This is a genomic window from Caballeronia sordidicola (genome assembly GCF_001544455.2).
In the GTDB taxonomy this organism is placed as follows: domain Bacteria; phylum Pseudomonadota; class Gammaproteobacteria; order Burkholderiales; family Burkholderiaceae; genus Caballeronia; species Caballeronia sordidicola.
Window position 1 is genome coordinate 56039 of record NZ_FCOC02000009.1, and the last position, 179837, is coordinate 235875.

Annotated in this window: 161 protein-coding genes and 3 pseudogenes (1 of these 164 cut by a window edge); 81 read left to right on the forward strand and 83 right to left on the reverse strand. The window is 60.5% G+C overall.

Translation table 11 applies throughout. The features are described from left to right. On the forward strand, positions 1-104 hold the end of the coding sequence (locus AWB64_RS15985) for an efflux transporter outer membrane subunit (RefSeq protein ID WP_060856546.1). The gene continues 1363 nt to the left of window position 1, outside the view; the window shows 104 of its 1467 coding nt (coding positions 1364-1467); its start codon lies beyond the left edge, outside the window; its stop codon occupies positions 102-104. A gap of 9 nt (positions 105-113) precedes the next feature. Here the strand turns inward: AWB64_RS15985 and AWB64_RS15990 are convergent, their stop codons facing one another. Together AWB64_RS15990 and AWB64_RS15995 are read right to left on the reverse strand one after the other, a co-directional pair. After that, complete coding sequence (locus AWB64_RS15990; RefSeq protein ID WP_060856418.1) at positions 114-332, reverse strand: hypothetical protein; 219 nt, start codon at positions 330-332, stop codon at positions 114-116. Between the two features lie 44 nt (positions 333-376). Further along, positions 377-1342 (reverse strand): DMT family transporter, encoded by a 966-nt coding sequence (locus AWB64_RS15995; protein WP_060856547.1) that lies wholly within the window; start codon positions 1340-1342, stop codon positions 377-379. A gap of 459 nt (positions 1343-1801) precedes the next feature. Between AWB64_RS15995 and AWB64_RS16000 the strand changes: the two genes are divergently transcribed. Further along, on the forward strand, positions 1802-3346 hold the full coding sequence (locus tag AWB64_RS16000) for a methyl-accepting chemotaxis protein (protein WP_060856548.1): 1545 nt from the start codon (positions 1802-1804) through the stop codon (positions 3344-3346). An 8-nt stretch (positions 3347-3354) separates the two neighbouring features. On the opposite strand, the gene AWB64_RS16005 is transcribed toward AWB64_RS16000, so the two are convergent. Continuing rightward, the gene (locus tag AWB64_RS16005; RefSeq protein ID WP_244164082.1) at positions 3355-3936 is read right to left on the reverse strand and encodes a cyclic nucleotide-binding domain-containing protein; all 582 of its coding nucleotides are present in this window, start codon (positions 3934-3936) and stop codon (positions 3355-3357) included. Then, entirely contained in the window at positions 3920-4663 is a 744-nt protein-coding gene (locus AWB64_RS16010) for an SDR family oxidoreductase (RefSeq protein ID WP_060856419.1), read from the reverse strand. The genes AWB64_RS16005 and AWB64_RS16010 overlap by 17 nt, the downstream gene beginning before the upstream one ends. 124 nt (positions 4664-4787) lie before the next feature. On the opposite strand from AWB64_RS16010, the gene AWB64_RS16015 reads away from it, so the two are divergent. From AWB64_RS16015 to AWB64_RS16040, 6 genes are all read left to right on the forward strand, one after another. Further along, on the forward strand, positions 4788-5678 hold the full coding sequence (locus tag AWB64_RS16015) for a LysR family transcriptional regulator (RefSeq protein ID WP_060856420.1): 891 nt from the start codon (positions 4788-4790) through the stop codon (positions 5676-5678). A gap of 110 nt (positions 5679-5788) precedes the next feature. Then, on the forward strand, positions 5789-7183 hold the full coding sequence (locus AWB64_RS16020; RefSeq protein ID WP_060856421.1) for a selenium-binding family protein: 1395 nt from the start codon (positions 5789-5791) through the stop codon (positions 7181-7183). A gap of 70 nt (positions 7184-7253) precedes the next feature. Continuing rightward, positions 7254-7808: a hypothetical protein gene (locus AWB64_RS16025; RefSeq protein ID WP_060856550.1), complete on the forward strand. Its 555-nt coding sequence runs from the start codon at positions 7254-7256 to the stop codon at positions 7806-7808. 66 nt (positions 7809-7874) lie between these two features. Further along, the gene (speG, locus tag AWB64_RS16030) at positions 7875-8441 is read left to right on the forward strand and encodes a spermidine N1-acetyltransferase (RefSeq protein WP_082850507.1); all 567 of its coding nucleotides are present in this window, start codon (positions 7875-7877) and stop codon (positions 8439-8441) included. A 262-nt stretch (positions 8442-8703) separates the two neighbouring features. After that, entirely contained in the window at positions 8704-11880 is a 3177-nt protein-coding gene (locus tag AWB64_RS16035) for an EAL domain-containing protein (protein WP_060856552.1), read from the forward strand. A 78-nt stretch (positions 11881-11958) separates the two neighbouring features. Further along, entirely contained in the window at positions 11959-13548 is a 1590-nt protein-coding gene (locus AWB64_RS16040; RefSeq protein ID WP_060856422.1) for a lipase family protein, read from the forward strand. A 45-nt stretch (positions 13549-13593) separates the two neighbouring features. On the opposite strand, the gene AWB64_RS16045 is transcribed toward AWB64_RS16040, so the two are convergent. Next, complete coding sequence (locus AWB64_RS16045; protein ID WP_060856423.1) at positions 13594-14970, reverse strand: undecaprenyl-phosphate glucose phosphotransferase; 1377 nt, start codon at positions 14968-14970, stop codon at positions 13594-13596. 31 nt (positions 14971-15001) lie between these two features. Then, positions 15002-16516, reverse strand: coding sequence for a mannose-1-phosphate guanylyltransferase/mannose-6-phosphate isomerase (locus AWB64_RS16050; RefSeq protein WP_082850513.1), 1515 nt, complete (start codon positions 16514-16516; stop codon positions 15002-15004). Positions 16517-17701: 1185 nt separating this feature from the next. Between AWB64_RS16050 and AWB64_RS16055 the strand changes: the two genes are divergently transcribed. Next, positions 17702-18910 (forward strand): O-antigen ligase family protein, encoded by a 1209-nt coding sequence (locus AWB64_RS16055; RefSeq protein WP_060856424.1) that lies wholly within the window; start codon positions 17702-17704, stop codon positions 18908-18910. A gap of 104 nt (positions 18911-19014) precedes the next feature. After that, entirely contained in the window at positions 19015-19605 is a 591-nt protein-coding gene (locus AWB64_RS16060; RefSeq protein ID WP_060856425.1) for a phosphatase PAP2 family protein, read from the forward strand. Positions 19606-19639: 34 nt separating this feature from the next. Here AWB64_RS16060 and AWB64_RS16065 read toward each other — a convergent pair whose 3' ends face one another. From AWB64_RS16065 to AWB64_RS16100, 8 genes are all read right to left on the reverse strand, one after another. Further along, the gene (locus tag AWB64_RS16065; RefSeq protein ID WP_060856426.1) at positions 19640-20827 is read right to left on the reverse strand and encodes a glycosyltransferase family 4 protein; all 1188 of its coding nucleotides are present in this window, start codon (positions 20825-20827) and stop codon (positions 19640-19642) included. Positions 20828-20974: 147 nt separating this feature from the next. Further along, the gene (locus AWB64_RS16070) at positions 20975-22285 is read right to left on the reverse strand and encodes a lipopolysaccharide biosynthesis protein (protein WP_060856427.1); all 1311 of its coding nucleotides are present in this window, start codon (positions 22283-22285) and stop codon (positions 20975-20977) included. Positions 22286-22306: 21 nt separating this feature from the next. Continuing rightward, positions 22307-23317, reverse strand: a complete 1011-nt coding sequence (locus AWB64_RS16075) for a glycosyltransferase family 2 protein (RefSeq protein ID WP_060856428.1) — start codon at positions 23315-23317, stop codon at positions 22307-22309. Between the two features lie 38 nt (positions 23318-23355). After that, entirely contained in the window at positions 23356-24789 is a 1434-nt protein-coding gene (locus tag AWB64_RS16080; protein WP_060856429.1) for a hypothetical protein, read from the reverse strand. 30 nt (positions 24790-24819) lie between these two features. Continuing rightward, positions 24820-25944 carry a glycosyltransferase family 4 protein gene (locus AWB64_RS16085; RefSeq protein ID WP_060856430.1) on the reverse strand — a complete coding sequence of 375 codons (1125 nt, stop codon included), beginning with the start codon at positions 25942-25944 and terminating at the stop codon, positions 24820-24822. 62 nt (positions 25945-26006) lie between these two features. Next, complete coding sequence (locus AWB64_RS16090; protein ID WP_244164083.1) at positions 26007-28325, reverse strand: polysaccharide biosynthesis tyrosine autokinase; 2319 nt, start codon at positions 28323-28325, stop codon at positions 26007-26009. 152 nt (positions 28326-28477) lie between these two features. After that, positions 28478-28657: a hypothetical protein gene (locus tag AWB64_RS16095; RefSeq protein WP_060856431.1), complete on the reverse strand. Its 180-nt coding sequence runs from the start codon at positions 28655-28657 to the stop codon at positions 28478-28480. 130 nt (positions 28658-28787) lie between these two features. Continuing rightward, positions 28788-29522 carry a Crp/Fnr family transcriptional regulator gene (locus AWB64_RS16100; protein ID WP_060856555.1) on the reverse strand — a complete coding sequence of 245 codons (735 nt, stop codon included), beginning with the start codon at positions 29520-29522 and terminating at the stop codon, positions 28788-28790. Positions 29523-30442: 920 nt separating this feature from the next. On the opposite strand from AWB64_RS16100, the gene AWB64_RS16105 reads away from it, so the two are divergent. Both AWB64_RS16105 and AWB64_RS16110 read left to right on the forward strand, forming a co-directional pair. Further along, entirely contained in the window at positions 30443-31519 is a 1077-nt protein-coding gene (locus AWB64_RS16105) for a helix-turn-helix domain-containing protein (RefSeq protein WP_244164084.1), read from the forward strand. A 139-nt stretch (positions 31520-31658) separates the two neighbouring features. Next, on the forward strand, positions 31659-32534 hold the full coding sequence (locus AWB64_RS16110) for an ATP-grasp fold amidoligase family protein (protein ID WP_244164085.1): 876 nt from the start codon (positions 31659-31661) through the stop codon (positions 32532-32534). A gap of 29 nt (positions 32535-32563) precedes the next feature. Here AWB64_RS16110 and AWB64_RS31580 read toward each other — a convergent pair whose 3' ends face one another. After that, entirely contained in the window at positions 32564-32716 is a 153-nt protein-coding gene (locus AWB64_RS31580) for a hypothetical protein (RefSeq protein WP_157766637.1), read from the reverse strand. Between the two features lie 339 nt (positions 32717-33055). Then, on the reverse strand, positions 33056-34642 hold the full coding sequence (locus AWB64_RS16115; protein ID WP_060856433.1) for a hypothetical protein: 1587 nt from the start codon (positions 34640-34642) through the stop codon (positions 33056-33058). Positions 34643-35844: 1202 nt separating this feature from the next. On the opposite strand from AWB64_RS16115, the pseudogene AWB64_RS16120 reads away from it, so the two are divergent. Continuing rightward, positions 35845-36096, forward strand: a pseudogene (locus tag AWB64_RS16120) (type VI secretion system baseplate subunit TssG); the annotation flags it as partial. 15 nt (positions 36097-36111) lie between these two features. Then, positions 36112-37222, forward strand: a pseudogene (locus AWB64_RS16125) (type VI secretion system protein TssA). A 62-nt stretch (positions 37223-37284) separates the two neighbouring features. Here the strand turns inward: AWB64_RS16125 and AWB64_RS16130 are convergent. The 11 genes from AWB64_RS16130 to AWB64_RS16180 all read right to left on the reverse strand — a co-directional run bounded on the left by AWB64_RS16130 (position 37285) and on the right by AWB64_RS16180 (position 47603). Next, on the reverse strand, positions 37285-37974 hold the full coding sequence (locus AWB64_RS16130; protein WP_060856435.1) for a YceH family protein: 690 nt from the start codon (positions 37972-37974) through the stop codon (positions 37285-37287). Between the two features lie 125 nt (positions 37975-38099). Then, complete coding sequence (locus AWB64_RS16135) at positions 38100-39152, reverse strand: phytoene/squalene synthase family protein (RefSeq protein WP_060856436.1); 1053 nt, start codon at positions 39150-39152, stop codon at positions 38100-38102. A 112-nt stretch (positions 39153-39264) separates the two neighbouring features. Beyond that, positions 39265-39621, reverse strand: coding sequence for a RidA family protein (locus AWB64_RS16140; protein WP_060856437.1), 357 nt, complete (start codon positions 39619-39621; stop codon positions 39265-39267). A 42-nt stretch (positions 39622-39663) separates the two neighbouring features. Next, positions 39664-40815, reverse strand: a complete 1152-nt coding sequence (locus AWB64_RS16145) for an NAD(P)/FAD-dependent oxidoreductase (protein ID WP_060856438.1) — start codon at positions 40813-40815, stop codon at positions 39664-39666. Continuing rightward, the gene (locus tag AWB64_RS16150) at positions 40808-42202 is read right to left on the reverse strand and encodes an FAD-dependent oxidoreductase (protein WP_060856439.1); all 1395 of its coding nucleotides are present in this window, start codon (positions 42200-42202) and stop codon (positions 40808-40810) included. The genes AWB64_RS16145 and AWB64_RS16150 overlap by 8 nt, the downstream gene beginning before the upstream one ends. Continuing rightward, complete coding sequence (locus tag AWB64_RS16155) at positions 42192-42563, reverse strand: (2Fe-2S)-binding protein (RefSeq protein ID WP_060856440.1); 372 nt, start codon at positions 42561-42563, stop codon at positions 42192-42194. The genes AWB64_RS16150 and AWB64_RS16155 overlap by 11 nt, the downstream gene beginning before the upstream one ends. A 45-nt stretch (positions 42564-42608) precedes the next feature. Beyond that, positions 42609-43751 carry an NAD(P)/FAD-dependent oxidoreductase gene (locus tag AWB64_RS16160; RefSeq protein WP_060856441.1) on the reverse strand — a complete coding sequence of 381 codons (1143 nt, stop codon included), beginning with the start codon at positions 43749-43751 and terminating at the stop codon, positions 42609-42611. After that, positions 43748-44545 (reverse strand): ABC transporter permease, encoded by a 798-nt coding sequence (locus tag AWB64_RS16165; protein WP_060856442.1) that lies wholly within the window; start codon positions 44543-44545, stop codon positions 43748-43750. The genes AWB64_RS16160 and AWB64_RS16165 overlap by 4 nt, the downstream gene beginning before the upstream one ends. Positions 44546-44558: 13 nt before the next feature. Next, positions 44559-45431 carry an ABC transporter permease gene (locus tag AWB64_RS16170; RefSeq protein WP_060856443.1) on the reverse strand — a complete coding sequence of 291 codons (873 nt, stop codon included), beginning with the start codon at positions 45429-45431 and terminating at the stop codon, positions 44559-44561. Then, positions 45418-46497, reverse strand: coding sequence for an ABC transporter ATP-binding protein (locus AWB64_RS16175; RefSeq protein ID WP_060856444.1), 1080 nt, complete (start codon positions 46495-46497; stop codon positions 45418-45420). Before AWB64_RS16175 ends, AWB64_RS16170 begins: the two co-directional genes overlap by 14 nt. Positions 46498-46526: 29 nt before the next feature. Then, the gene (locus AWB64_RS16180) at positions 46527-47603 is read right to left on the reverse strand and encodes an ABC transporter substrate-binding protein (RefSeq protein WP_060856445.1); all 1077 of its coding nucleotides are present in this window, start codon (positions 47601-47603) and stop codon (positions 46527-46529) included. Positions 47604-47740: 137 nt separating this feature from the next. On the opposite strand from AWB64_RS16180, the gene AWB64_RS16185 reads away from it, so the two are divergent. Continuing rightward, positions 47741-48664, forward strand: a complete 924-nt coding sequence (locus AWB64_RS16185) for a LysR substrate-binding domain-containing protein (protein ID WP_060856446.1) — start codon at positions 47741-47743, stop codon at positions 48662-48664. 115 nt (positions 48665-48779) lie between these two features. Further along, positions 48780-50459 carry a S10 family peptidase gene (locus AWB64_RS16190; protein WP_075643293.1) on the forward strand — a complete coding sequence of 560 codons (1680 nt, stop codon included), beginning with the start codon at positions 48780-48782 and terminating at the stop codon, positions 50457-50459. Positions 50460-50476: 17 nt separating this feature from the next. Here AWB64_RS16190 and AWB64_RS16195 read toward each other — a convergent pair whose 3' ends face one another. After that, positions 50477-51745 carry a cytochrome-c peroxidase gene (locus tag AWB64_RS16195; RefSeq protein WP_244164087.1) on the reverse strand — a complete coding sequence of 423 codons (1269 nt, stop codon included), beginning with the start codon at positions 51743-51745 and terminating at the stop codon, positions 50477-50479. A gap of 214 nt (positions 51746-51959) precedes the next feature. Between AWB64_RS16195 and AWB64_RS16200 the strand changes: the two genes are divergently transcribed. After that, the gene (locus AWB64_RS16200) at positions 51960-53516 is read left to right on the forward strand and encodes an acid phosphatase (protein ID WP_060856448.1); all 1557 of its coding nucleotides are present in this window, start codon (positions 51960-51962) and stop codon (positions 53514-53516) included. A gap of 178 nt (positions 53517-53694) precedes the next feature. On the opposite strand, the gene rpoD is transcribed toward AWB64_RS16200, so the two are convergent. After that, the gene (gene rpoD / locus AWB64_RS16205) at positions 53695-55683 is read right to left on the reverse strand and encodes an RNA polymerase sigma factor RpoD (RefSeq protein ID WP_060856449.1); all 1989 of its coding nucleotides are present in this window, start codon (positions 55681-55683) and stop codon (positions 53695-53697) included. A gap of 188 nt (positions 55684-55871) precedes the next feature. Continuing rightward, on the reverse strand, positions 55872-56144 hold the full coding sequence (locus AWB64_RS31585) for a hypothetical protein (protein ID WP_157766638.1): 273 nt from the start codon (positions 56142-56144) through the stop codon (positions 55872-55874). A 169-nt stretch (positions 56145-56313) separates the two neighbouring features. Between AWB64_RS31585 and AWB64_RS16210 the strand changes: the two genes are divergently transcribed. The 5 genes from AWB64_RS16210 (at position 56314) to dapA (ending at position 62815) form a co-directional block, all read left to right on the forward strand. Continuing rightward, positions 56314-57741, forward strand: a complete 1428-nt coding sequence (locus tag AWB64_RS16210; RefSeq protein ID WP_060856450.1) for an FAD-binding oxidoreductase — start codon at positions 56314-56316, stop codon at positions 57739-57741. A gap of 88 nt (positions 57742-57829) precedes the next feature. Continuing rightward, entirely contained in the window at positions 57830-58936 is a 1107-nt protein-coding gene (locus tag AWB64_RS16215) for an ABC transporter substrate-binding protein (RefSeq protein WP_060856451.1), read from the forward strand. A 43-nt stretch (positions 58937-58979) separates the two neighbouring features. Continuing rightward, entirely contained in the window at positions 58980-60077 is a 1098-nt protein-coding gene (locus AWB64_RS16220) for an ABC transporter ATP-binding protein (RefSeq protein WP_060856452.1), read from the forward strand. 96 nt (positions 60078-60173) lie between these two features. Then, the gene (locus AWB64_RS16225; protein ID WP_060856556.1) at positions 60174-61883 is read left to right on the forward strand and encodes an ABC transporter permease subunit; all 1710 of its coding nucleotides are present in this window, start codon (positions 60174-60176) and stop codon (positions 61881-61883) included. 26 nt (positions 61884-61909) lie between these two features. Beyond that, the gene (gene dapA / locus AWB64_RS16230) at positions 61910-62815 is read left to right on the forward strand and encodes a 4-hydroxy-tetrahydrodipicolinate synthase (RefSeq protein WP_060856453.1); all 906 of its coding nucleotides are present in this window, start codon (positions 61910-61912) and stop codon (positions 62813-62815) included. 8 nt (positions 62816-62823) lie between these two features. Here the strand turns inward: dapA and AWB64_RS16235 are convergent, their stop codons facing one another. Beyond that, entirely contained in the window at positions 62824-63651 is an 828-nt protein-coding gene (locus AWB64_RS16235; RefSeq protein ID WP_060856454.1) for an IclR family transcriptional regulator, read from the reverse strand. Positions 63652-63721: 70 nt separating this feature from the next. Here AWB64_RS16235 and AWB64_RS16240 point away from each other — a divergent pair, with 70 nt between their 5' ends. Both AWB64_RS16240 and AWB64_RS16245 read left to right on the forward strand, forming a co-directional pair. Beyond that, a complete protein-coding gene (locus tag AWB64_RS16240; RefSeq protein ID WP_060856455.1) occupies positions 63722-64906 on the forward strand; it encodes an alpha-hydroxy acid oxidase in 1185 nt (394 codons plus the stop codon). Between the two features lie 102 nt (positions 64907-65008). Continuing rightward, entirely contained in the window at positions 65009-65350 is a 342-nt protein-coding gene (locus AWB64_RS16245) for a zinc ribbon domain-containing protein YjdM (protein ID WP_060856456.1), read from the forward strand. Here the strand turns inward: AWB64_RS16245 and AWB64_RS16250 are convergent. Next, positions 65347-65997 carry a YukJ family protein gene (locus tag AWB64_RS16250; RefSeq protein ID WP_060856457.1) on the reverse strand — a complete coding sequence of 217 codons (651 nt, stop codon included), beginning with the start codon at positions 65995-65997 and terminating at the stop codon, positions 65347-65349. The genes AWB64_RS16245 and AWB64_RS16250 overlap by 4 nt on opposite strands. Positions 65998-66292: 295 nt before the next feature. Between AWB64_RS16250 and AWB64_RS16255 the strand changes: the two genes are divergently transcribed. Next, positions 66293-66580, forward strand: coding sequence for a transcriptional regulator (locus tag AWB64_RS16255; RefSeq protein ID WP_060856458.1), 288 nt, complete (start codon positions 66293-66295; stop codon positions 66578-66580). Positions 66581-66595: 15 nt separating this feature from the next. Here the strand turns inward: AWB64_RS16255 and AWB64_RS16260 are convergent, their stop codons facing one another. Continuing rightward, a complete protein-coding gene (locus AWB64_RS16260; RefSeq protein ID WP_060856557.1) occupies positions 66596-67738 on the reverse strand; it encodes a GGDEF domain-containing protein in 1143 nt (380 codons plus the stop codon). Positions 67739-68217: 479 nt separating this feature from the next. On the opposite strand from AWB64_RS16260, the gene AWB64_RS16265 reads away from it, so the two are divergent. Continuing rightward, the gene (locus AWB64_RS16265) at positions 68218-68907 is read left to right on the forward strand and encodes a nucleoside 2-deoxyribosyltransferase (RefSeq protein ID WP_341845223.1); all 690 of its coding nucleotides are present in this window, start codon (positions 68218-68220) and stop codon (positions 68905-68907) included. Positions 68908-68913: 6 nt separating this feature from the next. Here AWB64_RS16265 and AWB64_RS16270 read toward each other — a convergent pair. The 6 genes and pseudogenes from AWB64_RS16270 to AWB64_RS16295 form a co-directional block, all read right to left on the reverse strand. Continuing rightward, a pseudogene (locus AWB64_RS16270) lies at positions 68914-69812 on the reverse strand (DMT family transporter). A gap of 146 nt (positions 69813-69958) precedes the next feature. Next, positions 69959-71197, reverse strand: a complete 1239-nt coding sequence (locus AWB64_RS16275) for a CaiB/BaiF CoA transferase family protein (protein ID WP_244164088.1) — start codon at positions 71195-71197, stop codon at positions 69959-69961. 1 nt (position 71198) lies between these two features. Then, positions 71199-71981: an enoyl-CoA hydratase/isomerase family protein gene (locus AWB64_RS16280; RefSeq protein WP_060856459.1), complete on the reverse strand. Its 783-nt coding sequence runs from the start codon at positions 71979-71981 to the stop codon at positions 71199-71201. Between the two features lie 11 nt (positions 71982-71992). Continuing rightward, a complete protein-coding gene (locus AWB64_RS16285; protein WP_060856460.1) occupies positions 71993-73285 on the reverse strand; it encodes an MFS transporter in 1293 nt (430 codons plus the stop codon). A gap of 198 nt (positions 73286-73483) precedes the next feature. Beyond that, positions 73484-76507 carry an FAD-binding and (Fe-S)-binding domain-containing protein gene (locus tag AWB64_RS16290; RefSeq protein ID WP_060856461.1) on the reverse strand — a complete coding sequence of 1008 codons (3024 nt, stop codon included), beginning with the start codon at positions 76505-76507 and terminating at the stop codon, positions 73484-73486. A gap of 15 nt (positions 76508-76522) precedes the next feature. Next, positions 76523-77743, reverse strand: a complete 1221-nt coding sequence (locus AWB64_RS16295; RefSeq protein ID WP_060856462.1) for a pyridoxal-phosphate-dependent aminotransferase family protein — start codon at positions 77741-77743, stop codon at positions 76523-76525. 157 nt (positions 77744-77900) lie between these two features. On the opposite strand from AWB64_RS16295, the gene AWB64_RS16300 reads away from it, so the two are divergent. From AWB64_RS16300 to AWB64_RS16310, 3 genes are all read left to right on the forward strand, one after another. After that, positions 77901-78629 (forward strand): GntR family transcriptional regulator, encoded by a 729-nt coding sequence (locus AWB64_RS16300; protein WP_060856463.1) that lies wholly within the window; start codon positions 77901-77903, stop codon positions 78627-78629. A gap of 240 nt (positions 78630-78869) precedes the next feature. Continuing rightward, positions 78870-79979 carry a porin gene (locus tag AWB64_RS16305; protein WP_060856464.1) on the forward strand — a complete coding sequence of 370 codons (1110 nt, stop codon included), beginning with the start codon at positions 78870-78872 and terminating at the stop codon, positions 79977-79979. 2 nt (positions 79980-79981) lie between these two features. Next, positions 79982-81025 (forward strand): nucleoside hydrolase, encoded by a 1044-nt coding sequence (locus AWB64_RS16310; protein ID WP_060856465.1) that lies wholly within the window; start codon positions 79982-79984, stop codon positions 81023-81025. A 12-nt stretch (positions 81026-81037) separates the two neighbouring features. On the opposite strand, the gene AWB64_RS16315 is transcribed toward AWB64_RS16310, so the two are convergent. After that, positions 81038-81946: a LysR family transcriptional regulator gene (locus AWB64_RS16315; RefSeq protein WP_060856466.1), complete on the reverse strand. Its 909-nt coding sequence runs from the start codon at positions 81944-81946 to the stop codon at positions 81038-81040. A gap of 92 nt (positions 81947-82038) precedes the next feature. Between AWB64_RS16315 and AWB64_RS16320 the strand changes: the two genes are divergently transcribed. The 3 genes from AWB64_RS16320 to AWB64_RS16330 all read left to right on the forward strand — a co-directional run bounded on the left by AWB64_RS16320 (position 82039) and on the right by AWB64_RS16330 (position 85881). After that, positions 82039-83388 (forward strand): NCS2 family permease, encoded by a 1350-nt coding sequence (locus AWB64_RS16320; RefSeq protein WP_060856467.1) that lies wholly within the window; start codon positions 82039-82041, stop codon positions 83386-83388. Positions 83389-83417: 29 nt separating this feature from the next. Next, positions 83418-84521 (forward strand): adenosine deaminase family protein, encoded by a 1104-nt coding sequence (locus AWB64_RS16325; protein WP_060856468.1) that lies wholly within the window; start codon positions 83418-83420, stop codon positions 84519-84521. Positions 84522-84609: 88 nt separating this feature from the next. Further along, positions 84610-85881, forward strand: a complete 1272-nt coding sequence (locus AWB64_RS16330; RefSeq protein WP_060856469.1) for an MFS transporter — start codon at positions 84610-84612, stop codon at positions 85879-85881. Between the two features lie 12 nt (positions 85882-85893). Here the strand turns inward: AWB64_RS16330 and AWB64_RS16335 are convergent, their stop codons facing one another. Next, complete coding sequence (locus AWB64_RS16335; RefSeq protein ID WP_060856470.1) at positions 85894-86943, reverse strand: AraC family transcriptional regulator; 1050 nt, start codon at positions 86941-86943, stop codon at positions 85894-85896. A gap of 354 nt (positions 86944-87297) precedes the next feature. On the opposite strand from AWB64_RS16335, the gene AWB64_RS16340 reads away from it, so the two are divergent. Then, complete coding sequence (locus AWB64_RS16340; RefSeq protein WP_060856471.1) at positions 87298-87582, forward strand: hypothetical protein; 285 nt, start codon at positions 87298-87300, stop codon at positions 87580-87582. 94 nt (positions 87583-87676) lie between these two features. On the opposite strand, the gene AWB64_RS16345 is transcribed toward AWB64_RS16340, so the two are convergent. Beyond that, positions 87677-88075: an FKBP-type peptidyl-prolyl cis-trans isomerase gene (locus tag AWB64_RS16345; protein ID WP_060856472.1), complete on the reverse strand. Its 399-nt coding sequence runs from the start codon at positions 88073-88075 to the stop codon at positions 87677-87679. 169 nt (positions 88076-88244) lie between these two features. Between AWB64_RS16345 and AWB64_RS16350 the strand changes: the two genes are divergently transcribed. Continuing rightward, a complete protein-coding gene (locus tag AWB64_RS16350; protein ID WP_060856473.1) occupies positions 88245-89399 on the forward strand; it encodes an epoxide hydrolase family protein in 1155 nt (384 codons plus the stop codon). Positions 89400-89414: 15 nt separating this feature from the next. Here AWB64_RS16350 and AWB64_RS16355 read toward each other — a convergent pair whose 3' ends face one another. The 15 genes from AWB64_RS16355 to AWB64_RS16425 all read right to left on the reverse strand — a co-directional run bounded on the left by AWB64_RS16355 (position 89415) and on the right by AWB64_RS16425 (position 104709). Beyond that, complete coding sequence (locus AWB64_RS16355) at positions 89415-89894, reverse strand: ferritin-like domain-containing protein (protein ID WP_060856474.1); 480 nt, start codon at positions 89892-89894, stop codon at positions 89415-89417. 119 nt (positions 89895-90013) lie between these two features. Beyond that, positions 90014-90193 (reverse strand): hypothetical protein, encoded by a 180-nt coding sequence (locus AWB64_RS16360; protein WP_060856475.1) that lies wholly within the window; start codon positions 90191-90193, stop codon positions 90014-90016. A 413-nt stretch (positions 90194-90606) separates the two neighbouring features. Further along, entirely contained in the window at positions 90607-91362 is a 756-nt protein-coding gene (locus AWB64_RS16370) for an AAA family ATPase (protein WP_060856477.1), read from the reverse strand. Positions 91363-91428: 66 nt separating this feature from the next. After that, the gene (locus AWB64_RS16375) at positions 91429-91782 is read right to left on the reverse strand and encodes a DUF1428 domain-containing protein (RefSeq protein ID WP_060856478.1); all 354 of its coding nucleotides are present in this window, start codon (positions 91780-91782) and stop codon (positions 91429-91431) included. 105 nt (positions 91783-91887) lie between these two features. Continuing rightward, positions 91888-92895: a 2-dehydropantoate 2-reductase gene (locus tag AWB64_RS16380; RefSeq protein WP_060856479.1), complete on the reverse strand. Its 1008-nt coding sequence runs from the start codon at positions 92893-92895 to the stop codon at positions 91888-91890. Positions 92896-93241: 346 nt separating this feature from the next. Beyond that, positions 93242-94654, reverse strand: a complete 1413-nt coding sequence (pyk, locus tag AWB64_RS16385) for a pyruvate kinase (protein ID WP_060856480.1) — start codon at positions 94652-94654, stop codon at positions 93242-93244. 18 nt (positions 94655-94672) lie between these two features. Continuing rightward, the gene (gene pntB, locus AWB64_RS16390) at positions 94673-96067 is read right to left on the reverse strand and encodes a Re/Si-specific NAD(P)(+) transhydrogenase subunit beta (protein WP_060856481.1); all 1395 of its coding nucleotides are present in this window, start codon (positions 96065-96067) and stop codon (positions 94673-94675) included. Positions 96068-96078: 11 nt separating this feature from the next. Then, a complete protein-coding gene (locus tag AWB64_RS16395; protein WP_060856482.1) occupies positions 96079-97626 on the reverse strand; it encodes a Re/Si-specific NAD(P)(+) transhydrogenase subunit alpha in 1548 nt (515 codons plus the stop codon). Position 97627: 1 nt separating this feature from the next. Beyond that, positions 97628-98407: a fumarylacetoacetate hydrolase family protein gene (locus AWB64_RS16400; protein ID WP_060856483.1), complete on the reverse strand. Its 780-nt coding sequence runs from the start codon at positions 98405-98407 to the stop codon at positions 97628-97630. 84 nt (positions 98408-98491) lie between these two features. Next, complete coding sequence (gene frc, locus AWB64_RS16405; RefSeq protein ID WP_060856484.1) at positions 98492-99739, reverse strand: formyl-CoA transferase; 1248 nt, start codon at positions 99737-99739, stop codon at positions 98492-98494. Between the two features lie 314 nt (positions 99740-100053). Beyond that, positions 100054-100293, reverse strand: coding sequence for a hypothetical protein (locus AWB64_RS16410; RefSeq protein WP_060856485.1), 240 nt, complete (start codon positions 100291-100293; stop codon positions 100054-100056). Between the two features lie 260 nt (positions 100294-100553). Further along, positions 100554-101804 carry a formyl-CoA transferase gene (gene frc / locus AWB64_RS16415; protein WP_060856486.1) on the reverse strand — a complete coding sequence of 417 codons (1251 nt, stop codon included), beginning with the start codon at positions 101802-101804 and terminating at the stop codon, positions 100554-100556. A 23-nt stretch (positions 101805-101827) separates the two neighbouring features. Then, positions 101828-103585, reverse strand: a complete 1758-nt coding sequence (gene oxc / locus AWB64_RS16420) for an oxalyl-CoA decarboxylase (RefSeq protein WP_060856487.1) — start codon at positions 103583-103585, stop codon at positions 101828-101830. A 63-nt stretch (positions 103586-103648) separates the two neighbouring features. After that, positions 103649-103900 carry a hypothetical protein gene (locus AWB64_RS31590; RefSeq protein WP_157766639.1) on the reverse strand — a complete coding sequence of 84 codons (252 nt, stop codon included), beginning with the start codon at positions 103898-103900 and terminating at the stop codon, positions 103649-103651. A 92-nt stretch (positions 103901-103992) separates the two neighbouring features. Beyond that, complete coding sequence (locus tag AWB64_RS16425) at positions 103993-104709, reverse strand: GntR family transcriptional regulator (RefSeq protein ID WP_060856488.1); 717 nt, start codon at positions 104707-104709, stop codon at positions 103993-103995. Positions 104710-105016: 307 nt separating this feature from the next. Here AWB64_RS16425 and AWB64_RS16430 point away from each other — a divergent pair, with 307 nt between their 5' ends. The 9 genes from AWB64_RS16430 to AWB64_RS16470 all read left to right on the forward strand — a co-directional run bounded on the left by AWB64_RS16430 (position 105017) and on the right by AWB64_RS16470 (position 112901). Further along, positions 105017-105526 carry a DUF1993 domain-containing protein gene (locus AWB64_RS16430; protein ID WP_060856489.1) on the forward strand — a complete coding sequence of 170 codons (510 nt, stop codon included), beginning with the start codon at positions 105017-105019 and terminating at the stop codon, positions 105524-105526. A 282-nt stretch (positions 105527-105808) separates the two neighbouring features. Beyond that, entirely contained in the window at positions 105809-106204 is a 396-nt protein-coding gene (locus tag AWB64_RS16435) for a VOC family protein (protein ID WP_060856490.1), read from the forward strand. Positions 106205-106243: 39 nt separating this feature from the next. Continuing rightward, positions 106244-106888, forward strand: a complete 645-nt coding sequence (locus AWB64_RS16440; protein ID WP_157766640.1) for a twin-arginine translocation signal domain-containing protein — start codon at positions 106244-106246, stop codon at positions 106886-106888. 38 nt (positions 106889-106926) lie between these two features. Continuing rightward, the gene (locus AWB64_RS16445) at positions 106927-108495 is read left to right on the forward strand and encodes a GMC family oxidoreductase (RefSeq protein WP_060856561.1); all 1569 of its coding nucleotides are present in this window, start codon (positions 106927-106929) and stop codon (positions 108493-108495) included. A 56-nt stretch (positions 108496-108551) separates the two neighbouring features. Next, on the forward strand, positions 108552-108875 hold the full coding sequence (locus AWB64_RS16450) for a ribbon-helix-helix domain-containing protein (RefSeq protein WP_060856491.1): 324 nt from the start codon (positions 108552-108554) through the stop codon (positions 108873-108875). 3 nt (positions 108876-108878) lie between these two features. Next, the gene (locus AWB64_RS16455) at positions 108879-109232 is read left to right on the forward strand and encodes a c-type cytochrome (protein ID WP_060856492.1); all 354 of its coding nucleotides are present in this window, start codon (positions 108879-108881) and stop codon (positions 109230-109232) included. 154 nt (positions 109233-109386) lie between these two features. Next, positions 109387-110820 carry an MFS transporter gene (locus AWB64_RS16460; protein WP_082850508.1) on the forward strand — a complete coding sequence of 478 codons (1434 nt, stop codon included), beginning with the start codon at positions 109387-109389 and terminating at the stop codon, positions 110818-110820. A gap of 54 nt (positions 110821-110874) precedes the next feature. Beyond that, positions 110875-112074 carry a CaiB/BaiF CoA transferase family protein gene (locus AWB64_RS16465; protein ID WP_060856493.1) on the forward strand — a complete coding sequence of 400 codons (1200 nt, stop codon included), beginning with the start codon at positions 110875-110877 and terminating at the stop codon, positions 112072-112074. Between the two features lie 2 nt (positions 112075-112076). Then, entirely contained in the window at positions 112077-112901 is an 825-nt protein-coding gene (locus AWB64_RS16470) for a citryl-CoA lyase (protein ID WP_060856494.1), read from the forward strand. Here the strand turns inward: AWB64_RS16470 and AWB64_RS16475 are convergent. After that, positions 112889-113656, reverse strand: a complete 768-nt coding sequence (locus AWB64_RS16475) for an IclR family transcriptional regulator (RefSeq protein ID WP_060856495.1) — start codon at positions 113654-113656, stop codon at positions 112889-112891. The two genes, AWB64_RS16470 and AWB64_RS16475, sit on opposite strands and share 13 nt — an antisense overlap. A 218-nt stretch (positions 113657-113874) precedes the next feature. Here AWB64_RS16475 and AWB64_RS16480 point away from each other — a divergent pair, with 218 nt between their 5' ends. Continuing rightward, the gene (locus tag AWB64_RS16480; protein ID WP_060856496.1) at positions 113875-114777 is read left to right on the forward strand and encodes an alpha/beta fold hydrolase; all 903 of its coding nucleotides are present in this window, start codon (positions 113875-113877) and stop codon (positions 114775-114777) included. Here the strand turns inward: AWB64_RS16480 and AWB64_RS16485 are convergent. From AWB64_RS16485 to AWB64_RS16495, 3 genes are all read right to left on the reverse strand, one after another. After that, positions 114774-115241, reverse strand: coding sequence for an RES family NAD+ phosphorylase (locus AWB64_RS16485; protein WP_099050550.1), 468 nt, complete (start codon positions 115239-115241; stop codon positions 114774-114776). The genes AWB64_RS16480 and AWB64_RS16485 overlap by 4 nt on opposite strands. Continuing rightward, a complete protein-coding gene (locus tag AWB64_RS16490) occupies positions 115238-115693 on the reverse strand; it encodes an Xre family toxin-antitoxin system antitoxin (protein ID WP_060856563.1) in 456 nt (151 codons plus the stop codon). The genes AWB64_RS16485 and AWB64_RS16490 overlap by 4 nt, the downstream gene beginning before the upstream one ends. Before the next feature lie 77 nt (positions 115694-115770). Then, complete coding sequence (locus AWB64_RS16495) at positions 115771-116193, reverse strand: winged helix-turn-helix transcriptional regulator (RefSeq protein ID WP_060856498.1); 423 nt, start codon at positions 116191-116193, stop codon at positions 115771-115773. 105 nt (positions 116194-116298) lie between these two features. Between AWB64_RS16495 and AWB64_RS16500 the strand changes: the two genes are divergently transcribed. From AWB64_RS16500 to AWB64_RS16525, 6 genes are all read left to right on the forward strand, one after another. Further along, positions 116299-117153 (forward strand): SDR family oxidoreductase, encoded by an 855-nt coding sequence (locus AWB64_RS16500; RefSeq protein ID WP_060856499.1) that lies wholly within the window; start codon positions 116299-116301, stop codon positions 117151-117153. Between the two features lie 166 nt (positions 117154-117319). Continuing rightward, positions 117320-119167, forward strand: a complete 1848-nt coding sequence (locus tag AWB64_RS16505; protein ID WP_060856500.1) for a site-specific integrase — start codon at positions 117320-117322, stop codon at positions 119165-119167. A gap of 277 nt (positions 119168-119444) precedes the next feature. Further along, complete coding sequence (locus tag AWB64_RS16510) at positions 119445-120641, forward strand: ParA family protein (RefSeq protein WP_060856501.1); 1197 nt, start codon at positions 119445-119447, stop codon at positions 120639-120641. 2 nt (positions 120642-120643) lie between these two features. Beyond that, positions 120644-121606 (forward strand): ParB/RepB/Spo0J family partition protein, encoded by a 963-nt coding sequence (locus tag AWB64_RS16515; protein WP_082850509.1) that lies wholly within the window; start codon positions 120644-120646, stop codon positions 121604-121606. Positions 121607-121947: 341 nt separating this feature from the next. Next, the gene (locus AWB64_RS16520; protein ID WP_063493225.1) at positions 121948-123228 is read left to right on the forward strand and encodes a hypothetical protein; all 1281 of its coding nucleotides are present in this window, start codon (positions 121948-121950) and stop codon (positions 123226-123228) included. Positions 123229-123914: 686 nt separating this feature from the next. After that, the gene (locus AWB64_RS16525; RefSeq protein WP_060856565.1) at positions 123915-124310 is read left to right on the forward strand and encodes a carboxymuconolactone decarboxylase family protein; all 396 of its coding nucleotides are present in this window, start codon (positions 123915-123917) and stop codon (positions 124308-124310) included. A 272-nt stretch (positions 124311-124582) separates the two neighbouring features. Here the strand turns inward: AWB64_RS16525 and AWB64_RS16530 are convergent, their stop codons facing one another. Further along, positions 124583-124903: a DUF4148 domain-containing protein gene (locus AWB64_RS16530; RefSeq protein WP_341845226.1), complete on the reverse strand. Its 321-nt coding sequence runs from the start codon at positions 124901-124903 to the stop codon at positions 124583-124585. A 333-nt stretch (positions 124904-125236) separates the two neighbouring features. Here AWB64_RS16530 and AWB64_RS16535 point away from each other — a divergent pair, with 333 nt between their 5' ends. Genes AWB64_RS16535 through AWB64_RS16570 form a run of 8 tightly spaced genes read left to right on the forward strand, consistent with a single transcriptional unit; the run spans position 125237 to position 132398 of the window. Next, on the forward strand, positions 125237-125995 hold the full coding sequence (locus tag AWB64_RS16535) for a GntR family transcriptional regulator (RefSeq protein WP_244164090.1): 759 nt from the start codon (positions 125237-125239) through the stop codon (positions 125993-125995). Beyond that, positions 125992-126744 carry an ABC transporter ATP-binding protein gene (locus tag AWB64_RS16540; protein ID WP_060856502.1) on the forward strand — a complete coding sequence of 251 codons (753 nt, stop codon included), beginning with the start codon at positions 125992-125994 and terminating at the stop codon, positions 126742-126744. The genes AWB64_RS16535 and AWB64_RS16540 overlap by 4 nt, the downstream gene beginning before the upstream one ends. Positions 126745-126747: 3 nt before the next feature. Further along, positions 126748-127521 (forward strand): ABC transporter permease, encoded by a 774-nt coding sequence (locus AWB64_RS16545; protein ID WP_060856503.1) that lies wholly within the window; start codon positions 126748-126750, stop codon positions 127519-127521. Positions 127522-127549: 28 nt separating this feature from the next. After that, entirely contained in the window at positions 127550-128551 is a 1002-nt protein-coding gene (locus tag AWB64_RS16550; protein ID WP_060856504.1) for an ABC transporter substrate-binding protein, read from the forward strand. Between the two features lie 39 nt (positions 128552-128590). Then, positions 128591-129595 (forward strand): quinone oxidoreductase family protein, encoded by a 1005-nt coding sequence (locus tag AWB64_RS16555; RefSeq protein WP_208603286.1) that lies wholly within the window; start codon positions 128591-128593, stop codon positions 129593-129595. Positions 129596-129634: 39 nt separating this feature from the next. Next, the gene (locus tag AWB64_RS16560) at positions 129635-130081 is read left to right on the forward strand and encodes a PaaI family thioesterase (RefSeq protein ID WP_060856505.1); all 447 of its coding nucleotides are present in this window, start codon (positions 129635-129637) and stop codon (positions 130079-130081) included. Further along, complete coding sequence (locus AWB64_RS16565) at positions 130081-130845, forward strand: VOC family protein (protein WP_060856506.1); 765 nt, start codon at positions 130081-130083, stop codon at positions 130843-130845. Before AWB64_RS16560 ends, AWB64_RS16565 begins: the two co-directional genes overlap by 1 nt. Then, complete coding sequence (locus AWB64_RS16570) at positions 130842-132398, forward strand: class I adenylate-forming enzyme family protein (protein ID WP_060856507.1); 1557 nt, start codon at positions 130842-130844, stop codon at positions 132396-132398. Before AWB64_RS16565 ends, AWB64_RS16570 begins: the two co-directional genes overlap by 4 nt. A 35-nt stretch (positions 132399-132433) precedes the next feature. On the opposite strand, the gene ycaO is transcribed toward AWB64_RS16570, so the two are convergent. Together ycaO and AWB64_RS16580 are read right to left on the reverse strand one after the other, a co-directional pair. Then, positions 132434-134173, reverse strand: a complete 1740-nt coding sequence (ycaO, locus tag AWB64_RS16575; RefSeq protein ID WP_060856508.1) for a 30S ribosomal protein S12 methylthiotransferase accessory factor YcaO — start codon at positions 134171-134173, stop codon at positions 132434-132436. 27 nt (positions 134174-134200) lie between these two features. Further along, positions 134201-134836, reverse strand: coding sequence for a 2OG-Fe(II) oxygenase (locus AWB64_RS16580; RefSeq protein ID WP_244164091.1), 636 nt, complete (start codon positions 134834-134836; stop codon positions 134201-134203). A gap of 259 nt (positions 134837-135095) precedes the next feature. On the opposite strand from AWB64_RS16580, the gene AWB64_RS16585 reads away from it, so the two are divergent. Beyond that, positions 135096-136151, forward strand: a complete 1056-nt coding sequence (locus AWB64_RS16585; RefSeq protein ID WP_060856509.1) for an LLM class flavin-dependent oxidoreductase — start codon at positions 135096-135098, stop codon at positions 136149-136151. Between the two features lie 54 nt (positions 136152-136205). On the opposite strand, the gene AWB64_RS16590 is transcribed toward AWB64_RS16585, so the two are convergent. Continuing rightward, positions 136206-136985 carry a substrate-binding domain-containing protein gene (locus tag AWB64_RS16590; RefSeq protein ID WP_060856510.1) on the reverse strand — a complete coding sequence of 260 codons (780 nt, stop codon included), beginning with the start codon at positions 136983-136985 and terminating at the stop codon, positions 136206-136208. 578 nt (positions 136986-137563) lie between these two features. Here AWB64_RS16590 and AWB64_RS16595 point away from each other — a divergent pair. From AWB64_RS16595 to AWB64_RS16615, 5 genes are all read left to right on the forward strand, one after another. Then, positions 137564-137950 (forward strand): peptidase, encoded by a 387-nt coding sequence (locus AWB64_RS16595; RefSeq protein ID WP_157766641.1) that lies wholly within the window; start codon positions 137564-137566, stop codon positions 137948-137950. Between the two features lie 120 nt (positions 137951-138070). Continuing rightward, complete coding sequence (locus tag AWB64_RS16600; RefSeq protein ID WP_060856512.1) at positions 138071-138760, forward strand: response regulator transcription factor; 690 nt, start codon at positions 138071-138073, stop codon at positions 138758-138760. A 6-nt stretch (positions 138761-138766) separates the two neighbouring features. Continuing rightward, positions 138767-140131, forward strand: a complete 1365-nt coding sequence (locus AWB64_RS16605) for a FecR domain-containing protein (RefSeq protein ID WP_060856513.1) — start codon at positions 138767-138769, stop codon at positions 140129-140131. Between the two features lie 9 nt (positions 140132-140140). Continuing rightward, positions 140141-142510: a CHASE2 domain-containing protein gene (locus tag AWB64_RS16610; protein WP_060856514.1), complete on the forward strand. Its 2370-nt coding sequence runs from the start codon at positions 140141-140143 to the stop codon at positions 142508-142510. 17 nt (positions 142511-142527) lie between these two features. Continuing rightward, positions 142528-143076 (forward strand): DUF4136 domain-containing protein, encoded by a 549-nt coding sequence (locus tag AWB64_RS16615; protein WP_157766642.1) that lies wholly within the window; start codon positions 142528-142530, stop codon positions 143074-143076. A 35-nt stretch (positions 143077-143111) separates the two neighbouring features. Here AWB64_RS16615 and AWB64_RS16620 read toward each other — a convergent pair whose 3' ends face one another. Beyond that, positions 143112-143900, reverse strand: a complete 789-nt coding sequence (locus tag AWB64_RS16620; protein ID WP_060856516.1) for a hypothetical protein — start codon at positions 143898-143900, stop codon at positions 143112-143114. A gap of 229 nt (positions 143901-144129) precedes the next feature. Here AWB64_RS16620 and AWB64_RS16625 point away from each other — a divergent pair, with 229 nt between their 5' ends. Continuing rightward, positions 144130-145278 (forward strand): CaiB/BaiF CoA transferase family protein, encoded by a 1149-nt coding sequence (locus tag AWB64_RS16625; protein ID WP_060856517.1) that lies wholly within the window; start codon positions 144130-144132, stop codon positions 145276-145278. Positions 145279-145291: 13 nt separating this feature from the next. Here the strand turns inward: AWB64_RS16625 and AWB64_RS16630 are convergent, their stop codons facing one another. Next, entirely contained in the window at positions 145292-146395 is a 1104-nt protein-coding gene (locus tag AWB64_RS16630) for a glycosyltransferase family protein (RefSeq protein ID WP_060856518.1), read from the reverse strand. A 304-nt stretch (positions 146396-146699) separates the two neighbouring features. Beyond that, positions 146700-148253 carry a sensor histidine kinase gene (locus tag AWB64_RS16635; protein ID WP_060856570.1) on the reverse strand — a complete coding sequence of 518 codons (1554 nt, stop codon included), beginning with the start codon at positions 148251-148253 and terminating at the stop codon, positions 146700-146702. 264 nt (positions 148254-148517) lie between these two features. Between AWB64_RS16635 and deoC the strand changes: the two genes are divergently transcribed. The 8 genes from deoC to AWB64_RS16675 all read left to right on the forward strand — a co-directional run bounded on the left by deoC (position 148518) and on the right by AWB64_RS16675 (position 158281). Then, positions 148518-149522 (forward strand): deoxyribose-phosphate aldolase, encoded by a 1005-nt coding sequence (gene deoC / locus AWB64_RS16640; RefSeq protein ID WP_060856519.1) that lies wholly within the window; start codon positions 148518-148520, stop codon positions 149520-149522. A gap of 44 nt (positions 149523-149566) precedes the next feature. After that, positions 149567-151969: an aldehyde dehydrogenase family protein gene (locus tag AWB64_RS16645; RefSeq protein WP_060856520.1), complete on the forward strand. Its 2403-nt coding sequence runs from the start codon at positions 149567-149569 to the stop codon at positions 151967-151969. Between the two features lie 109 nt (positions 151970-152078). Further along, positions 152079-152552: an RbsD/FucU family protein gene (locus AWB64_RS16650; RefSeq protein WP_060856521.1), complete on the forward strand. Its 474-nt coding sequence runs from the start codon at positions 152079-152081 to the stop codon at positions 152550-152552. After that, positions 152549-153484: a ribokinase gene (gene rbsK, locus AWB64_RS16655; protein WP_060856522.1), complete on the forward strand. Its 936-nt coding sequence runs from the start codon at positions 152549-152551 to the stop codon at positions 153482-153484. Before AWB64_RS16650 ends, rbsK begins: the two co-directional genes overlap by 4 nt. A 16-nt stretch (positions 153485-153500) precedes the next feature. After that, a complete protein-coding gene (locus AWB64_RS16660; protein ID WP_060856523.1) occupies positions 153501-154547 on the forward strand; it encodes an ABC transporter permease in 1047 nt (348 codons plus the stop codon). 52 nt (positions 154548-154599) lie between these two features. After that, positions 154600-155604 (forward strand): autoinducer 2 ABC transporter substrate-binding protein, encoded by a 1005-nt coding sequence (locus AWB64_RS16665; protein ID WP_060856524.1) that lies wholly within the window; start codon positions 154600-154602, stop codon positions 155602-155604. 89 nt (positions 155605-155693) lie between these two features. After that, on the forward strand, positions 155694-157223 hold the full coding sequence (locus tag AWB64_RS16670; protein WP_060856571.1) for a sugar ABC transporter ATP-binding protein: 1530 nt from the start codon (positions 155694-155696) through the stop codon (positions 157221-157223). Beyond that, entirely contained in the window at positions 157220-158281 is a 1062-nt protein-coding gene (locus AWB64_RS16675; protein WP_060856525.1) for an ABC transporter permease, read from the forward strand. The genes AWB64_RS16670 and AWB64_RS16675 overlap by 4 nt, the downstream gene beginning before the upstream one ends. A gap of 37 nt (positions 158282-158318) precedes the next feature. Here AWB64_RS16675 and AWB64_RS16680 read toward each other — a convergent pair whose 3' ends face one another. Further along, positions 158319-159221, reverse strand: a complete 903-nt coding sequence (locus AWB64_RS16680) for a LysR family transcriptional regulator (protein WP_060856526.1) — start codon at positions 159219-159221, stop codon at positions 158319-158321. A gap of 260 nt (positions 159222-159481) precedes the next feature. Here AWB64_RS16680 and AWB64_RS16685 point away from each other — a divergent pair, with 260 nt between their 5' ends. Beyond that, positions 159482-160261 (forward strand): SDR family NAD(P)-dependent oxidoreductase, encoded by a 780-nt coding sequence (locus AWB64_RS16685; RefSeq protein WP_060856527.1) that lies wholly within the window; start codon positions 159482-159484, stop codon positions 160259-160261. A gap of 87 nt (positions 160262-160348) precedes the next feature. On the opposite strand, the gene AWB64_RS16690 is transcribed toward AWB64_RS16685, so the two are convergent. From AWB64_RS16690 to AWB64_RS16705, 4 genes are all read right to left on the reverse strand, one after another. Continuing rightward, complete coding sequence (locus AWB64_RS16690) at positions 160349-161344, reverse strand: aldo/keto reductase (RefSeq protein ID WP_060856572.1); 996 nt, start codon at positions 161342-161344, stop codon at positions 160349-160351. Between the two features lie 39 nt (positions 161345-161383). Then, positions 161384-162007 carry an FMN-dependent NADH-azoreductase gene (locus tag AWB64_RS16695; protein ID WP_060856528.1) on the reverse strand — a complete coding sequence of 208 codons (624 nt, stop codon included), beginning with the start codon at positions 162005-162007 and terminating at the stop codon, positions 161384-161386. A 135-nt stretch (positions 162008-162142) separates the two neighbouring features. Then, positions 162143-162454 (reverse strand): hypothetical protein, encoded by a 312-nt coding sequence (locus AWB64_RS16700; protein ID WP_060856529.1) that lies wholly within the window; start codon positions 162452-162454, stop codon positions 162143-162145. 46 nt (positions 162455-162500) lie between these two features. Then, the gene (locus tag AWB64_RS16705; RefSeq protein ID WP_060856530.1) at positions 162501-163625 is read right to left on the reverse strand and encodes an AbrB family protein; all 1125 of its coding nucleotides are present in this window, start codon (positions 163623-163625) and stop codon (positions 162501-162503) included. Between the two features lie 207 nt (positions 163626-163832). On the opposite strand from AWB64_RS16705, the gene AWB64_RS16710 reads away from it, so the two are divergent. The 4 genes from AWB64_RS16710 (at position 163833) to AWB64_RS16725 (ending at position 168149) form a co-directional block, all read left to right on the forward strand. Further along, the gene (locus AWB64_RS16710; protein WP_060856531.1) at positions 163833-164456 is read left to right on the forward strand and encodes a TetR/AcrR family transcriptional regulator; all 624 of its coding nucleotides are present in this window, start codon (positions 163833-163835) and stop codon (positions 164454-164456) included. Between the two features lie 29 nt (positions 164457-164485). Then, the gene (locus AWB64_RS16715; RefSeq protein ID WP_060856532.1) at positions 164486-164971 is read left to right on the forward strand and encodes a CPBP family glutamic-type intramembrane protease; all 486 of its coding nucleotides are present in this window, start codon (positions 164486-164488) and stop codon (positions 164969-164971) included. A 434-nt stretch (positions 164972-165405) separates the two neighbouring features. After that, the gene (locus AWB64_RS16720; RefSeq protein ID WP_082850510.1) at positions 165406-167631 is read left to right on the forward strand and encodes a TonB-dependent receptor; all 2226 of its coding nucleotides are present in this window, start codon (positions 165406-165408) and stop codon (positions 167629-167631) included. Between the two features lie 119 nt (positions 167632-167750). Further along, entirely contained in the window at positions 167751-168149 is a 399-nt protein-coding gene (locus AWB64_RS16725) for a DUF6632 domain-containing protein (protein WP_060856533.1), read from the forward strand. Between the two features lie 25 nt (positions 168150-168174). Here the strand turns inward: AWB64_RS16725 and AWB64_RS16730 are convergent, their stop codons facing one another. Then, a complete protein-coding gene (locus AWB64_RS16730) occupies positions 168175-168897 on the reverse strand; it encodes an SDR family NAD(P)-dependent oxidoreductase (protein ID WP_060856534.1) in 723 nt (240 codons plus the stop codon). Positions 168898-169021: 124 nt separating this feature from the next. Between AWB64_RS16730 and AWB64_RS16735 the strand changes: the two genes are divergently transcribed. Continuing rightward, on the forward strand, positions 169022-169396 hold the full coding sequence (locus AWB64_RS16735; protein WP_060856535.1) for a winged helix-turn-helix transcriptional regulator: 375 nt from the start codon (positions 169022-169024) through the stop codon (positions 169394-169396). 50 nt (positions 169397-169446) lie between these two features. On the opposite strand, the gene AWB64_RS16740 is transcribed toward AWB64_RS16735, so the two are convergent. The 9 genes from AWB64_RS16740 to AWB64_RS16780 all read right to left on the reverse strand — a co-directional run bounded on the left by AWB64_RS16740 (position 169447) and on the right by AWB64_RS16780 (position 177144). Continuing rightward, positions 169447-170166, reverse strand: coding sequence for a DeoR family transcriptional regulator (locus AWB64_RS16740; RefSeq protein ID WP_060856536.1), 720 nt, complete (start codon positions 170164-170166; stop codon positions 169447-169449). Between the two features lie 135 nt (positions 170167-170301). Beyond that, positions 170302-171234 (reverse strand): malonate decarboxylase subunit epsilon, encoded by a 933-nt coding sequence (gene mdcH, locus AWB64_RS16745; RefSeq protein ID WP_060856537.1) that lies wholly within the window; start codon positions 171232-171234, stop codon positions 170302-170304. Then, positions 171231-171869 carry a malonate decarboxylase holo-ACP synthase gene (locus tag AWB64_RS16750; protein ID WP_060856538.1) on the reverse strand — a complete coding sequence of 213 codons (639 nt, stop codon included), beginning with the start codon at positions 171867-171869 and terminating at the stop codon, positions 171231-171233. Before AWB64_RS16750 ends, mdcH begins: the two co-directional genes overlap by 4 nt. Beyond that, the gene (gene mdcE / locus AWB64_RS16755; RefSeq protein WP_060856539.1) at positions 171854-172663 is read right to left on the reverse strand and encodes a biotin-independent malonate decarboxylase subunit gamma; all 810 of its coding nucleotides are present in this window, start codon (positions 172661-172663) and stop codon (positions 171854-171856) included. The genes AWB64_RS16750 and mdcE overlap by 16 nt, the downstream gene beginning before the upstream one ends. Next, the gene (locus AWB64_RS16760; protein ID WP_060856540.1) at positions 172663-173508 is read right to left on the reverse strand and encodes a biotin-independent malonate decarboxylase subunit beta; all 846 of its coding nucleotides are present in this window, start codon (positions 173506-173508) and stop codon (positions 172663-172665) included. Before AWB64_RS16760 ends, mdcE begins: the two co-directional genes overlap by 1 nt. Next, positions 173505-173807: a malonate decarboxylase subunit delta gene (locus AWB64_RS16765; protein ID WP_060856541.1), complete on the reverse strand. Its 303-nt coding sequence runs from the start codon at positions 173805-173807 to the stop codon at positions 173505-173507. Before AWB64_RS16765 ends, AWB64_RS16760 begins: the two co-directional genes overlap by 4 nt. Before the next feature lie 17 nt (positions 173808-173824). Next, positions 173825-174682 carry a triphosphoribosyl-dephospho-CoA synthase gene (locus tag AWB64_RS16770; RefSeq protein ID WP_060856574.1) on the reverse strand — a complete coding sequence of 286 codons (858 nt, stop codon included), beginning with the start codon at positions 174680-174682 and terminating at the stop codon, positions 173825-173827. A 5-nt stretch (positions 174683-174687) separates the two neighbouring features. Further along, a complete protein-coding gene (gene mdcA, locus AWB64_RS16775) occupies positions 174688-176364 on the reverse strand; it encodes a malonate decarboxylase subunit alpha (protein WP_060856542.1) in 1677 nt (558 codons plus the stop codon). Positions 176365-176400: 36 nt separating this feature from the next. After that, positions 176401-177144 (reverse strand): GntR family transcriptional regulator, encoded by a 744-nt coding sequence (locus tag AWB64_RS16780; protein WP_060856543.1) that lies wholly within the window; start codon positions 177142-177144, stop codon positions 176401-176403. Between the two features lie 165 nt (positions 177145-177309). On the opposite strand from AWB64_RS16780, the gene AWB64_RS16785 reads away from it, so the two are divergent. Together AWB64_RS16785 and AWB64_RS32725 are read left to right on the forward strand one after the other, a co-directional pair. Next, positions 177310-178617, forward strand: coding sequence for an MFS transporter (locus AWB64_RS16785; RefSeq protein WP_060856544.1), 1308 nt, complete (start codon positions 177310-177312; stop codon positions 178615-178617). Between the two features lie 513 nt (positions 178618-179130). Continuing rightward, the gene (locus AWB64_RS32725; RefSeq protein WP_075643294.1) at positions 179131-179619 is read left to right on the forward strand and encodes an Arm DNA-binding domain-containing protein; all 489 of its coding nucleotides are present in this window, start codon (positions 179131-179133) and stop codon (positions 179617-179619) included. Positions 179620-179837 lie beyond the last annotated feature (218 nt).

The window sequence follows — 179837 nt, forward strand, 5'->3', positions numbered from 1 at the left end:
AGTTCAGCGCCCAGCAGAACGTGGTCGCGGGGCAAGCGGAATTGCTGAAGGATTTCGTCTCGCTGCAAAAAAGTCTTGGACTCGGCTGGCGCTTGAACGGCTGACGGACCGCCTCAGGTTCTATACACGCCGCCATTGGCCGATGTCTTTCGTTGCGCGCGCTCCGTCAACATGTCATTGCGAGTGGACGCGCCCGGCAACTGACGGCGCATGAAGATATCTGTACGATCCTCATCCGTTGATACGGGCGCGGTAAGCGCCCGTATCACCACGACGCAGACGAATGCCAGGATCACGATCACTGCGGGAATCTCATACCAGATCGGGTTCATATAATCACCTCCTCCGAGTAGTGTGAAAAGTACTGCTGCGATGCTCAGGTTTTATCGCGAAGCGTGATGACTTCCGCGGGTTTCGCACTCGCGACGCCTCGGGCGCGAATGAAGGGCAAGGTCTTTACAACACCTGTGGCGAGCGCCGTGCCCGCCAGGATGATCAGGCACGCGCCCACCATTCCCGCCGATACCCGCTCGCCAAGAAACATGGCGCCCCAGAGAATGCCGAAGACCGGGATCACGAACGTCACGGTGATCGTGCGCGCCGGGCCGACCACAGAAATCAGGTGGAAGAACACCATATAGGCGACGCCCGTGCACGCAACGCCGAGCGCGATCACCGATCCCCACGCGAGCGTGGAAACCGGCGCGGCAGGCCACCAGAAAATTGCGAAGGGCAACAGTACGATGCTCGCGCCTGTCATGGTTCCGGCTGCCACCGTCAGTGAATCGACGCCGGTAAGACGCCGCTTCGTATAGCTCGCCGCCATGCCATAGAGCAGTGTCGCGCCCAATGCGGCGGCAGCGGCAAGGGCAGTTGTCGAAGCCGATACGCCCGCGTTTGCCGGCGTTGCGATCTGATTCCAGACCAGCGCGAGCACGCCCGCAAAACCTATTGCAAGGCCCGCGACGCGCAGCGTGCTCAAGCGATCCTTCAGCCACAGGAACGCAACAATCGCGCCCCAAAGCGGCGTGGTCGCGTTGATCACCGACGTCACGCCCGCCGACAGCGTAAGCTCCGCGAACGCGAACAGGCAGAACGGCGCGGCGGAGTTCAGGATGCCCACCACCAGCAGCGAACCCGCATGCTTGCGCACGGTGTTCAAGGCTTCGCGCGCGGGCCGGCGTGTGAAGAGCAGCGCGAGCAGGAACAACGCGCCAATGCCTACGCGCAACGCCATCAGCGGCGCGACGCCAAGGTCTGTCACGCCCACGCGGATAAAGAGAAACGATCCGCCCCAAAGGGCCGCGAGAATGAGCAGTTGAACGATGTTGGTCGGGTTCATGGCGAGGGCCGTCGCGTAAGTTGAGCCGGAAGGCGGAGCCATCATAACGATGCCCGGAAGCACGATGTTTCACGCTGAAGCGAAATGTCACCGGCCGGCGTCAGGCGGCGAGTCTGCGAATCAAGCTGACATCGTAGGCGCGCGCGTGATGGGCTTCAAACGAGCAATTCTCACCGGTATGTGAGAAAAATTGCTATCGCTTCTTGCGGTCTCATTCGTGTTGCTGCCATGTCGTTCGCGAGAGCATCTCCGGTTATCGGCACGAGCGTGCAAATCTGAAGGCGCACATATCCCGATGTCCCCAATGCGCGCGATCCGCAAGAATCGCGCTACGGGCCGTAGTGCGGCTCAAGCAGAAGCGATCAAACCAGCGCCTCCTGTTTATTCAAGAAAACTAAACGATATCCGAGGAAACCAAGCGCGCGGCGCTTCTCGCCGATGCCCCGCGCGTTCATCGCCATGTTCAATAACTTCACGATTCGTCGCGGTCTTACGATCACCATCGCCGGATACACGCTTGCGCTGGTCGCCGTACTGCTCGCCGCCGCGCTTTGCCTGCGCCAGAGCAACCAGTCGCTCGAACAGATGGTCGCCACCGATACCGCCGCGATCACGCACCTCAAGACGAGTTCGCAGCGGCTCCTGCAGGTGCGGCTTGCGCTTGGCAGCTACGAGACGCTGTTCATGCTTGGCAAGGCCGGCGACGACTTGCTGCCGAACGCGCGCAAGACGCTCAAGATCAGCGACGCCGAGTTCGACGCCTATCTCGCGAAGCCGCGCGATACGCAGGAAGAGCCGCTCGCGCAAGCCGCCAGGACCGCGCGCGCGGCGTTGATTGCGAAGGCGCTGAATCTGGAATTCGATGCCCTCGCGCAAAACGACTTCACCACGTTCCGCACGCTGCAGGTCCAGACGGCGGATGGTTTATATGCAACCTACGACCGCGCGATGTCCGCGCTCGAAGCGTTTCAGATCGCGCGTCAGCAAGCGCGCTTTGCACAGGCGCAAGAGCAGTTTCACGCCATGGCGACCGGCGCCGTAGTGGTCGCGGCGCTTGCGCTGGTACTCGGGTTTATCGCGCGGCGTGCGCTGAGCGCGGCCGTGATGAAGCCGATTGAATCCGCGATTCACCACTTCGAGCAAATCGCGGCGGGGGATTTGACGGCGACTATCGATGCATCGCGCAACAACGAAATGGGCCGTCTGTTCGCGGCACTCAAACGCATGCAGCAAGGGCTTGTCGGGACCGTCACGCAGGTGCGCGGCGGCACCGGCGCGATCTCTCACGGCGCGCGGGAAATCGCGGCGGGCAACATCGACTTGTCGCAGCGCACTGAAGAACAGGCCGCTTCGTTGCAGCAGACGGCGTCGAGCATGGAGCAATTGACGGCAACCGTGAGGCAGAACGCCGACAATGCGCGGCAAGCGAGCGAGCTGGCGGTAGATGCATCGACCACGGCGGTGCGCGGCGGCACGGTGGTCGGCAAGTTCGTTCACACCATGGACGATATCGCGACGAGTTCGACGCGGATTGCGGACATCATCGGCGTGATTGAAGGGATCGCGTTCCAGACGAATATCCTGGCGCTGAATGCGGCGGTGGAAGCGGCGCGCGCGGGCGAGGAAGGACGTGGTTTCGCCGTGGTGGCCGGCGAAGTCCGCAGTCTCGCGCAACGCAGCGCGGCGGCGGCAAAGGAGATCAAGGAACTGATCAATGCATCGGCGGACAAGGTTCAGACGGGCAACGCGCTCGCGGGTCAGGCCGGGCAGACAATGGGCGAAGTCGTCGCGGCGGTGAAGCGCGTGTCGGACATCATTGGCGAGATCAGCGCGGCTTCGTCGGAGCAGACGGGCGGGATCGAGCTGATCAATCGCGCCGTCGCGCAAATGGATGAAGTCACGCAGCAGAACGCCGCGCTGGTGGAAGAAGCGGCGGCAGCGGCGGCTTCGCTCGAGCAACAGGCCGGGAAGCTGGATGTGGCGGTGGCGGTGTTTCGGGTTTGAATCTTTGCTTATGGACCTATCACCCTCCCCGCAAACATCGCCCCGTAATACTCGCGCCCCTGGCTCAGATGCGCGCTGAACGCGAACCCGCGCGCCAGCATCTCGTTCATGTCGGCGCGAGTAATCTTCATCACGTAACTGTGCTCGGTGGTCATCAGCCGGCAACTTCCCTGCGTTTCCGACGCACTGAACCATTTTCCCGCGTCCGCATGTCCCGCCGGATAAGCGCGGCCGTCGCGTTCGACTTGCCATCGGCCGTCGAGCAGGATCCAGTACGCGTCGTCTTTCGGCGTTGACGCGCACTCCGCCACGACCGTCCCCGCCTGCGCTTCCCATTCACGCGAATGGTCGATGGTCCAGCGCAACTGCTCGTGGTTCAACCCCGTAAAAAACGGAGTCTTCCTGAGCAGATACAAGTACGTCGTCGATGCCTTCATGGCCGTCCTGTCTCCCTCGCCAGCGAAATGCTGCTGACCGCATGCAACGGTCAACAGCAACAGAAGGCAAACCCGGGCGCGGCGAACCAGACGCCCGGCGTCCACATGTGATCTCCCGAGCGACATGCGGATGCCGTCAGGCGAGACCGCCATTGCCGCGCAGAACCTGTCCGTTGACCCAGCCCGAATCCGTGCCCGCCAGGAACGAGACAATCGATGCAATATCTTCTGGTTGACCAAGGCGTTGCAGCGGCGGCATGTTGGCGAAGGTCTTGATCTGTTCTTCGGTCTTGCCATCGAGAAAAAGCGAGGTCGCGATCGGACCCGGCGCGACTGCATTCACACGAATGCCGCGGCCGCGCAACTCCTTCGCGAACACATGCGTGAAGGCTTCTACCGCAGCTTTCGTCGCGTTATAGATGGCGTAGCCGGGCATGTTCAGCGCGAGCGTGGTGCTGGAAAAATTCACGATGCGCCCGCCGTCGTTCATGCGCGCCGCCGCTTCGCGCAGCGTGTTGAACGTGCCGCGAACGTTGATGCCGAAGGTCTGGTCGTAAAGCGCGTCGGAGGTTTCGGCGAGCGGCACGGTCTTGAGCACGCCGGCGTTGTTCACCAGCACGTCGATCTTGCCAAGCTGCTGCTCCGTGGCGTCGAACAGGGCGCGGACATCGGCCGCGTTCGATACATCCGCCTTGATCGCCACGGCTTTCGTGCCTTTTGCCGCCAGTTCCGCAACGAGCGCGTCGGCTTCTTTCGAGCTCGATGCATAGTTGATGGCGACGGCAAAACCATCATCCGCGAGACGCCGCGCCACTTCAGCGCCGATACCGCGCGATGCGCCCGTGACAATGGCAACCTGGTTGTTCTTGCCTGCATTCATGATCTGCTCCTTGACGGTGTGTGATAGGCGTAATGAAGTATCGATCATTCGCGTTCGCGGATAATTAGCCGGATTTCGGTAATATCGTTCCATTCACTTCAACAATAAAACGAGCGCCCAAACCATGGACCGGTTTCAGGAAATGCAGGTGTTTGTCCGTATCGCCGAGCGCAACAGCTTCACGCAAGCCGCCGACGACTTGCTGATCCCGCGCGCCACCGTGACGAACCTGCTCAAGCGCATGGAGGAGCGCCTCGGCACGCGGCTGCTCGAACGCACCACGCGCACCGTGCGCCTCACGCACGACGGCGAGGCGTTCTACCGGCGCTGCGTGCGCCTGATTGCCGACCTGGAGGAAGCCGAAGGCTCGTTTCGCAACGTCGCGCCGAAGGGCCTCTTGCGCGTGAACGTGCAAGGAACGCTCGCCAAACATTTCGTGGTGCCGGCGCTGCCTGGGTTTATCGCGCAATTTCCGGAGATCGAATTGCAGATCGGCGAGGACGACCGGCTGGTCGACCTGGTGCGCGAGGGAATCGATTGCGTACTGCGTGCAGGCACGCTGCAGGATTCATCAATGGTCGGACGCCGCGTCGCGCTGATGGAGCAAGTGACGGTCGCGAGCCCCGCCTATCTCACGCAGTACGGCGTGCCCGGGACGCTCGAAAGTTTGAGCGCGCATCGCGCGGTGAACTATATTTCGAGAGGATCGGGGCGGATTTATCCGCTGGAATTCACCGTCGATGACCGCGTGGTCGAGATGCGCCTGCCTGCGGCGGTGTCGGTGACCGGCGCGGATTTGTATACGGGCGCGGCAATGGCGGGACTGGGGATGGTTCAGGTGCCGCGGTATCGGGTGAAAGAAGAATTGTCGGAGGGAAAGCTCGAGATCGTGCTCGCCGAGTTTGCGCCGCCGCCCATGCCGGTTAGCGTGCTTTATCCGCAGAACCGGCAGTTGTCGTCGCGCGTGCGGGTTTTTGCCCAATGGCTCAGGGAGATATTCGAAGCGGCTTTTTGAACCGGCATGACGCCGCTCGCCTGCCCCGAAAACGGGCGTATATTTGGTTCCCTGAGTTGATCCCCCGAGTCTGCGGATAAACACGGCGTAGCGATTCCTGGAGAAATACCATGGCGAACTGGACACCGGATCCGAGCTTCTACCCTTCCCCGCGCATGGCGATGAAAGCCCCGCCCGAGACGCTCGCCTATGTCGCCAGTTTCGATCCCACGCGACAGGTTCCGGACGCCATCGCGGTAATCGACGTGGACCCCGCATCCTCCACGTATTCGCAGTTGCTCAACAACGTCGCCATGCCCAATGCGGGCGACGAGTTACATCATTTCGGCTGGAATGCATGCAGTTCGTGCCTGTGCCCGAACGCGCCCCATGCACACGCCGAGCGCCGTTATCTCGTGGTGCCGGGCTTGCGGTCATCGAGAATCCATATCCTCGACACCAAAGCGGACCCGCGCAATCCAAAAATCGTGCGCGTGCTGGAACCGGCCGAAGTCGCCGAGAAAGCGGGTTATACGCGCCCGCATACGGTCCATTGCGGACCTGAAGGAATTTATGTCGCGGCGCTCGGCAATGCGCATGGCGAAGCGCCGGGCGGCATCTTCCTGATGGATCACGAAACCTTCGACATACGCGGCCAATGGGAAATCGATCGCGGGCCGCAACAGCTCGCTTACGACGCATGGTGGCATCTCGGACACGACACGCTCGTCACGAGCGAATGGGGCCTGCCCGCCACGTTTGAAAACGGTCTCGTGCCTGAAATCTTGCTGGGCGGCAAGTATGGCCACAAGCTGCATTTCTGGGATCTGCATACGCGCAAGCACAAGCAGGAAATCGATTTCGGCGAGGAGAACCAGCTCGTGTTCGAACTGCGTCCAGCGCACGATCCGACCCGGGCATACGGCTTCGTCAATTCGGTGATCAGCCTGAAGGATCTGTCGTCGTCAATCTGGACGTGGTATCGAGACGGGGACAAGTGGGCGGTGAAAAAGATCATCGAGATTCCCGCCGAGCCCGCCGACGCCGATCTGCTGCCGCCCATGCTCAAAGGCTTCGGCGCGGTGCCGCCGCTGGTGACGGATATCGACCTGTCGATGGACGATCGTTTTCTCTACGTGGCCTGCTGGGGTACGGGCGACCTGCGCCAATACGATGTATCCGATCCGTTCGCGCCCAGGCTCACGGGAACGGTGCGAATAGGCGGCATTGTCTCGCGCGAATCGCATCCGAAAGCAGATGGCCGCGCGCTCAACGGCGGCCCGCAAATGGTCGAAGTGAGCCGCGACGGACGGCGCGTGTATTTCACCAATTCGCTGTATGGCGTGATCGATGAGCAGTTTTATCCCGAAGGCCTGAAGGGCTGGATGGTCAAGCTCGACGCGGCGCCCGATGGCGGTATCGAATTCGATCCGCGCTTTCTGGTGGAGTGGCCGGCGACACATCGGCCGCATCAGGTGAGGCTAGAGGGCGGGGATTGTTCGTCGGACTCCTACTGCTACCCCTGAGCGCCCGGACGTGGCCTGGGAATGGGTCGCCATCGCCGGGCTTGGGATTTTCCACGGCATCAATCCAGCCATGGGATGGCTGTTCGCGGTGGCGCTCGGACTGCACAGGCGTAGCCGGCGCGCGGTGCTGTGGGCAGTTGCGCCCATGGCGCTCGGGCATGCGCTGTCGATTGCGGTCGTGGCGGGTCTGGTGCTCGCCACGGGCTTCGTCTTCAACGGTCATGCGATCCGCATTGTCAGCGGTGGGCTGCTGATTGCGTGGGCCGCCTATCATCTTCGATACGGCCACCGGCACCGCGTGCGTGTCGGCATGACCACGGAGTTCGCCGGGCTCGTTCTATGGTCGTTCCTGATGGCGACCGCGCACGGCGCGGGATTGATGCTGGTTCCCGTCCTGATTCCGCTATGCGGCGCAATGCCGGCTCATTCCTCCGGACCATTGCTCGTTTCACTTGCCGCGGTCGGCCTGCATACGCTGGCCACGTTGCTCGTGACCGGCGCGATAGCGCTGCTTGTGTATGACTGGCTCGGCGTGGGCGTGTTGCGACGGGGCTGGATCAACTTCGACTCGCTCTGGACGGCGGGACTGGCCGGCACGGGCCTGTTGCTGATCGCGACCGCGTGATAAGGCATTGGACGGGTGGGTTATATTCACCGTGCTTTTGAAGACCCACTGTTCAAGGAGTGCATCATGATTATCGAAGAAAACAATCAGCTCATGCTGCGGCCGCTCGAGCGCACCGACCTTCACTTCGTACACGGACTGAACAACAACGCCAAGATCATGCGCTACTGGTTTGAGGAGCCTTACGAAACCTTCTCGGAACTCTCGCAGCTTTATGATCGTCACGTGCATGACCTGCGCGAACGCCGCTTTGTTGCCGTCGATAAGACCGGCGAACCCATCGGCCTCGCCGAATTGATCGAACTCGACTACATCCACAGGCGCGGTGAATTTCAGATCATCATTGCACCCAGCGCGCAAGGCCAGGGATATGCAACAAGCGCCACGCTGCTCGCAACCGACTACGCCTTTTCCGTGCTCAACATGCGCAAACTGTATCTGATCATGGATGTTTCGAATACGGCCGCCATTCATGTCTATGAGAAATGCGGGTTCAGGCGGGAGGCGGAACTGATCGAGGAATTTTTTGGCAACGGCAAGTATCACAACGCTTACCGGATGTGCATTTTCCAGCACGAGTTTCTCAAGCAGGGAGAGCCTGAAAAGCAGGCTGAAACACTGGCCGGGAAATAAACTGGGAATCAAGCCGCAATAGCGTTTAAGCAACGCGCGACGCACCATCGCAAAGAATTTGTGCACCGCGAAAGTGAATTTTAAGCAAACGCTAAAGTAACTGCTTCAAAGGCCGATATCGCCTTTAACAGGCGTGGCATTATCACGTCCAGACGCGCTTCTGTTCGAGCTGTCGTCTAGCGGCAACCAGGCCTTCAACGTCTGTTGATCATGGCGCGTTGCCTCACGTTGCATGATCCATGATCCGACACGGCTGCACACCATGAAGCGGAACCTGTTCTTCCGGATGCTGGCTCGCCTGCGAGTCGGCCGAAAACTCCTGCTTATCTACCTGCTCGACTTGAGCGCGGTGGTTTTCATCAGCGGCATCCTGATTCACGAGAAGTACATCGCCATCGATTTCTCCGACAAGGAGATCGTCGGCAATGCCTACCTTCATGTCGTGCGCGACGCGCTGATCGATGTCACCCTGATCGGCGCGGGCAAGCACGTGCCGCCGGCCACGCTGCAACAGGACGCCGAACGTCTCGCGGCCGCCGAGCAGCAATACGGCGCGAACATGCAGAGCGCCGCGCTCAACGACCACGTGCGCGACACGCTGAAAGCGCTTGCCGGAGAGGCTCGGCCCACGTCCGTAGCCGTCACCGATGCCCTCACCGCCTGCCGCGAACTCATTACCCGCGTGGGCAACCAGTCGAACCTCATTCTGGACCCCGACCTCGACAGCTATTACGCGATGTCGCTCTCGGTACTGCGTTATCCCGCGCTGCTCGAATCCATCAATGGCATTGGCGTGCAGTTGCGCGACACGCCCGCAACGCCGCTGAAAGCCGAGCAGATGCGCACGCGCTATCTCGTGCTCGAAGGCCAGCTCGACGCCGTGCTGCAAGGACTCAAATCGGATTTCGCCGAAGCAACCGCCGCCAACCATGGACTGAAAGTATTGCTCGCGCCTTCGGCCGGCAAGATGCTGGAAGCGATCGAGGCCTATCGCGAAGTCGCGCGTGCAACCGTGGACCTTGGGGCATCCGTTGACCCGGCGCTCCTGAAGACCGCTGACGAGGCGCAGCAGGCCGTGGTGGAGAGCGCGCGCGACTCGTGGCGCGAGACAGGCGCGGAACTCACCAGCCTCTTGCGCGCCCGTGTAAGCGGCCTGTTTTCGCGCATGTGGCTGCATCTGGGCACCGCGCTGTTTCTCCTGTGCGGCATTCTGGTGATGGTCTTTTTCGTCGCGCAACAGATCTCGCGGCCGCTGCGCCAGCTCGCACGCGTCATGGACACCGTTCGCCGCACTGGCGACCACTCGTTGCGCGCAAGCTGGCCCAGTCAGGATGAAATCGGCCAACTCGTGATCGGTTTCAACGAGATGCTCGAACAACTCGATCACGAACGCGACATACAAAAGGAACTGGCCGCGACCGCGCGTGCGTCGGAAGCGCAGCACGCACTGGTCGAAGCCACGCCGGTGCCCATGGTCGTGACCGCGATTCCCGGCCATGAAATTCTTCACGCCAACAAGCCCGCGCTTTTCTGGCTGAATCACGGGGGCACCGACCCGTGGGCGCGCGGACTGGATTCCGCAGTACGCGCGCGCTTTTTCCAGCAATTGTCCGATCGCGGCGCTGTCGACCAGTTCGAAGTCCGCTGGCGCGCAACCGATGAACCTACATGGGCCATGCTGTCGGCGCGCCGGCTGGTCTTTCAGGGACAGGACGCGGTCCTCACGGCCTTCACGCCGATCGACCAGATCAAGCTCATGGAGCAGCGCCTGGAGCTGTGGGCGAAGGTATTCGAGGCGTCGTCGGAAGCCATTCTTATCCTCGACGCCGACTACCGGCTGCTCACGGCGAATCCCTCGTTTTATCGCGCGACAGGCTACGGCGCCGACGATGTACTGCGCAAACAGCCCGATTTCATTTCAATTGGCCTGGCAAGCGTGAATGAAGTATCGAGCGTCGCCGCGGCGGTCGGCCGCGCAAGCAACTGGCATGGCGAGGCGCAGGTCCGCCGCCCGCATGGCGGTGAATATCCGGCGTGGCTGATCGTGAGCGCCGTGCGCGACAAACGCGGCAACGTCTCGCATTACATCTGCACGCTGATCGACGTCACCGAGCGCAAGCGCAGCGAAGCACGCATCCAGTTCCTCGCCGAACACGACGTGCTCACCGAACTGCCGAACCGCGCGCTTTTCTCAAAGCGGCTCGATAACGAACTGCACAAGTCCGAGCGCAGCGGCGATTGCGCGGCGGTGCTGTTTATCGATCTTGACCGCTTCAAGAACATCAACGATTCGCTCGGCCATCATGTTGGCGACGGCTTGCTGCGCTCCGTGTCACGCCGGCTGCTGGCCGCGGTCCGCGCCGGCGACATAGTCAGCCGGCTGGGCGGCGACGAGTTCACCGTTGCGCTCAGCGGCGTATGCAGCACGGCGGAAGCAGCGCAGATCATCGACGAAAGGCTCATTCCGCTTTTGCGCGAGCCCCATCAGATCGGCGGACTGACGCTGCAGGTGTCGAGCAGTATCGGCGTGGCGATGTACCCCGCCGATGGACACGACATCAGCACGCTCATGCAGAACGCCGACGCCGCCATGTATCAAGCCAAGGCCGACGGCCGCAATCTCGTGCGGTTCTTCTCGCCCGACATGGCGGAGCGCACGCGGCTGCGCCTGTCGATCGAGACGTGCCTGCGCTCGGCTATCGAGCTTCATGAATTGCGGCTCGCGTTCCAGCCGTGTCTCGACGCGCAGACCGGCGCGCTTGCAGGTGTAGAAGGATTGCTGCGATGGACCAGTCCCGAGCTTGGACTGGTTGAGCCGGCGCAGTTCATTCACATTGCCGAGGAAACGGGATTGATCATCCCCATTGGCGCGTGGGTGATTGGCGAAGCGTGCCGCCAGATCGCGCAATGGCGCGACGAAGAATCGATGAACGTGAAAGTGTCGATCAATCTCTCGGCCATCCAGTTACGCGATACCAACGTGGTCGAAATCGTGCGTCACGCGCTCGCTGCGCACCGCGTGGACCCCGGGCTGCTCGAACTGGAGATCACGGAAACGGTGCTGATGGACAGCGCTGAAAACTATCTCGACGCCATTACCGGGCTCCGCGCGCTGGGCGTAAAACTCTCGCTCGACGACTTCGGCACGGGCTATTCGAGCCTGAGCTATCTGAATCGTTTCCCGCTTGACCGGATCAAGATAGATCGTGCGTTCGTGCATGACATGCTCGATACCGCTGGCGACCTCGCGGTGATCAAATCGATCATAGAACTGGGTCATGAGCTTGGATTGAAGGTCGTGGCGGAAGGTGTGGAGACCGAACGCGAGGCGCAGATCCTGCGCGGCATAGGCTGCGACGAACTCCAGGGATTCCTGTTTGCGCAACCCATGGCGCCGTCGCTCCTTTCGTCATGGGCCAACGAACAGGCGCTTGCCTGACGCATCCTTCTGCGCTTGACGATTTTAAAAAGGCGCTACGTCGACCGTCTTACACGTGAAAACGAACACGGAGACGTCATGCCCAATCGATATCCCATCATCTACATTCGCGGTTACGCCATGACCGTGTCGGAACGAAACGATACGGCCGCGGACCCTTTCTGCGGCTTCAACGTAGGGTCCACGCTATACCGCGCCACAGGCTCGACGGACAGGCATCCCGCGAAATTCGTGTTCGAGTCGCCACTTGTCAGGCTTGCGTCTGAGTATCAATACCAGCATGTCTATCAGGACGGATACGACATCATGGACCCCGACTGGTCGCCGCCGCGTGACGACGCGGGGAATACGATCCCCGGAATCCCGGCTTCATCGATCATCATCTACCGCTATTACGACGACGGCTCGGCGCTGCTGGGCGACGGCAAGTCCCGAAAGGTCGAGGTCTATGCCCAAGGCCTGAACGACCTGCTACTGAGGGTGAAGGAGCTTGTGCTGCAGCATCGGCCGGCCGACGGCAGCCCGCCCATGACGGACAAGGACTTCAAGTATTACCTTGTCGCCCACTCCATGGGCGGCCTCGTGGCGCGCGCGTTCCTGCACAGCACAAGCAGCGGGTTCCAAGAGATGCGCGAAGCCGCGGACAAGTTCTTTACCTTCGCCACGCCGCACAACGGCATTGACGTCCTCGGCATCAACGTCCCGTCATGGCTGACCCTTGAACAACAGAACACGTTCAACCGCGCGGAGATGACGACCTACCTGAACCTGCAGCAGATATCGCCCCAGTTCAACGGCCGCGTCGACCTTATTCCGCAAAGCGCCATGCCTTCGGACCGGATCTTTTGCATGGTCGGGACGAATCGCGGCGACTACGAGGTGTTGCAAGGCGTTGTCCGCGCGTTTGTTGGCGACGGCAGCGACGGACTCGTGCGCGTCGACAATGCATCCCTTTGGGGTGTCGACGACAACATGGCAACGAAGCAAGTCGCAACCAACTATGCATTTCGTTCGCACTCCGGATATTTTGGCATTGTCAATTCGGAGGAGGCATACCAGAATCTGGTGAGGTTCTTGTTCGGCGACGTCCGTGTCGATATCTGGGCCGACATAGACAGTGTCACCCTGCCGGATGCTCTCGTGTCACAGGCGTCCGATGTCACCGCGCTGTATCAGTTCGAAATCTGCGCGTCGCCAAAAGGCAAGCGCTGGTTCCTCACGCGGCGAAAGTCCGTGGAAGACTCGCCCGCCGTTCGGTCGCATGCGCAATTGACCGGCACCAACGCGATCGCAAAAAAGGTCTATCTGGGAAGCGTGTTTCTTGCAAAGAAGTCGCGGGTTGACCGTAGTTCGTCAACACTTTCGTACGCGATGATCTTCGCCGCCAAGGTCCCCGACTATGAAATCAACAAGCGCTTTTGGCCCGACGGACATTTCGAAGGTGCGGACCTGTTTCAGGGGAACGCAATCGTGCGAGTCACGCCGCCGCCCGCCGGTGCGCCCGCCGGTCCGTGGACGGTCGAGTATGGCTGGGCCAACAGCACGACCCAGACAACCGCAATCGACTTCACGCAGGGAACGCCGCCGGATATTACTATTCCGTTCGCCAGCGTCGGCACGCCGGGAATCAAAGGCGCGCTGCGCATGGTAGTCCGGCCCTGGTCCTGAAGAGAAAGAGGGACCGCCGCGCGGCCCCTCTTTCAAGCATGTCCGTCAATAAGCGTTCGAGTGGCGCAGGCCCTTGAACACCGTTGCCGCGATGATCTTCATGTCGAGGCCGAAAGACCAGTTCCCGAGGTAATACAGATCGTGCGCCACGCGTCCTTCCATCTTTTCGATGCGATCCGTTTCGCCGCGAAAGCCGTTGACCTGAGCCCAGCCTGTGATGCCCGGCTTGATCCGGTAGCGATGGATATAACCCGACACGACTTTCTGGTAAAGATCGTCGTGCTCAAGCGCATGCGGCCGCGGCCCCACCACCGACATGTCGCCGCGCAGCACATTGAAGAACTGCGGCAGCTCATCCAGGCTCGTGCGCCGCAGGAAGGCACCGACGCGCGTAATGCGCGGATCGCCGCGCGTGGCCTGCTCCAGAACACCTTCTTTCTGCACATGCTGGCGCATGGAGCGGAACTTGTAGATGTTGAAGACCTGGCCATCGGCGCCCTTGCGGCGTTGCGTGAAGAACACCGGACCGGGCGAACTGAGCTTCACGGCGATAGCGCACGCAATCATGATCGGCGACACAGCGAGCAAAGCCCCCGCTGCGAAGATCCGGTCGAAGATTTCCTTTTGCATCAGCGCATTCGGCGGCAGCGGCGAGGCAGCAAGGTTGATCGTCGGCACACCGAGAAGACTCGTCACGCTGCCTTCGAATAACGAAAGCGCGCGCACGTCGGGCATGAAACGGATGTTGACGAGGTCGTTGCGAAACTCATCGACAAGCTTCAGTATCGTGCGCTCTTCGGTGAGCGGCAACGCGAGCCAGACTTCCGCCACGTTCTGCGTGCGGACATAATTGGCGAACGCTTCGTGGTCTTCGAACACCGGCACGCGGGTGTTCGTCTTCGTGGCTGCCTGCACGTTGTATGCGGCCGTTGCGCGAAACCCGGCGGCCGGCGCCGTATCGATCTTGCGAATGATCGCATCGCAATGATCGCCAATACCGGCGACCGCGACCTGCGACAGGTTCAACCCGGCATGGCGAACCCGTCCCAGCACGGTATGCGTCACCATGCGCCCCGCGATCATTGCCGCACCCGCTATCCCGGTCCAGTAAGCGAACCAGAGCCGCGAGACAAAGTCGATGCGATGCAGCGAGAACATCAGCGCCATTGCACACACCTGCACGATCAGCCAGCTCAGTGCGACCTGTCCGGCAAGCGCGCTCTTCGAGCGCCCCCGCCATGACTCGTACACGCCAAACGCCGGAAACACGGCAAGCGAAAACGCGGCGGCGAAAGCCACGAATGCCAGATAGAAACTACGTTGCGAGACGTCGTCGAAACGAATCTGCGACGCGACGAGCGCACCGCCCACGATCATCGAAACGTCGAACAGCCTCGCCAGTAGCTTGCTTATTCCACGCATGTTCTTCTCCCCGAACGAATCTGTTTCTGGCTTAACTACGGCCATACTTGTCGTCAAATCTGACGATGTCGTCTTCGCCAAGGTAAGTGCCCGATTGCACTTCAATGATTTCGAGCGGCACGCGGCCCGGGTTTTCAAGCCGGTGCTTCACGCCCAGCGGGATATAGACCGATTCGTTTTCGCTCAGGAGAATTTCTTCTTCGCCACGCGTGACGAGCGCGGTTCCGCTCACTACGACCCAATGCTCGGCGCGATGATGATGCATCTGCAGCGACAGGCGCGCGCCCGGATTCACCACGATGCGTTTGACCTGAAAACGCGGACCATTGTCGATGGAATCGTAGAAGCCCCACGGACGACGCACCTTCCTGTGCATGTCGGCTTCCGGTGACTTCGCCAGCTTGATGCGCGACACAAGGCCTTTGATGTCCTGCACGCGCGAGCGATCAGCCACGAGCACGGCGTCGTCGGTTTCGACCACGATCAGGTTGTTGGTGCCCACGCATGCCACCAGCCTGCCGCCTTCCGAACGCGCATAACTTGCAGTCGCACCTTCGAACAGCACGCGGCCGCTTCCCACGTTGCCGTCTTCGTCCTTCTCCATCGCGTCGCACACGGCGTCCCACGAACCGAGATCGGACCACCCTGCTTCAAGCGGCACGACCACGCCCTTGAACGGCGAGCCCGGCTTGCCAAGATGCTCCATCACGGCATAGTCGATGGAGTCCGACGGCGACGTGGCGAACGCGCTTGCGTTGGGGCGGAAGTATTCGTCGGAACGGGTTGCCTGCTTGAACGACGCCGCGCATGCGGCATGCATTTCCGGCTGAAGCTGTTCGAGTGCAGCGAGCCACACCGACGCGCGCACGATGAAGATGCCGCTGTTCCACCAGTAGTTGCCCGATGCAACATATTGCCCGGCAAGCTCGGCTGCAGGCTTCTCGACAAAGCGCTCGATCATGTGCGCGCCGTGATCGAGCGGCGCGCCAAGGCGGATGTAACCGAAGCCGGTGTCAGGGCGTGTTGGCGGAATGCCGAGCGTTGCGATCTCGCCCGCTTGCGCGTGACGTGCGGCAATATCGATAGCGCTGTGAAGCGCTGCAAGGTCCGCTATGGCGTGATCCGCCGGCATTGCGACGAGGATTGCATCCTCGCCGTCGGCACACGCCGCCAGCGCGGCAAGCGTAAGCGCTGGCGCTGTGTCGCGGCGTGCGGGCTCAACAACGATTCGCGCCGTCACGCCAATGGAACGAACCTGCTCGGCGGTCGCAAACCGGTGATCCTCGCCACACACGATAACCGGGTCGGCCGCGACTTCCCAACCTGCCGGGAAGCCTTTCATACGCGTCACGGTGGCTTGCAACAACGACTCGTCGCCAACCACGCCAATCAGTTGCTTCGGAAAATGTTCACGCGACACAGGCCACAAACGCGTGCCCGAACCGCCCGCAAGAATCACTTGTATGAGACGGCGGCAATCCATTGCCGTGCCTTCGACAACCGTTGCGCCAGCGGCATCGTCGATACCCAACTTCAGCTTGTCCATTTTCAGATTCCTCGTGCTTGAGCCCGTTGACGGGCGTTTCTCTGCGTGCCAACTATTTCGGCGCGATGAAAATGCGTAAATAATTTCCGCTTGATCCGCGAATTCGCTGCGGCGCGGAGACTTGCCGTCGCGCATTGGAAAATGCGAATCGGCAGGTCATGCGTCTCCTGGCTTGATCAAGTTGGATCGTGCCGTTGTTGTCGACTGGACGCGCTCGCTCTAATGTCTAAAGGAGCGCGAAACGTACGCGAACCAGCACCTGACAATGCACCGGCTGCGCCCGAATTTTTGGCAGCGCGGATTGGCCAACCAAGGCCGCGCTTAAGGTTTAAAGAAGGAGCGCGAGGCCGGGCGTCATTCCCAAGTCCATTCGCTCGCTCAGACTTTCCTGACAGTTGACCAAGACGTTGCTCGAAGACTGCGATACAAAACGGCTAGCTGGCGGCCCCTGGCGTTGCGCAATAAAGCCCTGCAGAGAAGAAGAAAACCGGGACGACTGAATTTGCAAAACAGGGCGGAGTAGAACTTAAAGGTTGGCGGGACCAGGCATCAACCACCCTCTCGCATCGGCTAGCCTAAGAAAACAGCGTTTGAAAAAGCGTGCTCGATGAACAGGATCATATGCAGACTAAATGGCATTAGGGTTTTCCTGGCGCAAAGCGATGAGATTTTGGCGCGGGATCCATGGTCTTGCTTAGCGCATCTTCAAGCCTGTTTTTGCCAGGCAGCGCGAACACGTCAGCATTGCTGATAATGTGACAGGGTGTTAATGGAATACTCTCTGATTTACCTGTCGAATATTACGTTTAGTAGCATTATATAAAGTCGAAACAGCAAAGTTTCTATTTTCACCACGCGAATCTATTGCTAAAAATCGCCGGACTGAAAACCCCGAGCAATGCGTGCGTATGTCATGCGCGCAGGCGACAATCGCTCTCCTTCGCCAAAACATCTGTTTAATACGCCGCCGCGCGCCGATGAATCGAACGTATGCGCGCCTGGCGTCTCAAACAGAGTCCGCCAAGACCCCACGTTTTAATTGATCTGCCCCACACGGCACCTGGCACCAGTAAAATTCAGCACGAGCGCACGACTTGCATCGCGTGTTCTTCACATCGCTTGACGACCTTGGCTTGAACGGCCGTCAATGAACGGCCGTGCGCCGTCTACACAAAGGGACCCGCAATGGCTTACATAACGCTGCTGGCGTTATTTCTTACCGTCACCAACCTCGTGCCAATCAGCGCCGTGGGATTGCTGCCCATATTCCTGTGCGGCTGGCGCTTTTTTGGCAGGAGCTATCCGCGGTTCATGACGCCGCTGCTCGCGTTCACGGCGCTCGCCGTGATCTCGACAATGCTGTACGACCCAGGCTCTCTCGTCACATTCGAGTTCTACCGGCGGGATGGCAACTTCTTTATTTCCTATGCACCCATCCTCGCGGGCTGCCTGTATGTTCATCGCTGGGATCTGAACAAGGTCTTGCGCACGTTCTACACGTTCGCGATAGTGCTGAATATTCCGCTCTACCTGTACTACATCGCGCAAAGCGGCCTGCTGGGCATTTTCACAAACCCGGACCTGAGCTTTGGCAGTTACTTCATTGCTCGCAATGCGGCGGGGGGATTCCTTGCCATGTTGTTTTGCCTTGGCCTCGCCTGCTACCTGCAACAACGCAGCAAGCTGCTTCTGGCAATGCTTGGGTTCAACCTGCTGATGCTGTTTTCCACATATAGCCGGGGGTCGTTGCTGGGCGCCGTGGCGGTTCTGCCGTATCTGTTTTTCGGGCGCAAGCGCTGGTGTCTCGCCACGCTTATGGTGGGCCTTCTGGCCGGTTCGATTGCCATGGCGATCCATAACACCGATCCCACGGTCAATTACATGGGCTACACATTCACTATCGCAAATGCCGACGCCAAGGTCGCGAACCTCAACATCCGCTATGAATGGCTGTGGCCGCGCGCCCTCAAGTATTTCGAGCAGAGCCCGATCATCGGCCTGGGTTTTGGTTCGTTCGACGACCAGATTCACACCGTGACCTCGTACTTCGGACTGTTCGGCATTCCGTCGGGAATCACAGTCGAACATAGTGATTCACATGCTCACAACTCGTATCTGAATTTTCTCGCCGAAACTGGCATAGTCGGGCTTACGCTCATGCTGGCGTTCTACTGGCGACTCATCCAGTGGGCCAAGGACGGCGCTGCGGCTTCGGCCATTGCTGCGCGAGGCGTGAATTTCACCGGCTTCAGATTCGTCGAGTTGTCGGCTATTTGTTTGCTCGTCATGGCCGCGACGGAGCACCGGCTGGTGTCGCCGTCGAACGTGCTGATCCTTTCGCTCGTGGTGTCGTTGCTGCTGGCCTGGCGTCCGCCAGCACGCTATTCAATGTAATTGCGCACTATCCGGTTGCCGGCCGTCTCCACTGTAAAAGACGGCCGGAAGCCGCTACCTTTGCTTCGGCTTGACGCCGGCAAATACAAGGACGATTTGATTTTATGTGGCCTGTGTTCACTAACATCGGCGATGCCGCCATGACGCTGCCCGCTGCATTCATCTGTGCAGTGTGGATCGCGAAGTCGGACATGCGGCTGGCCTTTCGCTGGGCGCTGGCGCTCGCACTCGGCATGGCGCTGGTTGGCGTAACCAAGATACTGTACGCGGGTTGGGACGTCTCGTTTCCCGCTGCGGATTTTCGCGTCATCAGCGGACACGCAATGCTGTCAACGTCCGTATGGACCGTGACCTTCGCCTTGCTGCTGAGAAGCTGGCGTCTGCCGCCCGCTCTTGGCATTGTCGCGGGCTTGCTGCTCGGCGTATTCACCGGACTCGCGCGAGTTCATGACCAATCGCATTCGTTATCGGAAGTCGTGATCGGCTGGGCGCTCGGCGCGGTGGTGGCGGCAGTGGTCTTGCGAAGCGCGTGGCGCGTGCAAACGCAGCGCTTTAGTCCCGTCGGCGCGACGGCAATCCTGTTGTTCGTCTCAGTGTTAACCTACGGACATACGGCGCCTTTCGAACGCCTGATCGATGCTCACTCGGCCGGACTTCATAATCGCTTTGCAGCCAACATCGCGCGGTTTTTCTGATCGCGCGACTTGACCAACAAGCGCGAACGCCGGTCTATCCGTAGTCCGCCAGCGAATGTTCTTCGACCGGCTCGATGTCTTTTACCGGATAGAGGAACGGCACGTCGGGACGGGCACGCGGCAGCTTCGCATCGATAAAATCCACGAGCTTCGCCTTGAAGTTCTCCGCCGAGAATTGCTCCGCATTCCTTCTGCATTGCCGCGGATCGAACAGACTCGCATGGGTTTCGAACTGGCTGACGGCGGCCAACAGGGACTCCGTTGTCTGTTCACGGAAGAATACGCCGGTTGGCCGCTCCCGCGGAAGACCAATGACGGATTCAAGCGCCCCGCCCTTGCCGAATGCAATGACCGGCGTGCCGCACGCTTGCGCCTCGACAATCGAAATACCAAAGTCTTCTTCCGCGGCAAACACAAACGCACGTGCACGGCGCAAGTGGTCGAGCAGGACTTCGAACGACTGATAGCCGAGGATCGTGACATTCTCCCCCGCGATGGCCCGAATGCGTTTCATCTCGGGACCGTCGCCAATCACGACCAGCTTGCGCTCGGGCGTCTGCGAGAACGCCTTCACGATCAAGTCGATGCGCTTATAAGGCACCATGCGGGACGCTGTCACGTAGAAGTCGTCTTTCTCCGTGCACAAGGTCATGCCCTTGAAATCGACGGGTGGATAAAGCACCGTTGCATCGCGCTGATAAGCCTTCTTGATGCGTCTCGCAATGAACTGCGAGTTCGCCAGGAGATAGTCCACGCCATTGGCCGAACGCGCGTCCCAACCGCGAATGTAATGCAGCAGCACGCGCGCCATCACCGACTTCATGCCATTGGCCAAGCCTGATTCGCGCAAGTACTGATGCTGCAAATCCCATGCATAGCGAATGGGCGAATGCACATAGCTGACATGCATCTGGTCCGGACCGGTCAGCACCCCTTTGGCCACGGCGTGCGAACTCGAAATAACGAGGTCATAGCCGGATAGGTCGAGTTGTTCGATGGCAAGCGGCATCAGCGGCAGATATCCGCGATACCGCTTTTTGGCAAATGGCAGCTTCTGGATAAACGATGTCTTGACCGTCTTGCCTCTCAGGCAGGCGCGGTCCTCCAGGAAATCGACAAGCGCAAAAACATCGGCTTGCGGATAGCATTCAATGATGTGCTGGAGCACTTTTTCAGCGCCACCCGACACCACCAGCCAGTCGTGAACAATAGCAACTTTCACTTCTACCTCCTGTACGTTTAAGGCCGCAAGCGCCTCTGGATGCGCCGTTGTTTCCGGGTCATGCAAAGCGTGACGAAGAAGGCGCCCTGTGGGGCTTTACGCCGGGCGCAAACCGCAACGCGACGACGACGGATTCGAACCTGTGACTCATTCCTTGCCGCTGACCTGCGTGCGCGGACCAAAGGCGGTTCGGAACGCTGAAAGCGCGCGGGCCGAACCCGGCAGCAGCGCCGTCATGTCCGAACGAACCATCAGGCCCATGAGCATTGCGGAAAGCGTGGCTTCTCCAATCACGCGCGCAAACGCCATACCGATAGCGCCGTAATGCGGTGCGAGAAACAGCGCGGCCGCAAGGTTGGCAAGTCCGGAAGCCAATCCTGCGATTGCAAGCAGGTGATCCTTCTTGCGCGGCACGAATACATAGAACGCGACGAACTGGTTGAAGGCCGCGAAAGGAAACATGACTGCGAGACACTGCAGCACGTGCGCGCTGGGAGTGAACGCCGCGCCGAGGATCAAAGGCAGGATGAAAGGCGACAAGGTGAGCGCGCCGCACATTGCAAGCAGCCCGTATCCCATCAGCAGGGTTGCGCCACGGCGGCTGGTGATGCGAGCGCCGTCGTTGTCGCCTTGTGAGAGTTGCCGCGAGATGGTCGGAATAAAGACTTGCGCGGCGGGACCCATCAAGCTCAGGCCGATTGTTGCGAAACGTTCGGCTGCTCCGAAGTAACCGACCTGGGGCGGCGTGGACAGCAGCGTAAGCAAATAGGTCGACGAAGCCGTCAACACAGCTGAACCCGTGGAGTAGCAAAACAACATGGTCGAGCCGCGAATCAGCGGCACAATACCGTTGAGCCGGAACCTCGGCAACCCGATATGCGCAAACGTCAGGGCGTAAGAGATTGCTGCGGAGATCGCGCCGGCGATCAGCAGACTTGCAACAACCCAAACCGAATCCGCGGGACCTCTCACTATTGAGAGAATCAGTACGAGACTCAGCGCAAAGCCGACAACTTCGAGAATGATGGGCGTACGAAAGCGCTGGCGTCCCTGGAACAGCCAGCCCAAATTAAGCGCGGACACTATGCCAAGCGCCGTTGCCAGCAGTCCCATCGCGGGCCGCTCGGACAGGGTTGGAGAACACAGCGTGGCGACAACGCCAATGACAATGCCTATTGCACACGTGAAGACGCGCGCGCTCGAATGCAGCGAGAAGACGTCATTGTGGTGACTTGCTTCATGCGACTTTGCAACATCGCGCATGCCGACAATCGTGAATCCGTAGCTCGAAAGCATCCAGATCACATTCATGAGCGACATGGCCGCCAGCACGCGGCCATATTCGGTTACGCCGAGCACCCGTCCATAAAAGGGGATGACCACAATGAGGTACAGATACCTCATCACGTATCCGCCGTAGACAAACACTAGAATCTTGGCGTTTTCTTTCTTGTCCATTCCGCTCTCTCTTAAGCTGCGTTAGCGTGCAGCCACGCGACGGCGGGCCAGCGGGTTCGCGATATATCGCACCGCGTAGTCCGACAAAGGCGCATACGGTAAAAGGCAGAGGCTCGACAACACCAGCGTGCCGACTTTTTTCTTGACGCCCCAAAACGGGTTCGCGACGATCGAATGCAGGTAGCTGTGGGACTCGCGCGTCATCCAATGCCAGCGCGCAGCTAACGGTGCGTGGTACACGCCCGAACAGAAATGCGCCTTCTCGTGAGAGAAGTCATGAAAGGAGCTCGGCAATTCCACATCAAGACGCGAGCGCGCGATTTCCTTGAGCGTCATCCAGCGCATGTTGAGTGCCTTGGGCGCCTTGGTCAGGCTTTCGGAATTTGCGAACGACACACTAGGCGCGCTCGTGTTATGCACGCGGTAAGCGCCTAATGATCTGGAAATCGTCGCGACCGGTCCAAGCAACGCCACGCCATAGATGGCATAGAAGTCGGCGCCATAGCGGTTGACGCTCGATTGCGGAACGGGAAATATCTTGCGCAGCGCGCTGACTCGATAAGCATTGCCGGACGCCGGCGGCGACGGATACAACCAGCCGCGCCTAAGCAAGCTGCCGCAGTCCGCGGGCGGCTCCGAGTGCGGCACGTGCGTACCCGTGAGCTCCCCTTCGGAACCGATCACATCCAGGCGGAATTGCACCTTCGTGTACTCGCCCTCATTGAAAGCGCGCACAACTTCCGACACCGCCGACGGATAGAGCAGGTCGTCGGAATCGAGCAGGATGGCGTAGTCGGTATCGATGATTTCGACCGCGCAGTTATAAGCGGAGACCTGGCCGCCGTTCTCCTTGAACACCGCCTCGACGCGCGATCCATAACTTTCGATGAGCGCGCGCGATCCATCGGTCGAGCCGTCGTCGATGACCACCACGCGTGTTGCCGGATAGTCCTGGCCCAGCGCCGACCCGATCGCCTGTGCAAGAAAGCGCTCGTAGTTGTAATTGCAGATGACAACGGTCACTTGTTTCATGATGCCTCTGTACGGGCTATTTATTTCGATGGGCAAAGTCATGCTGCCTGTCTCGAACTGACGACGATATACGCCAGATGTACCGGCACTTCCGGCGGCTTCCTTGGTGCTCCATTGACGTTTGCGGGAACCTTGAAACGGATATTCAGAGCGCCGCTGTCCCAGTCGAGGGCGACGTCGCTTGCAGGTGCGGCTTGCCCAGTCAGGGCATCGATAAACCTTACGTCCGGCTGGCGCGCCACCGGCGCCTTGAGCCCCGGCACCGACACCGTGCGCCAACCCGCCGGCGCGGCCACCTGAAAGACGAGGTCCTTGTCTGAATACAGCGCGCCGCCGGCAACATCCGGGCCAAACTTCAGCGGCACGGGTACAGGCGCAAGCGCACCCGGCACGGTCCGGTTCAACACAACCAATGCCCGCCCCGAGACCGTGTATTTCCGCGGGTTTCCGCGTTGCGTCAGACGGAAAGGCTCGACGCCATCCCAGTGAAAGACCATCGATACGTACTTGTCCGGGTCATCCCAGTTTCGGTCGAGCGCCCATACCGCGAAGTCAAAGAAGTACCGCGCCAGATAGTGCGGGTCTTCCATGTAGCGGTCGCCGATCTCGGTCTGCCAGATTCCGCGCGCGGGTCCGTTTCGCACGTATCGCTCGTATAAAGGATCGAGTTCCGCGACTTTCATGTAATGAATGTCGAGATAGTCGACCCAGTCGATCATGCGTGCATTGACTACGGGGCTCCTGTATTCAAGCCACTTGATGTAGGTATCCACACCGCCCTGATCCGGCCAGCCGCCATACACGATGTAGCAGCGGTACTTGCGTATGATCCGCGCAGCGGGAATATGAATACGCTCGACGTAGTCCTGCATGGCGCGGTCATACACGCCATCCTTCCCGCCCGCTGCCGGACCATGCCAGAACGTCGCCTGTTGCAGACCGCCCGACAAGCGCCCCGCCGCCTCATTCCAGATCTGGAAATAGCGCACGTTGTAAGGCGGTGCCGAATACTTCCGGACCACCGCATCGACGTACTGCGTCCACGCGTTGACATCGACTGGTGCGGATTTGGAATCGTCTGCAACCGTGGCGTTCCACCCCGGCGTATAAGCGAGCAGCAACAGCGAGCGAAAGCCGTTGCGGTTGTTGCTGAGCAGCACCGGCGGCAGGTTGCTGTCGTAACTCGGACCGGTTCTGTCGATGCGCATTGCATCGCGGGGCGAATCGGGCTGACCCGGACCCGCTACATCGCGCCCCCAGGAGATGCCCATCTGATGCCACATGGCGATGTCCGCCGGCGCGCCCGCCCAGCCATTGCTTCCGATCAACTGCGTCATGCGGCGCGTGCCGGTATCGCCCGAACGGGGAACAGCAACGGCCGTCGCAGCCACCGCGTGAAACGGCACGCTCGCCAGCGCCGCGAGCGTCTGCAACGCACGTCGCCTTGCATGGCTGTGGCGCTGCTTAAACATGGGCCCACTCCGGATACGGACTCATTGGGCTTAGCCTGCGGACGTGCGGGGCGAGAGGTTGAACGGACGCCGGTTAGCTTCGTCCTGCAGGATCGCAAGCAAGTCACGCGCCGCGCGATCCCAGCGAAATTCGCGCGCGTGCAGCAAGCCGATCTCGCGATAATGCTGGCGCAACTGGCTGTCGCTCATCATGAGCGACACCTTCTGCGCAATGTCGTCGGCGGAGGTTGCATCGCAATACATGACCGCTTGCCCGCAGGCTTCGGGAATCGACGCATGCGTGGACGCAATCACGGGACAACCGCAATACATGGCCTCGAGCGGCGGCAATCCGAATCCTTCGTACAGCGATGGAAAAATCAGGCAGGCGGCGCTTTCATAAAGTGCCTTCAATTCGCCGTCGGATACGAAGCCCGCCCATATGATCCGCTGGTCCTCGGCCGCCGCGTCGAGCGCGGCGCTGCTCGCCGCCTTGAACACGCGCGAGTTCTTGCCGCCGGCAATCACGAACTTCAGGTTCGGCAAATGCCCAAGCTGCTTGATGGCTTCGAGCGCGCGCTGAAGGTTCTTGCGCGGGTCGAGGCTGCCCACGATCACGCAATACGAATCCTTCGTTAACCGCAAACGGTCGATGACCGCCGGGTCGGAAGCAATGCGGTCGAGATGATCCGCGCCGGGAGGCAGGACGACCACACGCGACTTGTCGATCTTCATGTGATGACAGATCCGCTCTTGCGAGAAGGTCGAGATGGTCAGGATCAGCGGTTCGAGGCGCGGCAGTATCGAAAACCGCAGCTTGTACCAGAGCAGGAATTTCTTGGAGAACGCTTCGGGCACGTCGAAGACGGCCATGTCGTGAACCATCACGATCTGCCTGCGCTTGAAGAGCGGATTCGTATTGCACAGGTTGACGAGCGTTGTTCTTCTCGATGCGATCGGCAGCGTGATCTGTTCCCAGAGATTCCCGCGGAACCATGGAAAACGCCGCTGGCGCTTGAGAAGCGTGCCAGGGGCCACTGCGTCCTGCGGCACGAACACTTCAAGCTCCTTGCCCGGCGTTCCACGCATCTGCATTGCCCGTGTCAATTCAAAAGCAACACGCTGTACGCCGGTGATTCTTTGCGACGTGAACTTCCCATTGATTGCTATGGCCATTGCACTTTCCCTTGAACGATGTAGCGCGCTCCCGGCGTGGGCGCGCTGATGAAGCAGCGAACTCAGTGAACCGTCTCTACGTCACCGTGGTCGCTCGCATAGTTCGTGGCATAGCCATAGCCGCGGTTGCTTCGGCGAAGCGGTATTCCGTTGAAAACCGCACCCGCGATCCGCCCTTCGGCACGCGCGAGCTTCCTGACCGTATCGGCGATTTCTTCCTCGCTTTGCATGCCCGAGCGCAGCACCAGCAGCGACGAACCCGCTTCGCTGGCAATGATCGAGGCATCGGTCACCGCGAGGAACGGGGGCGTGTCCACGATCACGAGATCGAACTGCTTGCCGAGCCGGTCCAGCAGGTCCCTGAACCCCTGCTGCATGAGCAGGGCTGCCGGGTTGGCCGGACGCGTGCCGCATGAAATGAACGACACACCTTCCACGCCCACGTGGCGCAACGCATTACGCACCGGCATGCGGTTGGACAGCACTTCGGACAGGCCGCCCCGGTTGCGCTGCTTGAAGAACGACGCAAGGTGACCACGGCGCATGTCTGCGTCGATGAGAAGAACCCGTGCGCCGGTCTCGGCATGCAGCACCGCGAGATTCGCCGCGACGAAGCTCTTTCCCGCCGATGGCGTGGGACCGGTGACCATCACGATGTTGTTCGGTGCATGAGCGAGATCGCGCGTCAGCGCGGTGCGCACTGCACGCAGCGCCTCGACAGACGGGTCGTGCGGAAAGCGCGCGGCAAGCACCCTGCTGCCAACGCCATCCAGCGTGCCGGCGTCGCTGAAGTCTCCTACCGGCTCAGCACGCGGAAACGGCAGCCCAGGTTTCAGGACAGGTGGCAGCGCCTTCTTGGGCACGCCCGCACTGCTGGGATCGAGCCGCATCTGTTGCTGGCTGAACAGTACCTCGCCGAGGACCGGCACACTCAGACGGCGCTCCACGTAGCGAGGGTCCGTCACGCCGATCATCACGTGGCGGCGCATGAAGACGAGGAACACGCCGGTGAGCAATCCGAGCACCACGCCGCCGCCGAGTACCACGGGGCGATTCGGCTTGACCGGACGATGCGGCCGCACGGCGGAGTCGACCACATGCGCGCCGCCCGAGGTACTCGCGCGCCGCACAGTCAGTTGTTCGGCCTTCTGGACCATGCCAAGGTAGATTGTTTCAGCGACCTTCTGCGCGCGGATCAGGTCGACGCTTTCGCGCTCGGAGGTCGGCATGCTGCGAAAACGTCCGTCGAATTCACCCTTCGCCTTGTTCAGTTGGGCGAGTTGCGTATCGATGTTCTGCACCCAGCGGCTAGTCGGCGTGAAGCGCTCCAATAATTGCGTGCGTTGCAATTGAAGCGAAGCGATCTGGCGATCGAAATCGATACCGCCCTGAAGGAACGACTGCGCTTCTGCCGTAGGTTGCATCGAGTTGGAGGTCGACCGGTAGCTCTTCAACGCCTCTTCAGCCTTGCGCAAATCGGCCAGCAGACGCGGGAGTTCTCCATTGATGAACGCGAGCGTCTTTGTGTCGTTGGATTGCCGGCTTGCAATCGCCGTTGCGAGATATTGCTCGGCAAGCGCGTTGGTGACCTCGGTCGCCTTCGCGGGGCTCTTGTCCGTGTATTCGATTTCTATCAGGCCGGAGTCCTTGACCTTGTCGCTGACTTTCACGGTATTGGCGAAGCGCTTGACGGCGTCGAGGTCATTCCAGCGAATCACTTCAAACGACGTACCGGGACGCGCATCCAGTTGCTTCAACACGATCGAGACGCCGTTCGCGCTTGCGGGAACTCCCACCATGCCGCTGACCAGCAACTCATTCGATGGGCCACGCAGTTCATACCGGCCGCCATCGAGCGCGATGAGCTTGAGCTTCTCTTCTTCCAGGTTCTGCGGAACATCGAGGCTGCCCACCTGCACACGCTCGCCACCCCAGGCAAAGGACTTGAGCCCGAGCCACGGCTTCGACGGTTCGCCTGGCGTCGCAAATTTTTCCGCGATGTCGCCGAGAAGCGGGAACATGTGCGGCGTGACCGAGACGTCGAACCGGTATTTTTCGATCACGGGCTCAAGCACGGAGCGGCTGCGCATCACGGCCATTTCTTCGCTCGGAGCGGGCGCGGGTGGCGGCAACGTTTCCTGATTCTGCAGCGCGATACCCAACTGGTTCTGCTCTGGCGGGTCCACACGGATGAGCACGTCGGCAGAGTAGATCGGAGGCGCAATGAAGATGTAGGCCACCGCTAACGCGACGACAACAACCGTCGCGACCAGGATCTCCCAGATGTGATCCCGCATCAGGTTGATCATGTCCTTGGCGCTGAGCTGCCCGCGCTCGTGATCTGCGGACGGTGATAGCGAATTTGAAGGGTAGTAATCCACCGGCGTATTCCTTCGATGTTCAATGTATGTCGCGACCGTGCGGCGAGGGCGCCGCTGCCGGGTATTGCCGCACGACTTCGCGGCCCGCTGAATGGTGGTGAACGGCTGACGATTTCCAGCGGCCAGCCGGCTTTATCCACAGAAATAGTTGCCTAGGGAAACGCTGAGCGTGTATCCCGATGGCTCTCCCGGAGCGGCTTAGGCGTGTGTCCCAGAACGGTGTCTGAAGTGGCGAGCAGTACCTCGCGATCGGCCACGATCACAGCCGGCGCCTGCACCACGCGGGCATCCGCTCTCGTGATCGCCATCCGGATATTTTCGAGACATTTCATAGACCCTTCCACGATATGTACTCCAAAATGTTCAATAACCTGATCGAATTTCGAGAGATATTGCAGCCTGCACAAAGCATTCCCGGCCTTTCGCAACTCGACGCTGGCCGCACGCTAAAACGAGCCACCCTCAAGCAACCATCTCTCTCGCCGGCACGCGCGGCAGCAGCCTGCTGAACTCACGTGCCACGATGCCGTAACACACGCACGCTTCGGCTCGCAATGCTTCGCGGTCGCGAACCGTAATGCAGCACCGGCCGGTATGGATCACGCCCGCATCCTGCAGCTTGCTTACCGCCGCGCTTACGCCTTCGCGCCGCACACCGAGCATCTCGGCGATCAATTGATGGCTCACCTGTACTTCGTTTCCCGGCATACGGTCTGTCTCGATCAACAGCCATCGGCACAATTGTTCGTAGACCGAGTGGTACCGGTTGCAGATCACCGTTTGTGCAACCTGTACGAGCAATGCCTGCATGTATAGCAACAACAATCGCCGCAGTTCGTCTGAAGTGGCGAACCGCTGCTGCAGGGCCGCTGCTTTCATCCGGTACGCCGTCCCTTCGAACTGCACCTGGACACACATCGGCATCGTCTTTCCGCCAGTCAGAACGGGTACGCCTATCATTCCTTCTGCACCGACCGCCGCAATTTCATTCGACGATCCTTCCACCATGCGGTGGATCAACGACACGACCGCCGTCACGGGAAAGTAGACGTGCTCGATTGCTTGCCCGCTCTCGCACAGCACCTGGCCTTCTCGAAGTTGAACGGCCTCAAGAAGCGGCTGCAGTGCCTGCCATTCATGAACAGGCAACGCGTCAAGCAGATGGTTCGTGTGCCCTTCGTCCTCGGCTCTTAGCATGTAGAGTGCCCTGTTGTTTCCCGTCAACGGTGCGCAGCCCGCAAGCAAGCCGTCCATCGCTGCGCCTGAGAACATGGAGAACTGCTTACTGCCAGCTCACGTTTGCATGCTTTCGCAGGTTCTGCGCCAATGCGACACGTTGCTCATGAAGGCATCGGGATGAATACGTCATACGCGGCGAGCGGCTAAACCCGGATCGCGGACAACAGTTCCGATTGATAAAAACGCAGACCCCGAATCGTCAAAATTACTGCCTGGTTTTCTCGCAGCTCTCGACGTGTATCAGGTTGGATTTATGGACTCGCCGCGGCGCACTGCATGCTGGAGGCTGTTCCAGGCGCCGCAAGCGTGTTTCGAAAAAGCAGCGTTTAACTTCCCGTAATCTTCTGAGGAATGAAAACCCGATTTCCTTTTCATGTTGCGTTGAAGCATAGACCGGGGAAATCGAATGAAATCGGTCAAGGCTTAAAATCAAGAACTATTGGCCGATTATGTTGAACCCTTTACGGGAATCCTAGGGAAAGAAAGAATTGTTGCGATCTGCAATATGTGTAACAGATATTATATCTATCGAAACTTTCCTCTTTTTCTGGTCTTCTACTACATTCTATAGAAGCCGGACACATCATGTCATGCAGGAACGAAAGCAGCTAAGGCATTGTTCTGTATAGGTTTAAACAAAAGCCTTTGACACTTTTCCCCTGTCTGTTTCTGTTTTTATATTAATAATATGGACCGGAAATTATTTCCGCATATGGTTAATGTTTAAGCAGTTGCCTTTGATCAAGAGTAATTATTTCTTAATCATGCCGACGTATGCGCCATTCATTAGGTCGACTCCGCCAATTCGTCAATTGGTTATTGCGGAGACCTACGCTGTGCTGCACAAAGTCACGCATGCAGCTTTGGAGGATTAAATAGTGGACACTCTGACGGACTTTTATCGGCCTGGCGACCTACATCACCGGGATGAATCCAAAGTTAATAAGCGGCACATCGGACTGCTGGTTTCGAACGAATGCTCCGTGGCGAACGCCGGAGCGATCGGCGAGGCTTTTCGGCTGGCTAACGAGTTCGAACAGGCCGGTGGCGGAGAACCTCCCTATCGTCTGTCAGTACTGTCGGACACGGGCGGCTTCGTCACAAGCTCGTCCAGCATCTCGATCTGGACGCAGAAGCTCGAGACGTATGCATTGATCGATTTCCATGCATTTTTCGTGGCCTGCCGCGACGCAGACACCTCAGGAGGTCCTGACGACCGCCTTCTGTCATGGATGTCACGCCCCACCCACGACGCATCCCTGCGCAGTCAGCCGGGCGCCAACTCCGTCTTTGATCCAAAGAACCTGGCACGATCCCCGGTGCCGATCTTTTGGTTCAAGGACGCACCGGTCGCAGACTGGTCTACCGCTACGACACCCGCGGACATGGCGCTTGCGCAAATTGAACGTGACCTGAGCGCCGACACCGCGCGAAGGATTGCCCGCGTGCTGCAACCTCATGCCATACAGCGCACGAAACCAGACCTCGACGATCTGAACGCGCGCACGACAACAGAGAAGATTCACGAATCAGCCCGCTGGATCAAGGAAAACTACAGCAAGCCGATTTCAGTTGCGCAGGCGGCCGAATCGGCCGCAATGAGCAAACGCAATTATCTTCGGCGCTTCAAGTCTGAGTTCGGAGTAACGCCACTGGAATACCTGATACGGACACGCTTTGAAATCGTGTGCACGTTGCTGATGGATACCGATCTTCCTATCGACAAGATCGCAAGACGGTGCGGCATGGGTGACGGCAACCGGTTAGGACGACTATTCAGACAACGTTTCGGTGTTTCGCCCATGCATTTCCGGACGCGCGGGCAGATCCGGACAGGCGCGCAGTCGCTCGATGCGACTGGGGCCAAAGAGCCAATAGTCAATTTCCCTCAGCGGGACGCTGCATCATTGGAACGCAGGCCAGTCGCGTTGAGCGTGGATGGAAAACATGCGTAAAACCAGGACAGGGCAGCTCGGCGAGTGGCATGCCGCTCCGAACCCGGGCAGTTCTTCAGCGCTACCGCTAAAGGAGATTGCCGCTCCGAATTCAGCGGCCTTCAAGGCGGCGGAGCAGCCGCTCAGGAAGCCCGCAGCAATGCAAGCGTCAGCCTCGTTTGGGAGGAAGATCAAGGAAGGCGCGAAGTCGATGTTGCCCGACGTCCTGTTTCTGACTCTGATGCACCGGAAATTCATGGGCCGCTTTCCAAGGCTGCTTCAGCCGGCCACATTCAACGAGAAGATACTGCAACGTAGTCTTGCACCTGATCCGCGCTATGCGGGACTGACCGACAAACTGACCGTTCGCGACTATGTGAAGAACAAGCTCGGCGAGGCGCATCTGGTTCCACTGATAGCAGCGCCGGACAGCTTTACCCGAGCTGTCTTCGATGCCCTGCCGACCTCGTTCGTCATGAAGGCGAATCATGGCAGCAGCTTCGTGGAAGTGGTGCGGGACAAGTCGCAAACATCGTTCGAGAAATTGCAGGCGCTTGCCGAACGATGGCTCGCCACCGATTTTTATCATGTTGGCCGCGAGCGGCATTACCGGAAGATCGAGCGGCGGATCTTCTTTGAAAAACTCCTGCTCGACAAGAATGGCCAGATCCCCGCCGACTACAAATTGCATTGTTTCGGCGGAAACACCGGGCGGCCGGTCATGTACATTCTGGTGATCTCGGACCGGTTCGGGAACAACACGCACGGCGACGTGTATGACATTCACTGGAACCACCTCGATATCGCCATCGGCTATTACAAACGTAGCGAAACACCGGCGCCCGCGCCCGAGAATCTCAAGGCGATACTGGATACCGCCGCCGTTCTGGCGGAAGACTTCGACTACGTTCGCGTGGATCTGTACGCGCCAGACAACGAGATCTACTTTGGTGAACTGACGTTCACTCCGGGCGCAGGTGTTCTACCGTTTACCCCGGACGGCATCGACTATGAATGGGGACGGCTGCTGGCCTAAGCGAGGGAACGCTCAGCGTTCCGCGCCGGTTATTTTTCGCCAAAGATTTTCCCAAAACACTCCCTGCCTTTCCTGGTCAAAATCCCGCCTAGACTGAGCCACACAGCCGTTATGACCAGCAAGAAAATCATGACGGTCATGCCGAACAACGATTTGGCATCGACGAATTTGATCGGCTTCATCTGCGTGCTCATTGCGTAATGGATAGTGCAAGTGGCCGCGCGCACGAAATGGAATGCAGGAGGTCGCAATTCCGGCGCGATTCACAAGCTGCTACTTTACTGCGGAACATCGGATGATTGGGGTTTGATGCTCTCGCAATCCAGGCCTGGCCCCGAAGCCAGGACAGTCAGATAAAAGCGTGTGAGCCAAAATTAGATGGTATTGCGTCAATATAGTTCGCACATCTATGCAACCGATTGCACACGGCGTCTTGACCATTCATAACGGCAAGAGCCGGGATAGCGCTGCGCTATCCCGGCTCTCGTGGACCTAACGATCACCAACCTTGTGGACTATTTCTATACGTCGGCATGCGACGCCGTAAAGCCGGTGAACGCGGCGTAAGGCGCGCTAAGCGGTGCACCGTTGATCATGATCCCATAGGTGCTGTTCCCGCTATCGAGCACGTAGTACATCACGGACTGAATGTTGTGCGTCTTTCTGGCGTTATAGAAATTGCCCAATTGCGTCGTGATGTAGTTCGCCCGATAAGCCTGGGTTTGCTCAGGGCCTGTGTTCCACTCGGTGATCATGAACGGAACGCCGTAACGCGCCTTGCAGTACGTGGGCAGATCGATGCCAGGTCCTGCGCCGTCCGTGCCGATATTGAAGATGTCGCCATACACTTCGTAGTTGTGCCACGTAGTGATGTCCCAGCGAACCTGCGGATAACCACGGCTTCCGTCGGGTTGCATGCCTTCCCATAACGCATCCGACGCACCCACGTCCGCCACGCAAAAGTTGATGCCACACTTCGCGTTCGGCTGGACCGACTTGACACCGTCGATCATGCCGCGCATCACGCCACGCATGGAAGGCCAGTTGGCATTGTTGAAGTCGACGGCCTTGGTCCCCGCTTCCGTGAAGTTCATGATGGTGGAATTCTGGCGGGTCAGTTCGTTGCCGCATTCGTACATGGTGACGCCGTACTGCTTGAGTGCATTCGCAACCGCCGATGCGACCATGTAACCCTGGTTGTAGGCAACACTCTCGCTGCTCAGAACGTTGCCGTTGGCGTCCGTCATACCCTGATTGATCAGCACCAACAGTGTCATACCAGCCGCCTGAAACGCTGCCGCCAGTTTGGTCACGGCGGCGAGTTGCTGCGGATCATTGGTGCACCCGACTCGGTAGCTCTTGCATCCCATGCTGGTCAGAATCGAGACGATCTGGGCCGGGGTATAGGTGAAGTCCCAGTGGCCGTTCACACCGAAGAAGCTGCCAGCGGTAGCGGCAACAGGGGTGCACGGATCGGTAGATGCAAGCCAGCCAGCCGCGTCGGTCCACGCATAGAACTGGCCGCTGGTGTTCTTGTGCCACATTATGCCGCCGTACCAGAGAAGCAAGGCTACGTTGTAGTTGATACCAACGACAGCGCCATCCCTGTAGATGACTCCACCGGAGACTGTCCACTTGCGGCCCAGTTTATCGATGAGGACCGAGCCCGAGGGGATGGTTGCGCCATCGGCCGAGATGCCGGCCGTGCGCGGATCAAGACATGCCGACCATCCCGATCCGTTCCACGAATAGAACTGGCCCGCGGTGTTCTCGTGATAAACGGTGCCGCTATACCAGAGCGCCAGGGCAACGTTGTAGTTGACGCCTGCAACCGCACCGTTCCTGTACACCACACCTCCCGAGAGGGTCCAGACATTGCCCGAGTTGTCGATGATCGAAGAAGCGGAAGGCAGGCTCGTGCCGTTGGCGGATGCCGGGCTCGCGGCATTGGCAACTGCGTTTCCAACTGCGGCACCGTTCGTAGCGTTGTTCGCAACAGCACCGGCAGCACTGCCGATCCCGTCGCTCGAACCACCGCCGCAGGCGGTCAGAAGATAGCTACCGCCGAAAGCGGTGAGGCAACCGAGAAATTGACGTCGTTTTATCATGGCGAGTTTGTCCACTGTCGAGAAAAGCCCGACAGAAAATAAGCAGATATTTTTTAGTTTTTGACACACGAAACGCTTTTGGCAGACAAAGCAGCCAAGGCGCTTTACTTACTTCGTATGTCTAACTAACCCGAGACTCATTTGACCCATTCCGTGCTCAGTACCGAATGGCGCGCTAAACGATTTGGACAACTTGCGACTTGGGGACACGACTACGAAGGCACACCCTTCCCGGCGGTTGCCGACGCAACCACTCGCCTTCGACGTGTATTAGGAAACGCTGACGCGAACCCCGACCCCGTATCGCGGCTGTCAAAGCAGTCGCTTTATCGTCCATCACGCAAACGTTTGACCGAGAATGCCGCTAACTTGAGCGATTCGGCAAAGTCTACCTTCTCACCTGATCACTAGGGTAAATAGTACCCGGAATGTGCGGTAGCACACAAACGAATAAGTAATATTCAGTTAAATAGCGAAATTTTTCCTATGGCTTGTTGCGGCGCAAAAGTATTTGCTCAAGAACCGCAACATAAAATAAGATGATTTCGGAAAAATTTATACTTATCCGACCCTTATCAATGTTTTCGGAATTAACTACTAGGCCGACAAATAAACAAATACGATTTATCCGCCGAATCCGGTAAAAAATTATTCGTATGATGTTTATATCTGTCGGATATTAAACAGACAAATAGCGCGACGCGCGCACTTGGCTTGCGATCCGTTTCCCAAAAGAAACACGCGGGAACAGTTAAGTCTTACCAGATCTGGATAAGGCGTAATCGTTTCGGTAATTTAAACCGATTTTCCGAACTACTCATAGCGAATTAATTTCCGAATTCACTGTTACTCCGCCACCTGCACCTTGCGCTGCTTTTACATCCCGCTTTCCGTCAATTCGCTGCTTTCCAATTCAATTTTTGTCCTCTTTTTATTGAATTCCCAGCCTCGTTATCCGATCGATACCGCATTCGGCGGTCCATGAGCGCGAGCAATTGCTCGTGCATGCATTTGCTTCCCACGCCAATGCTCGAAACCATAGCTTTAATCTGACTTAGCTACGCTCGACCTTCGTGCTAATTTCTGATTCCGTTCATCCATCAGTCGTGATTCATTCGCCATGCAGAACAATAATTCCAGTCACGAAAAATCCATCCTGAAAAGACTCCGGAAACAGTTGATCGTTACCCTCGTGGTCACGGCTAAACGAGTACTTGCGCTTCACGCCGCAAGGTGCAGATTTGCCGTTGCTGGTCGAATGGGTGCGCGCGTTTATCGGCTACGAATTTGTCTGGGAGCTTGAGTTGCGCATTAAATCGCTGAGCGCGACGCCCGCGACTATTGGCGGCCCTGAACGGCTGGGCTGGTCTGGATGGCTCGGACGCTCTCCAACGGGCGATCCGATTACCGGCATGCGCTTCGAGCCCGAGCAGCATTCCGCGACGACACACTAGCAAACGGATCTCGATATGAACGCGAAGAAACAAGCGACCGCCAAGGCGCGGCCGAACGAGGCGGTGAGTCACGACTGGCTCGCGCCCATCTCCACTGACGCCCCGTGTGGTCCCGATCTTGAGTACGACCCTGAGTATGTGGTCATGTCAGCGAAATCGACGGCGCAGCCCGATGCGCAGTACGGCAATTTCGTGGGCTCGGCTGAAACCGTCAACTGGGGTGATATCGATCGCGATTGCCGCAGACTGATGCTTCGCACGAAGGACATACGAATAGCCGTGTTGTTCACGCGATGCCGCACACGACTGGCCGGCGCCATGGGCTTTCGCGAAGGTAGGACTACTTGCGCGCTTGCTTGAAACGTATCCCGATACGGTTCACCCGCAACTGGCGGTGGATTCGGATCGCGAGGCCGCGCTGGAGATTCGCGCAAACGCGCTACAGGCGTTGACCGATACCGATGGCTTGTTATCGGACCTTCGGGAAGTGACGTTTGGAAAGGCGTCGGTGGCTCGGCTGCAAGTGCGCGATGTCGAGCGCGCGTTTGCAAGACCGCGTCCGGTCGATGCCTTGTCTCAGGATTCGGTTACGCAACAGCTTGAGGCGCTGCGTGAACGCGATCCGTCGAGTCTTGTTGGGTTCGACCAGGCTTGCTCCAGTCTTGCTGCAATCACCGCATGGTGCGAGAACAACCTCGGCACGTTCTCGCCGGATTTATCGGCGCTGAGCAAGGTATTGGGGCTTTTTGCGGGTCCGGCGGATGTTGGAATTGACGATAGCGACATCGAACTGGACACCATCGATCAAGAAATGTCCTTGACTGAGCCTTTGGTAGCAACGCTCGAAAACCCTCCGGTCAGCGATGCAGTTGCATCGCAAGCGGAGAGCGTTGAAGTTGCGCCGTCCATGCGGGTCTCGCGCACCTCAATGACCAATCGACAAATGGCGCTGGAGAGCATTCGCCAGGCGCGGGCGTGGTTTGAAGTCAACGAACCCAGTAGCCCGATTCCGGTTTTGCTCAAGCGCGCGGAACAGTTTGTGGGCGCGCGGTATGCACAAACTGTCCGGGCTATCCCGGCTGATCTACTCGCGCAATGGGATAGCGAAGCCGAGACGCAATTGTAGATATCGATGAACATGTCGCGCTTACATGCAAAAAGCAGCCGTCCGAGAAGCCCCAACCAATCTCACTCCCCCACCTCAATCCCAAGCTCCCCCGCCATCCGTTCAACCAGCACCCGCAACCTTGCCACTTCATCGCTTAACCGCTTCTGTTCCGCCTTCAGCAGTTCGAAGTCGTTATAAGAAACGGGATCGTCGACCATTGCGCTCGTCGATACCTCGCTGACCGTAACCTCACCGCACAGCAAATGCGCCCAGCGGCTTTCACGTTCGCCCGGCGTACGCGGCAGCTTGATCACGCGCGGCGGTTCGCGCCCCGCGAGTTCATCGAGAAACGCCTCGACCGACGAAATATCCGCGAAACTGTGCAGGCGCGCAGCGTTCAAACGCAATTCAGCCGGCGTCTGCGGCCCGCGCAGAATCAATGTGGTAAGCAACGCGGCCGCCTGGCTCGGAATGCCCAACGAACGCGTGATGTTGTGCTCGAAACGCGGCACGCGGCTGCTGCTGCCTTCGAACACGAGGCTCAGGCGCTTGAGTTCATCAATGGCCGTCAGCACATCGGCTTCGGTAACGTTCATCACCGGCGACCGCGCGGTTTTCTGGTTGCAACCAAGCGTCAGCGCGTTCACCGACAGCGGATAAGCATCCGGCACCGTGTGCTGCTTCTCGACAAGCACGCCCAGCACGCGCGCCTCCAGAGGTGTCAGGGAACGCATCGCGGGACGCGAAGGGGCATCGGGAGTGGAGTTCATGCGTGACGGAACCAGGTGCGACTACTTGAATTCGGACCCGGCGCGGACCGGGCAGAGGATCGCCGTGTATAAACGACAACCCCTATGATATCCGCCCCGCCGGATCACGAGAATACCGGCCGCCCTCAGGCGTTCAACCGCGTTTCAATACGCGCGACCAGCCGATTTATCCACACACGCAGCAATCGATCCGATGGCGCGAGCAGCGTCGAACCTGCAACGATCCTGTACACCTTGTTGCGTGTGATCTTGGAGATCCTGGCCGGATCGAGCCAGTCGTCGTTGTTGACGAGCAGCACCAGCGTTTCGAGTCCGATCAGCACCGGCCACAAGCACGAAAGCCTCAGCCGGATCGACAATGCAGGAATGGCGAGCGCATAGTCGACGGCCGCGCGATAGTGATTCAGCGTCAGGCGCAAAAGCTCGAACAGAAGCGGCTGCGCACGACGCGAGCTGCCCGGTTCAAGCAGGTCTTGTGGCGTCAGACCATATTGACCCAGCATGGGCAACGGTAGATAACACCTGCCAATGCGCAAGTCCTTGCTGCAGTCACGCAATACGTTGGTCATCTGCAACGCTTTTCCGAAACGAACACCGCGCGACAGCATGATTTCGGACGGCCCTTTCAACGTGCCCGGCATGTGCGCGTAAGTCATCCTCGTCCAGAACTCGCCAACACATCCCGCGACCAGGTACGTATATGTATCGAGTTCTTCCAGCGTGTTCAGCGCCTTGATGCGTCCCGACGATTCATCGGGGAACGTGCGCAGATCGAATTCCATGCCCTGCGTGAGCGTCGATACAATCCCGCGCACCGCGTCCCGGTCCGGATCACTCAACTGGGACAGCACGGTCAATGCGGCGCCCGTCGATTCAAGCAGGACTTTTTCATCGGAGAGGCTTTGCTGACCTGCCACTTCCTGCGTGAGACGGCGTGTGAACGTGCCGTCGTCGGGTGCGCCGTTCACCAGGTTTCGCAGCGACAGCAGCAATTCGAGCCGCTGCGCCGGGGGAATCAGCGAGGTATCCGCAATCGTGTCCGCCGCCCGGGCCAGCAGATAGGCGAGCCCGACCGGATCGCGCATGCCGGCAGGCAGCACGCGCAGCGTGAGATAGAAGGACCGCGAAACGCCCTTCAGAAGCGGACCGAGAAGTACGGCCCGGGTGGGATTACGCATTGGATGGAATCTGGTCGGTGTTGGACAAATCGTGCTGCCGAATTGTATCCGCGTTCCGCGCAGCGCTCTTCCTTGCGCGTTCACGGCGACTCCACCGTCCATCCTGCAAGCGTTATTCGCCGAGCGCGGTCACCGTGATCTCGACCAGCAACTCGGGCGCGGCCAGCTTCGACTCGACTGTCGCCCGCGTTGGCGCGCAACCCGGCGCGACCCACGCGTCCCACACTTCGTTCATGCCGGCGAAGTCGCGGGCAATGTCGGCAAGCCAGATTTGCGCGGAGATCAACCGCGTCTTGTCGATACCTGCCTGCGCGAGATATCCATCGATCTTCGCCAGCACCTGCTGCGTTTGCAGCTTCACATCGGGCGTGCGGTCGTTCGACGTCTGGCCGCCGATAAACACCAGCCCCGCTGCTTTCACAACACGGCTCATGCGTTGATTCGATTCAAGCCTGACGATATCGGTCATACGATTCCTTTAGAGATTAAAAATGGCTTCAATTAACGTAGTTCAACTCGCAGCTACAGGAGCGCCATTCAACGCCTCGAAGCGGTCGATGGCAAACGCATCGAGCGGCAGCGACGCCACGCCATCGAGCACGAGTTCGGACACCAGCTTGCCGCAGCCTGGTCCAAGCTGGAACCCGCTGCCGCAATATCCAAACGAATAAGTCAGGTTCGACGCGCGTTTGCTGCGCGAGATCACCGGCAGGGAATCATCGGTGAACGCCTCCACGCCCGCCCACGCGCGGTTGATGCCGAGGTGGCGCAGATGCGGAAACAGGTCCACCACGGTATTCGCGCTCTTTACCAGCCGTCCGAAATCGACTTCGCCATGACGCCCCGGCAAATCCGCGATGCCGATCAGCTTTCCGCCGATCACGACCGTGCCGTTATCGAATTGCTTGAACGACAATGGCCTGCCCGTTGCGCCGAGCGTCGCGCGGCAGAATGGCGCCACGCGATGCGTGACCATCAACATCAGCCCTTCCGGATGAACCGGAACCGGCTCGCCGGCTTGCGCCGCAAGCTCGCCCGCCCACGCGCCTGCGGTGACAACAAGTTGCGCCGCGGAGAAAACGCCGCGCGGCGTATGCGCAATCCAGCGTTCCCCAACCTGTTCGATGCGCGTAACGGGCGTGCCTTCATGAAACACCGCACCGTGACGCTGCGCTGCAATCCGGAACGCGGTCGTGGCGCGAAACGGCAGCGCGTAGCCATCGTGTTCCACCCAGATACCGCCGGTCACGTGCGGCGTGATCGCCGGTTCGAGTTCACGCAAGGTCTCGCGATCGATGATCTTTTCATGCGTGAAACCGTGCGATTCAAGCAGCGCGACACGTTCGCGGCATTCATCGAGTTCGGCTTCGGTTTCCGCAATCTTCAACTGCCCCGATGCAACGAAACCCGCCTCGTCGCCGACTGTTTCCACGATGTTGTGCCAAATTTCACGCGACATCAGCGCCAACGGGATCTCGGGCACGGGACGGCCAAGCGTGCGCACGCCACCCGCGTTCACACCGGACGCATGCCGTCCAATGTAGTCGGCTTCCAGCACAGTCACGCTCACGCCACGGCGCGCGAGATGGAACGCGCTGCTCGATCCGTGCAGGCCGCCGCCGATCACGAGCACGTCCGACTCGTTGGCTGCAGGCTTATTCACCGGCGAGTTCTCCGAGCGTGAGCGGTTTGATCGGCGGGCGGATGCGGTAGTAGCCGACCGTTTCCGGCGCGACACTGCGTGCGTCGGCGATGACTTCAGTGACCGTCAGGCCGCACATGCGTCCCTGGCACGGACCCATGCCGCATCGGCCGAACGACTTGGCCTGGTTCGGTCCAAGACAACCCAGTTCCACGAATTGACGCAACTGGCCCGCTGTCACTTCTTCGCAACGGCATACGATCACTTCGTCTTTGGGCACGCGGTTTTCATCGCGGGGACGATACAGGCTGTCGAGGAACGGACGAATCCGCATCACCTCGGCCAGGCGGCGAAAACGCGGCGCGGCGCTTTGATCGCGGGTCTTTGCATCGATGGCGCCGAGTTGCGCGGCAATCGCGAGCGCGGTCAGTTCCCCCTGCATTTGCGCCGCCTGCGCGCCGCCGATACCCCCGCCGTCGCCCGCCACGAAAATACCGGGGACATCGAGTTCGCCCCATTGATCGGTTGTCGGGGTGAAGCAGAGTTGCGCGTCGTCCCATTTGTGCGATGCCCGCAGCGACAGCGAGAACTGCGTGTTGGGCACCACGCCCTGATGCAGCAGGATCACCTTTGCCTCGATCCGATGCGACACGCCCCGCACGGAAAAACTCAGCGCATTGGCGCGCTCCGCGCCGTCTTCGCCAATCACGCCTTCCACGCGCAGATCGTCGGCGGCTTCGTGCATTGGCACGCCGGCGTCGCGCAGCGTGCGCATCAACTGCAAGCCCTTGCTCAGGTAGGGCCACGCGCGCAGCGCGGACACCATGTGGCGCTTCGCGCGCCAGCGGTCCTCGTGGCGGGTGGTATCGACGAGCGCACGAATCGGCACGCCTGCGCGCACATATTGCCAGCCAAGCAGATAAAGAAGCGGTCCGCAGCCGACGAGAACCGGCGGCTCGCTCGGCACTTCGCCCGCGCTCTTCAGCAGGATCTGCGCGGCGCCCGCGGTCAGTACGCCGGGCAAGGTCCAGCCTGGGATAGGGAACGGCCGTTCGAGCGCGCCGGTTGCGAGCACCACGCGTTTTGCCTCGAAGCTGCCGACCTTGCCGTCTTTCAGGTAATGCACCGTCTTTTCGCGCGTCACTTGCCAGACGGACGCGTTCGGCACGTATCGCGCGCCGGAGCGGGCAAACGCCGTCGCGATCGCGCTGCCTGCCTGATAGTCAGGACCGAGGATGTGGCGGCGCTGCGCATCGCTGCGTTCTATCGCACGATAAATCTGGCCGCCGACCGACTCCTGTTCATCCAGCACGACGACGGACAGGCCCGCGCGCGTCGCCTGCGTGGCGGCGGAAAGCCCGGCGGGACCGGCGCCGATCACGGCGACATCGATGGATTCAGCGGCCATGAGCACTCTCCTTCATCTGCAACGCGTTCTCGCCGGACGGGGGAGGAAGATCGCTCGCGCCTTCCTGCGAGTGAATGCGCATGCCGTCGCGCACGGTCACGAGACAACTTTGCCGGCTCGGTACGCCATCGATTTCCACGAGGCATTCGAAACACGCGCCCATCATGCAGTACGGTGCGCGCGGCGCGCCGGAAACCGGCGTGGCGCGAAAACGCTGGACGCCCGCCGCAAGCAATGCGGCGGCAACGGAACGACCGCCCGGCACGTTGAGCGGCTGGTCGTTGAACCAGATCTGGACGATGTCGTCGGCCACGGCGGGCGCGACCGGTGCAAGCACCCTGAATAGCGGTTTGGATGTCATATCGATGCGCAAGGTCGGTGTTCGGGAATAGCTGGAATAACGCGGCTAATGTGCATTGGCGGCAACCTGGGCCGAGTCGAGAAACCGTCCTCCGCGAAACGCGGGAAGCTCTTCGGGAATCTCGCCGCCGGCCACCCATGGCGCGATGCGTTTTGCATGCGCGGCGGCAAGCGTGACGCCGCTATGGCAGGTCACGACAAACGCGCCAGGGTATTGCAACGATTGCTCGTAGATTGGAAACCCGTCGGGACTGTAGACGCGCAACGCGGCCCACGTGCGTACGAGCCGCACATTCTTGAGCATGGGAAAGCTGCGCACGCCGCGACGCGCGATGGCCGACAACACATCGGTGGTGGTGAAGTCGTTGTAGCCGGCTTCTTCCATGGAGTCGCCGAACTGCACCGAGCCTTCGTCGGTCTGGCGCACGTTGATGGTCGGATAGTGCAGAAAAGGCGCGACGCGCTCGCTCACCAGAACCTGACCGCGGTTCGGCGCAACGGGCGCATGCAGGCCGACCTGCGGACTCAGCGCACGATTGCCAAGACCGGCGGAGAGCACCACGCGCGGCGCGCGCCATACCGCGTTCCTTCCATGGACCGCGAAGCCGCCCGAATCCGGCACGATACGTCCAATGTCCTCGCCACTCACGAGCTTCACGCCGCGCCGCTGCATGCCTTCATGAAGCGCGCGCAACAGCTTGAGCGGGTTCACGTGGCCGTCCATGGGCGTGTAGCTCGCGCCGATCACTTCAGGTCCAACGGCGGGCAGGCGCTCGCGCAACGCTTTTGCATCGAGTAATTCAAACGGGTAATCGCCGCCAAGTTCCGCTTGCAACGTCGACAGGCGTTTCTCGCGCTCGGCCATTTCGTCGTCGGAAAAGCAGAGGTGGAAACCGCCCGGCTGCTTGAGCGATACATCGATTCCTGTTTCCTCCAGGAGCGCCGCCGCGAGCCCCGGCCACAATCGCGACGAACTGCGCGTCCATCGGCCATAGGGTGAGAGGCCGTAGCCCTTGCCCTGCACCCACACCAGCCCGAAGTTGCCACGCGATGCACGAAAGCCGCCGTCGCCCTGATCCAGCACCGTCACTTTCAAGCCTTCGCATGCGAGCCCGTAGGCCACCGTGGTTCCCACCAGTCCGCCCCCGACCACCAGCACGTCGGGACTGTCGACTGCATTGCCTTTCATCGTGTCTCTCCTATCAGGACGCGGTCCAGACCCACCATGCGGTCAAGCACGAGCATCAGGATCACTGTTCCCACAATCATCACCGTCGACACCGAAGCGACCAGCGGATCGATCGTCTGGGCAATCTGGTTGTACATTGCAACGGGCAGCGTGGTGGTGCCCGGCGTCGCGACGAAAATGGTCATGGTGAGTTCGTCGAAGCTCTGGATGAACGACAACACCCATCCGCCCGCCACGCCGGTACGGATCATGGGCAACACCACGCGGCGAAACGCCGTGAAGCGGCTTGCTCCGCACGACAGCGCCGCGCGCTCGGCATCTCGATCGAGCCCGACGGCCGAAGACAACGCGAGGCGCAACGCATACGGCAACACAATGATCACGTGCGTTGCGCACAGCGCCCAGAACGAGCCGCCGAGTCCGAGCAGGCTCAGGAACCGCAGGAACGCAATGCCGAGCACGACAGCGGGAATCATCATTGGCGAAAGGAAAAAGCCGGTGAGCGCTCCGCGTCCGGGAAAGCGATACCGCGCAATTGCAAGCGCCGCCGGCACCGCAAGCGCCACGCCAATGGTCGATGCAACCAGCGCAAGCTTCAGCGACAACAGGAACGCATCGAGGATCTGGTCATTCTCAAGAATGGCCTTGAACCAGCGTAGCGACGCGCCATCGAAAGGCAGTGAGATAAAGCCCTTGTCGGTGAACGCCACAGCGATCACCACGACCAGCGGCGCGGCAATGAACGTCAAGAACAGCGCATTGAACAAGAGACCCAGGAACCCGTTTTGTTTCATGACGTCTCCCGGTTCAGTCGAAGATGTGTTTGAAACGGCGCTCGGCAAGCCGGCTGCAGCCCATCACAATCGCCACGTTCGCAATCAGCAACAGCACCGCGATCGTCGCACCCAGCGGCCAGTTGAGCGTGCCGAGGAATTCATCGTAGGCGGCGGTCGCGACCACTTTCAAGCGGCGTCCGCCAATCAGCGCAGGCGTTGCGAACGCCGATGCCGACAGCGCGAACACGATGATCGAACCCGATAGGATGCCCGGCAGGATCTGCGGCAGCACCACACGGCGAAACACGCGAAACGGAGACGCGCCCATTGAAAGACCTGCCCATTCCACTTGCGGATCGAGCTTCTGCAACGTGGCCCATACCGACATCACCATGAATGGCACGAGCACGTGCGTCAGCGCGATGATGACGCCGGTCATGGTGAACACGAGCCGGATGGGTTCGGACGTGATGTGCAATGCCTGAAGCGCGTTATTCAGTACACCGTTGTTGCCGAGCAGGATTTGCCAGCCGAGCGTACGCACGACCACCGATATCAGCAGGGGTCCAAGCACGATCAGGAGGCAGATCGATTGCCAGGGCCGCTTCATGCGCGCGAGCACGATGGTTTCCGGCACGCCGAGCACAATGCAGAAGAACGTCACCGCGAATGCGAGCGCAGCCGTGCGGCCGAAAATGGCGCCGTAATACGGATCGGTGACGACCTCGAAGTAGTTGCGCCATGTGTAGGTGGCGAGCGTGCCGGCGGTGTCGCTGAAGACGTGGAAGGACAGTACGAACGTCAACACCAACGGAACGAGCAGCAAGCCGCAGAACAAGAGCAGCGCCGGCGCCGACAGGATCCACGGCGCGGCGCCGGCGCGATCGTCGTCAAGCGTGGCCATCGAACGCCTCCGTTTGCAGCACGCGCAAGTCGTCATCCGACCACATCAGGCCCACTTGCTCGCCTTCCCCGGGCGGAGGCGCGCCATTGTTCGGCTGCGCGACGCTCACTTGTCCAAGGCCTGTATCGATGAGCAAAAGCCATTGGTTGCCCGTGAACACGCGCGTGGTGATGCGGCCCGTCGCGCGGATGTCGCCAACGCCATAGTTGGCCAGATGCACCTTCTCCGGCCGGATATATACGTTGACCTTGCCCTGCACGTGGCGTCCTTCGTGCGGCACCTTGAGCGTCGTGCCGGCCACGTCGACTTCCGCGCATCGGCCATTGCGGCGCAGCACTTCACCCGGCAACAAATTCGTCTTGCCAAGGAACGCCGATGCAAACGGCGTCTCCGGCCGCTCGTACGCTTCGAACGGCGTGCTCAACTGCGCAATGGTTCCACGATGCATTACCGCAATCCGATCGCTCATGGTCATGGCTTCGACCTGATCGTGCGTGACAAGGATCGTGGTAATGCCGAGGCGCTTCTGGATGCCCCTCAATTCAATATGCATTTCCTCGCGCAGCTTGGCGTCGAGATTGGACATGGGTTCATCGAGCAAAAGAAGTTCGGGCCGCATCGCGAGCGCGCGAGCAATCGCCACACGCTGCCTTTGTCCGCCCGACAACTCTTTCGGATAGCGCCCGCCAAGTCCCGTCAGACGCACGAGCTCGAGCGCCTCGGCCACGCGTTGCGCGCGCGCCGCGCGTTTCATGTTGCGCATCTCGAGACCGAAGCCCACGTTGCCATCAACGGTCATGTGCGGGAACAACGCATAGCTCTGGAACACCACGCCCATGCCGCGTTTTTCCGGGCGTTCGTGCGTGATGTCGCGGCCATCGAGCAAGATGGTGCCGCTGGTCGGCGTGACAAAGCCGGCGATCATCTGCAAGGTCGTTGTCTTGCCGCAACCGGATGGACCGAGCAATGACAAGAACTCACCGCGCTCAACGCCGAGGTCGATCTGCTCGATTGCCGTGAAGTCGCCGTAGCGCTTCGAAATGCCTTTGAGTGTCAGAAAGCTCATGGGGGTTCTTGTCTGCGTGTTAGTGTTTTTCAGCGTTCAACGGTGCGATTCCAGCGATCCGTCCATTCCGTCCTGTGCTGGTTGATCGTCGTCCAGTCCACTGCAATCAGCTTGGCGATCTGATCGGGCCCATAAGGCACGCGCGCGGCAACTTCAGGCGACAATTTGACCGTCTTGTTGACGGGACCCAGACCGATTGCCTGCGCCTGGATGGCCTGCACTTCCGGACTCAGCAGATACTGGATGAACTGCTGCGAGAGCGCCGGCTGCGCGTTTTCCGCCACCGAACAGGCGGCCACCTGCAGCGCCACGCCGCCTTCCTTCGGATAGAAGAACTTGAGCGGAAAGCCGGTGTTCTGCAAGGCGACCGCCCGGCCGCTTCCGTATGGCGCGAGAATCACGTCGCCGCTTTGCATCAGGCCGTCCATCTCGCCGGGCGTGGGCGCCCACGAAAGCACATCGGGCGCGACTTGTTTGGTGATCGCGTTGAAACCCGGATCGATATTTTTTTCGCCGCCGCCGTTCATGCGCGCGAGCATCACGAGCGTATGCAGCCCGTAGGTATTCGTGATCGGCGGAACACCCAGCTTGCCTTTCAGGCGTTTGTCGGTGAGGACATTCCATGAGTCGGGAGCCGGCAGGCCCATCTTCTTGAACGCGTCCGCGTTATAGCCAATGCCGGTCGCGACCATTCCAACGCCCACCGAAGTCGGCCCAAGACGCGCAAGCGGGTACAGGTCCTTCATGACCGGCGCTTCATCTATCTTTCCGCACAAACCCGCTTGCATGGCCTGATACATGGGGCCGTCATCCATCACCGCGACGTTGATCTGCTCATGACCCTTTTGCGCTTGTAGCTTCGCGAGCGTGTCGCTGGAATTGCCCGCCACGTAGACAATCTTGACGTCATGCGCTTTCTCGAACGGCGGAATGATCTTCTGCCGATACATGGTCTCGTTCGAGCCGCCCACATTGGCGACATATAACGTCGTCTCGGCATGCGCCAGTGGCGTGACAAGCACGCCTGCAATGCCGAATGCGGCAGCACGCTTTCGCAGAGATGAACGGGAAGACGACGAGCGACGGACGTGCTGCAGTTCTTTCATGTGCGTTTTCTCCAGACAGTGCAGGGTCGGATGTTCAACGAATGTGGGGTAGGCAAATTTATTTTGTTCGTCGCAAGGCATATCGTCCAATACGAATAAAATAACTACCCATACAACAATGATATGGGTTGCCTTTCATGAATCTTAAGCACATCGAGGCGTTCCGGGCTGTGATGCTCGCGGGTTCCATGACCGCTGCAGCGAAGGAACTGTTCACGTCGCAGCCCAATATCAGCCGCCTGATTACGCAGTTGGAACGTGAAACCGGGCTGCAATTGTTCCTGCGCAGCGGCGTGCGGCTGATTCCTACAAGTGAAGGGAACTCGTTTTTCCGCGAGGTGGAGCGCGCGTATGTGGGCCTGCAGGGGCTGACGAATGCTGCGGCGCAAATCAAGAATCTCGGCACCGGGCGATTGCGCATTGCAGCAATGCCCTCCGCGGGAATGACACTCGTGCCGCATGCAATCCAGCGCTTCCAGGCGAAATATCCGGAAGTCACTGTGTCGCTCCATGTGAATACATCGGGCACGGTCAATCACTGGACCAGTTCGCAGTTTTGCGATCTCGGGGTCGCCATCTATTCGAGCGAGGCGTCGAATTGCGAAGTCGAGTTGTTATCGAAGGTCGCGGCGGTATGCGTGCTGCCGGCGGGTCATCGGCTGGCAAAAAAGGCTGCGCTCAAGCCGAAGGATTTCGCGGGCGAGCCGTTCGTATCGTTATGTCATGGCGACGGCACACGCACGCTGATGGACGAAGCCTTCACGCGCGCGGGCGTTGAGCGCGTGCTCGCAATCGAAGCGCAGTACGCGGCGATCTGCTGCGAGATGGTCCGGTGCGGAATGGGCGTGACGCTCGCGCATCCAATCGTGGCGCAGGACTTTGCGGGACCCGAGATCGCGATCCGGCCGTTTTCGCCGGCGGTAATGTTCCCCATGTATCTGCTGTTCCCGCCTCATCAGCCAAGGGCGCGGTTGACGATGGATTTCGTCGATATGCTGAAGGAAACACACGATGACCAGCTTGCAGCCGTGGACAAGCCGCAGCGGTTAAAGCGTGCATGAGCGGGGTCCCGGGCGAGTAAAGCGCGCTGCTCTCCCACTAGAGACTATTGACGCGGTGCGCGGGCTTATCGAGAATCCCAGACGGCAGACAAGCCAAACAACGACCGGGACTACGATGCGCGCTTGCTTCAGGAAGTTGGTACGGGGTCTGATCGTGATCGGTCTGACAGGCAACGCATTCGCGGTCGTGGCGCAGGACGAGGGCGCAAACGCAAACGCCGCGCCAACCGAGGAAGCCGCTTCCGCTGCCGCTGCGCGGCCCGCCTCGGGACCGGCTGCGAACACACCGCGCGCGGCGGAGCGTCCGCGCACCGCGCGCGCATCGGCTGCAAGCGATACCGCCAGCGGCGTCAAGCCGGACAACGCCATCCCGGTCCCGCCCGAAACGCAATCGGTCACGCAGCATTCCATCAAGCTCGATGGCAAGAAGGTCGACTACACCGCAACAGCCGGCAATCTGCTCTTGCGCAACAACGCGGGCCAGGCCGAAGCCAGCATCTTCTACGTGGCTTACACGTCCGACGCAAAGCACGCCGCCACGCGCCCCATCACCTTTCTCTTCAACGGCGGCCCGGGCGCGGGCAGCATGTTTCTCCTGATGGGATCGTTCGGACCAAAACGCGCGCATACATCGAGTCCGGCGATCACGCCACCCGCGCCTTACGTGCTCGCTGATAACCCGGACAGTCTTCTCGGCACCACCGATCTTGTGTTTATCGACGCCCCCGGCGCGGGTTTTTCGCGCATCGTGGGCCGCGCGACCGGCAAGCAGTTCTGGGGTGTGGATGAAGACCTTGGCGCGTTCGAGCGTTTCATCGAGCGATACCTGAGCGTCAACCAGCGCTGGAACTCGCCCAAGTATCTGCTTGGCGAATCGTATGGCACAGCGCGCGCCGCCATGCTTGCGTACCGATTGAGCCAGAACAACATTGCGTTGAATGGCGTGGTGCTGATGTCGTCGGTGCTCAACTCGGCCACGCGCGCGCCTGGCACCGACCTTGAAGCGGTGAGCTATCTGCCCACGTACGCCGCCATTGCGTGGTATCACGACAAACTGGTCCCCAAGCCACCTGATTTGCACGCCTATCTCAACGAAGTCCGCGCATTCGCGGCGGGCCCTTACGCAGAGGCGCTGGCGAAAGGGGACGCACTGCCGGATTCCGAACGCGACGCCATTGCGGCGCGCGTCGCCGGATACACAGGGCTCACCGCCGAGTACGTCAAACAGACGCGGCTCGAAATCTGGCCATCGCGTTTTCGCAAGCAACTGCTGCGCGGCGAATCGCGCAGTCTCGGACGATACGACGCGCGCTTCGAGGGTATCGACTATGACGACGCCGCCGAGCATCCCGATTACGATGCTTCGGTGACCAGCGTGGCAAGCGCATTCGATGCCGCGTTACATCAGCATCTCGTGCAGGATCTTCATTTCGAGGCGCCGGATGCGTATCGCGTATTCAATGACAGCGCGTTGACGCAATGGAACTGGAAGCATCGGGCGTCATGGGGCGAGCAGTTGTCGCAGCCTTACGCGGCAGGCGACCTTGCTGCGGCGATGCGGCAAAACCCGCGCCTTCGCGTGCTTTCGCTCAATGGATATTTCGATCTGGCAACGCCATTCTTTCAGACCGAATACGACCTGTCGCACATGGGCCTGGACCCGTCCTTGCGCGCGAACGTCCAGCGCGCGTATTACCCGACCGGGCACATGATCTATCTCGACGACGCGGCGCTGCACGCGTTAAAGAGCGACCTGACGCGCTTTTATAAAGCGGACGACGGCGCGAGCCGTTGAACCGAGCTTGGACTCGCTTACCTAGCGACCTCGTATCCGTCGGTCAGCGTATTAAGAAACGCGACAACGTCCTTGATTTCGGCTTCGTTCATCGCGGGCTGCTCGCCGGGCTTGCGGTCGAACGGCGCTTCCGTATTGATGTTCGACCAGTAGCGCTTGGGCAGGTCATCGAACTTCTGCACCTTGCCGTGTATCACCGGATAGAACTTCTCCGGGTTGGTATCGCGCTGGACATAGAAGCGCACCACTTCATCCAGCGAGTGATAAATGCCATTGTGGAAGAACGCCTTGCGCGTTGCCACATTGCGCAGCGAGGGCGTCCTGAAGATGCCGCAATATTCGGACTGGCCCTTGAGATCCTTGCGCTCCGGCCCGCATGCGCCAAGATCGAAAAATTTCGGATCGCGGTTGACAGGCAACGCGCGGTTGCGCGGCACGCCAACAGCAATCAGACCAAAGTCGCTGAACTGCGGCGGCGAGCCGTCCTTCGCGCGCTGGCTGATATGGCACGCGGCGCAGTTGCCCTTCTTTTCATCGTTGAAAAGCTCGAGGCCGCGCAGTTCCGCTTCATTCAGTTTCGCTTTGCCTGCAAGGAACGCGTCGAACTTGCTCGTATACGGATAGAACTTTTGCGGCGTCTGTTCAAAGGCTTCGAGAGAACGGAGAATGGCGTCGAACGCCTTGTCGTCCTGGTCGAATACTTGCGCGCCGAACGCCTCGCGGAACTCGCCCGCGTAGGGCGCGGCCTTGACCGCCGCCACCACTTGCGCCGGCGTGCTGCCCATTTCAAACGATGACGTCAACGGTATGCGCGCCTGATCCGCGCCATGATCCACCCGCCCGTCCCATGTCAGGCCGCCGGTCGGGCCAGCATCGACGCTTTCGTCCCCTTCGTCGTCCGAGTCGTGAAAATGCTGCGTGAATTGCGGCACCGACTGGAGATAACGCAACGAAGGCACCGCGCGAAATCCAGGCCTGTGCATGTCGCTTCCACCCAGTTGCACCGACAACCCGTTCGGTGGCCCGAACGCATGACTTGGACTGTGGCACGACGCGCACGCGAGTTTGCCCGACCCCGAGAGCGATGGGTCCATGAACATCTTCTCGCCCACCGACGTCATCAGCTTCACCTGCGCAAAGACCTGCGCGCGAGATTTCGCTTCGCTTGCACTGTAAGACCCGGCTTGCGGCGCCGTTGAAGCTGCGTGTGAATCGCAACCGCTAAGGATGATTGATGACACGCACAACGCGGCCAGGGACAGCGATAAGGAAACGATGGATGGCATATGCATAAGGCTTCAGAGAGAAGACGAAGCGTATGACGTTCGTATGTCACTCACGTGACATGACAAATGCCCTTCGTTGTTTCCGTTAAAACCTGACACAGTCTTACTTATTGAAAGCTATATTAAATGTTCCTGTCAAATCCGCTTGGGACACTGCGGCACCGGCAAACATCCAGATCCACCCCGCCGGTTCCCCAACGACAGAGACCTATCGATGAACAAGAAACTCGTCCTCGCCGTGCCGCTCACGGCGTCGATCGCATTCGGCCTATACGCATGCGGCGGCAATGACGACAAGAAAGCCGACCTGACATCGGTGAAGAATATTGTCGTGATCTACGCGGAAAACCGCAGCTTCGACAACCTCTACGGCAACTTCCCGGGCGCGAACGGGCTACAAGGCGTGACGGCCGCAAGCGCGCAGCAGCTCGACCGCGACGGCAGCGTGCTTCCGGTATTGCCGCCCGTCTGGAGCGGCCTGACTGCGACCGGCGTCACGCCCGTAGTCACGCAAGCCATGACCGCGAACTTGCCGAATGCGCCGTTTGCCATTGACGATCCGGCGGGTTTCAACACGCCTTTGTCGCTGACCACGCGTGACCTGTATCACCGTTTCTATGAAAACCAGATGCAGATCAATGGCGGCAAGAACGACAAGTTCGCCGCGTGGGCCGACTCGGGCGGCCTTGTCATGGGTCACTACAACACCAACGCCGACAAGCTGCCGCTCTACAAGATCGCCCAGCAATTCACGCTCGCCGACAACTTCTTCATGGGCGCATTCGGTGGCTCGTTCCTGAACCACCAGTGGCTCGTCTGCGCATGCACGCCGATCTATCCGAACGCGGACAAGAGCGTCGCGTCCGGATCGATTTCGTCGGTGAATGCGGATGGTGTGTCGCTGAAACTGACGGCGACATCGCCGGCATCGGCTATCGCGGGCATTCCGAAGTTCGTCAATTCGGGCAACCTGACGCCTGATTTCTTCGCCATCAACACAATGCAGCCGCCGTATCAGCCAAGCGGCAACACACCGCCCGCGGGCGGCGACGCAACCCTCGCCGATCCGGCCGTGGCAACCACGCTGCCGCCGCAAACGCAGACGCATATTGGCGATCTGCTGAACACGGCGAACGTATCGTGGGCGTGGTACGGCGGGTCGTGGGGCGCGGCGCTCGCCGATCGCACGAAGATCAGCGGCTCAACGAACTCGGTGCCGAACTTCCAGACGCATCATCAGCCGTTCAACTACTTCGCCGACCTCGCGCCGGGTACGGCCAACCGCACGCAGCATTTGCTGGATGGCGGCACGGACGGCTCGGAGTTCATCAAGGCAATCGATGCGGGCACGCTACCGTCCGTTGCGTTCTACAAGCCGCAAGGCAACTTGAACGAGCACGCGGGTTATACGGACGTGGCTTCGGGCGATGCGCACATTGCGAACGTGATCCAGCATCTGCAAGCGAGCCCGCAGTGGAAGAACATGGTCGTTGTGGTGACCTACGATGAAAACGGCGGTTTCTGGGATCACGTCGCGCCGCCGAAGGGTGACCGCTGGGGTCCGGGCACGCGCATTCCGGCGCTCGTGATTTCGCCGTACGCGAAAAAGGGCTTTGTCGATCACACGCAATACGACACGACCTCGATCCTGCGCCTGATTACCACGCGCTATTCGTTGCCGAAGCTGCCGGGCCTGACGGCACGCGACGCCGCAATGGTCGCAGCCGGCGGCAAGCCGATGGGCGATCTGACGGCGGCACTGGACTTCTGATAGCCAAGCCTCATGGAAAAAAGCGCGATGCGGCTTGAAAGCCCATCGCGCTTTTTTTGTTAGTACCTGGAGACCGCATAAAAAAATCCGCGGTTGGCGATCCGGAACACCGGACCCACCAACCTCGGACATGTACTTCCAAGTCTTCGTTAAGCCTGCGAACAAACAGGCAGCGCGCTTAATGCGCGAGGAACGATCTCAACTTCTCCGACCGGCTCGGATGCACGAGCTTGCGCATTGCCTTGCTTTCGATCTGACGAATCCGCTCGCGGGTCACATCGAACTGCTTGCCGACTTCTTCCAATGTATGGTCGGAAACCGTGTCGATACCAAAGCGCATTCTCAACACCTTCGCCTCGCGCGGCGACAGCGAATCCAGCGCGTCCTTGATCGCAAGACGCATGTCCGCGTGCATGGCGGCATCTGCCGGCGACTCGGTCGCCGAATCTTCCACCATGTCGCCGAGCGTGGTGTCGCCGTCTTCGCCCAAGGGCGTTTCCAGTGAAACCGGCTGACGCGCGATCTTCAGGATGCTGCGAACCTTCTCTTCCGACAAGTCGAGCCGAACCGCCAACACCGAAGGATGCGCTTCCTGCCCGGTCTGCTGCAGGATTTCACGCGATACACGGTTCAGCTTGTTGATGGTCTCGATCATGTGCACCGGCACACGAATGGTACGGCCCTGATCGGCGAGCGAACGTGTCACAGCCTGGCGAACCCACCACGTTGCGTACGTGGAAAACTTCCAGCCGCGCCGGTATTCGAACTTGTCCACGGCCTTCATCAAGCCGATGTTGCCTTCCTGGATCAGATCCAGGAAATGCATGCCGCGATTCACGTACTTCTTTGCAATCGAAATCACGAGACGCAAGTTCGCTTCCGTCATCTCGCGCTTTGCCTGACGCATCTTGTGCTCGGCCGACGTCATCTGCTTGTTGAGCGCCTTCAGTTGCGACAGCGGCAACATCAGTTGCGATTCGATTTCGATCAGCTTTTGCTGTTCGGCCTGAATCGCGGGTAACGCGCGTTCGAGCGCCTTGCCGTATGCGCTCGATGCCGCCGCGTGACGCATGGTCCACTCGAGATCGGTCTCGTGACCCGGGAACACTTCAACGAACTTCTCGCGCGGCATGCCCGCGAGGTCGACAGCGATCTTCAGGATACGGCGTTCAATGGCGCGAACCTGCTCGACCTGCTCATGCACCTCGGCGCACAACCGGTCGATGGTCCGGGCGGTAAACCGCACGGTCGCCAGTTCATTCTGGATATGTTCCTGCACCGTCGGCCAGTCGCCGGTACGCGAATCGTTGGCGCTGTAAGCCGCATGGAATGCGTCGAACTGATCGCGCACGTTGACGAAAATAGGCAGGCAATCGCGCAGCAAGTGCTTGAGGCGCGTGGCGTTCGCGCGCGTGGCCTGTTCGTCGTCGGTTTCGCCTTCTTCGTCGTCGCTTTCCGATGCAAGCTCGGCTTCGTCGAGTTCCGCGTCCGCGTCGTCAACGACTGCTTCGTCGAGCGTGCTCGCGTCCTTGAAGCCGTCCACGAGTTCGTCGATGCGCAATTCGCCCGCCACGACCTTGTCCACGGTCGTCAGCAGCGTGACAACCGTAGACGGGCACGCGAAGGCCGCCTTGATCATTTCGCCAAGGCCATCTTCAATGCGCTTCGCAATCTCGATTTCGCCGGCGCGGGTCAACAACTCCGTGCTGCCCATTTCACGCATGTACATGCGCACCGGGTCGGTCGTGCGGCCGAATTCCGAGTCCACGGTCGCAAGCGTGACTTCCGCTTCTTCGTCCGATTGTTCGTCCGACACGGCGGTCGGCGTGGAGTCGTTCAGCAGCAGCGTCTCGGAGTCCGGCGCTTCTTCATAGACCGCTACGCCCATGTCGCGGAACGTGCTGACGATGGTTTCGATAGCCGACGTCTGGGCAAAGTTACCGGGCAGGTGGTCGTTGATCTCCGCGTGCGTGAGGTAGCCTTGCTGCTTTCCTAGCTGGATCAACGCGCGCATCTGGCGTTGACGTTCGTCGGCCTGTTCGGGCGAGACGACGCCTTCGTCCATTGAAGGACGCGACAGCTTGTCTGCGGACCCACGGCGGGCTTTCGATTTCTTGGCAGGAACGCCGTTTCCGGCGGTAGATTCGGTTGGATCAAAACTTGTCATACATTTCCTCGATGGCCTTGCTCTGAGAAAAGCAATCCGGTGCACAGGCGGTCACACACGCGCACTACCGTGAAGACCGACAGGATCGTCACCTCGGGTTGAGCTAATCAATGCGTTGATTCGAGCAAGCTGAATCAGTTGGAGGCGGGGCGCGCTAACAAGCGCAGGATTCGCGCGGGCCGTACAGTCTATAGCAACTTCGTTGCTGCGAGTGCGTTACGCGCCAATAAACAGGCGTTTCCGGCATTCACACGCAGCGAAACAACAACATTCGGCCGGATACGAACACATTTGCGGACGAATCGAGCCGAATCAAGGCCGTAGAAGGCTTGATGGCGTCTTTGCATCGCTTTGATCGCACCCTGTTTGATTTCAATTTCTGAAGAGTGTCTGAAGGCGGCGCCGGTGTTTTCAGACCCATACCAAACCGAAAAAATCCCCTGCTCTGGCTGCGGCATCATGCCGCAGCCAGTCCGTTCAATGCCTATTTTGCGTTGGCGAAAACGCCTATTTTAATCGCATTACGATTAAAGGCATTTCAATGCGATTTTTTTCTTCATATCCTGCTCTTCAGACGCGGGCTTTGGCTGCTCAAAGTAACGCCCGGCGTCCGATCCGAGGAACTGGAACATGAATGACGTCACCCCGTTGATTGCCGCGCTGAAAACCGAGATCGGAGCCGACGCAGTGTTGACCGACGCCGCCGATCTCGCGCCTTTCACTGAAGACTGGCGCGGCCGGTATAAAGGACCTGCCGCAGCGGTCGTGCAGCCGTCGAACACGGCGCAGGTCGCGGCAATCGTCCGGCTGTGCGCGGCGCGCGGCGTGCCGGTCCTGCCGCAAGGCGGAAACACCAGTCTTTGCGCTGGCGCCATCCCGCGCAATGAGGGCGTGGCGCCGGTCATCGTCAATCTGGCGCGCATGCGCCGCATTCGTCACATCGACGCCGCCAATGGCTCGATGGAAGTCGAAGCGGGCTGCGTGCTCAAGACGGTGCAAGACGCAGCGGCGGCGGAAAACCGGCTGTACGCAGTGAGCCTCGGTGCGGAAGGCTCATGCCAGATCGGTGGAAATTTATCGACGAATGCGGGCGGTACGGGCGTCGTGCGCTATGGCAACACCCGCGACAACGTGCTCGGCCTGGAAGTGGTTCTCGCCGATGGCACCGTCTGGAACGGCTTGCGTGCCTTGCGCAAGGACAATACGGGACTCGATCTGAAGCATTTGTTCATCGGCACGGAAGGCACGCTCGGGATCATCACGGCGGCAACGCTCAAGCTGCATCCGCTGCCAACGCAACATGCGCTCGCGTGGTTCGCGCCCTCAGACCCCGCTGCCGCACTGCAGATTCTCGGTTTGTTCCAGGCAGCATGCGGCTCGCGCCTGAGCGCCTTCGAGATGATCAACCGGCGTCAGCTGGAACTGGTTATCCAACACGTGCCGGGGCGGCGCAATCCACTCGGCGAACTGCATGAATGGCACGTACTGGTCGAACTCGCCGATACCAGCGGCGGCGACGAAATGGCCGCGCTGCTTCAGCAAACGCTCGAGCACGCGGCTGAACAAGGCCTTATCCACGACGCAATCCTCGCGAGCAACGAGACTCAACGCGCAACGCTCTGGGAGATTCGCCACAGCGTGTCCGAGGCAAACAAGAAGGCGGGCGTGGGCCTCACGACCGACTGCGCGGTGCCGGTTTCGGCGGTGCCGGCGTTTATTGAACGAGCGACGCAAGCGGTGCACGCAATTGTCCCGGCGCTCGACATTCTCGTGGTTGCGCATCTCGGCGACGGCAACGCGCATTTCATTCCCTTCTTCACCTTCGACGCCTGGCGCGAACTCGCCGATCCCGCCGCGATGGCGGCCGCCATGCGCCGCTGCGTAAACGATGTCGCGCACGAATTACACGGCACGTTCAGCGCCGAGCATGGTGTTGGACAAACCGGCTTGCCGGAGATGGCGCATTACAAATCACCCGCGGAACTTGCCTTGATGCGCACCGTGAAAACCGCGCTCGATCCGCGAAACCTGCTTAATCCGGGACGTTTGATTCCTTGAACTGCCCGGCCCGATCCGGGCCACCTGAAGAAGCCCGGACACTCGCACCCCTAGCGTTTCTGTTTTCATCCACACCCTTGGAGCCGACATGAAAAAGCAGCCCGCACGCGATGAGATTCAAGCGATACAAAATCCCGGCCGCCGCACGGTCATCAAGACTGCTGCCGCCGGCGCGGCGGCGGTCGCGTTTCCGTTTGTCTGGACGCCATCGCGGGCAGCAAGCAAACGGATCGTGATTCGCGACGATGGCGGCATCTACACGAAAGCGTATGGCGCCGTGTTCTACAAGCCTTTCACCGAAAAAACCGGCATTGAAGTGGTCGGCGTACAGGCAAATGCCGAACCTACCGCGCAGATCAAGAGCATGGTCGAGACCGGCAGCTACACCTGGGACATGGCGAAGATCAGCCAGCCCGCAATCCTGCTGCTCACCGGCGGCGGCAAGGAATATCTGGAAAAGCACGGCCTTGAATCCGACCCGGCAGTCGCGAAGATTCCATCGCAATACATGTCGCCGTATGGCGTAGGCACGAATGTTTATACAACGGTGCTCGCCTATCGCACGGATGCGTTCAAGGGACGCAAGGCGCCTTCGTCATGGGCCGACATGTGGAACGTCAAGGATTATCCGGGCCGTCGCGGACTGCGCAAATATCCGTTCGATACTTTCGAAGAAGCGCTGATGGGCGACGGCGTGCCGACCTCGCAGGTATATCCGGTCAATTTCGACAAAGGCATTGCGAGTCTCGACAAGATTTCGAAGCACGTCGATGTGTGGTGGACAACCGGCGCGCAAGTCGAACAGATGCTCGGCTCGGGCGAAGTCGACATGATCAGCACATGGGTATCGCGCGCGCAGTCGGCGATTGCAAACGGCGCGCCCGTGGCGATTGTCTGGAACCAGAACATCTGGGGTTGCGACAACTGGTCGATCCTCAAAGGCACGCCAAACGCCGCGGCGTGCCGCGAGTTCATCAAGTTCGCGTCCGACCCTAAACGGCAGGCCGCGCTCGTGGAATACTTCCCCGCAGGTGTTACGCAGCCCGAAGCATTCAACTTCATCAAGCCGGAAATCGCGAAGAATTGCCCGACGTTCCCGGAGAACATGAAGAACGGTCTGCATATCGACGCGAAATTCTGGCAGGAAAAACAAAGCGTTGGACTCGAACGGTTCAATAGCTGGATCCTGACGTAACCCCTTTTTGTCACCGCGTTTTATTGCCAGGGATGTCATCACCATGTCTGCCTCGAACCTTCAAATCACGGGACTGTGCAAGCGCTACGGTGACTTTGTCGCGCTTGCGCCCATCGATCTCGACGTCGCCCAGGGCGAATTCCTGACCCTGCTCGGGCCGAGCGGTTCGGGCAAGACCACGTTGCTGAGTCTTATCGCGGGATTGTCGCAACCCGACGACGGACAGGTGCGCATCAATGGTACGGACGTGACGTATGGCGCGCCGTATGAACGCGACATCGGCATGGTGTTTCAGAACTATGCGCTGTTCCCGCACATGACGGTCGCGGAGAACGTTGCGTTCCCGTTGCAGATGCGCAAGACCGACGCAAAGGCGACGCGCGAGAAGGTCATGCAGGCGCTGGAAATGGTGCATCTGCCGCATGTTGCCGGGCGTTATCCGCGAGAGTTGTCGGGCGGCCAGCAGCAGCGGATTGCGCTTGCGCGCTGCATGGTGTATCGGCCGTCGATCATTCTGATGGATGAACCGCTCGGCGCGCTCGACAAGAAATTGCGCGACCAGATGCAACTGGAGATCAAGCGGATTCATCGCGATCTCGGCACGACGATTGTGTACGTCACGCACGACCAGGAGGAAGCGATGACCATGTCCGATCGCATCTGCCTGATGAACGCGGGGTCGATCGCGCAGCTTGGCTCGCCGGCCGATCTGTATTTCCGTCCGAAGAGCGTGTTCGTTGCGGACTTCCTGGGTGAATCGAATCTGCTCGATGCGGTCGTGACCAGCCGTATTGGCGATGAGGTTCGGATCAGCGTGCAAGGCGGCGCGAACGTAAACGCCATGGCTTATGACGCCGTGATCCGCGACGGCAAGCCTGTGAAACTGATGCTCCGTCCGCAAAACCTGCAGATCCACGATGGACCGCCAGCGGAGTTCATCAATGGCGGCACGCTGTCGGCGAAACTCACCGACATCATGGTGACGGGCAGCATGACGAAGCTTTATCTGCAGTCGCATATCACCGACGCAGCGCCGCTCGTCGCGGCATTCCCCACCAACCGGCTCGGCGGCCAGTACGAAATCGGGCAGACGCTCGGGCTTTCGTGGTTGACGGCGGACGCCGTGGCCATTGCGGGGTAAATGATGAATCGCTCCGCCCTGATTGCTGGACAGACGCGTTCCGATACGCCGCCGCATCGGCCGGCACGGTGGCGCGCATGGTTGCGCCCCGGCGCGATGAGCGCACCGATCGTGATCCTGCTGCTCGTGATGCTGGTCTATCCCGTCGGCCAACTGCTGCTCTTGAGCGTGCATAACGGCACGGGTTTCACGCTCGTGGAATACAAGCGGCTCTTTGCGTCGTCGGTCTATGTGGATGTGTTGCTGATCACGCTGAAGGTGTCCTTGTGGACCACGTTCTTCTCCGTGCTCACCGGTTATCCGATCGCGTATCTGATTTCATCGCTTACGCGGGAGCGCAAGAACCGCCTGCTGTTCTGGGTCTTGCTGTCCTTCTGGACCAGCTTTCTCGTGCGCACGTTTGCTTGGGTCGTCCTGCTTGGGCGCAATGGCGTGATCAATCAGGTGCTGATGGGACTGGGGATTATCGACCGGCCGTTGAACCTGCTTTATAACTTTTCCGCGGTGATCGTCGGGATGGTTCACGCGCTGATGCCGCTTGCGGTGCTGACCATGTTGTCGGTCATGGAGAACATAGACCGGCGTTTGCCGAGCGCTGCGGCAACCCTTGGCGCGCGGCCGGGCACGGTATTCTGGAAAGTGTATTTCCCGTTATCGCTGCCGGGCGTCGCGGCGGGCGCGTTGATGGTGTTCGTGACCGCCATCGGCTTCTTCATTACGCCCACGCTGCTCGGCGGACGCCATCAGACCATGATCACGCAACTGATCATCGACCAGGTGATGCAGGCGTTGAACTGGGGCTTCGCGGGCGCCATTTCCGTGCTGCTGCTGGCTGTCGTTTTGATCGTGTTCCTGATCTACGACCGTCTCGTGGGCCTTTCCACCATGGCTGGAGGCGCCTCCGCACGCGGTCCGAAACATGGCGGCGGATTGAGCCGCAAGCTCGGCGACCTGATCCTGACGGCGCTCGGCAACGCCACCGATTTCATGATCGGCCTGCTCCCCAAACGCCGCAAGCGCGCGGCCGCTGGTGCGAGCCTGAGCTTGCGCGTAGTCGTGATCCTGCTGCTGGTGTTCCTGAGCGCGCCCGCGTTTCTCATGATCCCGCTTTCCTTCGATGCCGCTTCCGGCCTTGCGTGGCCGCCGCACGGATTTTCGCTGCAGTGGTATCGGCAGATGACGGATTCTCCCTTGTGGATGCAGGCCGTCACGCGTTCCATGCTCGTGGGTGTGGGCACCGGCATTCTTTCCATGCTGATCGGCACGCCCGCCGCCTTCCTGCTCGTGCGCGGCGGCATGAAAGGCAAGGCCGCGATGCTCGCGTTCGTCCTCGCGCCAATCGTGGTCCCACGCATGATCATTGCGGTTGGCGTGTTCTATTTCTTTGCGAAGATCGGGCTGATCGGGTCGTCTTATGGACTCGTGCTCGCGCATACGGTGGTTGCCGTACCCTATGTGGTGATCACCATGATGGCGGTGCTTCGCAACTACGACACGCGGCTCGACCTCGCCGCGCAAAGCATGGGCGCGCGTCCGTGGGCCACCTTGCGCCGGGTCACGTTTCCGATTCTCGGCGCAGGTCTGATGTCGTCGTTCCTGTTCGCGTTCGCCACTTCGTTCGATGAACTGACCATTGCGCTGTTCTCGTCGGGCGGATTGAGCACGACCTTGCCCAAGCAGTTCTGGGACGAAATCACAATGCAGATTTCGCCGGTGATCGCAGCGGTATCGACGTGCTTGTTCGTGTTTATCGCGGTGCTGATCTGGGTCGCCGATCGCTTGCGCCGGCGCAGCCTTGCTTCTTGAAAACCATCGTTTTACAGGACTTCCTCATGCTTTCAGCTCAACAACTGCGTGGCGTTTTTCCCGCCATTCCGACCCCCGTCAATCCCGACGACAGCATCAACGCCGAGGCCGCGCGCGCCTTGATGCGCTATCTGCTCAAGCAAGGCGTGGATGGCGTGGTGCCGCTTGGCGGCACGGGCGAATACGGCGCGCTCTCGCGTGCAGAACGCATTCGCATGGCCGGGATCACGGCGCAGGAAGCGGCTGGCCAGATTCCGGTGATCGCGGGCGTGCTGGATCCGGGTTATCACGATGCAATGCAGGCTGGGAAGGACTTCGCCGCTGCCGGCGCAGACGGTCTGCTGGTGCTGACGCCGTACTACACCAACCCGACGCAAGGCGGCATACGCGATTATTTCCTGCGCTACGCCGACGAATCGCCGTTGCCGATCCTCATCTATGAGATCCCGTATCGCACGCGGATTGCGATCGCGCCCGAAGTGCTGCACGAGTTGTCGAAGCATGAGCGGATCATTGGCATGAAGGCGTGCAACACCGACATGTGGCACTTCCTGCGCACGGTTGCAGGCGTGGACGAATCGTTTGCCGTGCTGAGCGGCGAGGACACGCTGTTCCCGCTGCATGTTGCAGCAGGCGCGCGCGGTGGCATCGTGGTGACGGCGACGTTGTTGCCCACCGCGTGGAAAAAGATTTACGAGCTGGCGCGCGAAGGCAGGACGCAGGATGCGCTCGCGTTGCATCGCTCGCTGATCCCGCTGATGAACATGGCGTTCGCCGAGACCAATCCCGGCCCAATGAAGTCGGTAATGGACCTGATCGACGTCCACGCGCCCGACATGCTGGCGCCTCTGGTTCAGGCGGACCCGGCATTGTCGGCGAACTTGCGCGTGGAACTCGAAAAGCAGCTCGCTCTGTTCGAACGCAAGCTTTGATTTGACGCTCAGCGCTTGTAGCCGGAAAGCCGCGCCTTGGAAATGGATGTCGCGGCGACCTGCACGTGCTGCGCGAGTTCGGCCTCGACACGCTCGATGGACCAGCGCGACGTGGGCACCGAAATGTTGATCGCGGCGACGGCCATGCCGCCGTGATCGGTCACCGGCGCGGCCACCGAAATATCGCCGAGCACGGTTTCGTTTTCGATCACCGCATAACCGCGCCGCGCCACTTTGCGCACGCGTTCAAGCAGCTTGTCCGGATTGGTTTCGGTGTAGTGCGTGATGGGATCGAGCCGCGTTTGCGAAAGGATTTCGCGCACGCGTTCATCGGAGAGACGCGACAGGATTGCGATGCCCGACGCCGTGAACATGGCCGGCAAGCGCGCGCCGACCACAATGTCGATATTGACCAGATGCTGCCCCGGAAAGCGCGCGACGAACACGATCTCGTGGCCGTCGAGCTCCTGGAGGTTGGTGGTTTCGCCGAGGCGGCGGCTGATGTCCAGAAGGTATGGCGACGCTTTGTCGATGAGTTCGTTGGCGCGCACGTAGTTGTACGAGAACTGCAGCACCTTGGTGGTCAGGCCGTAGTTGCGCGTTTCCGGCACGCGATAAAGATACCCGAGCACTTCGAGCGTATGCACGAGGCGCTGCGTGGCGCTGCGGTCAAGGCCGGACGCGCGCGCAATATCTACGAGGGTCATGTGGCGGCTCGGGCCGTCGAATGCGTGCAGGACCTGGAAGGCTTTTTCAGTTGATCCGACAAAGAGCGACGAGCGGCGAGCCTCTTTTTCGCCTGACTCTTCCGGCTTGCCGACAGCGCTTTTGGACATGCTTGTTTGGATTTTGATGTATCGGATTGTGATTATCACAATTGTAGTGCAATCGAATCGGGGAGCTTGAATGGTTTCATCGGTCGCGGATTACAGGCTTGCTGCGCGACGGCGCTTGCCGCGCTTAGCGTTCGATTATCTCGATGGCGGAGCCGAGGACGGCGACGCGCTGGAGCGCAATAACAATGCATATAAGCAGTGGCTTTTCAAACCGCGCGTGCTGAAAGACGTGTCCCTTTGCTCTGCCTCGACGCGGTTTTTCGGACGCGAAGCCGCAGCGCCGATGATCGTCGGGCCGACGGGTTTGAACGGCCTTTTCTGGCCCCGTGCCGACGAACTGCTTGCTCAGGCGGCGAGCCGCGCGGGTTTGCCGTTTGCGTTGTCGACGGCTTCCACGTCGCTGCTCGAAGATGTGCGCGCCGCCGCGCAGCAGGGCGACCTGTGGATGCAGCTTTACGTGCAGCAGGATCGCGCAATTGCGGAGGACATCATGCGGCGTGCAAGCGCTGCAGGTTATTCGACACTTCTCCTGACCGTCGATGTCCCTGTGCACGGCAAACGCGATCACGACACACGCAATGGATTCAAATTGCCATTGAAGCTGACGCCGAAACTTGTCGCCGATTGCGTGACGCATCCGCTATGGTCGCTGCAAATGGCGCGCTTCGGTTCGCCGCAGTTGAAGAACATCGCGAAGAGCGTTGGCGAGCGTGCGGATTTATCGCGTCATTCCGCCATGTTGAGCCGGCAGATGGACCTGAGTCTGGGATGGGCGGATCTCGATTGGGTGCGCAAACATTGGAGCGGCAAGGTGATCGTCAAGGGGGTGATGAGCGCCGACGATGCAGCGCTTGCGGTAAAACACGGTGCGGATGGCATCGTGGTATCGAATCACGGCGGGCGGCAATTGGGCAGCACGTTCGCGCCTGTTGAAGTACTGCCGGGGATCGTGGACGCGGTCGGCGACAAATTGACGGTCTTGATTGATGGCGGCGTGCGCCGCGGCAGCGATGCATTGAAAGCCATCGCGCTCGGCGCGCACGGCGTCCTGCTCGGACGCGCGCCGCTGTACGGCGTGGCGGCAAACGGCTTGCCGGGCGCCGCCGGTGTCCTGGCACTGATGCATGACGAAATGACGATCGCGATGCGCTTGCTTGGATGCCAGACGCTTGCGGACCTCGGCCCCGCGTTCATTGGCAATGCAAACGAAGCAATGAGTGAAGTAACGCATCGCAGGTTACATTGCAGAACATGAAGCGGTTAAGCCGCCCTCTATAATCCCGCCTTTCGAAGCGGTTCCGTTCTCGTTTCAAAACGCGTTCGCACTGCATCGACTGTCACGATTATTTGAGGAATCATGCCTACACTCCCACCCTGCCCACTCTGCGCGATGGAAAACACTTACGCCGACGCGGAGCGCATCATCTGCGCGGACTGCGGTCACGAATGGTCCGCAACTGAAGCGGCTTCCCCCGACGACGACGAAACGTCCGTCGTCAAGGATTCGAACGGCAACGTACTTGCCAACGGCGATTCGGTGGTCCTGATAAAGGACCTGAAAGTCAAAGGCTCGTCGATCACGCTGAAAGTCGGCACGAAGGTAAAAAGCATCCGGCTTGTTGGCGGCGACCATGAAGTCGACTGCAAGATGGACGCCGGCAGCTTCATGCTCAAGGCCTGCTATTTGAAGAAGGTCTAGGCTTTCGCCGGATTTCCGTTCGCATCCGTATCAAAGGTTTGCGACTGGAACGCGAAGAAAAACGCGCGCCATGTATTGTTCGGATACGCAATCATCAGCGCGCCGTCCTGGTATGCACCGTTGTCCCCTGCGTACTGGCCGCCGTTGCCCTGGTTCATGTGGATATCGTGAACGCCGTTGCCGGGAACGAAGTGGAAATACTGATCCGGCTTGCCTTGTTCGGGACCCCATCGCGACCCGAACGCATACACAATCGATCCCTCCATGGCCATTGCGGTCACCACCGCGTCTTCCAGTTTGTCTTTCAGGTCGTTGTTCACGCCGGGTGCGTCGGGCGGCACGGGTTTCATCGATTTCGTATCGACCATACCACCGCGAACGTAGTCGATCGCGAGTCCTCCGGGCGTGGATGGCAACTTGGTGAAGCCCGGCGCAAGCGCGCCCAACTCGCTCAAGAATTTATCGGGCAGCGTATCCAGTTCTTCAAACAACACGGTTGATGGCGCGTGGGGCGCCGACGATTTCACGTTCGATGCAATTCGAAAAACCGTCGTGCCGCCATGAACGAGGATCTGGTAGTGGTCGTCGTCGGCATTGCGAAGATGGCCGGTTATTGTGCCCTTGAGCACCCCGTAATTCACTGACATGCGTTTCTCCCTGATTGGCGTACGAGCCGAAGTTTATTTTGCAGCAAGGTTCGGGCCGTTCATGATGCCGGCGGTCAGGATTACGGAAACTCCGAAAAAACCGGTTCAATGTGCGTTTGCCATCAAACCGTCAAGAAAATATGCCTGGCGCCTCTTGGCATTCGTGCATCTCTATTGTTGTGTGCGCCTGAAAACATTTCGTCCGTGAAAGCGAATGTAATGTCACCAGCACGACTCTTTCATCACGTAGAGTTCCCCGTTCGAACACCGTAACCGCCCATGGCTTTGCGCATTCATGAACGCACACACTCTCACCGACCACCACGTCAGCGACAGCATCGAACATAGCGGCGGCCAGCGCCTGGGCCGAGCATTTGCCGCACGACTCGACATGACCATCAAGCGCTCGGGACTGACTTCGCAGCGCGTGGCGAAATCGCTTGGCGTGACCGAGGGCGACGTTGCGCTGTGGCGCGCAGGAATTACACTGCCGCGTAACGCCGATTGCCAGCGTCTAGCCGAATTGCTGCACGTGGATATCTCCTGGCTGAGCGGCCGGTCCGCGCCAGCCGAAAGACGATAGCGCGAACAGGACGCGCTAAGCCGCCAGGCTCCAGCGCGCCTTGCCCATTGCCTTGGCGACGTTCAGGGCTTTATCGGCGGCGTTGAGCGCGGTCAGGACGTCGAAGCCGTGATCCGGCACGAGCGCCACGCCAATGCTCGCGCCAACATTGACCGAGACGTTCGACGTCAACGCGAACGCCGCCGACATTTCGTTGATCAGCCGGTCCGCAAACGCAGCGGCGTCATTGCGATCCGGCACGCTCATGGTCACCACGTATTCGTCGCCGCCTATACGAAACACCATGTCGTCCGGACCTTTCAGCGCATTCAGACGTCCGCCGATCATCACGAGCAGCAGGTCGCCGGCTTCGTGTCCATATTGGTCGTTGACGGGCTTGAAACCGTCCAGGTCAATGTAGAGCACCGCGACTTTTCCGCGCTTGCCCGGCACCGCCTTGTACCGTGTCTGCGATGCATGGATCAATCCCGCGCGATTGGGCAAACCGGTCAGTGCGTCATGCCGCGCGCGATAATCGTTTTCCCTTTCAGCTTTCATGGTGGAAACGAGCAGTCCGTTAAGACGGAACGCGGCAATGCTCATTGCCACCAGATAAAAAGGTATCTGAATCAGCGTCAGCGTGAGGATAAGTTCTTTGGACATTGCGGCGGCAATGCAGCAAGGACCCAGCGACAACAAAATCATGATGGCGACGAGCCGCGGCGCACCGAAATTCCTGAAGCAGATTCCGCCCACCATGGCAGCCGCCGACAGGCAGGAAAGCGTCGCGGCAATCCAGTCGTTACTCAGGATACTGATGAACGCGCCATAGCCAACGCTTGCGCCCCACAGCACGCCTAGAAGCAAGTAGACATCTGTGTAAGTCGGCTGTCCGCGTCGCGCGGCCCGATGCGCCGCGACCAAAAGGATCAGGCGCGTACCGCACAGCAGCACTTCCATAATTACCCACGCCATGAACGCCGGCGTGGGTTCCCTCAAGGTGATGGCGATCGAAACGGCGATGGTGTTGAGAACGCCGCCGGCAAAAATAGGCAGGGTGCCAAAAAGACTTCCGATCAACGCAACCCGTATGTCGTCCGGTACGTCGTGGCCGGAATGGCACAACCACGTTGTGAACCGCCAGCGAGGCAAACTGAACGGCGCTAATTTGTTATCCATGGATCTTCGCTTTTTTTGCGCGACTGCTTTTGCCACGTCGGCATCGCAGCTTCTGCCTGCCATGGACTCAATCGGTGTGTTCAATATCTGTCTATCAAACAAATAACGCAGGCGGTCTTTATTAATCCCCGAACTGCCCCGTTGACATGTGCCGGGCTGCCGCAAAACATGGCCCGCGCATGCACGTATTCTAAGCTTGCTTAACACCCGATAACCAGTCAAGCCAAGTGAATCAGTGGTGAATCGCCTCTAACCTGGCTCGGCGGATTTTAACCGGGCCGTCTTCTTCGAGACAGGATCGTGTCTAGATTCGATTACGCGTTATCGGGGTTATCGGCGTGAATGCGATAATCTTGAGCCGTTAATATGCACGTCCAATTCCGCCAGCCACGCTGGTATGGCTTGACTCACGAAAGCTTCGCGTTTCTACTAACGCCCCTGTCAGGAATTGCTTGCCCCATGCGGTGCTGAGGAGAACAATGCGCGGCCCCACCAAAAAACAACTGTCGTTAGTCGAACTGGTCGACCAAGGCCTGAGCGTCGAGGAGATTGCGATGCGCACGGGCAAGCTCGTGGCATCGGTTCACAAACAGTTGAACCGGGTCCGGCGCAAAGTGCGCGAGGGGCACTTTGCGCCCGCACCGCTGCCTATCGAGCTGGCAGCGGCGACGCCGCGCATCTATCTTGCCGGTTTCGACGTTTTCCGTTCCGACGCCATGAGTCACGGCGAGACGCTCAAGGCGATGTGCCAGTCGCGCGGGACGATAGGCTTGTATCCGCTTGACGGGCAGGTTCCCGGCGAGCTGGATCATCTCGGCAAGGCGCAATGGATTTGCCGCGCAAATATGGAAGCGATCCGTTCGGCGGATATTGTCATGGCGAATCTCAACGACTTCCGCGGCGCTGGAGAGCCGGACAGCGGCACCGCGTTCGAGGCGGGATTTGCCGCCGCGCTAGGCAAACCAATATGGGCTTACACCGGCGATAACCGCACGCTGATCGAGCGTGTATCGGTTAAAAAAGACGGCGGCGCTTCTTATTGCGCCAACGGCTTTGTGGTCGAGGATTTCGGCTTGAAGTTCAATCTCATGCTTGCGTGTTCAGCACGTATTGTCGTAGGCGGCCCGGAGGATTGTCTCGACGCGATGGCCGCGGAGGGACTGATTTAAATTGCTTTAAACAATGGGACCATCGGCCTGCTGGCGCCGGATAGCAACCATTATGGAACTCCCTACAATCAGCACAATACCGGCAAGCGACACCATGCCTATGGTCTCGCCCCACGCCACGTAGCCAAAGATCGCGGCCCACACAATGCTCGTGTAGTTATACGGCGCGAGCGCGCTGGCATCGGCTTGGCGGAAAGCCATGGTCATCAGCAATTGACCCGTGCCGGCGAGGACGCCGACCAGCGCCAGAATTGCGAGCGAATCCAGCGTGGGCGGCGTCCAGGCGAACATCAGCGAGAAGCCGCTGACCACCGCGCCAATCAAAGTGAAGTAAAGCACGGTGACGCCGGAGTCATCGCTTGCGCGAAGCCGCTTGATCTGCAAGATCGACAACGCGCCGAATATCGCGCTGAGAATCAACAGCAACGGACCAAGCAACTCGTCTGATCGCTGCTCGGACGCACGACCAGCAACACGCCAATAAAGCCGATGGCCGCCGCGCCCGCATCGCGCCGCCTCAACGTTTCCTTAAGCAGCAAGGGGGCCAGCGCGATCACGAAAATCGTCTCCGAATAGACGATGGCAACGGCCTCGCTCAACGGCACGTAAGGCAAGCCGGCAAAGAAAAGTCCAAGCGCGCAAAGCAAGGTGATCGCCCGCAGCGTCTGCGCCTTGATGTCAAGGTTCATCAAGCGTCGCGCCAGCGGTTTGCTGCTTTGAAGGCTTATGACGATAGCGGGCAGCAGGCCGAAAACCATCCGGAAGAAGGTTACTTCGTTCGCTGGATAGCGAAGGCTGAGCGACTTCGCGAGAGCATCGACCAACGCAAAGCAAAGCATGGCGGCGAGAATCTGCGTGACGCTGCGCAGCGGCACGGCTTTGCTTTGCGCGATCGAAAGAGGCATGAGGTTCACGTTTCCCGGGTAAAACGGCGGCTTTGAACACCGCATAGCTTAGCACCGGGAATTCGCGAACAGAACCGCGTATTCGCTCAGCCGGCCCGCTGTGTCGGCTGGCGTCAATCCGTTGTCGTTTTAGGGTTTTGCCGCGCTCAGGCCGTTATATCGCTGCCTAGAATCGCGCCCTCGTCCTTCAGCGCACTGATGCGTTCATCGGAGAAACCATATTCGCGCAGCACTTCCCACGTATGTTGCCCCAAAAGCGGCGCGGGCACGGGGGATTGCGTGCGGCCATCGGAGAAATGAATTGGCAGACCCAGGCCGCGCATTCGTCCTGCTAGCGGATGCGTCGTTTCCACGATCATCCCGCGCGCCAGCGCCTGCTCGTGCGCGACCGCTTCCGGCACACCAAGCACCGGACCCGACGGCAAGCCGATTGCATCGAACATCGCGAGCCATTCGCTTGTTGTCCGCTCGATCAGCCGGTTCGTCAGGATCTCCACCAGCACGCCGCGATGCTTCATGCGCCCGGCATTGGTCTTGAAACGCTCGTCGTCAGCCAGGCCCGGAATATCCAGCGCGCCGACCAGGCGCTCGTAGTTGCTCTGGTTCGCCGCACCGATATTCACCCAGCCATCGCTCGTGCGAAACGCCTGATAAGGCGCGCTCGTCGGATTCGCCGAGCCTGCTTTCGGCAACACGGTGCCGTCGGCAAAATAGTTGGCGAAGGCCCAATACATCTGCTGCAAACCCGCTTCGAACAGCGATGTGTCGACCATCTGCCCCAGGCCAGTTCTCTGCTTGCCCGCATACGCCGCGCAAATGCCAAGCGCCGCGAGAATGCCCGCATTGATGTCGGTCACGGGCGAACCGGCCTTGATCGGCGCCTGTCCCGGTTCGCCAGTCATGCTCATCAAACCGCTCATGCCTTGCGCGATGAGGTCGAAGCCGCCTTTATCGGCCATCGGACCGCTGCGCCCGAAGCCCGATATCGCGCAATAGATCAGCCCGGGATTGTCAGCCTTTAGCGCCTCGTAACCCATGCCAAGTTTTTCCATCGTGCCGCGCCGATAGTTCTCCGTGACCACGTCGGCCGTAGCAAGCATCTTGCGCAGTACTTCACGTCCGCCATCGGTTTTCAGGTTGATCGCGACACCGCGTTTGTTGCGGTTCACGATCATGAACGACGCCGATTCACCGCCCTCCAGAATAGGCGCGAAGCGGCGGCAATCGTCGCCGCCGGGAATCTTTTCGACCTTGATGACGTCCGCGCCCATGTCGGCGAGCATCATGCCGCAAATGGGTCCGGACATGATGTGCGCGAGTTCGATCACACGCATGCCGGCGAGCGGTCCCGGGCTTTTACTATCGGATGTTTCGTGTTCTGCCATATCAACGCCCCTTGAATTCCGGTTTGACCTTGTCGAGGAAGGCCTGATAGCCGGTGCGGAAATCTTCCGTGCCAAAGCACGCGAAACCTTCATCGCGTTCTGCGTCGGTGAGCGGCGCCGGGTTCATTGCGCGCTTGACGAACTGCTTGTGCCAGCGCGCGACAAGCGGAGCACCATCGGCAATACGGCGTGCGGTTGCCAGCGTCTCGTTTGTCACCTGATCGTCGGGAACGATTCGGGTGACGAGGCCTTTCGCGAATGCCTCTTCTGCATCGAAGATACGGCCCTCGAGCAATATCTCCAGCGCCACGGCGCGGCCGGCAAGCTGCACGAGCGCGTCCAGTTCCGCATGCGCCATCACGAGGCCCAGGTTCTTGATTGGCACACCGAAGCGGCTCGATTCGCCGCAAATGCGCAGGTCGCACATTGCGGCAATTTCAAGTCCACCGCCCACGCATATTCCGCGAATCATCGCGACGATCGGATGGCGGCACGCATCGAGCGACGCCAGCGTGCGATGCATGATCGCGCCATACGCACGCGCCTGTTCCACGTTGGACCGGTCGGTGCGAAACTCCGCTATGTCGTTGCCCGGCGAGAACGCTTTTTCTCCCGCGCCGCGAAGGACGATGCAGCGCAGGGCGTCATCGGCGGAAAGCGTGTCGATGGTTTCGCCCAGCGCTTGCCAGAGCGGCTTGGTCATCGCGTTGAGTTTCGCTGGCCGGTCGATGACAACCGTAGCGATGGTCTCCTCACGCTCGACTCGAATGGAAGCGTCAGTCACGTCGTCTCCTCTTATACGAACTTGCGCAGCGGCTCGGCGTTCTCGCCTGCGGCGGGTACGTCCGCGAGCATCCGGTCCGGCCGCATGGTGAACGAGAGCACGATGCCAACCGCCATCAGGATCATGGATACCGTGAACGGCAGGTTCCAGTTCCCCGTCCGGTCGATAAGAAATCCGCCTGCAACCGGGCTGATGATCGCGGCCAACGCCGAACCTGAATTCATGATGCCGCTGGCAGTGCCCGCATGTTTCGGCGCGATATCCATGGGCACGGCCCACATCGGTCCGATCGTCATTTCGTTGAAGAAGAAGCCGCCGCTCAGGCACAGCGCCGCCAACGTGATCGACATGTTGGACACGAGCATGATTGGCGCAAGCGAGAGCAGCGTCAGCAACATGCACACGCCGACCATCACGTTGCGCGCGAGGCGAAGGTTCTTACTGCGCCGCAAGATGCGATCCGTCACCGATCCACCCAGCCAGTCGCCCAGCACGCCCGCAAAGAAAACGCCTGAAGCAAAGAGCGCGGACTTGCCCAACTGCATGTGGTAGTTGTGAAGGAAGTACTGCGGAATCCATCCAAGGAAGAGCCACAACACCCAGCCATAGCAGAAGTAGACGGCCGTGACCGGCGCCATGCGTCCGAGCAACGCACGCCACGGCACGGGCGTTCTCTGCTTCACGCCGGAGAACGATGAAAGCGTCTCGCACTCGGCGTCGGTGATGGCGCTATGTTCGCGCGGGTTATCGCGGAAATAGAAGATCCACACGACCGCCCAAAGAAAGCTCACGATCCCCGTCACAATGAACGCGCCGCGCCAGCTTGTCGCAATCATCAGCCACACGATCAACGGCGGCGCAACGGCGTTGCCAATGCGCGATGCCGCGTGCGTGACGCCTTGGGCAAAGCCGCGTTTATCGGCGGGCATCCAGTTCGACATGGCGCGCGTGGCGGTCGGGAACGTCGCACCTTCGCCCAGTCCAAGCAGCAAGCGCGCAATGATCAGTGATATGAACCCGCCGGACAGTCCCGTCATGACCGTTGCGCCCGCCCAGATCACGGCGCATACAGCGAGTGTCCGACGCGGCCCGAACCTGTCGCCAACCCATCCGCCGATGATCTGGAACACGAGATACGGATAAGCGAATGCAGAGAAAACAAAACCAATTTGCGTATGCGACAAATGCAGTTCCGCGCCGAACTGCGAGGCTGCGGTGCTGACATTGACTCGGTCGACATACGTGATGAAATACATGGCGCACAGCAGTAGCAAAACGCGCGTCGTAGCTCGACGGAACATCATCGTCTCCTTGATTAGTGCGTGCTTCATCGCGACGCCCTGGAGCGCCTGAAGCGAACTGCATCCGGAACTTCGAAAAGCCTTAGTGGTTGGGTATGGCAGCGGTGCTGCGAATCCTGGGCTTGCGCGGTCGTGTCATGCTTGTCTCCAGTGCGCGAACTTCTGAATACGTCCGCTATGTGTACGAAGCGATTCCGGCTTTCAAGAATTCTTTAGCGCGGACGCAAGAACGCGGGCAACGTGCATTGCCTTCGCATTCGTTCCGTCGGCTATTTGATGGCGGCAACTGGTGCCGTCGGCAACAATCAGCGCGCCTGCCGCCTTGCGTATGGCAGGCAGCAGCGACAACTCGGCCATCGCTTTGGACGCCGCATAGTGTTCAGCTTCATAGCCAAAACTGCCGGCCATTCCACAACACGACGATTCGATCACCTGCACCTCCAGCGAAGGAATCCAGCCAAGCACGGCCTGAACCGGGCGAAATACATCGAATGCTTTTTGATGACAGTGGCCGTGCACGAGCGCCTTTGGATTGGCGATCGATTTCAACGAAAGCCGCAAGCGCCCCGCCTGTTTTTCCTTCACCAGGAATTCTTCGAACAGAAACGATGTCTGCGCGAGCTTGCGCGCTTCCTCGCCATAGCCATAGTCGAGGAATTCATCGCGAAATGACAGCAGGCACGAAGGTTCGAGACCCACGACAGGCACGCCGCGTTCAATGAACGGCCGCAGCGTATCGAGCGTGCGGCGCGCTTCGGCTTTCGCTTCATCGACTTTTCCCGCCGACAAAAACGTGCGTCCGCAACACAGTGGACGTTCGCCGTCTTTCAGGTTCAGATGGACGGTATAACCCGCGGCCTCCAGCACCTGCTTGGCCGCGCGTGCATTGTCCGGCTCCATGTAGTTGTTGAACGTATCGACGAACAGCAGCACTTCCTTGCCATTGACCGAGGGCGGCAAAGGCTGTTCAGCCGTCGATAAAAACGCTGCAACGAACTTCGGGAACGCGCGTTCAGGCGCAAGGCCAAGACGCGTCTTGAGCCAGCCGGCGACCCGCGGCAGACGTTCCACCGAACCGAACAACGAAGGCACGCGGCTCGCATAAGGCGCATACCGCGGCATGAATCCCACCAGCCGATCGCGCAAGCGCAGTCCGTTCTTCGCGGTCCACGCAGCGCGCGCCTCGATCTTGATCTTCGCCATGTCGACGCCCGTCGGGCAATCGCGCTTGCAGCCCTTGCACGACACACACAGATCCAGCACGTCTTTCACGTCCTGGCTTGCGAGCCCTTCGTCGCCGAGTTGCCCGCTGATCGCGAGCCGCAACGTATTCGCGCGGCCACGCGTCACATGCTGCTCGTCCTTTGTGATCCGATAACTCGGGCACATCGTGCCTGCATCGAACTTGCGGCAATGGCCATTGTTGTTGCACATCTCGACCGCTTTCGCGAGACCGCCGGTGCGGTCGTCGCCAGTACCCTCCGGCGTTTCGTCGCCGGTCAGCGGATCACGCGTCACGTTCCATTGCGACCAGTCGAGTTGCGTCTTGAGCGCCCGTTCACGGTACGACGGCGGGAAACGGAAGTTGCTCGCGTCGTCCATCTTCGGCGGGTTCACGATGCGATCCGGACTCATGCGATTCTCGGGATCGAATAACGTCTTGATCTCGCGGAACGCCTCATTGATTCGGGGTCCGTACTGCCATGCGACCCATTCGCCACGACACAAACCGTCGCCGTGTTCGCCCGAATAAGCGCCCTTGTATTCGCGCACCAGCGCCGACGCTTCTTCCGCGATCGCGCGCATCTTTTGCGCGCCGTCGCGGCGCATGTCCAGAATCGGCCGCACGTGCAGCGTGCCCACGCTCGCATGGGCGTACCACGTGCCTTCGGTATGGTGCTTGTGAAAGACCTCGGTAAGACGTGTCGTGTACTGCGCGAGATGCTCGAGCGGCACCGCGCAATCTTCAATGAACGAAACCGGCTTGCCGTCGCCCTTCATGCTCATCATGATATTGAGCCCGGCCTTGCGCACTTCCCACAGGGCCTTTTGCTGCGCGGCCTCGGGCATCTCGACAACTGAACCGGGCAAGCCGAGATCGCCCATCAGTTCAACAAGCTGCGCAAGCTTGGCGAGTTGCACGGCTTTATCGGCGCCTGCAAACTCGACCAGCAACACCGCTTGCGGCTGACCCACCAGCGCCTTTTCAATGACCGGCCGAAACGCCGGATTGGACATCGAAAGATCGATCATGGTGCGATCGACGAGTTCCACCGCAACCGGACCCAGCTTGACGATGTGCTGCGTCATGTCCATTGCGTCGTAGAACGTCGGGAAGTTCACGACGCCCAGCGTCTTGTGTTCCGGGAGCGGCCAGAGCTTCAACGTGAGCCGCCGGCTGAACGCGAGCGTGCCTTCCGAGCCAACCAGCAGATGCGCGAGGTTCGGTTCGCCATTGGCGCTGAAGGGCAACGGGCTTTGGCAATCGAAGAGATCGATGTTGTAGCCCGCCACGCGCCTCAACACCTTCGGCACCTGCTCGCGGATTTCATCGCGTTCGCGTTGTGCGATGCGTTGTATGTCTTCAATCAGGGAGCGCATGCGCGCATCCGGGGACATCGCGCTCAAAGCGCCGAACGCCGCTTGATGACCGTCAGCCAGCACGGCGTCGATGGACGCAACGTTGTGCACCATGATCCCGTATTCCATGGAACGGGAGCCACACGAATTGTTGCCCGCCATGCCGCCGATCGTGCACTGCGCACTTGTCGATACATCCACGGGAAACCACAAGCCATGTGGTTTGAGCCACGCGTTCAGATGATCCAGCACCACGCCCGGTTCCACTGTCACGGTGCGCGCTTCGGCGTCGAAATCGACAATGTTGTTGAGCCACTTGCTTGTATCGATAATCAGCGCTTCACCAATCGTCTGCCCGCACTGGCTCGTTCCCGCGCCGCGTGCGAGCACGGGCGCACGGGCGTCGCGCGCTATGTCCAGCGCGAGCAGCAAGTCGGCCTGGTCGCGTGGCACGACAACGCCCATCGGCATGATCTGATAGATCGATGCATCGGTCGCATAACGGCCGCGCGCCGCGCGGTCGAACAGCACGTCGCCTTTCAGCTCGCGGCGCAATCGCGCGGCGAGCGGAGAAAGCGTGGCCCTGGCCGATTCCGGCATCAGGTGGATCGGCTGGACGAGTGCTTCGGGGGATCGGGTCAGCATCGCTCTGGCGTATTCTCAGGCAGCCGCTTTCAAGGCGGGCGCCGCGGCGTTGTTCGTCAGGTAGTCCATTGCCGCGAGCACGCCGCTTGCCGCGAGTTTCACGCCTGCCAGCTTGAGACCCATCTCGCAGCCTGAAAGCGTCGCCATCAATGTGAGGTCGTTGCAGTCGCCAAGGTGCCCGATGCGAAACATGCGGCCCTTCAGCTTTCCGAGTCCCGTACCCAGCGACATGTCGAACTTCTCGTAGATCAGCTTGCGGACCGCGTCGGCGTCCACGCCTTCAGGCGTCATCACGCCCGTCAGCACCGGCGAATACACAGCCGGATCGGCGCACTGGATCTCGAGGCCCCACGCGTTCACCGCCGCGCGGCACGCCGCCGCCAGCCGCTGGTGACGCGCAAAGACGTTGTCGAGGCCTTCGTCGCCGATCATCTCGAGCGCTTCCGACAAGCCATATAATAAGTTCGTATTCGGCGTGTACGGCCAGTAACCACTCTTGTTCATCTCGATGATTTCATCCCACGCCCAGAACGCGCGCGGCAGCGTGGCCGTCTTGCCCGCCTCGATCGCCTTCTTCGATACCGCGTTGAAGCTGATCCCCGGCGGCAGCATCAACCCTTTTTGCGAGCCGGACACGGTGACGTCCACGCCCCATTCGTCATGCCGGTAATCCGCTGAAGCGAGCCCGGAAATCGTATCGACGAGAAACAGCGCCGGGTGGCCCGCCGCGTCGATCGCCCGGCGCACCGCCGCGATGTCCGACGTGACGCCCGTCGATGTCTCGTTGTGCACAACGCAGACCGCCTTGATCACGCGCTGCGTGTCTTCGCGCAAACGGGCTTCGATCATGTCGGCCTGCACGCCGCGCCGCCAACCTTCAATGCCGGGCAAACCGAGAAACTCCGGCTTGAGTCCGAGGTTCTCGGCCATTTTTTTCCAGAGCGTCGCGAAATGGCCGGTCTCGAACATCAGCACCGTGTCGCCGGGGCTGAGGGTATTGCACAGCGCCGCCTCCCATGCGCCCGTGCCCGACGCGGGATAGATCACCACGGGTTGCGCGGTCTTGAAGATCGCCTTGATGCCGTCGAGCACCTTCAGCCCGAGCGCACCGAATTCCGGCCCGCGATGGTCGATGGTCGGATAACTCATCGCGCGCAGGATGCGGTCGGGCACGGGGCTCGGCCCAGGAATCTGCAGGAAATGGCGACCGGCGGGATGGAAATCGAGCTTCAACATGATGCGTCCTTTGAATTTTGCATGCAAAATACTCTAACGCAGCGTTGCATCGACTGAAAGCGATAAATGCTTGTTTTTCTTAGGTGAAAACCCGTCCCTAGGGTTTTCTGGGAGCGGCGCGGTAAAATCGCGTCAACAGAATGACTAGAGGTATTGCATGCAAAATGATCGTGTCGCGGATCGCGAATTCACGCTTCCCAAAGTCGAGCGGCAACGTCTGCACGACACGGTGGTCGATCACCTGCGCAATTTCATCGTGGAAGGGCTGCTTGCGCCGGGCATGAAGTTGAACGAGCGCACGCTGTGCGAGACGCTCGGCATTTCGCGCACGCCGTTGCGCGAGGCGTTGAAGGTCCTTGCGTCGGAGGGTTTGATCGACATCCTGCCGAACCGGGGTGCATCGGTTTCACAGATGAGCGACGCGGAGATTCGCGAGACGTTCGAACTGATGGGCGGACTCGAAGCGTTTTCGGGGGAACTCGCGTGCGAGCGCATCACGCCTGCCGAACTCAGCGACATCAAGGCGTTGCACTACGCCATGCTCGCCTGCCGCGAGCAGAACGATCTTTCCGGGTACTACAGCCGCAATCAGGCTATCCACGACAAGATCAACAACGCCGCGCGGAACTCCGCGTTGCGGCAGACGTATGTATCGGTGAACCGGCGGTTGCAGGCGCTGCGATTCCGCTCGAATTTCCAGACCACGAAGTGGGACAGCGCGATCCGCGATCATGAAGCCATGATCGCAGCCCTCGAATCACGCGATGGAAAGCGCATGGCCGAAATCATGCGCGCACATTTGATGGCGAAGCGCGACGCGGTGCTCGCCGAGCGGACCATGACAACCGTGAAGCCGATTTCTGAAGGCGGGACGTTGCCGGGATGATCGAGCCCGCAACGCCGCCTTGCATGACACCTGCGGCACATAGACCCGCGCGCCTCTGAAGATCTAAAACGCACCGCCTAAGCGGATGCGTCACGCCCCTCGTATAAATCCATTTGATGGGATCATAAAAATTCATAATTATTTTTATGGTTTTCAGCTTTGTACAGTCCGATGCACTCGCCACGCGCCACGAACCCAAAAAGGCGCGACGAACACATTTCACACGCTCATCGGACCACCATGAAACTACTCAAGCTTGCTCCTCTCGCAATGCTCGGCGCGTTCACCGCCACGTCGTATGCGCAAAGCAGCGTCACGCTCTACGGCCTGATTTCAGGGGGAATCGGCTTCGCGACGAACCAGGGCGGACACAACGCGTATCAGGCGCTGAGCGGCACGAACCAGAATCCGCGCTGGGGCCTGAAGGGGCGTGAGGACCTGGGCGGCGGCTTGAGCGCGGTCTTCCAGCTCGAAAACGGCTTCAACATCATGACCGGCACGGCCGCGCAAAATGGCCGCGAGTTCGGCCGCCTCGCCGCCGTGGGTCTATCGGATAAAAAGTACGGCACGCTGACCCTCGGCCGCCAGTACGACGCCATTCACGACTACATTGGCCCGGTGATCATTGCGAGCAACGGCGTGAATATTGGCGATAACGACAACGGCTACAACGACATCCGCATCCAGAATTCGGTGAAGTACGTGAGCCCCGATTATCGCGGGCTGAAGGCAACGGCCATTTACGGCTTCAGCAATTCAACCGGTTTCGGCGACAACAACGCCTACAGCTTCGGCATTGGTTACGAGCATGGTCCGCTGCGCTGGAGTGCGGTCTACGCGCAATACAACCATCCGTTCAGCAGCACGAATTCCGACGGCGCGATCTCGAACGATTATTCGTCGCCCATCCTGATCTTCGATAAAAGCGCGACCAATCCCTCGGTGTTCGCGAAGAAGCAGCGCATTGCCGGCACGGGTGGTTTCTACACAATCGGCAAGGCCCAGTTCGCAGCGCTTTTCACCGATGTCCATTACGATTACCTCGACAACTCGCACCTGCACTTGCAGAACTTCGGCGTGAACGTGGTGTACACCATGACGCCTTCGCTGTTCCTCGGCGCGGCGTACGGCTACACGGACGGCAAGTACGACGTCATCAACCAGAAGCCCGCGTGGCATCAGGTCAACTTGCAGGCCGACTATTTCCTCTCGAAGCGCACGGACGTGGCATTGACCGTGATCGGCCAGCAAGCCGCCGGGGACGCGCAGCACGCGCAGATCTTCGCCTTCGCGCGCTCCACGACCACGCGCCAACTGGTCGCCACCCTCGGCATGCGCCACGTATTCTGAACATGAGCCAGACTTCGAGTTTTACCCGACGCAGTTTCCTGAAGGCATCGGCTGCGCTGAGCGCTTCAGCTTTGTTCAACCCGCTCGCGCATGCGGCGGGCGAGCGCCGCACGGTGATCATCGACTGCGATCCGGGTCAGGACGACGCCATCGCCATCCTGTTCGCGCTCGGCGCGCGCGACCGGCTCGACGTGCGCGCGTTGACCGCCGTGGCGGGCAATGTGCCGCTGAACCTGACGGAGCGCAACGCGCGCATCATCCGCGACTGGGCGGGCGCCACGAAAACACTGCCCGTCTATGCGGGCTGCCCGCGTCCGCTCATGCGCGAACTGATTACCGCCGCGAACGTGCACGGCAAGACCGGGCTGGAAGGCGTCGAACTGCACGAGCCGCTCGGCGCGCTTGGCGGCCAGCACGCGGTGGCGTATCTCATCGATACCTTGAAAGCCGCGCCGCCGAAAAGCGTCACGCTGTGCGCGATCGGACCGCTCACGAACATTGCGACCGCGCTGACCGAAGCGCCCGAAATCCGCGACGCGCTACGCGAAATCGTGCTGATGGGCGGCGCGTTCTTCGAGCGCGGCAACATCACGCCGGCCGCCGAATTCAACGTGTATGTCGATCCGCAAGCGGCGAGCATCGTGTTCTCGAGCGGCGTTCCGATTGTCGTGCTGCCGCGCGATGTCGCCGTGAAAGCGCCGATCACGCCGGCTCGCATTGCGCCGATCCGCGCGATTGGCAACCGCTGCGGCGCGATTGTCGCGGACATCATGGCGGCCGAAGTGAAGTACCAGAAAGGCCGCCGGGGCGTGGAAGAAGCGCCGATGTACGATCCCACCGCCGCAGGTTATCTGGTCGATCCGAGCCTGTTCAAAGGCAAGCTGGTGAACGTGGTGGTCGAAACAACCGGCCAATGGACGCTGGGTGAAACGATCGTCGACTGGTCAGGACATAGCGGGCGGACGCCCAACGCGACGTGGATCACGGATGTCGATGCCGACGCGTTCTACGCTGCGCTGCGCGCCAGCATTGCGACGCTGCCTTGAGCCGCGCGGAGCTTAAATGTGCGCGGCGACAAAGTCCCAACACGCTTTTACGTGCGGGCCGCGGTCGACGCCTGCCAGGGAAATCAGCGCAATGGCGCGGGTGACGCGAGGTTTATCGAGTCGCAGCGCGATCAGTTCGGGGTCGTGCAGATGCAGGGTGTAAAGACTCGGCATGACCGCGATCGCGAGCCCGTTGCGCGCCAACGCATACAGCGGCTCGGTGTATTCCATGGTGTAGGTCACCGAGAGACGCAGCTTTTCGTCGCCGCTGGTTCTATGCAAGGTATCGCTCACGCTGCCGCGCACGAACACGGCAAGATCGCGGCCCACGAGCTTTTTCCACGGCACGGTCTTGAGCTTCGCGAGCGGGTCGTCACGCCGCACGACGACTACGATCTCGTCCTCGAAGACATCCCTGAAACGCAGGGCTTCGTGGTTCGCTTCCGGCTCGTGCACGCCAACGCCGATATCCGCCACGCCGTCGCGCACGGCGTCGATCAGCGCCGTGTTCGGCAAGTCGGTAAGCGTGAAGCGCAGCGCGGGCCGCTGTTCGCGAAAGGCGTTGAGCACGGGCAGCAAGCGTCCCGCCACCGACGGAATCATCGCAATGCGCACGGTCTGCAGCCGTTCGAGGAACGTGCTCGCCATGTCGTCGAACGTGCCGCGCGCGTGGTTCAGCAAGCGCTCGGCGAGCGGCAGGATGCTCGCGCCCGCGTCGGTGAGCGTCAGGCGATGCGCGGAGCGCAGGAACAGCGGGCCGCCGAGCAGGAATTCGATCTGACGGATCGCGGCGGTCAGCGCGGGTTGCGTGAGCGAGAGCGACTGTGCGGCTTGCGTGAAGCTGCGCGCATGCGCGAGCGCGACGAAGTACTGCACTTGCCGCAAGGTCAGCGCGGGCAACGGGCCTGAACGATCGGACATGAAGCGCTACCAGTTGGATAGATGCGCCGCAGTATAAAACGCGTGTGCGCCGGCCCGCGCTCAAGGAAAAAATAGTGAACAAGGAATCTTCGATGGCTTCTCCCGATGCAACCGTAACCCACAAGCCGGGCGGCTGGCTGGATCGCCGCTTTGCGTTGAGCGAGCGCAAGACCAGCGTGCGCGTCGAGACGCTCGCGGGCATCACGTCGTTCCTGGCGGCGGCGTATCTGCTCGTGGTGATTCCGTCATTGCTTGCCACCGGCGGCATGGATCGCGGCGCGGCGACGACCTCGACCATCATCGTGTTCGTCCTGAGCACGGTCCTGATGGGGCTTTATACGAACCTGCCATTCATTGTCGGGCCGGGCATTGGAGGGTCCGTGATCCTCGGCGTGACGCTTGCCGCCACGGAACATGTCGCGTGGCAAACCGGACTGGGCATTGCATTCGTCTCCGGACTGCTGTTCCTGATTCTCACGCTGGTCGGGGCACGAAGCCTTGTCGTGCGGTTGATTCCACAGCAGATCAAGCTGGGGCTGGGTGCATCGATCGGGCTGTTTATCGCGGTGCTGGGATTTCGCAACGCGGGCATGGTGATCGCGAACGCCAGGACCAATGCGCTCGCGCTCGGCGACTTTTCGCGTCCCGGCACAATTGTGGCGTTGATCGGACTGGCGGCCGCCGTGGTGCTGCAGGGCCGGAAAATCCCCGGCGCGATTCTCTGGGCAATCCTGATTGCCGCGGCTGCGGGCGTGCCGCTCGGCGTCACGCATCTGCCGTCGACCATGATCTCCCTGCCGCACGACATCATGCCGGTCGCGTTCAAGCTGGACATTCCGGGCGCGCTGACGGTCGCGGCCATTCCGTATTTGTTCGTGTTCTTCGCCGCCGAGTTTTTCTCGACCCTCGGCACGACGCTCGCGGTCGGCGCAAAAGCCAATCTTCTCGATGAAAACGCCAACCTGCCGAACATCAATCGCCCATTCCTGGTCGATTCGATCGCGGCCACGCTCGGTCCCGTGCTCGGCATTCCGGCCTTGACCGCGCTGGTCGAATCCGCGGCGGGCGTGGAAGCGGGCGGGCGCAGCGGGTTTTCGTCGCTCGCGGCCGCGGCCATGTTCGCGCTGATGCTGCTGTTCGTGCCGGTCGCGCTCGCGATCCCGAAAGAAGCCACGGCGCCCGCGCTGATCCTGATTGGCCTGTCGATGTTCAGCACCATCCGCCACGCGCATTTCGATGATTTCACCGACGCTTTCCCGGTCCTTTCCATGGTCCTGCTCACGCTGATGTCGAACAGTTTCGGCACGGGCATTGCGGGCGGCCTGCTGTGCTTCGTGATCGTGAAACTGCTCGCCGGACGCTTCAAGGAAGTGCCGTGGGGTCTCGTCGTGCTGGCCATTCCGCTTGGGTATTACTTCTGGACCGTAGTCAAGCATCATTAATTTTCGCATCACCGCTAGTACCGGGAACCATGAAAGAAACGAACGAGACATACGGCAACGTGCCGGCTTCACGCACGGGAATAGAAATCACGGATGCGCACCGCGCATTTTTCAAGGCGATTCCGAAGGCCGAACTGCATTGCCATCTGTTGGGCGCGGTCCGCCACGAGACGTTCGTGGCGCTCGCGCAAAAGAGCCGTGCGCCGATCGAGCGCGCCGAAATCGATGCGTTTTATACGCGCGGCGACAAGCCTGTCGGCGTGTTGCGCGTGCTGCGTGCGCTCGACGAATACCTTCTAACGGGCCCGGACGACCTGCATCGGATCACGTATGAATATCTCGAGGACGCCGCCGCCCATAACGTGCGCCATGCCGAGTTTTTCTGGAATCCGACAGGAACGGTGCGTGTATCGAAAATTGAATACGGCGATGCGCAGGCGGGCATTGTCCAGGCGATCCGCGACGCGTCGCGCGACTTCGGCATGTCGGCCCGGCTGATTCCGAGCATTGACCGCGAAGCCGATCCGGACGAAGCAGTGGCGTTGGTCGAATGGATGAAAGCGCATTGCGCCGATGAAGTCGCCGGCATCGGCATTGATTATCGCGAGAACGACCGGCCGCCGGAATTGTTCTGGAAGGCGTATCGCAATGCGCGCGAAGCGGGGTTCCGGACGACCGCGCACGCGGGCGAATTCGGCATGCCGTGGCGCAACGTGGAAACGGCTATCGAGTTATTGAAAGTGGACCGGCTGGATCACGGCTATACGATTGTCGATAATCCCGCGCTCGCGGCGAAGTACGCCGCGAGCGGCATTGTCTTCACCGTGGTGCCGACCAACTCGTACTATTTGCGCACATTGCCGCCGGAGCACTGGGCCGAGCGGCATCCGATTCGCCGGATGCCGGAACTGGGCCTGAAGATTCATCCGAATACCGACGATCCCACGCTGCACAAGGTAAATCCGAGCGAAGCCTGGGAACTGATGTTCAGCCACTTCGGTTTTGGTCTGGATGATCTGCGCGGCTTCATGATCAATGGCATCGACGGCGCGTGGATCGACCCAGCCACGCGCGAAACGTGGCGCACGTCATGGCTCGCGGAATTCGACAACCTCGCGAAACCGTTAGCCTGAATGGTTGAATTTTTTATCGCGCGGGTGCTCGTGCGAAAACCCGCTTATCATCGCGCGTTGACGTTCAGACACACAAAGCACCGCGCGCATGCAACCAGCAGGTAACGAATCAACGCAGCCTTCCGGCACGAAGCCCGGGGGCATTGTCGTCGCGACGATCATAGGCAACGCGTTCGTTGCCTATGACTTTACGGTCTACAGCTTTTCGGCGCTGATTATCGGCCGGCTGTTCTTTCCGTCCAATAATCCGCTCTCCTCGCTCCTGCTTTCGCTGGGAACGTTTGGCGCGGGTTTTGTCATGCGTCCGCTCGGCGCGATGTTTATTGGCCATGTGGCAGGCACGCGCGGGCGCAAAACTGCCATGACGTGGTCGATCACGCTCATGACGCTCGGCACATGGCTGATCGCGTGCCTGCCGACTGTCGCGTCCATTGGCGTCACTGCAACGTGGCTGATGGTGATCGCGCGGCTGATGCAAGGGCTCGCCGCGGGCGGGGAGATCGGCCCGGCGTCGGCGGTGCTGATGGAATCCGTGCCGCACGACCGGCGCTGTTATCTGACAAGCTGGCGCGGCGCGAGCCAGGGCGCGGCGGCGTTCGCGGCCGCGCTGGTCGGCGCGATCACCACCGCGCTGCTTTCACCCGAAGCCATGCACGACTGGGGCTGGCGCATTCCCTTCGTGCTCGGCGGTTTCATCGGTCCGGTGGGATGGTATTTGCGGCGGCGCATGCCATCCGTCACCATCAACGCGCCCGAACGGCCGCGTTTCACCACCATCTTCAGGCAACACGCGCGCACGCTCTGCTGCGGCACGCTGATGATGGCCGCGCCGTCGGTTGGCATCTATATCACCGTGTTTTATATGCCGAGCTATCTGGTGCGCACGCTGCACCGGCCGGCTGCGATCAGCCTCCTGATCGCCAGTCTCTCCGGCCTCGTGATCCTGGTCGTCAATCCGCTCGTCGCGCGCATGGCCGACCGGCAGGCGAGCCGCAAGCCGATTCAGTACCTGATGCTCGCGATCTGCCTCGTGCTGACGTATCCCACGTTTCTCGCGCTCAAGACGGGCGTGAGCGACGCAGCCGCAACCGCGATCATCCTGGCGTACGTGGCTCTGGCGCTCAACAACGCGGGCGCGAGCACGGTCATGATGCTGGAAGCGTTTGCGCCTTCGCACCGCGCCGCCGCGCTTTCGATGATGTACAGCTTCGGCGTGACACTCTTCGGCGGATTTTCGCCGCTTATCGTGACGTGGCTGATCGCCGCGACCCGCAATCCGATGATGCCCGCGTGGTATCTGGTCGCCGCGACATGCATCACGCTGTTCGCGCTGTGGCGCTTTCCAGCGCCCGCGCGTTGATCTCGCGCTGAGTTATTTTCCGCCCGGCCCGTACGGCGACAACACGCCGGGTGTGCCCGCGCGCTGCAACTCGAAGGCGCGCACGCGCGCATCCTGCGGACTCATGCCGTAAGCGCGCCGGAACGCGCGCGTGAAATCCGACGCGCTCCTGAAACCCAGCCCGTAGGCAATATCGATGACTTGCAGGTTGGGAAAGCGCACCAGTTCGCCGGCCGCTTCCCGCAAGCGCCGGTTGCGGATGTACGCGCCCAGGCCGCCTTCATGCTCGAACCATCGATAAATCGTCGCGCGCTTGAGTTGCAGCGCTTCGACCACGCTCGACGGCGACAGCTCCGGCTGATGCAGGTTTGCCTCAATGTATCTGCGCACTTGGTTCAGCACAGCGACCTGGACCGCCGCGCGAGCGTCGCCGGAGAGACGCACCTGCTTGCGAAACGCGGCAATCAGCAGTTGCGTGGCGGCGTCTAGCTCGCCCTGCGCCTGCACGGCGCTCATGCGCGGCAGATGGCGCGCGAGCGCGTTGGCGTGGTCGAAAACGAGCTGGGTCAGCGGCGAGCCTTGCTCCACGATGCGGCCGTGGATTGAGTCCGCTCCGGGAAACGCCGCGTCCACCACTGCTTTCGGCGCAAAAAGTGTCAGCACATGGCAAGCGGGACGCTCGACGCGAAACGGCTGATCCAGATCGAACGCAATCATTCCGCCCGATGAATTCGCCGCGCTGCGTTTGGTGGGCGTGCCCGAAACCTGGCCCACGCCGCCTTCCACGAACAGATGGAACACGTAGTCGCGACGCATGTCGGCGGAAACTCTCGCCACCGAGCGCTCAAGCGTGAGCGCGTCCGTGCGTGAATCGGTAAAGACGATGTCGCCGGCCACGTATTTATCGATACGACCGCGAAAACCATCGGCGAGTTGCGACTTTGCGGGCGGCACGTCCACCACGTGCCCGACCCGTTCCCGCCATGCGAGCAACTGGCCGGTCCTCGCCACGCCGTGCGTACTGAACGTGTTGCGGGTAATGCCGGCAGAAAGCGCGTCGTCTGGAAGGAAGGGCGATGACATGTGCGTTGAGCGCCTGGGCGGGTCCTGGTGAATCAAAAATAGGCGCACGCCGGGGCGTCGCCAATTTAATTTTGAAAACTGAGACGTGGGGTAAAGCGGAGCAAAACCGCCGCGCTATGGTTGAGTTATTGAATCACCTTCCATCTCCCCATCTCGCGCCGACCCAAGCGTTTACGGCGGCAAGCGTGGGAATCGTAGGTTCGCGCTAAAAATCGCGCAGCGGTCTCCATTTTTCGTCGACCGCTGGGCGCGCGCTGCACGAATCGCTCGGCGGCGCCGCGCAATAATCGAACAAGGCACTATCACGGCCCCGTTAGAAACGGTGCGGCCGGTAAAGGTCGACGAGGTATTGGTATGAACGCCCAGAAGAAAACGCCGCGGCCCGGAACCGAAAATCTGCTGCCGGCAAGTTTAGCCGATCAGCGACTCGACCATCTGGAGCGCATGATCCGCACGATCGTGAAAAACAGCCCGGCTGGCGCCGTGCACGGCATGGACCCTGATTACTGGCAAAGCCGTATCCAGGCGCTTGTCGATGAAAGCAACCTGCTGGTCGTCCAGCAGCAAAGGGTGCGACGCCTGCTGACGGAACTCCAGAAGCGCGCGAAAAGCATCACGATGGACCGGTCGGCGGCCTAGGGCATCTTTGCCCTGGATGTACGGTCCGCCGCGCGCGTCTTCCAGGAAAAACACCGCGCAGGCGAACCGCCCAAGGCAGCTTGACGCGCCGCGCTCAGTTGCCGATCTTCAGCAGTTCCACTTCAAAGGTCAGCGTGCTGTTCGGCGGAATGGCGCCCACGCCGCGATCGCCATAAGCCGTGGCCGGCGGGCAAACCAGCTTGGCCTTTTCGCCGACTTTCATCTTTTGAAGGCCTTGGGTCCAGCACGGGACAACGCGTCCAAGCGGGAACGATGCCGGCGTGCCGCGTTTATACGATGAGTCGAATTCGGTGCCGTCCGCGAGCGTGCCGCGGTAGTTCACCGTGACCGTATCGGCGGCGGTCGGCTGTGCGCCCGTACCCGCCTTCAGTTGCGTGACGGTCACGCCCGAAGGCAGCGTTTCCGTAGCGGCGGCGGCATACGCCGATGAAGCAATCAAGACCATCGAAAGCAAAAGCGAAACTTTTTTCATAAAACGTCCAGAGTATTTCGTGGGTGAAATGGCGTGCCCGATCACTCGAATAACGCGAAATCGAGCCGGATACCATAGCACGGCCGTGGGGTTTCCAGACGTGTGCCGGGACGGTAACGCGGGAACTGCAGTAGCATCGGCGGCAACGAAAACCAACTTCGGTGCTGCCATGAACGTCACGCCTTTTCAGATAGCCATCTCCGATAGCGCGCTGCACGACCTTCAGGAGCGCTTGTCTCGCGTGCGCTGGCCGCACAGTCTTGCGGATTCGGGATGGAGCGAAGGAACGGATGAGGCGTTCCTCAAGCGCCTTGTCGACTATTGGCAAAATTCGTTCGACTGGCGCGCTCAGGAATCGCGGCTCAACGCGCTGCCGCAATTCACCACGGGTATAGACGATAAAACCATTCACTTCGTGCATCGGCGGGGAAATGGGCCGGCGCCGTTGCCGCTGATCCTCACGCATGGCTGGCCGGGATCGTTCATGGAAATGGAGGCAATCATTCCCCTTCTCGCCGATCCCGCCAGCCACGGCGGCGATCCGCGCGATGCGTTTGACGTCGTGGTGCCGTCGCTGCCCGGATATGGATTTTCGTCCGCGCCATGCGCGCCGGGTACGGGACCGTTCGAGGTCGCGCGCCTGTGGGCAGCGCTGATGAAGCGTCTTGGCTACGAACGGTTCGGCGCGCAAGGCGGCGACTGGGGTTCGAGCGTGTCCACGTGGCTGGCGTTCCAGAATCCGGAAAACGTGGCCGGGCTTCATCTGAATTACATTCCGGGGTCGTATCGGCCGCCGCTGGGTAACGGTGAGACGCCGCTTTTTTCGCCGGAAGAAACGCAATTTCTCGATACAGCCAAAACCTGGGCCGACGCGGAAGGCGGCTACGGGCACATACAGGGCACCAAACCTCAGACGCTCGCGTTTGGGCTGAACGACTCGCCAGCGGGTCTGGCGGCGTGGATAGTGGAGAAATTCCGCGGATGGAGCGATTGCGGCGGCGACGTCGAACGGGTGTTTTCGCTCGATGCGTTGCTGACGAACATTTCCATCTACTGGTTCACGGGCACGATAGGGTCATCGTTTCGCATGTATCTGGAGAGCCGGCGGCGGCCGGTGCATTTTGCGAGCGGACAACGCGTGTTGCCGCCGACCGGCATTGCGCATTATCCGCACGAATTGCCGATGCCGCCGCGCTCGTGGATCGAACGCGTCTACAATCTTCAGCGATACACCACCATGCCACGAGGCGGCCACTTCGCCGCCATGGAAACGCCGCATGAACTCGCGGAAGAGATCCGGACGTTTTTCAGGCCGCTGCGCTGAATCTCGAGCGCCGGACTACAGCAGATCTTTCGCCAGTCCGGCTTCGGGCAGCGTGGCGACGGCACCGGGCCGTCGCAGCATCTTGTCGACTTCGCCCGCGTGCAGTTCTTCCACGTGGATCATCTGCCGCGCGTATTCCTCGAGCGCTATCGAGCGGCCTTCGACCTGCGCCAGCAACGCCCGGTAGTGACCCAGCGCGATCTTTTCACTTTCGAGCGACTCGCGAAGAATGGAGCCTATGTCGAAGGTATGGGAATCGAGCAAAGGTCCGATTTCAAGCGACGGATACGCGCCGAGCGTCGTGATCCATTCGCCGGCCTGCTGCGCGTGCAGCAGAGATTCGTCGGCTTGTTCCCTCAACCACCCGACAATGGGAATGCGGCCGAAGCCGAATACGAGGAATGAATAGTGGGTGTATCGGACGACGCCGGCGAGTTCCGATTCGAGGATCTCGTTAAGAATTTCGACGACTCTTTGCTGATTGATTTCCGGCATCTTCGCCTCCAAAGGCGGGCACTGGTTCGCTCAGGACGGACAGCGTTTTTCATGGTGCGCCTCAAGCGGCGCGAAGATCAAGCGCGTTGCTTTGCGCGCCGCAGCAAAGCGGTGGGTGCTTAGAGTTCTTCCAGTCGCCGGTGTGCACTCACGGCAATCCCAAGCGGCAACACAACGCCCACCATCACGCCCAGCAGCGAACCGAACGCATGCGCCACCGCTGCGGGCGTCAGCAGTGAAAAATGCAAACCGCATATTGCCAGCCACGTCGCCAGGGTTTCAAAGGTTTGTATCAACATGACGCCGCCCCAGTTTGCCCCTTACTCACATCAGTTTGGATGGCTTCTTGGGCCGGTTGGACGCGTTGCCAGAGCACGGCCACGTGGTTTCTTTGGCCCAGATTGCCTAAACCTGCCTTCAGCAGCATGACAAGACGCGAAACAAATGGCGATGCAAAGCGGGACATGGCAGCAGTAATGAGCAGTTGTGCGTTTATTACCGCAAACATCACGCCCGGTCCTGCCACACCGCTCGATCTATTCTTCTAATAATTATCCGCCCTTGTCCCGTGGGGTTTTCGGCGGTTTTCGCGCAACGCGTATGGCTGGAAAACCTGCGCGGCGAACTGCGTTTTTATCGATCAAACCGTGCGCTTCGCCGCGTCTTTTCCAGGGCGGACGCTTTTCAGGTCATCCTTGCCGATGCCTGGCAATCACTTTTCATCGTCTAGAAGCGTGCGGATCATCCGCCCGGGATTCGCCATGAACGCGCGCATGATCTGGACGTGTTCGGTGTCGTCGTAATTCACGCGCGCAACGCCGTCGGCAGTGAACTGGTAAATCCACGCGTCCGGATAGGCCATGAGAACGGGCGAATGCGTGGCAATGACAAATTGCGAGTCGTCGCCCGCCAGGTCGTGGATGCGCGCCAGCGCGGCAAGCTGGCGTTGCGGCGAAAGCGCCGACTCGGGTTCGTCCAGCAGATACAGTCCCTTGCCGCCAAAGCGGTTCATCAACAGCGCGAGAAACGCCTCGCCGTGAGATCGCTCGTGCAGCGACTGCCCGCCGTAAGAGTTAATGACCGGAGGGCCAAGGCCGCCGGCGGCATCAAGATTTTCGATTTCCGTCGCGACGTTGAAGAAACTTTCGGCGCGCAGGAAAAATCCATCCCTCGGCTTCTTGAAGCCCTTGGCGACGCGAAGATACGCGTCGAGCGTGGAATGGGACGACCGGGTATCGAAGCGAAAATTCCGCGTGCCGCCTTCCGCGTTGAAACCCATGGAAACGGCAATCGCTTCCAGCAGCGTCGACTTCCCCGAGCCGTTTTCACCGACGAAAAACGTCACCTGCGGATGCAGGTCGAGCGTGTCCAGCGACCGAACCGCGGGAAGCGAAAACGGATAAGCATCGAACGAGTCGACCTTGTCCCGCTGCAATGTGATGCGGCTAATGTACTGGCTGGAAATCATGCGTGCGCGATGAGCTTGGCGAAGCGCTATCTTAGCGTGTCGCCAGGCCCGCGCCGGGCCCGCGCCTCACGCCTCCACGATCATTTCAAAGCCGCCGTAGATCATGCGTTTGCCATCGAACGGCATGGGATTCTTGTCGGGCTGCACGCGCGGATCGGCCATCACCGCTTTCATGCCGTCGTCGCGCGCCTGACGCGACGGCCAGAGGATCCACGAGAACACGACCGTCTCGTCGTCCTTGCGCTTGACGGCCATTGGAAACGAAGTCAGCGTGCCTTCCGGCACATCGTCTCCCCAGCACTCGACAACTTTCAGCGCGCCGTGCTCCTTGAAAACGCCCGCCGCCATCTGCGCGTGCTGCCGGAACGCCTCGCGGTTGGCCGTGGGCACGGCGGCAACAAATCCATCGACATAAGTCATGAAGCATCTCCTGTTCGATCATTCGAAAGAAGGAAGCACGCACAACGAGGCTGCGCGCTCCCTTACCTGACGACGAATGGCCTTGCAGGAAATCGACATGCCTTTTTAGCTGACCGGCGCGGGTTCGGGCGCTGGCGCCGGCACGTGCTGCGCAATCTGCTCGCGAAGCTTGATCAGCGCCAGCACCGTATCGATAGTCGGCGTTGCCTGCCCGACCAGCCGGCCCATTTCCTGCACCACGGTCAGCAACGGGTCGATTTCCATCGGACGATTGGCTTCCAGATCCTGCAGCATGGAAGTCTTGTGCGCGCCGACGGCACCCGCGCCGTCAATGCGCTTTTCGACATCGACGCGAAAATGCACGCCAAAACGTTCCGCGATGGACTTGGCTTCCAGCATCATGGTCCGCGATACATCGCGCGTTGCAGGATCGCTCGTGATCACGTCGAGCGTTGCGTGGGTCAGCGCGCTGATCGGATTGAAGCAGAGATTGCCCCACAGCTTGAGCCAGATCTCGTCGCGGATATTGTCGCGGATGGGCGCGTCGAGTCCGGCCGCCACCATGATTTCGCTCAGTTTCTGAATCCGCTCGGTGCGCTCGCCGCTCGGCTCACCGATAGGAAATTTTTTGCCGTACACATGGCGGATCACACCGGGTTCCGTGATCTCGGCTGCGGGGTACACCACGCAGCCAATCGCGCGCTCGGCTCCGAGTTGCTTCCACTGCGTGCCGCCCGGGTCGATGCTGTCGAGCGTGGTATCCGCAAACTCGCCGCCGTGCTTGTGGAAATACCAGTAGGGAATGCCGTTGACGGCGGTGACGATGGCGGTATCGGGACCCAGCAGCGGTTGCATTGCGCCGACCACGCCCGGCACCGAATGCGCCTTCAACGCAATGATCACGTAGTCCTGAACACCGAGTTCACGTGGGTCGGACGAACATCGCACCTTGACGGTCCGCTCGGTTCCGTCGATCTGCAGCCGCACGCCCTTCGACTGCATGGCCGCCAGATGCGGGCCACGCGCGACGAAACTGACATCCGCGCCGGCTAAAGCGAGTTGCGCGCCCAAGTACGCGCCGATCGCGCCGGCGCCATATACACAGATTTTCATCGGTCTCTTCCTGTTTTAAATAACGAATTCTGTCGGGCCGGACGAAAGCCTCAGTCCGGCTTCAGGCGATGCGAATATCTCGGCGCGTGGTTGAAAGCCGCTGTTTCGTTCATGCCGTGCGGCAGCGACGGTCTCCACGTCGCGCGCCGGCATCCTTATGGGGTGCGTTGACTGCTCAGGCTGAAACCATGATGGCAACCTTCATCCATTAACGAAAGTGAAAGTTTCTTATGCCTTGGATTAGTTAAAGCTTATATATTTCGGATGCCTTATAAAATTCGGACGTGCATAGCCGGCGCGCGATTTTCAGGCGCGCGTACACGTGCAGCGTTTAATTACATCGTACCTAAACGCGGGCAATCCGCAGCAGGTTTGTCGTGCCGGATTCGCCGAACGGCATGCCGGCTGCAATGGCGACCTGATCGCCCGGGCTCGCGAAGCCTTCCCGCGCAGCGGTACCGCACGCGGCGCTCACCATTTCGTCGACGGAACCAATATCCGGGCTTACCGTGGAGTGCACGCCCCACACCAGCGCGAGACGGCGTGCGGTCGCAAGCTTCGGCGTAATGCTCAGGATAGGCGCTGCCGGACGCTGGCGCGCGGCGCGCAAGCTCGTGTGTCCCGACGTGGTGTAGGTCACCGCGACCACCGCATTGATCGTTTGCGCAACATCGCGCAACGCGGCGCAAATCGCATCGCCCGGCGTGTTCAACGGCAGTTCATGCTGCGCGTCGATCAGGCTGCGATACAACGGATCGTGCTCCACTTCCTTGATGATGCGGTCCATCATCGCGACCGCCTGCACCGGGAAAGCACCGCTGGCCGATTCCGCCGAAAGCATGACGGCATCAGCGCCGTCGTAGATTGCCGTAGCCACGTCGGACGCCTCCGCGCGGGTCGGCACGGGCGCGGCGATCATGGACTCGAGCATTTGCGTGGCGATGATCACCGGCTTGCCGTGGCTGCGGCATGACCGAAGGATGCGCTTTTGGACTCCCGGCACGCGCTCGGGCGGAAGTTCCACGCCCAGGTCGCCACGCGCGACCATCACAGAATCGGACGCCTGAACGATTTCATCCAGACGATCCAGCGCCGCCGGTTTTTCCAGCTTGACCATCAGGCCGGCGCGATCGCCTATCAACTCGCGGGCATCGACCAGATCTTCCGGACGCTGCACGAACGAGAGCGCGATCCAGTCCGCGCCGAGCGACAACGCGAACTCCAGGTCGACGCGATCCTTTTGCGTCAGCACGGGAATCGGCAGGATGGTGTCCGGCACGTTCACGCCCTTTCTGTCCGACAACGCGCCACCGTGCTTCACGCGGGTACGGATGCGCTCGCCGTTGTTATCGAGTACTTCGAGGCGCAGCTTGCCGTCGTCGAGCAGCAGCGACTGGCCCGCGGCCACGACCTCGAACAACTCGGGATGCGGCAGGTACACACGATTCACGTCGCCGGGTGCGGGGTTGGTATCGAGTGAAAATTCCGCGCCTTCGGCCAGCATCACCTTGCCCGCGGCAAACGGGCCGACCCGCAACTTGGGACCCTGCATGTCGGCGAGGATGGAAATGGGCCGGCCGGAAACGCGCTCGACTTCGCGCACGAGGTCGTAGCGGCGCTTGTGATCCGCGTGAGAACCGTGGCTGAAGTTCAGGCGGAACACGTCCGCGCCCGCGTTGAAGAGTTGCGTGATCGTATCGATATCGGAAGTCGCGGGACCGAGCGTGGCGACAATCCTGGCTTTGCGTGAGCGGATCATGGGATTCCAGTCTTGTGATCAGGCGGCCGACAACTGGCGCAGCAACGCGTCGACGCTCGTCTTGGCGTCGCCGAACAGCATGCGCGTGTTGTCCTTGTAGAAAAGCGGATTGTCCACGCCCGCATAGCCGGTCGCCATGCCGCGCTTGGACACCACCACCGTGCGCGCCTTCCACACTTCGAGCACCGGCATGCCTGCAATCGGACTGCCCGGATCTTCCAGCGCACCCGGATTCACAATGTCGTTCGCGCCGATCACGAGCACGACATCCGTGGTGTGGAAGTCCTCGTTGATCTCGTCCATTTCGAGCACGATGTCATAGGGCACCTTCGCTTCCGCGAGCAGCACGTTCATATGGCCGGGCAAGCGGCCCGCGACCGGATGAATGCCGAAGCGGACGCGCACGCCGAGTGCCTCGAGCTTGCGCGTAATGTCGCTGATGGTCGTCTGCGCCTGCGCCACGGCCATGCCGTAACCCGGCACGATAATGACCTCGGAGGCATCGCGCAGGATGGTGCAGACTTCATCGATGCTGGTCGCCACCACTTCGCCGCCCACGTCCGCCGTGCTCGTTCCGCTCGCCGCGCCGAAGCCGCCAAGGATCACCGACAAGAAGCTGCGGTTCATCGCGCGGCACATGATGTAGCTCAGGATCGCGCCGCTAGAGCCGACCAGCGCGCCGGTCGTGATCAGCAGGTCGTTGCTGAGCATGAAGCCCGTTGCGGCGGCCGCCCATCCGGAATAGCTGTTGAGCATGGAGACGACCACGGGCATGTCCGCGCCGCCGATCGCCATCACGAGATGCACGCCGAGCGCCGCGGCGAGCACGATCATGATGAGCAACGCGGTGATGCCGTCGGCGATCACGTTTGCCGTGAGGAACCGGTATCCCAACGCCACGCACGCCGCGAGCACCGCGAGGTTCAGAAGGTGCCGCGCGGGCAAGACGAGCGGCTTGCCGCTGATCGTGCCTTGCAGTTTCAGGAACGCGACAATGGATCCCGTGAAGGTGATCGTGCCAATGAACACGCCGAGATAGATCTCGCACAGGTGGATGGTCAGTTCGGCGCCGGCAATATCGCCAAGCGGCATCAGGTAGTTGGTGAAGCCGATCAGCACCGCCGCCAGTCCCACGAAGCTGTGCAGCACGGCGACAAGCTGCGGCATTTGCGTCATCTCGACACGCCGTGCGAGCACGGCGCCGATCGCCGCGCCAATCACGGCCGCCGCCAGCACGACCGCGAGCCCCGCTCCTTGCGCAATGAGGAGCGTCGCGACGACGGCGATCAGCATGCCCGCGACGCCATACAGGTTGCCCCGGCGCGCGGTGCTCGGATGACTCAGTCCGCGCAGGCTCAGGATGAAGAGCACGGCCGCGCCCAGATACGCAATGTTGCCAATTCCGTTCAGCATGTTTTTTCTCCTTAATTGCGCTGAAACATCTTCAACATGCGCTGGGTCACGAGGAACCCGCCCGCAATGTTGATCGTGGCAACCAGCAACGCGATACCGCCAAGCACCGTCACCAGCGTGTCGGACGTGCCGAGTTGCAACAGCGCGCCGATCACGATGATCCCGCTGATCGCATTGGTCACGCTCATCAGCGGCGTGTGCAACGCGGGCGTCACGTTCCAGACCACCTGGTAACCCACGAACACCGCGAGCACGAAGACGGTCAGATGCGCGACGAACGCAGGCGGCGCGACCGCGCCGAGCGCGAGCAGCGCCAATGCGGCGACGGCCAGAATCACAACCGAGACGAAACCATTGCGCGGCTCTTCCTTGACTTCCGCCGCTACTGGCTTCGCGGGAGCGGGTTTGTGCGCCGCGATGGCAACCGTTTTCGGCGGGGGCGGCGGCCAGCTCACGGCGCCTTCATGCACGACGGTCGCGCCACGCATCACATCGTCGTCCATGTTGATCTTCGCGACGCCATCTTTCTGCGGCGTCAGATCGGTCAGCAAGTGACGGATGTTCGTGCCGTAAAGCTGGCTCGACTGCGTCGCCATGCGACTCGCGAGATCGGTGTAACCGACTATCGATACACCGTGGACCTGCACCACTTCGCCCGGCTGGGTAAGTTCGCAATTGCCGCCCTGCTCGGCCGCCATGTCCACGATCACGCTGCCCGCGCGCATCATGCCGACCATCTCGGCGGTGATCAGCTTCGGCGCGGGCTTGCCCGGAATCAGCGCGGTCGTGACGATGATGTCGACTTCCTTCGCCTGCGCCGCAAAGAGCGCCATTTCCGCCGCGATGAACTCCGCGCTCATCTGTTTCGCGTAGCCACCGCCGCCGCTACCTTCTTCCTCCATGTCGACCGTGAGGAACACCGCGCCCATGCTTTCGACTTGCTGCTCGACTTCGGCGCGCGTATCGAAAGCACGCACGATGGCGCCCAGACCACGTGCCGCGCCAATCGCCGCGAGACCTGCAACGCCTGCGCCGATCACCAGCACTTTCGCCGGCGGCATCTTGCCGGCCGCGGTGATCTGTCCGGTGAACACGCGCCCGAAATGCTGCGCCGCTTCAATGACCGCGCGATAACCCGCCATGTTCGCCATCGAGCTGAGTGCGTCCAGCTTTTGCGCGCGCGAGATGCGGGGAACGCTGTCCATCGCCATGACGTTGGCGCCAGCCGCGGCAAGCTGTGCAAGAAGCGCCGCGTTTTGCGCGGGCCAGATGAAGCTGATCAGCGTTGCGCCTCGCTTGAGCAACGCGGCTTCATGCGGCTCCGGCGCGCGCACCTTGATCACAATGTCGGCGTCGGACCATAACGCGTTCGTGTCGCTCACAATGTGTGCGCCGGCTGTGCGGTAGGCGTCGTCATCGAATGAGGCGGCGAGTCCCGCCTGCGATTCCACATTCACGGAGAAGCCAAGCTTCAGCAACTGGCCGACGGTCTCGGGCGTCGCTGCAACGCGGCGCTCGCCCGCGCGGATCTCGCGCGGCACTGCAATGGTCATCGCCATGTCAGACTCCGCCCGCTAAAACGTTCGACAACACGCCAATCCCGCCGATGGACACTTCAACCGTCGCGCCATCCTTGATCGATCCCACGCCAACGGACGTACCGCACGCGATCACGTCGCCAGGTTCGAGCGTCATGTCCTGCGAGATCAGGCTCACTTGCTGCGCGGGCGAAAAGATCATGTCCGAGAGCGGATAGTTCTGGCGCTCGACACCATCGAGCCGCGTGATGACATGTGCGTTACGCCAGTCGAAATCGCGCTGGATCGCGGGTCCAATGCAACTGAATGTATCGAAGCCCTTCGAGCGGCACCATTGCGCGAAGTTGGGATCTTCGTTGAGGAGTTCGGCGGCGGTGACGTCGTTGATGCAGCTATAGCCGAAGATGTAGTCGTCGGCTTCTTCTGCCGATACATTGCTGCAGCGCTTGCCAATCACAATGGCAAGTTCGCCTTCATACGCAATCTTGCCGTTGTACGCTTTCGGACGCTGGATAGGTTCGCCGTGGCCGATCACGGAGGTTGGCGGCTTGATGAGAAAGAGCGGATGAGAGGGCGCGGCCTTTCCCAGCTTTTCGGAAAGGGCGTGAAAGTTGTTCCAGAGCGCGACGACTTTTGTCGGTACGCACGGGCTCAGCAGCGTGACGTCTTCCCGGCTCAGCAGCTTCGCGCCCGGCGTTGCCGTCCCGAACATCTCGCCGTCGTACTGCGTGATGCGATGGTTTTCCAGAACGCCGAAACCCGTCTGGCCGTGCGCGTTCCGAAACCGTATCCACGTTTTCATCGAATGTCTCCTGCAAGTTTTTATGGGGTGCGCTGACGCCGCCGCATGGGCCGCGTCGCGTCATCTTTTTGTGCGAGCCCGCGCTCAAATGGCGCCGACAGCCCGCAAATGCGCAATCTGTTCCGGCTGGTAACCCAGTTCGGCCATCACTTCATCCGTGTGTTCGCCGAGCAATGGCGAACGCGTGACTTCAGTGGGGCTATCGGACAATTTGATAGGATTGCCAACAGTCAGATATTTTCCGCGCACCGGATGATCGACTTCCACAATGGTTCCGGTTTCGCGCAGCGACTGTTCTTCGGCGATTTCTTTCATCGAAAGGATCGGGCCGCATGGAATGTCGTACTTGTTCAGGATGTCCATGGCCTGGAACTTGGTCTTCGTCATGGTCCAGCGTTCGATCTCGGCGAAGATGTCCTTCAGGTGCGGCAAGCGCGCGGCGGCCGTGGCGTAGTCCGGATCGGTCGCCCATTCTTCCTTGCCGATCACGTTGCAGATCTTTGCCCACACGGGCGCTTGCGTAATGAAATAGATATACGCGTTCGGATCGGTTTCCCAGCCCTTGCATTTCAGGATCCAACCGGGCTGGCCGCCGCCCGATGCATTGCCCGCACGCGGCACGGCTTCGCCGAACTCTCCATTGGGATACTGCGGGTATTCCTTCATCACGCCGGTGCGTTCGAGGCGCTGCTGGTCGCGCAACTTCACGCGGCACAGATTGAGCACGCTGTCCTGCATGGCGGACAACACGTACTGGCCGCGGCCGGTCGAATGACGCTGATACAGCGCCGTGACAATGCCAAGCGCCAGATGCAGCCCGGTTCCCGAGTCGCCGATCTGCGCGCCGGTCACAACGGGAGGACCATCGTCGAAACCTGTGGTCGACGCGGCTCCGCCCACGCATTGCGCGACGTTCTCGTAAACCTTGCAATCTTCATAGGGTCCGGGACCAAAGCCTTTCACCGACGCCACGATCATGCGCGGATTCAGTTCCTGCACGCGCTCCCAGGTGAAGCCCATCCGGTCCAGCGCACCCGGCGCGAAATTCTCGACCATGACGTCGCACACCTGGATCAGCTCTTCCAGAACCTGCTTGCCTTCGGGATTTTTTGTGTCGATGGTGACCGAACGCTTGTTGTGGTTCAGCATCGTGAAATAAAGGCTGTCCGCCTCCGGGATGTCGCGAAGCTGGTCACGCGTGACGTCGCCCACGCCCGCCCGCTCCACCTTGATCACGTCCGCGCCGAACCACGCCAGCAACTGCGTGCAGGTCGGCCCCGACTGCACGTGCGTGAAGTCGAGGATCTTCACACCCTCCAATGCCTTGCCCATTTTCGTCTCCCTAAATTGATCCTTGTCTGCCTGGCATTGCGCTCGGTTCGGTTGCCGGACTTTGCCGGCTTATCTACCGTGGGCTGCTCATGGGTCGGCGACGGCTTGCGCGTCGGGCAAACTGCTTTGGTTCGCCCCTTCTGATATATCGTATTTTGAACATCGTATTTCTGCAACCGCTTTTATTGCTTATTTAGTCTGACGTCGCGCATTTGTTTTATGCGTCCGCTGAGTCGGTGAATGTGCGCGAGTTATCAGACATTTTATTAGGCGGCTAATTCAGGATTACCAATCATTAAACGCCCAGGCGTTAGTTAGCGCGCGGGCGCGGTGCTCAGCATTGCCATTGCCACGCGGCGCGCACCGGCTATTGCCGCGGCTTCGCTTTCGAACACGGCTTCGTCCACCACATGCTGATACGGCAGCAAGCCGGATTGGGCCTGCTGGTTTTCATCGACGGTGCGAATGGCGAGATAGGCCGCCCAGCCGCCGTTGTGGATCAACTGCATCGCGGACAGTTCGAGTTTGTATTGCCCAAGGACCTCGACGTGCATTTGAAATCTCCTGTTAAATCCTGACGATGGGAAGCCGCGACGCGCAGGCGTGCGCGAGCGGCACGTTGGCGCGTGATTCATCCGTAAGGGTATCGACGGCTGCGGCGGTTGACCGACTTGTAATCGATCGCGATTCCGCCAAATCTGGAAGGGCAGTGATTCAGTCAACGCGGCGTCCGCTTTGTGACGCCGCATTGTGCGGGGTCTCGAAGAATGAGACCCCGGTGCTTCGACTACTTTTTGCTACATGAACCAGACGCTCACACTGCCTGGATTTCCTTCAGGTTGAAGATTTCCTGCTGGCTGTAACCGAGGCTCGCCAAAACTTCTTCCGTGTGCTCGCCGAGCAGCGGCGAAGCGGTCACTTCCGGCTTCAGGTCCGAAAACTTGATCGGGCTGCCGACCGTGAGATACGAGCCGCGAACGCTGTGCGGCACTTCCACGATCGTGCCGCTTGCGCGCAGCGACGGATCGTTCGCCAGTTCCTTCATGGTCAGCACTGGCGCACACGGAATATCGAACTTGCGCAGGATATCGACAGCTTCGAATTTCGTCTTGTCGGCAAGCCACTCTTCAATGGTCGCGAAGATATCGAAGATGTGCGGTTGACGTGCCTCAGCCGTCTTGTACGCCGGGTCGTCGATCCATTCCGGCTTGCCAAGCGCCTTGCAGATTGGCGCCCAGGCATGACCCTGGATCGTGAAGTAGATGTACGCGTTCGGGTCCGTTTCCCAGCCCTTGCATTTCAGGATCCAGCCCGGCTGACCGCCGCCGCCGGCGTTGCCGCCGCGCGGAACCACGTCGCTGAATTCGCCGTGCGGATACTGCGGATACTCTTCCAGATAACCCACGCGGTCCAGACGCTGCTGGTCGCGCAGCTTCACGCGGCACAGGTTCAACACGCTGTCCTGCATCGATACCGCGACCTTCTGGCCCTTGCCGGTTTTATCGCGGCCAATCAGGGCCGTCAGAATGCCGATGGCCAGATGCATGCCCGTGTTGCTGTCGCCGAGCGCGGCGGCGCTGATGGTCGGAGGACCGTCCCAGAAGCCGGTGGTCGATGCCGCGCCGCCCGCACACTGAGCGACGTTTTCATAGACTTTCAGGTCGTCGTAATGATGGCCGTCGCTGAAGCCTTTCACCGACGCCACGATCATCTTCGGGTTCAACTCATTCAACCGTTCCCACGAAAAACCCATCCGGTCGAGCGCGCCCGGACCAAAGTTCTCCACCAGCACATCGGACTCGCGGATCAGCTTTTCCAGCACTTCCTTGCCTTCGGGCTTTTTCGTGTCGAGCGTGAGGGACTTCTTGTTGCTGTTCAACATGGTGAAGTACAGCGCGTCGGCGTCGGGAATGTCGCGCAACTGGTTACGTGTCACATCGCCCGAACCTGGACGTTCGACCTTGATCACGTCTGCACCGAACCACGCGAGTAACTGCGTACAGGCCGGGCCGGCCTGGACGTGCGTGAAGTCGATGATCTTGATGCCGTCGAGTGGTTTGCTCATGTCATGTCTCCTTGGGCGTTGCCTTACTTTTTCATCGCCGCGCTTTGCGGATTGAGGTTCGTCAGACGGCCGCTCTCCGTGCCGGCAGCTTCGTCGATAACAGCGTTGATCAGCGTCGGCTTGCCTGATGCAATACCTTCCAGCAGCGCCTTGGTCAGTTGCGCCGGCGTCTCGGCGTTAAAGCCCACGCCGCCGAACGCCTCGATCATCTTGTCGTAGCGCGCGCCCTTCACGAACACGGTCGGCGCAACGTCCTTGCCGCCGGTCGGGTTCACGTCCGTGCCGCGATACACGCCGTTGTTATTGAAGACGATGGTGACAACGGGCAGGTCGTATCGGCAGATGGTTTCGAGTTCCATGCCGCTGAAGCCAAACGCGCTGTCGCCTTCGATGGCGACCACCGGCTTGCCGCTCGTCACAGCCGCGCCAATCGCGAAGCCCATGCCGATGCCCATGATTCCCCACGTGCCGGAATCGAAGCGCTTGCGCGGTTCGTACATGTCGATGATGCTGCGCGCATAGTCCAGCGTGTTCGCGCCTTCGTTCACCACGTTGATGTCCGGACGCGTCTTCAGCACGTCGCGGATTGCGCGCAAGGCGCTGTGGAAGTTCATCGGCGACGGATTTTGCTCGAGCGTCGCGGCCATCTTCGCGAGGTTCTTGCTCTTCCTTTCCGTGATCGCGCCGGTCCATTCCACGCTCGGCTTCGTGAAGCCGCCCGACTGGATTTCCGTCAGCAGCGCCGACACGCACGAACCAATGTCGCCGATCACCGGCGCGGCGATCGCAACGTTGCTGTCGATTTCCGTCGGCGAAATGTCGATCTGGACGAACTTCTTCGGTGCCGCGCCCCACGTCTTGCCCTTGCCGTGCGACAGCAGCCAGTTCAGCCGCGCGCCGATCAGCACCACGACGTCCGCTTCCTGCAGCACGAACGAGCGGGCAGCCGACGCCGATTGTTCGTGTGTATCGGGCAAGAGGCCCTTCGCCATGGACATCGGCAGATACGGAATGCCGCTCTTCTCCACGAATGCGCGGATTTCAGCGTCGGCTTGCGCGTAGGCCGCGCCCTTGCCGAGCAAGATCAGCGGACGCTTCGCGCCCTTCAATACGTCGATTGCGCGCTTGACCGAATCCGGAGCGGGAAGCTGGCTCGGCGCGGCATCGACAACCTTGATCAGCGATTGCTGCGCCTTGACGGCATCGATGGTCTGCGCGAGCAGCTTGGCCGGCAGGTCCAGATAAACACCGCCCGGACGCCCGGACACAGCCGCACGGATCGCACGCGCGATACCGACGCCAATATCCTCCGCATGCAATACGCGATACGCGGCCTTCGCATACGGCTTCGCCGCGTTCAACTGGTCCATTTCCTCATAGTCGCCCTGCTGCAAGTCGACGATCTCACGCTCGCTCGAACCGCTGATCAGGATCATCGGGAAGCAGTTGGTGGTCGCGTTGGCGAGCGCGGTCAGGCCATTCAGGAAGCCCGGCGCGGACACAGTCAGGCAGATGCCCGGCTTCTTGGTCATGTAACCGGCGATGGCGGCTGCGTTGCCCGCATGCTGCTCATGGCGAAAGCCAATAAAGCGCATGCCTTCGGCTTGCGCGAGACGCGCGAGGTCCGTGATGGGAATGCCCACCAGACCGAAAATGGTGTGAATGTCGTTCAGCTTCAGTGCATCGATGACCAGATGAAATCCATCCGTCGTTTCCGCCTTCTTTTCTTCCAGCGTGTCGTTTGCAGTGGCGCTCTGCGGATTGCTTACTACTTCGGCCATGACGTCTCCTCCTTTGGCGGGGTGTTTGTGTAGTTCGTGATATACAATATTCCACACACAGTATTAGTCAAGCAGCTTTTTGTTTCGATACGTCATTGCTGCACTGCGGCGAATAGGTTTGGGACGATTTGATACGGTTCCTGGCGCTTTTATGTTTGCGTTGCACCAACTTGCGGTGACTTCGGAATTTTTGCGGCCAATGAATTTTGGTTGATTTCCGGCCTCGTAAAAACAAGCGGCAGGTTGAAAGCCTTGGCCGTTTTGAACGGGGTTGAGTGGTGAGAAAGTCAGGCGCAAACGCTTGCGTAAAACCATACGGATTCCTAACAGTAACGGGCTGTGAGCGAACATAGTCAGCCGGATTTACACGGCCTCAAGCCAAACGCAGCCAAACAAAACCACGACCCTCAATCGAGAAAATCGCAATTCGTCTCCACGAATTGCGCGAGTTCCACCGAATGCTGCCGGACGAGACTTTCGACGCGCTCAGTATCCCGCTGCTCCAGCGCCTCAATGATATGCATGTGATCCACGATCGATCGCGACGCGCGGTCGCTCTGCGCAATCGTCATGCGGCGGATTGCGCGCACATGAACGAAGAGGTTTTTCATTGTGTCGAGAATCACCTGCGATTGCGATAACTCCAGAATCGCCTGATGAAACGCGAGGTTTGCTTCCGAATACTCTTCTATATGGTCGGCCGGCGTGGCATCGCGGAAATCGTCGAACATGCGGCGCAATCCCGCTATGTCCTCCTCCGACGCGTGCAGCGTCGCGAGCCGCGCGGCCATGCTTTCGAGCGCAGCCCACATATAGATCATGTCGACGATTTCGCGCTTCGTCTTGCGCTGAATATAGATGCCGCGTCGCGGCACCGTGCGCAGGAAACCTTCCTGTTCAAGCAGCGTCATCGCCTCGCGAACCGGCGTCCGGCTCACGCCGAGCGCTTCGGTCAGTTCCTTTTCGTCGAGCCGGATCTCTTCGCGCGACCGGTAAATATCCGCATCGGCAATAGCCTGCTTCAGCCGCGCATACGCCTGGTCGCGCAACGAAGCCGATGCACTGATCGGCACAAGTGCAAGCGTCAGGGGCGTCGGGCGGATTCCAACATACGTATCAGCCATTGAGGTGGGTGTCTCCCTGTTGGTATGAAGCGCAGCATCATTATTTAAATATACCCAATATGGTATATCAAGAACAAACGCAGCATAAACCCGTTTTACGCGTTCATGTGATATCGGGTTTTCCCTAGCCGTTGCGTTGCTCGGGCGGGCGTCGTTTTCGCGGACGCTTATAATCTGGCGCGGTTAACGGCGTTATAGCTTCATCTGACTTCGCGCCGGACCAACGGATCCAATCGCTCAATCCATCTATCAGGCGCGTTGCCCTCTGCGCCGGCATACGGACATCCACCCTATTCCCAGAGAGACCATGACCATTTCCATCTACAACGCATCCGTCCCGGTCTTCAAGCAAATGCTGACGGCTTTGTCCGAGGTGCTGCGCAAAGCCGAAGTGCACGCAACCGAAAAGAACATCGAACCGAACGCGCTGTTGCAGGCACGCCTGTTCCCGGACATGTTCCCGCTCGTGCGCCAGGTGCAGATCGCCGTTGATTTCTCGAAGGGCGTAAGCTCGCGGCTCGCAGGCGCTGAAGTACCGTCATGGCCCGATACCGAAGTCACGTTCGCCGATCTGCAGGCGCTGGTTGCAAAGGCGCTGGCCCACATCGCATCGTTCGATGCCGCGCAATTCGAAGGCAGCGAAAACAAGGAGATCGTGCTGCGCCCGGGTACGCCGAAAGAGAAGAAGCTCAACGGCAGCGCTTATCTGCAGCACTACGGTTTGCCGCAGTTCTTCTTTCACGTCACGACCGCGTACGCCATCCTGCGTCACAACGGAGTGGATATTGGCAAGCGCGACTACATGGGCGCTTATTGAGCGTTGATTGTTGAACATTGGCTTTCGCTGTGCGCCAGGTCTTCAGCCGGCGCGAAAGTGTCTGGTCGTATCGTCTCGTTCGAGGCGATACGTTCGCTCGCATGTCATCGAACTCCCGTTGATCGATCGTGCGCCGAGGGCGTGCCGGTTCTAGGTGTTTAACCCGAGCAAACGCGCTCCTTAAGGGAAAACACAGGGCCGCTAAAGCAGCGTAATAGCCCGCTATTACCCGGTTTTCTGCCAACGTTGCATACTGAAGCGACGCCATGACACGAGCCGCGCATGACCAAATTCCTCCACCTGATGATCCGCGTCCAGGCGCTGGATCGCTCTATTGCGTTCTATCAGGACGCGTTCGGCATGCGCGAATCGCATCGCCTTGATTTCGATACTTTTACGCTCGTTTATCTTCGCGATCCACAGAGCGGCGCGGAGATTGAACTCACGCTGAACAAGGGGACGGCCACGCCCTATACGCACGGCACGGGCTACGGTCACGTGGCGTTCGCCGTCGACGATCTGGCCACGTTCCGCGATCGTTTGATCAGCCAGGGCATGCAGCCGGGCGAACTCAAGTCGCTCACGCACGATGGCGCTGTCGCCGCGCGCTTTTTCTTCATTACGGATCCCGACGGCTACAAGATCGAAGTGTTATCGAGGGAGGGCCACTACGTATGAACTGACGCAGGTACTGGACAACTATAAAAGGAGACAATCATGCCCAAGGCAATCCCCATTGCCGTCGTCGCCGCCGAAGGCCTTCAAGGTTCCGCGGCCGGTTTACATACACATACACATCTCGCCGTGCCGCCCGCGCGCGTGAGCCGCCGGCACTTCCTCCAGGGTTCCGTGGTCCTGTCCGGCGTACTGGCGGCCGGCACGCCCATCGCGCTGCTCGCGCCCAGTCGCGCGTGGGCGGTGGAACTGACTCACATCGATCAGTCCCAGGCCGACGCCATCATGACGCTCTCGCGCACGCTCTACCCGCACAAGACGTTGCCCGACGCGGTCTACGCGCTGGCCGTGAAGGATGTCGATGCGAAAGCCACCGATCAGAAGACCATGGACGTGATCAAGAACGGCGTGGCGAAACTGAACGACGCGGCGCAGGGCAAATGGACCGGCAATGGGACGCTCTCCGACGCGCAGCGCACGGCGATCGTCGAGGCAAATCAGACCGATCCGTTCGTGCTGCTCGTGCGCGCGCAATGCGTCACCTCGCTCTATAACAACGACATGTCGTTTGCGCACTTCGGCTACGAAGGCGAAGCGTTCAGCAAGGGCGGCTACGTGGGCCGCGGATTCAACGACCTGACATGGTTGCCGAATCCGCCTGCCGGCGCGAGTCCGCCGGTCGCCTGAACCCGAACCTGAACGCAAAAACTGCCGAGGAGGCAAGCATGGCTAAGTTCGACTACAACGACGATTCCGTTGTCGTGATCGTCGGTTCGGGCGCGGGCGGCGGGACGCTCGCGAACGAGTTGTGCCAGAAGGGCGTGAAAGTCGTAGTACTGGAAGCGGGCAAGCGCCAGTCATCGGCCACGTTCATCAACGACGAATGGAAATCTTTCGGGCAACTCGCCTGGACCGACAAGCGCACTACATCCGGAGACTGGCGCGTCGCGAAGGACTTCCCCGAGTTGCCGGCGTGGATCTGCAAGACCGTCGGCGGCACGACAACACATTGGGCGGGCGCGTCGCTGCGCTTTCACGAACACGAGTTCAAGGCGCGCACCACGTATGGTTCCATCGATCAAGCGAATCTGCTCGACTGGCCGATCACGCTTTCAGACCTGCAACCGTACTACGCGCGCGCCGAGAACAAGATGGGCGTGACGCGCACAAACGGCATTCCGGGACTGCCGGGCAACAACAACTTCAAGGTCTTCTACGATGGCGCGACCAAGGTCGGCTACAAGGATTGCAACACCGGGCACATGGCGATCAACAGCCGCCCACGCGCGGGACGTGGCCAGTGCATGCAACTGGGATTCTGCTTCCAGGGCTGCAAATCGGGTGCGAAATGGTCCACGCTCTACACCGAGATCCCCGCAGGGGAAGCAACCGGGCGCCTAGAAGTGCGTCCCGAGTCGCATGTGATGCGTATTGAAACGAACGCGGCGGGAAAGGCAAGCAGCGTGATCTATACGGACGCCGATGGCAAACAACAACGCCAGCGCGCACGCGTGGTCTGCGTCGCGGGCAATTCCATAGAAACGCCGCGGCTCTTGTTGCTCTCGGAATCATCGAAACATCCTGACGGACTTGCAAACAGTTCGGGCCAGGTCGGACGGAACTACATGCGCCATACAACGGGGTCCGTCTACGGCGTGTTCAAGGAGCCGGTGCATTTCTATAGGGGAACGGTGATGGCGGGCATCATCACCGACGAAGCCGGGTTCAATCCGAAGCGCGGCTTCGCGGGCGGCTACGAGATGGAGACCATCTCGCTCGGCCTGCCGTTTGCCGCGGCGTTCTTTGACCCGGGCGCGTGGGGATCGGACTTTACCTACTATATGGATAACTACGCAAATACCGCGGGCATGTGGATAGTCGGCGAGGACATGCCGCGCGAGACGAACCGCGTCACGTTGAATCATGACGTGAAGGATCAGATCGGCTTGCCGGTGGCGAACGTCCATTACGACGACCATCCGAACGATACTGCCATGCGCGAGCATGCGTTCAAGCAGGGCGAGGCCATCTATACAGCCGCGGGCGCGGTCAAGACGTTGCGTACCCCGCCCTATCCGTCCACGCACAATCTCGGCACTTGCAGGATGAGCGCGAAACCGGGCGACGGCGTCTGCAACAAGCACGGCCAGACTTTCGATGTCCCCAACCTCTTCATCTCCGACGGCAGCCAGTTCACGACCAGCGCGGCCGAAAATCCAACGCTCACCATCGTGACGCTGGCAATCCGGCAATCGGATTACATAGCGGACCAGATGAAACGCCGCAGCATCTAGACGCTGCAACGGAGCCGCCATCGGGCGGTTCCGCCTTCACTGCAAGGAGTTCGTTCATGTGCAGGATCTACGCTCAAACCGATCCGATTCTCTACGAATGCCGCGCGCGCTCGGTGCGCATCAGCGGCGTGACGACAACCATCCGGCTGGAGAACCTGTTCTGGCAGACGCTGTCCGAACTCGCCGCCGACAACGACATGACCACCAACCAGCTCATCGCCAAGTTGCATGAGGAGATCACGCAGCATCTCGGCGAGACGACGAACTTTGCATCGTTCCTTCGCGTCACCTGTCTTCGATATCAAGGACTAAGAGCGAACGCGTCGATGGACTTTCGAAGCCACGTGACGAGCAATGCGGCAGACAAGGTGGCGGGCTGATCGATGAAGAAAGGGTCGAGCGGAACTCTTTGCCTTGCGTTTGAATTTGCGTTTCTATTCACCCTCTTCACAGCGCAGCCGGCGCGTGCGACGCCGGACGGTGCGGCGGCTTTGGCAATCGTGCAGAAGAACAATTGCCTTGGATGTCATGCGGTGAAAACGCAGGTCGTCGGCCCGGCTTATCAGGCGGTCGCAAAAAAGTACAAGAACGATCCTTCCGCGCCTGAGAGGCTATTTGCGAAAGTCCGCAACGGCGGCGCCGGTGTCTGGGGTGAAATTCCGATGCCGCCCAATCCCACTATCAGCGATGCCGATTTACACACGGTCATTGACTGGATCCTTGGCGGGGCAAAGTGATTGGCTAAGGCCGGCAGCGCGTTGATGGCTGCATCTAGGTAAAACCCCTTATTTCGCGTGCCCTCCTCACGCACTAATCTCGCATCACCTTCAAACAGAACGACGTTCTGTCTAACAGAACAAAACGAACGAGACGCCCGCAGGAGGGTTGAAAATGGCAAGTCTGCCAATCGATGCGACTAGTGGATCGCAAAAACCAAACGCCGGCGGCAGGGAAACCGTGCCCGGCATCAACGCGCGCATTGATCGCCTGCCCGCCACGCGCTCCGTGTGGGCGCTGGTTTTCATGCTGTCCATTGGCGGCTGGTTTGAATTCTACGACCTGTTTTTTACCGCCTACGTAGGTCCGGGCCTTGTGAAAAGCGGCTTGTACTCGACCACCACGGCGTCGTTCTTCGGCGTGTCGGGGCTTGGCGCGTTCGTGGCGGCATCGTTCGCGGGCTTGTTCATCGGCACGTTCTTCCTGGCAGGACTCGCCGATAAATACGGCCGCAAGACCATCTTCACCGTGTCGCTGCTCTGGTATTCCATAGCGACCCTGGTCATGGCGTTCCAGAGCACCGCACCCGCCATCAATATATGGCGGCTGATTGCGGGCATTGGCGTGGGCGTGGAGCTCGTCACCATCGATACCTACGTCAGTGAACTCGTGCCAAAGCACTTGCGCGGCCGCGCGTTCGCGTTCGTCCACCTCGTGCAATACACGGCCGTTCCGTCGGTCGCGTTTTTCGCGTGGTGGCTCGTGCCGCAAAAGCCGTTCGGTCTCGACGGCTGGCGCTGGGTGGTGATCATCGGTGCGCTGGGTGCGCTCGTGGTGTGGGCGATCCGCCAGCGCGTTCCGGAAAGTCCACGCTGGCTCGCGCAGCAGGGCCGCGCCGCGCAAGCCGAATACGTGCTTCACGCACTCGAAACGAAAGTCGCCGCGCAGTACGGACGTGCGCTGCCGGAGCCTGTCGCGACCGTCGAACCGGCGACCACCAAAGCCGCGTTTCGCGAAATCTGGCAACCGCCGTATCGCAAGCGCGCGATCACCATGCTTGTCTTCAACTTCTTCCAGGCGATCGGCTTCTACGGTTTCGCTTCCTGGGTGCCCACGCTGCTTGTCTCCAAAGGCGTCACGATCACGCATAGCCTGCTGTATTCGTTTGTCATCGCGATCTCGAATCCGTTCGGGCCGCTGCTCGGGATGGCGATTGCAGACCGCATCGAACGAAAGACGCTGATTGTGCTGTCCGCGCTCGGCATTGCGGTGTTCGGGAGTGTGTTTGCAACGCAGACATCGCCCGTCATGCTGATGATTCTCGGCGTGCTGATTACGTTGTGCGGCACCTTGCTCTCGGTCGGGTATCACGCGTACCAGACCGAGCTTTTCCCAACGCGGCTGCGCGCACGCGCCGTGGGTCTCGTCTATTCCATCTCGCGTCTTTCCGCCATGTTCTCCGGTTTCATGATCGCGTTCGCCTTGCGTCACTTCGAAGTGACGGGCGTGTTCGCGCTGATTAGCGCATCGATGATCATGGTGATGGGCGCCATCGGCATCTTTGGACCGCGCACGAACAATCGCAATCTGGACGAGATTTCCCATTGATGTCGAGCGTTGCGCCATATGTAGGTTGGGTATTTTTGGACAAGAGGGTTTGACATGACGCTTCCGTTAGCAGGAATACGGGTGCTGGATTTATCGAATGTGCTCGCCGGGCCGTTCTGCGCGTATCAGCTTGCGCTGCTCGGCGCCGAAGTGATCAAGGTCGAGCATCCCGAAGGCGGCGATCTTGCCCGGCGGCTCGGCGCTGACAAGGAAGCGTCGGCGCGGGATATGGGCGCTTCGTTTGTTGCAGTGAACGCGGGCAAGCAATCGATCACGCTGAATCTTAAAGACGCACGCGGCAAGGAAATTTTGCGCTCGCTGGTGAAGACCGCGGACGTACTTGTCGAGAATTTCCGGCCCGGCGTGATGACGCGTCTTGAACTCGGCTACGAAGCGCTCAGCGAAATCAATCCGAAACTCGTCTATTGTGCTATCTCCGGATTTGGTAAGGATGGCGAATTATCGAAGCGCCCGGCTTACGATCAGATCATCCAGGGCATTTCCGGCGTGATGAGCGTAACCGGCGATCCGGAAAGCGCGCCCTTGCGGGTCGGTTATCCCGTGTCGGACACGGTCGGCGGACTGACCGCCGCATTCGGGATTTGCGCCGCGCTGGTCGACGCGCGCGCCAGCGGCCGCGGACGGATGCTGGATGTATCCATGCTGGAAGCCACGCTTTCTACCATGGGCTGGGTCGTGTCAAACTACCTGAACGCAGGCGTCACGCCAGCGCCAATGGGCAACGAAAACTTCACGGCCGCGCCCTCCGGCACGTTCAGGACCGGCGACGGTTTGCTCAACATCGCGGCAAACGAGACCCGGCAGTTCGTGAGTTTGTGCCGCTTGATCGGGCGGCCGGATCTCGCCGATGACCCGCGCTTTTCGGAACGCAACACGCGCAAGGTGAATCGTGCGGCGTTGAAGGCGGAGATAGAAACCGCGTTGGCCTCGGACAGCGCGGTGAACTGGGACGCGAAATTCATCGAAGCCGGCGTGCCCGCCGGACGCGTGATGTCGGTGCCCGAAATCCTCGCGCATCCGCATATGGTATCGCGCGAATTCGTGCATGAATTCAACGGCGATGACGCCGCAACACGGCAACGCGTCACGCGCGCGGGTTTTCGTTTCGCCGATACCGACACCGCGCCCGCATCGCCCGCGCCGGTGTTGTCCGCGAACACACGCGAACATCTTTCCGCACTGGGTTTCGACGCAACGGAAATCGATCAGCTACGCGCCGAAGGAGTGATCTGAACATGACGCAGGAATTTGACGCCGCCGCGCTCGCCGCGGATTACTGGAGCACCTCGATCATCGATATCCATCCGGGGTCGATCAACGTGCGCGGTTTTCCGATCCAGGAACTGATTGGCTCGATAAGTTTCCCGCAGATGATCTGGCTGATGTTGCGCGGAGAATTGCCCGATAAAAACCAGGCAGGTTTATTTGAAGCCGCGCTGGTGGCGTCGGTGGACCACGGGCCGCACGCACCTTCCATCGCCATCTCGCGCATGGCGACGAGTTGCGGTTTGCCGCTGAACGGCGCAATGGCTTCCGCGATCAACGCACTCGACGACGTCCACGGGGGCGCCGGCCAGCAAGCTGTCGAGCTATACGATTCGATCGTCGCGCTGGAGAACGCGGGCGCCGCGCTGGAAGATGCGGTCGAGCAAGGCGTCGATGCGTTTATCGGCGAACGCGGCAAGTATCTGCCGGGCTTCGGGCACAGGTTTCATCCTGTGGATCCGCGCGCAACCAGGCTGCTTGCTTTAGTCGATGCCAGCGTTGAACACGGCGTGATCGGCGGAAAATATGCGGCGGTCGCGCGGGGTATCGAGGCGTTATTGAAAGCGCGCAAGAACAAGCCGGTGCCGATGAACATCGATGGCGCGACCGCCGTGATTTATGCCGAGCTTGGCTTTGCGCCCGAGCTTGCGCGCGGCGTGTTTTGTTTGTCGCGGGCGGTGGGCATCTTGTCGCATGCGTGGGAGCAGCGCGGCCGGAAAGAACGCAATAAAGGTCCGATGCCGCGTCAGATGGCGTACAAGTACACGGGCAAGCCCGAGCGTCATCTGGCCTGAACGTCCGCCACGCGGCGCTGCGCGGCGCGCAACGCGCGGGCGTCACCGCCGAGCGCATCGGTTGCGCGCGCGGCGCAATCGAACAGCGCGTCAAGGTTGTTTGCAACGAACGCCTGATCAATACGCGAGCTCGGTCCCGCAAGCGTAATCACGCCGCGCAAGGTCTGGCGAACACCGAAGACGGGCATCGATACACCCGCGGTTTCCCGGTCGCGCTCGCCCATCGATACATAATAGAAGTCCTCGCGAATCTGCTCGAAGACCTCGCCCGGCTTGCCGCCAAAAGCCAGCAGCGCCATTCCGCCCGAACCGCTTTCCAGCGGCAACACATCGCCTTCGCGCACGTGATAACGCACGGCGTGCGTCGAATCCACACGATGCAAACACACGCGCACGCCGTCGTCGCGAACATAAAACGACACGCTTTCGCCGCTGATTTCGGCGAGTTCGCGCATGAGCGGAACGAGAATGTCGCCCAGATTCAGGCTGCGTTGATACACGGCGCCCAGCATGAACGTGGACGGCCCCAGCTGATAGCGGCCGTCGTCGCGACGCAGCAGCAAACGGTGCTGGATCAGCGCGCCAGCAAGGCGCAACAGCGTGCTCTTGTACAGACCGGTCCGGGCGGCGAGTTCGGCGAGCGTGAGGGCGTCGTCGTCGGGGCGGAATGCAAAAAGAATCGCACACGCGCGGTCGATGACAGCAACGCCGTCGCCCGCTTTCGGGCCAGGTTTATCGGCGGGCGTTGTTGGCATGGTGACGTGACGTTGTTGTATTGAAGGGGAAATTTTACGCGATGCGAGTTAGGCGGGATATGGCCGTCTGGATAACTGGCCGGCAAGAAGAAAGACGCGGCGCGGGCAGATTGTTAGTTGCTTTTTCGCTTAATCCGACATTGGATCGAGGAACGCCCGGTTCGAGAAACGTGTCGAACGGCAACGATCATGCATCGAGGCACTTCGGGAGAGCGCACATGGTAAACGACCCGCAAACCGCACAAACCGCACGAACAGCGAGGCTTGAAATTGCGTACACGACATCCGGTCCCGCTGACGGTCCGCCCGTTCTGCTGCTGCACGGCTGGCCCGACGCCGCGCGTGCCTGGACACCCGTGGCAGCGCGTCTCGCCGAATCGGGCTTTCGCACCATCGTCCCGGATCTGCGCGGCCACGGCCAAACCCGCTTTCTCTCGCCAGGCATTCTTCGCGACGCATCGGCCGCCGCGCTCGCGCAGGATGCAATCGACCTTGCTGACGCGCTCGGCGTTGAACATTTCGATGTGGTCGGCCACGACTGGGGTGCGCGTGCGGCCTACACGCTGGCGGCGCTGTTCCCCGAACGCATCGGTCGAATCGCTGCCCTTGCTCTCGCGTTTCAACCCAATGCCGCGTTCGAGTTACCCCGTTTCAGCCAGGCGCGCAAGTTCTGGTATCAATGGTTCATGTCGCTCGATGACGGTCCCGCCGCGCTCGCCGCCGATCCCAAAGGGTTTGCACGTTTGCAGTGGGACACGTGGTCGCCGCCGGGCTGGTTCGATGACAACGAATTTGCGCGCACCGCCGCTGCTTTCGATAACCCCGACTGGGTGCCGATCACACTCAACGGATATCGCCGGCGCTGGCGTGAGGGCGAAGTGTCCGATCCTGAGTACGCTGCGTTGCAGTCAAGACTGGCTGGCATCGACCGGATTTCGGTACCGACGCTGATGATCCAGGGCGGCGCGGATTTCTGCGATGAACCGGCGTCGTCGGAAGGAATGGATCGGCATTTCACTGGCGGATACCGGCGCGTGGTGCTGAATGGAGTCGGCCACTTTCCACCAAGGGAAGCGCCCGGCGCGGTGGCGGATCTGCTCATCGCGCATTTGAAGGCCTAATCCTTCGACAACAGCCGCAAGATCCGTCTGTCATGGCGCACCTGAATGACTTCCGCGATCTCGAGTCGGGCCGCGTCGGGATGCGCCGGATTCAGCACATAATTGGTCGCGGGCAAAATGGCGCTCGGCACTTTCAGCAACGCGGTTGTTCCGCTGGCCAACCATTCGGTGCCGGCCGATTGCGTCCATTGCATGTCGGTGCGCCAGTCTTCGGGGGTATCGGCTTCGAGCAGTTCCGCGATCGGGATGTCGTCCGGCACTTCAATGCGCAGCAGCTGGTAGGAATCCGGAACGTATTCCGAGTGACTCAGTTCCTGGTGGACGAGAATTTCGAGCAGCGCCGAGGCCGGGTGTTCAGCGAGATACGCAACCGGCTGCCCCGTGAAATGCCAGCGCCCCGGCGCGCGCAATCCGCCAATGCCTTTCAGATCGGCGTAATTGCTGATGCGCCAAAGCTCCATCAGCCGAAATACCCTTCGTCCAGTTGCACGAGCGCTTCTTCGACCAGCCGCGCGCCGTGTTCCGTGCTGGCCATATCGAGCGCGGTCTTTCCGCCAAAACGACGTTGCCGGCTTCTCAGCCACTGCATCGACTTGTCCTGATTGTCGAAAACCGTGTCGGACTGCGCGACGAGCTTTGCGAGGCGGATGGCCTTGTCGGATTCCTCGGTCGAGAGACGTTCCTGGTTTTGCCTGCGATGCGTGAGCGTTCGGCGCGGAATGATGAAATTCAGCTCGTCCGCTTTCAGGCCGTGCGCCGACAACCGGTCGATGACATCGACCGCTACCCGTTCGCTCGCGAGTTCCGCGAGATCCAGTCCGGAGTGAATCGACGCGTCGAGCAACTCCGCGAGCAACGCGAATTCGGCCCGCTTTGGATTGACGGACCCGGTGGGTTTGAAAGCGACGGCGATCATGGCGAAATCCTCAAAATCCTGCCTTGGCAATTTGCACATTCATTATAGGCATTTTGCCGATGCGTTGCGAGTCCCGTCTACACGTGTCCAGATGCGTTCGCGGGTTCGGTCCGCGCGCTCAATATCCGGGAGAGGTTGACCTCGATCCAGTCGGCCAGCGAACTCACCTGCCGCGCGACCTCGTCGCCCAGCGGCGTCAGCCGATAGTCGACGTGCGGCGGCACTACGTCATACGACGTACGCACGACAAACCCATCGGCGGCTAGCCACTGCAACGTCTGCGCGAGCATTTTTTCGCTTACGCCATCCACCTTGCGGCGCAGGTCGCTGAAACGGCACGTCTTTTCATCCAGCAGCACCATCAGTACGAGCACGCCCCACCGGCTGGTTACGTGCTTGAGCACTTCGCGCGACGGACAGTCGGCCGAAAGCAACTCGCCGCGTCGAACGAGTTCGGACAGCGGTACGGTTTCTATGGGCAATTCGAAATTCGACTTCACGGATACTTACCTCGGCGTACGTACTTACGAAAAGTTAGTTTATCCGATACCGTGCGGATTCGGTCGTGTCCCGCGCCGTTTTTTAACCGTTCAAGGAGTCACTTCATGATTGCTGTCACCGGAGCCACCGGCCAACTTGGCCGGCTTGTTATAGAAGCATTGTTGAAAACCGTGCCCGCCTCGCAGATCGTCGCGGCCGCGCGCACGCCCGAGAAGGCCGCCGATCTTGCCGCCCGCGGTGTGCAGGTCAGGCGTGCGGATTACAACGAGCCCGCGACGCTCGACGCGGCGTTCGCGGGCGTCAAGAAGCTGCTGCTGGTTTCATCGAGCGAAATTGGCAAGCGCGGCACGCAGCATCGTGCGGCTATTGATGCAGCCCGCCGCGCGGGTGTCGAATTGATCGCCTACACCAGCGTGTTGCACGCCGATACCTCGCCGCTCGGTCTTGCGGGCGAGCATCGCGAAACCGAAGCGGCGTTGCGCGACTCGGGCGTGCCGTTTGTCGTGTTGCGCAACGGCTGGTACACGGAGAACTACACAGGCAGCCTTGCGCCCGCGCTTGAGCATGGCGCGATTCTCGGCAACTCGCGCGATGGCCGGATTTCATCGGCTGCCCGCGCCGACTATGCCGAAGCGGCGGCGCTCGTGATAACCCGCGGCCCGCAAGCTGGCCAAATCTACGAGCTGGCGGGCGACACCGCCTACACCCTCACCGATCTCGCGGCGGAAGTCGCGCGGCAATCGGGTAAAGCGGTGGTGTATCGAGACCTGTCCGAGGCCGACTATAAAGCGGCGTTGATCGGCGTCGGTCTCCCCGAGCCCGTGGCCGCATTGATCTCCGACTCGGGAACAGGCACCGTGAAAGGCGCCCTCTTCGATGACAGCCATCAATTGAGCGCAATCCTCGGACGCCCGACCACGCCACTCGCTACGGTTGTTGCTGCGGCGCTCGCCAGGTAACCGGCCATGACGCGCGGTCGATGCACAAGGCCGCGCGATCTTCGGATCCAATGTCACTCTGTATACTTATCAGATGTAGCGTTTTTTATTGTCAAACTAAGCCCACGCTGGTAGCCTTCCTCCAACCTCTTGAAACCAAAGCATAATTAATTCGATTCTGGTCGCCTTGAACACGCCCTCCGTCCGCAATCCCGAGAACCGCGCTTCCATAAAGCGGCTCACACGCGAACACTTCGCACTGTATCGCGGGTATCTGGACGGCGTGTCGATCGAACAATTGCACGCCACATACGGCGACGCGGCCACGGACGTACGCGGCACACGACGTCTTATCGGGTTATTGCGCGATACCCTTTCGAGCGCCGCCCGCCGGACCCGCGATGTCGAGGCAACGCATCTCTTGCGTCTGCGGCCCGGCAGCATTCCCGATGCAGAACGCGTTGCTGCCAGCGCGTTGCCGACGCTCGCCGCGTATCGCGAGGCCGTCGATCCGAACGGATTTCATAGCGAAGCCGAACTGCTTGAGCTTTATCGGGCGGAATATTCGCAGGAAAACGCTCCGCTTGATCGCCGGGCATCCAGGAACGCGCGCTTGCGCCGCCGTCAGGCCGACGCGCTCGCCCGGATGGAAAACAGCCTGGTTCAGGCGCCTCAGCCCGACCATCCGGTGTCGAGCTGGCTTGAACCTGCAATCGCGGACAGATTGCAACGGGCGCATATATATACGCTTGCCGATCTGCTGGGGTTTATTGAACGCCGGGGGCATCGCTGGCACGCCGGGGTGGAGCGCGTCGGGCCGAAAGCAGCACGGCGCATCGTGGACTGGCTTTCCCTTCACGCGGATTCGTTGGGCCACACGCTGTCGAAACGCGCCGTCACGCCGCGCCGGCGCTTGGCCAGCAATGATCCGGCGCTCGTGCGGCCACGCCAGCAGGGAATCGTACCGCTGGAAGCGCTCGATGTGCCGGCACTACTGGACGGATCCGCCGGCACGAACCGCATGGTCCGGCCTGCGGTGGACTGCGGCTTCGACACTGATTTGCAGGCGATCAATGCGTGGCTTACAAGTCGTCAGCACAGTCTTCACACGGTTCGTGCATATCGGCGCGAATCGGAACGGTTGCTTCTTTGGGCGATTCACGCGAAGGGAAAAGCGCTGTCGTCGTTGAGCAGCGGCGACTGCGCGGAATATATCGAGACATTTCTGATCGATCCGCAGCCCGCCGCCCGGTGGATTGGAAGCGCGAAAATCGAGCGGACACACCCCGATTGGCGCCCCTTTATTGGCGCGCTTTCGGACCGTAGCCGAGAAACGGCCCGGGCGATTCTGCACGCAATGGGCGAGTGGCTGGTAGGCCAGGACTATCTGGCGAGCAACCCGTTTGCCCGCTGCGCGAGTGTCGCAACCGGACCGCGCATCGACGTCGCCGGACGGTCCTTGAGCTGCGGCCAGTGGCGTAACGTCGTTCAGTCGAACACGCGCGTGCATTACTCGGAACGCGAATTACGCGATTTTTTGGCTCTAAGCCTTGCATACTCGACTGGCTTGCGGCGAGCGGAACTAGCCCGCGCCACGACAAGCCATCTGGTCAAGGCCGTGTCCGAAAACTCTCGTAACCCGGATAATCTCTGCTGGCAACTCATGGTGTCAGGCCCGGATCGCCGCATTCCGATTCCTCAGTCCGTCGTGGAACTGCTTATCGCCAGCCTGCGTGCTCGCGGGCTGCCTGGGAATCCGGTTGCCTGCGCACCCCATACCCCGCTTCTTGCAAATTTTCGGACAGGACATTCCCTCACGCCGGATGGAATTGGGCAGGTATTTCGCCGCGTGCTTGCTGGCGTGATTCCGAAGCTGGCCCGCGATCCGAGCACGCACTGGATCCGCCACACTCATTCGCATCACGCGCTTCGACAAGGCGCGGACTGTCGGGAAATCCAGGCTCGCCTCGGCCATGCGCACCTTTCCACGACGCGACTTTACGTCAAGGCAGTGTTTGTTCGCGGGACCACCTGAGGTAAAACAGGCCTGGTTCCTACAATCCAGTGCTTAAAATTCCCCGGTCCGCGCTGATTCCGCAGACCTAAAGCAGGGTCAACCGCCTGTTTTCCCTCAAGTCATTTCTCATCTTTCTGCCCGCAGTCCATTACCCGCGTGCCTTTCCGGCCGTCGGCACGTGGCAAAGTTTACTTGCGTTTACTCCGTATACCTCTTAGTCTTCGGTTACCGTCGGTTCTACCTTTTAAGGGAGAATCCACGTTTTTGGTAGAACCAGCACCACCGGGAAGAACACATGGATATCAACCTTTCGACGCCACCTATCGAGGTGACGCCGGACGACCTCGTCAATTTGGCGGCGCGCTCCGCCAAAATGCTTGAGCGAATTCGCACGCAGATGCTCCAACCGTTTCCGCGGAAGGTTGCCCCGGTGTTCCCGAGCGGCAAACTCCAGGAACTGTGCGGCATCGACAAAGCCCGCTTCTCCTATCTGATCAAGAAAGGCGAACTTCCGCAGGGGACGCAAGAAAAGCCTGGCGCAGCCCGACAGTTCACATTGGCGGAAACCATTGAGTGGGTCCGCGCGGAACGCAAGCCCAGGCAACGTCCCGAGGGGAAAAAAGGCAAGGTCATCGCGATTGGCAACTTCAAGGGCGGTGTCACCAAGACCACGACATCCATGGTGCTCGCGCAAGGTTTGTCCCTGCGGCATGGTCGTCGCGTGTTGCATATCGACATGGACCCGCAGGGCAGCGCAACCACGCTGTACGGCATAAACCCGCACGCTGAAATCAATGGCGATCAAACCATTCTGCCTCTGATCGAAGCGTACGTAAGCGGAGAAGCCTTCAGCATGAAAAATCTCCCGATGCAAACGTATTGGGAGAACCTCGACCTCATACCTTCGTCGACCGATCTTTTCAACGCCGAATTCATGCTGCCAGCGCGCGTTCATGCGTCCCCGAGCGCTAAATTCTGGAATGTGCTGAATGACGGACTGGAAGATCTCAAGGATGAGTACGACTACATCATCATAGACACGGCGCCCACCCTGAGCTATCTCACCATCAACGCGCTGTTTGCGGCCGATGGCGTCATTGTTCCAGTGATGCCCGACACCCTTTCATTCGCATCGATGGTGCAGTTCTGGTCGCTTTTCTCGGATATGGTCTCCGGAATGAAGCAGTTTGGAGAATCCGCCGACGAAGCCAAGGTGTTCGATTTCATCGATATTCTGGTTACGCGCATGCCTAACAAGGCTAACGCGTCGATCGTACGCGACTGGGTTATCACTACATACGGCGAGCGGGTCCTGCCCGTTGAAATTCCGGAGACAGACCTCGCGCGCACGACCACGAACGATTTTTCCACGGTGTACGACTTTCCTAACTACGACGGCAACGCGGCGACACTGCGGCGCATTCGCGTGCCCTACGATCAGGTTGTTGATTTGATCGACAGCAAGGTTTGTTACCTCTGGGACAAGGAGTAAGCATGTCTACAGCAGCGAAACAAAAAGCCAAGGCGGCAGGCATCCGTCTTGACGACGACAGCAACGACGCCCCTTCTGAGCCGCTTGCTCCACGCACGGCGCCGGGGCAATTGATTGGATTGCAAGGGCGCGTTCATAGCCAGCAAGCAGAGATCGAAAAACTGAAACGCGCGCTTGAACAGCGGGCTCCCGGCAAGATCCCGCTCAACAAACTTCACGAAATACCCGGTCGCCGGCGTCGATTGACAAGCGCCGAGTATGCCGAGCTTAAAGCCAACTTGACCGCTTACCCGCTCGCTCAGCCAATCACAGTACGGGAGCGGCCGGATGGCGAGTACGACATCGTGGCCGGGCACAATCGTGCTTCGGTTTATCGGGAAATTGGACGCACAGAAATCGACGGCATTGTGCTCGACATCGATGCATCGATGGTCGAGTACGCCGCTTTTTTCTCCAACCTGTTATCGCCGACACTTTCCGACTTCGAGAAGTTTTGGGGTTTCAAGTCGCTGCAGGACTCGACGGGAATCACCAAGGAAGAACTGGCAAAGGCGGCGGGCATTAGTGATTCACACGTTGGCCGGATCATGAAGTTCGATCTCCTGCCCGACGAAAGCAAGAATCTGCTGGCCACTCGGCCAGAGCGACTGGGTAGCAACGCCGCCGAGCAAATGGCCAAGGCGGTTGCGGAAGGCCGCGAAGACAAGGTCAAGGCCGCAATTGAACGCCTGATAAACGACGAGGCTTTCACGCAAGCTCAGGCAATCGCCGCCACCAAAGCGCCTCGCGCATCTCGCGAACGCATTGAACCGATGATTATTCGTCGGGGCGCAAAAAAAGTTTGTCAAATCTCAGCCCGCAACGGTGTTGTAGGCGTGTCTTTTTCAGGCAGCGCCGCAGATGACGCTGAGCAATGGGCGGAGCGAATCCGCACATTTATCGAAACAGAACTCGGAAAACAATGATCCCTAGTAGGGAACACATTGAAATCAACGAGTTAGCAACAAGAGGTTGGCAATCCCTTGGGAGTTGAGCGGGAACTCAAAATTCTCCCTAGTAGGGAAGGCTTCAAAATCATGGACTTAGTTTAACGATCGAGAACAACGATGATCTAGTTTAAACGCAGAAAGACAAAAGCCTTCGGTGGGAACCGAAGGCTTTTGATTTAACCGGGCTTCGCTGTCGCTTGCCCACCGCTGCATTTCTCCGACGGGAATCGGATAAAGGCCCAACACCTCGAAGTGTAGCGGATAGCGATCGGCAGTCAAGCGTTTCTCTTCCATTTTTCTAGAAATGGACGTGTGACATGCTTATCGCGCAACATTCCGTTGCTGGCGAGGGGTTTGTGTACCCTCTTCCACTCCACGACGATTCCACTGCTACCGATCAAAACGCACTGGATGCATTTCTGGCGCATCAATCCAATCTGCCCTGGGTGGTGTTTCGGGCCGCGCACCGCGCTGCCAATTATCCTGAGCTACCAGCCCGTGCAAGGGCTGTATTGGCCGCGCTTGCGCGCACGGTCGACGCCAACAACCCCTACGCGTCCATATTCGCCCGCCGTGAACTTCTCACTGGCCGAGCCATGCAGTCTATGCGAACGTTTTATCGCAGCCTTGACGATCTTGAAGCCGCCGGATTGATCGAGCGCGCTCCGCAAAAACGTTATGGCAACGCGGGCTTGTTTGGGCGCGCCTACCTGCACCTCACGGAACGTTCCGCGATGGTCCTGGGTTATATCTCTCCGTCTCCCGATACCGAAGCAAGCGAGTCCCACGCATCAAGGGATAGTAGCGTCGCCACGTTCTCTCAAACTTTTGAGGCTCCGTGTGCCAGCGTGGCAGACGGAGCTATATATAAGGATCTATTCCCTAAGAATCAAAAGAGACAACCAGGCGCCGTTCCTGCCGACCTCGAGCGCCTGCTGGGTTTGGGTTTTCGTCAATTTTTGATTTTCAAACTCATGCGTGAAGCAAAGGCTCAAGCCAAGCTGCTCTCCGATGTTGTCGAGGCAACCTGGGACCATCTGAAACAGGCCAAGCGCCCGATCAGCTATCTTCGCGCCCTGCTGCGCTCACCCGTCGACTTTAGCCATCAGATTCGCGCAAAACGCACCGCTGACGAACACAAGGCCCGTGACGTCGCCCGCGCAGCGCAGATCACAGCCACCGTGCACGAATGCGCCGGTCGGACTTTTATCGACGATGCCTACAGCAAACTCGTCGTTGTATCGAATGACGCCCGGTCGATTTTCGTACAAGATCGCCGCGAGGTTTCGCCTCGTGTCGCAACCGGACAGTGGGCCGAATCGTTCGTTGCGGCGCTCAAGGCAAAAGCTTTGAAGCAAGCAACTCAGAAGCAGATCGCTGACTTCCGCGAAAGATGCATGGGCAACGCCGTACGAAGCACCGCCGAGTGCAACACATCTGTCCGGATAGCCCATCCACGTGCACGTACCGCAGATATTGGTGACCGGCTTGAGGAAATGAAACGCACCCTACGGGCGGCGTGCGCAGGCGTCAATCGGGCGAGCCCAAGTCTTCCCTCGATTAGCGAATCCTCATTGAACCAGCCCTCTGCTCGATAAACCCCAGCCGACGGATAGTTTCACGCGAGGCGTTCAACGTGAGTCGGGCAACGTATCCAACCGGCGGATGTGGGACCGAGAATGCAGTGCACCCGAGACGCTAGCATCGGCGCTCAGTGCCATTTCGTGGTTACAGCGGAAACGGACAGACGAGCCGCTACGGGATACGAAGCGCATAGGGCGAACCCGATTCATGCCGTACGGGAAGGCTCTGGACATCGTTGTCCCGCGTATTAAGAAACTTCATTTAGCAACTAACGGTCGATTAGATTAGCGTCCACCACAATTTGGCGGCGAGCCGAAATTCAATCTGATTGCATCCGTTCGCAGGCAAGTCGAATCTAGTTAAGGAAAACCCGAATAGATATCAACTTGACTGATTGTATTACAGTCGTACAATACCAAAACCGATTTGGCAATCCCCAATAGATCGCGCCAAATACAGCACGAAAAAGAAGCACACACCCGCGTGAAGGAAGGACATCGCCGAGCCGCCGCCAATCTGGTCGTCAGATTGAGAGGATGGCCGAATCTTGATGAAAGGGTGGCGACATACTTTTCCGACCGATGCGAAAAGTGATTAGTTGAAAGAGTCGCACGGGCTGAACGCGGCGAAGCGCCTTATTCAATTCGTACCCTACGAAATCGATAAGGAAACCAAACCATGTCAACGAAGGCGAATGCTAATGGATAGCAATGAACGTTTTGAAAAAGGATTCGAAAACAGAAAAGAAGTTCTCGGCGCGGAGCACGTAGAAAAGTCCTGGGCTGCGGCTGACGACTTTAACCGGCCGATGCAAAAGCTCGTCACCGAGTACTGTTGGGGCGAGATATGGGGAGATGAGACGCTGTCATTCAAGACGCGCAGCATAGTCAACCTTGCAATGCTGACAGCAATGAGCCAGCACCACGAACTTGCTGTCCACGTGAAAGGTGCGCTCAGGAACGGAGTAACGAAGCAAGAGATTCGCGCCGTGTTGATGCAAGCGTCGGTGTACTGTGGGGCGCCACTCGCGCTCGCAGCCTTTCGCGTGGCAGGTGACGCGATCAAGGCATACGAGACGGGACACGAGAAAAAGTAAACGTCACATAGTGCCTTAGGCATTCGTCAGCCAACTGTCATGGCAACGCGTGACATATCGAAGAAAATCACCGCAAGGAAATTGATGCCTGCCTCGCCGCGAGTGTGGCGCAGGCCGCTGCACATTCGCGTGTATCGATTGTAGAAAAGCAGCCATGCACATTGAATGAAATAGCCGCGAAAATACTGTCCCTCGCTATCTGCGTCAACCGAGGAGAAGCCGCTTGCTCGATAGCAAGCGGCCCTCTTTCATTCGATGTTCGCACGTACGGCTCAATGACCGAAATAAACTGTGTGGTTGCTGTCCGACGGGCCCGTTTGCGCACGAATCCCGGAAGCGGACGTACCGCTAGTCGACGGCCCATAAGAAGTTGCCGCTACACCGCGCTCTTCCTGCACGCGTTGTTCGGCAGCCTGCGTTTTTGCGGGGTAGGTCGTACGTTCGGCATCAGGGTTATATCCTGATTGCTCCATTTGCAGAAGGTCGTTTTTGACTGCGGAGCGCGTGACTTGGGTGTTGTCCTGAGCAAAGGCAAACGCCGGTGTTGCCAACGCCGATGCAATCACAACTGCCGGAATAAGTGACCTGATCATGATGAAACCTCCTTTGGATGTTGTTAAGGAGGTACATGCAAACCGCAGGCCTGCCCCATGCATCAGGTGAGTATCGAACCCGCGCTAACCGGGCGACAATCGCCCGAAGTGCGCGGCGTCGCTTCTTATAATCGCTCGCCGCCGACGAGAATTTGTCCAAAAAATCAGCGCGCGATACATCGCGTGGCGAATTCCTCCGCTGAGCACCTCACGATATCTCCCTGCGCCACATCTTTATTTCTTTTCCTTGTTTTCGAAAACCAACGCAAACGCCTACGATGGTTCCTTGAACGCATCAATTCGACACCGTGAGCTGCTCACAATCCGACACTCATGAACTACAACGATCCCGATCCGCGCATGTCCACTCCGGTCGCCACGTCCGATACTTCGGCACCGATTGCCAGGGGCGACGACGCCTACGAGCGCATCCGGCGCGACGTGCTGTCGTGCAAACTCATGCCCGGCTCGACGGTGACGGAAAGCCAGTTGATGACAGATTACGAAATTGGCAAGACGAGTTGCCGTATCGCGCTTGTGCGGCTCGCGCACGAAGGCTTCATGCGCTCGCTTCCGCGACAGGGTTACAGGATCACGCCGATCACGCTGAAAGACGTCGAAGAAGTCTTTGCGTTGCGCGTCCAGCTTGAACCGCTGGCTGCACGTCTTGCTTGTGGCCGTGTTGACGTCGAGTTGCTCAAACGTCTCGAAGCCGCGTGCCGGGTGCCGCATCCTGAGCGCGCATTGTCTGCGCAGATCGATGTATTTCTGGACGCCAACCGCGAGTTTCATCTCGCCATCGCCGCAGCGAGCGGCAACGAACGATTGCACCGGACGCTGGCAAGCCTGCTGGATGAAATGTCGCGCCTCGTGGCGCTAGGCTTTGGCGTTCAAGGCACGAAGCCCGAGATCAAGCATGACCACAACGCGATGATCGATGCGTTTATCGCCGGCGACGGACGCCGTGCCGAGACCATCGCGCGCCGTCACATCGAGACGTTCCAGACCATGACAATGGAAAAGGTCTACGCAAGCCTGTCGAGCGCGGGCGCGTCGCTGCCGCTCTATACGGTCGCGGAGTTGCGTCGATGAGCGCTGCAATATCCACTGCAATATCTCTTCGCGGCGTAGGCAAGCAGTTTGGCTCGCTGCAGGTGCTGGACGGCGTTTCTTTCGATGTCGCCCAAAGCGAGATCGTGGCGCTTCTTGGTACGTCGGGTTGCGGCAAGAGCACCTTGCTGAACATGGTCGCGGGGTTGATCGAGCCAAGCGCGGGCGAGCTATGGATCGACGGTAAGCATACCGAAGGAACGAAGGACCGTAACGCGCTGGCTTATATGTTTCAGGAAGACCGCTTGCTCCCATGGCGCACGGCGCGCGCCAACGCAGAGTTCGGCCTGGAAGCCGCAGTCCCCGCCATCCCCGCGCACGAACGCCATGCGCGTGCGAATGCGGTGCTCAATCTCGTGGGGCTGCAAGGTTTTGCCGATGCCCATCCGCATCAGTTATCCGGCGGCATGCGCAGTCGCGTGGCGCTGGCTCGCAGCCTGGTTACGGGACCGCGCATCCTGCTGATGGACGAACCGTTTTCGAAGCTTGATCCGCAAATGCGCACGCAGATGCACGAAGAATTGCTGCGCATTCACGCGATGCAAAACATGACCGTCCTCTTCGTCACGCACGACGTGGAGGAGGCGATCGTGCTGGCCGACCGCGTGGTCGTGCTCGCACCGCGTCCCGGGCGCGTGCGCGAGATTGTCGGCGTCGACCTGCCGCGCCCGCGCAGCGCCACCGATCCCGCCGTTGCCGAGGCGATCCGCCAACTGCGTCTCCTGATCTGACCTATGGCTACTATTCCGCGAAGTTCGTTCGCCCCGACCGTTGCGCAACGCGTGGCGCTTGTTGTATTGCTGCTGGCGCTCTGGTCGCTTGCGTCGCTGCGCATGCCGCAATTCGTGCTGCCCGGACCGCAGAGAGTCGCGCATGCGTTCGTGGCGCTGGTGCAAGGCGGCACTTTTTTCGATGACCTTGGCGTCACGCTGTATCGCGTGGTGGGAGGGTTTCTGTTGGCTGCGGCCGTGGGTGCGCCGCTTGGCATTGCGCTCGGATCGAACCCGCGGGTCGCGCACTTTTTCGAGCCGCTGCTCTCGATTGTAAATACGGTTTCGTCGGCAATATGGGCCGTGTTCGCCATCATCTGGTTCGGCATCTCGAATGCGACAACCATCTTCGTGGTGTTCATGACGGCCATGCCGCTGATCCTGACTAACGTATGGCAAGGCGCGCTGACTGTAGATGGCAATCTCGTAGAACTTGCCCGCAGTTTTCGCATGTCGCAAACACAGATCATGCGCAAGATTTTCTTGCCGACCATCTTGCCGCATTTCTTTGCCGGCGCGCGGCTTGCGTTTGGTTTTGGCTGGCGTGTGTCGCTGGTCGCGGAGACCATCGGGTCGTCGAACGGGATTGGATATCGCTTGCGGCAAGCGGCGGATCTCGTGCAGACCGATCAGGTTTTCGCGTGGACTGCGACATTGGTCGTCCTGATGCTTGCACTTGAAGCGGGCGTGCTGAAGCCGCTCGAACGCCGCCTGTTTCGCTGGAAAAAAACCGACTGAACCAGATGAACCAAACGGGATGAGGATAATGAAACGCTTTGATTTATTCAGGAGAGCGGCGCTTGTTACGGCCATTGCAGCAAGTGCGGCACTGGGCGGCGTGCGCGCGGCGCAAGCGGCGCCGATACGCATTGGCTACTGGACGAGTGGCGTGAGCCTTGGCTTTGGCGCGGTGCTCGAAGCGCAGAAGTTCCTGCAGCAACGCGGGCTGGATGTGACCTTCGTGCATTTCGCCGATGTCAACGCGCCCAATCGCGCACTGGCCGCAAACGCAATCGACTTCGCTTTTGCGGCTCCCGCATCGGCCGTCTTCAGCACTGCCGCCGACGGCGTGCCGTTGAAGATCGTGCTCGCAACACAACCCGCCGATGTCGAATTCGTCGCGCCGGAAGACTCGCCCATCAAATCGCTCGCCGACCTGCGCGGCAAGAAGGTCGGCATGTCGCCGCCGGGTAGTTCGGTTGCATCGATTGCAACTGCAGTCCTGCAGGGCAACAACGGCATCAAGCCTGCCGACTTCTCGATTGTTCCTGGAAACGAAGGCCGCCTTGCGCAGTTTCTCGTGCAAAAACAGGTCGATGCGGCCGCCTTGCGCGCCGTGACCATCGCGCAATTGAAGGAGCTGAAGGTGAAGCGCCTGGGCAGTTTCGGCGGCGAATGGAAAAAGCTCACGAAGTCGGACGCGACGCCCTACATTGGCGTGAGCGCGATCCGTGCGGATTATCTCGCCCAGCATCCGCAAGACGTGGCGAAGCTGATTGCCGGCATGCGCACCGCGTTGCAATGGGGCGCGGCGCATCAGGGCGACGTTGCCACGATCCTGCAAAAGAGCGCGAACTTGCCGGCTGAGGACGCGCAGGCCTACGCTGCGCGCTGGTCGGACATCAATCGCGTGACCTTCGAGCCTATCGATCTGGACACGCTCAAACGCGAACATCAGATTTTCGTGGACGGTGGCGTGATCAAGGGCGCATTGCCCGCCAATCTGTTCGATACCGCCCCATACGCCGCATCGAAATCAATTCAGTAACGTGGAGAAGACACTGTGACAACCGCTATTGCATCGACCATGAAAGCGCTCGTGCTGAACGAACATGGCGACCTTGATCAACTGCATGTGGTCAGCGACAAGCCCGTGCCAAAAGCCACGTCCGGGCATGTGGTGATTCGCGTGCGTGCATCATCGTTCAACTATCACGATGTATTCACGGTGAAGGGCATGCCCGGTATCAAGGTGCCGTTTCCAGTGGTGATCGGGCTCGACATGGCCGGCGACATCGCGGAAGTGGGCGAGGGCGTTGAAGGCTGGAAGCCGGGTGATCGCGTGCTCGTGAATCCGCTGTATCCGGAGAAGGGCCTGATGGGCGAAATGCTGGATGGCGGCATGGCGCAGTATTGCCTCGTGTCCGTGGCCCAGTTGATCCCGCTGCCCGACGCCGTGAGCTACGACGCCGCGTCCGCCTTGCCCGTGGCCTACGGCACGGCGCACCGCATGCTTGTCACGCACAGGACGGTCAAGGCCGGCGACCGCGTGCTGATCCTCGGCGCGAGCGGCGGGGTGGGCACGGCGTGCATCCTGATCGCGAAGCAACTGGGCGCCGAAGTGATCGCGTGCGCGGGCAGCGACGAGAAGTGCGAGCAACTGAAAGCGCTCGGCGCCGATCAGACGGTCAACTACAAGACCACGGATTTCTCGAAGTGGGCCATTGGACAGTATGGCAAGCCGCAACGCCGGACCTACGACGGCGGTGTCGACGTGGTCGTGAACTTCACCGGCGGCGACACGTGGGTGCCCTCGCTGAAATGCCTCAAGCGCGGCGGCACACTGCTCGTATGCGGCGCGACGGCCGGACATGCGCCGGCGGAAGACCTGCGATACATCTGGAGCTTCGAGCTGAAGATCATCGGCTCCAACAGTTTCTACGATGAAAACCTGCGCGCGTTGCTCGACCAGATCGCAACAGGTGAACTCGTGCCTGCCATCGACCGGACGTTGCCGCTCGAAGAAGCGGCCGAAGGGCTGCGTCTGATTCGCGATCGCGAGGTGCTAGGCAAGGTCGTGGTCAATCCGTGAATCCAATGTTGGGCAAAGTCGAAATCGAGAGAAAACATCATGAGCGAAGCAACGTTACCGTCCGCGCAGGATATCGAGGCGCGCCTTCGTCGCGGCCCGTTCCACGAATGGCTTGGGCTGAAAGTGGTATCGGTGGGTGAGGGCGAGATTGAACTCACGGCCGCGTGGCGCGAAGAGTGGGTCGTGAATCCGGACAAGGGCTACACGCACGGCGGCATTCTCGCCGCGCTCGTGGATCTCGCGGCGGATTGGGCGCTGGTGTCGAAAACAGGGCGCGGCGTGCCTACCATCGACTTGCGTGTGGACTATCATCGCGCGGCGTTCAAGGGTGACCTGACCGTGAAAGGCAAGGTGGTCAAGTTCGGCTCGCAAGTGTCGGTCGCCGAGGCGCAAGTCTTCGATAAAGAGGGCAAGCTCGTCGCAAGCGGACGCGGCGCGTATTCGACCGCGACAGCTTCGCCCGCAACGCCGCCATCCGTGCCGTGATGTTGCCGCTCGATCACCTGGTCATCAACACGCGCTTCGATACCGACGCCGCTCAAGCCATCTTCGAGCAACTCGGTTTCACGGTCGCGCCGCGCGGATATCACACGCTCGGCTCGATCAATCACGCGATCGTATTCGATGACCACTATCTCGAACTGATCGGTCTGCCTGCCGATGGCAAGACCGTGCGCGAGGAGATCCTGAACAGTCCCCTCGGCGCAGACGGTCTCGTGTTTCGCACCGAAGATCCGGATGCGACCTTTGCAAGGTTGCAGCAGGCAGGCTTCGATACGACTCCGCCGCAGACATTTTCGCGCCCGGTTGAACCGCTTGGCGACGCGCGTTTCACGACGGTGCGCCTGAAAGCCGGTCAGCTCGATGGCGGCCGCGTCTATTTTTGCCAGCACCTGACGCCCGAGTTCGTGTTTCGTGACGAATGGCAGCATCATCCGAACGGCGCGACTGGCTTGAGCGCGCTGCATCTGGTCGATGTAGCGCCCGAACCCTACATGCAACTCGGCGAGATCGCGCCCGGCTTCGCGCTGGCTTACTGGACACGCAAGACCTTCGATGAGCATTTCGGCGCAATGGCCGCGCACGTCGCGGCGCGTGGACCGCGTTACGCCGCGATCACCGTGCGTACTCCAGCGTGGCGATCGATCGAGCCAATGGCGAGCGCGGCTGGCTTGCCCGCTGTAGTCGAAGCAGATCGAGTGCTCGTTGCGTTGCCGCGCTTCGATACCTTGCTGGAATTCATCTCATGACGTTCCCCACCAATCTCGGTGCGTTGATTGCCCGCGACTCTGCGGACAACGACGCCGTTGCAATCATCGGCCTTGATGAAGCATTCAATGCGCGCCGGTATACGTTCGCCGAACTCGACGCCATCGCGGACGCCGTTGCGCATACGCTTCATCGGCAATACGCGCGCGGTGAACGCATCGCGGTGCTCGCTGCGAACTCCGCCGAATATGTCGCGACCCTGCTTGGCATCATGCGCGCGGGGCTGGTTGCCGTGCCGGTCAACTACAAGTTCCCGCGAGCGCTGATTGCAGAGGTTATTGCCGACAGCGGCGCGCGAATGGTATTCAGTGATCCGAAGCGTTCAGCCGATACGCCTGATGCGCTGCCGCGAATCGTCTTCGACAGTCCCGACGAAACGCAAGGTTTCGCTGCCTTCATCGCAGAAGCCAAGGCTCATCGCGGTCCGTTCGAACCGGTCGCGCCGAATGAAAACGAAGCCGCGCTATTTCTCTACACATCGGGATCGACGGGCCGGCCCAAAGGTGTCGTGCTTTCGCACGCGAGTCATTTGTGGGTTGTCGAGACGCGCCTGAAAGCGCAGCCGTTGCAGAGCGAACGCGTGCTGATCGCAGCGCCGCTTTATCACATGAACGCGCTGGCGCTGGCGTTTCTGGCGCTCGCCGCACGCGCCACGACCGTGCTCATGCCGGCGTTCAACGCGCGCAACTACATTCGCGCTATCGATACGTATAGATGCACCTGGCTCACCTCCGTCCCGCCCATGATCGCCATGATGATGCAGGAGCGGGACCTGCTTTCGCGAACAGATCTATCGTCGGTACGTTACGTGCGCATGGGCTCCGCTCCGGTCAGCGGCGCGTTGCTCGACCAGATCCACACGTTGTTGCCGAACGCGAAAGTGATCAATGCATACGGCACGACCGAAGGCGGTCCCGTGGTGTTCGGCCCGCATCCCGGCGGCTTGCCGACGCCGCCCCTGGCTGTTGGCGTGGCGCATCCGCAAGTGCAGCTTCGCCTGGTCGATACAAACGGGCAGCCCGCCGACGAGGGCGAACTGGAAATGCGCAGTCCCGGTCTGATGAACGGTTATCACAATCGCGCGGACCTTGCGCCGCCGATCACGGCCGATGGTTTTTATCGTTCGGGCGACGTATTTCGCCGCGATGAAAACGGCTTCTATACATTCATCGGGCGACGTGACGACATGTTCGTGTCGGGCGGCGAAAACATCTTTCCCGGCGATGTGGAAAAGATGCTGGAGCGGCATCCGCTGATTCAGCAAGCGAGCGTGATTCCCGTGGATGACGCCATCAAGGGTACGAAGCCCGTTGCGTTCATCGTGAGAAAGCCGGGCGCGCAATTGAGCGCGGAGGCCGTGAAAAAGTTCGCGCTCGAACATGCGCCGGCGTATCAGCATCCGCGGCAAGTGTGGTTCGTCGAGGCGTTTCCGCTGGCGTCGACGAACAAGATCGACCGCGCGGCGCTCAAGCGCGATGCGGCTACGCGCCTGGCGGGCGAAGGTCACCCACCGCGCGACCTTCAAGACGAGTGATCGATTCGCGCGATGAATATGCTTGCAGGCCGTGCTTAATGAGTGGCTGGCGGTGTGGCTTGAGGCGCAAACAGCTTGTCGTAGGCGGCGAGCAATGTGCCGTGGATGGCGCTTCCTTCGAAATCGGGGCCGAGCATGGGAAGGCCGAAGAAACGCTCCTTGCCGTCGACCAGCGCCTGCGCCTGACGCAGCGTTTGCGCACCATACAGCAGCGTCAACGAGCGTCCAAACTCGCCGGGTTCATCGAGATTGAGCAACGCCTCGACGCAGCGATACACCAGCCAGCGCGCATGGTTCATCTGCCGGTAATGATGGATCCAGTCGCAGCCTTCGCGCGCCGCTTCCCTGTCGCCTATTGCCAGCGCCAGCAACGTCTTCAACTCGCCAACGCGCAGTTCCTTCCATGTCGTCCCGACCGGAACGGCCAGCCCGAGAATTTCCCACAGCGGGCGTTCGTCGCCGAGATTCATGGTCTGGAGATCGTCCAGCAGCCTCTGGCATTCGTCGTCCTCGAGTTCGTTCAGGCGCACGAGCGCCGGACGAATCTCGTTGCCCACGCTGTTGTTCTCCCATTGCAGGTCTTCAACCGGATAAATCTCCGACATGCCGGGCACGAGGATGCGGCAGGCGTAGACATCGAGTTCTTCGAAATCGGAGATATACACATCACGGTCTTCAGCCGCGATACACGCGCACAACCAGTCGTAATCTTCCTGCGTGGTCGTGCTGAAATTCCAGTCGGCGAACTGATAATCGGGTTCTTCGCCAAGGAATTCCCAGCTCACCACACCGCTTGAATCCACGAAGTGAATCTCGAGATTTGCGACCGCGGTGATTTCGTCCATATCGAAACCGGCTTCGGGGAAGTTCTCCAGCGACGCGAGCGACCGGCCTTGCAGCAACTCGGTCAGTGCACGTTCCAGCGCGATTTCAAAACGCGGATGCGCGCCGAAACTCGGAAACACGCCTTGATCCTTCGGATGCAGCAAGGTCACGTTCATCACCGGATAATGGCCGCCGAGCGACGCGTCCTTCACCAGAATGCCGAAACCGGCGTCGCGCAAAGCCTTCACGCCGGCAGCAATTCCCGGGTAACGCGCGATCACGTCTTCTGGAACATCCGGCAGGCACAGACCTTCGCTGATGATGCGGTACTTCACGTGGCGCTCGAAGATTTCGGACAGCGCTTGCGTGCGCGCTTCGAGCTTCGTGTTGCCCGCCGACATGCCGTTGCTGACATACAGATTGCCGATCAGGTTCACCGGGAACCACGTGATTTCGCCGTCGCGCAGACGCGTGTAAGGCAACGCGCAGATACCGCGATCCACGTTGCCGGAGTTCAGATCGACCATCACTGAGCCGTCTATGTCGCTATCCGGGTTGTAGTACGCATGCAATTCCGGATTCAGCAATTCTTTCGGCCACGTACCATCATCCGTGGGTGCGAACCAGCGTTCCTGCGGGTAATGAACAAACGGACGCGCGGCGCGGGTTTCGCCGAGATAGAAGTGCGTCCAGAAATAATGGCAGCCAAGGCGCTCGAAAAACTCGCCCAGCGCGCTGGCGCGCGCGGCCAGTTCGGACGCGCCCTTGCCGTTGGTGAACAGCAGCGGACAATCGCGGTCGCGCATATGCACGGACCAGATGTTCTCCGCCGGGTTGAGCCACGAGCTTTCATCGAGGAAAAAGCCGCGCGCCGCAAGCTTCTGCGTCATGGTGGCAATGGAGGTTTCCAGCGATGCATCCTTGCCGGGAATGAAGCTTTCAGTTTGCATGATGCGGTGCCTTCATAGAGGAGGAGGTCAGGCGCGGCGCCGGAACCATCCTGTGAGCGATAACCGGTCGCGCGTGGCGGGCAGTACTTCGTGCAGCATGTCGGCGGAGAGAAACACCGCAATCCGGCTCGCGACAGGTGAAATGTCACGTGGGTGCGAGCCCGCTGGATGCAGCCGCAGCGCACCGCCGTGCTCCGGCAGCCAGGCGGCATTCAAGTAGACGACGACTGAAACGGTGCGGCTGTCGTCGTCCCGGAAGCGGTCGCGATGCGGCTTGTACGCGGCCCCTGGCGTGTAGAACGCGAAGTGGCTTTCGTATTCGTCGAGTCCCAGGAACAGCCCGCGATTCAGCGCGATCCGCAGCGTTTCCATGATCGCCAGATACTGGTCGCAGGCTTTGGACTGACCCGCTTGCAGCCATTGGATCCGGTCGCCGCGTATTTCGGGTTGCAGCGTGCGCGCCGCGCCCTGGCCGACCCGCGCGAGCGTCAAGGTTCCAGCGGTCGCCAGCGCCGCACATTCCAGCGCGAGCGCAACGGTGAGTTCCGGCGGCAAGAAGATGTCCTGCTCCGACCAGCCATGTTCATGCATCGCGTCGACAATGTGTCGATGCGTGTCATCTGCGCACGCATCGGAATGCGCCGGCGAATGCGGTCGAGTCACTTATAGGGTCACTTCAATGTGCCTTCGAACGAAGGAGCGGGCTGGAAGGTCGGACGTTTCGTCCGGGGCGGGAAATCGGCGGGCTGGGGCTTGAATCCGGGCGGTCGATATTAACACCCGGGCGCGAGCGTTCTCGCAGACTCGGATCTGCCGTTAGTGCGGGACGTGAAATGCAAAGAAGAAAAAAGTAAAAGCGCTTCGTTGACCGGCGCCCGCCGCGCCACGCATCATGCCCCGACACTTTCCCTTTCGGCTTCACATGTCCGCGAATCCTCCCCGCTTTGGCATCTGGGCGCTTGTCCACGGTAGCCGCGCAGCACTTCAAGATCCCGACGAACCCTACGACGCCTCCTGGACCCGCAACCGCGAACTGATTCTGGAAGCCGAGCGTCTCGGCTTCGACGCCACGCTGATTGCGCAGCACACCATCAATCCGCACGATGAAAAGCTCGACCAGCTCGAAGCGTGGACGGCCTCGGCGGCGATCGCGGCGCTGACCCGGCGTATCGAGATCATCACGGCAATCAAGCCGTATCTCTATCACCCGGTCGTGCTCGCGAAAATGGCGCTGCAGATCGAGGAGATCAGCGGCGGGCGCTTTGCGCTCAATCTGGTCAACGCATGGAACCGTCCGGAACTGGCGAAGGCGGGCATCGGCTTTGCCGAGCATGACGAGCGCTATGCGTATGGCCACGAATGGATCAGCGTGGTGAGTTCGCTCTTGCGCGGCGAGCGAACCACGTTCAAGGGCCGGCATTTCGATGTCGAGGACTACCTGCTGCGGCCCGCGAGCGCGTACCGCGAGCGTCCGCGAATCTACGTGGGCGGCGAGTCCGAACCGGCCCGCGCGCTGGTTGCCGACAAAGGCGACGTCTGGTTCATCAACGGCCAGCCGCTTGCGGACGTGCAGCATCTCATAGCCGATGTCGCCGCGCGCGAGCGCACAGGCGCGGCGTTGCGGTTTGGGTTATCGGCGTTTGTGATCGCGCGCGAGACCGAAAGAGAAGCGCAGGATCATCTCGATCATCTGTTCGAACTCGCCGCGAAGGATGCGCCGTTGCGCGAAATCGTGAAGCAGAACAGCGATCCGAAAACGGTCATGCACCAGACCTTCAGCAAGTCGGCGCGCGTGGGAACGAACGGCGGCACGGCGGCGGGTCTGGTTGGAAGCTACGCGACGGTTGCCGAGCGCATCGTGGCATTTCATCGGGCGGGGATCGAATTGTTCATGCTGCAATTCCAGCCCTTCGAAACCGATATGCGCCGCTTCGCACTGGAAGTCATTCCGCGCGTGCGTGAGCTTGCGGCGGACTAAAGGCGCACCATGCTTGGCTTCTAGAGCCGCACAATGACCCCCCGCATGCATTCATCAATGCGAGGCCACCGGGTCGAGCCCCGTCTGCTTCACGACGGGCAACGCAGCGGGCGACGCCAGATACTGAAGCAGCGCCTTTGCCTCGGCCGGATGCTGCGCGCCCACCGGAATGCCTGCGGCGAAGCGCGTGACCGATTGCACCGAGCCGGGGATCTTGCCCACAAACGTCACGCCTGGCACGGGCAGCAGTTCGCTCACCTGCTGAAAGCCAACCTCGTATTCACCCGTTGCAACCACTGACGCCACCGGAATCTTCGGGACCATGGTCGCCTTCGGTCGAATCTGGTCCTCGATCCCGAGCCGCTTGAACAACTCGTTCTGTATGTACACACCGCTGGCGCTGTCCGAGTAAGCAATGGACTTCGCATGCAGCAGCGTGTCTTTCAATGCATCGATCGTGCCGATATCCGGTTTCGGCGCGCCAGTACGCACAACCATCCCAATAGGCGAGTCTGCAAGCTCGACGCGTGAACCCGGAATGACCTTGCCTTGCTTGATCAGGTCATCGAGCGCATAGCCGACCATGATGACGACATCGGCGGGTTCGCCACGCGCCAGCCGGTTTGGAATGGCTTCGGGCGCTTTCCCCATCGACGGGCCGAGCGCCGTGTCGAGCGTATTGCCGCTCGTCGCCGCGAATTGCGGCCCGAGGATCTTGTAGGCGGCAGTGAAGCCGCCTGAACTCATTACGTGTAATTCGGCGGCCTGCGCTGAAATGGCGGCCGTCAAGCCGATGAACGCACACGCAGACAGCTTCAGCAAGAACGATTTCATGAGAGTCATGGATGGTTTGTAAGTCGATGAAAGCGGCAATCCGCAGCCGCGAAAGTGTAAGCGCCAGGAGCCGGCAGGTCGCTAGGGGACAGCCCGGGATAGGCCGCCGCGCGAACTGTTAAATAGTGAAAACTACGCTTAAATCGCGAGTCATCGGCGGTAGAGTGGCGTATCGAAAACGCAATAGAAGTTTTGTTCCCAATTCGGAGAACTGTTTAATCCAGCGCGTGGGAGGCCGACCATGAAGCGATCAAAACGTCAGCTCGGGGATATCTGTGAAAAGCAAAAGGCTTTACCAGGGAAATCACGCGTCGAGTATTATCGATGCTGAAATAACGCATATCCGGACTGTAATGTTTCGCTGCGTCCGCTTAAGCGCCGATGGCGCGATTTTCCAGGCGCGGTATTGGCGAAACCGCTTGATGACGTTACGGGATTGCGGTCTGAGCCATATGCAGCGCGACGCGGTGCAATCCCTTTTGAGCGGACTTGCTGAACGCGATTAAATCGACATTCCATCGAGAACAAAGGCCGGGGGGCTAGCAATGTTGTGCAAATCAAGCGGAGGTCCGGTTGCGTTGAAGTCGCCGATCCGGCCTGGCCAAGCCGCCAGCGGCCTGCGCCGGCTGACACTGGATCTTGAAGCCGACCGCCACGCACGCGCGGCTGTCGAGGCATATGCGGATTCATGCGCGGATGAGTTGCCCTGGCTGGCCGATATTCTGCGCAAAAAGCTTGACGCGTTAAACCGGTCGGTGGAACCCTCCCGGGATCTGTTTTCAGGCTTGAATAGTGATGAGGACGGTCCGATTCCGCTGACCCATTGCGAACAAACAGCACGGCGGTTGATGACGTTCGCGCGCATGTGTGCAAAGGCGAGAGAGGATTATTCAGCGGCAGCGTGGGACCACGTAATGAAAAGCCTCGACAAGATGCTGATTCAAAATGCGATAAATAGCCGTTAAAAAGTATAATAAAACGCCGGACAGGTTTTAGACTGAAAAAATTAACGCCTTACGTATTTGGCAAGTCGACTCGAACGGTTAGCAAAAGACGGTCTGGATTATTCAACGGGGAATCAGGCAATGCGGATTTGCGTGTTGGACGACGACCTGAGCCAGACGGAATACGTGGCTCAGACACTGACCTCGGCGGGGCATGTGTGTCAGCTATTCACGGACGGCAAGAGCCTGATTCATGAACTCAGGCGCCAGCCATTCGACCTGTTGCTGCTGGACTGGAACATGCCGGAAATGCCGGGAGACATTGTGCTGAAATGGATCAGGCAAAATCTCACCACGAATTTGCCGGTTCTGTTCCTGACAAGCCGCAGCCTGGAAAGCGATATCGTCAAGATGCTCAACGCCGGCGCCGACGACTACATTCTCAAGCCGGTTTCGCCGCCCGTGCTGCTCGCGCGCGTGGAGGCGTTGCTGCGCCGGATTTATCTGCAGCAAAAAGACGCGGCGCATGAGACCTACGGCATTTATAGATTCGATATCGCCACTCAACTCGCCGCGGTCAATGGCGAAACGGTCGCGCTGACACAAAAGGAATTCGAACTGGCGCTGCTGCTGTTTCGCAACCTGTCGCGGCCGTTATCGCGCACGCATATTCGCGAGTCGGTGTGGCGGCAAGATGTCGACATTCCCTCGCGCACCATCGATACACACGTGTCGCAGATCCGCTCCAAGCTGGTGTTGCGGCCTCAAAACGGTTACCGCATCACGCCGATTTATAGCTACGGCTACCGGCTGGAAAAAGTGGGGGAATGATTCGTCGTGAATGGGTTCAGTCAAACCGGGCGCGCCGCCGCGATGGTGTCCGCCATCGTCCTTTGCGTGCATCCCGCGCACGCGAAGCGCATGCCGCCCGACATTACGCCGTACGTGGTGCAGTCCGACGATTCGCTCTACACGCTCGCTGACCGGTACATGGAGAGTCCTGACGACTGGCGGCTTTTGCGCGATCTCAATTACGTCGCGAATCCGCGCCGTTTGCAGGTCAATTCTCGCCTTGCCATGCCGACCGCGCGCCTCAGGCAGGTGTCGCTGACCGCGCGGGTAGAGGCGGTGCGCGGCAGCGTCGAAAAAAGCACGGCGCCGGGCGTGCCATTCATCCCGGTCGGCGCCGGCGCGTTGCTGCAAGAGGGCGACGAAGTCCGCACGGGCCGCGACGCATTCGTATCGATGACACTGCCTGACGGATCGCACGTCGTGTTGCCATCGAGCAGCCGGATCCGGATCGCGCGCTTGCGCAAGACGCTCCTCACGGGCGCGGTCGAGCGGCGCTTCGACCTCAAGCAAGGCGAAGTCACGACCGATGTCACACCGCTCAGGAATCCGCGCGATTCGTTCCGCGTCACCTCGCCTTCAGTGGTCGCGGGCGTGCGCGGCACGCGTTTTCGCGTGAATTATCTGGCACAGCAGGACGCCACGACGGTCGAAGTGCTCGCGGGCAAGATCGGCGTGGACAGTTCGCCGGATGGTTCGGCCACGCCGCAACCGCTTCCGGGCGACGCCGAGACGGTGGTCGTGGCGGGCTATGGCAACGTCACGCTCACGGGCGCAACCGCGGGCGCTCCGGTGCCGCTGCTGGGTGCGCCCGATATTGTGGAACCGGACAGGCTGCAGCGTTTCGCGCAGGTCGAATTCGACTTGACGCCGGTCGATGGCGCCAGCGCGTATCGCACGGAGATCGCCGCCGACGCCGGTTTCCTCGACCTGCTGCGTGACCAGCGTTCGACTGGCCGGCACGTGGCCTTCGACGACATTCCGGATGGCAACTACTTCGTGCGCGTGTCCGCCACGGACCGGCAAGGCATAGACGGCTTGCCGCAAGTGTTCACGTTCATCCGCCGCGTCGATACCACCAACCCCAGCGCCGCGCCGACCGAAAGCGGCGGCTATGCGTTTCGCTGGCACGTGGACAGCGCGTCACCCGGCGCGCGGTATCGGTTCGTCCTGTCCACGCACGCCGACCTGAGCGCGCCGCTTGTCGATCTGCTCGATGTAGCCGGCGGCGCCATGTCAGTCGCGCATCTGGCGCCGGGCACGTACTACTGGAGCATCGGTGTCGATGTCTTCGAGAACGGCCGCGTCGTCTCGGTTCCCGGCGAAATCCATTCGTTCAACCAGACGCGATAGGCGCGACGCATGCCATGGCGCCTTCCTTTTCATAACCGGCGCAGGCCAGGTCCGTCGACGGGCAAGCGGTTTTTGCTCGAATGGACGCTGATCGGCGCAATCGGGATTGCGGCCGTGGTTCATGGCGTCGTCAGCCCGCTGACGGAGCGCGCGAGCTTCCTGTTCTACGACCAGCTGCTGCTGCATTCGAAACGCGAGGCGGCGCGGGACATCGTGATCGTTGCTATCGACGACGAAAGCATCGCCGAACTCGGGCGCTGGCCGTGGCCGCGCGACACGCACGCGGCGCTGCTGGAGCAGATCGCGAAAGCGAAGCCGCGCGCCATTGCTTACGACGTGCTGTTCACGGAGTCATCGCCCGGCGACGCCGCTTTCGCCAACGCAATGAAACGCGTGCCGACCTATCTGCCATTGCTGGTCGATCGCCAGCCGGTCAACCAGAGCGCGCCGGCCGCCGTCGAACCGGTTGCAGCGCTGCGCGATGCCGCCGCGGGCATTGGGCATATCGATCTCGATGTCGACCGCGACGGCATTGCGCGAAGCGTCTCGCTCTTCGAAGGCAGCGGCCGCGCGTGGTGGCCGGGGCTGATGGTGCCGGTGTACCGGGCGTTGCGCGGGCCGCGTGCGCTGCTCCCCGGCATGCAAAGAAAGGAAGCCGCTCCCGCCGATGACCTCAAGCGCGCACATCGAATGATGATTCCGTTCTCGCGTGCATCGGTCGAATACCCGCGCGTGTCGTTTGCATCCGCAATGCGCGGCCAGGCGCCGCCCGAGTTCTTCGCGGGCAAGATCGTGCTTGTCGGCGCAACGGCCGCCGGATTGCGCGACCGTTTTGCCACGCCGATATCCGGCGCTGTCGGCGAATTGCCGGGTGTCGATATCCACGCGACGATCCTCGACGCGCTGCTCAATGACAGCGCCATCGAACCCATGGACGATCACGCCGCCGCGTGGGCCAATGTCCTGCCCATCGTGCTGTTGCTGGGCGGCTTGCTGGTGATGTCGCCGTTCCAGTCGCTGATACTGACAATCGGGCTCGCGCTCGCCAGCCTCGTCGCGAGCGCCGCGCTGATGTATGCGCGCTCGTGCTGGCTGTCGCCGGTTCCCGCGCTCGGCGGCCTTGTGCTGATCTATTTGCTGTGGAGCTGGCGGCGTCTCGAAGTCGCCATGTCCTATCTCGGCCAGGAACTGCGCCTGCTTGCCGCCGAACCGAACCTGCTGCCCGGGTCCGATCAAAAAGCGCAGGGCGCGGCCGGCGACGTGCTCGAACGGCTGATCGGACTCACGCGCGAGGCCGTGCAACGCCAGCGCAACATGCGGCAATTCATCTGGGACAGTCTGAACAGCCTGCCGGAACCCATCGTGGTCTGCGATCACGAAGGACGCATCCTGCTGGTCAACGACCCCGCGCGCTTCCAGCTTGGCCCCATGCATTTCACCGACATGTCCATCATGGACATGTTCAGCACGTTCCATTTCGTGCGCCTCGTCGATGAAACCAGCCGCGACGTTTCATGGCCTGCTGTCCTCGATCCTCGCGTGAGCGGCCATGCGGATGTGATGACGCGCGGCATTGAAGTGCGCGACCGCCGTGGCCGCGATCACATGCTGCGCTACGCGCCCTGCACGACCAGTACGGGCGGATTGCCGGGATGGATTGCAAGCTGGATCGATATCACCGCGCTGCACGCGTCCGAACGCCAGCGCGACGACATGCTGCACCTGCTGTCGCACGACATGCGTTCGCCGCAGGCATCCATCCTGGCGCTGCTCGAAACCGAGCGGCCGCATCTCGATTCGCCGCGCGCGGTGGACCTGATCGCGCGCGTTGAACGCTACGCGCGCCGCTCCCTCGCACTCGCCGATGACTTCGTGCAACTGGCGCGCGCCGAGTCGCAGCATTACCAGATGGAACTTTTGAACCTGCACGAACTTGCCATCGATGCCAGCGACGAGATCTGGCCGCAGGCCAATGCCAAGCATATCGATGTGCGATGCGGCTGCGAGGGCGAACACTTCTGGGTGCTGGCCGACCGTTCCCTGATGACGCGCGCGCTGATCAACCTGCTCAGCAACGCGGTCAAATACAGCCCGCCCGCGACGCGCGTGGATTGCATCGTCAGGGCGACGCCCGAGGCTGTGATCTGCGTGGTCCGCGATCAGGGCTACGGGATTGCGCGCGAACAGCAGGCGCATCTCTTCGAGCGCTTTCGCCGTTTTCACGCCGCCGGGCAGCCCGCGAGCGATGGCACCGGTCTTGGCATGGCGTTCGTCAAGACCGTGGTCAGCCGTCACGCGGGCGACATCGCGATTGAAAGCGGCCTGAACATGGGCACGACCGTGACGATCACGCTGCGCACGCACGCCGTCGAGCCATAACGAATTCGAGGAGCAAAGTGAAACTACGATCAATGTCAGGCGCTGTGCTTCTTCTCGCGTTGCTGGGCGGCTGCGCGGGCGAGCAACCGGTGCGCGTCAGCGCATATCGCGAAAGCGCTTTTTCCACGGACAGCGCCGCGATGACTTATGCGCTTCAATTGCAGGCGGGGGCGGACAGCAATGCTGCCCGGTTACTCGATGACGCAATGACGGCCCAGGGTCTGCGGCCCGCATCCACGGACAACGCCGACTATCTGATCGAGCTTGGCTACGCGACCCGCCCACAGCGCGTCCGGGTTCAGGCCGCGTGTTTGGCGGCGGCGTCCGAAAGCGCGTGCGGCGACACTGAAGCGCCGCCGGGATTCTTTGGGCGCAAGCGATACGTGCACGCGCTGACGGTTCAATTTGTGGGACGCGCGAGCGGGGCGACGGTGTATCGGGTCAGCGTCACGCACGCCGATCGCGATCCGGATCCAGACGCGGCGTTACCCGCGCTGATGAAGTGCGCATTCGCGGGATTTCCGTTGCAAAATGCCGAACGGCGCGAGCTTGCGCGCTGCGATTGAAGGCTGTTTAACGTCTCCAGGGCGTTCGCGCGCCATCACTTCACGACATGCAGTCCCTTCGCGAGCACCACGCCTTTCTCGCGATTGATGAGCCACACATCGCCAACATGCGCATGCAGCGTCGCGGTGCGCGTGGTGATGTCGGTGGGTTCTTCGTTGGTTGGATCGCTATGCTCGACGGTCTCGGTCAGATAAGGCGGCACGACCCGGCAAATCAGCACAAGCGCAAGATCGCCGTCGCCCGCGGCTTCGAACTCTGCTTCCGGCAACACAAAGCGCCCGCGTACCGTGGTCTTGTTGCGCTTGGCCGCAGTAATGTCCAGTTCGATCACATCGACGTTCTGGATGTATCCCTTCGCCTTCGCCTCCGCCGCGATGACCAGCTTCCGCCCGCCCGGTCCCATGATGGTTTTTTTCAGCACGATGGCATCGGGATGATCGCTGTCCGAGAGGTCTACGTCGACGGTCATGACATGGACTTTTGCGCGATACCTGATGCCATACGGCGCCGGCACCACGAACGCGAGATCGCGGGCCAGATTCGCGTCTGTCAGCACGGGATCGTGGAGCGTCTTGGGCAGCGCCGTGCCGATCAGGTCTTCCACGCGATGAGCGAACGTGCGTGTCTTGCCGGGTGTGAGTTTCCTGGCAAGCGCGTCCCTGACGGCCACGGGGTCGTCGCCGGTGAAATTGGGCGTCACGGCCAGTTCGGCCGCAGGCGCCGGCGCCGTGCCGCTGGCGGGTTGCGCCTGCACTTGCCCCGATAAACACAAAAGCACGCAAGCGGCGCCAAGGCTCGCACGCCCGAATGGCTGAAGACGCATTAGCAGACTCCCCATGGATGATCGCGGACCGCTGGCTGGTCTTCGTACTGCTTGAGCAGCACATCAGTTTCCAATTCTATTCGATGGTGCCGGCCGCAATTAAATCGACTGCGCGAGGTGTAGAGTCTATTGAGTCTCTTGAATCAATGCGCTTTTTCTTGCAGACACTCCAAGGATAAATCGATATGAAATCGCCAGTCATTTGCGTGCTGATCGCCGGGCTTAGGACATGAGCGGGCCGCTGAAGGGGATTCGCGCGGTCGAAATGGTGGGGCTCGGTCCCGGCCCGTTCGCCGCCATGATGCTCGCCGACATGGGCGCTGAAGTCATTCGCATCGACCGGAAACCGGCAAGCGGCGCGACGCCTTATCCCATGCAGGGCACCCGGTTCGACGTGATGGCGCGCGGGCGTCGCTCCCTGGCTCTCGACCTGAAGCAACCGGAAGGGCGCGAACTGGCGCTGCATCTGATCGGTCAGGCCGATGCGTTGATCGAAGGATTTCGCCCCGGCGTCATGGAGCGGCTCGGGCTTGGACCGGACATATGTCTCGGGCGCAATCCGAAGCTCGTCTATGGACGCGTGACCGGCTGGGGCCAGGACGGGCCGCTCGCCAACGCCGCCGGCCACGACCTCAACTACATCGCGATGAGCGGCATGCTGCACGAGATCGGCCACGCCGGCGCGCCGCCGGTGCCGCCGCTGAACCTGCTGGGGGACTTTGGCGGGGGCGGGATGATGCTCGCGTTCGGCGTGCTGTGCGCGCTGCTGGAGGCGCGAGGCTCGGGGCAGGGACAGGTCGTCGACGCGGCCATGGTCGAGGGCTCGGCGCTGCTTGGCGCGATGATCTACGGCTACAAGGCGTTCGGTGCATGGACGGGCGAACGCGGCTCGGCCATGCTTGCTGGCGGCGCGCATTTCTACACTACGTACGCGTGCTCGGACGGCAAGTTCGTATCGGTGGGATCGATCGAGCCGCAGTTCTACGCGCTGCTGCTCAAGCTCTGCGATATCCACGATCCCGAGTTCGACAATCACATGGACCGCAGCAAATGGCCAGCGTTGAAAACGAAGATCGCCGCCATCTTCGCGACAAAACCACGGCAGGCGTGGTGCGAGTTGATGGAAGGCACAGACGTGTGTTTCGCGCCGGTTCTCGACATGGACGAAGCGCCGCTGCACGCGCATAACCGGGCGCGCGGCGTGTTTGTTGATATCGATGGCGTGACGCAGCCGGGACCCGCGCCGCGATTCAGCCGCACCGCGCCCGAAGTGAGCGCGCCGCCCGCGAGTCCGGGACAGCACAGCGAAGCGATTCTCCGCGACTGGAATGTACCGGGAGAGACTATCGAGTTGCTTCGGCAAAAGAACGTGATCTAGGCACTGCCGCGCGTTACTCCGCCACGGGCTCCTCGGCCACTTTGCGTCGCCCGACGACCGACTCGAAGAACTGCTCATAGCGCCTGTGGCATGCGCGCCAGCCGAACTCATCGGTGGCGAGGGTGTTGGCGGAGCTTTGAGCCGCCGCCGGCCAGGAATCGCTGATCGCGCGCACGATGCCGGGAAGTTCGCTGATGTCGTCGAAGAGACGGACGTTGTCGAACTTGTTGGCCGCCCATTTCATGAAGGGCGTCGAGCGCGAGATCACGAGCGGCACGCGTCCGATTGCCTCGAAAAAGGCGCCGCTCACCAGCATGGAATCGGCCGCGTGCGGCAGGATGATCACGTCCGTGTTGACGACGTCTTGCGCGAACTCGGCATCCGACAGGAACTTGGCGTCCAGATTTACGGCGCTTCGCAGCGACCGTCTGTCGAGAATTTCGTTGAGCGTCGCGAGATACGCCTCGGTGCCCAGACCGGCGATAAGCAGATTGCATTCGCTGGGCCAGTTTTCCAGAACGGCGTCGATTTGCTTATAAGGACGGATCACGCCGAGCAGCGAAAACAATGGCTTGCCGCTGTCTTTCTTCGGCACGGTCGGCGATTGACCCGGCGCATCCCAGTAGAGCGGATGTGGGAGATACGTGGCGTTGTATTTCTCTTCGAAGTTCGGCGCATGGACCACACGGAAATCGGCCAGTCCGCGAATGAACGACATGACGCGCTTGGCGAGCCGCCTGTTGAAGCCGGTTGTGTCGTGAACCACGTGGTCATGCACAAAGTACACCGTCTTCGCTCTTGCAACGGTTATCAGCGTGCAATAGAAAGCGAAAAGCAGGCTGCCCGAGACGCTGAACTGGGCGCGGCCTTTTTCCCGCTTGAATGGCCGGTATTCGAGCCAGTGAAACACCAGTACGTTGTCCGGTTTGAATAGCTGGGCGAATCCGCCTTGCAGCAAACCCTTGACTGAAAGGGGCATGACCTCGTAGCCAATCTCGGTGAATAGATTTTTCTGTATCTCTATATAGCGATTGGTGTAGTTGGTGAATGGGCACATCAGGATTTTCGTGCGCGACTCATTCGACTGCCTGCTGTCCTGGTTGCTGATCTTGGTCATATGCACGTATCCGGTTGGACTGATTCGAAAGGATCGTCGCGAGCGAATGCCGAACGGCAAGGATCGCCGCCCGGGCTGCAGATCGGTAAGCCAATCTTCCTGGGAATGCGCAACGGCGACGCAGATACTTGATCGGCCTCAGCTTAACATCCGGTAAAACGGCGTGCTGTATCGATTTGTATGTCTGATATGCGATCTGGTATTAAATGGCCGATTATGGTGGCCGATTATGTTGAGCCGGATTTAATCGAATGGCTGATTTAATCGAAATGTAATTGCTTGATAAACTGCTTTCAACCCGGCTTCAACCCGGCGCGAATCTCACCACAATCCGGCTATAAGGCACGTTTCGATCGACCGTCACGGCGCCCACTCCCTTGCCGGCATAGGTCGTCACCAGCCGCATGCCGAGACCCGTGCCTTGCGGTTTCGGAAAGTCGTTCGGAAACCCGTCGCCTTCGTCCTCGACTGCGAGCAACACAGCGTCGCTCGTGCGTTCAAGCTTGACGCGCACCTTGCCGCGGCCGTATTTGAGCGCATTGGTCACGAGTTCAGCCGTGACAAGCCCGAGCGGCGCGAGGCGCGCGGCAGGCAACACAACAGATTCACCTTCGAGGATGACTTCCCGGTCGGCGACGAGTTCGGCCAGGTCGGCGGTCAGCCCGCGCAAGTAGCTGGTTGCGTCCGTGGCTTCGGCGCCATCGTCCTGATAGAGCCGATGGTGCACGGAGCCGACAGTGCGCACCCGCGTGGCGGCGGCCTGCAACTGCATGGTGACGGATTTGTCGCCTGCAAGGTTCGCCTGGAGCGCGAGCAGCGTCTGCACGAGTTGCAGGCTGTTGCGCACGCGGTGGTGCACTTCCTTCATCATCAGCGCGGAGTTGCCCAACTGGATTTCCTGGCTCGACACCAGCGCGGCAAGCTTCTCTTCATTCTCGTGCCGCTCGGTCACGTCGCGCATGGTGAGCACGACGCGTTTGACGTGGTCGTCGGTATCGCGGATCGGCGAGACCGACACGTCCCACCAGCGCGCATCGCCGGTGAAGGTCGGGCAGGGGCCTTCGAAGCGCGTGGGTTCGCCTCGCGCCGCCGCCTCCAGCGCGTGCAGAACCTTGCCGCGCTGCTCCTCGGGCCAGAGGTCCAGGCAATGCGTGCCGCCAATGTCCGCGAAGTCGTCGATACTCAACGCCGCGAGCCCGTTGTCGTTCATGAACTCCACACCGCCTTCCAGCGACAGCACCTGAATGCAATCGGTGCTCGCGTTCAGCACGCTGGTGGAAAACAGTTCGTCGGCGTCCGTCTGGGATTCGGCCACGAGGCGCTCGCGGCTCATTGAGATCACATTCGCGATGGCTTCCAGGAAAACAATGTCGGTTTCGCTGAAGTCTTCGTCGTCGGAACTGTCGGCTTCCAGCACCCCGAAGGTTTCCGGAATGCCGCGAATCGGCACGTTGATGGCGCGCTTGATGCCATGGCGGGTCAGCAGTTCGGGCGTGCGAAAGCGGTGTTCCGCGCCCAGGTGATTGGAGAGCACCGGCTGCCCGCTCGTGAAAGCGTGGCCGGCGGGACTGGCGTCGTCCGCGCTCAGTTCGGTCGTGCCAATATCCGCCGGGTCCCAGCCCACGCCCGCTTCCAGCACGAAGGTCTGGCTTTCCGGCTGATAACGCAGGACTTTGACAAAGCGCGAATGCAATCCCGCCGATACCGCCTTGCACGCTTCGTCGAGCAGTGCGTCGGCGTTGTGCAGGCGCAGGACGGAGGTCGCGAACTGGACGGCGATTTCGTGCTGCAGTCGCAAGCGGCTTACCGACCGGTCTACTGCGCTGCGGATGGTTTCTTCGGGTGGCAATGCGTCCATCAAACTCTCCTCGGCGGCAGCGCCGTGTCGGTGTGTATCACGCGCCGACGATCCGCCTTTGATACACGATTCTAACCGCGAGAACAATCTTGACGATTTCTGGCTGATTCCGATGAATTGTTGGCGTGCGATTCCGGGCCGCTCCGCCGAGAAAACGAAGCGCATGTACGCGTATTCCCGGATGTTATGATCGTAACAACATAATGTTAGAATGCTGTATCGATTAACCGGAAAATGTTGTGCGTTGCACAACCGGCCCTACTCATGCTCGATGTCGCCTCCCAATCTGTCGTTCCGTTGCGCGGAAAACCTCAAGCCGGCCATGCCGAGCGCAATCCCGGCGTGCCGCTGGATCTGTCGTGGATCGACGGTTTGCGCGTGAATCAATCGGCGGTCGGCCGGCGCGTCAGTACGCTCGGCACGCGCCGCGCCGTCAAGAAGGACGCGCAGGCCGCGTGGCTGCTGAAGGCAATCACGTGCATTGACCTGACCACGCTCAATGGCGACGATACCGCCGCGCGCGTGGAACGCCTGTGCGCGAAGGCACGCCGCCCGGTGCGCGACGACCTGCTCGAAGCGCTCGGCATGCCGCCCGGCATTACAACCGGCGCGGTGTGCGTGTATCACCGCTTTGTTGCGACCGCGGTCGCGGCGCTTCACGGCAGCGGCATTCCGGTCGCGGCGGTATCGACGGGATTTCCCGCTGGCCTGATTCCGCACCCGCTGAAGCTGAAGGAAATCGAGGCGTCTGTTGCAGACGGCGCGGCGGAAATCGATATTGTCGTCACGCGCGAACACGTGCTGACGGGCAACTGGCAAGCCCTCTACGACGAAATGCGCGATTTTCGCGCGGCATGCGGCCCGGCGCATATCAAGGCGATTCTCGCAACGGGCGATATCCGCACGCTGTCGAACATCGCCAAGGCGTCGATGGTCTGCATGATGGCCGGCGCCGACTTCATCAAGACGTCGACGGGCAAGGAAGGCGTGAACGCCACGCTCGACGTCTCGCTCGTCATGGTGCGCATGATTCGCGAATACCTCGAGCGCACCGGCGTGATGATCGGCTTCAAGCCTGCGGGCGGCGTGTCCACGGCCAAGTCGGTGCTCGAATACCAGATCCTGATGAAAGAGGAACTCGGCCGCGAATGGCTCGAACCGGAGCTGTTTCGAATCGGCGCGTCGAGCCTGCTCGCCGATATAGAACGGCAACTCGAGCATCACGTGACTGGCCGGTATTCGGCTTTTCACCGGCATCCTGTGGCATGACATTCGCCTGAATTCTCCGCATCACTCTCTTACATGAGCTCCCAATGAGCGTAGCCGACTACTTCTCCTCGATGGATTACGGACCTGCACCGGAAGACGATGGCGCCGCGCGCGCGTGGCTGGACCAGCATGCGAACGGCTTGGGTCATTTCATCGATGGCGCGTTTCGCGAGCCGTCAGCCGGCGAGCGCTTCGACTCCACGGAACCCGCTACCGGGCGGTTGCTTGCAAGCATTGCGCAAGGCGATCAGGCGGATGTCGATGCGGCGGTCGATGCCGCCGAACGTGCGTTGCCTGCGTGGCAGGCGCTGGGCGGCGCGGGCCGTGCGCGTCATTTGTATGCGTTGTCGCGGATGGTCCAGCGCAATGCGCGCCTTTTTTCCGTGCTCGAATCGCTCGATAACGGCAAGCCGATCCGCGAGTCGCGCGACATCGACATACCGCTTGTGGCAAGGCATTTCCTGCATCACGCGGGTTGGGCGCAATTGCAGGACCGCGAGTTCGCCGAGTGGGCGCCGCTGGGTGTGATCGGCCAGATCGTGCCGTGGAATTTTCCGCTGCTGATGCTCTCGTGGAAGATCGCGCCCGCGCTTGCGCTCGGCAATTGCGTGGTGCTGAAGCCGGCCGAATACACGCCGCTCACCGCGTTGCTGTTCGCCGAACTGGCGGCGCGCGCGGGTTTGCCCGCGGGCGTGCTGAACGTGGTCACGGGCGACGGCCGCACGGGCGCCGCGCTGGTCGAGCATCCGCGCGTGGCGAAGATTGCGTTCACGGGTTCTACCGAAGTCGGCAAGCAGATTCGCGTGGTGACCGCGGGATCGGGTAAATCGCTGACGCTGGAACTGGGCGGCAAGTCGCCTTTCATCGTCTTCGATGACGCCGATCTCGACAGCGCGGTGGAAGGTGTCGTCGATGCGATCTGGTTCAACCAGGGACAAGTATGTTGCGCGGGTTCGCGGCTGCTCGTGCAGGAAGGCGTGGAAAAGCGGTTCATCGACAAGCTGAAGCGCCGCATGGATACGCTGCGCGTGGGGCCATCGCTCGACAAGGGCATCGACATGGGCGCGATTGTCGATACGGTCCAGCTCGAACGCATTCAGTCGCTGGTGGCGCGCGGGGTTGAGGAAGGCTGCGAGATTCATCAGCCCAAAGGCGTGCGGATGCCGGATGAAGGCGCGTTCTATCCGCCGACCCTGGTGACTAATGTCGCGCCGTCGTCCACGCTGGCGCAACACGAAATCTTCGGGCCCGTGCTCGTGACCATGAGCTTTCGCACGCCCGACGAAGCCGTCGCGCTGGCGAATCATTCGCGCTATGGGCTCGCCGCGAGCGTGTGGAGCGAGACCATTGGCCGCGCACTCGATATTGCGCCGCGTCTGGAATGCGGCGTGGTCTGGATCAACGCGACCAATCTCTTCGACGCGGGCGTGGGCTTCGGCGGATATCGCGAATCGGGCTTCGGTCGCGAAGGCGGACGCGAGGGGATTTACGAGTATCTGAAGCCGCGTGCGTGGTCTAAGCTGGCCGTCCGCACTGCTGCTTCTGCGCAGGCCGCCGCGTCCGTGTCCGCTTCTGGTCCTGCTTCGGAAAGCAACGTCAGCGCGCTGGATCGCACGGCGAAATTGTTTATCGGCGGGAAGCAGGTGCGGCCGGATAGCGGTTATACGCGGCTCGTGCATGCGCCGTCGGGCAATATCGTGGGCGAGGTCGGCGAGGGCAGCCGCAAGGACGTGCGCAATGCGGTGGCTGCCGCGCGCGGCGCGGGAAAGTGGTCGCAAGCGAGCACGCACAACCGCGCGCAAGTGCTGTATTACCTCGCGGAAAACCTGTCGGCGCGTTCGGACGAATTCGCGCGGCAACTCGTGGCGCGAACCGGCGTGTCTTCGGCGCTTGCTGCCCGCGAAGTCGAGGCATCGATCACGCGGTTGTTCACTTACGGCGCGTGGGCCGACAAGTTCGATGGCGCGGTGCATTCGCCGCCGCTCAAAGGCGTGGCGCTCGCAATGCACGAACCGCTCGGCGTGATCGGCGTGGTGTGTCCGGACGAAGCGCCGCTCCTGGGCCTCGTTTCGCTGATTGCGCCGGCGCTTGCATTGGGCAATCGCGTGGTGGCCGTGCCGAGCGAAACTTGCCCGCTGATGGCGACGGATTTTTATCAGGTGGTCGAGACGTCGGACGTGCCGGCGGGCGCGCTGAACATCGTCACGGGCGAGCGCAAGCCGCTGGCCTCGACGCTCGCGAAGCATGACGATGTCGACGCGCTCTGGTCGTTCGGCGGCGCGGATGTATCGGCGATGGTGGAACGTGAGTCCGTTGGCAACCTGAAGCGCACGTTCGTGGATCATGGCCGCGTATTCGACTGGTTCGATTCGAACGTGGCGGAAGGCTTGCCGTTCCTGCGGCAAGCCGTGCAGGTAAAGAACATCTGGATTCCCTATGGCGACTGAGTCCTGACCCGGACGCACCGAGGGCGAATCCGCAGTAGAAGCAGAAGAAATAGAATCGTGAGCGCTTGACCTCGCACGACAGCGAGGCCGCTCAACTGAAGGAGACACAATGCTCAAGAATCTCGATCCGCTGCTGAACGCCGACATCCTGCATGCGCTTTGCGCAATGGGCCACGGTGACGAAGTCGTGATCTGCGATGCCAATTTCCCCGCCGATTCCGTCGCGCGCCAGACCGTTCTCGGCCACGTGCTGCGACTCGACGGCGTGGATGCGCCGCGCGCGATCCGCGCGGTGCTGTCGGTATTTCCGCTGGACAGTTTTGTCGATCATCCCGCCGAGCGCATGGAAGTCGTCGGCGACGCAAACGCGCTTCCCGCCGTGCAACGCGAAGCACAGAGCGAAGTCGATGCGGCCGAAGGCCGTGCCACGCCGTTTGCTTCTGTCGAACGCTTCGCGTTCTATGAGCGTGCGAAGAAAGCGTATTGCGTGATCGCGACCGGCGAAGCGCGCGGCTATGGCTGCTTCATCTTCAAAAAGGGCGTGAACCTTGCGCCCGACGCGCCTTCGGGGAACGCCAAATGAGCCGCAGCGTCGTCATTCTCGGCATCTACGTGACGGACCTGACGTTTCGCGCCGCGCGCATGCCGCTGCTGGGCGAGACCATTGCCGGATCGGCTTTCGCGATGGGACCCGGCGGCAAGGGTTCGAATCAGGCGGTCGCAGCGGCGCGCGCGGGCGCCAACGTGATCTTCTGCACGCGCCTGGGCGCGGACGCATTCGGCGAGATTGCGCGCTCGACGTGGGCCGCCGAAGGCATCACGGCGCGTGCCACAGCAACGCCGGGCGTGGCCACGGGCGCGGCGCATATCTTCGTGGACGACGTCACGGGCGGCAACGCGATCATCGTGGCGTCCGGGGCCGCGGGACATCTGTGCCCGGAAGACGTGGACGCCATCGAGGCGGACATAGCGTCCGCCGCTGTCTTCGTCACGCAGCTCGAACAACCCGTTGAGGCGGCGCGGCGCGGGCTGGAAATCGCGCATCGGCATGGTGTGACGACCGTGTTCAATCCAGCACCGGCGTTCCCGCTAGATGACGGCATCTTCCCGCTGTGCGACTACATCACGCCGAATGAAACCGAAGCGACGGCGCTTACGGGCGTAGCCATCTCCTGCGTGGACGACGCACGCAAAGCCGCCGATGTATTGCTTGGCAAAGGCGTGAAAGCGGTGATCGTGACGCTTGGCGAAGCGGGCGCGTTGCTGCATACGCCCGAGGAATCGGTGCTGGTGCCGGCGTTCAATTGCGGCCGTGTCGTGGAAACGGCGGGCGCGGGCGACGGCTTTACCGGCGGTTTCGCGGCGGCGCTCGCACGCGGCGAAAGTGCGCTCGATGCAGTACGTTTCGGCTGCGCGCTCGCGAGCCTGTCGGTGACGCGCGCCGGTACTGCGCCGTCCATGCCGAAGCTCGCCGAGATTCACGCCGTGCTCGGCGAACAAGCTCAACATTCCTGAACGGAGGAGCGCCCGGATGTCTGCATCGAAATGGCTCGCCGAATGGCTCGCCGACCGGCAACTGAATTTCCTGGTCGCGGTAAACCTGCTGGTCGTGATCGTTGCGACGGTTTTATCGCACGGACAGTTCGTCGATATCGACAACCTCCAGTCGATGGGAAGCCAGTTGCCCGAGCTTGGCTTGCTCGCGCTCGGCATCATGCTCTCGATGGTATCGGGCAATGGCGGCATTGACCTGTCGGGTGTCGCGCTCGCCAATCTTTCCGGCATGGTCGCGGCGCTGGTGCTGCCCATGTTCATTTCCGCCGACGATTCACCCGTGCTCTATACGGCTGTCTTCTGCGCGATCACCGTGTCGCTCGGATTGATCGGCGGCTTGATGAACGGCGTGATCATCGCGCGGCTGAAGCTCACGCCGATTCTATGCACGCTCGGCACGTCGTTGTTGTTCACGGGCATTGCCGTGGTGTTGAGCAACGGCGCGTCGGTGCGCGTGGAATATCTCGATGCGCTTTCGGCAATCGGCAATGGCACGTTCCTGCAAGTGCCCATATCGCTGTGGATCTTTGTGGCGACCGTGTTGCTGCTCGGCTGGCTGTTGAAGCGCACGCCGTTCGGCTTGCGGCTCTACCTGATGGGCACGAATCCGAAGGCCGCGTTCTACGCCGGCATTCCGCGCGACCGCATGCTGATCGTGACGTATGGCATGTGTGGCGTGCTGGCGTCGCTTGCCGGACTGATCAGCGCGACGCATACGTCAAGCGCGAAGTGGGATTACGGCAACTCGTACTTGCTGATCGCAATCCTGATCGCCGTGATGGGCGGCGTGAATCCTGCGGGCGGTTATGGGCGCATTGTGTGCGTGTTCCTCGCCGCAACCGTGCTGCAGTTTTTGTCGAGCCTTTTCAACTTGCTGGGTGTATCGCAGTTCTTTGGCGACTGCGCCTGGGGTTTTCTGCTGCTGGCGTCGCTGGCGCTGGCCGGTGGCGAACGCGTTCGCGCGATCTTCGGATTGGGCGGCGCCGCGCCCGTAACGAAGGTGCCAAAACCACCCGCTGCATGACTTTCGCTTCATCTCATGTGCTGCACATACGAACCATAACGGAGACAAACGCATGAAACTCAATCGTATTGCCATCGCGCTCGCCGCTGTCACGCTGACTGGCGGCATCATTGCCGCCGCGCAAGCCGCGACCAATGAAACCATCGTCACGGTGGTGAAGGTCACGGGCATCAACTGGTTCAATCGCATGGACGACGGCGTGAAGGAATTCGCCAAGGACAATCCCGGCGTGAACGCGTATCAAACGGGTCCGGGACGTGCGGACGCGGCGCAGCAACTGAAGATCATCGAAGACCTGATTGCGAAGAAGGTCACGGCTATTGCGGTGGTTCCGTACGATCCGCCAACGCTCGAACCCGCGCTCAAGAAAGCGATGGATCGCGGCATCAAGGTGGTCACGCATGAAGCGGACAACGCCAAGAACACCATGGTCGATATCGAAGCCTTCGATAACACCGCGTACGGCGCGGGTCTGAACGAACGTCTCGCGAAGTGCATGGGTTCGCAAGGCAAGTGGGCGGTGCTCGTTGGCTCGCTTGGCAGCCGTTCGCAGGTTCAATGGGCGGACGGCGGTATTGGCAATGCAAAGCAGAAGTATCCGAAGATGGATCTGGTCGAGCCGAAACTCGAAACCAATAACGACGGCGAACGCGCGTATCAGGTTGCAAAGGAAGTGCTGCGCAAGCACCCGGATTTGACGGGCTTTCAGGGGTCGTCGTCGCTGGATGTGATCGGCATTGGCCGCGCGGTGGAAGAGGCGGGCAAGGTCGGCAAGATCTGCGTGTATGGCACCGGACTGCCAACGGAAGCGGGCAAGTTCCTCGAAAGCGGCGCGATCAACGGCATCGCCTTCTGGGACCCGAAGCTCGCGGGCGAGGCAATGAACAAGATCGCGAAGATGCTCGTGGATGGCAAGACGGTTGCGAACGGCTCGGACCTGGGTATCGTTGGCTATAACAAGGTCACGGTGAGCAAGGGGCCGGGCAAGGGCATCATCGTGCGCGGCACCGGCTGGGTCGACGTCGACAAGACCAACTACAAGCAGTACCCGTTCTGATCGCAGCCGACCGCATGCAAGGCGTGCATGGCGTCCCGAAAGGAACCATGCGCGCTGTCGTCAAGAAGCTTGAAAGGGTTGAAGGTTCAATGATGAGTACAGTCCCGCTTCTCGAAGTCGTCGATATCCATAAACGCTTTACCGGCGTCTATGCGCTGCGTGGCGTGAGCCTCGCGTTCGAGCGTGGGCAGATCTATCACCTGCTCGGCGAGAACGGCTGCGGCAAGAGCACGCTGATCAAGATCATCTCGGGCGCGCAGCCGCCCGATCAGGGCGAGCTTGTGATCGAAGGCGTGCGGCATGCGCGGCTGGCGCCGCTGGAAGCGTTGTCGGCGGGTATCGAGACCGTGTATCAGGATCTTTCGCTGCTGCCGAACATGAGCGTGGCGGAGAACGTGGGTTTGACTTCGGAACTCGCTGAACATGGCGGCCGGCTTGCGCGGACCTTCGATCGCCGGGCGCTCGCACGCACGGCCGCACGCGCGCTCGAAGCCGTGGGTCTTCCCGGCGACGCCGACTTTCAGGCGACGCTGGTAGAACAATTGCCGCTGGCAACGCGGCAACTCGTGGCGATCGCGCGCGCGATTGCGAGCGAAGCGAAGTTCGTGATCATGGATGAACCCACGACATCGCTCACGCAAAAGGAAGTCGATAACCTGATCGCAGTGCTCGCGAAGCTGCGCGCCGATGGCGTCGCGGTGCTGTTCGTGAGCCACAAGCTCGACGAGTGCTACGCCATTGGCGGCGAAGTGATCGTGCTGCGTGACGGCCAGAAGATGGCGCAAGGTCCTATCGAAAATTATACGAAGGCGCAGATCGGCGAGTTGATGACGGGCAAGCAGCTATCGAACGAGCGGTATCGGAAGGCCGGGGTCGCGGATGGGCGCGACACCGTGCTGGACGTCAAGGGCTTATCGCGTTCGGGCCAGTTCGCCGATGTCACGTTCTCGCTGCATCGCGGAGAGATTCTTGGCGTGACCGGCTTGCTGGATTCGGGGCGCAACGAACTCGCGCGAGCGCTGGCGGGCGTCGCGCCCGCGGATAGCGGCACTGTCACGCTTGACGGTTCCGTCGTAAGGCTGAAAACGCCTTCGGACGCGAAGTGGCAACGCATTGGCTACGTGCCGGAAGACCGCCTGAACGAAGGCCTGTTCCTCGATAAATCCATCCGCGACAACGTCATCACCGCGTTGATATCGAGCTTGCGCGACCGCTTCGGGCAAGTGGACAGGAAGCGTGCGCGCGAGCTTGCCGAGCGCACGGTGAAGGACTTGCAGATCGCGACGCCGGACGTCGACAAACCCGTGCAATCGCTTTCGGGCGGCAACCAGCAGCGCGTGTTGATCGGCCGATGGCTCGCCATCGATCCGCGCGTACTGATCCTGCATGGGCCAACCGTTGGCGTGGACGTGGGATCGAAGGACATCATTTACCGCATCATGCAGCGGCTCGCGCAAGAGGACATTGGCATCATCCTGATCAGCGATGACCTGCCCGAACTGCTGCAGAATTCCGATCGAATCCTGATGATGAAGAAAGGCCGCGTTTCGAACGAATACCGGGCGGAACAGTTGACCGAGGCCGATCTTTACCACGCACTACTTTCAGAGGCAGCATGAGCGAGTCAATTCATCGCGTTGCTCAGACATCGCAGGTCAAGGCGCCGCTGGCCGACGTCGCGCCGCAAGTGCGGCAGTTGAGCTTTACGGCGCGTCTGGTGCGTAACCCGGAATGGTTCACGCTTGGGTTGATCATTGTCACGTGCCTGGTAGTCGGCACGCTCAATCCGCGCTTCTTCCAGTTCGCGACGGTCTTCGACTTGCTGCATTCCGGCACGACAGTCTCGCTTTTTGCGCTGGGGACGCTGGTGGTGCTGGCGTCGGGCGGTATCGATGTATCGTTCACCGCAATCGCCGCTTTCACGATGTACTCCATCACCAAGGCCGTGTTCGCATGGTGGCCGGATGCGCCGTTTGCGCTGATCCTGCTGTGTGGCGCGCTGGGCGGCGTGTTGCTGGGACTGATCAACGGCGTGCTCGTGCATCGGCTGAAAGCGCCTTCGTTGATCGTGACGATTGGCACGCAGTATTTGTATCGCGGTTTGCTGCTGACGTTCGTGGGGACGCAGTTCTTCATGAACATTCCGCACAGCATGGATAGCTTCGGGCGTCTGCCGCTGTTTTTCTATCACACGAACGACGGACTTCGGGCGGTGTTGCCGGTGTCGGTGATTGCGCTCTTTGTGGCAGCGGTCGTGACATGGTGGCTGCTGAATCGGACAATGATGGGACGCGGCGTCTATGCAATGGGCGGAAGCTTGCCGATTGCCGAGCGGCTCGGGTACAACCTGCGCGCGATTCACTTGTTCGTGTTCGGCTACACCGGAATGCTGGCGGGAATTGCCGGAATCCTGCATGTATCAACCAATCGGCTGGCGAATCCGTTTGATCTCGTCGGAACTGAACTCGATGTCATTGCCGCCGTGATTCTGGGCGGCGCGAGGATTACGGGCGGGACGGGAACCGTTGTCGGGACGCTGCTCGGCGTGGTGCTCGTTACGCTCATTAATAGCGTGCTGATCCTCGTCGGCGTGCCGAGCACCTGGCAGAAGGTGATTATCGGCGCATTTATTCTCGTGGCCGGAACTTTGTTTGCATTGGGAAGAAAGGCAAGGTAAAGGCAACGCTGGCCATGCGCCCGCGATAATCGCGACGTCAGTCGCGCTGCGTGGCGTACGGAAGTTTTCGGACCAGTTCGTCGAACACCAGCCGGATCCGTTTCGGCACGGGGCCGCGCTGCGGCCGGTATACGTGCAGCTTCCATGGCTCGGGCTCGAAGCGCCGCAGTATTCGCACCAATCGGCCGCTTTCCACATGCGGCCTCACCAGATATTCGGTGCATTGACTAAAGCCGATACCCGCGCATGCTGCCTCGATTTCGACCTCGGTATCGTCTGTCACGAACGCGGGCGATTGCGGCAGGAAATGCCGCTCGCCCCGGAAAATCCATGGCCAGGGCCGGCCGTTCGTGCGATCGATCAGGCTCGTGACCGGCATGGCTTCCAGATCCTTCAAATTCTTCGGCTCACCTATCCGCTCGATCAACGCGGGAGACCCGACCACCCAGATTGGCAACGGTCCAATCACGCGAGCGACAAAGCGGTTGTCGCCCATCACGCCGGCCCGCACGCCAATGTCGATCTGTTCGTCGACAACGGCGGACGGCGTATCGGACAGCCTCAGGTCGAGCACGAGACCCGGATGGCGCGTCATGAGGTCGGTGAGTTGCGGCTGGACGTAGCGCCGTCCCAGTCCGCCTGGCGCGGTGATCCTGACCGTGCCGGCCGCTTCGTCCGAGCCGACCGCGCTCGGGTCGAAAAGACCGTTGACCGCGCCCAGCGCCGCTTGTGCCTTGAGCGCGAACGACTGGCCGAATGCGGTGATCTGGATGTTCCGGGTACTGCGGTGAAACAGCGTCTCGCCCAATGACTGTTCCAGTTCGCGCACCGCGCGCGTGACGACCTGAGGCGAAACGCCAAGCCGTCGCGCCGCCTCGCGAAATGTTGGCGACGTTGACGCAGCGGCGAAAATCTTCAGGATTTCAAGTCGGTTGAGCATCGGTCGAAGGTGTCCATTATTCCAGGGAGAAGAACGAGGCCGGCTTTATTGTTCCCGGTCTGGATTTTCATGGCGTAAGGATTCAGGGTCAAGCGACGCCGATTAATTCCTCTTTTAGGAATTTTAAATGCCTGATTGTTCCATTTAAATCCATCTTCTATCTCTCCATACTTCCCTTCAAGCGTGGGGCGCATTCATCGATACACCGCACGCTCACTTGGTCAATCGGCGGCAACGTCACAGCAAGGAGGGATGAAGGCATGAACGCAGTCACGGCAACACAACGTCAGCTCGAAGGCAAGGTAGCGCTCGTCAGCGGGGCAAGTTCCGGTATTGGGCGCGCGACCGCGCTGGAGCTGGCCCGGCGCGGCGCGAAGGTGGTGGTCGCGGCCCGTCGCCGCGATGAGCTTGATCAGGTAGTTCAGGAAATAACCGCCGCGCATGGTGATGCCGCGGCCATCACGGTCGATGTGTCGAAGGAAGAGGATCTCAGGAACATGGTGGACTTCGCGGTGTCGACCTATGGACGGCTCGACGTCGCCTTCAACAACGCGGGCACCGAGGGCGTGTTCGCGCCGCTCCTGGAACAGGATGCCGAACGCTTTGACATGGTCTTCGAGCCCAACGTGCGCGGCGTGCTGAACGCAATGAAGTACGAAGCCGAGGTCATGCTCAGGCAGGGTTCGGGAAGCATCATCAACAACGCGTCGATGGGCGGCGTGATCGGCTTCGAAAATGCGTCGGTGTATATCGCGAGCAAGCACGCGGTGGTCGGCATGACGAAGACTGCATCGATTGAATGGTTTCGCCGCGGCGTGCGCGTGAACGCGCTGTGCCCCGGCCTGATCGAGACGCCTTTTCATCATCGGGGCATCTGGCCTTCGGTGGAAGCACAGCAATCGTTCGCGGCGGGAACGCCAGCGGGGCGCTGGGGATCGGCGGAGGAGATGGCCACTATCGTGGCGTTCCTGGCATCGGATGATTCGAGCTATGTATCGGGCCACTCGCTGATCGCCGACGGCGGCTATTCGATCGCCTGATGTGATCGAGCAGCGTTCTTCGCAGAATGAGTGGGCGACGCGCCCGAAGCCTCGCGTGGCTTCGGGCGCGCCGTATGCATGCGGCGGTTATAGGTTGAGCATCGACATTTCGTTGTCGCCGTAGCGCTTGCCTTGCACCGCATGCGCCGCGATGGCGGCATCTATCGCCTCGCGGTCGGCTGATGTGAGCTTCACGCTGGCCGACGCGATGTTCTCTTCAAGACGCGTGCGTTTGCGTGTGCCGGGAATTGCCGTGATCCACGGCTTCTGGGCGAGCACCCATGCAAGCGCAAGCTGGCCTGGGGTGATGCCTTTGCCGTTGGCAATATCGGTCAGGCTTTCGACCAGCGAAAGGTTCTTTTGCATCGCGTCGGGCTGGAAGCGCGGATGGCGGCGGCGCAGATCGTCCGATGCCAGCGCCTCACCGCGCTTGAATGCACCCGCCAGAAAGCCGCGGCCGAGCGGGCTGTACGCGACAAAGCCGATACCCAGTTCCTCGAGCGCACCAAGCAGTTGCGCTTCCGGATCGCGGGTCCAAAGGGAGTATTCGGTCTGCACGGCCGCGACCGGATGCACCGCGTGCGCCCGGCGTATCGTCGCCACGCTCGCCTCGGAAAGCCCGAAGTGCTTCACCTTGCCCGCCTTGACGAGATCGGCGACTGCGCCCGCAACGTCTTCGATCGGCACGTTCGGATCGACACGATGCTGGTAGAAAAGATCGATGTGGTCCGTGCGCAGCCGTTTGAGCGCTGCGTCCGCTACCTGCTTGATGTGCCCGGGGCGGCTGTTGACGCCAACGGGCAGCGGGCCGCCCGACGGATCGAGTTCGAAGCCGAACTTGGTCGCGATCACGACCTGTTCGCGCACGGGTTCCAGCGCTTCGCCGACCAGTTCCTCGTTGACCTTGGGGCCGTAGACCTCGGCTGTATCGAAGAATGTGACGCCAAGGCCGACCGCATCGCGGATTAGCGTGATCATTTCCTTTCTGTCGCCCGCGGCGCCATAGGCCCAGCTCATTCCCATGCAGCCGAGTCCGAGAGCGGATACTTCGAGCCCGCTTTTTCCAAGTGTGCGTTTTTCCATCATGTATCTCTCCTTTGGTTGGCAGCCGCGGCCGGTGTATCAGGGCTGCGCGATGAGTTCGGCGGCCTTCGCGCGCGCGGCGCGACGGCCCTGTTGATCTGCTTGGTGGCCGAGCAGCGTCCCTTCCACCGTGATCGGCTCGAAGCGGGTGATGCCTGCCATCCGGTCCCAGGTCCGCAGATACGCAACCTGATGGTCGAAGTCCGCTTCGGGGTAATCGCCGCCGAGCGGCGCGCCTCTCGCCGCAATCACGATGAGCCGTTTGCCGGCAAGCAGGCCGGTGAGGTTTTTTCCATCGAATGTGAACAGCAGGTCCTTCTGCGATACCGCGTCGATCAGGTGCTTGAGCCGGTACGGAATGCCGAAATTCCACATCGGCGTGCTGATGACGATGACATCGGCGTGTCGGAAGCGTTCGGCAAGTTGTCCAATCTGCCGCCATGCGCGGTCTTGTTCGGCGCTCATTGGCGTGCCTTCGATTCCGGCATATTTCGCACCGAGCGCCGGGCCGTCGAAGGGCGGCAATTCCGTGCGCCAGACATCGAGCGTATCCACCTCGCCTTGCGGATAAAGATCGTGCCAATGCCCAATAAGGCTTTGAGCGACATCGAGCGAAGCGGAACGCTCGGCGCGTGGCGACGCGACGACATGAAGCAGGCGCATGGATTCCCGGACGGACGAGGTTGGCTGTCTGGAATTATGGCCGCGCGAAGAGCGGGAATATAGGGGAGCGGCTGCGCATTCACTATTCCTCGCCGGGGAATAGTGACGTCTCGTTTCCGATGATGCTGACTGCTTTCAGTCCGCTCGCCGGTTTCGCTGAACCTTGCCAAAATGAAGCGACAGGTAGATCCCGATGGCGAGTCCCCCGGCAAGTCCCGCTGCGGCATCCGGGCCCATGTCCAGCGAGTTCGCGTTGTGCGCCGCGATCAGGAAGGCGATGGCGAGATTGGCGAATCCCCAGATTACGTTGACGAGCGGCGGGGAATTACCCACGCCTCTTGGCCGGGCAAACGGAGTAGGGAAAGCAAGTCCCTGCAAGCCGGAAGCCAGATGCGGGACGCAATTGCACACAAGCGCCCCGACGAAAAACGCCCAAACATGCTGCATGTGATTACCTCGATGGTAGTAGAAAATAAAAACGTCGCTGATGCGTTCAACAACTTCGAGTGTCTTCGGGTCCGGCGGTATCTGCCTTCACCGCAGTGCGCCGCGCGAGGAATCGGGCGGCCAGAGGACCGACGGCCAGCACGGCCACAAAGCGCGCCATCTGCATGGCCATCACGAAGCGCACATCCACGTTGCTCGACGCCGCGATGATCGCGACCGAATCCGCGCCTCCGGGACTTGTCGCCAGATACGCGGTCAGCGGGTCAATGCCGGCCACGGCGACGAGCGCTGCCCCAATCCCGCCGCACACTGCAATCAGGGCCAACGAGCACGCGATGATGCGGGGCAGCGCCCTTGCTGCGTGCGCAAGAAGCGCACGCGTGAATCTCAAGCCAATCCTCCAGCCCACGAACGCATAGGCCACGGCCAGCAACCAGTGCGGCAGTTCAATCGTGAGCCAGCCGTGACGCACCAGGACGACGCCGGCAACGAGCGTGACCAGCATCGGACCCATGGGGATTCGCAGCCGCCGTCCGAGAAGCGATCCAAGCACCGCGAGGGCGAGCGTCTTGGTCAGCGGCAACCAGGCGAGCGCGGGAAACCAGATGATCGCTGGTGCGACATGGTGCGGCCCCACGCCGCTTACCTTGGCCACGACGGAGGCGACCGCCGCCACCATCAGGACCCGCAGGTACTGCATGACGGCCACCAGTTGCGCGTCCGCGCCGTAAGCCTCGGCCATTAGCGTCATGATGGTCGCCGCGCCCGGGCTGACGCCCCATAACGCGGTAGTGCCCGGAAGGACGCGCATGCGGGCCAGCAGCCAACCGAGCACGCCGCTGGCCACGATCACGGAAAAAACGCCGGCGGCAAAAACGGGCCAGTGAACACTGAATTCGCCTACGGTCGACGACGGCAGCATTCCGGCGATCATGCAGCCGATGAGCCCTTGGACCGGGACGAAAGCGCGCGGCGTGAGCCGGAGTTTTCCGCCGTTGCCGCTAATGACGATCCCGGCAAGCAGAGGTCCGATCAACATGGCCGCTGGCACCCCAAGCCAGATGAGAACGGCGCCAAAGCCGACAGAGAGAACGATGAGCGCGGCCCACTGGAAGGCCGGCGTTGATTCCTCGATCCATCCTGAAAACCGGCGAAGCGTTTCATGAGTCATGGCTGGCGAGTGTGTGTGAGATCGGCGAGGGCAAGCGGCGGGTCAATCGCTTTTTGCGAGGATATCCTCGCAAAAATAGTAGAGGATGCCCTCGCATATGTCAACGATGACTGTAAAGAACCAATTTGGCCTCGATACATTAAGCTCCATGCGATGTAGTAAAATGAGAGGAAATACTCTCAAAACTTCGCATATCGGTTAGCCAGGATGAACTTGCCCAAACAGATTTCAGACGCCGCTCGTGGGTCCGAACCCAAAGGAGAAAAGGGCCGCCTGCGCGTTGCCGCGATCATGGAGGCTGGGGTTCAGGTGTTCACGGAGAAAGGTTATGACGCGGCGACCATGACCGAGATCGCTGCCCGCTCCGGGACGGCGATCGGCTCGCTTTATCGATTCTTTCCGTCAAAGGAGTCGCTCGCCGACGCGCTGCTGCTTCGTTACGCGCTTCACGTCAAGAATGGACTTGCCGAGATGGCGCAGCAGGTGTCGGAATTGCCGCTTGAAAGCGTGGCCGATGCGTTTGTCGACTTCATGCTTGTGCTGCAATCGCAGCGCAGCTTCGCAAATTCCCTGGTAGATGCGCGTGGGGCCAGCGCTGACGAACGCGCGCGGTTTCGCGAAGTGATGCGCGGGGGCGTGGCGGACATCCTGCGCCGGGCGATTCCCGGCTTGAGCCCGGCCAAGGCGAAGCTCATGTCGGTCGTGCTGCTTCACACACTCAAGGGCGTGGTCAATACCGCGAACGAAGAGCCCGCCATTCGAGCCATGCTCCTGACGGAAATCCGTGAACTCGTTCGCATCTATCTCGCGTCGGCATCCGGGCGCGGGTGAGGCGTGTTCTCCTGATCCAAAGAAAAACAATGCGCATCGCGACATACCAAACAGCCGTGAAGTGGTTGACTGGACTACCCACGGTAAAGCTGGTTCTGCTCGCGTTCGTGTGTACCTATGTTGCCGCCATTCCAACGATAGCCTTTGCTGTCTTTCATCCAGGAATGCCGTTCGGCGGCCCCGGCTGGGGAAAGAACGATCTCCTCAGGATTCTTTTGCTTGGCTGCTTATTGGCGCCGCTGCTTGAGACGGCAATAACGCAATGGGCTTGCATCCGACTTTTAGAAAAGCTCCGTTTTCCCACCGGAATGGCGATCGTGGTATCTGCCGCATTCTTTGCGTCAGGCCACAACTACAGCACGCTGTATATGTGCATGACATTTCTTATCGGACTGGTGCTTGCATCGGTATTTGCGATTGAGGATGCGAGAGACGGGCACCCGTTTTTAGCGACTCTTGCAGTCCATGCCTTGCGAAACTGGGTAACGGCTGGGTTCACGGTTTTCGTCCTGTGAACGGGAAAGCGGGCATTTTTATGCTCCCGGGCCAAACACCCCGTTAGACGCCGCGACAACTTCATGACAATCCATTGATCTCCTTGCAACGGGGTAGCGCTCACAGGCTTGTAACAACTCGTAATGAATGCGCTTGAGCGCGCCGGAATAAATGTGTGACCGGTTCGTTGAAAGGGGGCTGGCAAAGTTCGCTTTCGCGTTTGTCCATCGATATCAGGGAAGCCGAAAGGCGCGTTGAATTCTGTATCGAACTTCGCGAAGAAACGGTGCAAACGTGAATAAGAAGGGCTAATTTCGGCTTTTTTTTGAATATAAATCGTAACGATTTGCATTTACAGATTAAGCCTGAGCACGGCCTTATCAGCCTTGGACTGCAAACCCTGCGCTCGCATACGACATGACAACCGGCACCACGCAAAACAGGAGAATGGAACGTGAAGAAAATCGATGTCCGAAGGTTCGGAAAAAAGGCAAGCGCGGGCTTGGCCGGGTCACTCGTTGCACTGACGCTGGCCCATCCGGCAGCGGCTCAGGAAACGCCGCCATCCGGCAACAAGACAGGCAACGCGGTTGAAGCGCCGACATTGCCGCCCGTACAGGTCCGTGCAACATCCGGGCTGGCTCAGAACGATAACGTGAACGACCCCAGCCAGATCACGGGTGTAAGCAAGACGGGAACCGCGCTCAAGGACTTGCCCGCGAGCGTGCAGGTGATTCCGCGCGCGCTCCTGACCGAGCAAGGCGCGACCATGCTGCGTCAAGGCGTCAGCAATGCCAGCGGCGTGAACGTCGGCGGTCAGGATACCAAGGGCTATTACGATCACTTCCTGGTCCGTGGCCTGAACGCGCAGATCTATAACGACGGGTTCTCCGACGGCGACTTGCTGGGCGGCATCTCGCATTCGTTGAATGGCGTGGAGCGCATCGAGGTTCTGGAAGGTCCCGGCTCGGCGCTGTTCGGCAGCGGACCCCCTGGAGGCACGATCAATATCGTCCACTACGCGCCGTCCTCCGATTTCCATTTTGGCGGCAATGTGCAGTCGGGTTCGTTTGGCACCATCGGCGGTAGCGGTTATGTGACGGGACCGACCGGAATTTCGGGCTTGAACTATCGCGTCGACGCAACGGTATCGCGCTCCGATGGATTCCGTGATCTGGCCAGCCGCGATGAAGAAATCCGCCCGGCGTTCGAATGGAAGCTCGACAATCACAAGATCGATTTCTCAATCGATGCACGAGACATTCACGAAACGCCCGACTCGTACGGCCTGATCTATTTCAATGGATCGCCCATTACGGGCGTATCGCGCGACGCGAAATATTCGACGCCGTTTGCGTTCGCTCGCGGCAACTACGTTCGCCCGACGCTTACCGACGAGTGGAAGGTCAACGACTTCCTGACCATCAACAACCGCTTTTCGTATTTGCACCGCAGCCTCGACGTGCTGGGCAACGGCGACAGCACGAGTACGAAGGTGAGCGGCAATCAAGTGGTCGGCAGGCAACTGCGCCAGCAGGACGATTCGGATAACAGCATCGACTATCAGTTGGAGCCGGTGTGGCGCTTCGCGACCGGCAGCGTCAAGCACACGTTGCTGACGGGCTTCGAGTATCAGCACCAGACCATCGATACCGAACGCAGCACGGCAGATCTGCCGAACATTCCGAATGCATTCGCCCCGGTGCCACCGGAGACTTCGCTGGCCGGGCTGACGTTTCTCTGCGACGCCAAGCACTCGTGCGACAACGATCATCTGCTCGCCAATTACTACAGCGTTTATGCAACCGATCAGATCGACGTCACCGACAAGCTGAAAATCCGCGCGGGCGTACGCAAGGATTGGTGGGACACGTCGTTGACGCCGAACATCACGGTGCCTGGACGGTTCGACACGCAGGGAGACCCGCTCGTGGCCGGCATGACCAACACGCGCAACGACGCGCCGGTGAGCTGGAACGTCGGCGTGCTGTACAAGGTACTGCCGTGGATGTCGCCGTACTTTGGCATCTCGAAGAGCCATCTCGCTAACTTCAACTCCGAGAATACGCAAAATGGCATTGGCGCCCCGGAATCCGCGCTGCAATACGAAGCAGGCATCAAGTTTTCGTTTCTCGATGACAGGTACGTCCTGAACACGGCGCTATTCGACGTAAAGCGCGACAACGTGGCGTCGCTGACAACCATAAACAATATCGAAAGCGTCGTCTTCGACAGTCAACGCACGAAAGGCGCGGAAGCGTCCCTGGACGCGAGCCTCACGTCGCAATGGCATGTTATCGCCAATTTCACGGCGCAACAGGCGAAGATCACGGACAATCCGCAAGGTATTACGTCGGTCGGCAATCATCCTCAGGGCGCACCGGCGTACATCGCGAACTTGTGGACTACGTACAATTTTTCCATCGCGGGCGTGCCGGGTTTCCATGTCGGCGCGGGTGTCAACTATGTCAGCAAGACCTATAGCGATATCACGAACGTCAATTCCATTCCGTCGTATGTGATCGCGAATGCTGCAATTGGCTATGAAGCGCCCAAATGGGGAATCGATCTCAACGTTCACAATCTGACGGACCGGCGTTACTTCGTGGCGGCGAATGCCGCGGGAGCGTACGAGGGTGAATCGTTGAGCGCGTTCGTCAACGTCCACGCCAATTTTTGAGCGCGAAGAAAGTGGCGAGTAACAGGCGGATACGGAAAAGCGGCGCGGGGTACTCCGAAAAAAACGGCCGCATACAGGTGTAATGTATGCGGCAGGCACGCCGCCCCGAGGAGACCGTCATGAACGACACACAACGACTCGCTGCCTTGCGCATCGCCTTGATTGTCGTCGGTCTGATCGCCGTATTCGCGATCTGGCCGTTAATGATCCTGTGGCCATCCGGCTGGACGTGGCACAGCGGCCATTCCGACTATCCGCTGATGATCGTGGGGATATACGCGACGCTCGGCGTGTTTCTGCTGATTGCGTCGCGTGATCCGATGAAGCATCTGAGCCTGATCTGGTTCACGGTGTGGTCGAGCGTCGTGCACGGCACGATCATGGCGGCGCAATCCTTCGGCGTCGAAGCGGGCGGGGCGCACCATCTCGGCCATTTATTCGGCGATGTGCCTGCGCTGTTCGTTGTCGCGGCCGCGCTCGCTTTCTTGACGCCGCGCGGCGACAAGGTGCGCGCCTGACGCGTCGCCGCGGCTGCAAACTTCCTCAAACCTGAGCCATGCCGCCATCGACAAACAACTCGCTTCCGGTCATGAAGCTGCTTTCGTCGGATGCGAGGAACAGCGCGGCAGCGGCGGTTTCTTCCGGCTTCCCGATGCGTCCGAGCGGCGTCTGCGCGGTCAGACCGGCAATCATCGCTTCCTGATCGCTCGCCGGAACAAGACCATCGAGCAAGCCCGGCGTGGCGGTTGCCCCGGGAGACAGCACGTTCACGCGGATGCCGGTGCCCTTCAGATCCAGCGCCCAGCTTCGCGCAAGGTTGCGAATGGCAGCCTTGGTCGCGCTATACACGCTGAAAGCCGGCGTGCCCTTTGAACCGGTGGTCGAGCCGGTGAGGATGATCGACCCGCCCGCCGTCATCAGCGGCAGCGCCTTCTGAACCGTGAACAGCGTCCCCTTCACGTTGACGCCGAAGGTCCGGTCGAACGACGCCTCGGTAATGGCCCCAAGGGGCTGCATGTCGCCCAATCCTGCATTGGCGAACAGGACATCGATTCGTCCGTGCTCCGACTTGATCGTGGCAAAGATGCGATCGAGGTCCTCGAGTCTGGAGATATCTCCCTGGATCGATGTCGCACCCTGTCCGATTGCCTTGAGCGCCCGATCCAGCGCCTCCTTTCGACGGCCGACGATAACCACCTTCGCACCTTCCGCCGCGAAGCGCGTAGCCGCCGCCAGTCCAATGCCGCTATTGCCGCCCGTCACCACGGCAATTTTCCATCGAGCCTGCTCATAATCACCTCCTGAGGAATCAAGTAGGGAAGAGTAGACTTGAGCGAACAATTTGAACAGTATTTACCTTTTGGTAAGTACCTTGGCCGGAGTATCAGAAATGTCGACGATGAGCTTTACCTGCGGGCTGGACGCCGCTTTAGCGGTGCTTGGCGCGAAATGGAAACCCTTGATCCTGTTTCATCTCGCCCATGGCGTGCATCGCTATGGCGAACTGAAGCGTGCGGTGGGCGGCGTCAGCGACAAGGTGCTGATTCAGCAATTGAAAGAACTGCAGATGGACGAAGTGATCGAGCGAATCGACTTTAAGGAGATTCCGCCGAAGGTGGAATATTCCCTCACTGATTTTGGGCGGTCTCTGGCTGCGGCTTTAGCGCCGCTTTGCGCGTGGGGCGTTGAGCATATGAGCACCGTAGAGCGAATCAGCCTTCGCCGGCGCGCTGACGCCAGCATGGAGGACAGCAAAGTGCGGTGACGTACTTATCGGAAAGGTGACGGCCTGCATCTGGATGGGCCATTTCACCATCACTTCCTCCAGCTCATCCCCGTCTCCGTAATCACGGAATCGAACTGTTCCAGTTGCGAGAACCGCAGCGCCTTGACCTTCCCCAGCTTGCTGGCGTCGACAACAAGATGTCTTTCAACAGCGCTCTCCATTGCCGCCTGCTTGATCGCCACCTCGTGGAAATTCCAGCACGTCACGCCGCGCGTTTCGTCCACGCCACCCGCCGATATGAACGCCTTGTTGATCCCCATCCGCTTGAGCGTCTCGATGCTTTCATCGCTGGAAAACGAATCCGATGACGGCGCATAAACGCCGCCCAGCAAGATCATCCGGACGTTCGGCTTGCGCCGCAGAATCTCGGCCACATTCAGCGAATAACACACGACCGTCAGATGCATTTCCACAGGAATCAGCCGCGCCAAGGTAGTGAGCGTCGTGCCGCAGTCGATGAAGACCGTCTCGCTGTCCACCAGCAAGCGCGCGGCAACCGCCGACGCGTCCGCCTTGGCTTGCGCGAAGTGATCCTTTTCTTCGTCTATGGTATAGCCCGAACCATTGGGCACGTCCGAAGCGCGAACGATATAACCGCCAAGATAAGTGAAGGTCCCGGGACTCGATGCAATGTCGCGGCGCACCGTCATCTCCGATACATCCAACAGGGTCGCGGCGTCGCGAAGGCGCATGACGCTTTGTTCGCGCAAGGCTTCAGCAAGAATACGGAGGCGTTCGCTCTTGGTCATTGGGGAGAACGTGAGGGCGCGCGGCCAGCACCGAGTTATGAGTTGTTAGATTATGTTCGCCGGATGAAATGATTATAACAAGCGCGAGCGCGGAAAATGCTTTCCAATGTCGCCGGACGTATCTGAAGTTGCCCGCTAACAGCCGGCGGCGCGTGAGCGGATCAGCGCCGCAGCCGAACTGATCGACGTCTGCTCCACGGCGACCTTCGCGATACCCGGAAGGGCGTCGTCGGCGAGTTGCGTGAGCGTGCGCCCCGGCGGCATTTCCACGAACACCTGCATTCCGAGTTCGCTCAGCACGATGGTCGAGTCGTGCCACCGGACGGGATAACGCAGGTTCGTCGCGAGGTCCAGGCGCACCGCTTCGGCCTGCCGCAACGGACGCGCACCACGATTGCCGATGTACGGAATCGACGGCGCATTGAACGCGATCTTGCTTGCGGCTTCGGTGAGTTCGCGGGATGCGCTGTCGAGAAGCACGCAGTGCGACGGCACGCTTACCGCCAGGCGCTCGGCTTTGCGCGCGCCCGCGCGAAGCGCTGCCTGGCGCACCAGTTCGAGGTCGTTATCGGCGCCGGCCACCACGATCTGCCGTGGCGCGTTGAGGTTCGCGATGAACGCAGCCTTCGCATGCGTACCGGCAATGACGGCGTCCACTTCACGCTCGCCAAGCCCCGACATGGCAAGCATGCCGTAGCCCTGCGGATAAGCGCGCTCCATCAATTGCGCGCGCAGTTGCAGGAGCCTCAAAGCGTCATCGAAACTGATGGCGTTCGCCGCAACCGCTGCGCCGTATGCGCCTACCGACAACCCCGCGACCGCATCCGGCACGATGCCTTCATCGCGCAACGCACGCACCGTTGCAACGCCGGCGACAAACAAACCAAGCTGCACGGCAATGGTCGATCTCAATGTGTCGGCGCTATCGAGGTCAAGGACGTTCATATGCAACACGTCCGATGCCTCTTCGAAAGTCGACGCAATCCGCGCATGCGGCGAAGTTCCACCGAGCGTGTGCAGGAAGCCCGCGTACTGCGAGCCCTGGCCGGGAAAAAGGAAAGCGATCATGCGGTGCGGCTCGCTTGCCAGGGATCGGTGACGAGCTTCACGCCATCGGCTGATCGCAGCATGACGTGTGCGCCGGAACGTGCAAACTCAGCGAGAGAAAATGCGCCTTCGCACGTTTCGATCTGAACGTCGATGCGTGTTTTGTGTTCAAGAGCGGCGGCCGAAAGTGCATCGAACAGCTTCTTTGCTATAGAACGGCTTAAGGGTTCAGGCGCGCGCATTACAAGATCGAGATCGCTTGTATCGGTGACCGTCGGACATCCGCTTGCCAATTCGAAGCCCACGCTGCCCGCGGGTCCCCACGCGTATCCGGAGGAATCGCAGATAGGTGTTATGGTCCCGAGCAAGCGGAACGCCGCTAACGCCGCGCGAGTCGAGCACGGCTTTTTCATGCGAAGGACTTCGGGCGAGAGCACTTCCCGAACGTGCACCGGATCAATCCATGAACCGAAACGCTCGCTGCGCACCGCACCGCGAATTCCCACTGCAATGCGTCCCTCCAGATCGTACGCACGACGAACCACCACGAACGGTGCGCGTTCCAGTGAAGCTGCAACCCATGCAGGCGCATCCGCAAAAGCAGGCGTGTCTGGTCCGAGCCGCAGCAAGTCGTGCGGGCTCACGGCGCGTCCCATTGCTCCGCCATGCGCTTGCGCACTTCTATGGACGCAGCACGAATGCGTTTTGCATCCGCCGATTGCAAGCGTGACGAAAGATCGTTCGGACCTCGGCGGGCATCGTCCACGGCCGCGATCAACGAAGCCTGAACGCGCGCCACATCTTCGCGCGTGGGGGTATCGGCATTGATCCCTTCTATCAGTTCATGCAAGAGCCCAAGCTTTGCATACGCGCTCATCTTGTACGACATCGGCAGTACGCGATCACCGAGTTCATCGAGTCCCTCCACGCTGCGGCGTGTGACGCGCGCAGCCGCTTCCTTGCCCATTGCGTGCACGCTGATGCCGCTCGCGTCCAGCGCGATGATGCGGTTCGCCTGATAACCATGCGCGAGGAACGCGCCCGACATGGCGGGGCCGACAATCAACGCGATCACCGGATGCCCGGCGAGCCGCGCGCTCGCATAGGCGTCCACGCCCGCCGCGCACGCGAGATGGACACCAAGCAGTTCCTCGCGACGGCCATACGCCTGGCTTTTCACATCGACGATAGCAATGATCGGGCGCTTCACCGTTGCCTCGCGATCCGCGTCCATTGCCTCGCGCACCGCTCGCGCGAGCAGCCAGCCTTGTTCTAGTCCGACCACGTTGTCGGTGGCGCGCGGGAAGCGGTTGTGCGGGTCCGGAACAATGGCGATAAAGCGCGCGGTGGCATCGCCAAGCGCGGCGTCGGCACGGCGAACCGGACCATCGTCGTTAGCTTCACGCGATGTCAGCGCGTTGAACCAGATTTGTCCGCGTGTGGCGCTCATCATGCGTCTCCTTGCCAAAGCGTGCGCAGCACGGCGGGATCGATTGCCGAAGGATCGACGCGCGCAAGCCGTTCGAGTTGTTTATCGACTTGTTCCGTGCGGTGACTTTGTGGCAGGCCACTTTCGAATGCGCTCAGCACCGCGTCACGGACCTGATCCGTATCGTCTTCCACGAGCGTATCCACAAGGCCGACCGCCGCGCGTTGCTCGCCGCCGATCATCGACCAGATGAGCTTCCGGTCACGCGAATCGAGCTCTTCAACGCCCGCTTCCTGTTCGATCACCTCCGGTCCGTTCATGCCAAGCCGCGCCTGGCGCGTCATCACGAGATAGCTGCACAAGGCCGCGGCCAGCGACATTCCGCCGAAGCATCCCACCATCCCGCCGATCACGCCGACCACCGGCACATGGCGACGCAACGCGACAATCGCCGCCTGGATCTCCGCGATCACCGCGAGCCCGAGATTGGCTTCCTGCAGCCGCACGCCACCGGTTTCGAACAGGATCACGGGGCGTATCGCGCGGCCCGCTTCGAACTCGCGCAATGCAAATTCAAGCGATGCCGCGATCTTCGCGCCCGACACTTCGCCAATGCTGCCGCCTTGAAACGCAGGCTCGATCGCGGCAATGACCGCAGGTTCACCGCCGAGCGTTCCGCGCGCGATCACCGCGCCATCGTCGGACTGGCAGACTACGTTCTGCATCGCGAGCCATGGCGACTCGAGCCGGTCGAACGGCCCGAGTAACTCGCGGGACGTGCCCGGATCGAGCAGCGCGCGAGCACGTTCGCGCGCCGTCAGTTCTATGAAACTATGCCGTGCAATAAAGCTGTCGTGAGCGTTCATGGCGTGACTCCTTCGCTGGCTTCCACTACTTCGGCCAGCCGCAGCATCACGACGCCGGGTGTTGCGCCGAAGTCGTTCAATTCGAGTTTGGCGGCGCCGTCGTATCGCGAGAAAAACCGGTCGAGCACACTTTTCCAGACATGTTCATATCCGTCGACGCTCGTGCGGATCACGACTTCCGCACGATCCGTTGCCGATGGCGACAGCAGGATTTCCAGGTCTCCCGAACCAACGACACCCACATGCGCGCGTTGCGGCACGAGGCGTGTGGCGGGGTATTCGTAGCGCAGCTTTTCCATGGCGGAATCTCTCAGCGTCAGCCGACGCAGGCAAGGGTATCGAGAAAGAGCGTCGCGGCGAGCAAGTCCGCCGCTCCACCGGGCGACGCGTTCAATTCCAGCAACGTCCGGTCCAGACGCAGGAGCGCCGCGTAGCCTTCACGTTGCGATGCGCCGCCTGCTTGCAATACTTCGAGCGCGCCGGATTGCGCGGCTTCCAAAGCAACGCGGCCGCCCCGATGCAGAAGACAGGTGTCATCGAGCGTGGCGATGATGGCCGCCAACGCGTCGAGCCGCGCGGCGTTTTCGGAGGCGCCTTTTGAGCGGGAATCGCGCAGGGCGGGCAACCCGGCGTGAAGCACATGAGGAAAACCTTCTGCCGCCTGTCCTCGCGCACCGGCAACGCCAAAGCGTTGAATGACGCAAGCGCCATGTGTCGATGCAATGGACGAAGGCGCAAAACGATCCTCGAAGCGCGAGATAGCGGCGGCTTGCGAACACAGCGTTTCCGGATCGCTGGCGGGGTTCATCGCGGCTGCTGCAACCAGCAGCCCGACAATCCATATCGCGCCACGATGCGCATTGCTGCCGCCTGTTGCGCGCAGCATCGCGACTTCGCCTTCGCGGCCGATCCGCGCAAGCTGCTCGCGCAATCGTTGCGACGGTTCGGCATTTACCGACGCACGCGCCAGTGCAAGAAAGGTCGGCCGCAATGCACGAGCGGAACGCAGCATTGTGTTGAGGTCGAGATCACGATGCGCTCCGCTGCCACGCCGATCCACCAGCGCGGGTTTTGGCGTGAGGCAGGCTTCGTCGATCAACGCATTGACTGCGAGGTCGGCGAGCACCGACTGGTCGCATGCGGTGTCTTCAATGAGAGCGTGAGCGCAGCGCATGGCGCTCACCAGCCGCGAAATTTCGCGGGCGGCTGATACAAGCCGCCGGACCACGCCACCAGATCATCGATACTGCGCGCCGCGAGCAGCGAGCGCTTCGCTTCGCCGCGCCGAATGCCGAGGTCTTCCGGATACGCCACCACGCCGCGCCGGCGCAACTCCGCGGTCTTGGCCGGGTCGGCGCGCATGCCGATGGGTGTCACGCCGGCCACCGCCCGCAACGCCGCACGGCGCTCCTCAACGCCCTCTGCCGCGTGCAGATACGCGATCCCTTCCTCGGTGACCACGTGGCTCACGTCGTCGCCGTAGATCATCACCGGCGCGATCGGCATGTTGCTTTGCTTGCCGACGGCGATGGCATCGAGCGCATCGACAATGGTCGGCTCACCGCCTTTCTTGAACGTCTCGGCGGTCTGCACGACCAGTTTATGGCCGCGGCTTATTGCGCTGTTGGGTCCGTCGCTTTTCATCAACGATAACCACGCTTTGCTCGAATGCCGGCGTCCGCGCGGGTCGTGCCCCATGTTTGGCGCGCCGCCAAAACCGGCGAGACGGCCGAGCGTCACCGTCGAGGAATTCGCGTCCGCGTCCATCTGCAATGTCGAGCCGATAAACAGATCAACGCCGTATTGCCCGGCGAGCTGGCACAGCACGCGGTTCGAGCGCAGGCTGCCATCGCGTCCGGTGAAGAACACGTCGGATCGCGCTTCAATGTAGTCTTCCATTCCCACTTCGCTGCCGAAGCAATGCACGCTCTCCACCCATCCGCTTTCGATGGCGGGAATCAAGGTGGGATGCGGATTGAGCGCCCAGTGCGTGCAGATCTTGCCCTTGAGGCCGTGCGCCGCGCCATACGTGGGCAGGAGCAGTTCGATGGCGGCGGTATCGAAACCGATGCCGTGATTCAACGCCCGCACGCCATAACGTTCGTAAATGCCGCGCAGGGTCATCATGGCCATGAGAATCTGCAATTCGCCGATATGACGCGGATCGCGCGTGAACAACGGCTCGACCGCGAATGGCCGGTCCGCCTGCACGACCACATCGACCCATGAGCCGGGGATGTCGACACGCGGCAGTTCATCGACGATCTCGTTCACCTGCGCGACCACGATGCCATGACGAAATGCCGTCGCTTCTACAATGGTTGGCGTGTCTTCGGTATTCGGACCTGTGTAGAGATTGCCGTGCCGGTCGGCCTGCACTGCGCATACAAGCGCCACCTGTGGCGTCAGGTCGATGAACATACGCGCATATAGTTCGATATACGTATAAATCGCGCCAATCTCGAGTTGTCCGTCCTCGAGCAATTGCGCGACCCTCAGGCTCTGTGGACCGGCGAACGAGAAGTCCACCTTGCGCGCGATCCCGCGTTCGAACAACGTCAGGTGCTCCGGCCGGCTGATACTCGATATCAACAGATGCACGTCATGCACGCGCGACGGATCGAGCTTCGCGAACGCACGCGAAAGAAAATCCGCCTGCTTCTGATTGTTGCCTTCCAGCGCGACGCGGTCGCCGGATTGAATCAGCGTTTCCAGTGCATCGACAATGCGTTCCGATTTCAGCACGCCGCCATCGAGCCAGCCTTCGATTGCCTTCAGTCGCCGCGCCTTCTCCAGCGCTCGCGTGTTCCATTGGCGCGGCGCTGGGGCGGTTTCGGCGTGTTCGGAAGAATTCATGCGGTGGCCTCGGGTATGTCTTTTGAAGTCGGGCGCTTACGCTGACTTCGCTGTAGTGGAGGAGCGGCGGCGCTTCTTTGGCTGCGAGGCGTGTGCCTGCTTTTGCGCGTCATGAAGGAAACGATAAACCAGTTCGCCGGTCGCGAGCAGATGACGTGCAACCAGTGTCTGTGCCGCTTCGGTATCGCGAGCGTGCAGTGCCTGGAGAATGGCTTCGTGTTCGGCGTCGGACTGGCCCTTGAACGTGGGCATGCCGAACTTGAGACGCAGATACCGCTCGCCCCTCCGGTGCATGGTGCCAATCAGTTCCATCAGGTGCGGGCGTTCGGCGGGCGCATACAGACTCATATGAAACTGCTCGTTGCGCACAACATATAGCGCGGGATCAGGCTCGTTCGCAGCAGCTTCGAGCAGTTCGCGCGCCTCGGCAAGCGTTGCATCAGTATGGCGCTCGATTGCGATGCCTATCGCCAGACTTTCCAGCGATGCACGAATCTCGTAGATTTCGCGCGCCTCGTCAGGCGATTGAAGGCTGACCGATGCGCCCCGATTCTGTTCGATGGTGACCCAGCCTTCGCTGTCCAGTTGCCGGAACGCTTCGCGCACGGGAATGGCGCTCACTGAAAACTGCCTGGCAATGGCGTCCTGTCGTAGCGGCTCGCCCGGCAACAACGTACCTTCCACGATCGCCGAACGCAACGCATCCGCAATGTAACGGGACGTGCTTTGACGGGGTTCGAACTGCGCCTCGCGAAATGCCGGACTCAACTCGTTTTTCATGCGCGTTATTCACCGAAGCTAGGTACAAGTGCGGAGTGGTCATCCGTGCGATTTCAAATATTATATATGAAATCGCACCTTAAGCCTTCATGCAAGACCCGGTGCTTACCCGCAGACGCCCGATCCACGCACTAGAGCGCGTCGCTTTCAACCAGGAAGACATTCATGCCACGCACACTGGAACCATCGATCGCTGCCGCCCGGCGCACGCGAACGCCGCTGAACCGGACCCAGATCGTGGGTTTCTGGGGCGCGTGGGCGGGCTGGACGCTCGACGGAATGGACTCGTTCATCTACGCGCTGGTGTTGGCGCCGGCCCTGACAGAACTGTTGCCTCGTTCCGGCTATGCCGCCACGCCTGCGAATGTCGGCCTTGCTGGATCGATCCTGTTTGCGCTGTTTCTGGTGGGATGGGGTTTGTCGTTCATTTGGGGGCCGCTCGCTGACCGGTTTGGGCGCACCAAGGTGCTGGCCGCGACCATCTTCACGTTTGCGATTTTTACCGGGCTCGCCGCGACTTCGCATAGCGTTTGGGAACTGGGGATCTACCGGTTTCTGGCGGGCGTGGGCATTGGTGGAGAGTGGGCGCTCGCGGGTACGTATGTGGCGGAGGCCTGGCCTGAAGACCGGCGCAAGATGGGCGCCGGATATCTGCAGACGGGTTATTACGCCGGCTTCTTTATTGCTGCGGCGCTGAACTACACCATTGGCGCGACGTTTGGCTGGCGCGCAATGTTCCTGGTCGGCGTGGTGCCGGTCGTTGTGTCGATCATCGTGTTGCTGCGCGTGAAGGAAACCGACAAGTGGCAGAAGGTCGAGGCAACGGTGGTCAAGCAGGCCAGTTCGTTGCGTTCGATTTTTTCCGCGCAATACCGGCAGCGGACGATTGTTGCGACCGTGTTGCTGACCGTGGCGATTATTGGGTTATGGGCGGGGGCGGTGTATGAGCCTTCGGCGGTGATTCAGCTTGCGACGAAGGCCGGCATGACGAAGCCGGAAGCTGCGCGCATGGCGTCGATTGCGACGGGGTTATTGTCCATCGGTACGATTGTTGGATGTCTTGCGTTGCCGCCGATTGCGGAGAAGATCGGGCGTAGGCTTACGCTTGCGGTGTATTTCATCGGGATGGCAGTGTCGATTGTGCTGGCGTTTGGTTGGGCCTTTTATCTTGAGAACGGGCTCGTGCCGTTTATTGCCTTGCTGGTGGTGTTGGGGTTTTTTGGCGGGAATTTTGCTCTTTTCAGTTTGTGGCTGCCGGAGCAGTTTGAAACCCGCGTGAGAGCGACGGCGTTCGCGTTCTGTACATCGATTGGACGGTTTTTTGGGGCTATTGTGAATTTTGGCATCGGCGCGATGGTGCTGCACATGAAGACGCTCGGCGTGCCGATTGCACTAACTGCTGTCGCGTTTTTGATTGGTTTGGCAGTGATTCCGTTTGCGCCTGAAACGAAGGGGCAGGATTTGCCAGGTTGATAGGGCTGGGGCGGCGTGGGCGGGGTCCTGCTTTTTAGGGCTTCGTGCGTTCCCTGTTCGTTGGTCCTTTTTAGCACTGTTAGCCACTGTCCGTGGCGGGACTTCGTTTCTTTTTCCAACGGCGAAAAAGAAACGAAGCAAAGAAAACGCCTTCTAACCGCCAATTCTTAAGGAGACCAAGCGTGCAGTTTCGTCTGCTTGGGACTTCAAAAGAACGCTCAGCGTAAAACCACAGACAGTTGAACGCCTTCCCCTTCGTTCACGGATACCCACACGCTTCGCCACCCGTGTCTGTGGCAGTCAAACTCAAACCCGCGCGGCGCACCACCGCCGCATTAGCTAGACTTTCTCCGAGTTAAGGGCGTTTATTCCAGTTCAACTCCATCGAAAAATGAATGGGTAGGCAAAGGAGTAGTCGCATCGCATTTACCACGGAGAAAGCATATGTAACACCCACCGTCTCACCGCGCCCGTCTGCAAGATGATAACCAAACCTGGCTACCATTGGACGGCATGGGACTTTACTTGCCAGTGTCACCCGCTGGCACGAAAGGCTGGCTTTTCAAATACACCTTATTCGGTCGCCCGCGCGGAATGGGACTGGGTGCTTACCCCGCTATCCAATTAGCCGAGGCTCGTAATCTGATCGCCATTGCGCGATCGCTGAAAGCTAAGGGCGAAGACCCGCTCGTGGCGAAACAGCGCACGCGCCGAATTGCGTGGGCGGTTGCCGCCAATCGCATGACCGTGGAAGCGGTTGCTAAAACAATACATCCGCATTCAGTCGGCTGCCTGGACCGCGAAGTACGCAGCCGAATGGCAGCGCACATTCGACCAGTACGTGAAAGGAACGGCCCCGCGCGACTTCACCCGTCACCGAGGCGCGTACTGATCTCTCTCCGCGCGCTTGAAGAGTGGAAGCGTAAGAGACCGTCGGGAGTGGTTAAGCACAAACGACAAAGTTTCTTGCTGGCGATCCGGATGAGCGAAACAGTGGTTTGATCGGTGCGGATGCCCAGCCTTCACTGGATCGCCCTGAAGGGTATACCCGCGCTTGCTGTTCCATTAAGAGTTTTCGTATGTAAAGCGGGAGTTCGCTTCGGCATTCTGTGAAAGATCAAAAATCTTAAATAATACGAGAGGGTTATCCGCAGAATGAGCATCGTGACGCGATCAGAAATATCACAGGGCGCGCTTCCAGGCCACGCGAGCTACTTCCT

Bases quoted from the DNA above. Each gene is read 5' to 3' on its own strand.
- AWB64_RS15990 (WP_060856418.1), bottom strand. From the start codon at position 332: ATGAACCCGATCTGGTATGAGATTCCCGCAGTGATCGTGATCCTGGCA.
- AWB64_RS15995 (WP_060856547.1), bottom strand. From the start codon at position 1,342: ATGAACCCGACCAACATCGTTCAACTGCTCATTCTCGCGGCCCTTTGG.
- AWB64_RS16000 (WP_060856548.1), top strand. From the start codon at position 1,802: ATGTTCAATAACTTCACGATTCGTCGCGGTCTTACGATCACCATCGCC.
- AWB64_RS16005 (WP_244164082.1), bottom strand. From the start codon at position 3,936: ATGGCGGTCTCGCCTGACGGCATCCGCATGTCGCTCGGGAGATCACAT.
- AWB64_RS16010 (WP_060856419.1), bottom strand. From the start codon at position 4,663: ATGAATGCAGGCAAGAACAACCAGGTTGCCATTGTCACGGGCGCATCG.
- AWB64_RS16015 (WP_060856420.1), top strand. From the start codon at position 4,788: ATGGACCGGTTTCAGGAAATGCAGGTGTTTGTCCGTATCGCCGAGCGC.
- AWB64_RS16020 (WP_060856421.1), top strand. From the start codon at position 5,789: ATGGCGAACTGGACACCGGATCCGAGCTTCTACCCTTCCCCGCGCATG.
- AWB64_RS16025 (WP_060856550.1), top strand. From the start codon at position 7,254: ATGGGATGGCTGTTCGCGGTGGCGCTCGGACTGCACAGGCGTAGCCGG.
- speG (WP_082850507.1), top strand. From the start codon at position 7,875: ATGATTATCGAAGAAAACAATCAGCTCATGCTGCGGCCGCTCGAGCGC.
- AWB64_RS16035 (WP_060856552.1), top strand. From the start codon at position 8,704: ATGAAGCGGAACCTGTTCTTCCGGATGCTGGCTCGCCTGCGAGTCGGC.
- AWB64_RS16040 (WP_060856422.1), top strand. From the start codon at position 11,959: ATGCCCAATCGATATCCCATCATCTACATTCGCGGTTACGCCATGACC.
- AWB64_RS16045 (WP_060856423.1), bottom strand. From the start codon at position 14,970: ATGCGTGGAATAAGCAAGCTACTGGCGAGGCTGTTCGACGTTTCGATG.
- AWB64_RS16050 (WP_082850513.1), bottom strand. From the start codon at position 16,516: ATGGACAAGCTGAAGTTGGGTATCGACGATGCCGCTGGCGCAACGGTT.
- AWB64_RS16055 (WP_060856424.1), top strand. From the start codon at position 17,702: ATGGCTTACATAACGCTGCTGGCGTTATTTCTTACCGTCACCAACCTC.
- AWB64_RS16060 (WP_060856425.1), top strand. From the start codon at position 19,015: ATGTGGCCTGTGTTCACTAACATCGGCGATGCCGCCATGACGCTGCCC.
- AWB64_RS16070 (WP_060856427.1), bottom strand. From the start codon at position 22,285: ATGGACAAGAAAGAAAACGCCAAGATTCTAGTGTTTGTCTACGGCGGA.
- AWB64_RS16075 (WP_060856428.1), bottom strand. From the start codon at position 23,317: ATGAAACAAGTGACCGTTGTCATCTGCAATTACAACTACGAGCGCTTT.
- AWB64_RS16080 (WP_060856429.1), bottom strand. From the start codon at position 24,789: ATGTTTAAGCAGCGCCACAGCCATGCAAGGCGACGTGCGTTGCAGACG.
- AWB64_RS16085 (WP_060856430.1), bottom strand. From the start codon at position 25,944: ATGGCCATAGCAATCAATGGGAAGTTCACGTCGCAAAGAATCACCGGC.
- AWB64_RS16095 (WP_060856431.1), bottom strand. From the start codon at position 28,657: ATGAAATGTCTCGAAAATATCCGGATGGCGATCACGAGAGCGGATGCC.
- AWB64_RS16100 (WP_060856555.1), bottom strand. From the start codon at position 29,522: ATGCTAAGAGCCGAGGACGAAGGGCACACGAACCATCTGCTTGACGCG.
- AWB64_RS16110 (WP_244164085.1), top strand. From the start codon at position 31,659: ATGCAAGCGTCAGCCTCGTTTGGGAGGAAGATCAAGGAAGGCGCGAAG.
- AWB64_RS31580 (WP_157766637.1), bottom strand. From the start codon at position 32,716: ATGAAGCCGATCAAATTCGTCGATGCCAAATCGTTGTTCGGCATGACC.
- AWB64_RS16115 (WP_060856433.1), bottom strand. From the start codon at position 34,642: ATGATAAAACGACGTCAATTTCTCGGTTGCCTCACCGCTTTCGGCGGT.
- AWB64_RS16130 (WP_060856435.1), bottom strand. From the start codon at position 37,974: ATGAACTCCACTCCCGATGCCCCTTCGCGTCCCGCGATGCGTTCCCTG.
- AWB64_RS16135 (WP_060856436.1), bottom strand. From the start codon at position 39,152: ATGCGTAATCCCACCCGGGCCGTACTTCTCGGTCCGCTTCTGAAGGGC.
- AWB64_RS16140 (WP_060856437.1), bottom strand. From the start codon at position 39,621: ATGACCGATATCGTCAGGCTTGAATCGAATCAACGCATGAGCCGTGTT.
- AWB64_RS16150 (WP_060856439.1), bottom strand. From the start codon at position 42,202: ATGGCCGCTGAATCCATCGATGTCGCCGTGATCGGCGCCGGTCCCGCC.
- AWB64_RS16155 (WP_060856440.1), bottom strand. From the start codon at position 42,563: ATGACATCCAAACCGCTATTCAGGGTGCTTGCACCGGTCGCGCCCGCC.
- AWB64_RS16160 (WP_060856441.1), bottom strand. From the start codon at position 43,751: ATGAAAGGCAATGCAGTCGACAGTCCCGACGTGCTGGTGGTCGGGGGC.
- AWB64_RS16165 (WP_060856442.1), bottom strand. From the start codon at position 44,545: ATGAAACAAAACGGGTTCCTGGGTCTCTTGTTCAATGCGCTGTTCTTG.
- AWB64_RS16170 (WP_060856443.1), bottom strand. From the start codon at position 45,431: ATGGCCACGCTTGACGACGATCGCGCCGGCGCCGCGCCGTGGATCCTG.
- AWB64_RS16175 (WP_060856444.1), bottom strand. From the start codon at position 46,497: ATGAGCTTTCTGACACTCAAAGGCATTTCGAAGCGCTACGGCGACTTC.
- AWB64_RS16180 (WP_060856445.1), bottom strand. From the start codon at position 47,603: ATGAAAGAACTGCAGCACGTCCGTCGCTCGTCGTCTTCCCGTTCATCT.
- AWB64_RS16185 (WP_060856446.1), top strand. From the start codon at position 47,741: ATGAATCTTAAGCACATCGAGGCGTTCCGGGCTGTGATGCTCGCGGGT.
- AWB64_RS16190 (WP_075643293.1), top strand. From the start codon at position 48,780: ATGCGCGCTTGCTTCAGGAAGTTGGTACGGGGTCTGATCGTGATCGGT.
- AWB64_RS16195 (WP_244164087.1), bottom strand. From the start codon at position 51,745: ATGCCATCCATCGTTTCCTTATCGCTGTCCCTGGCCGCGTTGTGCGTG.
- AWB64_RS16200 (WP_060856448.1), top strand. From the start codon at position 51,960: ATGAACAAGAAACTCGTCCTCGCCGTGCCGCTCACGGCGTCGATCGCA.
- rpoD (WP_060856449.1), bottom strand. From the start codon at position 55,683: ATGACAAGTTTTGATCCAACCGAATCTACCGCCGGAAACGGCGTTCCT.
- AWB64_RS31585 (WP_157766638.1), bottom strand. From the start codon at position 56,144: ATGATGCCGCAGCCAGAGCAGGGGATTTTTTCGGTTTGGTATGGGTCT.
- AWB64_RS16210 (WP_060856450.1), top strand. From the start codon at position 56,314: ATGAATGACGTCACCCCGTTGATTGCCGCGCTGAAAACCGAGATCGGA.
- AWB64_RS16215 (WP_060856451.1), top strand. From the start codon at position 57,830: ATGAAAAAGCAGCCCGCACGCGATGAGATTCAAGCGATACAAAATCCC.
- AWB64_RS16220 (WP_060856452.1), top strand. From the start codon at position 58,980: ATGTCTGCCTCGAACCTTCAAATCACGGGACTGTGCAAGCGCTACGGT.
- AWB64_RS16225 (WP_060856556.1), top strand. From the start codon at position 60,174: ATGAGCGCACCGATCGTGATCCTGCTGCTCGTGATGCTGGTCTATCCC.
- dapA (WP_060856453.1), top strand. From the start codon at position 61,910: ATGCTTTCAGCTCAACAACTGCGTGGCGTTTTTCCCGCCATTCCGACC.
- AWB64_RS16235 (WP_060856454.1), bottom strand. From the start codon at position 63,651: ATGTCCAAAAGCGCTGTCGGCAAGCCGGAAGAGTCAGGCGAAAAAGAG.
- AWB64_RS16240 (WP_060856455.1), top strand. From the start codon at position 63,722: ATGGTTTCATCGGTCGCGGATTACAGGCTTGCTGCGCGACGGCGCTTG.
- AWB64_RS16245 (WP_060856456.1), top strand. From the start codon at position 65,009: ATGCCTACACTCCCACCCTGCCCACTCTGCGCGATGGAAAACACTTAC.
- AWB64_RS16250 (WP_060856457.1), bottom strand. From the start codon at position 65,997: ATGTCAGTGAATTACGGGGTGCTCAAGGGCACAATAACCGGCCATCTT.
- AWB64_RS16255 (WP_060856458.1), top strand. From the start codon at position 66,293: ATGAACGCACACACTCTCACCGACCACCACGTCAGCGACAGCATCGAA.
- AWB64_RS16260 (WP_060856557.1), bottom strand. From the start codon at position 67,738: ATGGATAACAAATTAGCGCCGTTCAGTTTGCCTCGCTGGCGGTTCACA.
- AWB64_RS16265 (WP_341845223.1), top strand. From the start codon at position 68,218: ATGCGCGGCCCCACCAAAAAACAACTGTCGTTAGTCGAACTGGTCGAC.
- AWB64_RS16275 (WP_244164088.1), bottom strand. From the start codon at position 71,197: ATGGCAGAACACGAAACATCCGATAGTAAAAGCCCGGGACCGCTCGCC.
- AWB64_RS16285 (WP_060856460.1), bottom strand. From the start codon at position 73,285: ATGATGTTCCGTCGAGCTACGACGCGCGTTTTGCTACTGCTGTGCGCC.
- AWB64_RS16290 (WP_060856461.1), bottom strand. From the start codon at position 76,507: ATGCTGACCCGATCCCCCGAAGCACTCGTCCAGCCGATCCACCTGATG.
- AWB64_RS16295 (WP_060856462.1), bottom strand. From the start codon at position 77,743: ATGTTGAAGCTCGATTTCCATCCCGCCGGTCGCCATTTCCTGCAGATT.
- AWB64_RS16300 (WP_060856463.1), top strand. From the start codon at position 77,901: ATGCAAAATGATCGTGTCGCGGATCGCGAATTCACGCTTCCCAAAGTC.
- AWB64_RS16305 (WP_060856464.1), top strand. From the start codon at position 78,870: ATGAAACTACTCAAGCTTGCTCCTCTCGCAATGCTCGGCGCGTTCACC.
- AWB64_RS16310 (WP_060856465.1), top strand. From the start codon at position 79,982: ATGAGCCAGACTTCGAGTTTTACCCGACGCAGTTTCCTGAAGGCATCG.
- AWB64_RS16315 (WP_060856466.1), bottom strand. From the start codon at position 81,946: ATGTCCGATCGTTCAGGCCCGTTGCCCGCGCTGACCTTGCGGCAAGTG.
- AWB64_RS16320 (WP_060856467.1), top strand. From the start codon at position 82,039: ATGGCTTCTCCCGATGCAACCGTAACCCACAAGCCGGGCGGCTGGCTG.
- AWB64_RS16325 (WP_060856468.1), top strand. From the start codon at position 83,418: ATGAAAGAAACGAACGAGACATACGGCAACGTGCCGGCTTCACGCACG.
- AWB64_RS16330 (WP_060856469.1), top strand. From the start codon at position 84,610: ATGCAACCAGCAGGTAACGAATCAACGCAGCCTTCCGGCACGAAGCCC.
- AWB64_RS16335 (WP_060856470.1), bottom strand. From the start codon at position 86,943: ATGTCATCGCCCTTCCTTCCAGACGACGCGCTTTCTGCCGGCATTACC.
- AWB64_RS16340 (WP_060856471.1), top strand. From the start codon at position 87,298: ATGAACGCCCAGAAGAAAACGCCGCGGCCCGGAACCGAAAATCTGCTG.
- AWB64_RS16345 (WP_060856472.1), bottom strand. From the start codon at position 88,075: ATGAAAAAAGTTTCGCTTTTGCTTTCGATGGTCTTGATTGCTTCATCG.
- AWB64_RS16350 (WP_060856473.1), top strand. From the start codon at position 88,245: ATGAACGTCACGCCTTTTCAGATAGCCATCTCCGATAGCGCGCTGCAC.
- AWB64_RS16355 (WP_060856474.1), bottom strand. From the start codon at position 89,894: ATGCCGGAAATCAATCAGCAAAGAGTCGTCGAAATTCTTAACGAGATC.
- AWB64_RS16360 (WP_060856475.1), bottom strand. From the start codon at position 90,193: ATGTTGATACAAACCTTTGAAACCCTGGCGACGTGGCTGGCAATATGC.
- AWB64_RS16370 (WP_060856477.1), bottom strand. From the start codon at position 91,362: ATGATTTCCAGCCAGTACATTAGCCGCATCACATTGCAGCGGGACAAG.
- AWB64_RS16375 (WP_060856478.1), bottom strand. From the start codon at position 91,782: ATGACTTATGTCGATGGATTTGTTGCCGCCGTGCCCACGGCCAACCGC.
- AWB64_RS16380 (WP_060856479.1), bottom strand. From the start codon at position 92,895: ATGAAAATCTGTGTATATGGCGCCGGCGCGATCGGCGCGTACTTGGGC.
- pyk (WP_060856480.1), bottom strand. From the start codon at position 94,654: ATGATCCGCTCACGCAAAGCCAGGATTGTCGCCACGCTCGGTCCCGCG.
- pntB (WP_060856481.1), bottom strand. From the start codon at position 96,067: ATGCTGAACGGAATTGGCAACATTGCGTATCTGGGCGCGGCCGTGCTC.
- AWB64_RS16395 (WP_060856482.1), bottom strand. From the start codon at position 97,626: ATGGCGATGACCATTGCAGTGCCGCGCGAGATCCGCGCGGGCGAGCGC.
- AWB64_RS16400 (WP_060856483.1), bottom strand. From the start codon at position 98,407: ATGAAAACGTGGATACGGTTTCGGAACGCGCACGGCCAGACGGGTTTC.
- frc (WP_060856484.1), bottom strand. From the start codon at position 99,739: ATGGGCAAGGCATTGGAGGGTGTGAAGATCCTCGACTTCACGCACGTG.
- AWB64_RS16410 (WP_060856485.1), bottom strand. From the start codon at position 100,293: ATGCACGTCGAGGTCCTTGGGCAATACAAACTCGAACTGTCCGCGATG.
- frc (WP_060856486.1), bottom strand. From the start codon at position 101,804: ATGAGCAAACCACTCGACGGCATCAAGATCATCGACTTCACGCACGTC.
- oxc (WP_060856487.1), bottom strand. From the start codon at position 103,585: ATGGCCGAAGTAGTAAGCAATCCGCAGAGCGCCACTGCAAACGACACG.
- AWB64_RS31590 (WP_157766639.1), bottom strand. From the start codon at position 103,900: ATGGTTTTACGCAAGCGTTTGCGCCTGACTTTCTCACCACTCAACCCC.
- AWB64_RS16425 (WP_060856488.1), bottom strand. From the start codon at position 104,709: ATGGCTGATACGTATGTTGGAATCCGCCCGACGCCCCTGACGCTTGCA.
- AWB64_RS16430 (WP_060856489.1), top strand. From the start codon at position 105,017: ATGACCATTTCCATCTACAACGCATCCGTCCCGGTCTTCAAGCAAATG.
- AWB64_RS16435 (WP_060856490.1), top strand. From the start codon at position 105,809: ATGACCAAATTCCTCCACCTGATGATCCGCGTCCAGGCGCTGGATCGC.
- AWB64_RS16440 (WP_157766640.1), top strand. From the start codon at position 106,244: ATGCCCAAGGCAATCCCCATTGCCGTCGTCGCCGCCGAAGGCCTTCAA.
- AWB64_RS16445 (WP_060856561.1), top strand. From the start codon at position 106,927: ATGGCTAAGTTCGACTACAACGACGATTCCGTTGTCGTGATCGTCGGT.
- AWB64_RS16450 (WP_060856491.1), top strand. From the start codon at position 108,552: ATGTGCAGGATCTACGCTCAAACCGATCCGATTCTCTACGAATGCCGC.
- AWB64_RS16455 (WP_060856492.1), top strand. From the start codon at position 108,879: ATGAAGAAAGGGTCGAGCGGAACTCTTTGCCTTGCGTTTGAATTTGCG.
- AWB64_RS16460 (WP_082850508.1), top strand. From the start codon at position 109,387: ATGGCAAGTCTGCCAATCGATGCGACTAGTGGATCGCAAAAACCAAAC.
- AWB64_RS16465 (WP_060856493.1), top strand. From the start codon at position 110,875: ATGACGCTTCCGTTAGCAGGAATACGGGTGCTGGATTTATCGAATGTG.
- AWB64_RS16470 (WP_060856494.1), top strand. From the start codon at position 112,077: ATGACGCAGGAATTTGACGCCGCCGCGCTCGCCGCGGATTACTGGAGC.
- AWB64_RS16475 (WP_060856495.1), bottom strand. From the start codon at position 113,656: ATGCCAACAACGCCCGCCGATAAACCTGGCCCGAAAGCGGGCGACGGC.
- AWB64_RS16480 (WP_060856496.1), top strand. From the start codon at position 113,875: ATGGTAAACGACCCGCAAACCGCACAAACCGCACGAACAGCGAGGCTT.
- AWB64_RS16490 (WP_060856563.1), bottom strand. From the start codon at position 115,693: ATGATCGCCGTCGCTTTCAAACCCACCGGGTCCGTCAATCCAAAGCGG.
- AWB64_RS16500 (WP_060856499.1), top strand. From the start codon at position 116,299: ATGATTGCTGTCACCGGAGCCACCGGCCAACTTGGCCGGCTTGTTATA.
- AWB64_RS16510 (WP_060856501.1), top strand. From the start codon at position 119,445: ATGGATATCAACCTTTCGACGCCACCTATCGAGGTGACGCCGGACGAC.
- AWB64_RS16515 (WP_082850509.1), top strand. From the start codon at position 120,644: ATGTCTACAGCAGCGAAACAAAAAGCCAAGGCGGCAGGCATCCGTCTT.
- AWB64_RS16520 (WP_063493225.1), top strand. From the start codon at position 121,948: ATGCTTATCGCGCAACATTCCGTTGCTGGCGAGGGGTTTGTGTACCCT.
- AWB64_RS16525 (WP_060856565.1), top strand. From the start codon at position 123,915: ATGGATAGCAATGAACGTTTTGAAAAAGGATTCGAAAACAGAAAAGAA.
- AWB64_RS16530 (WP_341845226.1), bottom strand. From the start codon at position 124,903: ATGATCAGGTCACTTATTCCGGCAGTTGTGATTGCATCGGCGTTGGCA.
- AWB64_RS16535 (WP_244164090.1), top strand. From the start codon at position 125,237: ATGAACTACAACGATCCCGATCCGCGCATGTCCACTCCGGTCGCCACG.
- AWB64_RS16540 (WP_060856502.1), top strand. From the start codon at position 125,992: ATGAGCGCTGCAATATCCACTGCAATATCTCTTCGCGGCGTAGGCAAG.
- AWB64_RS16545 (WP_060856503.1), top strand. From the start codon at position 126,748: ATGGCTACTATTCCGCGAAGTTCGTTCGCCCCGACCGTTGCGCAACGC.
- AWB64_RS16550 (WP_060856504.1), top strand. From the start codon at position 127,550: ATGAAACGCTTTGATTTATTCAGGAGAGCGGCGCTTGTTACGGCCATT.
- AWB64_RS16555 (WP_208603286.1), top strand. From the start codon at position 128,591: ATGAAAGCGCTCGTGCTGAACGAACATGGCGACCTTGATCAACTGCAT.
- AWB64_RS16560 (WP_060856505.1), top strand. From the start codon at position 129,635: ATGAGCGAAGCAACGTTACCGTCCGCGCAGGATATCGAGGCGCGCCTT.
- AWB64_RS16565 (WP_060856506.1), top strand. From the start codon at position 130,081: ATGTTGCCGCTCGATCACCTGGTCATCAACACGCGCTTCGATACCGAC.
- AWB64_RS16570 (WP_060856507.1), top strand. From the start codon at position 130,842: ATGACGTTCCCCACCAATCTCGGTGCGTTGATTGCCCGCGACTCTGCG.
- ycaO (WP_060856508.1), bottom strand. From the start codon at position 134,173: ATGCAAACTGAAAGCTTCATTCCCGGCAAGGATGCATCGCTGGAAACC.
- AWB64_RS16585 (WP_060856509.1), top strand. From the start codon at position 135,096: ATGTCCGCGAATCCTCCCCGCTTTGGCATCTGGGCGCTTGTCCACGGT.
- AWB64_RS16590 (WP_060856510.1), bottom strand. From the start codon at position 136,985: ATGAAATCGTTCTTGCTGAAGCTGTCTGCGTGTGCGTTCATCGGCTTG.
- AWB64_RS16600 (WP_060856512.1), top strand. From the start codon at position 138,071: ATGCGGATTTGCGTGTTGGACGACGACCTGAGCCAGACGGAATACGTG.
- AWB64_RS16610 (WP_060856514.1), top strand. From the start codon at position 140,141: ATGCCATGGCGCCTTCCTTTTCATAACCGGCGCAGGCCAGGTCCGTCG.
- AWB64_RS16620 (WP_060856516.1), bottom strand. From the start codon at position 143,900: ATGCGTCTTCAGCCATTCGGGCGTGCGAGCCTTGGCGCCGCTTGCGTG.
- AWB64_RS16625 (WP_060856517.1), top strand. From the start codon at position 144,130: ATGAGCGGGCCGCTGAAGGGGATTCGCGCGGTCGAAATGGTGGGGCTC.
- AWB64_RS16630 (WP_060856518.1), bottom strand. From the start codon at position 146,395: ATGACCAAGATCAGCAACCAGGACAGCAGGCAGTCGAATGAGTCGCGC.
- AWB64_RS16635 (WP_060856570.1), bottom strand. From the start codon at position 148,253: ATGGACGCATTGCCACCCGAAGAAACCATCCGCAGCGCAGTAGACCGG.
- deoC (WP_060856519.1), top strand. From the start codon at position 148,518: ATGCTCGATGTCGCCTCCCAATCTGTCGTTCCGTTGCGCGGAAAACCT.
- AWB64_RS16645 (WP_060856520.1), top strand. From the start codon at position 149,567: ATGAGCGTAGCCGACTACTTCTCCTCGATGGATTACGGACCTGCACCG.
- AWB64_RS16650 (WP_060856521.1), top strand. From the start codon at position 152,079: ATGCTCAAGAATCTCGATCCGCTGCTGAACGCCGACATCCTGCATGCG.
- rbsK (WP_060856522.1), top strand. From the start codon at position 152,549: ATGAGCCGCAGCGTCGTCATTCTCGGCATCTACGTGACGGACCTGACG.
- AWB64_RS16660 (WP_060856523.1), top strand. From the start codon at position 153,501: ATGTCTGCATCGAAATGGCTCGCCGAATGGCTCGCCGACCGGCAACTG.
- AWB64_RS16665 (WP_060856524.1), top strand. From the start codon at position 154,600: ATGAAACTCAATCGTATTGCCATCGCGCTCGCCGCTGTCACGCTGACT.
- AWB64_RS16670 (WP_060856571.1), top strand. From the start codon at position 155,694: ATGATGAGTACAGTCCCGCTTCTCGAAGTCGTCGATATCCATAAACGC.
- AWB64_RS16675 (WP_060856525.1), top strand. From the start codon at position 157,220: ATGAGCGAGTCAATTCATCGCGTTGCTCAGACATCGCAGGTCAAGGCG.
- AWB64_RS16680 (WP_060856526.1), bottom strand. From the start codon at position 159,221: ATGCTCAACCGACTTGAAATCCTGAAGATTTTCGCCGCTGCGTCAACG.
- AWB64_RS16685 (WP_060856527.1), top strand. From the start codon at position 159,482: ATGAACGCAGTCACGGCAACACAACGTCAGCTCGAAGGCAAGGTAGCG.
- AWB64_RS16690 (WP_060856572.1), bottom strand. From the start codon at position 161,344: ATGGAAAAACGCACACTTGGAAAAAGCGGGCTCGAAGTATCCGCTCTC.
- AWB64_RS16695 (WP_060856528.1), bottom strand. From the start codon at position 162,007: ATGCGCCTGCTTCATGTCGTCGCGTCGCCACGCGCCGAGCGTTCCGCT.
- AWB64_RS16700 (WP_060856529.1), bottom strand. From the start codon at position 162,454: ATGCAGCATGTTTGGGCGTTTTTCGTCGGGGCGCTTGTGTGCAATTGC.
- AWB64_RS16705 (WP_060856530.1), bottom strand. From the start codon at position 163,625: ATGACTCATGAAACGCTTCGCCGGTTTTCAGGATGGATCGAGGAATCA.
- AWB64_RS16710 (WP_060856531.1), top strand. From the start codon at position 163,833: ATGAACTTGCCCAAACAGATTTCAGACGCCGCTCGTGGGTCCGAACCC.
- AWB64_RS16715 (WP_060856532.1), top strand. From the start codon at position 164,486: ATGCGCATCGCGACATACCAAACAGCCGTGAAGTGGTTGACTGGACTA.
- AWB64_RS16725 (WP_060856533.1), top strand. From the start codon at position 167,751: ATGAACGACACACAACGACTCGCTGCCTTGCGCATCGCCTTGATTGTC.
- AWB64_RS16735 (WP_060856535.1), top strand. From the start codon at position 169,022: ATGTCGACGATGAGCTTTACCTGCGGGCTGGACGCCGCTTTAGCGGTG.
- AWB64_RS16740 (WP_060856536.1), bottom strand. From the start codon at position 170,166: ATGACCAAGAGCGAACGCCTCCGTATTCTTGCTGAAGCCTTGCGCGAA.
- mdcH (WP_060856537.1), bottom strand. From the start codon at position 171,234: ATGATCGCTTTCCTTTTTCCCGGCCAGGGCTCGCAGTACGCGGGCTTC.
- AWB64_RS16750 (WP_060856538.1), bottom strand. From the start codon at position 171,869: ATGGGACGCGCCGTGAGCCCGCACGACTTGCTGCGGCTCGGACCAGAC.
- mdcE (WP_060856539.1), bottom strand. From the start codon at position 172,663: ATGAGCGCCACACGCGGACAAATCTGGTTCAACGCGCTGACATCGCGT.
- AWB64_RS16760 (WP_060856540.1), bottom strand. From the start codon at position 173,508: ATGAACGCTCACGACAGCTTTATTGCACGGCATAGTTTCATAGAACTG.
- AWB64_RS16765 (WP_060856541.1), bottom strand. From the start codon at position 173,807: ATGGAAAAGCTGCGCTACGAATACCCCGCCACACGCCTCGTGCCGCAA.
- AWB64_RS16770 (WP_060856574.1), bottom strand. From the start codon at position 174,682: ATGCGCTGCGCTCACGCTCTCATTGAAGACACCGCATGCGACCAGTCG.
- mdcA (WP_060856542.1), bottom strand. From the start codon at position 176,364: ATGAATTCTTCCGAACACGCCGAAACCGCCCCAGCGCCGCGCCAATGG.
- AWB64_RS16780 (WP_060856543.1), bottom strand. From the start codon at position 177,144: ATGAAAAACGAGTTGAGTCCGGCATTTCGCGAGGCGCAGTTCGAACCC.
- AWB64_RS16785 (WP_060856544.1), top strand. From the start codon at position 177,310: ATGCCACGCACACTGGAACCATCGATCGCTGCCGCCCGGCGCACGCGA.
- AWB64_RS32725 (WP_075643294.1), top strand. From the start codon at position 179,131: ATGGGACTTTACTTGCCAGTGTCACCCGCTGGCACGAAAGGCTGGCTT.